This is a genomic window from Vibrio sp. S/42/10, from assembly GCF_029890535.1.
Taxonomy (GTDB): domain Bacteria; phylum Pseudomonadota; class Gammaproteobacteria; order Enterobacterales; family Vibrionaceae; genus Vibrio; species Vibrio cyclitrophicus.
In genome coordinates this window covers 1-230,686 of the sequence record NZ_JAKMZC010000003.1, presented here as the reverse complement: position 1 = coordinate 230,686, position 230,686 = coordinate 1, and the positions used below count along the sequence as shown (strand labels likewise).

The 230,686-nt window shown below is 44.0% G+C and carries 199 protein-coding genes, 2 tRNA genes and 5 pseudogenes (1 of these 206 cut by a window edge); 123 read left to right on the top strand and 83 right to left on the bottom strand.

The features are described from left to right. The 14 genes from L8S15_RS05050 to hemL form a co-directional block, all read right to left on the bottom strand. A protein-coding gene (locus tag L8S15_RS05050) for a phosphoglucomutase/phosphomannomutase family protein (protein ID WP_016789344.1) crosses the window boundary here: on the bottom strand, nt 1-425 show its 5' end (the start). 988 nt of this gene lie to the left of the window's left edge; the window shows 425 of its 1,413 coding nt (coding positions 1-425); its start codon is at nt 423-425; its stop codon lies beyond the left edge, outside the window. A 74-nt stretch (nt 426-499) separates the two neighbouring features. Further along, entirely contained in the window at nt 500-2,905 is a 2,406-nt protein-coding gene (locus L8S15_RS05045; RefSeq protein WP_016796135.1) for a N,N'-diacetylchitobiose phosphorylase, read from the bottom strand. 127 nt (nt 2,906-3,032) lie between these two features. Next, nucleotides 3,033-4,979: a family 20 glycosylhydrolase gene (locus L8S15_RS05040; RefSeq protein ID WP_280572055.1), complete on the bottom strand. Its 1,947-nt coding sequence runs from the start codon at nt 4,977-4,979 to the stop codon at nt 3,033-3,035. A 12-nt stretch (nt 4,980-4,991) separates the two neighbouring features. Beyond that, nucleotides 4,992-5,876 (bottom strand): N-acetylglucosamine kinase, encoded by an 885-nt coding sequence (locus L8S15_RS05035; RefSeq protein WP_046209171.1) that lies wholly within the window; start codon nt 5,874-5,876, stop codon nt 4,992-4,994. Nucleotides 5,877-5,878: 2 nt separating this feature from the next. Next, nucleotides 5,879-7,600 (bottom strand): glycoside hydrolase family 9 protein, encoded by a 1,722-nt coding sequence (locus tag L8S15_RS05030; RefSeq protein ID WP_280572054.1) that lies wholly within the window; start codon nt 7,598-7,600, stop codon nt 5,879-5,881. Nucleotides 7,601-7,697: 97 nt separating this feature from the next. Beyond that, nucleotides 7,698-8,693 (bottom strand): ABC transporter ATP-binding protein, encoded by a 996-nt coding sequence (locus L8S15_RS05025; RefSeq protein WP_280572053.1) that lies wholly within the window; start codon nt 8,691-8,693, stop codon nt 7,698-7,700. Nucleotides 8,694-8,780: 87 nt separating this feature from the next. After that, nucleotides 8,781-9,764, bottom strand: a complete 984-nt coding sequence (locus tag L8S15_RS05020) for an ABC transporter ATP-binding protein (protein ID WP_009847564.1) — start codon at nt 9,762-9,764, stop codon at nt 8,781-8,783. Nucleotides 9,765-9,766: 2 nt separating this feature from the next. Continuing rightward, nucleotides 9,767-10,792, bottom strand: a complete 1,026-nt coding sequence (locus tag L8S15_RS05015; protein ID WP_009847563.1) for an ABC transporter permease — start codon at nt 10,790-10,792, stop codon at nt 9,767-9,769. Between the two features lie 2 nt (nt 10,793-10,794). After that, nucleotides 10,795-11,781: an ABC transporter permease gene (locus L8S15_RS05010; RefSeq protein ID WP_010436046.1), complete on the bottom strand. Its 987-nt coding sequence runs from the start codon at nt 11,779-11,781 to the stop codon at nt 10,795-10,797. 169 nt (nt 11,782-11,950) lie between these two features. Further along, nucleotides 11,951-13,633: an ABC transporter substrate-binding protein gene (locus tag L8S15_RS05005; RefSeq protein ID WP_016768984.1), complete on the bottom strand. Its 1,683-nt coding sequence runs from the start codon at nt 13,631-13,633 to the stop codon at nt 11,951-11,953. A 708-nt stretch (nt 13,634-14,341) separates the two neighbouring features. Next, a complete protein-coding gene (locus tag L8S15_RS05000) occupies nt 14,342-17,731 on the bottom strand; it encodes a response regulator (protein ID WP_280572052.1) in 3,390 nt (1,129 codons plus the stop codon). 216 nt (nt 17,732-17,947) lie between these two features. Then, the gene (gene rsmC / locus L8S15_RS04995; protein ID WP_010436055.1) at nt 17,948-18,970 is read right to left on the bottom strand and encodes a 16S rRNA (guanine(1207)-N(2))-methyltransferase RsmC; all 1,023 of its coding nucleotides are present in this window, start codon (nt 18,968-18,970) and stop codon (nt 17,948-17,950) included. A gap of 110 nt (nt 18,971-19,080) precedes the next feature. Continuing rightward, nucleotides 19,081-20,166, bottom strand: coding sequence for an AI-2E family transporter (locus L8S15_RS04990; RefSeq protein WP_009847558.1), 1,086 nt, complete (start codon nt 20,164-20,166; stop codon nt 19,081-19,083). Between the two features lie 342 nt (nt 20,167-20,508). Continuing rightward, the gene (gene hemL, locus L8S15_RS04985; protein ID WP_010436060.1) at nt 20,509-21,804 is read right to left on the bottom strand and encodes a glutamate-1-semialdehyde 2,1-aminomutase; all 1,296 of its coding nucleotides are present in this window, start codon (nt 21,802-21,804) and stop codon (nt 20,509-20,511) included. A 296-nt stretch (nt 21,805-22,100) separates the two neighbouring features. Between hemL and erpA the strand changes: the two genes are divergently transcribed. The 3 genes from erpA to L8S15_RS04970 all read left to right on the top strand — a co-directional run bounded on the left by erpA (nt 22,101) and on the right by L8S15_RS04970 (nt 27,032). Further along, a complete protein-coding gene (gene erpA / locus L8S15_RS04980) occupies nt 22,101-22,442 on the top strand; it encodes an iron-sulfur cluster insertion protein ErpA (protein WP_004734539.1) in 342 nt (113 codons plus the stop codon). Nucleotides 22,443-22,783: 341 nt separating this feature from the next. After that, on the top strand, nt 22,784-23,908 hold the full coding sequence (locus tag L8S15_RS04975; RefSeq protein WP_010436065.1) for an efflux RND transporter periplasmic adaptor subunit: 1,125 nt from the start codon (nt 22,784-22,786) through the stop codon (nt 23,906-23,908). A gap of 10 nt (nt 23,909-23,918) precedes the next feature. After that, nucleotides 23,919-27,032, top strand: coding sequence for an efflux RND transporter permease subunit (locus L8S15_RS04970; RefSeq protein ID WP_016793796.1), 3,114 nt, complete (start codon nt 23,919-23,921; stop codon nt 27,030-27,032). 72 nt (nt 27,033-27,104) lie between these two features. On the opposite strand, the gene L8S15_RS04965 is transcribed toward L8S15_RS04970, so the two are convergent. Next, nucleotides 27,105-28,394, bottom strand: coding sequence for a peptidoglycan DD-metalloendopeptidase family protein (locus L8S15_RS04965; RefSeq protein WP_010436072.1), 1,290 nt, complete (start codon nt 28,392-28,394; stop codon nt 27,105-27,107). A 129-nt stretch (nt 28,395-28,523) separates the two neighbouring features. Here L8S15_RS04965 and tyrS point away from each other — a divergent pair, with 129 nt between their 5' ends. Next, on the top strand, nt 28,524-29,711 hold the full coding sequence (gene tyrS / locus L8S15_RS04960) for a tyrosine--tRNA ligase (RefSeq protein WP_004734518.1): 1,188 nt from the start codon (nt 28,524-28,526) through the stop codon (nt 29,709-29,711). Nucleotides 29,712-30,135: 424 nt separating this feature from the next. Next, on the top strand, nt 30,136-30,981 hold the full coding sequence (locus tag L8S15_RS04955) for a magnesium transporter (protein WP_016768990.1): 846 nt from the start codon (nt 30,136-30,138) through the stop codon (nt 30,979-30,981). A gap of 126 nt (nt 30,982-31,107) precedes the next feature. Here the strand turns inward: L8S15_RS04955 and dacB are convergent, their stop codons facing one another. Continuing rightward, nucleotides 31,108-32,541: a serine-type D-Ala-D-Ala carboxypeptidase gene (dacB, locus tag L8S15_RS04950; RefSeq protein WP_016798221.1), complete on the bottom strand. Its 1,434-nt coding sequence runs from the start codon at nt 32,539-32,541 to the stop codon at nt 31,108-31,110. Nucleotides 32,542-32,655: 114 nt separating this feature from the next. After that, the gene (locus L8S15_RS04945; protein ID WP_010436108.1) at nt 32,656-33,708 is read right to left on the bottom strand and encodes a porin; all 1,053 of its coding nucleotides are present in this window, start codon (nt 33,706-33,708) and stop codon (nt 32,656-32,658) included. A 513-nt stretch (nt 33,709-34,221) separates the two neighbouring features. On the opposite strand from L8S15_RS04945, the gene greA reads away from it, so the two are divergent. Then, nucleotides 34,222-34,695, top strand: coding sequence for a transcription elongation factor GreA (gene greA / locus L8S15_RS04940; protein WP_010436111.1), 474 nt, complete (start codon nt 34,222-34,224; stop codon nt 34,693-34,695). Nucleotides 34,696-34,845: 150 nt separating this feature from the next. Here the strand turns inward: greA and yhbY are convergent, their stop codons facing one another. Further along, complete coding sequence (gene yhbY, locus L8S15_RS04935) at nt 34,846-35,142, bottom strand: ribosome assembly RNA-binding protein YhbY (RefSeq protein ID WP_004734509.1); 297 nt, start codon at nt 35,140-35,142, stop codon at nt 34,846-34,848. 114 nt (nt 35,143-35,256) lie between these two features. On the opposite strand from yhbY, the gene rlmE reads away from it, so the two are divergent. The 17 genes from rlmE (at nt 35,257) to L8S15_RS04850 (ending at nt 53,524) form a co-directional block, all read left to right on the top strand. Next, nucleotides 35,257-35,886, top strand: a complete 630-nt coding sequence (gene rlmE, locus L8S15_RS04930; protein WP_010436116.1) for a 23S rRNA (uridine(2552)-2'-O)-methyltransferase RlmE — start codon at nt 35,257-35,259, stop codon at nt 35,884-35,886. A gap of 107 nt (nt 35,887-35,993) precedes the next feature. Further along, complete coding sequence (gene ftsH, locus L8S15_RS04925) at nt 35,994-37,958, top strand: ATP-dependent zinc metalloprotease FtsH (protein WP_016767297.1); 1,965 nt, start codon at nt 35,994-35,996, stop codon at nt 37,956-37,958. Between the two features lie 88 nt (nt 37,959-38,046). Beyond that, complete coding sequence (folP, locus tag L8S15_RS04920) at nt 38,047-38,877, top strand: dihydropteroate synthase (protein ID WP_102421010.1); 831 nt, start codon at nt 38,047-38,049, stop codon at nt 38,875-38,877. A gap of 21 nt (nt 38,878-38,898) precedes the next feature. Continuing rightward, nucleotides 38,899-40,239, top strand: a complete 1,341-nt coding sequence (gene glmM / locus L8S15_RS04915; protein ID WP_016790253.1) for a phosphoglucosamine mutase — start codon at nt 38,899-38,901, stop codon at nt 40,237-40,239. 277 nt (nt 40,240-40,516) lie between these two features. Continuing rightward, entirely contained in the window at nt 40,517-40,849 is a 333-nt protein-coding gene (secG, locus tag L8S15_RS04910) for a preprotein translocase subunit SecG (protein ID WP_010436124.1), read from the top strand. 16 nt (nt 40,850-40,865) lie between these two features. Next, nucleotides 40,866-40,950: transfer RNA gene (locus L8S15_RS04905), tRNA-Leu, on the top strand. Nucleotides 40,951-41,003: 53 nt separating this feature from the next. Further along, nucleotides 41,004-41,080 (top strand) — tRNA-Met (locus L8S15_RS04900). A gap of 234 nt (nt 41,081-41,314) precedes the next feature. Further along, nucleotides 41,315-41,770, top strand: coding sequence for a ribosome maturation factor RimP (gene rimP / locus L8S15_RS04895; RefSeq protein WP_004738265.1), 456 nt, complete (start codon nt 41,315-41,317; stop codon nt 41,768-41,770). A 35-nt stretch (nt 41,771-41,805) separates the two neighbouring features. Then, the gene (gene nusA / locus L8S15_RS04890) at nt 41,806-43,293 is read left to right on the top strand and encodes a transcription termination factor NusA (protein WP_010436132.1); all 1,488 of its coding nucleotides are present in this window, start codon (nt 41,806-41,808) and stop codon (nt 43,291-43,293) included. Between the two features lie 22 nt (nt 43,294-43,315). After that, on the top strand, nt 43,316-46,006 hold the full coding sequence (gene infB, locus L8S15_RS04885) for a translation initiation factor IF-2 (RefSeq protein WP_010436135.1): 2,691 nt from the start codon (nt 43,316-43,318) through the stop codon (nt 46,004-46,006). 134 nt (nt 46,007-46,140) lie between these two features. Beyond that, the gene (gene rbfA, locus L8S15_RS04880) at nt 46,141-46,554 is read left to right on the top strand and encodes a 30S ribosome-binding factor RbfA (protein WP_010436137.1); all 414 of its coding nucleotides are present in this window, start codon (nt 46,141-46,143) and stop codon (nt 46,552-46,554) included. Beyond that, nucleotides 46,554-47,507 (top strand): tRNA pseudouridine(55) synthase TruB, encoded by a 954-nt coding sequence (truB, locus tag L8S15_RS04875; protein ID WP_010436141.1) that lies wholly within the window; start codon nt 46,554-46,556, stop codon nt 47,505-47,507. Before rbfA ends, truB begins: the two co-directional genes overlap by 1 nt. A gap of 218 nt (nt 47,508-47,725) precedes the next feature. Further along, on the top strand, nt 47,726-47,995 hold the full coding sequence (gene rpsO / locus L8S15_RS04870) for a 30S ribosomal protein S15 (RefSeq protein ID WP_010436144.1): 270 nt from the start codon (nt 47,726-47,728) through the stop codon (nt 47,993-47,995). A 379-nt stretch (nt 47,996-48,374) separates the two neighbouring features. After that, nucleotides 48,375-50,495 (top strand): polyribonucleotide nucleotidyltransferase, encoded by a 2,121-nt coding sequence (pnp, locus tag L8S15_RS04865; protein ID WP_010436145.1) that lies wholly within the window; start codon nt 48,375-48,377, stop codon nt 50,493-50,495. Between the two features lie 124 nt (nt 50,496-50,619). Next, entirely contained in the window at nt 50,620-51,552 is a 933-nt protein-coding gene (nlpI, locus tag L8S15_RS04860; protein ID WP_016791874.1) for a lipoprotein NlpI, read from the top strand. Between the two features lie 140 nt (nt 51,553-51,692). Then, nucleotides 51,693-52,100: a MarR family transcriptional regulator gene (locus L8S15_RS04855; protein ID WP_010436149.1), complete on the top strand. Its 408-nt coding sequence runs from the start codon at nt 51,693-51,695 to the stop codon at nt 52,098-52,100. An 86-nt stretch (nt 52,101-52,186) separates the two neighbouring features. Further along, complete coding sequence (locus L8S15_RS04850; RefSeq protein ID WP_010436152.1) at nt 52,187-53,524, top strand: MATE family efflux transporter; 1,338 nt, start codon at nt 52,187-52,189, stop codon at nt 53,522-53,524. A gap of 86 nt (nt 53,525-53,610) precedes the next feature. Here L8S15_RS04850 and L8S15_RS04845 read toward each other — a convergent pair whose 3' ends face one another. The 3 genes from L8S15_RS04845 to L8S15_RS04835 form a co-directional block, all read right to left on the bottom strand. After that, on the bottom strand, nt 53,611-54,489 hold the full coding sequence (locus tag L8S15_RS04845) for a U32 family peptidase (RefSeq protein WP_016767826.1): 879 nt from the start codon (nt 54,487-54,489) through the stop codon (nt 53,611-53,613). Between the two features lie 18 nt (nt 54,490-54,507). After that, the gene (locus L8S15_RS04840; protein ID WP_016767827.1) at nt 54,508-55,521 is read right to left on the bottom strand and encodes a peptidase U32 family protein; all 1,014 of its coding nucleotides are present in this window, start codon (nt 55,519-55,521) and stop codon (nt 54,508-54,510) included. A gap of 177 nt (nt 55,522-55,698) precedes the next feature. Continuing rightward, complete coding sequence (locus tag L8S15_RS04835) at nt 55,699-57,738, bottom strand: bifunctional diguanylate cyclase/phosphodiesterase (protein ID WP_010436176.1); 2,040 nt, start codon at nt 57,736-57,738, stop codon at nt 55,699-55,701. 258 nt (nt 57,739-57,996) lie between these two features. On the opposite strand from L8S15_RS04835, the gene L8S15_RS04830 reads away from it, so the two are divergent. The 12 genes from L8S15_RS04830 (at nt 57,997) to deoD (ending at nt 69,124) form a co-directional block, all read left to right on the top strand. Continuing rightward, a complete protein-coding gene (locus L8S15_RS04830) occupies nt 57,997-58,524 on the top strand; it encodes an SCP2 domain-containing protein (RefSeq protein ID WP_022570642.1) in 528 nt (175 codons plus the stop codon). Beyond that, complete coding sequence (locus L8S15_RS04825; protein WP_010436181.1) at nt 58,508-59,011, top strand: N-acetyltransferase; 504 nt, start codon at nt 58,508-58,510, stop codon at nt 59,009-59,011. The genes L8S15_RS04830 and L8S15_RS04825 overlap by 17 nt, the downstream gene beginning before the upstream one ends. Before the next feature lie 159 nt (nt 59,012-59,170). Beyond that, entirely contained in the window at nt 59,171-59,569 is a 399-nt protein-coding gene (locus tag L8S15_RS04820; RefSeq protein ID WP_010436184.1) for a DNA polymerase III subunit psi, read from the top strand. Further along, nucleotides 59,562-60,017: a ribosomal protein S18-alanine N-acetyltransferase gene (rimI, locus tag L8S15_RS04815; protein ID WP_010436187.1), complete on the top strand. Its 456-nt coding sequence runs from the start codon at nt 59,562-59,564 to the stop codon at nt 60,015-60,017. The genes L8S15_RS04820 and rimI overlap by 8 nt, the downstream gene beginning before the upstream one ends. Nucleotides 60,018-60,189: 172 nt before the next feature. After that, a complete protein-coding gene (gene prfC / locus L8S15_RS04810) occupies nt 60,190-61,770 on the top strand; it encodes a peptide chain release factor 3 (protein ID WP_010436189.1) in 1,581 nt (526 codons plus the stop codon). A 104-nt stretch (nt 61,771-61,874) separates the two neighbouring features. Continuing rightward, on the top strand, nt 61,875-62,030 hold the full coding sequence (locus L8S15_RS04805; protein WP_228006017.1) for a DUF5363 domain-containing protein: 156 nt from the start codon (nt 61,875-61,877) through the stop codon (nt 62,028-62,030). Then, nucleotides 62,011-62,841, top strand: coding sequence for a TatD family hydrolase (locus L8S15_RS04800; protein WP_010436191.1), 831 nt, complete (start codon nt 62,011-62,013; stop codon nt 62,839-62,841). The genes L8S15_RS04805 and L8S15_RS04800 overlap by 20 nt, the downstream gene beginning before the upstream one ends. Nucleotides 62,842-63,045: 204 nt before the next feature. Further along, nucleotides 63,046-64,308, top strand: coding sequence for a NupC/NupG family nucleoside CNT transporter (locus tag L8S15_RS04795; protein ID WP_010436193.1), 1,263 nt, complete (start codon nt 63,046-63,048; stop codon nt 64,306-64,308). A gap of 520 nt (nt 64,309-64,828) precedes the next feature. After that, nucleotides 64,829-65,605: a deoxyribose-phosphate aldolase gene (deoC, locus tag L8S15_RS04790; RefSeq protein ID WP_010436196.1), complete on the top strand. Its 777-nt coding sequence runs from the start codon at nt 64,829-64,831 to the stop codon at nt 65,603-65,605. 110 nt (nt 65,606-65,715) lie between these two features. Next, nucleotides 65,716-67,044 (top strand): thymidine phosphorylase, encoded by a 1,329-nt coding sequence (deoA, locus tag L8S15_RS04785; protein WP_016789356.1) that lies wholly within the window; start codon nt 65,716-65,718, stop codon nt 67,042-67,044. A 76-nt stretch (nt 67,045-67,120) separates the two neighbouring features. Further along, entirely contained in the window at nt 67,121-68,341 is a 1,221-nt protein-coding gene (locus L8S15_RS04780) for a phosphopentomutase (RefSeq protein WP_280572049.1), read from the top strand. Between the two features lie 63 nt (nt 68,342-68,404). Then, entirely contained in the window at nt 68,405-69,124 is a 720-nt protein-coding gene (gene deoD / locus L8S15_RS04775) for a purine-nucleoside phosphorylase (protein WP_010436206.1), read from the top strand. Between the two features lie 127 nt (nt 69,125-69,251). Here deoD and L8S15_RS04770 read toward each other — a convergent pair whose 3' ends face one another. Further along, complete coding sequence (locus L8S15_RS04770) at nt 69,252-69,863, bottom strand: YtjB family periplasmic protein (protein WP_010436208.1); 612 nt, start codon at nt 69,861-69,863, stop codon at nt 69,252-69,254. A gap of 108 nt (nt 69,864-69,971) precedes the next feature. Between L8S15_RS04770 and serB the strand changes: the two genes are divergently transcribed. After that, nucleotides 69,972-70,952 carry a phosphoserine phosphatase gene (gene serB / locus L8S15_RS04765; RefSeq protein WP_280572048.1) on the top strand — a complete coding sequence of 327 codons (981 nt, stop codon included), beginning with the start codon at nt 69,972-69,974 and terminating at the stop codon, nt 70,950-70,952. 106 nt (nt 70,953-71,058) lie between these two features. Here serB and L8S15_RS04760 read toward each other — a convergent pair whose 3' ends face one another. Further along, complete coding sequence (locus L8S15_RS04760; protein ID WP_010436212.1) at nt 71,059-73,407, bottom strand: PilZ domain-containing protein; 2,349 nt, start codon at nt 73,405-73,407, stop codon at nt 71,059-71,061. 161 nt (nt 73,408-73,568) lie between these two features. Between L8S15_RS04760 and radA the strand changes: the two genes are divergently transcribed. Further along, nucleotides 73,569-74,948: a DNA repair protein RadA gene (gene radA / locus L8S15_RS04755; RefSeq protein ID WP_010436213.1), complete on the top strand. Its 1,380-nt coding sequence runs from the start codon at nt 73,569-73,571 to the stop codon at nt 74,946-74,948. A 234-nt stretch (nt 74,949-75,182) separates the two neighbouring features. Beyond that, complete coding sequence (fusA, locus tag L8S15_RS04750; RefSeq protein WP_010436214.1) at nt 75,183-77,270, top strand: elongation factor G; 2,088 nt, start codon at nt 75,183-75,185, stop codon at nt 77,268-77,270. A gap of 242 nt (nt 77,271-77,512) precedes the next feature. On the opposite strand, the gene L8S15_RS04745 is transcribed toward fusA, so the two are convergent. The 7 genes from L8S15_RS04745 to L8S15_RS04715 all read right to left on the bottom strand — a co-directional run bounded on the left by L8S15_RS04745 (nt 77,513) and on the right by L8S15_RS04715 (nt 84,395). Then, nucleotides 77,513-78,364: a hypothetical protein gene (locus tag L8S15_RS04745; protein WP_280572047.1), complete on the bottom strand. Its 852-nt coding sequence runs from the start codon at nt 78,362-78,364 to the stop codon at nt 77,513-77,515. Nucleotides 78,365-78,367: 3 nt separating this feature from the next. Beyond that, complete coding sequence (locus L8S15_RS04740; RefSeq protein WP_280572046.1) at nt 78,368-80,758, bottom strand: fimbria/pilus outer membrane usher protein; 2,391 nt, start codon at nt 80,756-80,758, stop codon at nt 78,368-78,370. A 10-nt stretch (nt 80,759-80,768) separates the two neighbouring features. Next, nucleotides 80,769-81,449, bottom strand: a complete 681-nt coding sequence (locus L8S15_RS04735) for a fimbria/pilus periplasmic chaperone (RefSeq protein ID WP_010436219.1) — start codon at nt 81,447-81,449, stop codon at nt 80,769-80,771. 89 nt (nt 81,450-81,538) lie between these two features. Then, on the bottom strand, nt 81,539-82,123 hold the full coding sequence (locus L8S15_RS04730; protein WP_010436221.1) for a hypothetical protein: 585 nt from the start codon (nt 82,121-82,123) through the stop codon (nt 81,539-81,541). Nucleotides 82,124-82,313: 190 nt separating this feature from the next. Further along, nucleotides 82,314-82,952 carry a response regulator transcription factor gene (locus L8S15_RS04725; RefSeq protein ID WP_010436223.1) on the bottom strand — a complete coding sequence of 213 codons (639 nt, stop codon included), beginning with the start codon at nt 82,950-82,952 and terminating at the stop codon, nt 82,314-82,316. Between the two features lie 231 nt (nt 82,953-83,183). Further along, a complete protein-coding gene (locus tag L8S15_RS04720) occupies nt 83,184-83,399 on the bottom strand; it encodes a VF530 family protein (RefSeq protein WP_010436225.1) in 216 nt (71 codons plus the stop codon). 39 nt (nt 83,400-83,438) lie between these two features. Beyond that, a complete protein-coding gene (locus L8S15_RS04715) occupies nt 83,439-84,395 on the bottom strand; it encodes a LysR substrate-binding domain-containing protein (RefSeq protein ID WP_016796734.1) in 957 nt (318 codons plus the stop codon). A 103-nt stretch (nt 84,396-84,498) separates the two neighbouring features. Here L8S15_RS04715 and L8S15_RS04710 point away from each other — a divergent pair, with 103 nt between their 5' ends. After that, complete coding sequence (locus L8S15_RS04710; protein ID WP_010436235.1) at nt 84,499-84,705, top strand: DUF1127 domain-containing protein; 207 nt, start codon at nt 84,499-84,501, stop codon at nt 84,703-84,705. A 55-nt stretch (nt 84,706-84,760) separates the two neighbouring features. Here L8S15_RS04710 and L8S15_RS04705 read toward each other — a convergent pair whose 3' ends face one another. The 3 genes and pseudogenes from L8S15_RS04705 to L8S15_RS04695 all read right to left on the bottom strand — a co-directional run. Next, entirely contained in the window at nt 84,761-84,904 is a 144-nt protein-coding gene (locus L8S15_RS04705) for a hypothetical protein (protein WP_016790418.1), read from the bottom strand. A 147-nt stretch (nt 84,905-85,051) separates the two neighbouring features. Then, nucleotides 85,052-86,740, bottom strand: a complete 1,689-nt coding sequence (locus L8S15_RS04700; protein WP_016787782.1) for an AMP-binding protein — start codon at nt 86,738-86,740, stop codon at nt 85,052-85,054. 87 nt (nt 86,741-86,827) lie between these two features. Further along, nucleotides 86,828-87,246, bottom strand: a pseudogene (locus L8S15_RS04695) (AraC family transcriptional regulator); the annotation flags it as partial. Between the two features lie 79 nt (nt 87,247-87,325). Between L8S15_RS04695 and L8S15_RS04690 the strand changes: the two are divergent. Further along, entirely contained in the window at nt 87,326-88,246 is a 921-nt protein-coding gene (locus L8S15_RS04690) for an IS5 family transposase (RefSeq protein ID WP_010430770.1), read from the top strand. Nucleotides 88,247-88,301: 55 nt separating this feature from the next. Then, nucleotides 88,302-88,787, top strand: a pseudogene (locus tag L8S15_RS04685) (class I SAM-dependent methyltransferase); the annotation flags it as partial. A gap of 55 nt (nt 88,788-88,842) precedes the next feature. Here L8S15_RS04685 and chrA read toward each other — a convergent pair. After that, nucleotides 88,843-89,985: a chromate efflux transporter gene (gene chrA, locus L8S15_RS04680; RefSeq protein ID WP_016789368.1), complete on the bottom strand. Its 1,143-nt coding sequence runs from the start codon at nt 89,983-89,985 to the stop codon at nt 88,843-88,845. Nucleotides 89,986-90,086: 101 nt separating this feature from the next. Here chrA and L8S15_RS04675 point away from each other — a divergent pair, with 101 nt between their 5' ends. Further along, nucleotides 90,087-91,001, top strand: coding sequence for a LysR family transcriptional regulator (locus L8S15_RS04675; RefSeq protein WP_016787777.1), 915 nt, complete (start codon nt 90,087-90,089; stop codon nt 90,999-91,001). Between the two features lie 243 nt (nt 91,002-91,244). Here L8S15_RS04675 and L8S15_RS04670 read toward each other — a convergent pair whose 3' ends face one another. After that, nucleotides 91,245-92,312, bottom strand: coding sequence for a LacI family DNA-binding transcriptional regulator (locus L8S15_RS04670; RefSeq protein WP_010436267.1), 1,068 nt, complete (start codon nt 92,310-92,312; stop codon nt 91,245-91,247). Nucleotides 92,313-92,560: 248 nt separating this feature from the next. Between L8S15_RS04670 and L8S15_RS04665 the strand changes: the two genes are divergently transcribed. Beyond that, complete coding sequence (locus L8S15_RS04665) at nt 92,561-94,663, top strand: alpha-galactosidase (protein WP_016791865.1); 2,103 nt, start codon at nt 92,561-92,563, stop codon at nt 94,661-94,663. Nucleotides 94,664-94,764: 101 nt separating this feature from the next. Further along, nucleotides 94,765-96,459 carry a solute:sodium symporter family transporter gene (locus tag L8S15_RS04660; protein ID WP_065099644.1) on the top strand — a complete coding sequence of 565 codons (1,695 nt, stop codon included), beginning with the start codon at nt 94,765-94,767 and terminating at the stop codon, nt 96,457-96,459. Between the two features lie 97 nt (nt 96,460-96,556). On the opposite strand, the gene L8S15_RS04655 is transcribed toward L8S15_RS04660, so the two are convergent. Continuing rightward, a complete protein-coding gene (locus tag L8S15_RS04655; RefSeq protein ID WP_280572045.1) occupies nt 96,557-97,897 on the bottom strand; it encodes an MATE family efflux transporter in 1,341 nt (446 codons plus the stop codon). 281 nt (nt 97,898-98,178) lie between these two features. Further along, complete coding sequence (ugpC, locus tag L8S15_RS04650; protein ID WP_017087456.1) at nt 98,179-99,261, bottom strand: sn-glycerol-3-phosphate ABC transporter ATP-binding protein UgpC; 1,083 nt, start codon at nt 99,259-99,261, stop codon at nt 98,179-98,181. Between the two features lie 296 nt (nt 99,262-99,557). Here ugpC and L8S15_RS04645 point away from each other — a divergent pair, with 296 nt between their 5' ends. From L8S15_RS04645 to L8S15_RS04630, 4 genes are all read left to right on the top strand, one after another. Next, a complete protein-coding gene (locus tag L8S15_RS04645; protein ID WP_280572044.1) occupies nt 99,558-100,478 on the top strand; it encodes a sugar ABC transporter permease in 921 nt (306 codons plus the stop codon). Next, nucleotides 100,478-101,329, top strand: a complete 852-nt coding sequence (locus L8S15_RS04640; RefSeq protein ID WP_004734435.1) for a carbohydrate ABC transporter permease — start codon at nt 100,478-100,480, stop codon at nt 101,327-101,329. The genes L8S15_RS04645 and L8S15_RS04640 overlap by 1 nt, the downstream gene beginning before the upstream one ends. Nucleotides 101,330-101,506: 177 nt before the next feature. After that, nucleotides 101,507-102,733, top strand: a complete 1,227-nt coding sequence (locus L8S15_RS04635; RefSeq protein ID WP_280572043.1) for an extracellular solute-binding protein — start codon at nt 101,507-101,509, stop codon at nt 102,731-102,733. Nucleotides 102,734-102,904: 171 nt separating this feature from the next. Beyond that, nucleotides 102,905-106,021 (top strand): beta-galactosidase, encoded by a 3,117-nt coding sequence (locus L8S15_RS04630; protein WP_280572042.1) that lies wholly within the window; start codon nt 102,905-102,907, stop codon nt 106,019-106,021. Nucleotides 106,022-106,146: 125 nt separating this feature from the next. Here L8S15_RS04630 and L8S15_RS21830 read toward each other — a convergent pair. Then, a pseudogene (locus L8S15_RS21830) lies at nt 106,147-106,302 on the bottom strand (amino acid permease); the annotation flags it as partial. A gap of 415 nt (nt 106,303-106,717) precedes the next feature. Beyond that, on the bottom strand, nt 106,718-107,701 hold the full coding sequence (ebgR, locus tag L8S15_RS04625; RefSeq protein WP_016791861.1) for a transcriptional regulator EbgR: 984 nt from the start codon (nt 107,699-107,701) through the stop codon (nt 106,718-106,720). A 393-nt stretch (nt 107,702-108,094) separates the two neighbouring features. Between ebgR and galE the strand changes: the two genes are divergently transcribed. The 4 genes from galE (at nt 108,095) to galM (ending at nt 112,960) form a co-directional block, all read left to right on the top strand. Then, nucleotides 108,095-109,105: a UDP-glucose 4-epimerase GalE gene (galE, locus tag L8S15_RS04620; protein ID WP_016767619.1), complete on the top strand. Its 1,011-nt coding sequence runs from the start codon at nt 108,095-108,097 to the stop codon at nt 109,103-109,105. A 248-nt stretch (nt 109,106-109,353) separates the two neighbouring features. Continuing rightward, the gene (locus L8S15_RS04615) at nt 109,354-110,409 is read left to right on the top strand and encodes a UDP-glucose--hexose-1-phosphate uridylyltransferase (protein ID WP_016787772.1); all 1,056 of its coding nucleotides are present in this window, start codon (nt 109,354-109,356) and stop codon (nt 110,407-110,409) included. Nucleotides 110,410-110,598: 189 nt separating this feature from the next. After that, complete coding sequence (gene galK, locus L8S15_RS04610) at nt 110,599-111,759, top strand: galactokinase (protein WP_010436297.1); 1,161 nt, start codon at nt 110,599-110,601, stop codon at nt 111,757-111,759. 121 nt (nt 111,760-111,880) lie between these two features. Beyond that, nucleotides 111,881-112,960 (top strand): galactose-1-epimerase, encoded by a 1,080-nt coding sequence (gene galM / locus L8S15_RS04605; protein ID WP_010436301.1) that lies wholly within the window; start codon nt 111,881-111,883, stop codon nt 112,958-112,960. Between the two features lie 133 nt (nt 112,961-113,093). Here galM and L8S15_RS04600 read toward each other — a convergent pair whose 3' ends face one another. Next, the gene (locus tag L8S15_RS04600) at nt 113,094-114,092 is read right to left on the bottom strand and encodes a substrate-binding domain-containing protein (protein WP_010436305.1); all 999 of its coding nucleotides are present in this window, start codon (nt 114,090-114,092) and stop codon (nt 113,094-113,096) included. A 198-nt stretch (nt 114,093-114,290) separates the two neighbouring features. On the opposite strand from L8S15_RS04600, the pseudogene L8S15_RS04595 reads away from it, so the two are divergent. Next, a pseudogene (locus L8S15_RS04595) lies at nt 114,291-114,612 on the top strand (tRNA-binding protein). Nucleotides 114,613-114,692: 80 nt separating this feature from the next. On the opposite strand, the gene L8S15_RS04590 reads toward L8S15_RS04595, so the two are convergent. Then, nucleotides 114,693-115,247, bottom strand: a complete 555-nt coding sequence (locus tag L8S15_RS04590; protein ID WP_010436312.1) for a gamma-glutamylcyclotransferase family protein — start codon at nt 115,245-115,247, stop codon at nt 114,693-114,695. 305 nt (nt 115,248-115,552) lie between these two features. On the opposite strand from L8S15_RS04590, the gene L8S15_RS04585 reads away from it, so the two are divergent. Beyond that, on the top strand, nt 115,553-116,737 hold the full coding sequence (locus L8S15_RS04585; protein ID WP_102421017.1) for an NnrS family protein: 1,185 nt from the start codon (nt 115,553-115,555) through the stop codon (nt 116,735-116,737). Nucleotides 116,738-116,814: 77 nt separating this feature from the next. Here the strand turns inward: L8S15_RS04585 and L8S15_RS04580 are convergent, their stop codons facing one another. Then, the gene (locus L8S15_RS04580; RefSeq protein ID WP_010436332.1) at nt 116,815-117,825 is read right to left on the bottom strand and encodes an adenosine deaminase; all 1,011 of its coding nucleotides are present in this window, start codon (nt 117,823-117,825) and stop codon (nt 116,815-116,817) included. 355 nt (nt 117,826-118,180) lie between these two features. Here L8S15_RS04580 and L8S15_RS04575 point away from each other — a divergent pair, with 355 nt between their 5' ends. After that, the gene (locus tag L8S15_RS04575) at nt 118,181-118,495 is read left to right on the top strand and encodes a DUF3622 domain-containing protein (RefSeq protein WP_010436335.1); all 315 of its coding nucleotides are present in this window, start codon (nt 118,181-118,183) and stop codon (nt 118,493-118,495) included. Nucleotides 118,496-118,668: 173 nt separating this feature from the next. Here the strand turns inward: L8S15_RS04575 and L8S15_RS04570 are convergent, their stop codons facing one another. Then, nucleotides 118,669-119,715: a succinylglutamate desuccinylase/aspartoacylase family protein gene (locus L8S15_RS04570; RefSeq protein WP_010436338.1), complete on the bottom strand. Its 1,047-nt coding sequence runs from the start codon at nt 119,713-119,715 to the stop codon at nt 118,669-118,671. 270 nt (nt 119,716-119,985) lie between these two features. Here L8S15_RS04570 and L8S15_RS04565 point away from each other — a divergent pair, with 270 nt between their 5' ends. Beyond that, nucleotides 119,986-120,525 carry a DUF3332 domain-containing protein gene (locus L8S15_RS04565; RefSeq protein WP_010436340.1) on the top strand — a complete coding sequence of 180 codons (540 nt, stop codon included), beginning with the start codon at nt 119,986-119,988 and terminating at the stop codon, nt 120,523-120,525. 136 nt (nt 120,526-120,661) lie between these two features. Here the strand turns inward: L8S15_RS04565 and L8S15_RS04560 are convergent, their stop codons facing one another. Then, on the bottom strand, nt 120,662-122,134 hold the full coding sequence (locus L8S15_RS04560; protein ID WP_016791859.1) for an aminoacyl-histidine dipeptidase: 1,473 nt from the start codon (nt 122,132-122,134) through the stop codon (nt 120,662-120,664). 1,072 nt (nt 122,135-123,206) lie between these two features. On the opposite strand from L8S15_RS04560, the gene L8S15_RS04555 reads away from it, so the two are divergent. From L8S15_RS04555 to L8S15_RS04485, 15 genes are all read left to right on the top strand, one after another. Continuing rightward, nucleotides 123,207-124,496, top strand: a complete 1,290-nt coding sequence (locus L8S15_RS04555; RefSeq protein ID WP_010436344.1) for an NCS2 family permease — start codon at nt 123,207-123,209, stop codon at nt 124,494-124,496. Between the two features lie 84 nt (nt 124,497-124,580). Then, nucleotides 124,581-125,045, top strand: coding sequence for an oxytetracycline resistance phosphoribosyltransferase domain-containing protein Tet(34) (gene tet(34), locus L8S15_RS04550; RefSeq protein ID WP_010436346.1), 465 nt, complete (start codon nt 124,581-124,583; stop codon nt 125,043-125,045). An 89-nt stretch (nt 125,046-125,134) separates the two neighbouring features. After that, complete coding sequence (frsA, locus tag L8S15_RS04545) at nt 125,135-126,388, top strand: esterase FrsA (protein WP_010436349.1); 1,254 nt, start codon at nt 125,135-125,137, stop codon at nt 126,386-126,388. Nucleotides 126,389-126,532: 144 nt separating this feature from the next. Next, the gene (crl, locus tag L8S15_RS04540; RefSeq protein ID WP_010436351.1) at nt 126,533-126,922 is read left to right on the top strand and encodes a sigma factor-binding protein Crl; all 390 of its coding nucleotides are present in this window, start codon (nt 126,533-126,535) and stop codon (nt 126,920-126,922) included. A gap of 76 nt (nt 126,923-126,998) precedes the next feature. Further along, nucleotides 126,999-128,183 carry a glutamate 5-kinase gene (gene proB / locus L8S15_RS04535; RefSeq protein WP_280572041.1) on the top strand — a complete coding sequence of 395 codons (1,185 nt, stop codon included), beginning with the start codon at nt 126,999-127,001 and terminating at the stop codon, nt 128,181-128,183. Nucleotides 128,184-128,275: 92 nt separating this feature from the next. Beyond that, complete coding sequence (locus L8S15_RS04530; protein WP_016767609.1) at nt 128,276-129,526, top strand: glutamate-5-semialdehyde dehydrogenase; 1,251 nt, start codon at nt 128,276-128,278, stop codon at nt 129,524-129,526. Nucleotides 129,527-129,682: 156 nt separating this feature from the next. Further along, nucleotides 129,683-130,132, top strand: coding sequence for a transcriptional regulator NrdR (gene nrdR, locus L8S15_RS04525; protein ID WP_004734394.1), 450 nt, complete (start codon nt 129,683-129,685; stop codon nt 130,130-130,132). Nucleotides 130,133-130,172: 40 nt separating this feature from the next. Beyond that, on the top strand, nt 130,173-131,252 hold the full coding sequence (gene ribD, locus L8S15_RS04520) for a bifunctional diaminohydroxyphosphoribosylaminopyrimidine deaminase/5-amino-6-(5-phosphoribosylamino)uracil reductase RibD (protein WP_280572071.1): 1,080 nt from the start codon (nt 130,173-130,175) through the stop codon (nt 131,250-131,252). Between the two features lie 69 nt (nt 131,253-131,321). Continuing rightward, on the top strand, nt 131,322-131,978 hold the full coding sequence (locus tag L8S15_RS04515; RefSeq protein WP_010436361.1) for a riboflavin synthase: 657 nt from the start codon (nt 131,322-131,324) through the stop codon (nt 131,976-131,978). A gap of 108 nt (nt 131,979-132,086) precedes the next feature. Further along, entirely contained in the window at nt 132,087-133,196 is a 1,110-nt protein-coding gene (gene ribBA / locus L8S15_RS04510; RefSeq protein WP_016790437.1) for a bifunctional 3,4-dihydroxy-2-butanone-4-phosphate synthase/GTP cyclohydrolase II, read from the top strand. A 294-nt stretch (nt 133,197-133,490) separates the two neighbouring features. After that, nucleotides 133,491-133,961: a 6,7-dimethyl-8-ribityllumazine synthase gene (ribE, locus tag L8S15_RS04505; protein ID WP_004734398.1), complete on the top strand. Its 471-nt coding sequence runs from the start codon at nt 133,491-133,493 to the stop codon at nt 133,959-133,961. Then, entirely contained in the window at nt 133,961-134,428 is a 468-nt protein-coding gene (gene nusB, locus L8S15_RS04500) for a transcription antitermination factor NusB (protein ID WP_004734399.1), read from the top strand. Before ribE ends, nusB begins: the two co-directional genes overlap by 1 nt. 115 nt (nt 134,429-134,543) lie before the next feature. Further along, nucleotides 134,544-135,518, top strand: a complete 975-nt coding sequence (thiL, locus tag L8S15_RS04495; protein ID WP_010436366.1) for a thiamine-phosphate kinase — start codon at nt 134,544-134,546, stop codon at nt 135,516-135,518. Next, nucleotides 135,518-136,024 (top strand): phosphatidylglycerophosphatase A, encoded by a 507-nt coding sequence (gene pgpA / locus L8S15_RS04490; protein WP_010436368.1) that lies wholly within the window; start codon nt 135,518-135,520, stop codon nt 136,022-136,024. Before thiL ends, pgpA begins: the two co-directional genes overlap by 1 nt. 50 nt (nt 136,025-136,074) lie before the next feature. Then, nucleotides 136,075-136,434, top strand: coding sequence for a putative quinol monooxygenase (locus tag L8S15_RS04485; protein WP_016767605.1), 360 nt, complete (start codon nt 136,075-136,077; stop codon nt 136,432-136,434). Nucleotides 136,435-136,573: 139 nt separating this feature from the next. Here the strand turns inward: L8S15_RS04485 and dxs are convergent, their stop codons facing one another. The 3 genes from dxs to xseB are packed head-to-tail and all read right to left on the bottom strand — an operon-like array spanning nt 136,574 to nt 139,626. Further along, nucleotides 136,574-138,457: a 1-deoxy-D-xylulose-5-phosphate synthase gene (gene dxs / locus L8S15_RS04480; protein WP_016767604.1), complete on the bottom strand. Its 1,884-nt coding sequence runs from the start codon at nt 138,455-138,457 to the stop codon at nt 136,574-136,576. Between the two features lie 21 nt (nt 138,458-138,478). Then, on the bottom strand, nt 138,479-139,363 hold the full coding sequence (ispA, locus tag L8S15_RS04475) for a (2E,6E)-farnesyl diphosphate synthase (RefSeq protein WP_010436376.1): 885 nt from the start codon (nt 139,361-139,363) through the stop codon (nt 138,479-138,481). Between the two features lie 20 nt (nt 139,364-139,383). Next, a complete protein-coding gene (xseB, locus tag L8S15_RS04470) occupies nt 139,384-139,626 on the bottom strand; it encodes an exodeoxyribonuclease VII small subunit (protein ID WP_010436379.1) in 243 nt (80 codons plus the stop codon). Between the two features lie 298 nt (nt 139,627-139,924). Here xseB and pomA point away from each other — a divergent pair, with 298 nt between their 5' ends. The 7 genes from pomA (at nt 139,925) to rlmM (ending at nt 147,077) form a co-directional block, all read left to right on the top strand. Further along, nucleotides 139,925-140,689, top strand: a complete 765-nt coding sequence (gene pomA, locus L8S15_RS04465) for a flagellar motor protein PomA (protein WP_004734406.1) — start codon at nt 139,925-139,927, stop codon at nt 140,687-140,689. A gap of 12 nt (nt 140,690-140,701) precedes the next feature. Next, complete coding sequence (locus tag L8S15_RS04460; RefSeq protein WP_016767602.1) at nt 140,702-141,649, top strand: flagellar motor protein MotB; 948 nt, start codon at nt 140,702-140,704, stop codon at nt 141,647-141,649. A 318-nt stretch (nt 141,650-141,967) separates the two neighbouring features. Further along, nucleotides 141,968-143,416 carry a tRNA uracil 4-sulfurtransferase ThiI gene (gene thiI, locus L8S15_RS04455; protein WP_016767601.1) on the top strand — a complete coding sequence of 483 codons (1,449 nt, stop codon included), beginning with the start codon at nt 141,968-141,970 and terminating at the stop codon, nt 143,414-143,416. 660 nt (nt 143,417-144,076) lie between these two features. After that, nucleotides 144,077-144,985, top strand: a complete 909-nt coding sequence (locus L8S15_RS04450; RefSeq protein ID WP_010436387.1) for a transcriptional regulator GcvA — start codon at nt 144,077-144,079, stop codon at nt 144,983-144,985. Continuing rightward, complete coding sequence (locus L8S15_RS04445) at nt 144,978-145,601, top strand: alpha/beta fold hydrolase (protein WP_016796148.1); 624 nt, start codon at nt 144,978-144,980, stop codon at nt 145,599-145,601. Before L8S15_RS04450 ends, L8S15_RS04445 begins: the two co-directional genes overlap by 8 nt. Further along, on the top strand, nt 145,591-145,989 hold the full coding sequence (locus L8S15_RS04440) for a DUF423 domain-containing protein (protein WP_010436391.1): 399 nt from the start codon (nt 145,591-145,593) through the stop codon (nt 145,987-145,989). Before L8S15_RS04445 ends, L8S15_RS04440 begins: the two co-directional genes overlap by 11 nt. Continuing rightward, nucleotides 145,986-147,077 carry a 23S rRNA (cytidine(2498)-2'-O)-methyltransferase RlmM gene (rlmM, locus tag L8S15_RS04435; protein ID WP_010436393.1) on the top strand — a complete coding sequence of 364 codons (1,092 nt, stop codon included), beginning with the start codon at nt 145,986-145,988 and terminating at the stop codon, nt 147,075-147,077. Before L8S15_RS04440 ends, rlmM begins: the two co-directional genes overlap by 4 nt. 81 nt (nt 147,078-147,158) lie before the next feature. Here rlmM and xni read toward each other — a convergent pair whose 3' ends face one another. From xni to queF, 5 genes are all read right to left on the bottom strand, one after another. Next, entirely contained in the window at nt 147,159-147,932 is a 774-nt protein-coding gene (xni, locus tag L8S15_RS04430) for a flap endonuclease Xni (protein WP_010436394.1), read from the bottom strand. A gap of 145 nt (nt 147,933-148,077) precedes the next feature. Beyond that, a complete protein-coding gene (gene ppnN / locus L8S15_RS04425; RefSeq protein WP_010436397.1) occupies nt 148,078-149,442 on the bottom strand; it encodes a nucleotide 5'-monophosphate nucleosidase PpnN in 1,365 nt (454 codons plus the stop codon). 312 nt (nt 149,443-149,754) lie between these two features. After that, nucleotides 149,755-151,320: a GGDEF domain-containing protein gene (locus tag L8S15_RS04420; protein ID WP_280572040.1), complete on the bottom strand. Its 1,566-nt coding sequence runs from the start codon at nt 151,318-151,320 to the stop codon at nt 149,755-149,757. Between the two features lie 118 nt (nt 151,321-151,438). Beyond that, complete coding sequence (locus L8S15_RS04415; RefSeq protein ID WP_010436402.1) at nt 151,439-153,697, bottom strand: tetratricopeptide repeat protein; 2,259 nt, start codon at nt 153,695-153,697, stop codon at nt 151,439-151,441. Between the two features lie 58 nt (nt 153,698-153,755). Then, entirely contained in the window at nt 153,756-154,601 is an 846-nt protein-coding gene (gene queF, locus L8S15_RS04410; RefSeq protein WP_016767598.1) for an NADPH-dependent 7-cyano-7-deazaguanine reductase QueF, read from the bottom strand. A 131-nt stretch (nt 154,602-154,732) separates the two neighbouring features. Here queF and syd point away from each other — a divergent pair, with 131 nt between their 5' ends. The 3 genes from syd (at nt 154,733) to L8S15_RS04395 (ending at nt 157,674) form a co-directional block, all read left to right on the top strand. After that, the gene (gene syd, locus L8S15_RS04405; protein ID WP_010436408.1) at nt 154,733-155,278 is read left to right on the top strand and encodes a SecY-interacting protein; all 546 of its coding nucleotides are present in this window, start codon (nt 154,733-154,735) and stop codon (nt 155,276-155,278) included. A 4-nt stretch (nt 155,279-155,282) separates the two neighbouring features. Beyond that, nucleotides 155,283-156,059: a Zn-ribbon-containing protein gene (locus tag L8S15_RS04400; RefSeq protein WP_010436409.1), complete on the top strand. Its 777-nt coding sequence runs from the start codon at nt 155,283-155,285 to the stop codon at nt 156,057-156,059. A 409-nt stretch (nt 156,060-156,468) separates the two neighbouring features. Beyond that, nucleotides 156,469-157,674, top strand: coding sequence for a carbohydrate porin (locus tag L8S15_RS04395; protein ID WP_010436412.1), 1,206 nt, complete (start codon nt 156,469-156,471; stop codon nt 157,672-157,674). Between the two features lie 90 nt (nt 157,675-157,764). On the opposite strand, the gene L8S15_RS04390 is transcribed toward L8S15_RS04395, so the two are convergent. The 3 genes from L8S15_RS04390 to metN all read right to left on the bottom strand — a co-directional run bounded on the left by L8S15_RS04390 (nt 157,765) and on the right by metN (nt 160,348). Then, nucleotides 157,765-158,574 carry a MetQ/NlpA family lipoprotein gene (locus L8S15_RS04390; RefSeq protein WP_010436416.1) on the bottom strand — a complete coding sequence of 270 codons (810 nt, stop codon included), beginning with the start codon at nt 158,572-158,574 and terminating at the stop codon, nt 157,765-157,767. 66 nt (nt 158,575-158,640) lie between these two features. Continuing rightward, nucleotides 158,641-159,324: a methionine ABC transporter permease gene (locus tag L8S15_RS04385; protein ID WP_004734372.1), complete on the bottom strand. Its 684-nt coding sequence runs from the start codon at nt 159,322-159,324 to the stop codon at nt 158,641-158,643. Then, nucleotides 159,314-160,348: a methionine ABC transporter ATP-binding protein MetN gene (gene metN / locus L8S15_RS04380; protein WP_016787760.1), complete on the bottom strand. Its 1,035-nt coding sequence runs from the start codon at nt 160,346-160,348 to the stop codon at nt 159,314-159,316. Before metN ends, L8S15_RS04385 begins: the two co-directional genes overlap by 11 nt. 240 nt (nt 160,349-160,588) lie before the next feature. Here metN and gmhB point away from each other — a divergent pair, with 240 nt between their 5' ends. From gmhB to treC, 5 genes are all read left to right on the top strand, one after another. After that, nucleotides 160,589-161,140, top strand: a complete 552-nt coding sequence (gene gmhB, locus L8S15_RS04375; RefSeq protein WP_032544876.1) for a D-glycero-beta-D-manno-heptose 1,7-bisphosphate 7-phosphatase — start codon at nt 160,589-160,591, stop codon at nt 161,138-161,140. Between the two features lie 80 nt (nt 161,141-161,220). Further along, nucleotides 161,221-161,556 (top strand): MliC family protein, encoded by a 336-nt coding sequence (locus tag L8S15_RS04370; protein ID WP_016787759.1) that lies wholly within the window; start codon nt 161,221-161,223, stop codon nt 161,554-161,556. 91 nt (nt 161,557-161,647) lie between these two features. Then, nucleotides 161,648-162,592 (top strand): trehalose operon repressor TreR, encoded by a 945-nt coding sequence (gene treR / locus L8S15_RS04365; protein ID WP_280572039.1) that lies wholly within the window; start codon nt 161,648-161,650, stop codon nt 162,590-162,592. A 204-nt stretch (nt 162,593-162,796) separates the two neighbouring features. After that, entirely contained in the window at nt 162,797-164,221 is a 1,425-nt protein-coding gene (gene treB / locus L8S15_RS04360; RefSeq protein ID WP_280572038.1) for a PTS trehalose transporter subunit IIBC, read from the top strand. A 141-nt stretch (nt 164,222-164,362) separates the two neighbouring features. Then, nucleotides 164,363-166,048, top strand: a complete 1,686-nt coding sequence (treC, locus tag L8S15_RS04355; RefSeq protein ID WP_016798195.1) for an alpha,alpha-phosphotrehalase — start codon at nt 164,363-164,365, stop codon at nt 166,046-166,048. 182 nt (nt 166,049-166,230) lie between these two features. On the opposite strand, the gene L8S15_RS04350 is transcribed toward treC, so the two are convergent. Continuing rightward, on the bottom strand, nt 166,231-166,833 hold the full coding sequence (locus L8S15_RS04350; RefSeq protein ID WP_065099639.1) for a YitT family protein: 603 nt from the start codon (nt 166,831-166,833) through the stop codon (nt 166,231-166,233). A gap of 347 nt (nt 166,834-167,180) precedes the next feature. Between L8S15_RS04350 and glyA the strand changes: the two genes are divergently transcribed. Next, the gene (glyA, locus tag L8S15_RS04345) at nt 167,181-168,431 is read left to right on the top strand and encodes a serine hydroxymethyltransferase (protein WP_010436432.1); all 1,251 of its coding nucleotides are present in this window, start codon (nt 167,181-167,183) and stop codon (nt 168,429-168,431) included. A 230-nt stretch (nt 168,432-168,661) separates the two neighbouring features. Here the strand turns inward: glyA and L8S15_RS04340 are convergent, their stop codons facing one another. The 6 genes from L8S15_RS04340 to tsaA all read right to left on the bottom strand — a co-directional run bounded on the left by L8S15_RS04340 (nt 168,662) and on the right by tsaA (nt 173,229). Then, nucleotides 168,662-168,988: a hypothetical protein gene (locus tag L8S15_RS04340; protein ID WP_010436435.1), complete on the bottom strand. Its 327-nt coding sequence runs from the start codon at nt 168,986-168,988 to the stop codon at nt 168,662-168,664. Nucleotides 168,989-169,249: 261 nt separating this feature from the next. Beyond that, nucleotides 169,250-169,441 carry a DUF4250 domain-containing protein gene (locus tag L8S15_RS04335; RefSeq protein WP_016767592.1) on the bottom strand — a complete coding sequence of 64 codons (192 nt, stop codon included), beginning with the start codon at nt 169,439-169,441 and terminating at the stop codon, nt 169,250-169,252. Nucleotide 169,442: 1 nt separating this feature from the next. Further along, entirely contained in the window at nt 169,443-169,646 is a 204-nt protein-coding gene (locus tag L8S15_RS04330; protein WP_016767591.1) for a YaeP family protein, read from the bottom strand. A 186-nt stretch (nt 169,647-169,832) separates the two neighbouring features. After that, nucleotides 169,833-170,528 carry a tellurite resistance TerB family protein gene (locus L8S15_RS04325; protein ID WP_280572037.1) on the bottom strand — a complete coding sequence of 232 codons (696 nt, stop codon included), beginning with the start codon at nt 170,526-170,528 and terminating at the stop codon, nt 169,833-169,835. 185 nt (nt 170,529-170,713) lie between these two features. Further along, nucleotides 170,714-172,432: a proline--tRNA ligase gene (locus tag L8S15_RS04320; protein ID WP_280572036.1), complete on the bottom strand. Its 1,719-nt coding sequence runs from the start codon at nt 172,430-172,432 to the stop codon at nt 170,714-170,716. A gap of 101 nt (nt 172,433-172,533) precedes the next feature. Further along, complete coding sequence (gene tsaA, locus L8S15_RS04315; RefSeq protein WP_016767588.1) at nt 172,534-173,229, bottom strand: tRNA (N6-threonylcarbamoyladenosine(37)-N6)-methyltransferase TrmO; 696 nt, start codon at nt 173,227-173,229, stop codon at nt 172,534-172,536. Between the two features lie 123 nt (nt 173,230-173,352). On the opposite strand from tsaA, the gene L8S15_RS04310 reads away from it, so the two are divergent. The 3 genes from L8S15_RS04310 to L8S15_RS04300 all read left to right on the top strand — a co-directional run bounded on the left by L8S15_RS04310 (nt 173,353) and on the right by L8S15_RS04300 (nt 175,713). Further along, complete coding sequence (locus L8S15_RS04310; RefSeq protein ID WP_010436456.1) at nt 173,353-173,613, top strand: type B 50S ribosomal protein L31; 261 nt, start codon at nt 173,353-173,355, stop codon at nt 173,611-173,613. After that, the gene (gene ykgO, locus L8S15_RS04305; protein ID WP_010436457.1) at nt 173,613-173,738 is read left to right on the top strand and encodes a type B 50S ribosomal protein L36; all 126 of its coding nucleotides are present in this window, start codon (nt 173,613-173,615) and stop codon (nt 173,736-173,738) included. Before L8S15_RS04310 ends, ykgO begins: the two co-directional genes overlap by 1 nt. Nucleotides 173,739-174,126: 388 nt before the next feature. Continuing rightward, a complete protein-coding gene (locus L8S15_RS04300) occupies nt 174,127-175,713 on the top strand; it encodes an AbgT family transporter (RefSeq protein ID WP_010436458.1) in 1,587 nt (528 codons plus the stop codon). A 105-nt stretch (nt 175,714-175,818) separates the two neighbouring features. Here L8S15_RS04300 and L8S15_RS04295 read toward each other — a convergent pair whose 3' ends face one another. The 3 genes from L8S15_RS04295 to L8S15_RS04285 all read right to left on the bottom strand — a co-directional run bounded on the left by L8S15_RS04295 (nt 175,819) and on the right by L8S15_RS04285 (nt 177,490). Further along, nucleotides 175,819-176,586, bottom strand: a complete 768-nt coding sequence (locus tag L8S15_RS04295; protein ID WP_010436460.1) for a MipA/OmpV family protein — start codon at nt 176,584-176,586, stop codon at nt 175,819-175,821. 118 nt (nt 176,587-176,704) lie between these two features. Then, complete coding sequence (locus L8S15_RS04290) at nt 176,705-177,148, bottom strand: YaiI/YqxD family protein (protein WP_010436462.1); 444 nt, start codon at nt 177,146-177,148, stop codon at nt 176,705-176,707. A gap of 54 nt (nt 177,149-177,202) precedes the next feature. Continuing rightward, on the bottom strand, nt 177,203-177,490 hold the full coding sequence (locus L8S15_RS04285) for a hypothetical protein (protein ID WP_010436465.1): 288 nt from the start codon (nt 177,488-177,490) through the stop codon (nt 177,203-177,205). A gap of 776 nt (nt 177,491-178,266) precedes the next feature. Here L8S15_RS04285 and L8S15_RS04280 point away from each other — a divergent pair. Continuing rightward, nucleotides 178,267-178,785: a GNAT family N-acetyltransferase gene (locus tag L8S15_RS04280; RefSeq protein WP_010436467.1), complete on the top strand. Its 519-nt coding sequence runs from the start codon at nt 178,267-178,269 to the stop codon at nt 178,783-178,785. On the opposite strand, the gene L8S15_RS04275 is transcribed toward L8S15_RS04280, so the two are convergent. Further along, on the bottom strand, nt 178,751-179,059 hold the full coding sequence (locus tag L8S15_RS04275; protein WP_016786808.1) for a DUF3301 domain-containing protein: 309 nt from the start codon (nt 179,057-179,059) through the stop codon (nt 178,751-178,753). The genes L8S15_RS04280 and L8S15_RS04275 overlap by 35 nt on opposite strands. 84 nt (nt 179,060-179,143) lie before the next feature. Beyond that, the gene (locus L8S15_RS04270) at nt 179,144-180,187 is read right to left on the bottom strand and encodes a DUF3549 family protein (RefSeq protein WP_010436470.1); all 1,044 of its coding nucleotides are present in this window, start codon (nt 180,185-180,187) and stop codon (nt 179,144-179,146) included. A gap of 87 nt (nt 180,188-180,274) precedes the next feature. Here L8S15_RS04270 and L8S15_RS04265 point away from each other — a divergent pair, with 87 nt between their 5' ends. Both L8S15_RS04265 and truC read left to right on the top strand, forming a co-directional pair. Beyond that, a complete protein-coding gene (locus L8S15_RS04265; protein WP_016784998.1) occupies nt 180,275-180,589 on the top strand; it encodes a YqcC family protein in 315 nt (104 codons plus the stop codon). Continuing rightward, nucleotides 180,589-181,338: a tRNA pseudouridine(65) synthase TruC gene (truC, locus tag L8S15_RS04260; RefSeq protein ID WP_016784999.1), complete on the top strand. Its 750-nt coding sequence runs from the start codon at nt 180,589-180,591 to the stop codon at nt 181,336-181,338. The genes L8S15_RS04265 and truC overlap by 1 nt, the downstream gene beginning before the upstream one ends. Before the next feature lie 121 nt (nt 181,339-181,459). Here truC and L8S15_RS04255 read toward each other — a convergent pair whose 3' ends face one another. The 3 genes from L8S15_RS04255 to map all read right to left on the bottom strand — a co-directional run bounded on the left by L8S15_RS04255 (nt 181,460) and on the right by map (nt 185,663). Next, entirely contained in the window at nt 181,460-181,843 is a 384-nt protein-coding gene (locus L8S15_RS04255) for a DUF3461 family protein (RefSeq protein WP_010436477.1), read from the bottom strand. 182 nt (nt 181,844-182,025) lie between these two features. Further along, nucleotides 182,026-184,647, bottom strand: a complete 2,622-nt coding sequence (gene glnD / locus L8S15_RS04250; RefSeq protein WP_016767581.1) for a bifunctional uridylyltransferase/uridylyl-removing protein GlnD — start codon at nt 184,645-184,647, stop codon at nt 182,026-182,028. A 137-nt stretch (nt 184,648-184,784) separates the two neighbouring features. Continuing rightward, nucleotides 184,785-185,663: a type I methionyl aminopeptidase gene (gene map, locus L8S15_RS04245; protein ID WP_010436481.1), complete on the bottom strand. Its 879-nt coding sequence runs from the start codon at nt 185,661-185,663 to the stop codon at nt 184,785-184,787. Nucleotides 185,664-186,120: 457 nt separating this feature from the next. Here map and rpsB point away from each other — a divergent pair, with 457 nt between their 5' ends. The 21 genes from rpsB to L8S15_RS04140 all read left to right on the top strand — a co-directional run bounded on the left by rpsB (nt 186,121) and on the right by L8S15_RS04140 (nt 208,897). Then, nucleotides 186,121-186,852: a 30S ribosomal protein S2 gene (gene rpsB / locus L8S15_RS04240; RefSeq protein WP_009847420.1), complete on the top strand. Its 732-nt coding sequence runs from the start codon at nt 186,121-186,123 to the stop codon at nt 186,850-186,852. Nucleotides 186,853-186,990: 138 nt separating this feature from the next. Continuing rightward, on the top strand, nt 186,991-187,836 hold the full coding sequence (tsf, locus tag L8S15_RS04235; RefSeq protein ID WP_280572035.1) for a translation elongation factor Ts: 846 nt from the start codon (nt 186,991-186,993) through the stop codon (nt 187,834-187,836). 158 nt (nt 187,837-187,994) lie between these two features. Further along, the gene (gene pyrH, locus L8S15_RS04230) at nt 187,995-188,726 is read left to right on the top strand and encodes a UMP kinase (protein WP_009847418.1); all 732 of its coding nucleotides are present in this window, start codon (nt 187,995-187,997) and stop codon (nt 188,724-188,726) included. A gap of 98 nt (nt 188,727-188,824) precedes the next feature. Next, the gene (frr, locus tag L8S15_RS04225) at nt 188,825-189,382 is read left to right on the top strand and encodes a ribosome recycling factor (RefSeq protein ID WP_009847417.1); all 558 of its coding nucleotides are present in this window, start codon (nt 188,825-188,827) and stop codon (nt 189,380-189,382) included. A gap of 98 nt (nt 189,383-189,480) precedes the next feature. After that, entirely contained in the window at nt 189,481-190,233 is a 753-nt protein-coding gene (locus L8S15_RS04220; RefSeq protein WP_010436491.1) for an isoprenyl transferase, read from the top strand. A 15-nt stretch (nt 190,234-190,248) separates the two neighbouring features. Beyond that, a complete protein-coding gene (locus L8S15_RS04215) occupies nt 190,249-191,091 on the top strand; it encodes a phosphatidate cytidylyltransferase (protein ID WP_016787751.1) in 843 nt (280 codons plus the stop codon). Nucleotides 191,092-191,142: 51 nt separating this feature from the next. Further along, the gene (gene ispC / locus L8S15_RS04210) at nt 191,143-192,351 is read left to right on the top strand and encodes a 1-deoxy-D-xylulose-5-phosphate reductoisomerase (protein WP_010436498.1); all 1,209 of its coding nucleotides are present in this window, start codon (nt 191,143-191,145) and stop codon (nt 192,349-192,351) included. Further along, nucleotides 192,348-193,706, top strand: coding sequence for a sigma E protease regulator RseP (rseP, locus tag L8S15_RS04205; RefSeq protein ID WP_010436501.1), 1,359 nt, complete (start codon nt 192,348-192,350; stop codon nt 193,704-193,706). The genes ispC and rseP overlap by 4 nt, the downstream gene beginning before the upstream one ends. A gap of 48 nt (nt 193,707-193,754) precedes the next feature. Continuing rightward, on the top strand, nt 193,755-196,160 hold the full coding sequence (gene bamA, locus L8S15_RS04200; RefSeq protein ID WP_010436504.1) for an outer membrane protein assembly factor BamA: 2,406 nt from the start codon (nt 193,755-193,757) through the stop codon (nt 196,158-196,160). 27 nt (nt 196,161-196,187) lie between these two features. After that, nucleotides 196,188-196,688: an OmpH family outer membrane protein gene (locus L8S15_RS04195; RefSeq protein WP_016767578.1), complete on the top strand. Its 501-nt coding sequence runs from the start codon at nt 196,188-196,190 to the stop codon at nt 196,686-196,688. A 6-nt stretch (nt 196,689-196,694) separates the two neighbouring features. Then, nucleotides 196,695-197,726 (top strand): UDP-3-O-(3-hydroxymyristoyl)glucosamine N-acyltransferase, encoded by a 1,032-nt coding sequence (gene lpxD / locus L8S15_RS04190; RefSeq protein WP_010436510.1) that lies wholly within the window; start codon nt 196,695-196,697, stop codon nt 197,724-197,726. Between the two features lie 93 nt (nt 197,727-197,819). Then, on the top strand, nt 197,820-198,272 hold the full coding sequence (gene fabZ, locus L8S15_RS04185) for a 3-hydroxyacyl-ACP dehydratase FabZ (RefSeq protein ID WP_009847408.1): 453 nt from the start codon (nt 197,820-197,822) through the stop codon (nt 198,270-198,272). A 1-nt stretch (nt 198,273) separates the two neighbouring features. Further along, nucleotides 198,274-199,062: an acyl-ACP--UDP-N-acetylglucosamine O-acyltransferase gene (gene lpxA / locus L8S15_RS04180; protein WP_010436512.1), complete on the top strand. Its 789-nt coding sequence runs from the start codon at nt 198,274-198,276 to the stop codon at nt 199,060-199,062. A gap of 128 nt (nt 199,063-199,190) precedes the next feature. After that, entirely contained in the window at nt 199,191-200,387 is a 1,197-nt protein-coding gene (lpxB, locus tag L8S15_RS04175) for a lipid-A-disaccharide synthase (RefSeq protein ID WP_010436514.1), read from the top strand. A gap of 36 nt (nt 200,388-200,423) precedes the next feature. Then, nucleotides 200,424-201,044: a ribonuclease HII gene (rnhB, locus tag L8S15_RS04170; protein WP_010436516.1), complete on the top strand. Its 621-nt coding sequence runs from the start codon at nt 200,424-200,426 to the stop codon at nt 201,042-201,044. A 161-nt stretch (nt 201,045-201,205) separates the two neighbouring features. Then, nucleotides 201,206-204,685: a DNA polymerase III subunit alpha gene (gene dnaE, locus L8S15_RS04165; protein ID WP_010436518.1), complete on the top strand. Its 3,480-nt coding sequence runs from the start codon at nt 201,206-201,208 to the stop codon at nt 204,683-204,685. Nucleotides 204,686-204,730: 45 nt separating this feature from the next. Beyond that, nucleotides 204,731-205,690 carry an acetyl-CoA carboxylase carboxyl transferase subunit alpha gene (gene accA, locus L8S15_RS04160; protein ID WP_010436520.1) on the top strand — a complete coding sequence of 320 codons (960 nt, stop codon included), beginning with the start codon at nt 204,731-204,733 and terminating at the stop codon, nt 205,688-205,690. A 124-nt stretch (nt 205,691-205,814) separates the two neighbouring features. Further along, nucleotides 205,815-207,155 carry a tRNA lysidine(34) synthetase TilS gene (tilS, locus tag L8S15_RS04155; protein ID WP_016787746.1) on the top strand — a complete coding sequence of 447 codons (1,341 nt, stop codon included), beginning with the start codon at nt 205,815-205,817 and terminating at the stop codon, nt 207,153-207,155. 58 nt (nt 207,156-207,213) lie between these two features. Then, complete coding sequence (locus L8S15_RS04150; protein WP_010436524.1) at nt 207,214-207,525, top strand: cytochrome c; 312 nt, start codon at nt 207,214-207,216, stop codon at nt 207,523-207,525. A 130-nt stretch (nt 207,526-207,655) separates the two neighbouring features. Beyond that, the gene (gene glnB / locus L8S15_RS04145; protein ID WP_004738609.1) at nt 207,656-207,994 is read left to right on the top strand and encodes a nitrogen regulatory protein P-II; all 339 of its coding nucleotides are present in this window, start codon (nt 207,656-207,658) and stop codon (nt 207,992-207,994) included. Between the two features lie 60 nt (nt 207,995-208,054). Beyond that, nucleotides 208,055-208,897: an endonuclease/exonuclease/phosphatase family protein gene (locus tag L8S15_RS04140; protein ID WP_280572034.1), complete on the top strand. Its 843-nt coding sequence runs from the start codon at nt 208,055-208,057 to the stop codon at nt 208,895-208,897. A 110-nt stretch (nt 208,898-209,007) separates the two neighbouring features. Here L8S15_RS04140 and L8S15_RS04135 read toward each other — a convergent pair whose 3' ends face one another. The 3 genes from L8S15_RS04135 to gloB form a co-directional block, all read right to left on the bottom strand. Then, complete coding sequence (locus L8S15_RS04135) at nt 209,008-209,694, bottom strand: YIP1 family protein (protein WP_010436533.1); 687 nt, start codon at nt 209,692-209,694, stop codon at nt 209,008-209,010. After that, nucleotides 209,691-211,262: a LysM peptidoglycan-binding domain-containing protein gene (locus L8S15_RS04130; protein ID WP_016794908.1), complete on the bottom strand. Its 1,572-nt coding sequence runs from the start codon at nt 211,260-211,262 to the stop codon at nt 209,691-209,693. The genes L8S15_RS04135 and L8S15_RS04130 overlap by 4 nt, the downstream gene beginning before the upstream one ends. A gap of 70 nt (nt 211,263-211,332) precedes the next feature. Next, nucleotides 211,333-212,091 carry a hydroxyacylglutathione hydrolase gene (gene gloB / locus L8S15_RS04125; protein ID WP_010436538.1) on the bottom strand — a complete coding sequence of 253 codons (759 nt, stop codon included), beginning with the start codon at nt 212,089-212,091 and terminating at the stop codon, nt 211,333-211,335. A 53-nt stretch (nt 212,092-212,144) separates the two neighbouring features. Between gloB and L8S15_RS04120 the strand changes: the two genes are divergently transcribed. Further along, nucleotides 212,145-212,927 (top strand): class I SAM-dependent methyltransferase, encoded by a 783-nt coding sequence (locus L8S15_RS04120; RefSeq protein WP_010436540.1) that lies wholly within the window; start codon nt 212,145-212,147, stop codon nt 212,925-212,927. Between the two features lie 116 nt (nt 212,928-213,043). Here the strand turns inward: L8S15_RS04120 and rnhA are convergent, their stop codons facing one another. Beyond that, a complete protein-coding gene (gene rnhA / locus L8S15_RS04115) occupies nt 213,044-213,508 on the bottom strand; it encodes a ribonuclease HI (protein WP_010436543.1) in 465 nt (154 codons plus the stop codon). 56 nt (nt 213,509-213,564) lie between these two features. Between rnhA and dnaQ the strand changes: the two genes are divergently transcribed. Both dnaQ and L8S15_RS04105 read left to right on the top strand, forming a co-directional pair. Continuing rightward, entirely contained in the window at nt 213,565-214,332 is a 768-nt protein-coding gene (gene dnaQ / locus L8S15_RS04110; protein ID WP_010436546.1) for a DNA polymerase III subunit epsilon, read from the top strand. Nucleotides 214,333-214,341: 9 nt separating this feature from the next. Beyond that, nucleotides 214,342-215,589, top strand: coding sequence for a TIGR03503 family protein (locus tag L8S15_RS04105; RefSeq protein ID WP_016798189.1), 1,248 nt, complete (start codon nt 214,342-214,344; stop codon nt 215,587-215,589). 197 nt (nt 215,590-215,786) lie between these two features. Here L8S15_RS04105 and fadE read toward each other — a convergent pair whose 3' ends face one another. After that, entirely contained in the window at nt 215,787-218,252 is a 2,466-nt protein-coding gene (gene fadE, locus L8S15_RS04100) for an acyl-CoA dehydrogenase FadE (protein ID WP_010436551.1), read from the bottom strand. Nucleotides 218,253-218,580: 328 nt separating this feature from the next. On the opposite strand from fadE, the gene lpcA reads away from it, so the two are divergent. Further along, nucleotides 218,581-219,156 (top strand): D-sedoheptulose 7-phosphate isomerase, encoded by a 576-nt coding sequence (gene lpcA, locus L8S15_RS04095; RefSeq protein ID WP_010436554.1) that lies wholly within the window; start codon nt 218,581-218,583, stop codon nt 219,154-219,156. 64 nt (nt 219,157-219,220) lie between these two features. Further along, the gene (locus tag L8S15_RS04090; RefSeq protein WP_010436557.1) at nt 219,221-220,066 is read left to right on the top strand and encodes a class II glutamine amidotransferase; all 846 of its coding nucleotides are present in this window, start codon (nt 219,221-219,223) and stop codon (nt 220,064-220,066) included. A gap of 100 nt (nt 220,067-220,166) precedes the next feature. Here the strand turns inward: L8S15_RS04090 and purN are convergent, their stop codons facing one another. Together purN and purM are read right to left on the bottom strand one after the other, a co-directional pair. Then, nucleotides 220,167-220,841, bottom strand: coding sequence for a phosphoribosylglycinamide formyltransferase (purN, locus tag L8S15_RS04085; protein ID WP_010436560.1), 675 nt, complete (start codon nt 220,839-220,841; stop codon nt 220,167-220,169). A 132-nt stretch (nt 220,842-220,973) separates the two neighbouring features. After that, nucleotides 220,974-222,014: a phosphoribosylformylglycinamidine cyclo-ligase gene (purM, locus tag L8S15_RS04080; RefSeq protein WP_010436562.1), complete on the bottom strand. Its 1,041-nt coding sequence runs from the start codon at nt 222,012-222,014 to the stop codon at nt 220,974-220,976. A gap of 169 nt (nt 222,015-222,183) precedes the next feature. On the opposite strand from purM, the gene upp reads away from it, so the two are divergent. After that, nucleotides 222,184-222,810 carry a uracil phosphoribosyltransferase gene (gene upp / locus L8S15_RS04075; RefSeq protein ID WP_010436563.1) on the top strand — a complete coding sequence of 209 codons (627 nt, stop codon included), beginning with the start codon at nt 222,184-222,186 and terminating at the stop codon, nt 222,808-222,810. Nucleotides 222,811-222,951: 141 nt separating this feature from the next. On the opposite strand, the gene L8S15_RS04070 is transcribed toward upp, so the two are convergent. Continuing rightward, entirely contained in the window at nt 222,952-224,190 is a 1,239-nt protein-coding gene (locus L8S15_RS04070) for a uracil-xanthine permease family protein (protein ID WP_010436565.1), read from the bottom strand. Between the two features lie 277 nt (nt 224,191-224,467). On the opposite strand from L8S15_RS04070, the gene L8S15_RS04065 reads away from it, so the two are divergent. Beyond that, nucleotides 224,468-225,733 carry a DUF2066 domain-containing protein gene (locus tag L8S15_RS04065; RefSeq protein WP_010436567.1) on the top strand — a complete coding sequence of 422 codons (1,266 nt, stop codon included), beginning with the start codon at nt 224,468-224,470 and terminating at the stop codon, nt 225,731-225,733. 130 nt (nt 225,734-225,863) lie between these two features. On the opposite strand, the gene L8S15_RS04060 is transcribed toward L8S15_RS04065, so the two are convergent. From L8S15_RS04060 to L8S15_RS04045, 4 genes are all read right to left on the bottom strand, one after another. Further along, on the bottom strand, nt 225,864-226,301 hold the full coding sequence (locus L8S15_RS04060; protein WP_016767573.1) for a DUF2069 domain-containing protein: 438 nt from the start codon (nt 226,299-226,301) through the stop codon (nt 225,864-225,866). Next, nucleotides 226,298-226,891: an NAD(P)H:quinone oxidoreductase gene (wrbA, locus tag L8S15_RS04055; RefSeq protein WP_010436572.1), complete on the bottom strand. Its 594-nt coding sequence runs from the start codon at nt 226,889-226,891 to the stop codon at nt 226,298-226,300. Before wrbA ends, L8S15_RS04060 begins: the two co-directional genes overlap by 4 nt. A 6-nt stretch (nt 226,892-226,897) precedes the next feature. Then, the gene (gene arsC / locus L8S15_RS04050) at nt 226,898-227,248 is read right to left on the bottom strand and encodes an arsenate reductase (glutaredoxin) (RefSeq protein ID WP_010436575.1); all 351 of its coding nucleotides are present in this window, start codon (nt 227,246-227,248) and stop codon (nt 226,898-226,900) included. A gap of 120 nt (nt 227,249-227,368) precedes the next feature. Continuing rightward, a complete protein-coding gene (locus L8S15_RS04045; RefSeq protein WP_016789590.1) occupies nt 227,369-228,823 on the bottom strand; it encodes a M48 family metallopeptidase in 1,455 nt (484 codons plus the stop codon). Nucleotides 228,824-229,001: 178 nt separating this feature from the next. Between L8S15_RS04045 and L8S15_RS04040 the strand changes: the two genes are divergently transcribed. Together L8S15_RS04040 and L8S15_RS04035 are read left to right on the top strand one after the other, a co-directional pair. After that, complete coding sequence (locus L8S15_RS04040; RefSeq protein WP_010436581.1) at nt 229,002-229,241, top strand: sulfurtransferase TusA family protein; 240 nt, start codon at nt 229,002-229,004, stop codon at nt 229,239-229,241. Then, the gene (locus L8S15_RS04035) at nt 229,234-230,310 is read left to right on the top strand and encodes an AI-2E family transporter (protein WP_010436584.1); all 1,077 of its coding nucleotides are present in this window, start codon (nt 229,234-229,236) and stop codon (nt 230,308-230,310) included. The genes L8S15_RS04040 and L8S15_RS04035 overlap by 8 nt, the downstream gene beginning before the upstream one ends. Before the next feature lie 104 nt (nt 230,311-230,414). Here L8S15_RS04035 and L8S15_RS04030 read toward each other — a convergent pair. After that, nucleotides 230,415-230,552: pseudogene (locus L8S15_RS04030) on the bottom strand (thioredoxin-dependent thiol peroxidase); the annotation flags it as partial. Nucleotides 230,553-230,686: the final 134 nt, after the last annotated feature.

Sequence of the window (230,686 nt, the reverse complement as noted above, 5' to 3'; positions counted from 1 at the left end):
CGTATAACGTCTTCGCTGGTCAATGTTGCGATTTGCTGTTCTATCTTCTCGGTGATGATCTCATCAGCATCACGTCCACCTTCAATGAAGATCTTGATGCCGTTGTAGTCTGCTGGGTTGTGAGATGCGGTAATACATGCCGAGTAGATGCAGCCCATCTCTTTCGCTTGGAACATCACGATAGGTGTTGGAACGAACTTATCAATGAAGCTTACTTTGATGTTGTTCGCCGCAAGTACTTCTGCAAACCAACATGCTGCTTTATCTGAAAGGAATCGGCGGTCATAGCCGATCACAAACCCGTTCTTTGCGGCATTTTCATTATTGATGATGTTAGCGAGCGCTTGTGCCACCAAGCGAACATTGTCTCTGGTGAACTCTTCACCAATGAAAGCGCGCCAGCCACCGGTACCAAATTTAATCATTAGAAAATCCTTTTAGTCTCACGGTCTCAAGCCTGTAAAGACTTGAGACCGGAGCTGTTCGTTAAATTGCGTGACTAGCCTAGAACAACGACAACATCATTCACGCTGCCTTCTGTTTGTACTGGGATTGCACCTTCAACTGACTCACCGTTGATAGTGATAGAGGCTACACCTTTGCTTACTGCATTAGGGTTTTGCACCGTGATGTTGTAAGTTGCACCGCGCCATTGACGAGTGACCTCAAACTCTGGCCAATCAGTCGGGATACAAGGATCTACAGTTAAACCTTCGAATCCGGTGCGAACACCAAGAATGAAGTTGGTTACCGCAAAGTAAGCCCAGCCCGAGGTGCCTGTTAACCATGGGTGGTTTGCACGGCCGTGGTCTTGGTGGTCTTTACCCATGATGAACTGCACGTACGAATATGGTTCCGCGTAACGTGTTTCAATCATGTCGTTTTGGTTATAAGGGTTAAGCGCATCGTAGAATTTCATCGCACGGTCGCCACGGCCAAGCTTCGCCTCTGCTACCCAAGCCCATGGATTCGGGTGAGAGAAGATAGCACCGTTCTCTTTTACGCCTTGGTAAACGCGAGTTACAAAGCCGATATCATCGTTTGGTGTTGCGAATGATGGAGAGTTTAGGTGTAGGCCGTATTCAGAAAATAGGTTCTCATCAACTGCGTCCATTGCTTTCTCGCCACGTTCTTGAGATACCGCGCCAGAGAGAACCGCTAACGTGTTTGATTCAAGGTGAACTCGACCTTCAGCTTGTTGAGCGGTACCGATCTTGTCGCCATTTTTAGTTAGACCACGGATGTACCAACCACCCTCGTCATCCCAAAGGTGCGTTTCACACGCTTCGCGAACGTTAGCTGCCATTTCAGTGTATTTAGTAACGTCAGCATCGTTATTGCGGAACTTAGCCAGGTCTAAGAACTCTTGAAGAGCCCAGAAGTGTAGGAATGAAACCATAGAAGATTCACCGCCACCTAGATTCAGACAGTCATTCCAGTCTGCGCGAAGACCCTTACAGATACCTGTTTGACCTACGTATTCTGCAGAGAAGTTAAGTGCGGCTTTCATGTGTTCGTAAACCGTTGCTTCGCCACCATCTGCGTATGGAATCACTTCGTCAAAGAAATCGTGTTCACCGGTTTCCATCACGTACTTGATGATGGTTGGTACGATCCATAAGTGATCATCAGAACAGGTATCGTCAATGCCGTGGATCTTGTCGTCATCTGACGGCGTTGGAACAACCGTTGGTGATTTTGAAGGTTCAACGTCAGCTTTCTCTGGATCGAACCAGTCAGGATCGAACAAGTGTAGACCGTAGCCCGCTTTCACTTGGCCGCGAAGCAGGTCGATAATACGCTTCTTGGTCATTTGTGGGTTGGCATGAGGCACTGAGATCGCATCTTGCGCAGTATCACGGTAACCAAGACCAGTACGACCGCCAACTTCGATGAATGATGCAAAGCGTGACCAAACCACACAGGTTTCCGCTTGGTATAGCGTCCACGTGTTGATCATGGTGTCTAAGCCTTCGTTTGGCGACTTAACTTGGAATTTGTTGCAACGCTCGTCCCAGTGATCTTTGATGCCTTGGAGCGCCGCATCTACGTTTGCTGTGTCTTGGTACTTCTCGCGGAGGCGTTCACCGTTGCCTTTACCGATACCTAGTACATAAGCAAAGCGAACTTCTTCACCCGGTTGAATCGTAAATTGCTTGTGCAGAGAACCACAGTGGTTGTAACAAGTTTGAGCACTGTTAGAACATTTACCGTTCTCAACGGCAATTGGGTTTGCTTCGTCACGGTATATGCCAAGGAAGTTGTCACGCTGACCATCGTAGCTGTCTGGAGAGAAGGTTGATGCTAGGTAGTAGAAGCCTTCAAAGTCGTTGGTGTTGTAGTACAGGTCGTATTCCAACACTCCTTCTTGGTAAGACGTGCCCGCAGAGTACAAAGACATCTGGTGGTTCTGGTTATCCGATTGGATGTGGCTGAATGAGAACTCAACAAATGAGAATGTGCTGATGGTTCTTGGCTTGTCGGTGTTGTTCTTCAGTACGACATCCCAAACTTCTGCATCTTCGCCCTTAGGAACGAATAGCGTTTTGGTTGCCGTAATACCGCTGTATTCACATTTGAACTTTGAGTATGACAGACCATGACGAACTTCGTAGTTCGCTTCATCTAGGCTTTTTGCCACTGGTTGCCAAGAGATAGACCAGTAATCACCCGTCTCATCATCACGCAGGTAAACATAGTGTCCTGGACGGTCAAAGGTGCCATTTGGACGGAACTTAGTAACACGGTTGTATTCCGGAGAATTGTAGAACGAATAACCGCCCGCATTGTGCGAAATTACGGTACAAAACTTTTCAGTACCCAGGTAGTTGGTCCATGGTGCTGGTACATCAGGGCGAGTGATGACGTATTCGCGATTGTCGTTATCGAAATAGCCGTATTTCATTGTCATTTCCTTTTTAACAAACTGCATCTATGCAGCTAATTTTTAAATAGTGATGCTGAGTCTTATCTGACTGAGCACCTTAATTTGAGTCAGCAACCGCTCGATGTGAGTGTCGCTTTGGTTTGTTTTATTGACCTTTCCAAGGGTTGCGATAATCAACATTGAGTCTGTCGAGTAATGGCAGATGCCCCTTTAGGCGAGATAGGTAATCTAGCCAGTTTCGGTTGTTTTTATGTGTCCAACATCCTTCAGATAAAGCGCTAATTCTTGGGAATACCATATAATCCATACGCTTTTGGTTGGTGACGATCTCACACCATAGAGCACACTGAATTCCGCGGATCCGCTTACGAATTGGGTCGGTGTCGGATATCTCAGCAAGTGCTTCGTAGTTATAAGCTTGTTCTAATGGGATAACGGCAGCCCAATCGACGCCCGGTTCTTCCGGTGCATAATCTTGGGTCATGTCGAGATAGGTAAATTGTGCCGGTTGCAACACCACATCAAAGCCTTGGCGAGCGCAATTCACTGCTGCTTCTTCACTGAGCCACGAGTAGATGATGGTCTCTTTACTGACTTTGTCGCCGTGTTGCGCTTCTTCCCAGCCCACCATGCGCTTGCCAAGTTGCTTGAGTTTGTTCTCGGCATAACGGAATAGGTGGCCTTGTAAGTCTTTGCTGTCTTGATATTTATGCTCTTTCATCAGAGCTTGAGCTGCAGGGCTGTTAGTCCACACACCCGGTGGTACTTCGTCTGCACCCATGTGAATCAATTCGCTGGGGAATAGCTCTGCGACTTCTTCAATAACCGCATCTAAGAATTGGTAAGTGCCTGGCAAGCCAGGGTTTAGGACATTGTCGTTGTAGTGCTGAATACTCTTGTATTGAGTGGTGTCAGCTTGTTCTACCAGCATGTCAGGCAGTGATTTGATCGCGGCGCGGCAGTGACCTGGGATGTCAATCTCAGGGATTACAGTGATGCTACGCTGCTCTGCGTATTCAATGACTTCGCGAATCTGTTGTTGCGTGTAGAAGCCGCCATAGTTGTCAGCAAGGTGTGTGTATTGCGGTTCTAGTGCATGGTCAGGGCCACGCCAAGCACCGATTTCAGTAAGTTGAGGTAGGCTATTGATCTCAATTCGCCAACCCTCATCATCGGTTAAGTGCCAATGAAAGACGTTGAACTTGTAGTGCGCGAGTTGGTTGATTAAGCGTTTCACTTGCTCCACTGAATGGAAGTGACGAGCGCAATCCAGCATCATGCCTCGGTATTTGAAACGAGGCTGATCGACGATTTTGCAACATGGAACAGAGAAGTTCTTGGCATCCAGTTGTTGTACCAACTGAATCAAGCTTGCTACAGCGTGTGTGAAGCCCGATTGGCTGCCTGATTCAACCATTATTTGTTGTGCCGTGACGGTGAGCTTGTACTCGGCTTCGTCTAACGTCGGGTTGCTGCGAAATAGAATGTCGCCGCTTTCGTCTTTTGAAAATTCAGTTGAAAGCTCATTCGAAATCGACAGCTCAAAGGTAGAAAGCAATTCTTGTTGCAGCCAAGGTAACGCCTTATCAGCAAGTTGAGATTGAACCTCAATCTTGCATTCGCTACTTAGTGCGAAGCTACCTAGCTGAAGTTCGATCTGATTTGGCTGAGGAATTAATGCAATTTCAGCAGCGTTAACTTCAGGTATTTGGTTGCGTTCACGGTATGGCGAAGCCAAAAAAATCGGTGATATCGCGACAGGCAGTACCGATGTTTCTCCATCATGATGTGATTGGATAAATGCATCATTAAGGCCATCAGAATAGAAGCGAAATGGGGCGCTTTGAATACTGAATTCAAGGTAGTAGTGGTTGTTCGCCTTTAACACCGGAGAGCTTGGTTTGAACGAGCAAAAGCTTCCAACTTGAGTCAGTTCACCTTGAGATAGACTCTCCGGAAGGATGAATCGGTCAAAGGCAAAATACAGTGACCAATCTTTTACGTCGAGGTCACTTAAGTTATGTACCGTAAGGCCAAATCGGCAGTTATTTTTTTGTTCAGAAAGAACAGCTAAGTCGATGCGATAATTCATATAACTTCCCTGCTAAGCCTGTTGATACAAGTTGTGTTGTGGTTTTCCGGCAAACATCAATGCGCCTTCAATAGCGTCAAATTGAGGTTCAACGATCCATTGTTGTACTGGTGGTGATAGCCAGTTGAGAATGCGCTCAGCGATACTGCCCATCAGGCATACCTTGTCTGCACCTTTGCGATGAAGTGCTAGCACAAACATTTCGATATCAGCTGCGGTTTGCTTGAGCATCTCGATAGCCAGCTCATCGCCTTCGTTAGCGAGTTGAAAAATTACTGGCGAGAATTGACCGTAGTCTTTTGGAATGGCGCCTTTTGACCACGCCACGATCGCATCAACATCATTGTCAAAGTGGTTCATCACGTGTTGAGTCAGTGGGGTTTTGCTGCGAATACCGTCTTCTGCTAACAGGACTTGTTGAATTAAGCGAAGGCCCATCACTGCGCCGCCACCTTGGTCTGAAATTGGAAATTCACGACCGCCAACCACATGTTGTTCGCCGTTGTTTAGGTAGATGCCACATGAACCTGTACCACCAATCATGATCGCGCCGTTTTGGCCATTGTGGGCGCCAATACAAGCACCGTAAGCGTCAGTGTTGAGCGTCATACTTGCGAAAGGGTGTGGTTGAGCCATGAAATCGAACCATGCCGACTTTTGCTCAGCGCCAGCCAGTGCAAGGCCGACATGTGTATTGGAAAAATGATTTGAGTCGAGTTGCCCTTGTTGTGCCGCTTGAGTAATCGCATCAACAATTGAGCTCATCGCAACATCAACACCCAAAAGGATGTTGGCACTGCCACTTTTTGCTTCACCAATGAGTGTGCCTTGGTCATCACGAATACGCGCACGACAAGAAGTGCCACCACCATCAATACCTACGTAGTAAATAGTCATGACTATTGCTCCTTACGTTGCGATAGGTAATTGAATTGCGCAGCGGTCGCGAGCAAATACCACGCCCCATGGGGGATCCATTGCTCACCCCAGCGCCAGTTTTGAAGCATGTCGTCTTTCTGTGCTGGTGGGTTGAATGCGATGTCTTGTTCATCTTCGAACCCAGCCGTGATGCCGTTGCAGACACCACCTTTTGCATTGAAGAAGCCAAGCTGTGGTAGATAATCTGGGTTGTTATGGCCGTGACCATCGAGCATACACGTGTGATATGGGTTGAGACCTAAGATCCAATCAAGGCTGTTTTGTGAAAGCTGGATTAAACGCTTTTGAAGTTCGCTATCTTGAATATGTGGTTGAACCAAGTACGCCATGGTTGCGATTGAACCAAGACGTGCGTTTTCGCCTTGCCACCAATAGCCCGTTTCATTTTTCTGAGCAACGAAGAAAGCATCGCGCTTATCACCATCAACATTTTTAACGTACTGTCTTGGGTAGCCAAATGGATTGATGACTTTGTCGGTAATATTGATTTCGAACTGACAGGCTTTTTCAACAACCGTGCGAGCTTGTTCTTTCAGAACTGCATTGGTTTCATTGTCGATGTACTCGCACAGAGCAATCACTGGAAGGCCTGCTTCTGCAGCATGGAAATAAGGGCGAGAGCCATCAGAGTTGGCCGACCAGAAGTGGGCAAATGAGTCATCGGATTGCTGACGAGCGATCAAGCGATTCGCCCAAGTTCTTGCTTCTGATAGGTACTGCTCGTCTTCTGTTACTCGGTACAGTTCATTTGCAGCGAGTAGGGCACAATATTCATCGATGATGTTTTCTTCGCCATCGTTTAGGTACTGCAGGTTATGTTCTTTTAGGTGCCAATAACCGTTAACGGCAGTTTCAAGGTAAGCTTGGCTCGAGTAACTGCCCGAGGTTTCAAGTTCAGATGCAGCAGCTAATGCGGCGATAGCAACGCCCGCACCTTGTCGATAGCCCGCTTGCAAGTCCGTTGATTTATGGCCTTCTTGAGTGGCATAAGCGCAGATGTCGCGCTGATTGATGTCTTTGCTCCACTTATCGAATACCGTCATATAGAAGTATCCAGCTGCGTCTTGCATGCGCACTAAGAAGTCGGCACCGAATAGGGCTTCTTCCGTCAGGCGAGTCATGGAGAATTTTGGGAAGTCAGGGTTATTGTTGGTTAAGCGCACGCTTTTAAGCATGTTCCAAACAACCATAGGAATCTGTTGAGGATTAAGGTAGTTGCCATAAGACAGGTGGCTAAAGTACTTACTCACATCACCCGATGCGTCGTACCAACCGCCATGGACATCGACGTATCTGTCAGTGCCTAGAATTTGTGCCTGTTGATCTTTTTTGTCGAAAATACCGCCACAGCGTTGTGACTTAAAGTAATGAAGCACATCAGAAAACGTGTGGTTCATTAGTAGGTTGTTGCCAATCTCAAACACTTCTGAACGTAGGTTATCAAAGCGCAGGTAGTAGCGACCGGATTCGGTAAATGAACTGAAATCGATTGTGAAGAATTGTCCTTGATGCCAGTTTGCTACGCGGCCTTGTTTTACAACATCAAAGTTGCCCACGGTAATATGGTTGTCGGCACACACTAATAATGCAGTCGTACTTGATAAGCGAGCTTTCTTAGTTTGTAAGATAGCCTGCTTTGGAGCCGTGGATTCGTAGCCAATATGGTTGGTCAATAACAGCATCAATACTCTCCAAAAGTCCTAGTTTCTTATGGCTAGGTACCTGAAATTTTTTAGGATAAATAGTTAGGGTCCGCAGACCCTAACGGGCATTTATTGCTTAGCTTTCGTGTAGGTAACAACGTACAAAGTGGTTATCGGCTAATTGCGTAACCCCTGGTAACTGCTCTTTACACTTATCCATTGCATGAGTACAACGACCTGCAAATGGGCAACCAGCTGAGACTGGTGTCCAAAGAGGGATTTCCCCTTTGTTACCTGCCAGTTTCTCGTGGATCGATTTCTTCGGATCTGGAACTGCCGAAACCAATAGCTGAGTGTAAGGGTGTTGAGGGTCAGCAATAACGTCATCGGTATCGCCCCATTCCACCATGTGTCCTACGTACATCACTGAAAGATCTTCAGCGATGTAACGAGCGGTTGCGATATCGTGAGTGATGTAAAGAAGAGACATTTGCTTCTCAAATTTCATCTCTTCCATTAGGTTTAAAACACCAGCACGAATCGATACATCAAGCATTGACGTAGGTTCATCGGCTAATACAACTTCTGCACCTACTGCGATATTACGAGCTAGGTTGACACGTTGACGCTGACCACCAGAGAGTTGGTGAGGGTACTTCTCTGCCGTTGCTTGTGGTGGTACTAAGCCAACTTGCTCTAGAAGATCGTACACACGCTCCTGTAACTCTTTCTTGTTACCTGGAGATACTTTTTTGTGGATCAACAATGGTCGAGCAATGTGGTGGAAGATGTTATGTGTTGGGTTCAGGGAACCAAACGGGTCTTGCCATACCATTTGCACGCCTTCACGGTAATGCATAAGATCTTTTCTGCTTGAGATCTCTTGGATATCACGGCCTTTGTATTCGATTGTACCGCCCGAAGGCGCGTACATTTTTGCGATCATTTTTGCTGTTGTTGATTTGCCTGAACCAGACTCACCAACCACCGATAGACCGCGGCTTTTGTACATCTTGAATGACACGTCGTTAATCGCACGCATCATTGGGGTTTGAATTGTGGTACTGCTTATTGGGAAGTCTTTTACGACATTCTTGCCTTCTACCAATAATTGACCGAAATCTTTGCTCATAATTGTCTCCAGAATCCTTATTCGCTTTGCTTGCATTTCGGCGGTCGAACCGCCTTATTCGTTATTCACGCTGAATCAGCGTGCAAGCTATAGCTTCCTTTGTACTATTGGGTCACCGTACAGGTGGCAGTTAGACAAATGCCCCGGGTCGATAGAACGCAGCTTGGTTGGTACCTTGGTACACGTTTCATGTACACGGTCACAACGAGCTTGGAAACGACACCCTTCAGGAATCTCTAACAAGTTCAGAGGGTTGCCCGGAATGCCCGCTAGTTTTGTCTTTGGCCCTGTTAGTGGAGGGAAAGAACTACCCAGCCCTTTGGTGTAAGGGTGGTAAGGGTTTTCTAGAATATCTTGAGCATTAGCAACCTCGATAAGCTCACCTGAATACATGATGCCGATGCGGTCAGAGAACTCGACCATCAATGACAAATCATGGGTGATGAACAGAATCGAGAAGCCAAACTCTTCTTTCAGTGCATAGATCTTTTGTAGGATCTCGCGCTGAACAACCACATCAAGCGCGGTCGTTGGCTCATCCATAATGATCAGCTTTGGATTCAATGCTAACGCGATAGCAATAACCAAGCGCTGACGCATGCCGCCAGAGAATTGGTGAGGGTAGTCACTCAATCGGCTTGGGTGAATATCTACGATTTCAAGTAAACCTTCAGCGCGTTGCTTAGCTTGCTCACGAGTCATGTTGGTGTGACGCATAATTACGTCACAGAACTGCTCTTCCATTGGTAATACTGGGTTGAGTGCGTTCATCGCACTCTGGAATACCATCGACATCTCGCTCCAACGGAATGCTTGCATACGGTCATCACTGTATTCAAGGATGTTCTCACCATTGAAGATAACCTCACCACCACTGATGTAAGCGGGCGGCTTATGCAGACGCATAAGAGAGAAAGCAACGGTTGATTTACCACAGCCAGACTCACCAGCTAGGCCGAATACTTCACCTGGAGCAATGTCGAAACTTACGTTGTTACACGCACGAACATCGCCAGACTCTGTGATGTAATCCACGCATAAATTGCGGATAGAAATTAGTGGTTCAGACATGATTATTTATCTCCGCTCCAAAGTGCATTTTGTGGTGGTAGTTCTGGTTCACGTTCTTCTTTGTCTTGTGCTGCTAATTTCTTCCAACGCTTCATGCCTTTGTGAGAACGCAGTTGCGGGTTGGCAATTTCATCGACAGCAAAGTTAAGTAGAGCAAGACCAGTTACAAGTAGTGTCAGTGCGATACAAGGAGCCAATAGTTCCCACCAAGCGCCAATCAGCATTGATGAAGAGGTTTGAACGTTGTAAAGCATGATGCCCCAGCTGATTGTGTTCGGGTCACCAAGACCTAGGAACGAAATCGTTGCTTCCATCATGATTGCGTACATCACCGAACCGATGAAGCTCGCGCCAACGATAGAGATAAGGTTTGGAAGAATCTCTACGAAGATAATACGGAATGAAGATTCACCCAGAACTTCAGCGGCTTTTACAAACTCTTTTTCGCGCAGTGCTAAGGTTTGGGAACGAACAACACGCGCACCCCAAGCCCAGGACATAAAGCCGATAACCAAGGTTATGGTGAGTGGCCCTGCCTCACCGATAAAGGCTGCAACTACGAACAGTAATGGATATTGAGGAATAACCAGCATGATATTCATTGCGGCTGTCAGAACATCATCGACACGTCCGCCAAAGTAACCTGCCGAAACACCGATCACTGTCGCGAGCAAACATACGGTAAGACCCGCACCAAAACCTACAGCAAGAGATACGCGTGCGCCGTATACCACTTGTGACCAAACGTCACGACCCATACGAGTTGTCCCCAGTACGTGGTCTGCCTTCTTAGACATTATCAACGTACGACGATCGTCTGCTAGGTTTTGAGCAACCCAGCCATCAGGGTTAGTTTGTGCAGACTTAACCACGAAGCCAGGGTATTCGTGTGGATTACCTGTACGCTTGTCTGGCACATGTTTTGTGATCAATGGAGCCGCAATAGCACCAAGAATAAAAATACTTAGGATGATGACGCCTGTTAGGGCCATCGGGTTACGCCAAATGAGTTTTAGAATATCTTTCATGATTATTTACCACCCTTACGAAGACGAGGGTCAAGAACAACGTAAAGCATGTCTGCAACTAAGTTAAAGAACAGCATGAATAGCGTCATGATAAGCAGTTGACCTTGCAGTACTTGGTAGTCACGAGCGTTAATTGCGTTGAAAAGTACGCTGCCAAGACCAGGGTAGTTAAAGATGATTTCGATAATCAACTGACCACCGATTGCCATACCTAGTGACATCGAAAGTGCCGTCACACTTGGTAGCATCGCGTTACGAGCTGCGTAGTTGAAAACTACTCGGTTTTCGCTCAAGCCTTTGCCTTTCGCCATGGTGATGTAGTCTTCAGCTAGCAGGTTGATCATGTTGTTACGCATGTTTACTAGGAAGCCACCAATTTGAACAATAGATGCACATAGCAAAGGTAAGAAGGCGTGGAAAGCGACATCTTTAATGAATGCCCAGCTTGTCCAATCCGGAATCGTACCTGCGGTATAGGCGTAGCCGGTTGGGAACCATTTCAAGCCGATTGCGAAGGTAAATAGCGCAATCATGGCAATAACAACTTGAGGAACAGCTTGGAGAATCAGCATCCCTGGAGTTACAAATGCATCGTATTTACTGCCGCGTTTCCATGCTGCGAAAATACCTAGGATTGAACCAATAGAGAAAGAAAGAATAACCGCTGTGCCAGCTAAGAAAAGCGACCAACCGAATGCACCACCCAGCAGTGTATTTACTGAAAGTGGGTAGAATTGGATTGATGTACCAAGCTCCCAGCTAAGAATGTTCTTCATGTACGCCACGTATTGAACTAATAAGCCGCCATCAACGAAGCCTAATAATTCTTTCATTGCAGCAATACGTTCAGGAGTAACTTGAACAGAAGCGTTCGCAAACATCATGGTAACTGGGTCACCAGGCATTGCTCTTGGAATAATAAAGTTTAACGTCGCTGCAACTAATAGCGCGACAAAATAAAATGACAAACGTCTTAAAAAATAACCCATAACTCACACCTTACTCACCCAGATTGTTTCCCTGTTTCTGGATTCAGGTCGCTCCTAGCGAAATTTGGAACGAAAAATCCCCTGACGACTAGCGCCATACTTTCAATTGATAGTGTGGGGATTTTTATAAGCGGCGTAAGAGGTTACGCCGCAAAGATTGAACTATTACTTATTTAACTGGTTTTAGGTCCAGTACATGAAGTAGACGCTCTGGAATACCAGCCCAAATGTTTGGACGGCCTTTTGGATTTTCTTCGTTCCACCAACCAGTGAATCGAGTTGTGTTGTATTGGTACATGTAAGCACCAGACATCACAGGGATTGTTACTTGGTCTGCAGCGATAATTTGCTGGATGCCATGTGCAATATCTAGCTGTTCGTTCTTATCAGCTGTTTTGTAGAAGCTGTTTAGAAGACCATCCAGCTTGTCGTTTTTGTAGAAGTGCATAGCGAAACGAGGCATACCATCACCAGATTGTAGTGATGAGTTGTAAGCACTGTTCCAGTAAGTGTATGGATCCGCACCGTGGAAGTAGTTTGTGTATGCTACGTCGTATGTACCTTCAAGCATTGCTTGGTTGTAAACAGAGAAGTCAGGTGTACGAGCTTTCGCTTTAATACCGATTTCGTTCAGTTGTTCTACCGCTAGTTGAACTGTGTTGTTGAAGTCAGTCCAGCCGTTTGGCGATTGAATCATTAGTTCGAAAGACTTGCCAGATGGAGTGTCAACAAAACCATCTTTGTTTACATCTTTGAAGCCTGCGTCAGCAAGAAGCTTCTTCGCGCCTTCAGCGTTGTAAGTGTTGAAACCTTTGTACTTGTCATGAGTTTTTTCATCAGACCAAGCTTCAAAAGCGTAACCAAGACCCGATGCGAAATCGTTCACAGTACCGCCACCGTAGAATGCGATATCGATGATAGTTTGACGGTCAAGAGCCATAGAGAAAGCACGACGGAATTCAACGTTGCTCAATGCTTCATGCTTTGCAGCATCAGGGTGCTTGAAGTTAACGATGAATGCCTGTGTACCTGCTGGCGGGTACCAGTAGTGGTGTTTCGGGCTAGCTGCTGCGTATGTACGGTCGATATCTGGAACGAAAGAAGATGTCCAGTCCATTTCACTGTTTACAACTTTACCTAGGAACTGGTCGTTGTTCGCAATTTGTGGAACACGTAGACAGTCAACATCTAGGTTGTCAGCATCCCAGTAGTTCGGGTTTTCACACTGAATGTAAAGTTGAGCTGTAAACGTATCGATTTCTGTAAATGGACCAGAACCCACTGGATTTTCATTAGTGAAAGTTGATGGGTCTTTAATGTCTTTCCAGATGTGCTTAGGTACTACTGGTACTTTAGCAATCTCATAAGGTACGTTCGAGTTTGCTTCTGTTAGGCTGAACTTAACTTGGTGATCGTTCAGTTTTTCTACAGAAGTTACCCAAGAGTTGATACCAGACTGGTCAAGCTCTGGCTTCTCTTTTACAAGGTTGAAAGAAAAAACAACATCATCAGCAGAGAAAGTTTCTCCATCAGACCATTTAACACCCTTACGAATGTCGAAAACAACACTCATCAGATCATCTGACATCTTGAAGTTTTCAGCTAGACGGAACACTGGAGTGTTACCGTGCATTTCGTTAAATACTACTAGCGGCTCATACATGAAGTCAGTTGTAGTATGTAGGTTAGTAGCACCAAGGTACGGGTTAAAGTTACGTACGAATGTAGTGTACTCTTTCGGGTGAACGGTCAGTTCGCTGCGTTCTGCAGCAGTTGCTACTGATGCAAAACCTGTTGTAGCAGTTGCAATAATTGCTGTTGCTAGTGCTGTTTTTTTTATATTGGCAAGCATAGCTGTTCCTTACTATTTGCTTTCATTTCGCTAATGGATTGAATGTTATCTGTCGCTAATTGTTTAGTAGATACACACTCTAGTTAAAGGCCTACCTCTTCTTCGTTGCTCCAGATTCATCGTTGATTCTGAGAAGTGGTAAGAGTGGCCTGTAGGCCTTTGGCAGGAGTAAGAAAACACCTTATCGATGAATTAATCAAACTCGTTTCCCGTCAAAAACGTTAAAAACACACAACCCCACGTCATTAACGTCAAAATAGGGCGGATTGATGGTTTTTTGCGCGCAATTGTTAGAGTGATGTGACTCGCAGTTGAATTTGTAGTGATACTTAATTGTTAGTACTTACTTACTTGAGGTTCATTTTATTATAGGGGGTTGTTTGGTTTTGATGTAATTGTAGATCTTGGTCACTTGCTAATTTTACGTTAAATTTCTCTAGAAAATTAAATCTGCCGTTCTGTTGTGACTCGCTTCTCAAACTGCAACAAAGAGTAGGGGGATAGTGAAATTCAGCCAAGAATAAGCTTAAAAATAGCGGTTGAACTAGTGATTGTTTAAGCTTGAGTAACGTGTCATTTTGCTTGTTTAATATCGTGAAAGAAGTGTATTTGAATAGACGTTATTGTGCTTTATCGCAAATGATACTCACAAAAAAGCCCACGCTAGGTGGGCTCCATGATTCACAGTGTTGTGATCTTACTTCAAGGTTAACTAGTCAGTAGTTTCTGTAGTTTATCCCTTAGCATCTCAATATGAGTTCTTTCTGGTGTTTGTTCTTTACAGTGCTCAAGTATGAATTCGATTGAGCTTAGTACCGTTCGCCAGCGAGGCGTTTTCGGTAGGGTTTCGACGCGTAGGTATTTGTCTAGCGTTCGAGTTTGCAGGGTGCTGCGGTCTAAATAGACGCGCCACAACCCACTTTTCTCTGCGAAGGCAAACTTGGTTTCACCAGTAACAGACTCCCAGTAGATGATGGCATTAGTCATGACATCGACTAGTACTTCACGCATCAGTTCTTGTTTGTTTTTACCTTCACCGCTCGCTTTATCAGCAAGGCGAGTAAACTCACCGCCAAGTTCCTTGAGCTGTTGTAGTTTATCTTTGTCACCTTCAAAGGCGTAGCTTGAAAGTGCTTCAACCGCGGTTTCAAGATTATTAACTCGGTTTGAGTTAACACCACCACCCACATTAAAGATATACATTGTGTCGAGCCCTGAGCCTTCAGGTAGCTTAAGGATATCACTTGGTATGCGCTGACGTGTGTCATCTATGTAGATATCAATATCACCACAGTAATGGGCTTGTTCCACTTTAAGATATTTAGGCGCGATTATCTCGTCGGCCATTGAACGCTTGAGTTGTTCTTGCCCACGTCTAAATAGTTTCGCTGCCGCTTCGTTGGCGAAGCGAATACGTTGGTCATCACGAATACATATAATGGCTTCAGGGGCTGATTCTAGTTGTTCTAGCAGTCGACCTTGAGTTTCCAACAGGTTAGCTTCAACCATAGCTCTATGCTTGAGTTCCAGTTGCAGTTGGTCGTTTTCAAGGCGTCTCTGTTCGGCTTTACTTGCTGATAGATGCGCTGTAATTCGAGCGGCCAGTTCTTGTTTGTTGAACGGTTTAGATAAATAGTCATTGGCACCTGCTTCGAAACCTCGAACACGGTCTTCTGCTTGGTTGAGTGCCGTTAGCATGATGATTGGTAACTGTGCATGATCGTATCGCTTACGAAGTGCTTCACAAACCTGATAGCCGCTCATACCTGGCATCATGATATCGAGCAGAAGTAGCTCTGGTTTCTCTTTCTCAATCAGTTCAATGGTTTCAGGGCCGTCACATGCGATACGAACTCGGTAACCTTCCAATTTTAAGAAGCTGTCTAGCACGCGCAGGTTGACTGGCTCATCGTCAGCAATCACTAACAACGGACCATTAGGGTCTTCGTTGATAACACTGTTTTCTTGCTGAGAGTTATCAATTAAATCTGGGGCTTGGAAGTGTGAGTAGCTCCCTGATTCATTGTAACTATCCAATTCTTGTTGGGTAGCTAGAGGTAATGTGAAGCTGAAGGTTGTCCCAAGCATTGGTTGACTACTCACGTACAACGAGCCGCCCATTAGTTCAATGAGCTGACGGCTAATGGATAACCCAAGCCCTGCACCTTGGCGATAGTTACTTGAATCTTGGCCTGCTTGAATCAGTGGTTCAAAGATGTGTTCAAGGTATTCTGCTGGGATACCTTGACCTGTATCGACAACTTGTACACGAATGTTGTCGTCGATAACGCTTGCTGAGATAACAATCTTGCCTTCGGATGTGTACTTGATAGCATTGCCAACCAAGTTATACATGACTTGCTCAAGTCGTTGAGGATCGGATGAAACGAGCCCTAAATCACTCGGCACTTGGTTAATGATACGGATTGGTTTGTTACCTAACAGGTGATGAGATAACTCAAGTACCAAGCTGGTGGCAGCCGACAGGTCAACCGCTGACTTTTTAATGTCCAAGCTGCCATAACGCATTTTGTGATAATCGAGAAGATCATCAACCAATGTTGCCAATCTCTGACCACTATTGATGATGATATCCAGTTGGTATTTCTGGCTGGCAGGAATAGGGCCGTTGGCACCAGATATCAGCGCTTCAGCAATACCAACCATGCCATGCAATGGCGTTCTCAATTCATGTGAGGTGGTGGCTAAGAACTCATCTTTCAGTTTATTGGCCAGTTGCAACTCTTCGTTTTGCTTTTGAATGGTCTTAAGGTTGTCCTCTAGTTCATCGTTTTGGCTCTTGATCAGCTGCATTTTGTCACGAATCGATCGCTGCATTCTTTCGAAACTCACCGCCAAGCGACCTATTTCATCTTTGCGTTCGGTATTGATCATGGTTTCATCAAGATCTCCCGCCGAGACTTTCTCGGCAGCCCACGTCAGTTTAAGTAGTGGGGAAGTGATAAAGTTAGACAGATAATGCGATGCGACAAATACAAGAATGATCGCTGTTAGCATAACGATCACGAAGATCTTTTCTAGCTGATGAATACGAGCAAAGGCTTCTTTTTCTGGAAGTTCCACGACCAAAGCCCATGTTGCGTATTTAAGATCAATAGGAGTGTAGGCTGCGATGATCGCTTGATCTTGAGTGTTATTAAACGTCCCAACGGCTGTTTCACCGGCAAGTGCCTTATCGACAACATCCAAACTCAAATTAATCGACTCTTGTGAGTGCGCAAGGCTGCGAGGCAAGTGATCGTCACCAACCAAAAGGGTTTGAATATTTGAGCGCTTATTTAAATCGGCGATCAGCTTAGTAATGCCGTTAATCGGTAGTCTAAACATCGCATAACTGTGTAGATAGCCCTGTTGTACGATAGGCGCACCTAACCATGCGGTTTGTTTTCCGTCTTCGTCTTTAAAGTCGGAAACAATAACGGGCGTGTAATCTTCGTTGGATTTACGTTTGTCTTTTACGTCTTTTGCTAAGCGTTGAAAGGTAACACCGAGATTTGAATCTTTGTATTTTCCAGTCAGCAAATTGGTGCCGTAATCGTCATATTTAAACACCGAATAAGCCACATTGCCGTTAATATCAACCAATAAGATATCGTCAAAATCGGAGCGTTTAAGCAGCTCTAGGTAAGCGTTATGGTAGCGCTTGTGCAGCAGACGATAACGTTCACTGCCTATAAAGCTGCTGGATTCTGGAAGAATCGATGTTTTAATTTGATCGCCGGAGCCTTGGATGTAGCGTTGCTGAGCATTGCTACGTGCCTCGTCAATATCTAAACCGAGACGCTGGAAGGCGTTAATCAAACCATAAAAGCGTCCGCCACTGGCATTGGCCAATTCTGAGCGAACAAAGCCCATGACTTGGGATTCTTGAGCTTGCAGGTAATCGACAATTTGCTGCTGCTTAGTATCACGAACCGAAACAAGGTGTGAGGTGCTTTGTTCCTGAAGATCCTGACTGTGCGATTGGAGGAAAAATATCGCGATAAGTGTCACTGGTGTAATACTGAGGACAAGAAATGCCAACATTAGGGTATTTTGAAGGCGCTTAAACTTCTGCTTACGATAGAATCTAAACATAAATTGGGTACTACTTTCCTTTGATGTACTGCTAAAAGGGGCGAAAACAAGTACAGAGAATAGAATTAACGGGTTCCAATTTAACGAAATTAACGAGTTTTTTTACTTTGACAAGTAAGTGGTATTTAAAGCGTGTGCAAAAGCTCATTTTTATAGAATTTTGACAAAAACATGAACAGACAGCGCAGATAATGACCCTGCGCTGTGCTAGATAGGTTATTTGTTTGCGTGATAGATCGCGAATTTAGTGGTCTTATTTAGAGTCGCGCATTTTCCAAACGCCTGTTCAATAATTGGAATATATTTTAAGAAACTGTTCGCAACAATAATCATTTCACCAGAACGCTTCAAATGCTTAGGAGCCTGAGCAAGTAAGGTCTCAGTCGCGCTGTAGCTAGTGTCCAAACCTGAATGGAATGGTGGGTTACTGATGATGAACTGGTAGTCTTCTGCAGTATCAGAATAGACATCTGAAGCGAAGACTTTACCCGTTAAACCATTCGCTTCGAGGGTCGCTTGGCTTGATGCGACGGCAAATGCACTGATGTCGCACATTTCTAGATCGATATCAGGGTGACGAGATGCCATTACTGCGCCCAGTACGCCTGCACCACAGCCAAAGTCGAGTACTTTGCCTTTTAGTTTTGGCAGGGTATCCAACAGAAGTTGGCTACCAACATCGAACTGACCGTGACTGAAGACGCCAGGCAGGCTTTTTACCGTCAGAGGTTGTTCATCAATGTTAACTGTGTAGGTCTTAAACCAGTCTTGCAGGTTGAACGCTTGTGGTTGCTCGAAGCATTGACCCCAGTAGAAAGAGCAACGACGAGCTGAATCGTATTTAACGACTTTGCCGTAAGGAGCAAACATCTTCTCGATGCTTTTCACGCCTGAACGGTTCTCACCAACCACGACGATCTCGGTATCTTTGCCTAGCTTGGCAAACAGCATCGCCAACAAAAATTCTGCTTCCGCTTTGGCTTTTGGCCAGTACAGCATCACTAAGTCAGCTTCGGTCTCTTCGGTAAACTCTGAACCGTAAAAGCGTTGGATGCTGCTATAACCTTCAAGCTGACGGTAGTAGCTGTAATTAGAGGTGAATACAGATACAGATTCACAATGCTTGGCTAACTCAACAGGGAACAAGTCTTCTGCCTCACCTGCAACTAAAACATGTTTGCCTTCAAAATAGGCGAGTTGGCGTTGAGCAATCTGGCTTGGGGCAATATAAGCTGACATAGGACACTCTGTTGAATCGTTAGCAAAAAATGAGGGCGGATTTTCGCATAATCCGCCTAAAGCTTGAAGTGTTTAATACTCGTTCGCCAACCAAGTTGCCGAACAGTTGATTAACTCTTGTCTTGTTGGTTTAAAAAGTCCTTAAACTCTTCATCGTAGATGTTGAATAGAACAATGGTAATCGCAAAAATTAGTGGGCCGTAGATAAGACCAATTAGGCCAAACAGTTGAATACCACCCAATAGCGAGAAGAAGATCATTAGGGTATTCATGCCAGCGCTGCCTTGCATTAACAGCGGACGCAACAGGTTATCAATTGAACCAACAATCGCCACACAGTAAACCGTTAGGAAAATCGCCCACGTGGTATCACCAGTTAGGAACAAGTAAGTTGCTGCTGGGATCCAGATTAATGCGGTACCCACAACTGGGATGAAAGAGGCAAAGCCCATCATAGTGCCCCAGAATAGGCCTGGGAAACCGGCAATCCACATACCTAAACCGCCCGCAAAACCTTGTGCTATTGCGGTTAAGAATGAACCCATTACAGCTGATTTCGATACTTGCTCTATCTCTGTTAGAAGTTTGTCTTCTTGGCTACGAGACAGCGGAAGAATATGACGAACCACACTGATGATTTTGTCATGATCTCTTAATAAGAAGAACAGAACAAACAGCATCAAGAAGAAATCCATCAAGAAATTGGTCGCATCACCAAGGATTTTTGCACTGATACCAACCAGTTTTGAGCCGAAGCTGGTCGCAAATTCACCGACTTTCTGTGCGATGGCTTGGGGCTCAATGTTGTCGAAAGGCAGGTAATTATTCACAAACGACAGCGCTTTGACCACTAACGGATGAGCAAACAGAGTCTGAATGCCACCGTGTGTCACCCATTGGTAGGTGTTTTGAGAAAACAAAGAGCCTTGCTGCACAATCGCTGCAAACACGGCTAATAAAGGGATAACAATAATAAAGGTCAAGATTACACATGAAAGTAGCGAAACGACGTTTTCTTTATTAGGGATCTTCTTTTCAAGCCACTCATGGATTGGGAACATCAATAGTGAAATGATAAAGGCCATCACGATTGAGTTGACGTACGGCTCTATAAGCAAGTAACAAGCATAAGCCGCCGCAAGTAGGGCAATGATGATCACCCAGTGGCTAGTATTGATTTTGAGTTTTTCTGACACGTTAATGGTCTCTATATTTGCGTTCTGAGTTTATAATGGCTGCAAAACAGAGAGTTAGCAATGAGGAGTTTTGATTATGGGGTGCTGTAATAAAGATAAGAAATGCCAAGACGAGGAACAGCAAATAAAAAAAGAGATCCCTTGGTTCAGAATGTTCCTTGGTACCTTGATGCTGTTGGTTTTTCTTTTCTGGGAACGTTAATCGCTTTTGGTTCAGCTTTAGCCTTAATTGACGGCTAAAAAACTGTCATATGTGTGGCTAATGAACACCATATATAAAAAAGGGCTGCATTTAATGCAGCCCTAAATTCAATCGGTTAGCGACTTATAAAGTGCTTTCGACTATTTGCTCTCAGCAGCGATGATCGCAAGAGAGCGGTCAGCAGCTTCTAGTGTTGCATCCAGTTCTTTAGAACCATGAGCAAGAGAAGTAAAGCTTGCTTCGAATGCTGAAGGTGCAAGGTAAACACCGTGATCTAACATTAGGTGGAAGAAGCGCTTGAAGCGTTCTACATCACACTTAGTTACATCTTCGTAGCACGTCACAGTTTCTTGATCTGTGAAGAAGAAACCAAACATACCGCCAACTTGGTGAACTAGCATTGGGATGCCGTGCTTGTCAGCAAGTTGCTTGAAGCCTTTTGCCAACTGCTTAGTTTTTGAAGCTAGACGCTTTTCGTTGCCTTCTTCTCGTAGAAGGTTCAAACATGCGTAGCCAGCAGCCATTGCAACAGGGTTACCTGAAAGCGTACCTGCTTGGTAAACTGGGCCCGTTGGTGCGATGTATTGCATCACGTCTTTACGACCACCGAAAGCACCCACTGGCATGCCGCCGCCAATCACTTTACCAAGACATGTTAGGTCTGGCTTGATGTTGTAGTAAGCCTGAGCACAACCTTCAGCAACGCGGAAACCTGTCATTACTTCATCAAAGATTAGCAATGCACCTTCTTGGTCACAGATTTCACGTAGACCTTCGTGGAAGCCTTCGACAGGAGGGATACAGTTCATGTTGCCCGCTACTGGCTCTACGATGATACAAGCGATCTCGCCTTTGTTTGCTGCGAAGATTTCACGAACTGAATCTAGATTATTGAAGGTTGCTGTTAGTGTTAGTTTCGCAAAATCAGCTGGTACGCCAGGAGAGCTTGGTTGACCTAAAGTCAGTGCACCAGAACCTGCTTTTACAAGTAGGCTGTCTGCGTGGCCGTGGTAGCAGCCTTCAAACTTAAGAATTTTGTCACGACCAGTGAAACCACGAGCTAGACGAATCGCACTCATTGTTGCTTCTGTACCTGAGCTCACCATACGTAGCTGTTCCATCGATGGAACCATCTCAGATACAAGTTCAGCCATTTTGATTTCAGTTTCGGTTGGAGCACCGAAGCTAAGGCCGCGTTGAGCTGCTGCAATCACAGCATCACGAATAACAGCGTGGTTGTGACCAAGGATCATTGGACCCCAAGAGCCAACGTAGTCGATATACGCTTTACCATCAGCATCAAAAATAAGTGGGCCGTCAGCGCGTTCAACGAAGATTGGAGAACCACCTACGCCATTGAATGCACGAACTGGAGAGTTTACGCCACCAGGAATAGTTTGCTGTGCTTTTTCGTATAGCTCTGCTGATTTGGTCATTGATATATCCTCTTTTGACTGTCGGACCAATTGGCACGCATTGTACCTATCCACAATCCAAGTAGGAATGCTTTCGCCCAGATAATCACCCGAATCTGGTTGTTTTGTGTGGTTACACGTTTTAATTGCTAGATATTAGCGACTTTACAGCAGTAAAAGGAGCGATCCTGTGGTGAATACTTGAACGTTTCAGTCAGGTATTAGATAATCATCAGAATATAAGAAAATACTCAACAACTATGGTCTCGAATTAGATTTGTATCATGTTGTTTTTGACACAGGTAAGAGAGGTTGTCGTGAGCGAAGTAAATATCCCATTGTCTTTTTCTGATGCAGCAGCTACCCGCGTACAAACGCTGATTGCTGAAGAAGAAAATCCAGAACTAAAACTGCGTGTATACATTACAGGTGGTGGTTGTAGCGGTTTCCAATATGGCTTCACATTTGATGAAAAAGTAAATGATGGCGACACTACGATTGTAAACAGCGGTGTAACGCTGGTTGTTGATCCAATGAGCCTGCAATACTTAATGGGCGGCATGGTTGATTACACTGAAGGCCTAGAAGGCGCACGTTTCTTTGTAAACAACCCTAATGCAACAACAACATGTGGTTGTGGCGCATCATTTAGCGTATAGACTGGCCCGAAAGTTAACTTGAGTTAAAAGTTATCTTGGAAATACTGTAAACGCCGAACTTATGTTCGGCGTTTTTGTTTTTAAGAAAATCATTATATAAAACAGAGAGTAAGCTAATCTATTCAATTCGTTTAGCTTATAAAAATATTTATAATTTCGATGTGTAATATTTGTCGCATCAGTTTGAATTATAGTAAACGCCATATTTTTTAAATTGTCGATAGCGTCCAACTTCGATCGGTGTTGCTCTGTTAAGGTAACTCTTTGTGCATCAGGATGTTGTACATTACGTTGTGCAATAAAATCGCACACCTAAACCACATGGCACAAAAGGATTTGGTATGTCTACTCAATTTTCTGGCTCATCGCTTTCTCAAAAGTTCACGCAGCCTTGGTTAGTTTCACTTGCTCTTGTGATTTTATTGTCGATCTGGCTTGGCTTAGGAGTCGGGCAAGCGGAAGAGTCGCCGGCAAAAAAGTCGACAGAAATTCCGTTGGCAAAGGTATCCTTTCAAACATTCACCTCATCACCGACCTTTAAAACGATTGATCTCTATGGAAGAACGGCGCCCGATCGGCATGCTCGTCTAGGTGCAGAAGTCGCGGGCAAGATTGTCAGATTGAATGTTGTTAAGGGGGATATGGTTAAAGCAGGACAAGCCATTGCCCAGATAGATAAAGGTGATTTAGAGATTCAACTAGAGCGAGCATCTGCGTTATATCGCTTGAAGCAGAAAGAGTTCAAAGCGGCGCAGTCACTGAAGAAAAGAGGTCTGCAAGGTGAGATCGCCTACACCACAGCTGAGGCATCCTTAACTGAAGCAAAAGCCATAATGCGCAATGCGGAGTTGGCTTTAAAAAATACTGTAATTACCTCGCCTTTTTCGGGTGTGGTTCAGGATTTGATGGTCGAATTGGGTGATTTCGTTGGGGTTGGCGATCCAGTCGCGGGCGTGATTGACCTTGATCCTCTGGTTATTGAGGCTGATGTCAGTGAGCGCCATATCCAACACCTGTTAGTCAATCAATCTGCTTTGGTCCGTTTGTTAGGAAGAGAAGAAGCGAAAGGTCGGCTGCGTTACGTCTCTCGAATATCTTCGGCCTCAACCAATACCTTCCCAATTGAGATTGAAATCGATAACTCCGATGGTCTGTTACCTGCCGGTGTCAGTGCTGAAGTAACCCTCAATCTAGAAACAAGAGACGCAATCAAGATAACACCGGCGATGCTGGCATTGGATGAGGCGGGTAACCTCGGGGTCAAAACCTTGGTCTCTGCTAGTGACTCACCAATGGTGAAGTTTGTGGGCATCCAATTAGTAAAGGCAGAACAAGATGGAGTCTGGCTTACTGGGCTAGGCCAACAAGTTGATATCATTACGGTTGGGCAAGGCTTTGTACGTGATGGTGATTCAGTGATTGCTATCGAGCAAAGTACTGAACTTTCTAAAGCGAAAGCTGAGTAGGAGATAGCCGATGTATTCAATTATTGATGCAGCCTTGTCTCGTGCACGAACAATGCTTTCGTTATTGGCGCTAATTCTTGTCGCAGGTGCAGTGACTTACATTACGATACCCAAGGAGTCGAGCCCCGATATTACCATCCCAATTATTTATGTTTCTGTCGGGCACCAAGGGATCTCGCCAACGGATGCAGAACGTTTATTGGTTCGACCTATTGAGCAAGAGCTTAGGTCAATCGAAGGCGTAAAAGAGATGACAGCAACCGCAGCAGAAGGGCACGCCTCTGTGGTGTTAGAGTTTAATGTTGGCGTCGATCTTACCAAGGCGATGGCGGATGTGCGCGATGCTGTCGATTTGGCCAAACCCAAGTTGCCAGAAGACAGCGATGAACCGACCGTAAATGAAGTAACACTCGCATCTGAACAACCAGTTTTGTCTGTTGTGCTATTTGGTACTGTTCCCGAACGTACCATTGTGCAAATTGCGCGAGAGGTTGGAGATAAATTAGAAAGCTATCGCCAAATTCTAGAAGTGGATATTGCAGGCGATCGTGATGACATCGTTGAAATCATCGTTGATCCGTTATTGATGGAAAGCTATAGCCTAGATCAAGCGGATATCTATAACCTGATCGCCTTGAATAACCGAGTAGTAGCGGCCGGTTTTGTTGATACGGGTTACGGGCGTTTTTCTGTCAAAGTCCCTTCTGTGTTTAACTCCTTAAAAGACGTACTTGAGTTGCCAATCAAAGTGGATGGTAAACAGGTCGTGACCTTTGGCGATGTGGCTACGGTTCGCCGAGCGTTTCGAGATCCTGAAAGCTTTGCCCGTTTAGATGGCAAATCCGCGGTTGTCTTGGATATAAAGAAGCGAGCGGGTGAAAACATCATTGAAACCGTTGAGCTAGTCAAGGCAGTAATGGCAGGTGCTCAGCAGCAAGCTGAATGGCCAAATAACCTTTTGGTCAAATACACTTGGGATGAATCTAAAGATGTGAAGATCATGCTCAACGATCTGCAAAACAATATCTTATCCGCCATCATTTTAGTGGTGATCGTGATCATCTCCATTCTTGGTGTTCGAACCGCTCTATTGGTCGGAATTTCAATTCCTGGATCGTTCCTCACGGGATTGTTGGTGTTGTCTGTGTTTGGTCTAACCGTCAACATCGTGGTGCTGTTCTCTTTGATCATGGCAGTGGGTATGTTGGTCGATGGCGCAATTGTGGTTACCGAATTTGCCGACAGGCGAATGCAAGAAGGTGAAGGGCGTAAAGCCGCTTACAGAGATGCTGCGAAACGTATGGCGTGGCCAATAACGGCATCAACGGCAACGACCTTAGCTGCGTTTGCTCCGTTACTGTTTTGGCCAGATGTGACGGGAGAGTTCATGAAGTTCCTACCATTAACATTGATTGCCACGTTAACTGCTTCATTGATTATGGCGTTGCTGTTTGTTCCAGTTCTAGGCGGCTTGATCGGTAAGCCTCAATACGTTTCCCCTAAAAACCAAGCTCGAATGGTAGCACTACACAATGGTGACTTCTCACAAGCAACAGGTTTAACTAAAGCGTATTACCAGACACTATCGATTGCTATTGAACATCCGTTTAAGATTCTTGTTAGTGCGATTGTATTATCTATCGCAGTTGGTTTTACCTACTCAAAGGCAGGGCTCGGTGCAGAGTTTTTCCCAGAGGTTGACCCTCCATTCTTCAACGTTAAAGTTCGATCTCATGGTGATCTGTCTATTCAAGAAAAAGATTTGATCATGCGCGATATTGAACGAAAGATGCTCAATCATGATGAGTTTGACACGGTTTACACACGTACTGGCGGTGATGACCAGATTGGTTTGATATCGATTACTCCCGTTGATTGGCAATACCGCCGCAGTGTTAAGGCGATCATTGAAGAGTTAAAGGTGCAAACCGATCAATACGCTGGTGTTGAGATTGAATATAAGTTTCCAGATGCAGGGCCTCCGGTTGAGAATGACTTAGTGATTGAGCTTTCGGCCAAGACACCAGAGCAGCTTAATCAAGCGGCAAAGATCGTCAGAAACTGGGCGGATGGTAATCAAGCACTGACCAATATCAGCGACACTGCAAGCAAAGACGGGATCGACTGGAAGGTGGATATTCGCCGAGATGATGCTGCGCGTTTTTCGGCTGATGCTACCTTGGTGGGTAATACCGTTCAGTTTGTGACTAATGGATTAAAGATCGGTGATTACCTTCCTGATGATTCATCAGAAGAGGTCGATATCTTAGTGCGTTACCCGAATGATAAGAGAGACATTGGCCGCTTTGACCAGTTAAGAGTCAAAACACCGGCTGGTCTTGTTCCGATTACCAACTTCGCGCAGATTATTCCCGACCACAAGCAAGACACGATTAAGCGTCTTGATGGAAAGCGTGTGGTGAATATCATGGCGGATATGGAAGAGGGCTATAACCTTGCGCTTGAACTGCCGAAGATCGAGCAAGCGTTAAGCGAGTTGGGCTTACCGAGTAGCGTTGAGTTCCGTATCCGAGGTCAAAATGAAGAGCAAGAAAATTCTTCTGCTTTCTTACAAAGTGCTTTCTTAGTCGCTTTGGCGGTAATGGCTTTGATTCTGATTACTCAATTTAATAGCTTCTACCAAGCATTTTTGATTCTTAGCGCGGTGTTGTTCTCAACGGTTGGCGTGTTTGTTGGTTTGCTTATCTTCCAACGTCCGTTTGGTATAGTGATGTCTGGTATTGGGGTGATTGCATTGGCCGGAATTGTGGTAAACAACAATATCGTGTTGATTGATACCTATAACCAACTGATAAAGCGCGGCTTGGAGAAGCGAGATGCGATTCTCAGAACGGGAGTTCAGCGTTTAAGGCCAGTAATGCTGACCACGGTTACCACCATTTTAGGCTTGATGCCTATGGTGTTGGAGATGAACATCGATTTGATTAACCAAAAAATTGAGTTTGGTGCACCGAGCACGCAATGGTGGTCGCAACTCGCTACGGCTATTGCTGGAGGTTTGGCATTTGCAACGGTACTAACCTTGGTGCTGACGCCCTGTTTGCTGATGCTAGGGCGAGATAATAAACCCGATATACTCCAAAGCAACGACGATGAACGATAAGTACAGGTTCGACGGAAATAAAAAAGAGCGCCTTGGTGGGCGCTCTTTTCGTTGGCTTATAGGGTTCTTAACCTAATTAGTCGCGAGCAACTGGCCGTATCGCTCAAGGTTATTCAGTCGAATCTCTGAGTTCGCAATAAATGTTGCTTTTGCTTTACCTGTTAACGACTTAGATTGAGGCAATTTCACGGTTCGCGCATTTTTATGTACACCATTGACCAAAAATTCATAGTGTAAGTGCGGGCCTGTCACTCGACCTGTACCACCCAAGGTACCAATGGTTTGGCCTTGTTTTACGCGCTGGCCAGCCTTAACCATGCGTCGCTTCATGTGCAGGTACTTGGTGATGTAGGTGTTGCTGTGTCGAATGAACACGTAGTTACCATTAAATTGGTTGTAACCTGATTTCTGAACGATGCCGTCACCGGCCGCCCAGATAGGTGTACCTACAGGGGCTGCGTAGTCTGTACCTCGATGAGCTCGAACCTTGCCTGTTACTGGGTGTTTTCTGTTTGGGTTAAAATTCGATGTTACACGACGGAAATCAATCGGTGAGCGTAGAAAGGCTTTCTTCATTGCGCGACCGTTCTCATCGAAATAGTTGCCACTCTTATCATCCAATACCGCAGTAAACGAATCACCTTGGTTTTTGAATACAGCCGCCATAATCTTACCGCGGCCAATCACTTCACCTTCTACTACTTTCTCTTGATACAAGATTTTGAAGCTGTCATTTTTACGAATATCCAATGCAAAATCGATATCCCAACCGAAGATCCCCGCCAATTCCATAATTTGGTTTGCAGTTAGGCCTGCACTGACGCCTGCATTCCAGAAGTTAGAGGTGATGTTGGCTTCGGCATAATTGTATTGGTAGGCCACTTCTTTTTTGTCGAGGCTAGAGGAGAATGAATCACCAGACTTAGTGATCTTAAAGCTTTCAAACGCACTAAGTTGTCGTTTTAATTGAATAAGGTCGTTGTTTTCATCGAAGCCGAACTGTAATACGTCGCCAGGTCTTAGATTTGATAGCTGTTTCTTAATATCATTGTTGGTATTGAGTAGGGTGATTAACAGGCGGTATGAGAGGCCAATTCGCTCGAATAAAACCGAGGTACTTTCACCTGAACGAACGGTATATCTCTCCCAGCTAAGCACAGCTGTTGGCGGAGCATCACTCGAACTCACAAGCGCCGATGCATTGATCGTGAGTGGGTAATGTTTCCCCACCACTAAAGCGCCCGTATCGTCACGTAAACTGCTGACATCGGGTAGTAAGAAAATCGCGACGAAAATTACGGCACTAAAAAATGCGATAAAAGCCCGGTGCAAAATAGGAAGGCGTGCAAAAATAGACAACATGTTCCGGTTCGTTCAGTAAATATTATGAAAATAGACGACGGAATAGTGTAACTGGTTTCAAAATACATCGCTATTCAAGTAAGATGTCTAATTATTATATTTTTGCCAAATCTGTGGGAGTGAACAAGAATGGCGAGTATTGAAGCTGCACTAGCCGAGATCAAACGTGGCGTAGAAGAACTGATTCCAGAAGACGAACTGATTGCTAAATTAAAAGAAGGTCGTCCTTTACGCATTAAACTGGGTGCCGATCCAACTGCTCCAGATATCCACCTAGGCCATACGGTTATCTTTAACAAGCTTCGTGCTTTCCAAGAGCTTGGTCATGAAGTGACATTCCTTATCGGTGATTTCACTGCAATGGTTGGTGACCCATCGGGTAAGAACTCAACGCGTCCACCGCTAAGCCGTGAAGACGTATTGAAGAATGCTGAAACTTACAAAGAGCAAGTATTCAAGATTCTAGACCCTGCGAAAACGCAAATTCGTTTCAACTCTGAGTGGCTATCTGAGCTTGGCGCTGAAGGCATGATTCGTCTTGCTTCTAACCAAACTGTTGCTCGTATGCTTGAGCGTGATGACTTTAAAAAGCGTTACGCTGGTGGTCAACCGATCGCAATCCACGAATTCATGTACCCACTTCTACAAGGTCACGACTCTGTTGCACTAGAGAGTGATGTTGAGCTTGGTGGTACTGACCAGAAGTTTAACCTTCTTATGGGTCGTGAGCTGCAAAAAGCAGCAGGTCAAAAACCACAAGCGGTACTGATGATGCCATTACTTGTAGGTCTAGACGGCGTTAAGAAGATGTCTAAGTCTGCGCACAACTACATCGGTATTAGCGAAGCACCAAGCGAGATGTTTGGTAAGATCATGTCTATCTCTGACGATCTAATGTGGAGCTACTACGAGCTACTGTCTTTCCGTCCACTTGAAGAAGTTGCGGAACTGAAAGCTGGCGTTGAGGCGGGCAAAAACCCTCGTGACGTTAAAGTACTGCTAGCGAAAGAGATCATTGCTCGTTTCCACAGTGAAGCGGATGCTGAAGCGGCTGAGCAAGAGTTCGTTAACCGTTTTGCTAAGAATCAAGTACCAGACGAAATGCCTGAATTCGAATTCGAAGCAGGCTTACCGATTGCTAACGTTCTAAAAGAAGCGGGTCTTGTAAACTCTACTTCTGATGCGATGCGTATGATCAAGCAAGGTGCTGCTAAGCTTGAAGGCGAGAAGATTGAAGACAGCAAATTCGTACCTGAAGCAGGTACTGCAGTTTACCAAGTAGGTAAGCGTAAGTTTGCTCGTATTACTATTAAGTAATAATGCACATCAATAATTGAACAAAAGGCATCCACGGATGCCTTTTTTATTGACACAAAGTTGACGAAGTTTTTGAACGTGCATTGCTACACTATGCGCGCTGTCATATTGACAGTAATTCTGGAGATTTTTATGAACAATACCGACCATCCTCCTAGTTTGAATGGAGAAGAATAACCTGTCTCGGTATTGATCTATTGTCCTGCCGTTCAGGTAGGGTATCTTTGTTTTCCCCCTCATTCTTTTCCACACACTAGATTCTAACAAGTAGACACATTAGCGCTTTAAGCTCTTGGTGCACTTAGCTATACGCTCCTGATATACGGGCTATACGCTCTTGATACACGAGTTAAATGCTCTTGGTGTACTCGCTATAAGCTATTTGTTTTGATGGTCGTTACCTTTGCCAATCGGGAGATTCGCCATGACGGTAATGAACAACACTTTTTTATCTATTGAAGCTCTGTACTCAGAGAAAGACATCCAAGCTGTATCTAATGCCTTTCAACAGTACGGACGTGAGCAACAAATTAACCTTTTGAACCGTATGCCACTTGAAGATGCGGTGTTAGTACTTGGGCAATGCTCTCTTAGTACGATTCAGACTTTACTTAGTGAGCTAGAAGAGCAGGGCTTTGAGAAGCGCTCTCGACATCTAGCTCACCAACTAGGGCTGATCTACTCAGAGGTTGAACCTCAACAGGGTTACCTTTCAACTGGAGTGCTTAGCCATGTTAGGCAACGTATCGGTTGGATTATTGCATTAGCGCTGCTGGGTATTGTCTCTGGGCTTATCATTGCTCAGTATGAAGACATTCTTAGCCAGCTAGTACTTCTGGCGATCTATATGCCGGTAATCGCTGCTGCGGGTGGTAATACAGGCACACAAGCGGCGACTTTGGTCATCAGAGCTCTAGCTACTGGTGAATTGAAGAAACGCCAGTGGGCGAACGTTCTTTGGAAAGAATTTAGAGTCGCGATTTGCTTAGCACTTGCGATTGCCTTGGTGATGATAGGCCGCATCTTACTGTTCAGTGACAACCAATCAACGGGTGGCTACGACATTAATATGATTGCTTACGCGATTGCTGTCGCTCTGTTTATTCAAGTGACAATATCAACCGTGCTAGGTGCTGGATTGCCAATTGTTGCTCGGTTATTCAAATTAGATCCTGCGGTGCTGGTGAGCCCAGTCCTCGCTTCAATAGTCGATATTTCAGGGATGTGGATTTATTTTACAGTCGTTAACTCATTCCTCGGTATCGCTTAGCTCCTATAAAAATAGGCACCTATAAAAATAGCTAAAAACACCTTAGAAACAAAAATGGCGCTGAAGATCATACGATCTTCAGCGCCATTTTTATTGTTTAAGTAGAAGCTTACAGAGAGCTAAACATTACTTAGATTTGCTTTGTGTTTGACTGAATTCGACCACACCTTTGTAGAAAGCTCGTTCAAACTGGGTGATTGGTGCTTCTACAGGTTTTTCTGGATCTTGCTCTTTAGGGAAGTAATCACGGACAAACTGTACAAACAGAGAGTTTGGATTGCCCGCTTTATCTAAACCAAAACCTGCCATGTTGTAGCTACCGTACAAAGACCCACTTTTCGCAATAATATTACCTTGGATTGGTGCTTTTCTCATACTCTGACGGTACTTGAGCGTTCCATTAGTGCCAGATATAGGCATAGCCTCAATCAGGTTGAGCTGTTTGTCGTTATCCCAGATGTAACGCAGAACCTGAGCCATAGTTTGCGAGGTCATGCGATTATTCCTCGATAACCCTGAGCCATCAACCAACTGTGCTTTGTTTAGGTCAATGTTGGCCTTGGTCAGTAATATCTGTTTTATCGCTTCGGTGCCGTTATTGAAACTACCAGGCTGGACATAAAACGTTGCACCCAGTGTTTTGGTCAGGTTGTCTGCGATTAGGTTGTCTGATTTCTTCAACATGGTATCGAGCAGTTCAGGAAGCTTTTCAGAATGGTGGCTCGCGACTAACGTAGTTTTGTCTGCTTTAGCTTTTTTACCAACAATCACATCGCCTTTAACTTGGATTTTCAGCTCTTTAAGCAGTGAGGTCACGACTTGATAGGTATAAAGCTCGGGGTTTTGAATCGCAAACTTGAGTGGTAGTGGTTTCTTACGCTCTACTAAGCAACCAGAGAGCTTGTAAGCGTTGTCTGGAGTGGTAATGAGCTCTAAGTCGCATTGTGTCGCCTTCTGCCCTGAGCGAGTTACGGTGGTTGCGATGGTTGTCACGTCTATCGGATAGTGGGCGGGAATATAGACTCGAGTGCTGCCGTTATCTTTTGTATAAATAGAGGCTTGTGCGCAGTTACTGTCTAACGTCATCGCGCTAGAAGGTGCGCTGTAACAAACGCCTAGAATGTCCCAAGGCCACCCCACCGCTCGTTGATAGCCCGTATAAGCTGAGTTATCGAGATACAGGTTACCGTTAATAGTTTTAGATTGTGATTTAGCATATTGAGCTAAAAGCCTTTTTAACTGCTCTCGTTGTAGCGTTGGGTCACCGCTGAATGAGATCACAACATCTTTATTAGAACGAGCTATGCTGGTCGTATAGTGAAAGTCATCCCCCAATTCCAACTTTGCTGCCAAAGCGGTGACCAGTTTTAAGGTGCTGGCTGGTGGATAAAAACCATCAATGTTGATGCTTATTTCATTTGAATCACCACTCAAGGATTCCAAGATTAGACTTGTGCTACTGCCATCAGGCAGTTTATTTAAAGGGGCGTAGGCGAAAGTGGTAAGTGAGTAACTACCAAGTGATAAGCCACATAGAAGTAGAGTGGATAGAAGGCGCATAGAAGATTTTTTCTTGGATGGCTGATGTTTTTAGTATACAGATATAAAAAACGCCCGCTAGAGAGCGGGCGTTTTGATTCTCAATTAACTAATTAATCAATTAGATAATCAGAATTAGAAGTCGTAACGTAGACCTAGAGCTAGCTCGTCTTCAGCTTGTACTTTAGTAGCGCCAAAGTTTACACCGTCAGCATTACCGAACTTGTCACCTTCAGAGATAAGGTTGAAGTTGTACGAAATGTACGTACGGAAGTTAGGCTTGAAGTAGTAAGTAGCATCGATTGCAACGTTGTCAGCAGATGTATCACCATCTGTTTCTGCGTTGTTGTACGTTAGCGTGAATGCAGTCTTATCTAGCGTGTACGCAGTTGCGAATTCGTAACCTGTGTAGTCACCGTCTTTCTTCGCTAGTTCACCATCTGTGAACGTACCAGCAAAGTATAGCGCTTCAGTACGGAAAGAAGCTGCTAGCATGTATTCGTTTTGGTCAGCTTGGTCTGCGTAACCAGCACCTAGCTTAAAGCCAGAGTCGCCGATAGCGTAGATACCAGATAGAGAGTAGCCATCAGCGTCGTTGTCACAGTACTCACCGATGTTACAACCATTAACAACACCTTCTTGACGGTCAGCAAAACGGTAGCTTGCTTTTACGCCTAGGTCTTGGAATTGACCTTTGTATGAAACCATGTTGTCTGAACGATCTGCTACAGCAATTTTCATTGCAGCAGAGTTACCGTGGTAAGACATGATATCCGTGAAGTCTGTGATTACGCCTAGCGCACCGTCGTTTTTACCGTAAGTAACTTCACCGAAGTCACCGCCGATACCAGCGTATGTGTAACGGTTAGTGATGTCGCCGTCGTTGTTATCAGTAGAACCGCCGTTTTCAGCCGTTGTGAATTCGCCTTCGTAGAAACCAACACCGTATAGGCCGTCTTGGATTTCAACTTTACCTAGGAAGTTAAGACGTACACGAGTTTTGTCTTCAGCTTTGCCATCTTTTAGAGATAGACGAGCTTCCGCACGACCACCGATCTCTAGAGAAGTGCCGTTTGAGCTGTATACAGAAGTACCGTCAATACCACCAGCTTGTTTACCGTCGGCTGCTACAGCGTTAGTAGCAAGAGCTGCAGCAGATACAGCAAGCGCGATCATAGTCTTGTTCATGTTATTATTTCCTAATTACTGTCCATAGAAGTTTTATCAAGGATTTGAACCCTTTTGTGTATTGCCTGTATTAATCAAGCTTCATAACCATGATTAGAACAGAAGTCTAAAAAATGCCAGTGCAATCCATGAGTTACTTTTTACCCCTAAAGTTCCATAGCTAGTTAGTAAAATGATATCAATAAAAATTGTGAACACTGTTTTATTATATTTACTGTTGTTTAAGTTTTTGTTTTTAATGTTTTTTTATAAAAGTGTGATCTGTATTTATTTGGTTTGTTTTTGTTTTTTTTAGGTATTTGGTCGGTGATTTATTGATGAGGAGGTTATTATTCATTTCTGTGATGTCTGTAATTTAGACCTAGATAAAGCTTTTATAACGCAAAGTGGAATAAAGGTGATTTAGCTATCAAGTTTGTTTACACTAAGCCAAATTGTTTTGTTTCTATCACCTAATAAAGATGTTGGGTGAATTTATGTTGGTCAAAGAAAGCTTTGGCATAGAGGTAAAAAATGGAAAAGGTTCCAATGACAGTACGTGGCGCTCAGCAGCTACGTGACGAATTAGATCGCCTACTTAAGCTACGCCCTGTTATCTCAGCAGCTATTGGTGAAGCACGTGAACTAGGTGACTTGAAAGAGAATGCTGAATACCACGCAGCTCGTGAAGAGCAGGGTATCTGTGAAGCTCAAATTCGAGATATCGAATACAAATTATCACTGGCTCAGATCATCGATGTAACCCAGATGGATAACACAGGTAAGATCATCTTTGGTACGACAGTGACTTTGGTTGATGTGGATACTGATGATGAATTCCGTTACCAAATTGTTTCTGAAGATGAAGCCGATATCAAAACCGGTCGTATTTCAGTTAAATCACCTATTGCTCGCGGTTTGATCGGTAAGATGGAAGGTGACGAAGTTCATATTTCTACCCCTGGCGGTGATAAAGACTTCGAAATCGACAAAGTAGAATACATCTAATTGAATTTGCTTTGTTTCTGATAAGTAAAAAGGTCGCTTAATGCGACCTTTTTCGTTTCTCACGCTACACTAAAAGATAAGCACTATGGCTTTCTTATTGCGTTATTGCGTTATTGCGTTATTGCGGAGCTAGCTTGAAGTCAAACTAGCTTATTTGCGTGGAATCTCGATTTTACGTGCTTCTGACTGACGGAACAGTACAAGAACTTTACCGATAGTTTGTACTTTTTCAGCTTTAGATTCACGTACAATTGCATCGATAATCAGTTGTTTAGTCTCACGGTCTTCTGATGCAACTTTAATCTTGATCAGTTCGTGGTGGTCTAGAGCTAATTCGATTTCCGCTAGAACAGCTTCAGTAAGTCCATTTGCGCCCATTAGCACTACAGGTTTTAAACTGTGAGCTAGGCCCTTTAGATGCTGCTTTTGTTTGGTACTTAGGTTCATTACGCGGCCAATTTTATTTAGTATTAGGGTTGAAAAAACCTATTTTAACGCCATCTAAAGCTGAAGACTATAATTTATTCAGCAATTAGTACTTTCCTCCAATTTAGGTATCCAATGAGCAAACAGAAACACTCGGCCAGTTCAGGTCGTTGGTTGAAGGAACACTTCGACGACAAGTACGCAAACGAAGCAAGAAAGAAAGGTTATCGTTCACGTGCTTATTTCAAAATGGAAGAGATTCAATCTAAAGATAAATTGCTGTCTCCTGGGATGACCATTGTGGATCTGGGCGCAGCGCCTGGCGGTTGGTCTCAATATGCTGCTAAGATTATTGGCGACAACGGACAAATCATCGCGTGTGACTTGTTACCAATGGACCCGATTGCCGGAGTTAGCTTTTTACAAGGTGATTTCCGGGAAGAAGCTGTTCTAGATGCCTTGTTGGAACGTATACAACCCAACATGGTTGATGTGGTGATGTCTGATATGGCACCTAATATAGCAGGCAATAATTCTGTAGATCAGCCAAGAGCTATGTATTTAGTTGAATTAGCTTTGGATATGTGTCGACAAGTTCTAGCTACCAATGGTAGTTTTGTTGTAAAAGTATTCCAAGGCGAAGGCTTTGACCAATATGTTAAGGACGTCCGTGAGATGTTTAAAACAGTCAAAGTTAGAAAACCCGACTCTTCTCGAGCTCGATCTCGTGAAGTGTTCATCGTAGCCACTGGTTACAAAGGTTAACGATTCTCTTCCAAGAGTGAGAGTTAACAACATGGCTACAGGTTACAAACTGTAGTACCCTACCTTTAATTACAATTAGTTATCGAGAGGCTTACACCTTGAGTGACATGGCAAAAAATTTAATTCTGTGGCTTGTTATCGCGGTAGTGTTGATGTCGGTATTCCAGAGCTTCGGCCCTGGGGAAAGCAACGGCAGAGCAGTAGATTACACCACGTTTGTACAGGAAGTTGGCCAAGGCCAGATTCAAGACGCACAGTTCAATAACAGCGAAATTACCTTCACACGTCGTGGCGGTGGTTCTAAGTATGTAACTTACATGCCTGTTTATGATCAAAAGCTACTTGATGACTTAATTAATCAAAACGTAAAAGTTCAGGGTACACCACCTGAAGAGCAGAGCTTACTCGGCACTATCTTCATCTCTTGGTTCCCTATGATCTTACTAATTGGTGTGTGGATTTTCTTCATGCGTCAAATGCAAGGCGGTGGCGGCGGTAAAGGCGCTATGTCTTTTGGTAAGAGCAAAGCTCGTATGATGAGCGAAGAACAAATTAAAACGATGTTTGCGGATGTTGCTGGTTGTGACGAAGCAAAAGAAGACGTTAAAGAGCTGGTTGATTACCTTCGCGACCCTAGTCGTTTCCAAAAGCTAGGTGGTAAGATTCCTACAGGTATCCTGTTGGTTGGTCCTCCTGGTACTGGTAAAACGTTGCTTGCAAAAGCGATTGCTGGTGAAGCGAAAGTACCGTTCTTTACTATCTCAGGTTCTGATTTCGTTGAAATGTTTGTTGGTGTTGGTGCATCTCGTGTGCGTGACATGTTCGAGCAAGCGAAAAAAGCAGCACCTTGTATCATCTTTATCGATGAAATCGATGCTGTAGGTCGTCAACGTGGTGCTGGTGTTGGTGGTGGTCACGATGAACGTGAACAAACACTTAACCAAATGCTGGTTGAGATGGATGGTTTCGAAGGTAACGAAGGTATTATCGTTATCGCTGCAACTAACCGTCCAGACGTACTAGACCCTGCATTACTTCGTCCTGGTCGTTTTGACCGCCAAGTTGTGGTTGGTCTGCCTGATGTACGTGGTCGTGAACAGATTCTTAAAGTACACATGCGTAAAGTTCCACTGTCGGGTGATGTTGAACCATCTCTGATTGCTCGTGGTACTCCAGGCTTCTCTGGTGCAGATCTTGCCAACCTTGTGAACGAAGCGGCGCTGTTTGCTGCTCGTGGTAACAAGCGAAATGTTTCGATGGTCGAGTTTGAACTTGCGAAAGACAAAATCATGATGGGTGCTGAGCGCCGTTCGATGGTGATGTCTGAAGAAGTGAAAGAGTCAACGGCTTACCACGAAGCGGGTCACGCAATTGTTGGTCGTTTGGTACCAGAACACGATCCAGTGTACAAGGTTTCAATCATTCCACGTGGTCGCGCGCTTGGTGTAACTATGTACCTACCTGAGCAAGACCGCGTAAGTATGTCTCGCCAACATCTAGAATCAATGATCTCTAGCTTGTACGGTGGTCGTCTTGCTGAAGAACTTATCTACGGTAAAGACAAAGTTTCGACTGGTGCGTCTAACGATATCGAACGTGCAACTGATATTGCTCGTAAGATGGTCACGCAGTGGGGCTTCTCTGAAAAACTGGGTCCTCTTTTATATGCTGAAGAAGAAGGCGAAGTTTTCCTAGGTCGTGGCATGAGCCAAGCGAAACATGTTTCTGACGATACAACTAAGTTGATCGATGAAGAAATTCGTATCTTAATCGACCGCAACTACGCTCGTGCGAAGCAAATTCTCGAAGAGAACATGGATATCATGCACTCGATGAAAGATGCACTAATGAAGTTTGAAACGATTGATGCTGGTCAGATTGATGACCTGATGGAACGTAAAGACGACATTCGCGAGCCTGCTGGTTGGGGTGACCAGGCGAAAGCAGAACCTGCAAAGGAAGAAGCTAAACCTGAAGCGAAATCAGAAGAAGCAGCCGAACCAAAAGCTGAAGAATCGAAAGTTGAAGAAGTTAAATCTGAATCAGATGATGCTCAAAACAAAGATTCTTAATCGCTAAGCTTTAAATTAAAACCCTGAGTACGCTCAGGGTTTTTCTGTTTCTAGCCCAAGATGTTTTTACCTTTAAGACCAGCCTTCCATGATATTAAAAGCACACAATAAAACGCTCGTTTTAGACCGCCCACATGTAATGGGTATTCTCAATGTCACGCCTGACTCTTTCTCTGATGGTGGTAAATTTAGTTCATTAGACAATGCTTTGTTACAAGCTAAACGAATGATTCAAGCTGGTGTTAGCATCATTGACATTGGTGGTGAGTCGACTCGTCCTGGCGCTCCTGAGGTTGCCTTAGAAGAAGAATTATCTCGAGTTATTCCTGCTATTAAAGCTATTCGAGCTAGATTTGATGTCTGGATTTCTATCGATACCAGTAAAGCTGAAGTGATGCGTCAAGCGGTTGAAGCTGGTGCTGATTTGATCAATGATGTGCGAGCTTTACAAGAGCCCGGTGCTTTAGAAGCTGCCGCTGATGCGAAGGTTCCGGTTTGCCTGATGCACATGAAAGGTCAGCCAAGAACTATGCAAGCGAATCCTAGTTACGACGATGTTCTAACGGATGTAGAAGCTTTCTTACAAGAAAGGGTTGAAGCTTGTGAGGCTGTAGGGATATCAAAAGAGCAGTTGATTCTGGATCCCGGTTTTGGTTTTGGTAAAACCATTGAGCATAATTACCGCCTATTAGCGCACCTTGAAAAATTTCACACGCTTGGGTTACCTGTCTTGGCGGGGATGTCGAGAAAATCGATGATTTTTAAGCTATTAGACAAAGCTCCTGCGGACTGCATGGTCGCCAGTGTTACTTGTGCGACCATTGCAGCAATGAAAGGTGCACAAATTATTCGTGTTCATGACGTCGAAGATACGTTGGAAGCGATGAAGATAATCGAAGTGATGAATAACAATCACTAATCATAATTAAGGAAAATCAACATGTCTGATAAAAGACGTTACTTCGGCACTGATGGTGTGCGTGGCAAAGTAGGCCAGTACCCGATTACACCTGATTTTGTTCTGAAGCTTGGCTGGGCTGCGGGTCGTGTTCTTGCTAAACAAGGCACAAAGAAAGTGATTATCGGTAAAGATACTCGCATCTCTGGCTACATGCTTGAGTCTGCTTTAGAAGCTGGCTTAGCTGCTGCGGGTCTTCAGGCTACGTTTACGGGGCCAATGCCGACACCGGCTGTTGCTTATCTAACGCAAACTTTCCGTGCTGAGGCGGGGATTGTTATCTCTGCATCGCATAATCCTTACTACGATAATGGCATCAAGTTTTTCTCTTCAGAGGGGACTAAATTGCCAGACGATATCGAGCTAGCGATTGAAGCGGAACTGGATAAAGACATCGAATGTGTTGATTCATTTGAACTTGGTAAGGCGGTACGTTTAAACGATGCGGCTGGCCGTTATATTGAGTTTTGTAAAAGCACGTTCCCAAATCAGATGACGCTTGCAGGAATGAAGATTGTTGTTGATTGTGCCCATGGTGCGACTTACCACATTGCTCCCGCTGTATTCAGAGAGCTAGGAGCTGAAGTTATTGCGATTGGTGTTGAGCCAAATGGTACTAACATCAACCACGAAGTAGGCGCAACGGATGTACGTGCTCTGCAAGCGAAAGTGCTTGCAGAAAATGCAGCGTTAGGCCTTGGTTTTGATGGTGATGGTGATCGTATCATCATGGTTGATGAGCTAGGGAACAAGGTTGATGGCGACCAGATCGCTTACATCATTGCTCGTGATGCACTGCGTCGTGGTGAATTGAAAGGTGGCGTAGTTGGTACACTAATGACGAACCTTGGTATGGAAAACGGCCTTAAGCAGTTAGGTATTCCGTTTGTTCGCGCTGCTGTTGGTGACCGTTACGTAATGGAGCAACTTCTTGCTAAAGGCTGGAAGATCGGTGCAGAAAATTCGGGTCACGTTATCCTATTAGACAAAGTAACGACGGGCGATGCTATTGTTGCTGCTCTGCAAGTTTTGGCTTCGGTAGTCGATAGTGAAATGACATTGAATGAACTTTCTCAAGGTATGACGTTATACCCTCAAGTCCTAGAAAATGTTCGCTTCAGCGGAGATTCAAACCCACTAGAAGCAGAGGCGGTTAAAGCGGCTGTGGTTGAAGTGGAAGCGGAACTTGGCGAGAAAGGCCGTGTGCTATTACGTAAATCTGGCACAGAGCCACTATTGCGCGTAATGGTAGAAGGCGAAGACGCTGAGTTAGTTCAATCTTCGGCACTTAAAATTGCTGATGCAGTAAAAGCAAACTGCTAATTTAGTCTTTATTTAGCAGGTGCAATGATATGTACCTGTTATTAGGATTGGTTGAGTTACAGAACGGTCAAAAGAGGCGAAAATGAGTTTTGTGTCGCTTTTGACCTTTTTTTGACCACTCACTTGGTAAAGGCTTATTTTTTAGCAAATTCTCCTTGTCAGCCATCGCCTCATTCGCTAGTATTGCTCGGCCTTCAGTTAGGAGGTCGCTAGCCTTGTTCTTAAAAATAGTTTTTTGAACGGCGCTGGCTCAACAATTAGGAACATAGGTGGAAAAATGTTTACAGTTCTACTTGTGATTTACCTGTTGGCAGCGCTTGGTGTAATTGGCCTAGTGTTGATTCAACAAGGTAAAGGCGCAGATATGGGAGCCTCTTTCGGTGCTGGCGCTTCAAACACTGTGTTTGGTGCTGGTGGCTCAGGAAATTTCCTTACCCGAATGACTGCAGTTTTTGCAACTACATTTTTTATCCTTAGCTTAGTGCTTGGTAATATGTCTACACATAAGACTGAGTCACAATGGATTGACCCGACTCAAGGTCAGGTAATTCAGCAAGCTGATGATGCAGCGAGTGAAATTCCGGCGCAAGGCGACGAAATTCCACAATAAGCTGTAAAGATTTGATGCCGAGATGGTGAAATTGGTAGACACGCTAGCATGAGGTGCTAGTGCCTTAGGGTGTGAGGGTTCGAGTCCCTCTCTCGGCACCATGTTTACAAACTTGTAAAACATCTTGTTGGGCGTATAATGCTCGCAAGTCGGACGCGGGATGGAGCAGTTTGGTAGCTCGTCGGGCTCATAACCCGAAGGTCGTCGGTTCAAATCCGGCTCCCGCAACCAATTTCAATGCTATTATATAGCTTGTATTGGTAGCAAGTTTGCACAGTGTGAACCTCACTGTGAGTTAAGTGTGATATCAAATATGATGGCACTTAACATATAAGGGTCCAGCAACAAAAACCCCGGCTTATACGGGGTTTTTTGTTATCTAAGCATTTGTAAATGCGTTTAGATAATGTTTGCTTGGAATTTAAATTGGGCTTTGAGCCCTTTTTTTGTTTCTGGAGTGGTTAAATGACTGGTTTAGAAAGACAACTTACTGAAATGCTTGACGCTCCAGTAGCAGCATCGGGTTATGAGTTAGTTGGATTAGAATTTATTCGTGCTGGTGAGCACTCAACGCTACGTATTTACATCGATTCACCAAATGGTATCAATGTAGATGATTGCGCTGAAGTTAGTCACCAAGTAAGTGCCGTAATGGACGTTGAAGATCCAATTTCAGTGGCTTATAACCTTGAAGTGTCTTCACCAGGTTTAGAGAGACCACTGTTCAAAGCAGAGCATTACCAACAATTTATTGGTCACGAGGTAAGCATCGTTTTGAAAATGGCTGTCGGCAACCGTCGTAAATGGAAAGGTGATATCCAATCTATCGAAGGCGAGACAGTAAAAGTATTGGTTGAAGGACAAGAAGAAGAATTCGTCCTTAGCAATATTGCGAAAGCTAACCTGATCCCTAAATTTTAGTTCTCCTAGAGAGAAGAGCTTAAGAGGCTAGATTAATGAACAAAGAAATTTTGGCGGTAGTAGAAGCTGTTTCTAATGAGAAAGCAGTTCCTCGTGAGCGTATTTTTGAAGCGCTTGAAATCGCGCTTGCAACGGCAACAAAAAAGAAAAGCGAATTAGAAATCGAAGTTCGTGTTGAAATCGACCGTAAAACGGGTGATTTCGAAACTTTCCGTCGTTGGGAAGCTGTTGAGGAAGTTGAATTCCCAACAAAAGAAATCTCTATTGAAGCTGCAAAGTACGATGACCCAGAGATCGAACTTGGCGGTTTCATTGAAGATGATATCGAATCAGTAACGTTTGACCGTATTACGACTCAAACGGCTAAGCAAGTTATCGTACAGAAAGTACGTGAAGCTGAACGCGCTCAAATCGTTGAACAGTTTATTGATAACGAAGGCGAGCTAGTAACTGGTGCAGTTAAGAAAGTTAACCGTGATACCGTTATTCTAGACCTAGGTAACAACGCTGAAGCGGTAATCCTTCGTGATGACCAACTTCCTCGTGAAAACTTCCGTCCAGGTGACCGTGTTCGTGGTCTTCTTTACGCAGTTAAACCAGAAGCTCGTGGTTTCCAGCTTTTTGTTACTCGTTCGAAGCCAGAAATGCTAGCTGAGTTATTCCGTGTTGAAGTGCCTGAGATTGGTGAAGAGCTAATTGAACTTAAAGGTGCTGCACGTGACGCTGGTTCTCGTGCTAAAATCGCTGTGAAAACAAACGACAAACGTATCGATCCTGTTGGTGCGTGTGTTGGTATGCGTGGTGCTCGTGTACAAGCTGTTTCTAACGATCTTGGCGGTGAGCGTATCGATATAGTTCTTTGGGACGATAACCCGGCTCAATTCGTAATCAACGCTATGGCTCCTGCTGACGTTGCATCTATCATCGTTGATGAAGATGCACACTCTATGGATATCGCTGTTGAAGCGGATAACCTAGCACAAGCGATTGGACGTAGTGGTCAAAACGTACGTCTAGCTTCTCAACTAACTGGTTGGGAACTGAACGTGATGACTGTTGCTGATCTCGAGAAGAAGCACCAAGAAGAAGCTGTTGCTTCTATTGAAAACTTCATGAAGCACCTAGACATCGAAGAAGACTTTGCTCAAATGCTTGTTGAAGAAGGCTTCTCTACGCTTGAAGAAGTAGCATACGTTCCTGTGAACGAGCTTCTTGAAGTAGACGGTCTAGACGAAGGTATCGTTGAAGAACTACGTAACCGCGCAAAAGACGCACTGACTACTCTAGCGCTAGCGAAAGAAGAAACTTTCGACGGTGTTGAGCCTGCTGAAGACTTACTTGCACTTGAAGGTCTTGAGCGTGAAATGGCTTACAAGCTAGCAGCAAAAGGCGTTGCGACATTGGAAGACCTAGCTGACCAAGGCGTTGATGAACTAGAAGGCATCGAAGACCTAACTGCAGAGCGTGCAGGCGAGCTAATTATGGCTGCGCGTAACATCTGTTGGTTCGGCGACGAAGAATAATTCAGCAAGGAGAGAAAGCGGTATGACACAATTAACAGTTAAAGCACTGAGTGAAGAGATTGGTACGCCAGTTGACCGCTTAATTGAACAACTTGCTGATGCAGGCATGAAGAAATCAGGGTCGGATCAAGTGACTGATTCAGAGAAGCAAACATTGCTAACGCACCTAAAAAAGGAGCATGGTGATACTTCTGGTGAAACAGAACCGACTCGTTTAACTCTTCAGCGCAAGACCCGCAGCACGTTAAGTGTTGCTGCTGGAGGCGGTAAGAGTAAGGATGTTCAAGTAGAGGTACGTAAAAAACGTACTTACGTGAAGCGCAGCACTATTGAAGATGAAGCTAAACGTGAAGCTGAGGAACTAGCTAATCGTGAAGCGGAAGAGAAAGCACAACGCGATGCTGAAGAGCAAGCGAAACGTGATGCTGCAGAGAAAGCACAGCGCGAAGCCGAAGAAAAAGTAACACGTGAAGCGGATGCAAAACGTGATGCTGAAGAGAAGGCTCAACGCGCACAAGCTGAAAAGGCTAAAAAAGACATGAATTCAAAAAATGCAGACGCTAACGCACAAGCGAAAAAAGAAGCGGATGAACTTAAAGCTCGTCAAGAGCAAGAAGCAACTCGTAAAGCAGAAGCTGAAGCAGCTAAGCTTGTTGAAGAAGCTCGTAAGTTAGCTGAAGAGAACCAAGAACGTTGGTCTGAAGAAGAGAAGAAGAAGAAAGAGCAAGAGAAATCTGCGGATTACCATGTAACTACTTCTACTTACGCTCGTGAAGCTGAAGATGCGGCAGATAAGAAAGACGAGAAAGCCCCTCGTCGTCGCAAGAAGAAAGCAGCTCCTGCTAACCAACCAGCAAACAATCGTGGCGGTCGTAACCAACGTGGTCGTGGCGGTAAAGGTAAGCTTGCTAAACCAACTTCAATGCAGCAAGGCTTCGATAAGTCAGCGACGGTTGCTAAATCTGACGTTGCTATCGGCGAAACTATCGTTGTTTCTGAACTGGCGAGCAAAATGTCAGTTAAAGCAACTGAAGTTATCAAAGTAATGATGAAGATGGGCGCTATGGCGACTATCAACCAAGTGATTGACCAAGAAACAGCACAACTTGTTGCTGAAGAAATGGGCCACAAGGTTATCCTACGTAAAGAAAACGAACTTGAAGAAGCGGTACTAGCTGACCGTGACAACAATGCAACGGCTGAAGGTCGTGCTCCTGTTGTTACTATCATGGGTCACGTTGACCACGGTAAAACTTCAACACTTGATTACATTCGTAAAGCACACGTTGCTTCTGGCGAAGCTGGCGGTATCACGCAGCACATTGGTGCTTACCACGTAGATACTGATAACGGCATGATCACGTTCCTTGATACTCCTGGACACGCGGCGTTTACCGCTATGCGTGCTCGTGGTGCTCAAGCGACAGATATCGTTGTCCTAGTAGTAGCAGCAGACGATGGCGTAATGCCACAAACAATCGAAGCAATCCAGCACGCGAAAGCGGCAGGTGTTCCTCTGATTGTTGCTGTGAACAAGATCGATAAAGAGGGTGCAAACCCAGACAACGTTAAGAATGAGCTAGCTCAATACGACGTTATCCCTGAAGAATGGGGCGGCGAGAACATCTTCGTTCACATCTCTGCAAAACAGGGTACAAACATCGATGGTCTTCTAGAAGCAATCCTTCTTCAGTCTGAAGTTCTTGAGCTTACAGCAGTTAAAGAAGGCATGGCATCTGGTGTTGTTGTTGAATCTCGTCTTGATAAAGGTCGTGGTCCAGTTGCAACAGTACTAGTACAGTCTGGTACTCTAAACAAAGGCGATATCGTTCTTTGTGGTCAAGAGTACGGTCGTGTTCGTGCAATGCGTGATGAAAACGGTAAAGACATTGAAACTGCAGGTCCATCTATCCCTGTAGAAATTCTAGGTCTTTCTGGCGTTCCTGCTTCAGGTGACGAAGCGACTGTTGTACGTGATGAGCGTAAAGCGCGTGAAGTTGCAAACTACCGTCAAGGTAAATTCCGTGATGTTAAACTAGCTCGCCAACAAAAAGCGAAACTAGAGAACATGTTCGCGAACATGACGGCTGGTGAAGTTGCTGAACTTAACGTTGTACTTAAAGCTGACGTTCAAGGTTCTGTAGAAGCGATTGCTGATTCTCTACTGAAACTGTCAACTGACGAAGTTAAAGTGAACATCGTAGGCTCTGGTGTTGGTGGTATCACTGAAACTGATGCAACGCTTGCAGCGGCTTCTAACGCTATCATCCTTGGTTTCAACGTTCGTGCTGACGCAACTGCGCGTAGTACGGTTCAGAACGAAAACCTAGATCTACGTTACTACTCAATCATCTACCAACTGATTGACGAAGTTAAACAGGCGATGGGCGGTATGCTTGCTCCTGAATTCCGTCAAGAGATCATTGGTCTTGCACAAGTTCGTGACGTATTTAAGTCACCTAAGCTTGGCGCAATCGCTGGTTGTATTGTTACTGAAGGTACAATTAAGCGTAGCAACCCAATCCGTGTACTTCGTGAAAACGTTGTTATCTACGAAGGTGAACTAGAGTCACTTCGTCGCTTTAAAGATGACGTTCAAGAAGTTAAAAATGGTTACGAGTGTGGTGTCGGCGTTAAGAACTACAACGACGTTCGCGTTGGTGACCAGATCGAAGTATTCGAAATTGTTGAAGTTAAACGTACTCTAGACTAATCAGTCAGTACGACTCGACATATTGACTAAGGTTACTAACATTACTAGTAATGGTAATAAGTAATCGGTTGTTGAATACACCATGGGGGGCTGGTAATTACCAAGCCCCCCATCTTTCTAAGTGAGAAAAGAAAATGTCAAAAGAATTTAGCCGCACACAGCGTGTGTCTCAGCAGCTTCAAAAAGAGCTTGCCCTTATCCTACAACGTGAAGTTCGTGACTCACGTATTGGTATGGTAACGATCTCAGATGTAGAAGTGTCTCGTGACCTTGCATACGCAAAAGTATTCGTTACTTTCCTATGTATCGGCGAGCAAACGCCTGAATCGTGCCTTGCTGCTCTTAAAGAGCATGAAGTGCCAGTTCGTATGGCTCTTGGTAAGCGCATTCGCCACCGTCTAACGCCTGAAGTACGTTTTACTTACGACAACACATTGGTAGAAGGCATGCGTATGTCTAACCTAGTGAGTGAAGTTCTAAGCGACGATAAGCGTAAGCAGCAAGAAGCTGGCCGCACTGACGAAATTCAGTCTAAGGACGAAGAGTAATGGCTCGCCGTCGTAAAGGTCGCCCTATTAACGGGGTAATTCTGTTAGATAAGCCTACTGGTATTTCATCTAATGATGCACTGCAAAAAGTAAAGCGTATTTACTTTGCAGAGAAGGCAGGGCACACAGGTGCTCTGGATCCTCTTGCGACTGGCATGCTGCCAATTTGTCTTGGTGAAGCAACGAAGTTTTCTCAGTTTCTTCTAGATTCTGATAAGCGCTACGTAGTAATCGCTAAGCTTGGTGAGCGTACCAACACCTCTGACTCTGATGGTGAAGTGGTTGAAACTCGTGAAGTGAATGTGACTCAAGAACAACTTGAACGTTGCATTGCAAGCTTTAAGGGTGAAACCGACCAGATCCCATCAATGTTCTCGGCATTGAAGTATCAAGGTAAGCCTTTGTACGAATACGCTCGCGCAGGTATTGAAGTACCTCGAGAGTCTCGTAAGATCACTGTGTACTCTATTGAATTGCTTCGCTTTGAAGGTGATGAAGTTGAAATGGAAGTGCATTGTTCGAAAGGCACTTACATTCGCACAATTACCGATGACCTTGGTGAAATGCTAGGTTGTGGTGCTCACGTGACAATGCTTCGTCGTACTGGTGTAGCAAAGTACCCTTATGAACGTATGGTGACTTTGGAGCAGTTAAACGAGATCCTAGAGCAAGCACAAGCGCAAGAAATAGCACCAAAAGAGCTGCTTGATCCACTTCTGATGCCAATGGACACTGCCGTAGAAGACTTACCAGAAGTGAATTTGAACGCGGAACTGACTGACCTAGTTCAGCACGGCATGCCAGTTCAGGTTTCTGGTGCACCAACTGAAGGCACGGTTCGTATGACAAGTGGTGAAGAAAAGCTGTTTGTTGGCGTTGCTCAGATTGCAGAAGATGGCCGAGTTGCACCTAAGCGCTTGGTGGTTTTCAGAGATGAAGAGCCACAAGCGTAGCGTTTAAATCGAGTCAGAATATTAGTCGTTCGTCCTTAAGGGCCAACAATTGATAAAGAAAGCGAGCCCTTTCATTCAGTGGTTCGCTTTTTTCGTTTTAAGGCGTTCGATTGTTATTGCACCAATTCATAAACTTCCCTATAATCCTCGGCTCGCGTAGCGGCTGAATCAGAGATTGGCTGCTACAAATATAAACTTACTCTTATCAGGAGAGAACTATGTCTCTGAATGCAGAAACTAAAGCAGCAATCGTTGCAGAATACGCACAATCTGAAGGCGACACAGGTTCACCAGAAGTACAAGTAGCACTACTTACTGCTTCTATCAACCACCTACAAGGTCACTTCAAAGCACACAAGCACGATCACCACAGCCGTCGTGGTCTACTACGTATGGTTTCTAGCCGTCGTAAGCTTCTTGATTACTTGAAAGGCAAAAACCTTGCTCGTTACCAAGACCTAATCAAGCGTCTAGGCCTACGTCGCTAATAGCGATGTCTGCAAAGACAGTTTGAAGAAAAGGAGCATTTATGCTCCTTTTTTTGTGCCTGTAAGAAAATGGCAGACCGGATGCTTAGAATATCACCTGGCTTTTTCTGATAGGAAATATATCTCCTAATAAAAATAGTTTATACTACGCCCGCCTATAGCGTTTTCACGTTTGGCAATCAACCTTCTCAAGAGATTACAGTCACAGATGTCGGCCAATAGGTCGCGACTATTCAAAGGCGGATTTGGTCCTAATTCGGCGTATGAATTCATACAAAGAAGCACTATCTCGAGTCCCTTTTCACTAGTCGCGATTGGTAATATCTTGAGTCATTATTCACTTAATCTAAAGTCATGACTTTAGAGCTAAGGATATACAATGTTTGAAAAACCAGTTGTAAAATCGTTCCAGTACGGTAATCACACCGTTACTCTAGAAACGGGCGTAATCGCACGTCAAGCTACTGCTGCTGTAATGGCAACTATGGACGATACATCAGTATTCGTTTCTGTTGTTGCTAAGAAAGAAGCTGTTGCAGGTCAAGATTTCTTCCCTCTAACAGTTAACTACCAAGAGCGTACATACGCTGCGGGTAAAATCCCTGGTGGCTTCTTTAAGCGTGAAGGTCGTCCTTCTGAAGGCGAAACACTAACAGCTCGTCTGATTGACCGTCCAATTCGCCCACTTTTCCCAAGTGCGTTCAAAAACGAAGTTCAAGTTATCGCTACGGTTGTATCTATCAACCCTGACGTAAACCCAGACATGATCACTATGATCGCAACGTCTGCTGCACTTGCTATCTCTGGTGCACCATTCAATGGTCCTATCGGTGCTGCACGTGTTGGCCACATCGATGGCGAACTTGTTCTTAACCCATCAAATACTGAGCTTGAAAACTCTAAACTAGACCTAGTTGTGTCTGGTACAGAAGGCGCAGTGCTAATGGTTGAATCTGAAGCAGATAACCTATCTGAAGAAGAGATGCTTTCAGCTGTTGTTTTCGGTCACGACCAACAACAAGTTGTAATTAAAGCGATCAACGAGTTTGCTGCTGAAGTTGCAACTCCATCTTGGAACTGGGAAGCGCCAGCAGTTAACACTGAGCTTAAAGCTAAAGTTGCTGAGCAAGCTGAAACTCGTCTATCTGACGCGTACCAGATCACTGAGAAAATGGCTCGTTACGAGCAAGTTGGCGCAATTAAGAACGACGTTGTTGAAACTCTAATTGCACAAGACGAAAACCTAGATGAGCGCGAAATCCGCGGCATGCTTGGTTCTCTAGAGAAAAACGTAGTACGTAGCCGCATCATTGCTGGCAACCCACGTATCGATGGCCGTGAAAAAGACATGGTTCGTGCGCTAGACGTACGTACTGGTGTTCTTCCACGTACACACGGTTCTTCTCTATTCACTCGTGGTGAAACTCAAGCACTTGTTACTGCAACGCTTGGTACACAACGTGATGCACAAATCATCGATAGCCTAATGGGTGAGAAGAAAGACAACTTCCTTCTACACTACAACTTCCCTCCATACTGTGTAGGTGAAACTGGTTTCGTTGGTTCTCCTAAGCGTCGTGAAATTGGTCACGGTAAGCTTGCTAAACGTGGTATCCAAGCTGTAATGCCTTCTGTTGATGAATTCCCATACACAGTTCGTGTTGTATCGGAAATCACAGAATCTAACGGTTCTTCTTCAATGGCTTCTGTATGTGGTACATCTCTAGCGCTTATGGATGCTGGTGTTCCAATCAAAGCTTCTGTTGCGGGTATCGCAATGGGTCTTGTTAAAGAAGGCGACGATTTCGTTGTTCTTTCTGACATTCTTGGCGACGAAGATCACCTAGGCGACATGGACTTTAAAGTAGCAGGTACTAATGCTGGTATCACTGCACTTCAAATGGACATCAAGATCGAAGGTATCACTAAAGAGATCATGCAAATTGCTCTTAACCAAGCGCAAGGTGCACGTAAGCACATCCTTTCTGTAATGGATGAAGCTATCTCTGGTGCTCGTGAAGATATCTCTGAATTCGCTCCACGTATCCACACAATGAAAATCAGCTCTGATAAGATCAAAGATGTTATCGGTAAAGGTGGCGCAGTTATCCGTGCTCTTTGTGAAGAAACAGGTACTACAATCGAAATCGAAGACGATGGCACGATTAAGATTGCTGCTACTGAAGGCGCAGCTGCTAAAGAAGCTATCCGTCGTATCGAAGAGATCACTGCTGAAGTTGAAGTTGGCCGCATTTACCAAGGTAAAGTTGCTCGTCTAGCTGACTTCGGTGCATTCGTTACTATCCTTCCAGGTAAAGATGGTCTAGTACACATCTCTCAAATCGCTGACAAGCGCGTTGAGAAAGTGTCTGACTACCTAACTGAAGGTCAAGAAGTACCTGTTAAGGTTCTTGAAATTGACCGTCAAGGCCGTGTACGTCTAAGCATGAAAGAAGCAGTTGAAACACCAGCTGAAGGCGAAGCACCTGCTGCTGAGTAATTCTTAGCGTATTGATGGGAATATCGCTTTTTAGTGATTTCTAACCCATTGGTAAAAAAGCATGTTATAAAGGGGAGCATATCGCTCCCCTTTTTTATTGCGGTCATAACAGGAGTAATTATTTGTGAAATGGTTTCAAACCGCGAGTATGTGTTTACTGCTTGTACTAACTGGTTGTGCGACAACATCAGATAACACCTCTCGTTGGGTTTATCCACCAATGGCAGTGCCACTGCAACCAAGTGTTCAACAAGAAGTTCAAATTGCACGCCTTAGTCAGTTATTACAGCGCCCAGATCTGAACGATGAAGTTCGAGCTAAAATGCTGTTTGAACGTGGTAACTACTACGACAGCGTTGGCCTGCGTGATTTAGCACGTCTTGATTTCAATCAGTCTCTTTCATTGAACCCCGCTCAACCTGATATCTTCAACCTTTTGGGTGTTTACTTTACGCAAGTAGGGGAGTTTGATGCCGCTTATGAGTCTTTTGATTCGACGTTAGAGCTTGATCCTGCAAACTCATATGCAGAACGAAATCGCTCTATCGCACTCTACTATGGCGAGCGCTATGATTTAGCCAATGAAGAGATGATGAAGCACTACGCCGATGATCCTAGCGATCCGTTTCGCGCTCTGTGGCTTTACATCATTCAGCATGAACTCACTCCAGAGCAAGCCAAGCTTGATTTGCAAAAGCGTTACGAGAGCCGTGATGAGCAGTGGGGATGGGTATTAGTTGCGATCATGCTTGACGATATTACTGAAGAGCAGGCTTTTAAGGCGATCTTAACGGGTACTCGTGATAACACGTTACTTGCACAGCGCCTAACAGAGACTTACTTCTACCTTGCTAAGCGCTACCACATGAATGGTGATTACGCGAATGCGATCTCTTTGTATAAGCTAGCGGTATCTTTTAACGTATATGAATACGTTGAACATCGCTATTCATTCCTAGAGTTAAGCCGTATCTTTAGCACGCTTAAAGCCGAACATTTGGCGCAGTCTAAACTAGCAGCCGCTAAACTGGCAGAAGCTGAAGCCAAAGCTAAATAAAATACATATTAGAAATTTAAGAAGCCGCTGCCTGTCAGCGGTTTTTTTATATGTCCTATTTCATTTCGATTGCTTTTTAATTACACAGCATTAAAATAGTTAGCCTTGCTAACTAAATGCAATGCTTTGATTGGGTAAGTATGCTGAACCAGAATTTAGAAAAGATTGAACGCTTCGCCTCTAAGATATGGCGAACTCAAGTTAATGAAGATCCTATCTGTCAATTGAGCTTCAATGAGTACGATTATTTGAAGGTCATTCAGGCGTCGCCAGAACCTATTAGGCTAACAGATCTTGCGGTTGAGATGCAGGTTACTAAACCTTCAGCGACTACCATGGTTCAAAGGTTAGAAAGAAAAGGCCTCGTCGAACGCAAAGCTTCGCTTGAGGATGCGAGATCTAAATTGGTCATTTTGACCGATAAGGCAGAAGTGGGGTTGGAAGAAGAGAGTAAGATCTACCAGGTAATGGCACAAATATTAGAAAGTCGTTTGTCTGAACAGGAATCCTTACAATTAAACCAGCTGTTATACAAAGCTTTGAAGTAAACAATTTAGATATTTAGTTAGCCTTGTTAACTAATTTGAGTCGCGTCATATTGATAGGTGGCTCACTAATGAAAGTAGAGTAAGAAATGAGTAACTCAATTAGTCGTCAATTCTGGCGATACACAATTCCTACCGTAGCAGCTATGTTAGTTAATGGCCTTTACCAAGTGGTAGATGGCATTTTCATTGGTCGTTATGTAGGTGCCGATGGACTTGCGGGTATTAACGTCGCGTGGCCTGTTATTGGGTCGATCCTCGGTATTGGTATGCTAGTAGGCGTGGGTACGGGGGCGCTTGTCTCGATTCACCAAGGTGAAAAAGATACTCAAGGCGCTAAGCAGATCTTAGCAACAGGTTTAACCTTGTTGCTAGCGATAACGCCTATTGTTTCTGCAGTGTTGTTTTTGTTCGCCGACAATTTCTTATTTTGGCAGGGTGCAGAAGGGCGTGTGTACGAACTCGGCCTGCAATATTTACACATCCTGATTGGTGCTAGTGTCTTCACTTTGGGTTCGATCGCGATGCCGTTTTTACTGCGTAACGACGACAGCCCTAATCTAGCAACGATACTGATGATCGTTGGCGCAGTAATTAATATCGTACTCGATTACCTGTTCATCGCTCTATATGGTTGGGAGTTGATGGGCGCAGCATTAGCAACAGCGATTGCCCAGTTTGTAGTGACTGCACTTGGCTTAGCTTACTTTTTCTCGCATCGAGCAAACCTTCGTTTACGCTGGAATGAATTGAGACTGAAACTTGATGTGATTCCACAAATCTTCTCGATTGGTACATCAAGCTTCTTTATGTACGCTTATGGTTCGATGATGGTGGCGCTGCACAATGCGTTGTTCTCCCAGTATGGCGACCAGTTGATGATTGGTGCTTATGCGATTTTGGGCTACATCGTGACGGTTTACTACCTCACTGCTGAAGGCATCGCAAACGGCATGCAACCATTAGTGAGTTACAACCATGGTGCGCGTAATCAAGCGAACATTCGTAAGTTACTTAAGATTGCGATGATGAGTTCAGTATTGATCGGTGTTGCGTTCGTGCTACTTTTGAACGCGTTCCCACGTGAGTTTGTGTCAGTATTTAACTCAGATGAACCTCAGCTAGTTGAGTACACCGTGTTGGGTATTCGACTACACATGTTTGCACTGGCTCTTGATGGCTTCTTAGTAGTAGCGGGTGCTTACTATCAAGCTGTGAACAAGGGCAGCAAGGCGATGTTTGTGACGATAGGTAACATGCTTATCCAATTACCTTTCTTGTATATTATGCCTAAGTTGTACGGTGTGCCGGGGATCTGGATTGCGTATCCATTGTCCAATATCGCGTTAAGTGTAGTTGTTATGATCATGCTCTACAAAGACGTAAAGAAGCTCGATGCTGCGCCGCTGGAAACCGCGACGGCGTAGATCGTTTTTCTTAAACTGAATGATAAAAGGTCTAGCGAATGCTAGACCTTTTTTGTATCTGTTACTGATTATTCTAATTTAAGGAACTAGATGTTCTTAACGTCTAAACCTGCGAGTTGATGCCAGTAACCGTTGCATTGGCGGCTTTCAATTTTCATCGGTTTTTGACCTTGCTCGTTCGCTCTGAAGTTATTAATTTCAGAGAAGGTATCGATGCCGAGTGGGCTTAAACGAACCACATCGACTAGGTCATGCATGTTCGGTAGATCGTTAACTAGGTTGTAGCAGTAGCCCGATTGTGTCTGAATGCCGTTAAGGTTAAATACCGACTGGCCTTCTTGGCTTTCGACTTGTAGCCCTGTTGGGTATTTGATACAACAAGTTTCGCAATCGTCTTTGGCTTTGTTTTCCGCGCGAGCGGTAAAGCAACGCGCTGAGTAAGCAAGTGGTAGGTAGCCGTGGCTAAATACTTCTACTTCGAACTTATTACGGATATTAAGATCTTCGCACTGTGTCATTACGTTGCTTAGCCATTCGCGAGAAAGCTCAACAGGCATACACCAACGCGTCATACCTTGTTTCAAGAACAGGTTCAGAGTGCGTGCGTTGTAGGTATTAACCGCCGGGCCAACCACAAAAGGCACTTTGCTTTCGCTTGCTAATTGAATCGCAGACACGTCGTTGGCTTCGATCGCAAAGTCACCGTTATCAATGTACTTCTTCATGATGTTGACTTCGCTTGGTGCTTCTAGCAATGCCATGGTGGAAAGTACGACTTGCTTGCCTGAAGCCGACAGCTCTTTGGCAATATCCATCCAGTGTTTTGCTTTCATCTCACGACGCTTTGAACACACGGCTTCACCTAGGTAGATGATGTCGGCAGAGCTTGATTTCGCTTGCTCATAGAAGCTTTCAACATCTTGTTTTGGCCAAAAATAAAGTAGAGGGCCTAATGCGTATTTCATTGAGTTCTCCATTTGGCTCTATTGCCATTTACGGTGATAAGCGCCAAGCGTGGTTTGTGTACCTTCAGATACATTTGCCAGTGTCGCGTTCCAAGCTTGTTCTACTTGGTATTGTTCAGGATTCGCTAAGTAGCGATCGATAGCAGCGCGCCAAGTACGAGTCACTTGTTCAACATAAGCAGGGCTGCGTTGGCGACCTTCAATCTTCACTGAGGCAACATTGGCCGCGAAAAGCTCAGGCAACATGGATAGCGTGTTTAGACTAGTCGGCTCTTCAAGTGCGTGATAGCGCTTACGTTCACCATCGATATCCGCTTCAAAACGACCCTTACACAGCGTTGGGTAACCTGCGTTCTCACCTGCTTCATACTTATCGATAAGGATTTCATTCAAGCGAGACTCTAGGCCGGTTTCTGTTTCTTGCCAGCGAACGTATTTAGCTGGAGAACAAGCACCAACTGTATTGGGTGATTCGCCTGTCATGTAGGAAGAGAGGTAACAACGGCCTTCTGCCATGATGCACAAGCTACCAAAGGCGAATACTTCAAGGTCAACGTCAGAAGTGATATTACGAGAAAGCTGTTTGACCTGATGAATCGACAATACGCGAGGCAATACCACACGCTTTACATTGAAGTTCTTGTGGTAGAAGTCGATAGCCGCCGCATTGGTTGCAGAGGCTTGAACTGATAGGTGCAGTTCTAAGTCAGGGTATTTATTGGCCGCGTATTCGAGCACCGCGATGTCTGCAATGATCAGCGCATCAACCCCCAGTGCTGCGGCGTTGTCTACGGCGTTAGTCCATCGTTCGAAGCCATTTGGGTGAGCAAAAGTATTTAAGGCAACGTGAATTTTCTTGTTGCGGTCATGCACGTATTGCACGGCACGATCGAGCTTCTTACCCGCAAAATTAAGACCTGCAAAGTGTCGGGCATTGGTATCGTCTTTAAATCCGATATAGACAGCATCCGCACCGCAATCAATGGCGGTTTTCAAAGCAGGTAGGTTACCTGCTGGGCATAAGAGTTCCATTTGCTCACTACCAGTAGAATTAAGTTGAGGCGAGCATTTTATGAAGAATTATGAATGACGGAATTGATGTAAGGCAGGTTTAGATGGATAAATCTGCTTTTACTCCGTTTGAGGTACTGACTGGTGACCGCTTTTTGTGTTTTAGCTTATGAGGGAGAATTAAGTCGAATCACTTAACTAGTTTTTGTGACGGCGATTCTGAGCAAATAGCTCTTCAACATCTTGTTTTGGCTGAGGACGGTAGAAATGAAATCCCTGAATGGAGCTACAGTTGAGGTTCGACAGTAGCGTCGCTTGTTCACTGGTTTCGACACCTTCCGCAACCACAGTTAAATCGAGAGATTTACCAAGGTTGATGATGTTTTCGATTACTGTGATTTGCTTTGGTAGTGTATCGATATCAGAAATGAAGGCGCGGTCTATCTTAAGCTCATCAATTGGGAAGCGAGCCAAGTAAGACAGAGAAGAATAACCGGTACCAAAATCATCGATAGACAGAGCAAAGCCTAGTTTCTTAATCGCATTCAGCATTTGCAGTGTGTGATCACTGTCACTCATTACGGCACTTTCTGTGAGCTCAAAGGTAATGGCACTAGGATCTAATTCTGTAGAGCGTAGTAGTTTTTCAACGTAATCAATCAGTTTTGGGTTGCCGAATTGCTCTGGTGAAAGGTTGATCGCTACGCGGCCAGGTAGGATACCTTGCATTTTCCAGCGCTTAACCGTCGCAAATACTTCACGCATAACCACGCGACCAAGTTGCTCGATAAGACCAGCACGTTCCGCTACAGGGATGAATGCCGCAGGGCTAATATAACCTTCTACAGGATGCTTCCAACGTACTAGTGCTTCAGCGCCGTTGATGGTGAAGTCACGGGCATTGACCTTTGGTTGATACCAAACCTCAAGTCCATTTTGCTGAAGTGCTTTCTGCAGTTCAATCTCAAGCCACAGCCGCATACGCGCTTCTTTGTTCATTTGTTCGTTGAACTTAATCAGGCGGTTACGACCACGATCTTTGGCTTCGTACATAGCTGTGTCGGCGTTTTGCAGCAAGATACGTGCGTCTGTACCATCTTGAGGGAAGCTCACACTACCAATAGAGCAGGCTAAGCGTTTACTAAAATGGTGAAGATCGAAGGGTTGATTGATCAGGGAAATGATCTTCTCAGAGAGCGTTTCAGGTGTTCGAGGGTGTTCGGGCTCTGGCAGAATTACACCAAATTCATCACCGCCCAAGTGGCCAATAACTGCTTGGCGAGGCAATAAACGTTTTAATCGTGAAGCGACCTCTTTAATCACTTTGTCACCGATGTGATGGCCAAGTGAATCATTGATATTCTTGAAATTATCTATGTCCAAATAGAGCATCACAACTGGAGTTTCATTGTGAATGAACTGCTCAAGGCGCTTGGTAAACCCTACTCGGTTATAGAGTTTAGTCAGTGCATCAATGTAAGCATCTTCACTGTTAGCGGGTGTAAATTGTTTTGTGGTTTCTTGTGCGTCTTGGATCAGGACAAGTTGGGTATTACTACCAAGGACAGAAGTTGAGTCGATATGTAATTGAACCTTACGTTCAAAACCACATCGGGCACCCGTTAAGCAAACTAAACCAGACTCTGAAATAATAGAACTAAGGCTATTGTTGAAGACTGTTTTGGTTTGTTCATCGATAAATAGGCGACCTAATTCTTCGCCAATCAATTCAGTGGTCGAGTTAAATCCAAGTAACCTTGCTGCGGCCGGGTTTGACGACAGGATGTAATCATTTTCGACAAGAAGTAACCCATCAGGTAGCAGTTGAGATAGCTTGTGAAATTTTGCTTCGGATTCTTCTAAAGAACGAACAAGTACCTGGTTTTCTGAGGTATCGAAGGCATGAAAGACGATGTAGTCGGTTTTTTTGCCGTTAATTAGAGGGGAGAGGCTAAAGTGCAAGCTGGTATCGAGGTCAGTTTCGTTGAGAGTGACTTCAGCCTCAATCGCCTCGCCATTGAATGCTCGCTCATAATACGGCTTAAGATGTTGGTAGAATTGCTCACCCAATGTTTGGCGGTCATTCATCCCAGCAAGCTCGGTTTGACTTAAACCAGCAATATCGCAGTAACGCTCATTCACCATAAAATAGTTGTGTTGGGCATCAAGTACTGCAAAAAAGAACGGACTGTTTGCAGTTAGCTGGGTAAACCAATGTTGTAGTTGCTGGGGAGGCATCAAAGTACTACCAATTCTCCAAGAGCTTGAATATTCACTATCGATAAATATTTATTAATTTTTGTGTGACTATCGATATTTACCTGTGAGTGCAGCGATCCGCTGTAATTCTCATTACCTGAGTTACTATAACTGTGATTTTCAGGATATTAAAGGTCGAGTATCAAACAGAAGTTAATTTGATACATAACAGTAACTGAGATCTCAACATCATTTATGATGCATTCCATATTATTGACAAAGTTACGGATAAGTCACGTGATAAACAAGATTCGCACTCAACTAGTTCAAAATGCCGCATCAATTTTGCGATCTCCAGTCCAGTTATTGCCTAAAACAGTACAAAAAAGAGCCTTATTGGAAGCTCTGAAAAATGTCTTTAAAGAAGCTTTAGAGGACGGTGACTTTGAGTTCTTAGAAGACAAGTGGCTTAAAGTCTCAATAAAAGATATGGGGTTAAGTTGGTGTATTAGCTACAAAAATGAGCAACTAGTTGTAGCTGATAAAGATGTTGATGAAGATGTAAGCTTTAGCGGCAATCTTAACGATCTTGTACTCATTGCTGGCCGTAAAGAAGACCCAGATACGCTTTTCTTCCAGCGTAGGTTATCTATTGAAGGTGATACTGAACTTGGTTTAGAAGTCAAAAACTTGATGGATAGCGTCGATTTGGACTTATTACCGACACCTATGAAAACTTTGTTAAATCAATTAGCTGATTTTGTGCAGAAGGGGGTACAATCTCCAGATACACAAAGTGAGGTAATGAATGCTTATTCGAACTGAAGCACCGGCAGATATACTTGTCATTGATCGTTTATTGAAATCTGTTTTTGAAACAGATGCAGAAGCTAATTTAGTTATGAGCCTGCGTGAGAATAGTCATTTAACACTATCGTTGGTGGCCTGTTCAGACGAGGGTGAGGTGATTGGTCATCTGATGTTTAGCCCTATAACCCTAAATGGTCACGATCATAATTGGCAGGGCCTTGCGCCTCTTGCGGTGAAAGAAGAATATCGCAATCAAGGTATCGCCAAGTCATTAGTTGAAGATGCTTTCTCTACTTTGGTTGATTTTGGTTACCCAGCCTGCGTTGTGCTTGGTGATCCTGCTTACTACGGTCGTTTTGGTTTTAAGGCGGCGAGTGAGTTTGGTTTGAGCTGCACTTGGGATGTGCCTGAGGGAGCCTTTCAAGCTATCGAGTTAGTTGAAGGTGCGCTTGCAGGACATGCTGGTGAGATTGCTTACAGTCCTGAGTTCAACGACTTATAAGTCCATTTCTCACGTAATATGATGCAAACTGATTTAGACTAAATAAAGGAGCTTGATGCTCCTTTATTTTTTGTTAGTATCAGCCCAACTCTGATGAGCTCGTTTTTAACTCCGCTCTAATAAGTCGCCCACTATCAACCTAAGGTTACACCGCTAGATATGTCACAAACACACGCACAATACCTGCAAGAGATGGGCATTAGCCAATGGGAGCTTAGCCACCCAGAGCGTTTGGCGGGCTATGAATCTGAATTAACTTCGCTCTCGAACGATTGCAAGTTACTGTTGGTTTCGCCTGAAAAACCTCAGGAAGATCTTGCTGTGATGTTTGAGCGAGTACTCAAAAGTATCAAGCTCGACTTATCTCAAGCATTACATATTCAGCCTCAGCACCTATCTTCTGTGGATTTCGGGGCGGTTGAGTGGGTGTGGTTTGCTGGTTGCGAGTCGACTCAAGAGCTGAAGGCTAAAACACTTCAATCTCCATTACTGTCTGACATTAATGGTAATAACCAACATCGTCGCGACTTATGGCAACAAATCTGTGCTTATGACTAATCAATTTTTACCGACTTCACAACAACATCTAGACGCAATTTGGCAGATAGAACAGGCCGCACACTCCCATCCATGGTCTGAAACTATGATCCGGGATCTTGAGAGCCGAGGCGCTTGTCATCATGTCCTTGAAGTTGATGGACAAGTGGTGGGCTATTTCTTCGCTCAAAATATTGTTGGTGAAGTGACGCTGCTTAATATTGCGGTAGACCCAAGCAAGCAAGGCAAAGGTTATGGTAAGGCACTAACTGAACATTTCCTTGATATATGTGAACAAGCTGATGCTGAAAGCGCTTGGCTGGAAGTTCGCGAAAGTAATGTGAACGCGTTTAATCTTTACGAAAAGGCAGGCTTCAACGAAGTTGATCGCCGTCGTAATTACTATCCAACTAAACAAGGCAACGAAGATGCCATCATTATGAGCTATCTTTTTATGTCTTTTAGCTAGTCATGTTACGTCTTTTCGCTAACTAGATAGCTAATCATAAAATTAGCCAAAAAATAGGGTGTAAACTGACCCTTTAGAAAGTGATACGCTTTCTGTATAATCCGCACACAGAATTCAAGGGCAAGTATTATCTACTTGCCCTTTTTACGCTTTAGATCAGCAAAGGGCGACTATGTCTTTCCAACAAGAAGTGAGCAAACGTAGAACGTTTGCGATTATCTCTCACCCGGATGCGGGTAAAACCACGATTACTGAAAAAGTTCTTTTATTCGGAAACGCGATTCAAAAAGCGGGTACCGTAAAAGGCCGTGGCTCTAACCAGCACGCTAAATCTGACTGGATGGAGATGGAAAAAGAACGTGGTATCTCGGTAACTACGTCTGTAATGCAATTCCCATACAATGATTGCCTAGTAAACCTACTCGATACTCCAGGACACGAAGATTTCTCGGAAGATACGTACCGTACGCTAACAGCGGTTGATTCTTGTTTGATGGTTATCGATGCTGCTAAAGGTGTCGAAGACCGTACTCGTAAGCTGATGGAAGTAACACGTCTTCGTGATACTCCAATCGTAACGTTTATGAACAAACTTGACCGTGATGTTCGTGACCCGATGGAAGTGCTTGATGAAGTGGAAAGCGAGCTAGGTATGGCCTGTGCTCCAATCTCATGGCCAATCGGTTGTGGTAAAGAGTTTAAAGGTGTTTACCATATTCACCGTGACGAAACGATCTTGTACGAATCTGGCCACGGTCATGAGATTCAAGAAGTTCGCATCATTAAAGGTTTGGACAACCCTGAGCTAGATGAAGCGGTAGGTGCTGATCTTGCGGAAAGCGTACGTGAAGAACTAGAGCTTGTTATTGGTGCTTGTCCGGAGTTTGATCATGAACTGTTCCTTGCTGGTGAGCTAACACCTGTTTACTTCGGTACTGCATTGGGTAACTTTGGTGTGGACCACATGCTTGATGGTCTAACGAAGTGGGCTCCTGCACCTCAAACGCGCCAAGCGAATGAGCGTGATGTAGAAGCGACAGAAGAGAAATTCTCTGGTTTCGTGTTTAAGATCCAAGCAAACATGGATCCAAAACACCGTGACCGTATCGCATTCATGCGTATCGTATCAGGTACTTACGACCAAGGCATGAAGATGAACCATGTTCGTACTGGTAAGAACGTAAGTATTTCGGATGCGGTAACCTTCATGGCGGGCGACCGTGCGCGTGCTGAAAAAGCATACGCTGGTGACATTATTGGTCTGCATAACCATGGCACAATCCAGATTGGCGATACCTTTACTCAAGGCGAAAGCTTGAAGTTTGCAGGTATTCCAAACTTCGCGCCTGAGTTGTTCCGTCGTATTCGTCTACGTGATCCTCTGAAGCAGAAGCAACTTCTCAAAGGCCTGGTTCAGCTTTCAGAAGAGGGCGCAGTACAAGTATTCCGTCCTATGCAAAACAATGATTTGATCGTTGGTGCGGTTGGTGTACTTCAGTTCGACGTGGTTGTAGCGCGCTTGAAAGCGGAATATAACGTAGAAGCTATCTACGAAGGCGTTAACGTTGCAACAGCTCGCTGGGTTGAGTGTGATGACGCTAAGAAACTAGAAGAATTCAAACGTAAGAACCAATCTAACCTCGCGTTAGATGGCGGTGACAACCTGTCTTACATTGCACCGACTATGGTGAACTTGAACCTAGCTTCTGAACGTTTCCCTGACGTTCAATTCCGAGCAACGCGCGAGCACTAATTTCTTCGCGATCTATTCGAGCTAATCAAAAACGTCTATTGTTCTGCAGTAGGCGTTTTTTAATGCGTTTTATTTTTGTTAAAGGCTGAGGTTTGAGGGTGAATATGTTTGGTTGGGTAAAAGTTTGGATTAGAAGATACGACATGTGGTGTAAAGATCTTGGCTTAACACCTGAAAATAAGCGTAGCTGTGTGGCTTATCGCCGTGATCCCCAAGAAAAACAGACAGAGAGTAGGGAAGATGACTCCTCCATTAAGTGAATCTCCGCTGTTTGATACTCATTGCCATGCGGATTTTGACGTCTTTTGCCAAAATATTGGAATTGATCAGGGATCTGCACCCGAGCAAAGCATTGATAGCTACCTTAAAGAAGCAAAACAGGCACAAGTTGAGAAGATTCTTATTCCTTCTATTGGCCAAAGTAACTGGTCGAAACTCGATAAAATCGCTAAATCTAACCCCAATATTTATTACGCTTTAGGATTTCATCCTTACTTTTTAGAGCAAGCTGTTGAGGTTCAGTTTTCAGAACTTCGTCAATTACTCTCCTCAAAACCGAGCCAATGTGTTGCTATTGGGGAGTGTGGACTCGACTTTTTTGTGGACGTTGAGAGGGAGAAACAAGAGCGATTTTTCATCCAACAAATGGAACTAGCGAAGGTATTTGAGTTGCCTTTGATCATTCATGAGAGGAAGTCTTACAACCGCCTTATTGAGCTAATAAAGCAGTACAAATTCACCTTAGGTGGTGTTATTCACGGCTTTTCCGGGAGTGAACAGCAGGCTTTGGCGTGGATCAAGCTTGGTTTCTATATTGGCGTCGGTGGAACGATAACTTACCCAAGAGCGCAAAAAACGCGCACAACCATCGCTAAACTGCCCCTAGAATACTTGGTATTGGAAACCGATGCTCCGGACATGCCAACGTATGGAAACCAGGGAAATATTAATCATTCCAAATATTTAGTTACGATATTGAATGAACTTTTTTTGATTAGAAAAGAGACAAAGCAATCGGTTGCAACGCAGATTTGGCAGAATAGCCATCGTGCATTCGGTATATGTGAATAAAATCGAAGGTTTTTGTTTATCGTTTGCGTAAATTGCACTGGGCGTGTGATTTGGTTCACATTTGTGTATGAATGGTACATGAATCTTGTACGAAAGTGTGAGGACGGCATTACTTTATTAGTGGTCGCATGAGTATAATTGCCTCCGCTTTATAGCCCCATTTTGTAACACGCCAATAAATAACTAATAAGGAAGTCATAAACTATGAGCCTGTTTATGAGCCTAGTCGGTATGGTCGTACTGATTGCAATCGCAGTACTACTATCTGACAACCGCAAAGCTATTAATCTAAGAACAGTGGGTGGCGCTTTCGCTATCCAATTCGCACTTGGTGCATTCGTACTTTACATCCCTTGGGGTCGTGATCTACTTGCAGGTTTCTCTGCTGGTGTAGCAAACGTGATCGACTACGGTAAAGACGGTACTGGTTTCCTATTCGGCAGCCTAGTTAACTTCTCAGTTGACGGTATCGGTTTCATCTTTGCTTTCCAAGTACTACCAACTCTGATTTTCTTCTCTGCACTTATCTCTGTACTTTACTACATTGGTGTAATGCAGGTTGTAATCAAAGTTCTAGGTGGTGGTCTTCAGAAAGCTCTAGGTACTTCTCGCGCCGAGTCTATGTCTGCAGCTGCAAACATCTTCGTTGGTCAAACGGAAGCGCCTCTAGTTGTTCGTCCATTTGTTCCTAAAATGACTAACTCTGAACTATTCGCAGTAATGTGTGGTGGTTTGGCTTCTGTAGCTGGTGGTGTACTAGCAGGTTACGCATCTATGGGCGTTCCTCTAGAGTACCTAGTTGCCGCGTCATTCATGGCAGCACCTGGTGGCCTACTATTCGCTAAAATCATCAAACCTGAGACAGATACGCCAGACGATAACATCGCTGACGAAATGGACGGTGGCGATGACAAACCAGCTAACGTTATCGACGCAGCAGCTGGTGGCGCATCAGTTGGTCTACAACTAGCTCTTAACGTTGGTGCAATGCTACTAGCATTCATCGGTCTAATTGCTCTAATCAACGGTATCCTAGGTGGCATCGGTGGTTGGTTTGGTATGGAAAACCTAACTCTAGAACTTCTTCTAGGTTGGATATTCGCACCACTAGCATTCATCATTGGTGTACCATGGGAAGAAGCGACTATCGCTGGTTCTTTCATTGGTCAGAAGACAGTTGTTAATGAATTCGTTGCATACTTAAACTTCGTACCATACATCGGTGACAACGCTCAAATCGTTGAAGCGACTGGTCAAGTGATGTCTGTTAAGACTCAAGCAATTATCTCATTCGCTCTATGTGGTTTCGCAAACCTTTCTTCAATTGCGATTCTTCTAGGTGGTCTAGGTGGTATTGCACCAAGCCGTCGCCACGACATCGCTCGTATGGGTGTTAAAGCGGTTATTGCTGGTACTCTATCTAACCTGATGGCAGCAACAATTGCTGGCTTCTTCCTGTCTTTCTAATTCGTTAGAAATCGATATATAGACGCCATAATAATATCGCCCCGTAGCAAGAAATTGCTGCGGGGCTTTTTTGTTTTTAGGCCCTGCATTTTTAAGCATGAAGATGAACATGTGTTTGAATTCGATATTGGGTCTAGAATGTTTTTTTGAGATACAAACCGTTTGCGTTCTAAGGAGCACTACAATTTATTGATGGATACCTATAATGTATAAGCTAAAGGGATAGGATGTCTCTGTTGGCAAGAACGTAACCTCGAAATCAACTCGACGTTATTTTTCTGGGATAAAGCCAAACTTAGCGATACGCTATAGATGTTAGACACAACATGACTGATTTGTTGTGCCATAGACCAAACTGGTACTGTGCGGTGACAAGGATTGCAATTGGTAGCGAAAGTTATCAAGTCTTCAGGGAACCAAGTCCGTTCATTTGTGGCTACTGAGCATTACTAAAATATCCATCTATACTGGATGGAGGGCGAAGTAGTTAACTATTTGAATATATTGATCGGAGATAGAAATGAGCGATTTAAAAGCAGCAGCTCTACGTGCACTTAAACTTATGGACCTAACTACGCTAAATGACGACGATACTACTGAGAAAGTAGTGGCGCTTTGTCATGACGCGAAGACTGCAGTAGGCAACACAGCTGCAATCTGTATTTACCCTCGCTTTATCCCAGCAGCTAAGAAAGCGTTGCGTGAGCAAGGTACTCCAGAAGTACGCATTGCGACTGTAACTAACTTCCCTCATGGTAATGACGACATCGAAATTGCTGTTGCAGAAACAAAAGCAGCAGTAGCGTACGGCGCAGATGAAGTTGACGTAGTATTCCCATACCGTGCTCTTATTGCTGGCAACGAAGAAGTTGGCTTTGAGCTAGTTAAGCAATGTAAAGCTGCTTGTGGTGACATCACGCTTAAAGTGATCATCGAAACAGGTGAACTGAAAGAAGAAGCACTGATCAAGAAAGCTTCTCAAATCTGTATCGAAGCTGGTGCAGACTTCATCAAAACTTCAACAGGTAAAGTGCCAGTAAACGCGACTCCAGAGTACGCGCGCATGATGCTTGAAGTTATTCGTGACATGGGCGTTGCTAAAACAGTGGGTTTCAAACCTGCTGGTGGCGTTCGTACTGCTGAAGATGCAGCACTATACCTAGCAATGGCTGATGAGCTACTAGGCGCTGAGTGGGCAGACAACATGCACTACCGTTTTGGTGCTTCAAGCCTACTAACTAACCTTCTTAATACATTAGAAGTGACAGACCAAACTGCTGATCCAGCAGCATACTAATATCCCAATCGGGTGTAACAAGATTTAGTCTGTTTGATGGAGTGGCGTTAAGTCACTCCATATTACCTCTTTCCCTACACACCATACTCACTAGAGTTTGGGAGGCACTAATGTATCTACCTCAAGAAATTATTCGCAGAAAACGTGATAACGAAGTACTAACCACAGAAGAAATTAACTTCTTCATCCAAGGTGTCGCTAAAAACACGGTTTCTGAAGGCCAGATTGCTGCATTCGCAATGGCTATCTTTTTTAATGAAATGACGATGCCAGAACGCATCGCACTAACATGTGCAATGCGTGATTCAGGCATGGTGATTGATTGGAGTCACATGAACTTTGATGGCCCAATCGTTGATAAACACTCTACTGGTGGTGTTGGTGACGTAACTTCCCTGATGCTTGGCCCTATGGTGGCAGCATGTGGCGGTTTCGTTCCTATGATCTCTGGTCGTGGTTTAGGCCACACTGGCGGTACACTAGATAAATTAGAATCTATCCCTGGTTATAATATTACGCCAACCAACGATGTATTTGGTGCAGTAACCAAAGATGCTGGTGTGGCGATCATCGGCCAAACGGGCGACCTAGCACCGGCTGATAAGCGCGTTTATGCGACTCGTGATATCACGGCAACAGTAGATAACATCTCGCTAATCACAGCTTCAATCCTCTCGAAGAAACTGGCAGCCGGCCTTGATTCTTTAGTGATGGACGTAAAAGTAGGTTCAGGCGCATTTATGCCTACGTATGAAGCCTCTGAAGAACTAGCGAAATCTATCGTTGCAGTAGCAAACGGTGCTGGCACTAAAACAACAGCAATCCTAACGGATATGAACCAAGTTCTGGCTTCTTCAGCGGGTAACGCAGTCGAAGTACGTGAAGCGGTTCAATTCCTAACTGGCGAATACCGTAATCCACGTTTGTTGGAAATCACACTAGCGTCGTGTGCGGAAATGTTGGTGCTGGGTAATCTAGCTAAAGATTCCGATGAAGCGCGTGAAAAACTGATGGCAGTACTGGATAACGGTAAAGCAGCAGAATGCTTCGGTAAGATGGTAGCGGGCCTTGGTGGTCCTGCAGATTTCGTAACGAACTACGATAACTACCTAGAAAAAGCAGAAATTGTTAAACCAGTGTACGCACTCGAAAGCGGTGTAGTATCAGCGATGGATACGCGTGCAATTGGTATGGCTGTCGTTGGTATGGGCGGTGGTCGCCGCGTAGCAACAGACAGCATTGATTACGCAGTCGGTTTTGATAGCTTCATTCGCCTTGGCGAAGTAGCAAGCGACGATAAACCATTAGCAATGATTCATGCTCGCAATGAACAACAGTGGCAAGAAGCTGCGACGGCATTACAACATGCAATCACTGTGGGCGGAGAATATACAGCAACGCCAGACGTTTACCGTCAGATTCGTTCTGAAGACGTGTAAATAACAGGTATCGGTATACATCGCGTATACCGATAAACAGAGTTCTGGTGCAAAGAGCAATAAGTTGGTGAAGAAAATGAAAAGAGCATTTATTTTAGTTTTAGATTCATTCGGTATCGGTGAAACAGCGGATGCAGATACATTTGGCGATGTAGGTTCGGATACAATGGGTCACATTGCTGACCATTGTGATCAAGGCCTTGCAGACAACGCGGATCGTAAAGGTCCACTAACGCTGCCAAACCTGTCTAAGCTAGGTTTAGCGATAGCTCACAAAGAGTCTACAGGTCGCTTTGCTCCTGGTATGGATGCAGACGCAGAGATCATTGGCGCGTACGGTCACGCTGCTGAGCTGTCTTCTGGTAAAGATACGCCATCAGGTCACTGGGAAATCGCAGGTGTACCGGTATTGTTTGACTGGGGCTACTTCACCGACAAAGAGAACAGCTTTCCAAAGGAACTGACTGACCGAATTCTTGAGCGTGCTGGTTTGTCTGGATTCTTAGGAAACTGCCACTCATCGGGTACGGAAATCCTAGATAACCTAGGTGAAGAGCACATGAAGACTGGCTTGCCAATCTTCTACACTTCTGCAGACTCTGTCTTCCAGATCGCTTGTCATGAAGAGACATTCGGCCTACAAAACCTATTAGACCTTTGTCAGATCGCTCGTGAAGAGCTAGCTGACTACAACATTGGTCGTGTTATCGCTCGTCCGTTTATTGGTCCGGGTAAAGGTCAATTTGAACGTACTGGTAACCGTCGCGATCTTTCTGTGGAGCCGCCAGCGGCAACTATCCTTCAGAAACTTGTTGATGAGAAGGGCGGCAACGTTCACTCAATCGGTAAGATCTCTGATATCTACGCAGGTTGTGGTATCACTCAGAAAACTAAGGCAACAGGTATTCCAGCGCTATTTGAAGCAACCAAAGAAGCGATCACTGAAGCGGGCGACAACACTATCGTGTTCACTAACTTCGTTGATTTCGACTCAGCATACGGCCACCGTCGTGATGTTGCAGGTTACGCAGCGGCACTTGAGTACTTCGATGGTCGCATCAATGAAATCATCGATATGATGAAAGAAGATGACGTACTTATCCTAACGGCAGACCACGGTTGTGACCCAACGTGGCCGGGTTCAGACCATACTCGTGAACATATCCCAGTGATCGTTTACGGTAACAAGGTTCCAGCAGGCTCTCTAGGCCGTCGTGATACTTTCGCTGATATCGGTCAAAGCTTAGCGTCATACTTTGGCACATCGCCAATGGGATACGGTACAAGCTTTTTATAATAGTTAGCTAGAGAGAGGGAAACCTCTCTCTTCTTTTTTGTTTTGAGATTAAGGATATTTTCAATGGCTACTCCACATATTAATGCTGAAATGGGTGATTTCGCTGACGTAGTTCTAATGCCAGGCGATCCGCTACGCGCTAAATACATTGCTGAAACCTTCTTAGAAGAAGTGGTTCAGGTGTGTGATGTTCGTAATATGTTTGGTTACACCGGTACTTACAAAGGTCGTAAGGTGTCAGTCATGGGGCACGGTATGGGCATTCCATCTTGTTCTATTTACGCGACTGAGCTGATCAAAGACTTTGGTGTGAAAAAGATCATTCGTGTCGGCAGTTGTGGTGCAGTGAGTGAAGATATCAAAGTGCGTGATGTGGTGATTGGCATGGGCGCGTGTACCGACTCAAAAGTGAACCGTATTCGCTTTAAAGGTCATGACTTCGCGGCTATCGCAGATTACAAAATGGTGCGCGCGGCAGAAGATGCAGCCAAAGCTCGCGGTGTCGACGTAAAAGTGGGCAACCTATTCTCGGCTGAGCTGTTCTATACGCCAGACCCTGAAATGTTCGAAGTTATGGACAAGTACGGCATCGTCGGCGTAGAGATGGAAGCGGCGGGTATCTATGGCGTATGTGCTGAATACGGCGCAAAAGCTCTGACTATTTGTACTGTTTCTGATCACATCAAAACGGGTGAGCAAACGACATCAGACGAACGTCAAACAACTTTCAACGACATGATGATAATTGCACTGGATTCTGTGCTTCTTGGTGACCAAGAGTAAATCTTTGGTGGCTTAAGGGCCAATGTAGCATTAGTCGTTATTCTCAATGATTTGTTTAGACACTAGATAACAAAAAGCCCCGTCGCTGCCTGAGCGTCGGGGCTTTTTATTGGATCCCTTTAAGCCGTTAAGAGCTTACATTCTTAAGCAGTAAGTTCTCGCCAGATTTCGTTTGTCTTCTGCGAATCAGCATAATGAACAGCACACCACTGACGAAGCCCATTAAGACCATACCGATCATATAACGATCGCTTTTTCGATAGTGGTGATCAGAAATCGCCGTCATTTTCCCCGTTTCAAACGTCACACGAATAAAACCGATGATCGTTTTTTCTGGTGAGTAGATAGGTTCGACTAACTGCTGCCTGCCGATACTTGCTGTTGAAAGTGGCGTGTCTAAGCCAAGAACTTCGCGTACCGAGAGTGCTTTTTCGCTCGATGCCAGTCGAATACCCTCTGCATCGTAGATGGTGGTATCGAATACCAGTCGATCTTGAGACAGCTGATTAGTGAGTTCAAGCAGTCGTTCTTGGTCTTGTTGCGTGATCATCTTACTAGCAGAAAGTGATGCCTGAGAGATAAGAACCTTGGTTAGTGTCTCTAGTTGTTTTGCTTGGATTTTCTCGTTGCCTTTACTGATCACGACCGTATTTTTAATCGTCACGACGAACATGGTAGCCAACAAAATGAGGGCTAACATTCGTAAAGCGTTACGTATTGAGAACAATGATTCATTCATGTTTAACGAAGCCTGAAATAACAAATGTTATGATTAAGACATATTGAGACTTGCGTTTTCAAATTGCAATAGGTTAACGTTTAGCATAGTTAATTAGGAATCATACACATGGACGCTCAGAAATATCTGCCGATTAAAAGGCATACGACATTATTAACTCGACTTCCCGAGACTCGTTTCGCTTCTCAACTCGCTAAAGCTAAAGCCAATTGGATCGTATTTGGCGAGTACTTATCACCACTATCTTTCGATGACATCGATTTCTTTACTGGCACTTACAACACTATTCTAGATACTTGGAAAGTGGGTAAATACGAAGTGGCATTGATGTCTGGAAATTTAACGCCGCTACATGAAGAAATCCTACAGGCTCTAAAGCTTGATTATGCTTGCCTTAGCGAGGTCCCAGACTTATCTAAGCCAGGTTTGATTGTGATGGATATGGACTCCACAGCGATTCAAATTGAATGTATTGATGAGATCGCTAAGTTAGCTGGAGTGGGGGAGTTAGTCTCTGAAATTACAGAGCGCGCAATGCAAGGTGAGCTCGATTTTGAACAGAGCCTTCGCCAGAGGGTTGGAGCACTTAAAGGTGCTGATGAAGCGATTCTTGAGCAAGTGCGTCAATCTCTGCCATTCATGCCAGACCTTGTTGAACTTGTTAATACGCTCAATAAACTTGGCTGGAAAACTGCTATCGCATCCGGTGGCTTTACTTACTTCTCAGATTACCTAAAAGATACACTTGATCTTCACCACGCTCAGTCAAACACCCTCGAAATCGTTAATGGTAAATTGACGGGTGAAGTTTTAGGTGATGTTGTTTCGGCGCAGACTAAAGCGGATATCTTAGTTGAGCTAGCGGAAGAGTATGAACTTGAACTGCATAACACGGTTGCTGTGGGTGATGGTGCTAACGACTTGGTGATGATGGGCTCTGCGGGCTTAGGGATAGCTTACCATGCAAAACCCAAGGTAGAGCAGCAAGCTCAAACCGCAGTGCGTTACGCAGGTTTAGGTGGTGTGCTTTGTATCTTGTCGGGTGTATTAGCTAAGCAGCAAAAGATTAGCTGGCAAGCCAAACCTTAGGGCTTTCTCAGCGCTATTGGTCGTTTTTGGCAATAGCAGAGTAGATACAAAAAAAGCAGGCTTTCCGCCTGCTTTTTGATTTTTAAATTAAGTGTAACGTCAGTGTTTAACGTGTTAACTCTAATCGGATCAATACTTCATCGGTAATATCTTCTATCTCACCATAACCGATAAAAGCGGTGACCTCATTTTCTAATTTCTTCGCCTGGTGCATGCTGATTCGTGCAAGTTCTTCTAAATCCGATTGGAATAAACTGGTGAGTGGATTAAAGATGGGAGCTGTCGTGACTCGCAATACGTATACGTCACCTAAGTGCTGTGCCTTCTTAATGAATAAGATTCGCTCTTTTGCAGACGTGAAATCTTTGACCAGTTTCGTATGTACGGATTGGATCTTGTCACCAAACTTAACCGCAGCAATGTAGACGTCATGGTGTTTAGGTTCTGCCCCTTCAATCCTTTTTAGTGGCTCAGCCAGTAGCGAGTTAGAGTGCCCTTTGAAAATAGGTTCGAGTGAGAACTTTTGATTGTGTCCAAGCTTTGCGAGCAAGGCTAGATGCTTATTCAATGGGAAATTCACACCAATGATCTTACAGCGCAGTGTTGAGCTTGGTTTATCAATGAATATTGGACTGCTCACCATCTTGCTCAGCAAAATGTTGTGCAGTGATTCAAGCAACGAATGCGTTGGTAGTATCTCTTTTTTCTTAATCAGTTTGCTTTGGTTTTGATCGATAAGCCCGTTAAGGAATGCGATGGTTCGCATAGTCTTCGCGTTTTCTTCGATCACTAATTGTACGTTGCGACCGTTAGGACTTACTCGAATAACGTGGTATGGAACTGTGCTTAATGGCAAATTTTTGTCATAGAGTTGAAGCTCATTAAAGTTCACTAATACAGAGTCACTAGTCTTGAGTACCATTGGATGCTCAAGAGTAATACTGAGTCCACGTTTCGAGATATCCAAAGTGTGTCCATTCGCTGTTGTGCCATCTTGTGAGGCCAGTTGCAAAGGAGATTTAAATTTGTATCTCGGTTCTTTACGACGAGTTTGAGAGTCAAAGTAGATACTTTGAATATTTCCAACAACGGTACGTGGGTGACGGAAACGGTTCAGTTCACTGCTTGGAATGCGAGGTTTTTCACTCAGTAGGTAATCCGCAGCGCTTTCGTGATCGCCGATCTCTTGCAATATACCGCAATGCGTCAGTTGCTCTGAGCTTTGAGCGAGCGTATCCGAGTGCTTAGCTAAAGATTGTCGCTCAGTCTCTGATAGCTCAAAGACAGAGAACTTGAACGCTTTCCAGCTTTTACGCTTACCACCGATGTGCCAGAACAGTTGTCGTTGTTCGCGAGAGGCCTCCGGTAGCATCATCGAGTAGAATAAAGTCTTATTTTGATGCTCGTGAGTAAAAGAGTAGATAACGTTACTGGTTCCCTTTACTCCTGGCTTGGCCAGCAAGTTCATTCTTTGTTCGTTGAATAAGGTACCCAAAGCTTGCTGGTTTCGTTCGTCGTGCCAGTATTGCCACAATGGATGGTTGTTATCCGTGAGCAGAGCCAGTTTTAGTTCGCTACCACTGAAAAATAGGGGAAGGTTACAGGTGTGTTTTAAGTAGGTGTGTTCGATACCTCGGGTACGAGTTCGAATAACCCTATCTTGGTTCTCATGGCTGGTTTTTTTACTTGAACTATTTAAAGATTCATCGAGTAAGCGAGCTAAAATATTGTTGTCGCTTACTTTGATGGTTCTTAAAAATTTGACAGCATTGTTTTCATAAGATTCATCAATGCCCAAAACACGGAATTCAATGGCTTTGTTAACATCGATCTCTAGAGATTTCTCAACCAACTCTGTGAATTTAACACTAATGATTTCACCAAGATTGTATCGAAAGGTGCTTGGTACTTTGAATTTTGCGCCTGACGGAGATATATCAACTGTCACACCATGTAGGCTTTGACCTTTAGATGTTGTCACTTCAACCTGTGAACTGATCTTGAGTCTGTTTTCTTGACGTTTTAAATCGTAGCCCAAGTTAATCGCTTCTGCTTCATATGGACTATTCGCATTGGTGATGTCATGTTTATTTTGAGAGGAGATATTAACAACACTGCGAAGTGGCTGAGTTCGTGGTGTCATTACCAACTCCCACGTGCCCTCTGTGTAACCTTTAAACTTTTTAGTGCCGCGTTGGTAAGCATTCAAAGCGATGTCATCAAGCCAGTGTTTACGGCCGTCTAGCGTGAACTGGCGACATTCATTATCAATACGCCCGCGTAAATCAATGCTCTTTGTACACGGAGCCATGATACGATTCAGTTCCATTTTAACGAGTAGCTTTAGAGACGGCGATTCGCCTTCTGTCATTTGTGAAAGAAGGAATTCGAAATCTTCGGCGTGGTAAGCCGGGATAAGTCGTTCTGCTACAGATAGAATTTCAGATTGCTGCATATTTTTCTTGTTAGAATGGACGGTGCATTGATGTTATCGGCTAGTTTCAATCGATCTTTAAGTATAAGTGGTATGACTGCAACGTTTATTTTAATGCGTACGGTCAACAAGGTCACAAAATAGTAACATTTACCAGTTACCAAGCAAATTATTGAGGTTTTATGGCTAAGGCAAAACGAGCTTATGTGTGTAATGACTGTGGCGCTGACTTTCCACGTTGGCAAGGGCAGTGCAACGCATGTGGTGCTTGGAACACGATTACAGAAGTTAGGTTAGCCGCTTCACCTCAGGTAGCGCGCAATGAAAGATTATCTGGTTATGCTGGTTCTGTAACAGAATCGAGCGTTCAGACATTATCTGAAATTAATCTACAAGAAGTGCCACGTTTTAGCAGTGGTTTCAAAGAACTCGATCGCGTACTCGGTGGTGGTGTTGTTCCTGGCGCTGCGATCCTGATTGGTGGTAACCCTGGGGCAGGTAAATCAACGCTGTTATTGCAGACCATGTGTCAGCTCTCTTCTCAATTACCGACACTTTATGTAACCGGCGAAGAATCCCTACAGCAGGTTGCAATGCGCGCTTCTAGACTTGGGTTGCCAAAAGAGCACCTAAAGATGCTCTCTGAGACCAACGTTGATAAGATCTGCCAGGTTGCTGAAAAAGAACAGCCAAAGATCATGGTCATCGACTCAATCCAAGTTATGCATGTAGCTGATGTTCAATCTTCACCGGGCAGTGTTGCCCAGGTTCGTGAGTCGGCAACGGCGTTAACGCGATACGCGAAGCAGAATAACGTTGCTGTGTTCTTAGTTGGGCACGTCACTAAAGATGGTACGTTGGCGGGACCAAAAGTGCTTGAACACATTATCGATTGTTCTGTACTGCTCGATGGCGGAACAGATAGTCGATTCAGAACTCTGCGTAGTCACAAAAACCGTTTTGGTGCGGTCAATGAGTTGGGTGTGTTTGCAATGACAGGCCAAGGCCTTAAAGAAGTCAGTAATCCATCGGCTATTTTCCTATCTCGAGGCGAAGAAGAAACGTCAGGTAGTTCTGTTATGGTGGTATGGGAAGGGACACGTCCACTTCTTGTTGAAATCCAGGCACTGGTGGATTATTCCCAGCTGGCAAATCCGCGCCGTGTTGCAGTTGGTTTAGAACAAAACAGACTTTCGTTGTTATTAGCGGTGCTGCATAAACACGGGGGCTTACAAATGGCTGACCAAGATGTGTTTGTGAATGTCGTCGGTGGTGTTAAAGTAACCGAAACCAGTGCTGATCTTGCTTTAGTGATGGCATTACTTTCGAGTTTCAGAGACCGCGCATTGCCAAAAGATGTGGTGGTATTTGGCGAGGTAGGCTTAGCGGGTGAGATTCGACCGGTACCAAGTGGGCAAGAACGTCTTAATGAAGCCTTTAAACACGGTTTCAAGAAAGCGATTGTACCGGCAGCGAACATGCCGAAAGGTGGCATTCCAGGAATGCAGATCCACGGTGTGAAAAAATTATCAGAAGCAATTAATGCTTTTGATGAGTTGTAATTGAGCCCACTTCAGCTACTCTATACAGCAGAAAATCAGTTTAACTTGAGCGCTAATTGCGCTTTAAGTTAGCACTAAACTTAACAATCACTTAGATTGTTTCTACAGATTGCCTTTTTCTACATGTTAGAAAAAGGCAAAGTTTTTTAGTCCCAAATGCATGCAAAGCTATCAGTCTTCACAGATTGTGATATACTCTGCGCGCATTTTATATCCTATTAACAGAGTAAGACAATGGCAGATTTATCGAAATACAGAAACATTGGTATTTTCGCGCACGTTGATGCGGGTAAAACAACTACCACTGAGCGTATCCTTAAGCTAACTGGTCAAATCCACAAGACTGGTGAAGTACATGATGGCGAATCAACGACTGACTTCATGGAACAGGAAGCTGAGCGCGGTATTACTATCCAATCAGCAGCTGTAAGCTGTTTTTGGAACGATCACCGTCTAAACGTTATCGATACTCCTGGACACGTTGACTTCACAGTTGAAGTATACCGTTCTCTTAAAGTTCTTGATGGCGGTATCGGTGTATTCTGTGGTTCTGGTGGTGTTGAACCTCAATCAGAAACTAACTGGCGCTACGCTAACGAATCAGAAGTATCTCGTCTGATCTTCGTTAACAAACTAGACCGTATGGGTGCAGATTTCTACAACGTTGTTGACCAAGTTAAAAACGTTCTAGGTGCTACTCCTCTAATTATGGTTCTACCAATCGGCCGTGAAGACGAGTTCGTTGGTGTTGTAGACCTACTAAGCCGTAAAGCATACGTTTGGGATGACACTGGTCTTCCTGAAAACTACGAAATCACTGATGTTCCTGCGGACATGGTTGATGACGTTGAGCAATACCGTGAAGAGCTAATCGAAACTGCTGTAGAGCAAGACGACGACCTAATGGAAGCTTACATGGAAGGTGAAGAGCCTTCTGTTGAAGATATCAAGCGTTGTATCCGTAAAGGTACTCGTGATATCGCATTCTTCCCAACGTTCTGTGGTTCTGCGTTCAAGAACAAAGGTATGCAACTTATCCTTGATGCTGTAGTAGATTACCTACCAGCACCAACTGAAGTTGATCCTCAACCTCTAATGGATGAAAACGGCGAAGAAACTGGCGAACACGCTATCGTTTCTACTGACGAAACATTCAAAGCTCTTGCATTCAAAATCATGGATGACCGTTTCGGTGCTCTAACTTTCGTTCGTATTTACTCTGGTAAATTGAACAAAGGTGACACGATCCTTAACTCATTTACTGGTAAGACTGAGCGTGTTGGCCGTATGGTTGAGATGCAAGCAGATGACCGTAACGAACTAACTAGCGCACAAGCTGGTGACATCATTGCGATCGTTGGTATGAAGAACGTTCAAACTGGTCACACTCTATGTGATCCTAAAGATCAAGTTACGCTTGAGCCAATGGTCTTCCCAACTCCAGTAATCTCTATCGCTGTATCTCCAAAAGATAAAGGCGGTTCTGAGAAAATGGGTATCGCGATCGGTAAAATGGTTGCAGAAGATCCATCTTTCCAAGTTGAAACTGACGAAGAGACTGGCGAAACTATCCTGAAAGGTATGGGTGAGCTTCACCTAGACATCAAGGTAGATATCCTTAAGCGTACATACGGCGTTGACCTAACTGTAGGTGCTCCTCAAGTTGCTTACCGTGAAACTATCACTCAAGCAATTGAAGATAGCTACACGCACAAGAAGCAATCTGGTGGTTCTGGTCAATTCGGTAAGATCGATTACCGTATCAAACCAGGTGAACCTGGTTCAGGCTTCAAGTTCAACTCTGTAGTTGTGGGCGGTAACGTTCCTAAAGAGTTCTGGCCTGCAGTTGAGAAAGGCTTTGCTGGCATGATGGATAACGGCGTACTAGCTGGCTTCCCTACGCTAGACGTTGAAGTTGAACTTTTCGATGGTGGTTTCCACGCAGTCGATTCATCTGCAATCGCATTTGAAATCGCAGCGAAAGGTGCATTCCGTCAATCTATGCCTAAAGCTGGCGCACAACTTCTTGAGCCTATCATGAACGTTGACGTGTTTACTCCAGACGATCACGTTGGTGATGTTATCGGTGACCTTAACCGTCGTCGTGGCATGATCAAAGATCAACAAGCTGGCGTTACTGGTGTTCGTATTAAAGCTGACGTACCTCTTTCTGAGATGTTCGGCTACATCGGTCACCTACGTACTATCACTTCTGGTCGTGGCCAATTCTCTATGGAATTCGCACAATACGCACCATGTCCAACTAACGTTGCTGACGAAGTGATTGCAAAAGTTAAAGCAGAAAAAGAAGCTGGTAAGTAATTAGCCCTTTTCTAAATTAGCTAAAAAGCCCCGCAAGTGAAAGCTTGCGGGGCTTTTTGTTATCAACTAAACCAATGTTGTTCTCCTATCTTAAGTGTCTATATCCAAACACTTAAAATTACTGGGAATGCATCAGTTCCTTTTCGTTGGATAGTAATAAAGTCATATACGGTGTTCGTTACAGTTTGGAGGTATTTTCCTTTGTCCACTGATTAAACCGTAAGTTTGCTTATCACGTGCCTCTATGGCATAGCCTTTACTTCAACCGTTATCGTATCTTGATATTTACCAGCTCTCGCAAAGTCGATGTTACCTAGCATTACTTCAAGGGGAACCCCCCAACGTTTGGTTTCATCATTGTTTGAGAAGGTAAAAATTGACTTCTGGTTTACCAAGGTGTTATTAAATCGCAACGTATATGGGATCGAGATATTGGGTTCCGACTTCTGCTTTAATTCACCATATTTCTGCTTTACGACTAACCTTACATTCGAGTTTGAAAGAAGATCAAAATCGGAGCGATAGGTGCGGTTAGATTCAAGATCACCAAGCTGGAAGCGATAACCTGAGCTACCTGAGCGTTGAAGGTTTGGTGCGTTAGGAACGGAGTTGAAAGCTACAAACGCAGGGACGTTGAGTTTCACTTTGGCATTTTTTGTCTCTCGTTTTCTATTTAGGGAAATAGAGGCTTCAAGAAGTCCGGTGTAGTTACCTGACGCAGCTACTTTAGCCTCTGGAACTTTTATCCAAAACTTCGTCCTTTGGCTATTATCCAGAGGTAGTTGAAAGCCCTTGCTAGGAAAGTGACTCAATTGACGAAAGTTTTTGTCCAGAATTGTCAGGGGCAAATTCGCTCCGATTGAACTTAAGTAGCTAGATTGTTTATTGTTGATCGATACTAGGGCCATCGGGAATCGACAGCTCTGAATATCACGCGACAACTCTAGATAAGCAGGAATATAAGCGCCCAAATCTCGCTTAAATTCAATATTGCTTCTGTCGACGTTTAGTGTCCATTTGCCATTGCATTCGGCCCAAAGTGGTTGAGATAACATGGCTAAACCGAACACTGAGAGCTTAAGTAAGTGTTTCATGGTTTATCCCTCTTTAATGAGTAAAGTTGGTAAGTAAATCAGGTTGTCATTGATTTCTGAGACGTTTAATTTTGTTGGGATAAAACCATCTATGACGATGGTGTAGTTACCCGGCGCAACGCCTTCCACAACGAACCTGCCTGATCGATTAGTAAAAAATTCATACGTTTTCTGTTGTCCAACCAACTGACCTTGGATGAGTTTTAATGGTTTGTTTTGCCCGATCTCAATCTTACCTATGATGGTTTTCGATGCTGCAGAACCGATTTTTATTAGATGGCCCGTTTGTGTTCCTGGCGTAATGTTGTACTCGTGGTCGCCAAAGTCATACCCTATAGGTGCATCTGGCGCATCAATGTAGACAGTGGACAGTTGGTGGCCTCCAGACAACTGAACGGCATTACTGATAGTATAGGTAGATATCGATTCTGCAGGATCGTCTGCAACCGCATTTATTTCTACATCAGCATCTAACGAGTCATGGACGGCAATAATTGCCACTGGTCCATTGAGAGGTCGTGACCAAGCTAAGTTACCGTCAGCCAACGTAAGCGCTGTACTTGCTCGTAAAGAAGCGGTTTGGTAACTTGCTGAGCTATCAAATGCTAGGTGAGAAACCTTAGCATCTGTGATAAAACGGTTTGCCACATAATTACCTTCGACTGAGTAAGCTTGAGAATCAGTATCGCCTTCTGCTGTCACCGCATAGCCGTAACTGCCTGTATAGTCCTCTGAAGGGCGTTGAAATTGAGCTCGATAGGTATCTGGTTCATTGGAGTAGGATATATTTGCATTGTATTCTCCATTGTCAGAGTTCCAATCCCAATCTGCAGAAAAAGTAAACCGAGTTTCGTCAATGTTTTCATTTGGGTTCTCTTCTTTTTCTACACCTGCAGAAAGTGCTAGATTGTAAAATTGCCAAGCAATTTCCGTAGAAGCCTGCCATTGCACCTCTGACTCTTCAAAGTCACGGTAGTCACCACTCAGGATTAAACTAAGGTTATCCGTAATACTGAAAACGTAGTTTGAAAAGACGCGGAGCCCAGTATTTGCATCCGTAATCTGCCAAGGCAATGCAAAATAATTATCTTGATACTCACTTCCAAGACGAAAGTTTGGGGAGCCGTAACTGTCTGTTCCCCATAATTGGTGGGAGTAATCTAAGCTGTAGATACTACCTGTATCATTACTGGGCTTGTTGTTTTGTGCAGAGGCTCGAACCCCCAAGTTCCCCCAATCAGAACCAATTGTTGCAATTATGCCGACTTGTTGCCCTTCGGGGTGATACAGAGCGTTTCCGCCAATTGTTAAGGTATCGCTGACACCATAGTCGTAATAGCCAGAAGTTACCCATTGCTCGTCGTCATACTTAAAGTTGTTATCTTCAATCGTCGACGTTAAACCAGAGTAGAAGCCAAAATCAGAAATGCCTTCACGTAACAAACGTGAGTTAAAGAACTGGCTATAAACGATGGTATCGGTCCTACCTGATTGATAACTTATATCCAATCGAACGTCATTGGTACCAGAAACGAGAGGCAAGTCGTCAAGTGTATATCGCCCCGGGGGTAAGCGAATTTCAGTGAGAAAAACGTCGTTAATATAGACTTCGACATCAGCGCTCTCATTCAATACCAGTGGTTGAGTTCCTCCATTTTGGATATTTCGGGTAGGTTGTAAGTCTTGATACAAACGTTCAAAAGCAATGCCTCCGAGAGGTGTACTAGGAAGGTGTCCAGCACTTGCTTGGGTTACATCACCAAAGGTTAGTCGAAAAGGGGTATTAGGTTCATCAAAGAAAAGACGAGCTTCGCCACGATACACATCAGAGTTGATATCGTTACCACCGCTAACAAAACCGGAAATGTCAAGATTGGCGCCTCGAACGCCACCAATATTGGCTTTTAATAACCACTCACCAAGCCACGTTTGCGTGTCCTCTGTATTAGAGTCGCTGAATAAGGAGTAGTCCGTACTCGCATTCAGTGTATTCTGTATTGTCCAAAAAGTGCTTTCTGAATATTTAGCCGGTTCATACTTGCTACCAAACGACAGCAAGAACTCAGCTGCAGCCTTTTCATCAATGACTAAATTAATATTTTGATCGGAAGAGTTGAAGGTTGCACTGATGCCCATATGGTTCAGTTGTTTGATCGTAATGTATTCTTCGGATAAATTTCGTAACGCTGTCAGTGTCTCAGGGTTGATCAGCTTTTGAGTTGACTGAGCAAGCTGTTCCACGTTAATAGAGCCAACAGTCATACCATCAGAATACGCATTCACTTCACCTATAGTGTTCTCACCCCAAGTCAGGGGAAATGGGAATAACCAACTTTGCGCAAACGCGGTTTGTATGGCTGTGACTAATGTGAGGCATAAAATGAGATTCTTCACGAAAGTCTCGTTAATCGATTGTTTTAACAGAAACTTTCTTTGGTTGCCCTAATTCACTTGGTAAAGTGTACTTGACGGTCGTTCCTGGCATTAAATAAGCGCTTGTCTTTTTACTTAATACTTCCCAATCAACTGTTTTGTTTGCTTTGCCACCAGAGAAGCTAAACTCCATACCATTCATATTCAGTACTCGTTTCCCATCGTTGCGGATAGCGACCTGGCTGTTTTGAACTGTCGTGGTTGGAATCGATTTACTGGATGTGGGAGAGACAAAAACCAAAGTTGCAAACTCTAGCAACATGGAAATAGAACTGTCCTCATCTTCCTCTATTTGATTTTCTAGTTCAATTTGTGAAAAGACGATACGGTAAGTGACAGTTTGTTTTATTGGCCCTGTTGGCATGTAACGTACGCGGAAAGTCTGAGACTTTAGCCCGTCAATTTTAGCTTGAGGTGGGAGGACGAGAAACTCATCTTCCGTTGGTGTTAAAATTTCTTCGCCAGTAGAAAAATCAGTTTGGTAGACATTTACTTCTAGAAGGATTGGTTCTTCTTCCACATTAGTCACTTTGTACAAGCCTTGTGCATTTCGACCAACATCATCGAGTTCTAGATAGATTGGACTGACTTCGTACGCGAAAAGGGCTGAGCTGAAAAATAAAGAAAATAGAAGAGTTATAATCCTAGTCATTGATATTTCTCCATAAAATAAACTTGGCTCGATAACCGAGCCAAGTTTTATTTGTCTAAAAGACATCATCCTTAAAGTGTCATCGGCTTTTAGCTTGCTGGACCTGCCGCAGCAAGACTCACTTTAATTTTACCTTTGTATTTACCTGCTCGTGCAAAGCCTGAATCTTCAGGTTGAACATAAATTGGATGTTTGTTGATGCTGTTCACCAAGTGTTCGCCCAATGATGGTATTGGCGACGCCGTCATTTCCAAGCCGTGGTCGCTTGCGGTATCCGCGACCGATTCTGAACCAATTTTCACTTGGTAGTCAATTTTCTCACTCATATTGTGCTTGGTTACACCGTTTAGCTGGTAAGCCGTTACTGAAAATTCCAAATCAGTACCGTAATTACACCATGCACGTAAGTTACCCACTAATACTTCTTTATTGTTGAATCCATTTGACCATGAATCCTCGTGTACTTTGTTCGCTTTGCGTAGAACGTTATTCTTCACGTCTTTTTTGCCTATTCGTAATAGACAGCGTTTCGGAACTCGCCCTTCGATTCGAATCGTTTTTTGGTCCGTTTTACTCAGTGTCGTAAAGTCCACCGCATTGTTAAATTGAACCGCAGAAGCGCCAAAAGAAAGTGAAGCGGCTGCTACAGCAGTAGCAAGAAGTAACTTTTTCATAACTCAATCCCTCGTTGATTTAAGATGCATACCCGTGCATCACCTTTAAAGGTTACGAGGGAACAAAGTGCCAAACCTCATCACATAGAGTGAAAAATATCGCTTACATAGGGTGAGTTTAGAATGAGTTTTGTTATATTCCACTTTTCTTGTGATCTTACTAATTTCTTGTGACCTTGCTATATGGAATCTAATTAAAGCTTTTTACCTGAGCAAGAAGTTCATACCTGGAGCGTAAGTGTAATTTACGAAGTAAGTTTGATGAGTGAGTCTTCACTGTGTTGATACTGACGTGTTGCTGAGATGCTATCTGAGAGTTTGACAGCCCTTTTAGGATCAATGAGCAAGTATCCCTTTCTTTTTTTGTTAACTCTTTATAATTAACTAAATTTTCGCAAGCAGATTCAAAGCTTGGTTCATTATTTTGATAAAAAGAGACAAGCTTATTTAGAATAGCTCTAGGAAACCATATATCTTCTTGATAAACAGAGAGTATTGCCTTCGATATGAATTCGAAATTTTGACCTACTTGTCCCGAAAACCCTTTTTCTAGCCATATTGTCGATGTATTGTCATTGACATTTACCGCTAACCAGAACTCGTGTCGTTCATGGAGAATAAACCCGTATCTTTTGGGGCAAGGCATAGTCTGAATATCAAATAAAACTACAGTTTCAGGTGCTAGTTTGGGTATTTGCATGAAGCACTGAGCATGGGTTATTTGAGCATTAGGAAGAGATAAACCAAGTAGGTCTTTTATCACCCGTAAGTATGAGTTATTACGGGTAAGTACATGAATGTCCAAACCGAGTTCAGAACCAGCTTCCATGATGACCTCTCTATTTATTCAAACATAAAGTCTATAATTATCCGTAAGCTAGGGTGTTTGATATCGCTATCTTAGGTTAAATAATAGTAGTATTTATTGAATATTATTCAATAACTCTAACGTGATATTTGCTTAGCGTTTGATTTTTAATAGAAAATTAAGTTTTAGCTTGGAGCGAACACTAATTACTCATACTTTCGTACCATAATTAGTGCGCTGTGTTAAAGGTAATTAATTGGTTTTCAACTGTACGTAAATTTGCTCTACCTTGGTACGTGCCCAGTCCGTTTTACGCAAAAACTTTAAGCTAGATTTGATACTCGGATCTTTTTTAAAACAGTTGATGTTCACCATATAACTCAGTTCTTCCCAACCGTAATGTTCAACTAATTCAGTCAGTAGTTTTTGTAAGGTGATCCCGTGAAGTGGGTTGTTTTCTTGTGTCATGAGATGTTCTCGCCATTTATTTAGGCTAAGTATATCAGGTTAATCAGGTGAATTATCCGACCATTTCAACTGGTAGTCGGTATCGATAATAGAAAGCTCCTCCCGCCCTTTATAACTAAATAGCTGAACCTGGCTTTGCATCCATGCTTCAAAACGTTTTATCTTTTCACGGTTAAAGTAACCAGCGGGTGCACATAAATAGTAATTGTATTTAGGCCGAAGTGCGATGTTACCTATCCGAACTAATTTCCTTTCTTGTAGATAGCGATACACCAAACTGTGCTTAACAAGGGCGACTCCTTGAACAGATAGCGCACCCTCTAAAACGAAATGCGAACCATCAAATTGTAATGATGTGCGGCCAGCTTTTACCCCGGCTACTTGTAACCAGAGACTCCAATCCATATCTGGCCAGCGATCTTCAATCAGTTCGGCTTTGTGAAGGTCATCTATACAATGAATTCCATGCGTTTCTTGGTAAATAGGATGGCAGACAGGATAAATTACTTCGTCCATCAACCAGCGTGATTCGATATTTGGGTAATTTCCATGACCATATCGAACGCAGATATCGATATTAGAATCTTCAAACGTGACTAGCTTGTTAGTCGGCTCAATTAACATGGATAGATCAGGGTGGCGATCGCGAAAGTCGCCAATTCTCGGTACTAGCCAATGCTGAGCAAAGGAAGGCACGGTAGAAATCGACAGCTGAGTAGGGTTTGGATCTTGGTTAATTCGTCTTACTCCATCTTGAATATGGGCAAAGCCTTTCTTCGCTTGCAGGTACAGTATTTCGCCTTCATGGGTTAATACTATTTTTCGGTGCTGACGAATAAACAAGTCTGCACCTAACCACTCTTCAAGTTGACGAATTTGTTGGCTGACGGCAGCTGCCGTGACAAACAGCTTTTCAGCCGCGAGTTTAAAACTGCCTGTTTCAGCTGCAGTATAAAAATAGTAGATCCCTTGGAAAGGTGGGGTTCGCTCTCTCACATTAGTTTTCCTTAACTGAATGCCAGTATCTATCGTTTGTCGCGAGTGTGTTGTTGGTCGATTATTGACCATAACAAAGCGGTGAATCAATAGGAGAAAGGTTATGAACACGATAACTGCTAGAACAAATCGTCATCAAGCATTGTTTTCATCATTATCAGTTAAGGAATTCTATTCTAAATTTAGACTTTATTTTCAGAACCGTAGAACGAGAAAGCACCTAGCTGAACTGTCAGATCATTTACTTGAAGATGTTGGTATTACCCGAGGTCAGGCTAATGAAGAGGTGAGAAAGTCATTTTGGGAGTGATTCAGATGATCAGACGAACTCTTTCTTCTTAGGAAGAGTTACACCAAAACCAACGCTAGATCTTTGAGATATCAGAAACTTCTTCATGTAGCCATTCAGTAAACGCCGCAATACGCTCTTTCCTCGGTGAGCTAGGATCAAAACATAAGTTAACTTGTACGCCAGGTGTCATGCTTATATCAAAGATATCTATTTCCATCCAACTTGTTTGCTCGTAATCGTTAAGTCATCTAATGAGAAATGACGTCGGTTTAGATTGCAAGAGTAGTGATTCTGTTGATTGTACTAAGTACTTATAATGTAAGCTTACAAAAAAGGAGCCAAAATGGCTCCTTCTCGATTTAGACTATTCTTCCCAAACCACTAATTTATCTTTCGGCCAGTTATGACCGATCTCATGATATTTCTGCTCAAGGATATGTCGTTTGATTTTAAGCGTTGGTGTTAACACGCCATTCTCAATACTCCACGGTTCTTTAATCATCAGTACGCCTTTGATCTTCTCATGCGAAGCTAACTGTTCGTTCATTTTTTCAATGACGCGTTTGCTTGTTCTTTCGTAACGAGCCCGATCAAAATTAGGGAAGTCATGCGGCACTACGAGCAGGATAGGGCCAGGTAAGCCTAAGCCTATCAAACACATCATCTCCACGCGGCTGTACTCAAAGAGTTTATTTTCGATTGGTACAGGAGCGACAAACTTGCCTTTCGCGGTTTTAAAGGTATCTTTCTTACGCCCACGAATCGTTAAATAGCCTTCGCTGTCAATATCACCAATATCACCCGTATGAAGCCAACCTTCTGAGTTAAAAGATTCTTGAGTTGCAATGTCATTTTTGTAATAACCAGAGAACATGCCTTTGCTTCGAACTAAAATCTCTTCGTCTTCTGCAATTTTGAGTTCAATGCCCGGACCAGCATTACCTACAGTGCCAATTTTGTCTGCTCTAAACGGGTAGTTAATCGTGCTGTAGGCGAAAGACTCAGTCATTCCCCAAGCTTCGGTAATGTGTAGGCCAACACTCTCATACCATGCAAGTAGAGCTGGTGATACCGGAGCTGAGCCACAGCCAAGAACGCGAGCTTGGTCTAACCCCAGACCATCAGCCAGTTTCTTCTTAATGAGGTTATTAACAAACGGGATTTTAAGTAAAAAGTTCAGTTTTTTCTGCGGTAACTTATCTTGAATTCGTTGTTGGAACAGAGTCCATAAACGAGGCACTGAAATAAACAAGGTTGGTCGGTGCATTTTCACATCATCAATAAATGTGTCTAACGACTCTGGGAAAGCGGTGACCACACCACCGGCTACTGAAGAGCCAAAGATATAAACGCGTTCTGTGATATGGGCGAGCGGTAGATAAGAAAACAAACGATCGCCAGGTTGAATACCAATATGATCGATCAACCTTTGTACAGACCACGTAAAGGCGCCGTAGGTGAGCATAGCACCTTTTGGTAGTCCTGATGTACCAGACGTATAGACAAGTGACATTAGCTTATCATCGTGATGTTGAGGACGTTTGGTTGATGGCTCGTGTGTATCGATGAGCTGTTCAAAAGTGTGTTGGCACTTCGCAGCGCTATCGTATGGTAGCGAAATGCTCACTAAGTTCGGATTGTCATCGAGTACTTTTTGAGTTGCCGCAGGATCATCAAGTTTGCCTGTAATCACAATCTTACTTTCACTGTGCTCAATACAATACTGAATGGTGTCTGTGCCAGCAGTAGGAAAGATTGGGACGCTGACAAAATCTCCTAACATCATGGCAAGGTCACAGATAAACCACTCTGCACAGTTTTTAGACACGAGAGCGACTCGGTCACCGGGTTGAGCTCCGAGTCCCTCTAATGCTGATGCCAGTTTTAGTGCTTTGTCGGCCACTTCTTTATAAGTGAACTCAACAAATTGGCGGTTAATTATTTGTTTTAAGTAGACTTCATCTGGACGTTCTTCTGCCCATCTTAAAATCATGTCATTGGGTGTAGGGAGAGCTGTTGCTTTTTCTTGGCTAAACTCGTTAGGCTGAATCATTGTCTAACTCCATGTTTTTCGCTAAGTTATTATTTTTTGTTAAAATCATGTTAAATGTACCATGATTTTTTCTTTTAGGGAGTAAAATTAGCGTTTTATGTTATCCATGCAGGCACGCCTATAGCTCGCAGGTGTCACACCTGTTCTTTTCTTAAAGATTCTTGAGAAATACGAGACATCTTTGTATCCACATTGATAAGCGATAACGGCTATTTTTGATTCGGTATCTGCCTCAATCAATTTTTTTGCAGTAGGATTCGTTTATCGCACACGAAGTCCCTAAAGCTTACTCCAAAGTGTAGATGAAACTTTTTAGAAAAGTAGCTCGTTGAACAGTGACATTTTTCTGCAATTTCTTTTTCTCTGATCTCTTTGTTTATGTTGTCCATAACAAAGTTGACGACTTCTGAAGTAAACAGTTTGGCTGGCAGTTGATTGTTGTTGTTCATGTCCCTGTCGAGATCGAAATGGGTCTCGAAGATATGTTGCGTTTTGTGCTTAAGTTGGGCTTTGTTGCGTAATTCAATGGAACTCAATCAAGAACCTACGATCTGATCAGCTACGTTCACTCTATCTCGTAGCCCTATGCCTAAACCACGTTACAAAACAACCAACTGGAAGCAATACAACCAATCACTCATTAACCGTGGTTCTCTGACCTTTTGGATTGATGAAGAAGCAATAAGCGGGTGGGCGCAAAGCAAACAGAATAAGCGCGGGAGGCCGCGTCGGTTCAGTGATTTAGCTATCACGACAGCACTTATGGTCAAACGAGTTTTTTCTATGCCATTGAGAGCGCTTCAAGGATTTATCGACTCGATATTTAGGTTAGCTCATGTACCGTTAAGTTGTCCGCATTACACCTGCATCAGTCGTAGAGCCAAGCAAGTTGAGGTTTCATTTAAGACTAAAGCGAGAGGAGCAATACAGCACCTAGCTATTGATGCTACTGGCCTTAAGGTTTATGGCGAAGGTGAATGGAAAGTCAAAAAACACGGGACGGATGGCAAGCGTAGAGTCTGGCGAAAGCTTCATATTGCCGTCGATACCAACACTCATGAGATCATTGCCGCCGAGCTAAGTTTATCGACGGTTACAGATGGAGAAGTACTCCCGAACTTACTGAAACAAACACGCCGAAGTATCCTTGAGGTGTCTGGTGATGGCGCTTACGACACGAGAGCGTGTCACGCTGCTATTAAGATTAAGGGGGCCATTGCGCTTATTCCCCCAAGAGAAGGAGCAGCCTTCTGGGAGCGTGGTCACCCTCGAAATATTGCCGTGGGTTGTCAGAAGTTATACGGCTCAAATAAGTATTGGAAAGAGCGGTATGGATACCACAAACGTTCACTCTCAGAAACGGCGATGTATCGAGTTAAACAGTTACTAGGAGGACGATTGAGCTTAATAAATTATAATGCACAGGTGGGTGAAACTTACGCGATGATAAAAGCGTTGAACAAGCTTACTGGATTAGGTATGCCTGAAACTTGTCGTATTGACTAAGAAATACGCGAAATGGGGCTGCTCTGTCTCTAAACTGAATTACGCAACAAAGCCTGTTAGTGATGGTGATGCATCAGCACTAGAAGTAGCAGATAAGCAACTCAGCCATATCAATTCTTATGACAAACTCACTTTTAACGTAACTAATGCTTGTGAGTTAGATTTTGAAAGTAACAGTTTTGATCGCGTGATCGCAACTCATATATTGGAGCACCTATACGAGCCTCATTTGGTGATCAAAGAGTGGTTAAGAGTGTTAAAACCAGGGGGAACTCTGTCTATTTTGATTCCTACCGATCCAGGAATCGCTTGGAAGATCGGGCGTTATATGACGACAAGAAAACACGGTTTAAAAAAGGGCTGGAATTACGATTACATAATGGCGAGAGAACATGTTAATCCATGTAATAACTTAATTGCCTTTTTAAACTATTACCTTCCTGACAATCAAAACTCGTTTTGGCCGTTGAGTTTTGCCCCCCTTATCGATTGTAATTTATTCTTCAATTTTCATGGAATTAAAATTGTTTCTAAGCATTAGAGTAGGAAGCTAGCAGTTAGCTTCCTACTTCCTACTTCCTACTTCCTGTTTAATGTTACAGGCCAGTAGCGGCACCAAATAACATGAATATCCCAACTAAACCTACAATCGGCATCTTCACGGTTTTCAATAGCCAAACACCAACAATGATCAATGCGAAATCTAAGCCACTACTTACTGCGCTGGTGAAGATAGGTTGATACAGGGCTGCAAGTAATAGACCAACAACTGCTGCATTCACACCGGTAAGAGCACCAGCCACCAAAGGTTTACTCGCAATTGCCTGCCAGTTCTTCAGTACACCGAGTAGCAATAAGAAGCCCGGTAAGAACACGGCAATTGTTGCGAGCAGTGCACCTGTAATCGGTGCTGATGGCATTAACACATAACCGAGGTAAGTAGCTAACGTAAACATCGGGCCGGGAACCGCTTGCGCAGCAGCATAGCCTGTTAGGAAGGTATCTTGAGACAGTTGGTCGCCAATACCATTCTGTAGCAACGGAAGAACCACGTGACCGCCACCGAAGACTAAGCTGCCTGCTTGGTAAAATAACCCAAACACTTCGATGCCTTGAGAATATGCACTGAACAGAGGTAAACCAACCAATAGCGCTACAAAAATAACAAGCGGCGTTATGGATATCTTATGTGTCGATGGGACTGTCTTTAACTCTTGTGAAGTCAAAAACGTGCTGCCAATGATAGCTGCAAACAGAAGTACGAAAATTTGCGGCCAGATCCCTGGAATTAACAGCAGGACAATCGCTGTAATCACACACAATGCTGTTGCTATCTTTGATTGGCAAAAGTTTTTATACATGCCGAAAGTGGCGTCAGCTACAACCACAACTGCGAGCAGCTTTAGTCCGTGGATGATTGAGTTGAACAACGGCGCTTCCAATAGTTGGTTGCTCACTAAAGCCAATATCAGCATCAGAATGACCGATGGGGATGTGAAGCCGATAAAAGCAGCTATCGCACCAGTCAAGCCCCCTTTTTTGTAGCCAACCGCAAAGCCAACTTGGCTTGAACCTGGGCCCGGTAGAAACTGACTGAGTGCGACTATTTGCCCGTACTCTTCGTCGGACAACCAATTCAGTTTCTCAACAAATGTTTTACGGAAGTAGCCAATATGCGCCGCTGGTCCACCGAAGCTAATCCAGCCAAGCCAGAAAAAGGTTTTAAAAATTGAAAGCATGATCGATTCCAGATAAATGTTTAGCGTAATTTAGGTGGAGTTAAACTATGATTCAAATTAATTGTTTTAATTATAACTATGAATAATATAGGTTTTGTTTTATGGCTGATTTTAACTGGAAAGGGATCGACCTTAACTTGTTGATTGCATTACAGGCGCTGTATAAAACCAATAGCGTTAGCAAGGCAGCTGAACGTTGTTATGTCAGCCAGTCAGCAATGAGTCATAGTTTACAACGGCTTCGAAAGTTGTTTGATGACCCTTTGTTTGAGCGTGTTGGTAGCAGGATGGAGGCGACCGATCGAGCCATCGAATTATCCAGTACGGTAGAGACTTTACTCAATACCATTCAGTTAGAGGTGTTACTGTCTAAATCGTTTGATGCCGCGACTTATAAAGGGACTTGGAAGATTGGTCTCACTGATTATGCTGAGCAGATGTTCGCTCCAATATTGTTTGACCTTATTAAGCAATCTTCTCCTTACTCCCAAGTCGCGTTGTTCAATGTAAACCGGAGCAACTATCAACAACTTTTTGAAGATGCCAAACTCGACATTGCGATCGGTAGTTTTGGTCAGGTACCAAAGCATTATCGAACAAAGCATTTATACACTGAGGAACATGTTTGCTTGTTTGATAAATCGGTCTTGTCTATTGATTTACCTATGTCTTTAGAGCAATTTGTTTCTGTGGAGCATGCACTTGTGTCGCCTTCTGGTGATTTAAAAACGGGCGTTGATAGTCGACTGGCAGAAGTGGGTTTTAGTCGACAGGTCGCTATAGCCTCAAGTAATTTTTTAACAGTAAAGCGATTGATTCGTGGGAGAGAATTGTTGTGTATTGTCCCCAAGCTAGTCGCGCGCAGCGAAGAAACTTTGCTGGCGGTGAAACCACCTATTGATGTTCCGGATTTTGATATACAGCTTGTTTATAGAAAGGCTAAACATTTAGATGATAAAAATAAGCGACTTAGAAAATTGATTGTGAATGCGATCTCTTCTGTGATTTCCGAATAGTCTATAGTGCAGGGTAGTCTTCAATTTTATATAAATTAATTTTAGACAAATCCGATTTATTATAAGAATCCGACTATACTTAATTTACGACTCAAAGCAGTCGTAAAGAATAGGCTTTTTGATTTACCTAAGTAAAAAAATGGTTATATCCTTATGATATAGCTTAAAAAACTACCAGGCTAAACGGACTTAGTTGGTCTTGAAGCGCTAGCTCCCCCTAGCGCTTTTTCTTTTCCCTGACATCTATTCAGGCAGTAAGCTGTGAATTTTACTCAATAGTTGTTCTATCTGTTGTTTTTCATAGTGAGCAGTGACTTTAGATTGGCTACTCTCTCTGTGAATCAGTTGAGTTTCAATATGTTGCTGTAATAGGGCATCTTGTGAGTTCGCGCTGAGCTTCTCTGCAATAACCACAGCCTGTCGACCTATCGTGGTAAAGTCTTGTTTGATTGTGGTGAGTGGCGGGTTAAAAAAAGCGCTGTCTTCGATGCCATCAAAGCCGACGACCGCGACTTTTTCGGGCACTTTGATTTGCAGTTCTTGTAGCGCGCGTAATACTCCTAACGCCATTTGGTCACTTGCGACTAGCACGGCATCAAATCGGGTTTGTTTAGCGACAGCTTCTCGAACGCCAAGATAACCACTTTCTGCTTGCCAGTTTCCTTGATATTGATACTTCACCTTACTATCTGCATCTGATAACGCGGCTAACCAACTTTGATGACGAATCTTTGAGGCGCTGGATTCGTTCGGACCTGTGATCAACAAAAAGTCCGTTCGTCCGCTCTCAAGTAGATGTTGAGCCGCCAGTTTTGCTCCCTCCGCATGGTCACCACAAACATAGTTCACTTGGCTGTTAGAAGGAACATCAATGAAAATGAGGTTGAGGTGTTGATATTGATCCACTAACAATTCTGCATCGGCACTCTTTAAAGGCACATTGAGAATGATGCTGTCGACTTGTTGGGCTATCAGTTCACGAATTGCCTCTCGGGTATTCGCGAGGTTGGGCTCGGAAACAACAGAGAAAGCAACGCCATAACTCATATCGTGAGCCTGCATTCGCACACCATTTGCGATCATTGCGGCACCGTGTAAGGCCATATCGAGAGTGACTAAGCCAACGCTGGTGGACTTGGCTCGACTGAGCATTTGAGCACCTTTATTGGGCACATAGCCAAGTTGCTTTATGGCGGCGTTAACCTTATTGCGGGTGGATTCCGCGACGTCTTGTGAGCCATTGGTTACTCGAGATACTGTTTGGGTGGATACCCCTGCCAGTTTTGCTACGTCTTTAAAGGTGATACTCATCGCTCTACTCATCGAATATTTTAGGGTGAAATAAGCCTACCGAAATTTACCAAACTAAACTCTGCGCACTCTCAAATAAATGTCTTTTAAAACATTAAAAATGTTTCCGTAAACAGTCGATCTTGTGCAAATTTTTCGAATGTTAAAGCCAATTTAAATCACGTTTTTGTCGATTTTAGATACTAATTTGGCGTTATGAGTTCACTATTATTTTTATATTATGTTTACGAAAACAATAGAGATTAGTAATGAACGAATTTATTCACTTAAAGAGTAAAAATCATAGTTTGATCATTAAATCCGGGCGTGTTCCAGAGGTTTTGCATTGGGGAGCAAAGATCGCAAGTATTGATGAAGATCTTCTGCTTTCGACAGAGAGACCGATTTCCCAAGCTCGACTTGATGTGGATGTGCCTCTCTCTCTTTGTCCTGAGTTAGGCAGTGGGCACTTTAACGCTCCAGGCATTGAAGGTCATAGAGAAGGGCTTGATTGGGCTCCCGTCTTTAAGACCGTTCGTTACGATGCTCAAGATCAAGAAGTGAGTTTCCTCCTTGAAGACAAGGTTACTCTGCTGGAGATTAAGGTTGAGATCAAACTGGATTTCGAATCTGACGTCGTCCAAAAGCGTGTAACCGTCATCAATAAAGGCAGCAACAAATACTACCTGAATAAGCTGTCTTCAACGCTGCCGTTACCGAATCATGCTAACGAACTCATGACGTTCCATGGCCGTTGGTGTCATGAGTTCCAAACGCAACGTCAGCGCTTTGAACACGGTGGCTTCATGCAAGAAAACCGTCGCGGTCGCACATCTCACGAGAATTTTCCGGGGATGTTTGCAGGGACTCAAGGGTTCTCAGAGCAACATGGTTTGGTATGGGGATTTCATTTGGGCTGGAGCGGTAACCACCAAATGCGCGCGGATGTTCGTAGTGATGGTCGCCGCTTTGTTCAAGCGGGAGAGTTATTGCTAGCGGGTGAATCGATTCTAGAACCAGAGGCTACTTATCAGACACCTTGGCTCTATGGTTGTTACAGCAATTCGGGCTTGAACGGTATTGCTCAGCGTTTTCAGCAATTTGTTCGCGACAACATTATTAAATTCCCAACCGAAAAACCTCGTCCCGTTCATTTAAACACATGGGAAGGGATCTATTTTGATCACAAGCCTGACTACATCATGAAGATGGCAACGGAAGCGGGCGTGATGGGCGTTGAACGTTTCATTATTGATGATGGTTGGTTTGTGGGGCGTGATGGTGAACGTACCGCACTGGGCGACTGGTATTTGGATGAGGTGAAATATCCAAATGGCTTAGAGCCTGTGATTGAACATGTAAACCAACAGGGTATGGAGTTTGGCCTTTGGGTTGAACCTGAGATGGTAAGCCAAGATTCTAATCTTTACCTAAATCATCCTGATTGGGTGCTTGGTTTACAAGGGTATCATCAACCATCTGGCCGTTGGCAGTATGTGTTAGACCTACAAAATGAAGCGTGTTTTAACTATTTGTATGAACGCCTCAATGCGCTGCTGACTCGGTACAACATCACTTATTTAAAGTGGGATATGAACCGAGAGTTGGTTCAACCTGGGCATCAAGGTAAGGCTGCGGTGCATGGTCAAACTAAAGCGCTATATCGCCTTGTTGATGAGTTGAATCTAGCGCACCCAGAAGTCGAGATTGAATCTTGTTCTTCGGGCGGCGGCCGTATCGATTTTGAAATTCTAAAACGAACCCATCGTTTCTGGGCATCGGATTGTAATGATGCCTTAGAGCGCCAAGCCATTCAGAAAGGCATGAGTTACTTCTTCCCACCAGAAGTGATGGGGGCGCACATCGGCCCAGCAGAATGCCACTCAACCAACCGTCGTCACAGCATCAATATGCGTGGTGTAACCGCACTCATGGGGCATATGGGGGTTGAGCTTGACCCTGTTAAAGAATCACCGGAAGAGAAACAAGCATTCTCACATTACATTTCACTGCATAAGCAATTTCGTCATGTTTTGCATTCAGGCCGCAGTTTCCGAATGGATCCTTCGGACAAAAATCAGAACATTTATGGCGTTGAAAATGACGATGAAATGCTGATCACCGTGTGCCAATTAGCGATGCCTGAATATGCTCTGCCTTCGCCACTTCGTATTAGCTGCGTGGAAGACAACGCGATGTATCAAGTGAAGTTAGTGGACATGCCAAAAACCAGTTTCCAGTTGATGAAACAACGCCCTCAATGGCTCGACAAAACGTTAACCCTGAGTGGCGATAACCTCAAGGAGATTGGATTGACCTTACCGATTCTAGACCCAGAGTCAGCCTTGATTGTTCATCTGAAAAAGATATGAAGCGCTAACTCTGAGTCCCCCTACAAATAAAATTCTAAATATAAAAATATAATCGGCAGCGAGGAATTGCTGCCGCAATAACTAAACTTAAGGAAAACAAAATGTCTATTACAGTTCTGCTGTCATTCTTGTTATTTACTGGTTTTGTTGTCGCGTTTACCTACAACAAAGTTAAAAATGACAAGAACACCTCACAAGACGGTTTCTTTCTCGGTGGAAGAAGCTTAACCGGTGGTTTGATTGCCAGCTCCCTAATTTTAACCAACTTGAGCGCGACTAGCTTTGTTGGCATGAGCGCACAAGCCTATACCCACAACATGAGTGTCATGGGTTGGGAAGTAGCGTCTGGTGTCACCTTAGTGATCATCGCTCTGATGTTAGTACCGCGTTACCTCAAGCAAGGGATCACGACGATTCCAGACTTCTTAGAGAGTCGTTACGACATGTCGGTGAAGAAGTTTGTGACGTTACTTTTCTTGTGCCAGTACGTCATCAATATCTTGCCAACCACACTTTATGCCGGTGCCGTTGTTCTCGGTGAGATCTTTGATGTTCAAGCTCTGCTTAATATTTCAGAATTCAGCTCGATAGCCTTAATTTCAGCGACGATCGGTCTACTTGGTTTCTTTTACGCGATTTATGGTGGACTCAAAGCGGTTGTGATTGCCGATACTATTAATGGTGTTGGTCTTATTATTGGCGGCTTGATGATCCCTGTTTTTGGCTTGATGGCTCTAGGTGATGGCAGTTTTGGGGCTGGCTTAGATACGCTGTTGTACGCTGCGCCAGAGAAACTGCAATCGGTTGGTACTGAGACCGATCCACTGCCGTTCTCAACCTTGTTTACCGGTCTTCTACTTGTGAACCTTTACTACTGGGGTACGGATCAATCCATCATTCAACGCGCATTAGGTGCAAAGAACTTAAAAGAAGGTCAGAAAGGGGTAATCCTTGCGGGTGCGATTAAGGTTATCTCTCCGTTGTTCCTAATCATTCCAGGCATCATCGCTTTTCACATGTTTGGTGCTGATGCGGGTAACCCTGACACCATGTACACGCGCTTGGTAAACGAAGTATTACCTAAGCCTTTAGTTGGCTTCTTTGTTGCGGTTATGTTTGGTGCCATCCTAAGTACATTTAATGGTGTACTTAACAGTTCGACCACTCTATTTGCATTGAATGTCTACAAACCTTTGTTTGGTAAAGGTAAAACGGATGAAGAACTGGTGGGTAAAGGCCGTATCTTCGGCGTTGTGATCGCGATTATCTCGGTATGTATCGCACCATTCATCATGTACGCACCAGAAGGTTTGTTCCAATACCTACAAATGGTAGCGGGCTTCTTCAGTGTGCCAATTTTCACTATCGTGTTTGTGGGTTACATCTCTAAACGTGTGCCAGCTCTAGCGGCTAAAGTGGCATTGGTGGTATTTGTAAGTTCATACGCTGCGATGCAGTTAGTGTTCAAAACACCTATTCACTTCTTACACCAATTGGCGATTCTGTTTGTTGTATGTACGGCGCTGATGTTCATTATTGGTTACTTTATGCCACGTGAAGATGATTATGTGATGCCTGTAAATGAAAACATTGATGTTACGCCTTGGGCGTTCCGTTTCGAAGCTTCGGCTATCATTCTCTACATGGTATTAGGTGCGTACGTGATGTTCTCTGATGTTGGTTTTGTCTCGGATGATCCAACCATCATGCAAGTCTACGGTGTGTGCGGCATTGTGATGCTGTTTGGTATTGCAGCACGCTTAGCAAAGCGTAAGAAAGCACTTGCGACCGCGTAGGTGAGTTCGATTCATTAAAAACGAAAACGCCGCTCCTTGAAAATAGGAGCGGCGTTTGTCTATCTGATGAAGATAAATGTAACGCTAAACTCATGTTCTAGAATGAGAATCGAATCCATTTCTTTGCTCGCCAACGATACGCCATGATGATTCCTCGGAACCATTCGTCCATCGCGATAGCCATCCAGGCACCAAATACACCGTAGCCCCAGTGCACACCAAGCAAATAGCTCATTGCAACCCCAATGCCCCACATGCTCAATACTCCCATCTTTACAGGGAACTTAATGTCGCCTGTCGCTTTTAGACATGAGATGAAGATCAGGTTAAAAACACGGCCAGCTTCTAACAAGATTGACCCGGCAATAAGTAATGCAGCAAGGGCGATGATTTCAGGATCTTGAGTGAATAGATCTAGGATCTCAAAACGGAAAATATAGACCATACAAGTTATGCTAGTTGAGGCGATGAAGCCAACCACAAAGTAGCGTTGTACCCGGCTCGTAATTTCATCTATCCAGCCCTTTCCAATGTAGTAGCCTGTTTGAATTTGGCTCCCTTGGCCGATAGCTAAAGCAAACGCAAAAGAGAGACGTGCGATGTTTTGTGCATAGGTGAACGCCGCCAATGACGAGGTTCCCATCTGCACTATGAAGAAGGTAATTGTGATTTGCGCCATGTTGTAAGACAGTACCTCACCCGCATTCATTGAGCCGATCTTAATGATTTTTTGATAGATAGCTTTAGGTACGAATTTGAACTGCTTAAGAGGTAAGTCTATTCCTTTATTTCTTACAACACCGATTAAGATCAATAGGCCAATCATTTGGCTAATGACCGTTGATGCAGCAACGCCTTGTACACCGTACACTGGTAGGCCAAAAGGTTGGTACAACACGCAATAGTTACCCAGTACGTTAATAACACCTGCTATTAAGTTGATGATCATCGGTGACTTAGAGTAGCCATGACTGCGCAGAATCGTGGTGAGAACGACACCTATCGTGACATTAAAGGTGAGAGCACCACTGATAAACAGATACTCTTGAGCGTACTGTTCGACTTGAGCTTCCAGTTGGTAGAGCGGAATAAAATATTCAGCACCAAGAATCGCAATCATACTGAGTAACACACCGGTAATAATGGCCAAGATAATGCTCGCCACGCCCACGTGAGCGCTCTCTTGAGTGCGAGAAGCACCGTTGTACTGTGCGATTAGGATGCCTGTACCACTGCTGACCATGGTTGAGACGATGATCAGGAAAAAAGATATCTGAGAAATAACACCAACAGCAGACACGGCTTTGTCCGAGTATCCCGATAACATGAATACATCACTGGTGTTGAGTGCGGTTCTTAGAAGAACTTCGATAAAAATTGGCCAGGTGAGCGCAACGATTCCCATGCGTTTATTTAGGGTGGAATCAGCATTAGGCATTTGGGTTTTCTCAGAAAGGGGTAAGCGACGCTATAGTTTAGCCATTATTGAGTAAACGACTATCAAATTAATGTCCGGATAGCTATTAAGGGTAAATAAAGTTCGAATAAGCCTTCAGAGGCCAACATTTAGGTGTGAGTTATGAAACTTTTGAGAGATGTTTCATAAGGTAAAGAGGAAGAAAGTGGAAGCGTTTAACTATTTAAAAGTGGCACAAGAAATGAGTTTGAAATGAAGTGGTAAAGCTAGCGACATCGAGCTAGCTCTACCGTTTTCAAAGCCTAGTTAATACGCTGACCTTCAGCATCAAACAGATGGCAATCTTTTGATGCGAAATTTAAATTGAGAGACTGATAGCGTGCGACTTCTTGATCTCCAGGTAGGTGTACCTTGAAGCTATCAACACCACATGATTGGCCAAACATATAGGTACTATTGCCCAATCGTTCTACCACTTCGCTCTGGAACTCAATAGTGATATCTGACTCGCCATTGATCTCCAAATGTTCTGGTCGAATACCAAGAGTCAATTTTTGTCCTTCGGCAAGGCCATCACTTGGCAATGGTAGAGTCATTTTATTAAGTCCATTGACGGTCAGTTGGGCATGAGTTTCTGAGGTGCTGTTCACGATACACGGTAGGAAGTTCATTTTCGGAGAGCCAATAAAGCCAGCCACAAACTCATTTTGTGGAGAATGATACAGTTCGAGAGGTGAACCCACTTGTTCTACTCGACCGTCTCTTAGTACCACGATCTTGTCAGCAAGCGTCATTGCTTCGACCTGATCGTGCGTGACATAAATCATGGTATTTTGCAGATCTTGGTGCAGTTTGGCGATTTGTAAGCGCATATCGACACGAAGTTCAGCATCTAAGTTTGATAAAGGCTCGTCGAATAAGAACACTCTTGGGTTGCGAACAATTGCTCGACCGATAGCAACACGCTGACGTTGTCCACCTGACAGTTCTTTAGGTTTACGCTTCAATAAAGGATCTAGTTGAAGCGTTTTCGCTGCACTCGTGACTTGTTTCTCGACGACTTCTTTAGCTACCCCGTTCATTTTCAGGCCAAAGCCCATGTTTTCTTCAACCGTCATATGCGGATAAAGGGCGTAGGACTGGAATACCATCGCCACACCACGCTCGGCAGGATCGACATCGTTAACCAGATCATCGCCAATATGTATCTCACCTTCAGTAATCTCTTCCAAGCCAGCAACTAAGCGTAAGAGAGTTGATTTACCGCAACCAGACGGTCCAACGAATACTACGAATTCGCCGTTACTTATTTCTAGATCAACACCATGGATCGTTTGAACATCACCATATCGTTTGATGACCTGTTTTAAGCTGATATCAGCCATGCTCTCTCCTTGCTTCGTTGGACTGCATCTCTTTGCCTTTAAAACATACGCTTTCATCAGAAATTTGTTAGGTGCCTCGCATGATTTATTGATCGTGGTCATATAAATTTGGCGATCTATACTGATTTTTGTGGAAACGTTTACAAAAATAAAACATAACTGTGCGCAATGTTATCAATAAGCCTAGTATTTGAACGTAATTACTATAAATGCTGCGTTGCTCGATTAAATTTAGAAACCTAGGTGGAAATTAATCAAATAGTAAATGAAGCTTTTAATACAAGGAATTTCGGGAAATGGAGCAATCTGTGAAAACGATATACCCAGAAAATCGCATCCCATCGGCGAAAAAGAAAAGGCGCATTAGTTCTAAGGTGTCGCCTTGGCTGTTCTTGGCGCCAGCCATCGCTATCTTCTCTCTCTATGTTATCTACCCCATCTTGGACAGTATCTGGCTGAGCTTCTTTGAGTGGGACGGGCTAGGTGAAAAAGAGTGGGTGGGGCTTGAGAACTATCGTGAGCTATTTGACTCAGATGCTTTTTATACTTCGTTAACGAATAACTTCCTTTGGTTGATCTTCTTTATGCTTGCGCCACCGTGTGGCTTGGCGATTGCCCTTTTCTTAAACCAACAAGTGAAAGGCATTCGTGTCGTTAAATCCTTATTCTTCTTCCCCTTTGTTATTTCTCAAGTGGTGGTCGGCCTCGTATTTTCTTGGTTCTATGACCCGTCATTTGGTCTTTTCAATATGGTACTAGGTGCCTTCGGCTTTGAGCCTGTTTCCATACTCGCTGATGAAGACTATGTGACCTACGGGATCATTGCCGCGGGCCTATGGCCACAAATTTCTTACTGCATGATCTTGTATCTCACGGGGTTGAACAATCTCGACCCAGAGCAATTAGAAGCGGCGCGACTGGATGGTGCAAAGAAGTGGCGCATGCTCTGGTATGTGGTGCTTCCTCAACTAAGACCGGCGACGTTTATCGCCGTGGTCGTGACCGTGATTGGTGCCCTGCGTTGTTTCGATTTAGTGGCAACCATGACGGCGGGTGGACCTTGGGGCAGCTCGACGGTACTGGCGTATCAAATGTATGAAGAGTCTATCTTTAACTATCGAATGGGTTACGGTGCAGCGGTTTCTGTGGTGCTGTTTCTGATTATGGATATCTATATCGCTTACTTCTTGTGGCGCATGTTAAGGAGTGAAAAATAATGTTTCCGCAACCAATTCAAAAAGCCGGTCGCTTTACTAATATCAGCTACCGAGTCGCGTTACCTATCTCGATCGTGATGTGGTTATTACCGCTTATCGCCGTGATGATGACGTCGATTCGTTCAATGGATGACATCAACAAAGGTAATTACTGGGGCTGGCCGAGCGAGATTCAATTCATAGAGAACTACACCCAAGTTTTTACCTCGACCTCGATGGGGCAGTACCTAATCAATAGCTTGATCATTACATTGCCAGCGGTCGCAGGGGCTGTCGCACTCTCGACTCTGGCTGGGTATGCCTTGGCGAAATACAACTTCAAAGCCAACGTTTGGATCTTTGCGATGTTTATTGCGGGCAACTTTGTTCCGTTCCAAATTTTGATGATTCCAGTGCGTGATTTAACTATTGGACTTGGCCTTTACGATACCCATTGGGCGCTGATTTTCTTCCATATCGCTTTCCAAGCCGGATTTTGTACCTTGTTCATGCGTAACTTTATTGTTGGGATCCCTGATGCCTTGATCGAAGCGGCGCGTGTGGAGGGAGTCAGCGAATGGAAAATATTTTGGCATGTGGTGCTGCCTTTAGTTCGCCCTGCATTAGCTGCGTTAGCCGTGTTGGTGTTTACCTTTATTTGGAATGACTTCTTCTGGGCTCTAGTACTGGTTCAGAGTGATGACGTTCGCCCTGTGACTGCGGGTTTGAGCTCACTGCAAGGCCAATGGCTGGCGTCTTGGCAGTTTATGTCGGCGGGTGCCGTGGTTGCGGCTATCCCACCGGTAGTGCTGTTCTTTACCATGCAAAAGCACTTTATCGCAGGCCTGACATTAGGTGCGACCAAAGGGTAAATAAAGAGATAAGAATCGATACACGAACCTAGCAATATCGGCTGTTATAAGCCGTTATTGCTACCGACATCCCGAATGGATAAATCATTGAAGAGAAACTAAAACACGAACAACCCTACGAGAGAAAACAATAAGAATTGGACTTAGAGAGCTTAGCTCCATAACAAGGACCTCAATATGAAATACGTGAAACATATCGCTGCCTCTGCAGTGCTCGCTGCCTCCATGTCTGCAACATCGTTTGCAGGCACCTTAGTCATCAACTCAGATGCTTCTGATCCAGCGCCAAAAGAGGCGTGGGGTGAGATCATTAACCGCTTTGAAAAAGAAAACCCAGATATTACGGTCAAGTACAATTTGTACGATCACGAGTCGTACAAAACAACGATTCGTAATTGGTTGGTTACTTCGCCGCCGGACGTGGTTTTTTGGTATGCGGGTAACCGAATGAAAGCCTTTGTTGACCGCGGCCTGTTTGAAGATGTTAGTGATATTTGGACTGACAACAACATGAAGCAAGACTTTGCGTCAGCCGCACCTGCAATGACGGTGAATGGCAAGCAATTTGGTGTGCCATACACGTATTACCAATGGGGTATCTACTACCGCAAAGACATTTTTGAACAGTATGGAATTGCTGAACCTAAAACATGGGATGATCTGAAATCGGCATCGGCAACGCTGAAAGAAAATGGTGTGGCACCGTTTGCGATTGGTACTAAGTACTTGTGGACTGCTGCAGGTTGGTTTGATTACATCAACATGCGTACCAACGGCTTGGATTTCCATATTCAGTTGATGGAAGGCAAGGTGCCTTATTCTGACGAACGTGTGAAGAAAACCTTCGCTAACTGGGCGGAGCTTGTTGAGCCTGGTTACTATCTAGAAAATCACGCCTCTTATTCTTGGCAAGAAGCTCAACCTTTCTTGTACAACGGTAAAGCGGCGATGTACCTGATGGGTAACTTCATCACGCCTAACTTCCCTGCTGAGTTGGATGGCAAGATGGATTTCTTCCAATTTCCTGTCATCGACCCAAGTATTCCGATGTCAGAAGACGCGCCAATGGATACGCTACACATTCCTTCAAAAGCGGAAAATAAGGAAGATGCACGTAAGTTCCTAGAGTTTGTTGCGCGTGCGGAAAACCAACAGCTGATCAATGAGATGCTGTTACAAATTCCGACCAACAATAAAGCCAAAGCCAAGTCAGATCCGTTCTTAGATAAAGGTGTAGCAATGCTCGCTTCTACCGATGGTACGGCTCAGTTCTATGACCGTGATACCGATCCTGCGATGGCCAAAGAGGGCATGAAAGGCTTCCAAGAGTTTATGGTTCACCCTGACCGAATCGAAAAAATCTTGAAGAAACTCGATAAGGTGAGCAAGCGTACCTTTAAGTAATACGTTATCTGCCGCAGCGACTCTTGCTGCGGCTCTTTTCCTTTTCAGTTTGTCATTGCCAGTGTTATTTGATTAGTGTTCGTCGTTTTGAGCACAAGAGGCCCCCAATACAACCTGCCTAGTACTACTTGCAATGATTCACTATATTCGGTTTATCGTAAGGAACACTCAATGAGAACTTTCTCTCAAATCATCTCTGCCCGCGAATGGGAAAACCAACACATCACTCATCATAATGTTGTTGAGGCTCATGCTCCTTTGAATGGTTACACCTCGTTGGCTGAGGCTTTGGGGAAGAACTCGTCACGCACCTTGTTTCTCAATGGGGTTTGGAAGTTTCAGCTGTTCGATTCGCCTGAGTTGGTCGGCGAAGAGTTTGTCTCTGAACATTTCGATGATTCCTTATGGAAGTCGATCGCAGTGCCAAGCAACTGGCAGATGCAAGGCTTTGATAAACCGATCTATACCAATGTGAAATATCCTTTCGCTGATAACCCGCCTTTTGTACCAACCGACAATCCGACAGGGCTCTACCGAACGCATTTTAACTGCATGGAACCGGAGCTATTAGATACCCATAGGCTGACCTTTGATGGCGTGAATTCTGCTTTTCATTTGTGGTGTAACGGCAAGTGGGTTGGCTATTCGCAAGACAGCCGATTACCGGCTGAATTTGACCTGTCTGAATACTTGCAAGCAGGTGAGAACACGCTCGCAGTGATGGTGCTGCGTTGGTCTGATGGTTCTTACCTCGAAGACCAAGATATGTGGTGGCTCAGCGGCATATTCCGTGATGTGACTTTATTGAGAAAGCCCAAGGTCGCCATTGAGGATGTTGGTATTGAGACGCAGGTAGATGCTTGCTATCGCGATGCGGTTTTAAATATTTCTACGCAAATAACCAAGCACAGCAATGATGTAGAAGGCTTCGATAAGCTGAGAGCTGAACTTTATGATGCTCAAGGACAGTTGGTTTGTGAACCTCAAATCGTGGGCTTTGGTGAGCGAGTTGTGGATGAGAAAGGGCCTTGGTCTGAAGTCGCTGAACACCGCATTTCAGTGGTGAATCCGAACAAGTGGAGTGCCGAATCACCTTATCTGTATCGTTGTGTGGTGTCATTGCTCAATGAACATGATGAGCTTGTCGATTGTGAGGCTTACGATGTCGGATTTCGATGTATTGAAATTACCGATAGTTTGCTCAAAGTTAACGGTAAGCCGTTGCTGATTCGTGGTGTGAATCGCCATGAACATCACCCTGAATTGGGTCACACCATGACTCGAGAAGGGATGATTCAAGACATCAAACTGCTCAAACAAAATAACTTCAATGCAGTTAGAACCGCTCATTATCCGAATCACCCATTATGGTATGAATTGTGTGATGAGTATGGCCTGTATCTGGTTGATGAAGCGAATGTGGAAACCCATGGTCAATTTCCGATGTGCCGTTTATCCGACGATGCGTCATGGTTGAGTGCGTACATGAGACGAATGACAAGGCTAGTGGAGCGCGACAAAAACCACGCCAGCGTGATCATTTGGTCGTTGGGTAATGAGTCGGGGATTGGTCGTAATCACCATGCGATGTATCAATGGGTGAAACAAACTGACCCAACACGTCCCGTTCAGTATGAAGGTGGCGGGGCAGATACAGCAGCGACCGATATTTTATGTCCTATGTATGCGCGTGTTGATTGGGATTTACCTGTGGTTGAGAGTCAACCTGAAGTGACACCTCGCGTTGGCATTCGTAAAGCGATCGCTCTACCAAACGAGCATCGTCCTCTTATTCTCTGTGAGTACGCCCATGCAATGGGGAACAGTCTGGGTAGCTTTGATAAATATTGGCAAGCGTTTAGAGACAACCCAAGATTACAGGGCGGATTTATCTGGGATTGGGTCGATCAAGGGATCACCAAAACCGATTCGAGCGGCAAACAATATTGGGGCTATGGTGGTGATTTCGGCGACGAGATTAATGATCGCCAGTTCTGCATTAATGGTTTGGTATTCCCAGACAGAACGGTACATCCAACGCTGCATGAAGTGAAAAAGGCGCAACAGTTTTATCAGTTCAAGCTGGTTTCTGCATCACCACTGGTGATTGAGGTACACAGCGAACACCTATTTGTGACCAGCAGGGTTGAAACGTTGAATTGGACGGTTACCCAGAATGGTGTGGTGACGAGCGATGGTTGTATCGAATTGATGGTTGGTGCGGGTGAGAGTGTTCAGATAGAACTCAATGGTGTGACTATTCCTCATACGGCCAATGCGCTTAATTGCCTTAACCTAGAAGTGGTATTAAATGCCAATACTGCGTGGGCGAATAAAGGCCATGTGACGGCGATTGAACAGCTTACCTTACCCACTCAGCCGCAATTGATGTTGGATGCCAACCTCTCTCAATTTCCACCGAAAGTGACTGAAACCGACGCGCTGCTGACGGTGAGTGGCGATGCTTATCAAGTTGAGTTCGACAGGTTATCTGGGACATTAGAGAGCTGGAAAATCAAAGGGGTGGAACAGCTTGCGAGTGGTCTTCGAGATAACTTTTATCGCGCACCATTAGACAACGATATCGGTGTCAGTGAAGCCAACCGCGTCGACCCTAATTCATGGATAGCACGCTGGCAGGCGATGAGGTTGGATAGGCTTACTCCAGAGTGCATCGAATTTTCATCCATCACTCAGAAAAACGGGGTGTCGGTGACGGCAATCATTGCTCACACAGTGGAAGGGCAGGTTCGTTTGTTGTCGACTTGGCGGTACCAATTATTTACCGATGGTGAGGTTAAGTTAGATGTGGATGTTCAAGCGGCGAAAGGTTTGCCGTCTCTGCCACGAGTCGGTTTTGAGTTTGCTTTGAACCATGTGCCTGACGGGGTGGAATGGTTTGGTCGTGGGCCACACGAAAACTACCCAGATCGAAAAATGTCAGCCCATATGGGGCGATATCAGCAGAACATTGAGCAAATGCATACCCCGTATATTTTCCCTTCTGATTGCGGCTTGCGTTGCGATGTTCGTGAGGCAAAGGTTAGTAAATTTGAACTGCAAGGAGACTTTCATTTCTCAGTCAGTCGTTTTGGGTTACAGCAGCTACAGAAGGCAAAGCATACTTGTGACTTAACCGAACAAGAACAGCTGTTTGTTTATGTCGATGGCTTCCATATGGGCGTCGGCGGCGACGACTCATGGACGCCAAGTGTCCATGATGAATACAAACTATTGAAAGAGCATTACCATTATCAGGTGCGCTTCCATTGTGGTGACATAGGCTAACGTACAGTGAATAGAGTAAAAGGATCATGGTAGGCCAAATAGTCTAAGAGCTTGTTATTTAGTCATAAAAAAGGTACTCACCAAATGGGAGTACCTTAAGTATTCAATCAGAATGTAGGGTAAAACTAAGCGTTCACCGGTTCAGGTTTTGCTTCTAGTTTGTTCTCTTCTGGAGATAAGCTTTTCTCGTATTGACCGTACCTCTACCATGCGTAGCCAAGGAAGATCAAGATACCGCCCGCGTTGTAGAAGGTTACGGTCATGATGTCTGTGCCAGTTGGGTTGTCTTATGGTACGAAAGGCACATCAATTGGTAATAGGAAACCTTCATCTGCGTATTTAAGATCGCTGTGGCCTTCCATTGGCCATGCAATAGTTGAAAGTAGCTGAACCGTTCTCTCTGAAACGTATTTGCATTTTTTTCTTATGCATAATAGGTTCTTAGTGAATAGGAGTACTTTTGGTTTGATATAATTATTAGTAAAGTATTTACTGAATTATTGGATGGTTTTATTTTAACTTAATCACGTTTTTATGGTCTTTTTGCGGTGCTGTGTGATCCACTTAAAAGAATGCTATTGGTTGATTTATGCAGCAGGTTAAAGAGGAGGATATGTGTCGATTGATATATGTGATGAGCAAAAAAAGGCCACCTTAAATAAAGGTGGCTTTGGTTTATTTATTTGATATTTATAACTATTTTGTTGTGTCGCGCAGCTTAATTTTGCTTGGTACATAGACGCGTAATGGGATGGTTCGGCCGTCGCGCGCTTTCTCTATCAGAAGGTTAACACCTTGAATTCCCATCAGTTCAGAATGGATACGAACCGTTGATAAAGATGGGAAAGTAAACTTAGCGGTTGGGATGTCATTTACACTGATCAGCGCAATATCTTCAGGAATGCGCAATCCGTGTTCATGTATCGCTCGTAAAACGCCAATAGCGATGGAATCTGATGCAATAAACATGGCTTTAGGGTAGTCGTCAGTCGCGAGCATCTGTTTTGCAAGCTTGTAACCTGATGAGCTAGAGAAGTCACCACGGTAGATGTCTTGCTCACTGACAACGTTCTTAAGGCTACCGTATTCAGCAAAGGCTACTTCGCGAATATCAGGAGTGTTGACGTTATCTTGTCCGCCAATAAAACCAATGCGTTGATAGCCTTGGTTGATAAAGAAGTTGGTGATCTCTTTGCTGATCAAAGCCAGGTCGATATCGACAGAGTCATAAGGTTCAGAGTGATCAGTGAAATCGACATAACAGATATTATCGCTTAGCTTTTTGGCTTGTTCGATAACCTCCGGTGTCATTCTTCCTACTAACAAAACACCTGTGATTGGCGTTGAGTTAATCTGTATTTTGCTCTCATAACAGTTGGTTAGCTTAACTTCCATCTTTTTACATTGGGTTTCAATCCCATGGCGGATTGATAGGTAGTAAGGGTCGTTAACTTCAACTTCTTGCTTGTAGTTATACAGTGCTAGAAAGTGATGGTTTTGTTTTTTACTGCTAACGGTTTTTCGTGAGCTGCTGGTTTTGTATTCCAACTTCTCTGCAATTTCAAAGATACGCCTTTTGGTCTCTTCCTTGACGCTTAATGTTGGATCTTCATTGAGAACCCTTGAAACTGTAGCCAATGATACATTCGCTTCAGTCGCGATATCTTTTAACGTTGCCATACTCACTTCCTGTTATTGGAATATTGCGCTGCTTTGAAATTGGTATTTAGTAAAAAAGCAATGCACCTCTTTATTCTACAAACCTATTGTAATCAAACTAGACGTCATTGCATTAACTTTTAGTAAAATAAATGCTCAACTCATTTGTGATGTCTAAAACCTAACTATCTATAATTATATTATTAAGATTCAATGGTTTAGAGGTTAATATCTATGCGTTATCTCTATGTCTTATTCTGTACCAATGATTAAACTTAGTGTAAACGTTTACACTTCGTGGTTTTGATCACAGAATTATAGTCAAAATGGCTGCTACTATTTCTGACATACGGTGCTACTGAGCTGAATATCAGTTCGAGTTAGCCCACGAATGACGACAAAGAGAGGTTGATTGTGAAAGTACTGGTTACGGGCGGCATGGGTTACATCGGAAGTCATACATGCATTCAAATGATACAGGCAGGTATGGAGCCGATCATTGTTGATAACCTTTGCAATAGCAAAGAGCTAGTGCTGGAACGAATCGAATCGTTAACTGGCAAGCGACCAACGTTTTATCTTGGCGACATTCGTGACCAATCTTTTCTAGATAGCGTGTTTTCAGAGAATGATATCCAAGCCGTGATTCATTTTGCTGGTCTGAAAGCGGTAGGGGAGTCGGTGGCTAAGCCTTTGGAGTACTACGATAACAACGTAAATGGTTCACTGGTGTTAGCTCGAAGCATGAAAAAAGCAGGCGTGAAAAGCATCGTGTTTAGTTCTTCGGCTACTGTTTACGGTGATCCAGAAGTGGTGCCGATTACTGAAACTTCACCAACTGGCGCGACAACTAACCCTTACGGTCGCAGTAAATACATGGTGGAAGAGTGCTTGAGCGATCTATTCAACGCTGAAAACGACTGGAGCGTGACGTTACTGCGCTACTTTAACCCTGTTGGTGCACATACATCAGGCACCATGGGTGAAGACCCACAAGGTATCCCAAATAATCTGATGCCGTTTATTGCTCAAGTAGCCGTTGGTCGCCGTGAAAAATTGGCTGTTTTTGGAAACGATTACCCAACAGTCGATGGCACAGGCGTTCGTGACTATATTCATGTAATGGATTTAGCGGATGGCCATGTCGCAGCGCTAAAAGTGGTGGGCGAGAAAGCGGGCTTACACATTTACAACCTAGGTACGGGCAAAGGCTCAAGTGTACTCGAGATGGTTGAAGCCTTCGCACAAGCATCGGGCAAGCTAGTTCCTTATGAACTATGCCCACGCCGCGCAGGTGATATTGCCGAATGTTGGGCAAGTACTGAAAAAGCAGAGCGAGAGCTTGGCTGGAAGGCGACGCGCAGCGTGATGGAAATGACGGCGGATACGTGGAATTGGCAGTCGAATAACCCGAATGGCTACTAGCCTTAGCCTGTGTGATTGAAGCTGCCTAGCTGCAACTCCAATTTCATTGGGGAATGCAAAGGTAATAGATGAGAAAAGAGAGATTCCAGATAACTCGTCCCTCTATTCTGGAATGACGAATTTTAAAACTACGATTTCTGAACGTCATTCCCTACAGCGAGGAACGAGCGTGATAGGGAATCTCCTTGTAGAAGAATTATTCATCTTGGTGAATTGACCAAGACACAAAATTTGAGAGCAACCTAAACATGTCAAAAGTTGAATTTAACCCAGTAGACCACCCACATCGTCGTTATAACCCATTAACGGGTCAGTGGATCTTAGTATCACCGCACCGAGCAAAGCGTCCGTGGAGCGGCCAAGATGAAAAGCCATCGACTGCGCAACTTCCAGCGTATGAGAAAGAGTGTTTCTTGTGCCCGACCAATACGCGTATCTCGGGTGACGAAAACCCAGATTATGATGGTACTTACGTATTCAGTAACGATTTCGCGGCGTTGATGCCTGATTCACCTGACGCTCCAGAGTCTGAAAACCCTCTATTCAAGACTCAAGGTGTTCGCGGGTTGAGCCGCGTTATCTGTTTCTCTCCGGACCACAGCAAAACGCTGCCAGAGTTACCAGTTAATAAAATCCGTGGTGTGATTGATACCTGGAACGAGCAGATTGAAGAGCTAGGTAAAGATTACCTATGGGTTCAAGCTTTCGAAAACAAAGGCGAGACCATGGGTTGTTCTCAGCCTCACCCACACGGTCAAATTTGGGCGAACAGCTTTCTGCCAAACGAGATTGAACGTAAAGAAAAGCTACTGAAAGAGTACTTCGAGCAACAAGGTTCGAACCTGTTAGTCGATTACGTTGAAGCTGAAATGAAAGACGGCTCACGTACTGTGGTTGAAACTGAACATTGGATTGCCGTAGTGCCTTACTGGGCAGCGTGGCCATTTGAAACTATGTTGCTACCAAAAACACACATTCGCCGTATGAGTGAACTGACTGACGAACAACGTAATGATTTAGCGCTTGCGATTAAGAAGCTGACCAGTCGTTACGATAACTTGTTCCAATGTTCATTCCCTTACTCAATGGGCTGGCACTATGCACCGTTCTTCGAAGAAGGTACGGACATCGATCACTGGCAACTGCATGCGTTGTTCTACCCGCCACTGTTACGCAGTGCTTCGGTTCGTAAGTTCATGGTGGGCTACGAAATGTTGGCGGAATCTCAGCGTGATTTAACCGCAGAACAAGCCGCGCAACGTCTTCGTGATTTGAGTGACGTTCACTACAAAGAGCAGGAATAGCCTACTTCGTAGATAACGAGCGAGATTCCTGATATCTCGTCCGTCGATCCTGGAATGACAGTTTCATTGAAACGTTTAGCGTCAATCCCGAGAGTGAGGAACGAAGAAGTCGGGAATCTAAAAGAATTAAAGTGGTGTCGTAAAGGGGCCATAACCAATTGATTAAAGAGTTAAGCAGAGAGTTTACTTATGTCTGATCTGATCCAAAACGTGAAAGCATCTTTTGAGCAAGTCCTTGGTTACCAAGCGACTCACATAATTCAAGCTCCAGGTCGTGTGAACCTGATTGGTGAGCATACCGACTACAACGATGGTTTTGTTCTACCGTGTGCCATTAACTACCAAACGGTAGTCGCAGCGGCTAAGCGTGACGACAACATCGTGCGTGTAGTATCAGTAGACTACGGTAATGCAGTAGATGAGTTCGATTTAACTCAAGAGATTACATTCCAACAAGACAAAATGTGGGCTAACTACATTCGTGGTGTGGTGAAGTGCCTAATGGGGCGTGGCTTTGAATTTACAGGTGCCGACATCTCTGTAACCGGCAACGTGCCCCAAGGTGCGGGTTTAAGTTCTTCTGCGGCTCTGGAAGTGGTCATCGGTCAGACATTCAAGGTGCTTTACAACCTAGAGATTAGTCAAGCGGAAGTCGCTCTGAATGGTCAGCAAGCCGAAAACGAATTCGTTGGTTGTAACTGCGGCATCATGGACCAAATGATCTCTGCAGAAGGTCGTGCAAACCACGCGATGCTGTTGGACTGTCGTAGCCTAGAAACAACGGCTGTCTCTATGCCAGAAGATATGGCTGTGGTTATCATTAACTCAAACAAAAAACGCGGCTTAGTCGACAGCGAATACAACACGCGTCGTGAGCAATGTGAAGAAGCGGCGCGCATCTTTGGTGTTCCGGCACTGCGTGATGTGACCATTGAACAATTCAAAGCGAAAGAGTCTGAGTTAGATGAAATGGTCGCGAAACGTGCTCGTCACGTGATTACTGAAAATGACCGTACCGTTGAAGCGGCTCAAGCTTTACGTACTCATGATATGAAGCGTATGGGCGAGTTGATGGCAGAATCTCATGCTTCAATGCGAGACGATTTTGAAATCACAGTGAAAGAGATCGACACGTTGGTTGATATGGTTAAAGAAGTGATCGGTGAGCAAGGTGGTGTACGTATGACTGGCGGCGGTTTTGGCGGTTGTATCGTGGCATTGGTTCCACCTGCATTGGTTGATGAAATTAAAACAGCCGTTGAACAGAAATATCAAGTGGCGACGGGGCTAAAAGAATCTATTTATGTGTGCCAAGCTAAAGACGGAGCGGGTCTTGTTGAAGTAATCTAGCTGTTTAGATACTTAATGCTCAAAAGCGAAGGTCTACCGAGTAAAAAGATCATGGTAGGCTAAATAGTAAATCCTTTACCTAATGTAGAGGTTTTTTGCTGGCACTAGAAAGGAATTTAGAATGACCTCAGAGCAGAATTTGCATCAATCCATGACACAAACGGCAGCCTATGATGGTCAACCTGCTCAGTTAGTTACTTTGTCCAACAAGCATGGCATGCAAGTCACCTTCATGGATATTGGTGCAACGTGGTTGAGTTGTATCCTGCCAGTCAAAGGAAACAAACGTGAAGTTTTGTTAGGTGTAAACTCAATGGAGAACTTCGAGAAACAAGCCAGTTATATGGGCACAACGGTTGGTCGTTATGCTAACCGCATTGCCAATGGTCGTTTCAAAATTGACGGCCAGAACTACAAGTTGGAAACCAACCAAGCGGGCAATACCTTGCATGGTGGTCCTGATGGTTTTGATAAACGTCGTTGGAATATTACCGAGCAAACAGAAACGTCAGTGGTGTTTACTCTAGAGTCTACTGATGGAGACCAAGGGTTTCCGGGGAATTTGAATGTATCGGTGCGTTATGACATAACCGAAGATAATCGAGTTTCCATTAACTACTCTGCAACCGCTGATAAGCCAACCGTGGTTAACCTAACGAATCACGCATACTTTAATCTACTAGGGGCGAATAACGGTCACGATTGTCTGTCTCATATTGTTAGTATCAATGCTTCACAATATTTACCAACTAACGCTGTTGGTATCCCATTAGGCAATTTAAAGGCGGTGAAATCGACTAGCTTTGACTTCAGTCAGCCTATGATGATCTCTGAACGTTTGCTTGGGGATGAACAACAAAAAGCGGCCAAAGGTTATGATCACTCTTTTCTTTTAGCGGATGGCTGTAAGCGCGATAAATGCGCAGCTACAGTGACGTCGCCTGATGCACTTGTCACCTTGAAAGTCTTTTCTACTAAGCCAGCTATACAGCTGTATACCGGAAATTGGTTGGGTGGAACACCCAATCGAAACGGTGGCACTTATGAAGACTATGCAGGTATTGCATTGGAAACCCAGTTCTTACCAGACTCACCTAACCACCCAGAGTGGAAGCAAGAAAGTTGTATTCTTAGGCCTGAACAGGAATACCACTATCGAACTTGTTACCAGTTTGAATTTTCGGGGGATTATTCAAACTAGTCCATTCTAGCTCAAAACGGTTTATGCTAATTGGCTCCAACAAAGGGATTATTGTTGGGAAGAGTATGGTGAGAAAGCCCTAACAGAACTGCTTCTGTTAGGGCTTTTTTTTGTTTGATGAGTTGACTAAAATTTAGATTTTCTCTACCGAATTTCGGCGCACTAAAGTAGGAGAGAACATCATAGGCTCGGAAGAGGTACCTCGACCTTTAGCTAGCACAAGCGCTAGGCGAGTGGCTTTCTCTGCCATCATCTGAATAGGGTAGCGAATCGTAGTTAGCTTAGGGTGTACATAACGCGCAATTAAGCCGTCATCAAAACCAACAATCGATACTTTATCTGGTGCTTGAATACCGTTTTCATCAAGTACAGATAACGCACCAGCCGCCATGTAATCGTTGTAAGCCACAAGGCCTGTAATCGGGAGAGATTTGGTCAATAGGTTGGTCATTGCGTACTCGCCACCGTCACTGGTTGGAGCGGCGTATTCAATGTAGCTTTCAGACAGCGCGATTTTGTAATCAGAGAGTGCAGCTAGATAGCCTTGCACTCGTTCATCGGCATCTTCAATGCTGTGTGATGAAGCGATACATGCGATGTTCTTGTGACCATGACGAATCAAATATTCTGTAGCAAGGTAAGCGCCTTTCTTATTGTCTAAGAAAATACAACGCTCGGCGATTTCGGCAATATAACGGTTGATCAACACTAAGCCTTTTACTTCTTTTGCGTAGGCGATGAGTTCTTCATCCGTTAATCCCTTGGAATGGATCACCAAGGCATCACAGCGACTATTGATCAGCAACTCAATGGCTTGTCTCTCTTCTTCACGATCGTGAGAACCATTGCCGACAAGGATATGTTTACCGTTTTCGCGTGCGACATTATCAACAGCCTTAACTAAGGTGCCAAAAAAGGGATCGGAGATATCACCCACTAACACACCAACCGTGTTCGTGCTTTGGCTTACAAGCGCACGAGCATTGGCATTCGGACGATAGCCGAGTTTTGTCATGGCTTTAGTTACAGACTCAATTGAATTTGCACTTGCCTTCGGAGACTTGTTTACGACTCGAGATACGGTTGCAACTGAAACACCAGCTTCCTTTGCTACATCTTTAATTGTTGCCATCTTTTACCTCTATTCATTGCTGTATCTATTTAACACCGACAATGAAGGTAAGGCAATGAAACTCTCATTTTACTTCCATTAATGCGATCTTTACCGCTTGTAACTATTAGGCTTAATGCTAGTGTAAACATTTACATTTTACTTAATTTTAGTAAATATTTTTAATGAGTGGAAACCAATCAATATAGGAAGTGAGAAATGGATACTGTCTCTTATGGTGACTTTGCTAAGTTAGAAATGCGTGTGGGTAAGATCATTGAGGTTGTGCGTCATGAAAACGCAGACAAGCTTTACATTGTGCAAGTAGAAGACGCTACAAACGGTAACCAGCCTTGTCCCTTACTACACCGAAGAAGAGTTAATGTGCAAACTAGTGGTTGTATTGTGTAACTTAGCGAAAGCGAAGATGAGAGGCCACACCTCTGAGTGCATGTTGTTATGTGCAGAAACGGAAGGTGAATCTGAAAGTGTACTGCTGACACCAGAACGTGTGATGCCAACGGGTATTCGTGTCGTTTAAGCTCGCTTTAGGTTGGTGAGTCAATGTGTTCACCAACCTAAATTAGCTAGCTTTGTCGAGCAATTAGCTATGTATATTAACTAGCCGCGTACGGTCAGTATCAAGCCATCAATTACACTATGGTGATGATCGGAAACTCCTGCAAGGTTGCCGTATTTAGGCTGGTGGCGATCATTTTCTAATGGGTGATGCCAACCTTGTGTGTGTTTAACAAAGTGCGCCGCAAAGCTTTCAGACACCTCTAAACATCCTGCTAATACCGTATCGACATAGGTTTGAACGATAGGACTGTTCTCGCAAGGCGCTTCAATTTCGTTTTTGATGTATACCCAAATCGATTGATCCTGCTTGAACTCAGTGTTGCTCTCTATCTGATCGGCTTTGAGTTCGATTCGGTGATAACCGCGTTCACGGCGATCAAAATCAGCCAGTGTAATATCATCAACCTCAAGCAATACTCCATTCACTTGACCATCTCCTGGATTGACTATGAGGGGGGACAACACGTAACTGTCATCAATTTTACTCCAATGGCGCACTAAGCCATGCACAATTGCAGGAATGGCCTGTCCAGTTTGACCTGTTAGTTGACGTGAAGAGGAGTTGATTAAGCTACCGTAACCGAAAATATACATCGCGTTCCCTGTCTGTTCTTTTGAATTTGAGACTAGTCTTACTATATGTTCCAAGTAACTAAATGTCAGTAGTTATTATTTTTAACACTTTCGTGTCTAATTGACATGTATTGGTGTGTTTAATTGACTCTTTTCTTTGTGTTTTTTACGCGTTTATGATTGTTTTTATTGGGTTTATACCTTTGGCGCGTTTCGTGCATTACTTAAATAAAAATAACAGTAATGATGACTGCATCATGAATTTGGCTATTTATGCCAATTCCATATAAGCCATTCTTGGCCGTTATCTGAAATGAGGAACGAGTTTGTTAAATATCACAGATAAAAGTGTAGAAGACGCAATTCCAGCCTATCTGCGTTTAGGCTTCCGACCTTTCTTCTTTTTGGGCAGTCTCTATGCCGTTATCGCTATCGTGGCTTGGGTTGTCATGTTCCAAAATGGTCAGCCGGAGATTTTAAAAGTCCCTGCGCTTTGGTGGCACGTACATGAAATGTTGTTTGGCTTTGCTATGGCGATTGTTGTCGGCTTTGTTTTAACGGCGGTGCAAACGTGGACGGGAGTCAATGGCACTAAGCATTATCGATTGGCTGCCTTAGTGGGATTATGGCTTGCACCTCGCCTTCTATTTTGGACTCCTGCACCTTTGTGGCTGATCTCATCGGTTGAGGCGCTGTTTATGATCTTTGCCGCTTACGAAATTGGTTTCCGAGTTGTGAAGTCAAAAGGCTGGAAGAACTTGTTCTTTGTTCCGTTGTTTATACTGGCTATCGTGGCGAATTTTGCTAGCTATGCAACCATTAAGGGCATGCCTCCATTTCCATCGTCTGCAGTATGGCACGCGATGTTGTGGTGGTTTACGTTGTTATTGTCTGTAATGGGTGGACGAGTGATTCCATTCTTTACGGCGCGTCGTTTTGATTTTGAAAAAGCACAACCACTCGTTTGGTTAGAATGCTTAGCGAATCTACCTTTGGTTGGTTTATTTGTGTTGAGCTTCTTCCCATTAACTTTTGCTCAAATTGGCAATCAATTGATGGTATTTGCGGGAGCAGCTCAATTGGTACGCTTCATTCGCTGGAAACCGTGGACGACATTATCTGAACCTTTGGTGTGGTCACTGCATGCGGCTTACTTATGTATTCCCTTGAGTTTGTTGCTGAGAGGTTTGTTGGACAACCCGTTCGCAAGCCATAACATGCTGCACCTGTTTGCTATTGGCGGTCTGAGTGGATTAATTCTAGCGATGATTACGCGTGTGACGATGGGGCATACTGGTCGTGCTATCTATAAAGGGCAGAGTATGGCTTTGGCGTTCTCTGCTATTTTTATCGCAGCACTCGTTCGCAGTTTAGGCGTGACTTTCTTCCCTGCCTACTTGTTTGAAATTGTGAACATCAGCGCAGGTTTGTGGACGTTAGCGTTTGGTCTATTTATCTGGAAGTTTGGCATGATGCTGTTAACCCCAAGAGTGGATGGTCACCCAGGCTAAGCGTATTGATTTTCGAACTCATTTTGAAAGGGAAACATTGAGCTTCCCTTTTTTTGATCGCTGCATAGGTCCATTTTTTAGTGAATATTTTCAGCAAGATATTGGCGCACTTGTGCAATGAGAGCTTCTTTGGCGTGAGGTGAGATGAAACTGGCTTCGATGGCGTTAATACTGAACTGTGCTAATTCGTTTTTCGTCACCATGTGAGCATTGGCGACGGCGAGGAAGTTATCATTCATATACCCGCCGAAGTAAGCGGGATCATCGGAATTGATGGTGACGCATAGCTCTCTTCTCAGCAACTCGACGATGTTGTGCTCTTGCATGGTGTCGAAGACTTTGAGCTTGGTATTCGATAGTGGGCAGACCGTCAGCGGTGTGCGTTTAGCGATTAGCTGTTCCATCAAGTTTTCATCTTCAACACAGCGAACGCCATGATCAATTCGGGTAATGCTTAACAAGCTCAGTGCGTCGATAATATTTTGTGCTGGGCCTTCTTCTCCGGCGTGTGCGACGGTCAGGAAGCCTTGGTTGATAGCTTCTTGGAATACATGTTTAAATTTCTCTGGCGGGTTGCCCTGTTCTGATGAATCTAGCCCAACGGCAATGATCTTATCTTTATAGGGAAGTGCTTGTTTGAGCGTTTCAAAAGCGCTGTCTTCATCAAGGTGACGCAGAAAGCACATGATCAGTTGGCTGCTGATGCCAAGTTCTTGCTCTGCTTGATTCAAAGCTCGAGTGATCCCACCGACTATGACTTCAAAGGCAATACCGCGTTCAGTGTGAGTCTGAGGGTCGAAGAATATTTCGGTATGAACCACATTATCTTGCTGGCACTTCAGTAGATAAGCCCATGTCAGGTCGTAGAAGTCTTGTTCATGAATGAGTACGTTAGCGCCTTGGTAATAGATATCGAGAAAGGACTGAAGATTGTGAAATTGGTACGCGTCCCTTACTTGGTCTGGGTTTTCAAAGGGAATTGAAATGTTATTACGCTTGGCGAGTTTGAACATCAGTTCTGGTTCTAACGAACCTTCAATATGTAAGTGCAGTTCAACTTTAGGTAAATTTTTGATAAAGCTATCCATAGCAACCCCTTCGCTATTGTAATTATGGGCGGAGTAGGTGAGATGTTTCGATGGTGAGATCCGAGTCTATAGGCTATCTCTTTCATTTATCTCTATTTGAGCATAGTTCATTTGCTCGTTATCGAGAAAGTGCCCCGTAAATTGGAAGCTATTTTGGAGTTATGAACGAATTGAAATGACTCGCAAACGATTTACCGCACTAGAGTGTGATCCGCTGCAAATATTTGCAGCAATATGTGTTGATTTGTGCTCTAATACCGCGCTTACCAAGGGATGGTGTTAAAAGATACCCACTTAGATGGAGTTATCAAAGTTGACCGATCCCGTAATGATCTCCCTTAGGAAAAAATAGAACATGTCTAAGAACAAAAAATTTGATATCCGCCTTACAGAAAAACGCAACGGTTGGTGTGCAGAGATTACTCGTCAAGTAACATCTCGCAGTACTACAGTATCTAAGCGTGAGTCTGGTTTCGAAACTGAAGCTCTAGCACAAGAGTGGGCAGAGAAAGAACTAGCATCTTTCATCGCAAACCAAGCAGAACGTAACGAGCGTAAATCAGAGCAGCGTAAAGAGCGTGACGAACTACGTCACACTAAAGAGCTTAAAGCTGAGCAAGCTCGTGAAGCACGCGCTAAAGCTCGTGCAGAAGAGGAAGACGCTGAGTAATTCGGTGCACGATTAACTTATAGGTCCCTTAATTTTAAGATAAGGGACTTATAAAAAAAGCCCCAATATAGGTGACTATATTGGGGCTTTTTCGTTTGTGGAGTTCGTTTCTATTTTGCCTAAGAGCGACGGTTTTTATTTATCGTTTTTAACGTCGCTCTATCAAGCTTTAATCAGTTGTTCAGTGTGGTTAGCCAATCGTCTTCTGCTACTTCTTCAATGTAGCTTTCTACTGATTGGCCTACTTCTTCATCGTCTTGTTTGAAGTAAGCAATGTGGAATACTGCATCACCTTCGTTGACAAGAGGCAGCGTTTGCTGGCCAATCACAATACCACCTTTGGTTGTGATCACTTGGCCTTCTTCGTGGCCCAAAGGAGAGCTGATGTAAGCTAGAGTTTGCCCAGCCTCAACTTGTTCACCAAGTCTTACCATATTACGCAAGATGCCGTCTGATTCAGCGCGGATCCAGCTGGTGGATTTGCTCAATACTGGCTCTGGCAACTTCTTACGGTTAGGGCGCAACATGCCTATTTCTTTCATCACTTGATGAACGCCTAGATAGCCTGCACGAATCGCTAAAGGATCAAAACGCAGCGCTTCACCACCTTCATAAGTCAGTACCGGGATGCCCAGTTTTTCAGCTTCGCTACGCAGTGAACCATCACGCAAAGGTGAATCAATGATTACTGGCGTTGCGAACGCTTTCGCAATTCGTAATGTTTCTGGATTTGATAGGTTTGCACGAATCTGTGGCAGGTTAGTACGGTGAATAGCACCTGTATGTAGATCCAAAATGTAATCACAGTGCTTCGCTACGTTTTCGAAGAAGGTGTAAGCGATGCGTGATGTCAATGAGCCTTTCTCACTACCTGGGAAGCAACGGTTTAGGTCGCGACGGTCTGGTAAGTAACGAGATTTATGAATGAAGCCAAATACGTTTACGATCGGCACAACAATTAATGTACCTTTCAGTTTATTAGGTTCTATTGCGTTAGTTAACTGTCGTGCAATCTCAACACCGTTTAGCTCATCACCGTGAATAGCAGCGTTTACCATTAGTGTTGGGCCAGCTTGGCGACCGTGGATGATCTCAATCGGGATCGAAAGTGGAGAGTGCGTGTAAAGCTGAGCTGCCTGTAGTTCAATCTCTTTTCGTTGTCCTGGCTGAACAGTATAACCAAGTAATTCGAATGGTTGATTAGGTTTTAGTCTTGCCATTTAGGTTGTTCTCAACATAGTGATAATTCGTTAACACGGAATGTAGCAATCGTTGATTTTTAGTACGAATCAATCGCTTTACTGTGACGACAAAACTTTTTTATGGAGGGGGTTGGTTATTGGTTTCAATTTTTAATTTGCGATAATTTTGGGTGTTTCAATTTGTGATTTTTCTGACAATTTATTGATTTTAATCTGATAATTCAGAATGTGATGGCTGCTATTATCCATCGCCATTTTTGGTGGCCAAATTCAAATATCGAGATAAAAATGAAGAAAACAATTTCAAAAGTCGTAGCTCTGGCGGTGGTATCAGTTGCTTTATCTGGCTGCGTTGGTAGCAACGCAGTGACGGGGTACTTAATGAAATTCAACCTTAAAGCTGTTGATAACCGTTATGCTCGTGGTGGTTTAAACTTATTGTTAGCACCAGCTTACGGTCTAACTATTGCTGCCGATTACTTAGTGTTCAACTCGCTAGAGTTCTGGACGGGTAGTAACCCTCTAACTGGTACCCCGCATATCTTTGATACTAAGATGGATACTTACCTTGATATTAACCATCAACTGGATCCGTCTCTAACGGAAGCGCCGGTAGGTCCTATCACAAGTGCTGATATGATCGAAAAAGGTCAAATGCAGCAGATCGATGAAAACACTATCCAAATGGATATTACATACCAATCTGGTGAGCGTGCTACATTAATCGGTGTTCGCGATGGCGAGATGGTGACGTACTTCATCGATGGTGAAGTTGTGGCACAAACTTCAATTGATGAGCTAGAGAGCTACGCGGCTACACGCGCTTAATTGCTTGTTTAGTCACAAATAGTCGATTACAAAGATTAGATACAGAAACAGGTACTCATTGAGTACCTGTTTTATTTTGTTTTGAATAAACGGTGCTTACTGTAAGCAGCATCTATTGAGTATATATATTATCGAATTATGCTTTTTCTGGGATTGCTTCAAGCAGTGCAACCATTTGGTTCCAGAATAGCTCAACTGTGTCGATCTTCACTTTCTCATCAGGAGAGTGTGGGAACTTGATTGTTGGGCCGAAAGAAACCATATCCATATTCGGGTAAGGTTCTTTGAATAGACCACACTCAAGACCTGCATGGATAACCATGATGTTTGGCTTGTGACCGTAGATACCTTCGTACATGTCGCGGAAGATATGCATAATTTCTGAATCTGCGTCTGGTTTCCAACCTGGGTAAGCACCAGAGAACGAGATGTTAGCGCCTGCTAACTCAGCAACAGAGTGCAGCATGCTTTCTACTTGGCTACGACCTGAATCGATCAAAGAACGGATCAGGCAAAGCACTGTGATTGAGTTCTCTTCTGTTGTGATAACACCTACGTTTAGAGACGTTTCAACAACACCTTCAATCTCGTCACTCATACGAATCACGCCGTTTGGACATGCGTTAAGTGCCGCGATAAAGCGAGCTTGTTCTGCTTGAGTAAGAGTACCCATTTCAACGGTTACTTCTTCGTTGAATGTTACGATGCTGTCTTCGATTTTACCCAGCTCTGTAGATAGAAGCTCAGTGTAGTAGTTGTATAGCGAAGCCAGTTTCTCTTGGTTTTCAGCCGGTACTGCAACCGTTACGAAGCCTTCACGAGGGATAGCGTTACGAAGGCTACCACCTTTGAACTCTATGATACGAAGGTCTAGATCTTTTGCGTGACCCGCTAGGAAACGAGCAAGTAATTTGTTTGCATTTGCACGACCCGTGTGAATATCACAACCAGAGTGACCGCCTTTAAGGCCTTTTAGCGTTAGCTTACGTGTAACGAAATTATCAGGGACTGCATCACGAGTGATGTCGAAAGTCATTGCACCGTCGATACCGCCAGCACAACCCATGTACACTTCGCCTTCTTGCTCTGAATCGGTATTAAGAAGGATATCGCCTTCTAACCAACCCGCTTCAAGACCGAAAGCACCAGTCATACCCGCTTCTTCATCTACGGTTAGTAGAACTTCGATAGGGCCGTGTTGGATTTCGTTTGAAGCAAGAACGGCCAAACAAGAAGCCATGCCCATACCATTGTCGGCACCAAGTGTTGTGCCTTTTGCAGTAACCCATTCACCATCAATGTACGGTTGGATTGGGTCTTTAGCGAAGTCATGAACTGTGTCTTCGTTCTTTTGTGGAACCATATCGATGTGAGCTTGTAGCACGACACCTTTCTTGTTTTCCATGCCCTGTGTCGCTGGCTTCTTGATGAATACGTTGCCCGTTGGATCGCGACGCACATCTAGGCCTTGCTCTGTTGCCCAAGCAATAATGTATTGAGCAAGCTCTTCTTCGTGCTTTGAAGGGTGTGGGATTGAACAAATCTTATCGAAAAACTGCCAAATAGGGGCAGGGGACAATTTACTGATCTCAGAATGGAATTCAGACACGGATGACTCCTTTTTTATTTGATAACCATATATTTAGGATTTGGATGGATGGAAAGTTAGAACAAAAATCTAAAATATGGGTCTGTTTTGATGGCAACAGCATACCACTTGCGCGTTTTGACGAGTAGCGCTTCTAAGCCCCAGACTCCTCAAATTTTGAAAGCTAGATTGTTCATTTGATCATAAGTAAGTGTCTTGATGCTTATAATTAATTCAGGCAAACGTTTATTTAGTTCTGTTGTGTAATTTAATTACGAGATTTAGTTTGTAAAATAACCATAAGTAGCTAAAAGTGTGATGTGAAGCAGGAAAAGCTTGTAATCTTTTTTCTTTGAGGTATATTAATAACCAACTTCTTAAGTGAAGAGTAAATGCTCAAAGGATGAGTCCGTTTTATCGCCTCCAGGGAACCGAGAAATCAAATTCGTTTTTATTGATTTATTAAGGTGATAGTTATGAAAGGTTTACCATCTGCAATGTTCTGGCTTAACAGCTCTGTTTACACTAGCAACTTTGCATACCCAACAAGCTTTGGTTACTAATACCAGCTGCTTGTAACTTGAACAGTTTGTTCACCCCTATATATTGGAATTCTTTTACAACCCTTTGGTTGACTGATTCTACCGCCACTCATTTTTGAGTGGCGTTTTTTTTGCCTGCTACTTTATCGCCTATCTTGTTCCCAACCACTTTCATTCATTATTTCTCTGTCATTCGTTGCGGTTATTTTTTAAACGCCAAACGATCAATTCACGCCTTATTACGAATCCTGTTGAAAAATACACAACTCTTGTGGGTTTCATTTGAGAATTTGATGGCTAGATTCTCAATGAAAATAATCGATGGTCGAAAAAGTAATCAAGTATAATTGTTGTTTTTTTGTTTTAAATCTTTGTTTTTAATGATTATTTAATTATTCAGTTTATGTTTTTAATCACTTTGTTTCATACGTCATTCTGATAAATATTAATTAGAGCCTTAATTCTATCTGGAATTTGTTATTTGATAACTTTATAATCCACAGCCAATCGATTACGCAACCGTTTACTTTTTACCCTTATAGGATTCGATAATGTTCGAAAAGCTATTCAAACTCAGTGAAAATGGCACCAATGTGCGCACTGAAATCATCGCAGGTCTAACAACCTTCCTAACAATGGCTTACATCATTTTTGTAAACCCAATGATTCTAGCTGACGCTGGGATGGACCATGGCGCTGTATTTGTAGCAACCTGTTTAGCGGCTGCTATTGGCTGTTTCATTATGGGCTTTGTTGCTAACTACCCAATTGCTCAAGCTCCAGGCATGGGGTTGAACGCATTCTTTACCTACGCTGTTGTAATGGGTATGGGTTATACGTGGCAAGTTGCTCTGGCAGCAGTTTTCGTATCAGGCGTAATCTTCATTTTCTTAAGTATCTTTAAGATTCGTGAATGGATTATTAACTCGATCCCTATGTCTCTGCGTGTTGGTATCTCTGCAGGTATCGGCCTTTTCTTAGCGTTCATTGCACTTAGCAATGCTGGCATCGTGGTTTCTAACCCAGCAACTAAGGTTTCACTGGGCGATATTACCGCGGTTGCTCCTATTCTAGGCGCACTGGGTTTTTTCCTTACTATTGCTCTCGTTCATCGTGGTGTTAAAGGCGCAGTAATGATTGCTATTTTAGCAATCACAGCGATTGGTATCGCAATTGGCGACGTTCAATATGGCGGTATCATGTCTACACCGCCAAGCCTAGCACCTACATTCATGCAGCTTGATTTCTCTGCTGTATTCGAAATCGGTATGATTTCAGTGGTATTTGCATTCTTGTTTGTCGATTTATTCGATACTGCCGGTACTTTGGTTGGTGTTGCAACAAAAGCAAACCTAATTAAAGAAGACGGCAAACTACCACGCTTGAATAAAGCACTACTCGCTGACTCTACAGCAACGTCTATCGGTGCATTATTAGGTACATCAAACACAACCTCTTACGTAGAAAGTGTTGCTGGTGTTGCTGAGGGTGGTCGTACCGGCCTAACAGCAGTTGTTGTTGGTATCTTATTCTTACTGGCTCTTTTCTTCTCGCCGCTTGCAGGCATGATCCCGGCTTACGCAACATCTGGTGCACTGTTTTATGTAGCAATTCTAATGATGTCTGGTCTAGTTGGCATTGATTGGCGTGATCTTACGGAAGCTGCACCAGTCGTGGTAACATGTTTGCTAATGCCGCTGACGTACTCTATTGCTGAGGGTATCTCACTAGGTTTCATCGCTTACGCTGCAATTAAGCTGCTAAGTGGTAAAGGTCGTGATGTTTCACCTGCAGTGTGGGTAATGTCGGCTATCTTTATTCTTAAATATATTTTCGCTTAATCGTCTAGATTTCTGCTTAATCGTTGAAGAGGCTATGTTTCGCATAGCCTCTAATAACATGACAAAATTATTAGGTTTTATACTATGAGCAACAAATTCGTTATCACTTGGGACAACATGCAGACTTACTGCCGCCAACTAGCAGAAAAGCAAATGCCAGCAGAACAGTGGAAAGGCATCTGGGCAGTAAGCCGTGGTGGCTTAGTTCCTGGTGCAATCTTGGCCCGTGAGCTAGGTATTCGTCACGTAGATACGATTTGTATTTCTAGCTACGACCACGATCACCAACGTGATATGACGGTAGTTAAAGCACCTGAGGGTGACGGCGAAGGCTTCCTTATCGTTGAAGACCTTGTTGATAGTGGTGACACTGCACGTAAACTTCGCGAAATGTACCCGAAAGCGAAACTAATCGCAGTTTGTGCAAAACCATCTGGCGCACATTTACTAGATGAGTACATCGTTGATATCGCTCAAGACACTTGGATTGAGCAGCCTTGGGATACTAGCTTAAGCTTCGTTGAGCCAGTAAATCGCAAGTCAAAATAAGCGTAAACTTAGTTTTTTGAGAAATGACCCTTTATAGGGTCATTTTTTTTTATATTATTAGTGACAACCATTTCTTATTAAGTATCCCTATGTCTGAATCAGAAGAAACGAGCTCGAACCTTTCGGAAACCTTGTTTGTAAAGCATAAGCAGGCTAAAGAAACCTCAATGCTGACGCGCTACATGCCAAGCTCAGAAGAGCTATTGGATGAGAAGCGTAAACAGCAAAATTCATCATGGTATCGAAATTTAAGGCGTCTTCAGTGGGTATGGCAAGGCGTTAACCCAATAGAGCAAGAAGCGGTGTTAGCTCGAATTGCGTCGTCAGATAATTCTCGCACGACGGACGAGTGGTTAGATACCGTCATGGGTTATCGCAGCGGTAACTGGGCATACGAGTGGACTAAGCTTGGTATGCAGCATCAAAATCGCTCTAATGAAAAGAACGGTGAAGAGATGGCTGAAGAGCTGTTTTCAGCATCGTTATGTTTTAGCATAGCGGGTTACCCACATCTCAAGAACGACAATTTGGCAGCTCAGGCTCAAGTGCTGGCGAACGCGGCTTATTCTGAAGCCATCAAGCATACCAAGCTGATCGTTAAGCAACTTGAAGTGCCGTATCAGAATAAGAAAATTAAGGCGAACTTGCATCTCACCAAAACAGATAAACCTCAGCCTGTTGTGATTGTGAGCGCTGGACTAGACAGTTTGCAAACCGATATGTGGCGCTTGTTTAGAGATTACCTAGCCCCTAAAAACATTGCTATGTTGACGGTCGATATGCCGTCGATAGGGCACAGTGCGCATTGGCCTTTAACTGAAGACTCGTCTTGCCTTCACCAAGCTGTGCTCAATGAACTGCCTAACATCCCATGGGTCGATCACCACAAGGTCGGCTTGTTTGGCTTCCGTTTTGGTGGCAATGCGATGGTGAGATTATCTTTCCTAGAGCAACATAAGCTCAAAGCGTGTATCTCTTTAGGCGCGCCAATTCACGATATCTTTGTTCATGCAGACAAATTGAAACAGATGCCTAAAATGCATTTAGATGTGTTAGCTTCGCGTCTCGGTAAAGGTGCGGTAGATATCAATAGTCTTTCTGGGCAACTGATGGCTTGGTCACTCAAGGTACAAGGCTTGCTGTCGAACAGTAAAACCAGCGTTCCTATCTTGGCACTAGCCTTAGAAGGAGACCCTGTTTCACCACCAATGGATAATCAACTGGTTGCTATTTACAGTGATTACGGCAAAGCGAAGAAAATCAAAGCTAAATCAATTACACAGGGTTATGAGCAATCCCTCGAATTGGCGATAAAATGGCTTGAGGATGAATTATTTAGATGACATTTCTCCTAAATTAGTTAAGCATGAAAAGTGTACAAACTAAGTACCTGATACTCAGAGGTAATTTATAAAATCCAATTGCGTACTTTCTACGTATTGCAGTCTGAGTAACGTCATTCTTAACATTGAAAATGGAGATTCAATATGTCAGAAGTGACACAACAACCTACGCATTATCGTTTGTTGAATGTTTTAAAGGCGATTGGGCCTTACTTAAGAGAACCACAATCAGAAGAAGGTCATTATATTTTTGATTGTTTATCTGTGTGTGTGAACGATAAAAAATCACCAGAAGAACGTGAGTTTTGGGGTTGGTGGTTAGAGTTGGATAAGTCGGAAGAGGGATATTCGGCGAAATACAACATCGGCAAGTACAACATCGATGGCAATTGGGATTGCTTACCATTGCCGAAGAAGGCGGTAGCTGAAGTGTCTCGCACTCAAGAAGCTTTCCACCAAAAGCTGGTTGACGAACTTCAAAATAAGTTTGAAATCAGCGTTCAATTCGACGAAGAGTCTGTCGAATTCGTCTGATTTTAAAGGTTACTCTTCTCTATAAAGTAAAAAGGTGCGATTTCGCACCTTTTCTGCTTGTGAATTCCCCTGTTGATTGCTAAAACATCACCTCTTATTTGTTTTATCTATAAAAGACTTCATGACAACAAATCATCAAAGCGGGACAACAACACAGAGTAAAACTGTCGTTGTTAAACTGGGTACCAGTGTCTTAACTGGTGGAACATTGGCATTAGATCGTGCTCACATGGTTGAGCTGGTTCGTCAATGTGCTGAATTAAAAAAACAAGGCCACTCTGTGGTTATGGTTTCGTCTGGCGCAATTGCTGCTGGGCGTGAGCACCTTAGTTACCCCGCACTTCCCAACTCGATGGCGAGCAAACAATTGCTTGCGGCAGTTGGGCAAAGCCAGTTGATTCAAGTTTGGGAGTCTTTGTTTGCTATCTATGGCCTTAAAATTGGCCAGATGCTACTGACTCGTGCTGATCTCGATGATCGCGAGCGTTTTCTTAATGCTCGCGACACGATCAACGCACTCGTTGAACACGATATTATTCCGGTGGTTAATGAAAACGATGCAGTAGCAACTAACGAAATTAAAGTGGGCGACAACGATAACTTGTCGGCACTGGTTGGTATTTTATGTGGAGCCGATAAGCTTCTGCTATTAACCGATCAAAAAGGCCTATTTACGGCAGACCCTCGCAAAGATCCGAATGCAGAGCTCATCAAAGAAGTGAAAACCATTGATGACACATTACGCAAGATCGCAGGCGGAAGTGGTACTACGTTAGGTACCGGCGGTATGGCGACTAAACTGCAGGCGGCTGATATTGCTCGTCGTGCCGGTATTGAAGTGATTATTGCGGCGGGTAGTGCTGAAAATGTGGTGTTTGACTCGTTGAGTGACAATCCACAAGGTACTCGTTTTTTGCCTCTAGAAGAAGCGCTTGAAAACCGCAAACGCTGGATTTTAGCTGGCCCTGCATCTGCCGGTGATATTGTGGTTGATGATGGCGCCGTTAATGCTGTGAACACTAAAGGTAGCAGCCTGTTGGCGAAAGGGGTCACTCGAGTTCAAGGCGAGTTTTCTCGTGGTGAAGTTACCCAAGTTACAGACATCAAAGGCAAGGTAGTGGCGCGTGGTATCGCTAGCTACTCGAGCCAAGACTTAGCGAAAATCGCAGGTAAACACAGTAAAGATATTGGTGAGATACTGGGTTATGACTACGGATCAGAAGTTATTCACCGTGATGACATGGTAGTGATTCAAGAGTAGCTCGTGATGATAAGGCGATGCACTGCGAATATACATAATCGTAAAGCGCCTTTTTACATCCAAAGACAGACAGAACTTAGGGAGAGTTAAACGTGGATTTAACTAACATGGGTATCGCAGCAAAAGACGCTGCTTTCCACCTAGCGACCGCTTCAACGGCGCAAAAGAACAAGGCATTGGCGATCATCGCTGATGAGTTAGAAGCAAACGCAGCAACGATTTTAGAAGCGAACGCAAAAGACATCGAACTTGGTCGTGAAGCGGGTTTAACTGACGCATTGCTTGATCGTCTATTGCTGAATGAAGAGCGTCTAACAGGTATCGCTAACGATGTACGTAACGTAATTAGCCTGAATGATCCAGTTGGCAGCGAAATGGACAGTAAGGTACTGGAAAACGGTATGTCACTGTCTCGTCGTCGTGTACCACTTGGCGTGGTTGGTGTTATTTACGAAGCGCGTCCAAACGTAACTATCGATATTGCGGCACTGTGTCTAAAAACAGGTAACGCAAGTATCTTACGTGGTGGTAAAGAGACATTCTTCTCAAACATGGAGCTGGTTAAAGTTATCCAGTCTGCATTAGAGAAAGCGGAGCTTCCAGCCGCTTCAGTTCAGTACATCGAAAAACCTGATCGTGAGCTCGTTTCTCAACTGCTTAAACTGGATGATTACGTGGATATGATCATTCCTCGCGGCGGCGCTGGCTTGCACAAGATGTGTAAAGAGAACAGCACGATTCCAGTGATCATCGGTGGTTTCGGTATCAGCCATATTTTTGTTGATGAAAGCGCTGACCTTGAGAAATCCGTTGATGTTGTTGAAAACTCTAAAGTTCAACGCCCATCTGCCTGTAACTCGCTAGATACATTATTAGTGCACGAAGCGGTTGCTGAAGCTTTCTTAGCGCAGCTAACACAGCGTTTAGCCGGCAAGGTTACTTTGGTTGCTGACACTAGTGCAAAATCGCTGCTAGCGGGTTTTGAAGACCAACGTGATGCGGTTGAAGGCGACTTTGACACTGAATGGTTAAGCTATACGTTAGGCGTGAAAGTCGTCGCGGATGTGGCAGAAGCGATTGACCACATGCGCGTCCACAACGCGAGCCACTCAGACGCGATCATGACGAATAGTCTAGAAAGCTCAGAGCGCTTTATTAACTCAGTCGGTTCTGCGGCGGTTTATGTGAATGCATCAACACGTTTTACTGATGGCGCACAGTTTGGTCTGGGTGCTGAAGTAGCAGTGTCTACTCAGAAATTGCATGCTCGTGGCCCAATGGGTTTAGAAGAGCTGACAAGCTACAAATGGGTAGGCAAAGCGAACTATTTAGTTCGCGGTTAACGCTGGTCGTTAATTTTACTCATCAGCTCATTTTTGAAATGACGATCGAGTAGCAATAATCAATGAATCACCACACAAAAGGGCCTTAATTGGCCCTTTTTCTTTCCTAACGTTTGGCAATTCCGTTACACTGATATTCAATTATTTGGAGGTGATATGCATTGTCCTTTTTGTTCAGAGAACGACACTAAAGTAATCGATTCAAGACTGGTAGCCGATGGCCATCAGGTTCGTCGTCGCCGTCAATGCCTTGCATGTAGTGAACGTTTTACTACTTTCGAATCGGCAGAGCTTGTGATGCCTAAAGTCATTAAGTCGAATGGAAACCGCGAACCATTTAATGAAGATAAAATGGTAGGTGGTGTTCAGCGTGCCCTAGAAAAACGCCCAGTGAGTGCTGATGCGATCGAACTTGCGATCAGTACGATTAAGTCACAACTCCGTGCAACTGGTGAGCGTGAAGTACCAAGCGAGATGATTGGTAATCTTGTGATGGGCCAATTGAAAGAATTGGATAAAGTGGCGTACATCCGTTTTGCCTCTGTTTACCGCAGCTTTGAAGACATCCGAGAGTTTGGCGAAGAAATCGCTAAATTAGAGGACTAACCCCTCAGTTATGTCTAATTTTACTCCCCTAGATTTTCAAATGATGTTGCGCGCTATTCAATTAGCGAAACGCGGCATTTACACCACTGCGCCAAACCCAAATGTAGGCTGTGTCATCGTACAAGCCGATGGTCAGATCGTTGGTGAAGGTTTTCATGCCAAAGCGGGCGAACCTCATGCTGAAGTGCACGCTATGCGAATGGCGGGTGATAAGGCAAAAGGTGCAACGGCTTACGTTACGCTAGAACCTTGTTCGCATTATGGTCGAACGCCGCCTTGTGCGGAAGGTTTGATTAAGGCTCAAGTTTCAAAAGTGATTTGCGCCATGCAGGACCCAAACCCTAAAGTCGCAGGGCGTGGCATCAAGATGCTACGTGATGCGGGTATTGAGGTTGAGATAGGCTTGTTAGAGCAAGATGCTCTCGATTTAAATCCTGCATTTATCAAGCGTATGCAAACGGGCATGCCATTCGTACAGTTAAAAATGGCGGCTAGCCTAGATGGCCAAACGGCATTGGAAAATGGTCAAAGCCAGTGGATCACGTCGTCAGAAGCGCGTCGTGACGTTCAGAACTACCGAGCCAAATCAGGCGCGGTGTTATCAACCAGCCAAACGGTGATTGAAGACAACGCGTCGCTGAATGTTCGTTGGGCAGAATTGCCAAGCAGTACCAAAATAAATTACGTTGAAGACGAGCTGCGTCAGCCGATTCGCGTGATCCTTGATCGCCAAAATCAACTGCATCCTGAGCTCAAGTTATTCCAGACTCCAACTTCGGTATTGAGAGTTGCTGAAACCTCTGCTGATATTGAGGTCGGAACAACGGATGCTGGTCAGCTTGATTTACACGATTTGATGCGTCAATTGCCAGCGAACCATATTGATCATATTTGGGTCGAAGCGGGCGCGACATTGGCAAAAAGCTTGATTGAAGCACAGTTAGTGGATGAGCTAATCCTCTATTTAGCGCCTAAACTTATGGGCAGTGACGGACGAGGTTTGATGGGCGCATTAGGGCTCACTTCAATGTCTGATGTGATTGACCTAGAAATTAAAGATGTTCGACAGGTTGGTGTGGATATTCGCATCGTAGCGAAACCCGTATTTCGAAACCGATAGTAACGAAACCATAGTGGAAATAGTTCTACTAACCAAATACATGTCGTTGACAACAAAAAGAGTTTTAAAATGTTTACAGGAATTGTAGAAGCCGTAGGTACATTGAGTGCAATCACTCCCCGCGGAGAAGACATCACCGTAACGGTTAATGTTGGTAAGCTTGATATGGCTGACGTTAAGTTAGGCGACAGTATCGCGACCAATGGTGTTTGTTTGACGGTTGTTGAGTATAACGACCACAGCTACAGTGCAGACCTTTCGCTTGAGACCCTGAAAAAAACGGGTTTTGTGGATTACCAAGCTGGCGATAAGGTCAACCTAGAGAAAGCTATGCTACCGACCACGCGTTTCGGTGGTCATATTGTATCGGGTCACGTTGATGGCGTGGGTGAGATTGTTGAGCGTAACCAAGTCGGTCGTGCGATTGAGTTCTGGGTAGAAATGCCTGCAGAGATCTCAAAGTACGTAGCTCAAAAAGGTTCAGTCACTGTTGATGGTATTAGCCTAACGGTGAACGATTTACGCAAAAATGCCTTTAAGCTGACTATCGTTCCTCACACCTCTTCAGAAACGACCATCGATCAATTCAATGTCGGCCGTAAAGTCAATCTAGAAGTTGATGTATTAGCACGCTACATGGAGCGCCTACTGCAAGGCCAACAGCAAGAGTCTGAGCCTGAATCTCGATTGACGATGGAATTCTTACAGCAGAATGGTTTTGCCTAATCGTTGGTACAAAGTGTGTTAAGCGAGACTTTGTAAAGCGAAGCAATATCATCAGGTTTAAATAGTGTCGGTTCTAGGAAGCAGAACCATTTCAAAGGATATAGAACAATGCCAATTAGTACTCCTCAAGAAATTATTGAAGACATTCGCCTAGGAAAAATGGTTATCCTGATGGATGATGAAGATCGCGAAAATGAAGGCGATCTAATCATGGCAGCAGAACATGTGACGCCTGAAGCGATTAACTTCATGGCGATGTACGGCCGTGGCTTAATTTGTCTAACGTTGACCAAAGAGCGTTCAAACCGTATGGGTCTAGCGCCTATGGTTCAAGATAATAATGCTCAATACACAACCAACTTTACGGTTTCGATTGAAGCTGCTGAGGGTGTAACTACGGGGATTTCTGCATCAGATCGCGCCGTTACCGTTCAAGCGGCTGTGGCAAAAGATGCGAAAGCCGCTGACCTTGTTCAACCCGGGCATATCTTCCCACTGACAGCTCAAGAAGGTGGTGTATTAACTCGCGCTGGCCATACTGAAGCGGGTTGTGATCTAGCTCGCCTAGCGGGTTGTGAGCCAGCTTCGGTTATTGTTGAGATCCTAAATGACGATGGCACCATGGCACGTCGTCCTGACCTTGAAGTGTTTGCTGAAAAGCATGGTATCAAGTTGGGTACGATTGCTGACTTGATTGAATACCGTAACAACACGGAAACTACGATTGAACGTGTAGCACAATGCCATTTGCCAACAGAGTTTGGTGACTTTGAACTTGTGACTTACCGTGACACTATTGATAACCAGATCCACTACGCAATGCAAAAGGGCGACTTGTCTGTAGGCGCTCCACTAGTACGAGTTCACCTGCATGACACGTTTACCGATCTACTTCATTCAGACCGTGGAACGGAACGTAGCTGGTCGCTAGATAAAGCAATGAAGCGCATTGGCGACGAAGGCGGTGTGTTAGTTATTCTGGGCAACGAAGAGTCGTCTGACTCTTTGATTCACAAAGTGAAGACATTTGAAGCGCAAGATAAGAACGAACAACCAACCATGGCCAAGAAGCAAGGTACTTCTCGTCGTGTTGGTGTGGGTTCTCAGATCCTTCAAGATCTAGGCGTTCACGATATGCGTCTGCTTTCTTCAAGCACTAAGCGTTACCACGCATTGGGTGGTTTTGGTCTTAACGTTGTTGAGTACGTTTGCGAATAAATCATGTGCCGGTGAACACATGTTTCTCCGTTTTAGCGGCATAATTTACCGATGATTTCAGTTGCTCTTTTGGCTGTTGAACATGCCAAAAGAGCAAAGTAGAGAAGCTTGATTTACTCTGTGATCTGCGAGTGAGCTTTTCTTCTTGCTGTTCCCATATGGTTGGGAGCGACGCTGCACTATCATCTTTACATCTCCGGTGTCTGCTCTGCTAAATTAGCATTAGATATTGCTCACAGTTTTGTGCTAGAATCCGGCGATTCTCACTTGATGAAAATAGTTAAAGGAAGGCTTATGAAAGTGATCGAGGGTGGCTTCCCAGCGCCAAATGCAAAAATTGCTATCGTTATTGCTCGTTTCAACAGTTTTATTAACGAAAGTTTACTTTCTGGTGCAATCGATACTTTAAAGCGTCATGGACAAGTAAGCGAAGACAACATTACTGTTGTTCGCTGCCCAGGTGCAGTAGAACTTCCACTTGTAGCGCAGCGCGTTGCAAAAACGGGTAAGTTCGATGCGATTGTATCTCTTGGTACAGTAATCCGTGGCGGTACACCTCACTTTGACTATGTTTGTAGTGAATGTAATAAAGGTTTGGCACAAGTGTCTCTGGAATTTTCTCTTCCAGTAGCGTTTGGTGTTCTTACTGTTGATACGATCGATCAAGCTATTGAACGCGCAGGAACCAAGGCTGGTAATAAGGGTGCAGAAGCAGCACTTAGCGCACTTGAGATGATCAACGTTCTTTCTGAAATCGATTCCTAATGGGGGCCAGTGTGAAACCAGCCGCACGTCGTAACGCACGTCAATTTGCTCTACAAGCAATTTATTCTTGGCAAATTACTAAAGAAAATATTGCTACCGTTGAAGAACAGTTCTTATCTGGTGGTAAGTATGATGAAGAAGAGCATCATGCCGCAGAACCTGCTCTAGCTATGCCAGAAACAGACGTTGCATACTTCCGCGACCTACTAACTGGTGTTGCTCTTAGCCACATGGAACTTGATAGCAAGCTGCGTCCATTCGTATCTCGTCCTATGCAAGATCTGGATTTGATGGAACTAGCGCTTCTACGTTTAGCTATGTACGAGATGACTCGTCGCGAAGATGTACCATACAAAGTGGTTATCAACGAAGCTATCGAGCTTGCGAAAGTATTCGCAGCAGAAGACAGCCATAAGTTTGTTAACGGTGTGCTTGATAAAGCAGCGCCGCACGTTCGTAAGAAATAACACGTGCGTATATTGAATATAAAGGTCAGCTCTCATGCTGGCCTTTTTTGTAACTAAATTTCTGTAATATCAATAATTACGGTGATTTGTATTAAGACCAAAGATAGGGCATGTGATGTCTGGCGAGTTTAACCTGATTGAAAAATATTTTGTAAATCGACAACCACAACGTAAAGACGTACATCTGGCAGCGGGCGATGACTGTGCTTTGGTCAAAGCGCCAAGCAATGTAGAGATCGCAATCAGCACCGACACTTTAGTTGCAGGTACGCACTTTTTAGCCGAAGCGAATCCTGCATGGGTGGCGCATAAAGCGTTAGCTTCGAACATTAGCGACCTTGCCGCTATGGGTGCGACGCCTGCTTGGGTTTCATTTGCTTTAACTATGCCAGAAGTCGATGAAGAATGGCTTGCCCCATTTTGTGATTCCTTTTTCAAACTTGCAGACTACTTTGGTATTCAGCTAATCGGCGGTGATACAACCAAAGGGCCGCTAAGTTTGACGTTGACTGTACAAGGCTTTGTGCCAGAAGGTCGAGCGTTGCGCAGAGATAACGCTAAAGTGGGCGACTGGATTTACGTGACGGGTAATCTAGGGGACAGCAAAGCTGGGTTAGACGTGTTACTGAACCCCGAAAAGAACAAAGTGAAGCCTTATGCGCTAGAGCTTGAAGAGAGGCACTACCTGAGCACTCCGCGAATATTGGCGGGTCAAGCTCTAGTTAACCTTGCTTCATCGGCTATCGATATCTCTGATGGTGTTATTGCTGATTTAAAACATATCCTCAAACGTTCTCAGGTTGGTGCGAGTATTGATGTAAGCACGCTGCCCCTCTCTCCAGAGTTACGTCAGTTCGCTTGTGATATTACTTCAGCTCAGCAGTATGCGCTGACCAGTGGTGAAGAGTACGAACTTTGCTTTACTGTGCCTGAAGAAAATAAAGGTTCATTGGAAAGTGCTTTGTCGCACACAGGAACAAAAGTCACCTGCATTGGCCAGATAAGACCTGTAGAATATTTTGAACTACACAATAATGGTGAACCACTAAGTTGGAACTTAACTGGTTACGATCACTTTAAGGCTAATTGATGACAAACCCACTTTCTCTTATTTCTCTTAAAAACCCTTGGCATTTATTGGCAACCGGTTTTGGTAGTGGCTTATCGCCGATTATTCCTGGAACTATGGGTACGCTTGCGTCGATTCCGTTGTACCTATTATTGGTTCAGCTCCCTTTTCCTGCTTATGTTGCGGTAGTGGTTGTAAGCTGCATTATTGGTATCAAAATTTGTCAAGTGACATCTGATGATATGGGAGTGCACGATCACGGCTCTATCGTGTGGGATGAATTCGCAGGCTTTTGGATCACCATGGGCTTAGTGCCTTTATTGAATATCCCTACAGATGATTGGAAATGGCTGTTCACTGGTTTTGTCTTGTTTCGTTTTTTCGATATGGTGAAACCTTGGCCAATTGGTTGGTTAGATCAGCGAGTACATGGCGGCTTAGGTATCATGATTGATGATATTGTTGCGGGCATTATGGCGGCTGTTGCCTTGTATGCTGTGGCTCATTTTGCTGGCTGGCTTGTTTAAGAATTAATATTCAAAGCACTAACAATAATAGATAAAAACAAGGAATAATAATGTCTAAGAAGGTTTACTGTGTTGCTCAATTCCAGCCTAAAAAAGGCAAATTGAACGAGTTGTTTGAAGTTCTGAAATCACTAGAGCCAAACACAATGCGTGAAGACGGTTGTATTCAATATACAGTGACTCGTCACATCAACAGCCCATTTGCAGAAGGTGAAAGTTTCCCTATTGCATTCAATGAGATCTGGGCTGATAACGAAGCATTCGAAGCACACTGTCAACGTCGTGAAATTCAACAGTTCTTCCAAGAGCAGTGTGTTGAAGAAACCGGCTTGGTTGAGAACTTCAACGTTGCTATCTACTCTGATGAACCAGAGAACTATGACGCACCGGTGCTTAAGCCATGTTGCTAAGCTGGTTTAATAGCCAATAGCCAATAGCTAATAACTAACAACTAAACAGTGAATAGTTAATGAGTTAGCAGATACTAAAAAGGTTGGCCTTAGGGCCAACCTTTTTTGTTTTGTTACTTATGCTGCTTGCTAATGAAAGCTATTTAGCAAGGTAGTCAGAGATAGACTTCTCTATACCTTTGGCATCTAAGCCAAGCTCTTCGTGCAGTTCACCTTGAGTGCCTTGAGCAATAAACTTGTCTGGTAAGCCAAGGTTTAATACTGGCATCAGTAGCTTCTCTTGCATCAAGAATTCAATCACCCCCGCGCCTGCACCACCTGCAATCGCGTTTTCTTCGATTGTCACAAGTACATCGTGGTCAGCAGCAAGTTGTTTGATTAGTGTTTCATCGAGTGGCTTCACAAAGCGCATGTCTGTAACCGTCGCATCGATAGCGTCAGCCGTTTGAAGCGCACTCTCCAGGAAAGTACCGAAGCTTAGGATTGCGACTTTCGAGCCATCTTTTGCTTTTTCGCTTTCGCGAACGATACGACCTTTACCAATCTCAAGAGCGGTAAACTCACTTTGAATCTCAGTACCCATACCATTACCGCGAGGGTAACGAACGGCACTTGGTCCTGTGTGCTGATGACCAGTGTAAAGCATTTGGCGACATTCGTTTTCGTCGCTTGGTGCCATGATCACCATGTTTGGAATGCAGCGCATAAAGCTTAGATCGAACGCACCTTGGTGTGTTTGACCATCGGCACCGACAAGACCCGCACGGTCAATAGCAAACATAACCGGTAGATCCATGATAGCCACATCGTGGATCAGTTGATCGTAGCCACGTTGTAGGAAAGTCGAGTAGATAGCGACAATCGGCTTATCACCTGCAATCGCCATACCGGTTGCTAGCGTCACAGCATGCTGCTCAGCAATCGCTACATCAAAGTACTGCTCTGGGTATTCTTTAGAGAAACGAACCATACCAGAACCTTCACGCATTGCTGGTGTGATCGCCATTAGCTTAGGGTCTTGAGCAGCCATATCACACAAGAAATCGCCAAAAATCTTAGAGAAAGTTGGTTTAGAGCTGGTGCTCTTCGGCAGACTTGAATGTGCAGGGTCGAATTTAGGTACGCCGTGATAACCAATTGGATCTTTCTCAGCTGGCTCGTAGCCTTTGCCTTTCTTCGTCATGATATGTAAGAACTGAGGACCTTTAAGATCTCGCATGTTCTTGAGCGTTTTAATCAACTCATTCACATCGTGACCATCGATTGGACCAATGTAGTTGAAACCTAACTCTTCAAACATAGTGCCAGGGACAACCATACCTTTTAGATGTTCTTCTGTACGACGGACCAACTCTTTTATCGGCGGAACGCCTGATAGCACTTTCTTGCCACCCTCACGAATTGACGTGTAAAGACTGCCAGAAAGAACTTGAGCTAGGTGGTTGTTTAGAGCTCCTACATTTTCAGAGATCGACATCTCGTTATCATTAAGGATAACCAACATGTCATTGTGAATATCACCCGCATGGTTCATGGCTTCGAAAGCCATACCTGCGGTAATCGCGCCATCACCAATGACACTGACAACTTTACGATCCTTACCTTCCTTCTTAGCACTGATCGCCATACCAAGTGCGGCACTGATCGATGTTGAAGAGTGACCAACAGAAAGGGTGTCGTATTCGCTCTCTTGTCGCCATGGGAATGGGTGCAATCCATCTTTTTGACGAATAGTCGACAAGCGGTCGCGACGACCAGTAAGAATTTTGTGCGGGTATGCTTGGTGGCCAACATCCCAAACCAATTGGTCAAAAGGAGTGTTATACACATAGTGCAGAGCCACTGTTAGCTCTACTGTACCTAAGCCTGACGCTAAGTGGCCACTTGACTGGCTCACTGAGTTAAGAAGATAGGTGCGTAATTCATCACAAAGCTGTGTTAGCGTCTCTTTCGGAAGTAGACGCAAATCCTCTGGCTTATCAGCCAAAGCAAGAGTTGGGTACTTTGATATATCAAGAGTCATAGGTAATGCGCGCTTATTGTCTTAGTTCTTGCGCTCGATGACGTATCGGGCGAACTCTTCGAGTGACTGGGTATTGTATGGGATTGCAGCCAAAGCTTGAAGCGCTTCCTGTAGCAGAGTTTGCGCTTTTTCTTGAGCGCCCTCTAAACCTAACAAAGAAGGGTAGGTGCTTTTGTTTAATTCTTGGTCAGAACCCTGTGGCTTACCCAAAGTTTCCGTGTCGCTGGTGATATCCAAAATATCATCTTGAACTTGGAAGGCTAACCCGATGGCATCGGCGTACCTATCTAATTGAGGCATTACTTCTAACGCTTTTTCACCAGCAGCGAGTGCACCTAATCGAATGGCACTCTTCATTAAAGCGCCCGTTTTATTTCGGTGAACTTCTTCTAATTCTTCTAGCGTAACAGCGCGGTTTTCGGCTTCAATATCAAGCGCCTGACCAATACACATACCTTGAGCACCAGAGGCTTCAGCTAAGCGTTGAATCATTCGAACGCGATTGCTTTCCCCATCAGCACTTAACGTGCCTTCCGCAAGTATAGTAAACGCGAGAGTTTGTAGTGCATCGCCAGTTAAAATAGCGGTCGCTTCATCAAATTTGATGTGACAAGTCTGATGACCACGGCGCAGTTCATCGTCATCCATCGCCGGAAGGTCGTCGTGAATCAGAGAGTAGGCATGAATACATTCGATTGCAGAAGCTGGAGTATCGAGCTCTTCAGCCGTGCACCCGAGCATTTCCCCTGTAATGTAGACAAGAAATGGACGCGCACGTTTGCCGCCTAAAAGCAATCCATAACGCATTGCGTTGATAAGATTTTGATTTTGGTGTGGCAGGCGATCAAGCCAAAGGTTCAGTTGCTCGTTATTACGTGCTTGATAAGACAATAACGTCTCGATCATAGGGGATCTCATACAATTTGTTATTCAGGTTGTGGGTTAAAGTCGCTAAGTTCTGCATTTTGATCGTTTTGCAGTAAGATGCTAACGCGTTGTTCTGCATCGTTTAGTTTACTTTGACCGGCTCGAGCGAGGGAGATACCTCGTTCGAATTTTTTCAGCGCATCATCTAAAGCTAGATCACCATTTTCTAGTTGATCAACCAAGCCATCAAGCTCTTCGATTGCCGCTTCAAAGCTCATATTTTCAGGTTTCTTAGTAGCCATAATAAATCTGCGTTTGGAAAGATGAACGAACGTTACCCTAGGCCGCTGATATGGTCAAATGTAACAAAGGAATTTTGCTAGAAAGTTCGTTTTTAAGGGGCTTGAACTCACTTTGATTGAATAACCTTAGCTTTATCGAGTTTATGCGCTACGTATAGGGGTAAAGTCTGCGAATAGTAGTGACTCAAAAACGAAAAGTGTGATACTTAAGCCAAGAATTTACTAAAAGATCTTATAGTCTGGCCGATAAAAAGATTATCGTCGACGTAGAGCTACAAAAAAGCATGAGGAGTGCTCAGTGGATTTAGCAACCCTAATAGGTTTGATTGGTGGATTTGCCTTTGTAATCATGGCAATGATCCTAGGTGGAAGCCTCGGGATGTTCTATGACACGACATCCATTTTGATCGTGGTGGGTGGTTCAACGTTTGTTGTTCTGATGAAGTTCACTATGGGACAGTTCTTTGGTGCGACTAAAATTGCCGGCAAAGCATTTATGTTTAAAGCCGATGAGCCTGAAGATCTTATCGCTAAAGTTGTAGAGATGGCAGATGCTGCACGTAAAGGTGGCTTCTTGGCACTTGAAGAGATGGAAATCAGCAACAGTTTCATGCAAAAGGGTATCGACTTATTGGTGGATGGCCATGATGGTGATGTGGTGCGTGCAGCACTGCAAAAAGACATCGCATTAACGACAGAACGTCACGAGCAGGGCGCGAAAGTGTTCTCTGCATTCGGTGATGTTGCCCCTGCGATGGGTATGATTGGTACCTTAGTTGGTCTGGTAGCCATGCTTTCGAACATGGATGATCCTAAAGCGATCGGTCCTGCGATGGCGGTTGCACTCTTAACTACGCTTTATGGTGCAATCCTTTCGAACATGGTGTTCTTCCCTATTGCCGACAAGCTTGCGCTGCGTCGTGACCAAGAAACACTAAACCGTCGTCTGGTGATGGATGGTGTTTTAGCGATTCAAGATGGCCAGAACCCACGTGTTATCGATGGTTACCTGAAGAGCTACCTAAACGAAGGTAAGCGCACGATTGATGGTGAACCCGCGTAAGAGGAATTGAAGATGGATGAAGAAAATCCATGTAAATGTCCTCCTCCGGGGTTACCTCAATGGATGGGGACATTTGCTGACTTGATGTCACTGCTGATGTGTTTCTTCGTACTGCTGCTCTCATTCTCTGAGATGGACGTACTGAAGTTCAAACAGATCGCGGGCTCGATGAAGTTTGCGTTTGGTGTACAAAACCGTTTAGAAGTGAAAGACATCCCGAAAGGGACCAGCATCATTGCACAAGAGTTTCGCCCTGGTCGTCCAGAACCAACACCGATTGATGTGATCATGCAGCAAACCATCGATATTACTCAGCAGACGCTGGAGTTTCATGAAGGTGAATCTGAGCGTGCTGGCGGCACCATGCGTGACCAAGGCAAGATGACCGGAGGCAAGTCGCCAGAGGTTTCGACTCACGACAATCAAAACTCTGAGTCAGACCAACAGCAACAACAAGCTGAAGCTCAATCGCAAGAGATGGAAACCTTGATGGAAAGCATCAAGAAGGCGTTGGAGCGAGAAATCGACCAAGGCGCGATTGAGGTGGAAAACCTTGGCCAACAGATTGTGATTCGAATTCGTGAGAAGGGTGCATTCCCATCGGGTTCTGCTTTCCTACAGCCGAAGTTCCGACCTTTGGTGAGACAGGTGGCTGAACTGGTGAAAGATGTTCCGGGTATTGTTCGAATCTCAGGGCACACTGATAACCAAAGGCTTGATTCTGAGCTGTATCGCTCGAATTGGGATCTGTCATCTCAGCGAGCCGTATCTGTTGCTCAAGAGATGGAGAAGGTTCGTGGGTTCTCTCATCAACGCTTGAGAGTTCGTGGTATGGCTGATACTGAGCCTGTAGAGCCGAATGATACGGAATGGCAACGCAGCCTAAACCGCCGCGTAGAGATCAGCATCATGCAGGGCGAGCCACTATACAGCGAAGAAGTTCCAGTGGTTACTCAATAATATCGCGTGCTCATATGATTTAGAAAGCCCAACCTTATGATGAGGTTGGGCTTTTTATTTTAATTCGTCATGATTAACTGAGTTCAAATTTGTGTACCTATGACACTACGATGGTGAACAGAGATGCTATTTTTAATAAGGTGCGTATTTATTACTGGCGCTAAAGCACGCACTCTTTTCCTTGTTTCCTTTTCTCATGTATAATCCGCGCCCTTAGATTTAATATTGATCTACTATTGCTTCAATAACTATGTGAAATGACCTTTTACGTGGTGATGAACCTATTAAAATTGTGAACCTTATTGGCGTGAAAGTACTATGAAATTTATTGTTAAGCCCCACCCGGAAATTTTTGTAAAAAGTGAATCGGTGCGTAAGCGCTTCACAAAGATTCTAGAACGTAATATTCGCACTATTCTTCAGCGTCGTACTGAGTCTGTGGCTGTTTTCAACCGTCGTGACTACATCGAAGTGACGTCTGAGAGCGACAAATACTTTAAAGAAACACTCGAAGTATTGACGCAAACTCCGGGTATTCATCACTCCCTTGAAGTTCAGCAATCAGAATTTAAAGACCTGCACGATATTTACGAGCAAGTTCTTGAGCGCAGCCGTGGTCTTATTGAAGGTAAGACTTTCTCTGTGCGAGCTAAGCGTCGCGGTAAACATGATTTTACCTCTATCGAGCTAGAGCGTTACGTAGGTGGTGGTCTAAACCAAGCGGTAGACTCAGCAAAAGTAAAACTGAAAAACCCAGATATTACCGTTAAGGTTGAAGTCGAGAACGGCAAGCTAAACCAAGTGATTGAACGTCATAAAGGCCTAGGCGGTTTCCCTCTAGGTACTCAAGAAGACCTACTGAGCTTGATCTCTGGCGGTTTCGATTCTGGCGTTTCAAGCTACTTGCACATCAAACGTGGTTCGAAAGTACATTACTGCTTCTTTAACCTAGGTGGTCCAGCACACGAAATTGGCGTTAAGCAAGTTTCTCACTATCTATGGGACAAATACGGCTCATCGGCCAAGGTGAAGTTCATCTCTATCGATTTTGAACCTGTAGTCGCAGAGATTCTTGAGAACGTTGAAGACGGCCAAATGGGCGTGGTTCTTAAGCGTATGTTCATGCGCGCTGGTGGTATGGTTGCAGAACGCTTGGGTATTGAAGCGCTAGTAACCGGTGAGGCGCTTGGCCAGGTTTCTAGCCAAACGCTAACTAACCTTCGCCACATCGACAACGTGACCGATACGTTGATTCTTCGTCCACTTATCAACTGGGACAAAGAAGACATTATCGACCTATCTCGTAAGATTGGTACTGAAGACTTCGCGAAAGTAATGCCAGAGTACTGTGGTGTTATTTCTAAGAAGCCAACAGTGAAAGCGAAGAAAGGTAAACTAGAAGCGGAAGAAGCTAAGTTTAACTTTGAAGTCCTGGATCAAGTGATCGAGAACGCTCGTATTATGGATATCCGTGACATCGAGAAAGAGAGTCAAGAGCAAGCTCCTGAAGTTGAACAAGTTCAAGCCGTTGCTGAGCACGCTGTCGTTCTAGATATCCGTAGCCCAGACGAAGAAGACGAAAGCCCACTAGAGATCGATGGTGTTGAAATTAAGCACATCCCGTTCTTCAAGCTTTCAACTCAGTTTGGCGACCTAGACCAAGCGAAAGAATATTTGCTGTACTGTGACCGTGGTGTCATGAGCCGTCTACAGGCACTTTACCTACAAGAGCAAGGTTTCCATAACGTTAAGGTTTACCGCCCATAGTGGTGTGCTAGCCGAATTGCTGAATACTTTGCAAAGCCGCTTACTGAAAAGTAAGCGGCTTTTTTATTTCTATTGAGAATGCTCTACAGTACTGAGGCATAGTCGAGAGTTTGGTGCGCGATCTATATGCTCTAATTTGATATGTTAAATTGTTGGGCTGAAGCGGGTTTTTGTGACGCTGAAAATATGAGTATCTTGAAGGATTCTGTTAGTTTTTAGTGCGATTCAATGATTCGATTTGTATGTGTTCAGTTGATTATTTGAGTGCTTGTTTAATTCTGTGATTAATGATGAAAAATAATAAAGATTAATTAGCACAGCTATTGATAAACTTGTTGCTACTTTTCTTTGCACATAAAAAAACACCGCCCATAAGGCGGTGCAAACAAATTTGACAGACAGGTCAAAATAAATACAGGAAGTACATGCCTCGTTCCAGTATAGAACTGCAACAAAACATTTGGTAGAACTCTACCCAACTCGAAAAGAACGAGTTTGCAAACACAACATCGCAGGAGCTAAACCAATTGATTCTAGAGAGAATCAAGCCGTTCAGGCTAGCTGCTGCGGGATGAAATATAGAATTTCTCTGGCCGCTAGGCAATGGACAAATTATAATGTTTCAGATAAAAAAAACTAATGCTTATTTAGAGAGTAACTATGTCTCGTCGATTACCCCCATTAAACTCGTTAAGAGTGTTTGAAGCCGCGGCTCGACACTTGAGTTTTACGCGTGCTGCTGAAGAGTTGTTTGTTACTCAAGCTGCCGTCAGTCATCAGATCAAAGCGCTTGAAGAATTCTTGTCTTTGAAGCTTTTTCGTCGAAGAAATCGTTCTTTGTTGCTTACTGAAGAAGGGCAAAGCTACTTCTTGGATATCAAAGATATTTTCACATCCCTGGCTGAAGCGACGGATAAAGTGCTTGAGCGAAGTGAGAAGGGCGCATTGACCATCAGCTTACCTCCAAGCTTTGCGATTCAATGGTTAGTGCCAAGACTTGCTGACTTTAATCAACAAGAGCCTGATATTGATGTGCGAATCAAAGCCGTTGATATGGACGAAGGCTCGCTGACCGATGACGTAGACGTAGCTATTTATTATGGTCGAGGTAATTGGTCGGGACTTAGGGCCGATAAGCTTTATCAAGAATATTTAATTCCTTTATGCTCACCTTCGGTGTTGCTTGGGAGCAAGCCGTTAGAAACGCTCAGTGATTTGGCATGTCATACGTTACTGCATGATACTTCTCGAAAGGATTGGAAGCAGTTTGCTAAGCAAAATGGCATCGATGGCGTGAACGTCAATCACGGTCCTATCTTTAGTCACTCAACCATGGTGTTGCAGGCTGCGGCTCACGGCCAAGGCATTGCATTGGGTAATAATGTATTAGCACAGCCTGAAATAGAGGCGGGTCGTTTGATTGCGCCTTTTGACGAAGTGTTGGTGAGCAAGAATGCCTTCTATGTGGTTTGTCATGAAAAACAAGCTGACATGGGCCGTATCGCCACCTTCCGCGACTGGATGCTGGCGAAAGCGCAAAGTGAACAAGAGGATTTACTCGATGAATAACGTCATCATTGATGGTGAAGACAATCCAATCACCTTTATCTTTGCACATGGCGCAGGCGCAGGTATGGAGCATGAATTCATGCAGTCGGTGGCAAAAGGGTTGTCCTTTAAAGGGATAAGAGTCATCCGTTTTAATTTCCCTTACATGATTAAACGTGCTGAAGATGGCAAGCGTCGTCCACCTGACAGAGCGCCTAAGCTGCTTGAAGCTTACCAAGAGATTATTGAGCAGGTTGATGCTGATAAGCTTGTTATTGGCGGAAAATCGATGGGAGGACGCATGGCGAGCCATTTGTCTGAAGTTGATAAGGTGGCAGCAATGGCGTGTTTAGGCTTTCCTTTCCACCCTCCAGGTAAGCCTGAGAAGTACAAAGGTGAGCATCTTGCTGAGTTAGAGAAACCTTGTTTAATTTTACAAGGTGAACGTGACACCTTCGGTAAGCGTGAAGAGTTTGCTGATTTTGAACTGTCTGGTTCTATTCGTGTTGAATTTATTCCCGATGGCGACCACAGTTTTAAGCCTCGTAAGAGTTCTGGCTACACCGAACAGCAAAACATAGCTTTAACCGTTGAGAAACTATCGGCGTTTATCAAAGAGGTGCTTAATGAGAAGTAAGTATTTACTCACCTTTACCGGTATCTCTGGTGCAATAGCCGTAATGCTAGGTGCCTTCGCCGCTCACGGCCTGAAAGCTATTTTATCTGAGTATCAGCTAGGCGTGTTTGAGACTGGCGTTCAGTACCAGTTTATCCATACTCTGGCGATATTGGCGTGTGGCGCTCTGTTACAGATGAAACTTGGCGCTAAATCACAAAAATATTTTTTCATTGCGGCAATTTGCTTTATCATCGGCATCCTTTGTTTTAGTGGCAGCCTTTATGGGTTAGCACTGACAGGAATAAAATGGTTTGGCCCTATAACACCGTTTGGTGGTCTACTATTTATCATTGGTTGGGGAGTCTTCTCCTTCGCTGCTTTGAATATAAAAGAGGTAACTCAGTGAAACACGTACTACTTTATTGTCGCTCTGGTTTTGAAAAAGAATGTGCTGGCGAAATTCAAGACAAGGCAACACAACTGGAAGTGTTTGGTTTTCCTCGCCTAAAGAACAATACAGGCTTTGTATTGTTCGAATGCTATCAAGCAGGTGAAGCAGATAAGTTGATCAAAGAGGTCGACTTCCAATCTCTGATCTTTGCTCGTCAAATGATCGCGGTAGCGGTTGAAATCAAAGACCTGCCAACCGATGACCGTATCTCTCCAATTCTTGAGGCGCTTTCTGAGAAAGAAGGTTTCCCACGTTGTGGCGATATCCGAATTGAAACGCCAGACACCAATGAAGCGAAAGAGCTTTTGAAATTCTGCCGTAAGTTTACTGTGCCAATGCGTCAAGCTATGCGTGGTAAAGGCCTGATGACAGCGAAAGACAATGTTAAAAAGCCTGTGCTGCACTTATGTTTTATCGCTCCGGGTCACTGTTTTATTGGTTACTCTTACCCAACCAATAACTCACAGTTCTTCATGGGCATTCCTCGTTTGAAATTCCCATCAGATGCACCAAGCCGTTCTACATTGAAGCTAGAAGAAGCATTCCACGTATTCATCCCTCGTGATGAGTGGGACGAGCGTCTGGCTCCGGGCATGTGGGGCGTAGATCTAGGTGCGTGTCCAGGTGGTTGGACTTACCAATTGGTTAAGCGTTCTATGTTTGTTCACTGTGTTGATAACGGTATGATGGCAGATAGCCTTATGGAAACGGGTCAAATTAAGCACCACATGGTAGATGGCTTTAAATTCGAACCTGACCGTAAGAACGTGACTTGGATTATCTGTGATATGGTTGAGAAGCCAGCTCGTGTTGCTCACTTGATGGGTGAGTGGATTATCAAAGGCTGGGCGAAAGAAGCACTGTTCAACCTTAAACTGCCAATGAAAGGCCGTTACGATGAAGTACTGCAAGATATCGAGAACCTAAAACAGTTTCTGATTGATAACAAAGTTAAATTCAAGATGCAGGCGAAGCACCTTTACCATGATCGCGAAGAGATCACGGTTCACATTCAGTCACTTTCGAATATCTCACCGTACTAATATTTTCATTAGTATGTCAGTGATAAAGAAAATGCTCCTTTAAGGGGCATTTTTTGTATCTGCTCATCGCATTATCGGGAGTTAAGAATGAGCTTCGTAGCGAATGTCTTGAAGATTGAAGCCCAAATCTATATCAGTTTTTAAAGCTGAAACCAACTTGCACACTCGTGCGGATTCGATGTGTTCATCGAACTTCTTACGATATTTTTTAGGTAAATCTTCAGCTAGGAATGCGGCTTCAATATCGGGATAAGTCGTTAAGATCTCTTTGGCTGCTTTTGGTCCCACGCCTGGGATCCCAGGTACTTGGCTTGAACTAACGCCCGTTAATCCCCAGTAATCTGCAAGTTGCTCTGGTTTTACGCCGAACTCAGCTTCGATAAAGGGCTTATCTAACCAGCGATGTTGGAAGTAATCGCGGATCTGTAGTGTAGGTGATAACAGTTGGCAGTAACCTTTATCGGTAGAGATTATCGTAACTTTTTCACCATGGTCAGCCACTTTTTTTGCGAGTGTTGCTACTAAGTCATCAGCTTCATCGCCATCAGATAACAGCGAATCAATACCTAATTCCCACCAAGCTTGTTGGATAGCATCGAGGCCTTTCAGTAATGGCTCAGGCATTGGCTTTCGGTTTTGTTTATAGGCAGGAAGGACTTCTGCACGCCAGCCCCGATCTTGTAAGTGGTGATCGAATACCGCGATGATGTGAGTTGGTTTAGACTCCGCAAGAATCTTATTAAGAGTACGAGTCGTGGTAGTGATGGTTCTTGCTATATCGGTTGGATCCGGCTGAACTGAGTGAACGCGTCGGATTAGGTTCAAGGCATCGATAATAACAAGATGGATAGACATAAGTTTCCACTAAATAGGCAATAAATAAGGGGCTGCTAGCCCCTTATAGTAACGTATCACTTGGTGAGTTGAAACGCTGGTGACGTAAACGTCATGACTTGTTTAGCTTTATGCTTACGGCTTTGTTATCAGTCAGATATTATCATCAGCTGCTTGGCGCAATTTTATAACAAGGAACGTAGTCGGTACCACCCGGCAGTTTCATTCGATCTTGTTCAACAAAATCATTTAGCAGTTGATCCATCTTAGTCATCAACTCTTTGTCGCCATCAATGAGGAATGGCCCATGCTTCTCAATCTCCAGAATACCTTCGGCTTTGACGTTACCTGCCACAATACCTGAGAACGCTTTACGTAAATTCGCAGCAAGGCTCTCTGTTTTCTGATCCATGTGCAGATCGAGTGCCGCCATAGATTCGTGAGTAGGGTCGAAGGGGAGTTGGAACTCAGGCTCAATATGCAGTGACCAGTTGTAGCTGTAAGCATCGCCTGTTTCTTTACGGTGAGAGCGTACATCTGGCATTGCTTGCTTCATAATTTTCGCAGCACGTGCTGGATCATCAATGACAATTTCATAGTGCTTTTGCGCTTCTTCACCCAATGTTTCACCAATGAACTTATCAATTGAACGGAAGTAAGCCTCGCTCTCTTTAGAGCCAGTTAGAACGATAGGCATCGGTTGGTCTGCGTTGTTTGGGTGCATCATGATACCTAGGATGTACAGCAGTTCTTCGGCGGTTCCTGGGCCTCCAGGGAAGATTATGATGCCATGTGCCATACGAACAAACGCTTCAAGACGTTTCTCGATATCGGGCATGATCACCAGTTCGTTCACTATCGGGTTTGGCGGCTCAGCCGCAATGATTGATGGTTCAGTTAACCCTAAATAACGATGTTCAGTATAGCGCTGCTTAGCGTGACCAATAGCCGCACCTTTCATTGGCCCTTCCATCGCACCTGGTCCACAACCCGTACAGATGTTGAGTTCACGTAGGCCAAGTTCATTACCGACTTCGCGAGTATATTGGTATTCAGTGGCATTAATTGAGTGACCACCCCAGCACACGATCAGGTTCGGCTCAATGCCGGGTGTGAGTGCTCCTGCGTTTCTCAAAATACCAAACACAAGATTGGTGATGTGAGTTGCGTTGGTGAGGTTAAGCCTTTGGTTATCGGCCAAGTGCATGTTGACGTAGACAATGTCACGCAGCACTGAGAATAGATGTTCTTGAATACCCTTGATGATTTCACCGTCGACAAAGGCATGCTCTGGTGGGTTGCTTAGTTCGAGCTTGATACCACGCTCACGACGCACCACTTCAACATCAAATGACTGATACTTGTCGAGCAATTCTTTGGAGTTGTCGGTATGGCTACCCGAGTTCAGTACCGCTAACGTACAGTTACGATACAGTTGGTACAGATCACTAGATGCGGTTTTTTTAAGACGCTCAACTTCAAGTTGAGAGAGTAAATCCATGCTACCGGCAGGGCTGATATGAGTGATCATAGTGCCTCCTTGTTGAGAAGAGCAGAGGCGACTTTTGAAGTGACCCTCTGGCTCGAGAGTGAGAAGCAAACGTTGAAAGTGTTTGGTTAAAGGTGAGAAGAGTTAACCAGACGAAACGGTTACGACAGCGTTGCTTTATGGATTGTATGGAATTGCTTAAGGGCTAATATCGAGTTGCTTAAGATCTTATAAACAGCATGACTTGTCAAGAATGCTTGTTAAGCGAATGTTAATCATAAGCTTAGCAAACATTGAGGGAATTGGTATGTGATAAGTATTTGAAAAAAAGAAATAAATTAAATCAGGCCTAGTTTAATTCCAAACCAATTGGTTAGTACCACGTTGTTTGGCTTTGTTTAGCGTTTTATTGAGTCGCTCTAGTACTTCTTCAGGTGTATCTGACTCTTTGAATTGAGTACTTGCTGCACACAAAGTAATCGTGATTTGTTGGTCACGGAACTTAAAGGGTAAACGGCTGACTTGAGTCTGGATGTTTTGAATTACCTGGTGGCAATATTCATCCGTTTGCTCTGGTAATAACAAGATAAATTCCTCACCAGAAAAACGAGCCACACTATCGGTAGCGCCGGTCTCTTTGGTGATGGTTCTTGCGATAATTTTGAGTGCTTTGTCACCCGCTGTATAACCAAAACTATCATTGATGGCTTTGAAATTGTCGATGTCGAGCAGTACAACACGCAGTGAGTGTTGCGCGCGAATCCAACGGCGGTATTCAAGTTCTAAGCGATCGGTAAAGGCGGTACGATTGTAGACCTTGGTGAGCGGGTCAAGCAACATACGCTGAGCCTGATCTTCTAAACGCTTTCGATAGTCTTGAGTCACTTCATAGAGCGAGTCTAACTGAGTTTTCCCGTAATTCATTCTCTCTATCAGAGCTTGTTCTTTTTGCTCTGCATGATTCAATCTTTCAGAAAGAGAGGCGATTTCACTAAGCAGAGGATTAATCGTCTGCTTTAAGTTATCAATGTCCGTTGCTTTATCTACAGAACTCTGGCTCTTGATGACAAGCTCATTTAGCTCAGAGTTCAGGCCTTGGCGATGCTTAAAGTAGCTTTGGCTTTGGTCTGCATTTTGATCTGCGGTTTTGATGCTAGACGCGAGTGAAGAATTAAGCTGGTCAATAAACTGTTCAGACTTTTTACGCTCTAGATTGGTGCCCTCTATGACTAGTTTGAGAATTTGAAGCGTCAGCTCAAGGAGGTTTTGTGTAGAAACACCAAGCAGCAGTTTGGCTCGAATATCGGTAAGTAGCTCACCCGATTCACCCTCAAAATCGAGTTCGGTGATCAGATGTTGTAATTCGTTTGATAAGTCGGCAAGGAGTTCTTGTTCAGGCGATTGCGCAGCGTCGGCAAAACGAGTACGAGAGTTGTTCGCCATGATCTTTATGGCACGCTCGTAAATACCGAGGAGTTTCATGGCGTGGTCGACTTTCTGACTGCCATTGCATTCGGAGAAGCTAAGTAAGTTTCGTAGATCACGTTTCAACGGTGCTGGTAGGCCAGTTATGCGTTGTAGCGTTTCTCCACTGTGCTTAATGCTATCATCCAGATATCCGTTCTGTTTATCCATAGCCAACGTCTTCTGCTTGAGCATTCTTTCTATGACTGCCAATTTAGGGATCATCGAGCTGATGTCTTTTTGCTTTTCTAGCTCTTCCCTAAGGGCAATGAGGTTTTCATCTAAATAACTGTTACTACCAACGCACGCATCACTTAAAGATGTGACGATGCGCTTAAGAACTTTTTGCTCTCTAATAAATTTGAACGAGGTGTCTCTTTGCGTCAAGCGAATTTGCTCCAACTGAAATTTCAGTTGGTGGAGTTGCGCCTGAATGTCTTTTTCAAGAATGCCCATAGATGTATTAATTAGCGCCGCGTAGATCGATCACGATCATTTAGATGAAATTCCGTTGCATCGATAATAACAAAACTAAAAATAAGGTCACGACTTGCAAGTCTTAACCGCTCGCAATTCAGTCATCTTTTAGCATTTTTTTGATGTTGTCCTCATTCTGGTACGACGATTGTATTTTTATTAACCCTTGATTAATGGCATGTTTACAAGCTTCTCGTATGTTACCAGTTGCAAGGCTTGCCGCTGGTGCGTTATCGATAGCTTTGAGGTATACCCATTGGCTAGTGCGTTCTTTCAAGCTGATTTCACGCGCTAGGTTGGTCGACATCAACAATACATCTAATAGCTCTTGGTCATTAATAGCGGTGTAAGCTCGTGGTAAAAACGGGTAGTCAGCGATGCCCATTCGAATCGTTCGGTTGATATTACGTTCTGGCTCGAAGTCATTTACCCACGATTGAATCTTTAGGAACATCGCTTCTGGTGATGAATCACGATCTGAATTTGGCTCTATATAAAGCAAGTTCGCATCTGAGAAATGATAGACGCGAGCTGGGCCTTCCAGTTTTGATTTTAAGAAATCACCGAAAGCATCTTCGAGCTCTAAGCCCGCTTTATAACCATTTTGCGTATACATGTTGCGCAGGAAAGGTAAGTCAATCATAACGAAGCGTAAGCGGTCGTTTAATGGTTCATAAATCAACTCCCCAAGCTGCCATTGCTCGAAGGTTTGGCTGGTTTGCTCTAACGAATTTGAGAGCTTAGCATTGAGCATTCTTAGGTTCGGAAGCTTTGAACGTGAGTGCGTAAAAAGATCAGTACGCAGCGAATCCACTTCTTTAGCTAAGGTTTGGATGAGGTAGCCTCTGCGTAGTACAAAGAAGAATAGGACGATGCTGAACAGAAATAGGGCGAAGGATATCTTTTGGAATTTACGATGCTCTAACTTATACCTTTCTAATTCTTGCGCTTGACCAGCGTAGTGCAAAGTTTGTTCAGCAAACTCTTTCTGCTGACGGAATGCATCCTCACCTACACGATTTAGTTTTTGCTGCTCTAAAGAAACTAAACTATTGTACTGCTTGAGATTCGCTAATGCTTGTTGAGGACGACCTGCTTGTTCATAGCCTAAGGACAGTAAGTAATACGAACGCTGTGACAGGTGCATATTTTCTATCTGACGTGAAATTTCAAGTGCACGTGTCGCATGCTTGATTACGTCATCGCTCTCTTGTAGATGATAAGCTAACCCTGCCGACAGCAGCGCAGCGCGGCCTTCCAGTTTTGGAATATCTGTGTACTCCAACAGCTCAAGAGCGCGTGTTAGGTATTGTTCTGCAAGAGGGTAGTTATAAAGGCGTAAGTAGGTAGCTGATAAACTCAGACGAATATCAATGACTTGTTGGATATCTCGGTCGGTGCTTTCATGGTCCAAAACGTTGAAGAAATGCACTAACGCAAGGTTATATTTTCCTTGAAAGAAGTATACATCACCCATTTTTTTAAGCACTTGTGCCAAAACAGGTGAGTTTTCAAAGTTATCATAGAAATCAGCAGCTTGAGATAAGTGCTCGAGAGCTTTATCTAACACTTGGCGTTCAAAGAAAAGCTGAGCAAGCAGGCGGTTTACTTTTGCTAAGCGTGAGCTCAGATTACCTTCTACGGATTTCCAGTAGCCATACAACAACTCAGATAGTGCGTGGTTGTACTCTTTATGGGTTAGATAAAATTCACCGACCGCGATGTGGTAGTCGATAGTCACTTTTTCTGAGTAACGCTGATCGAGGTAGGTTTTCGCTTCTTGGTAGAACTTCTCGGCTTCATCGACCTTATTGTCATAAGAGGCAATATCAGCTTTCAGCATGATCAAACGATAGGTAATACCTTCTGTTAAACGCAAGGTTTTATTCACCGATTCTAGGTTTGCTTCGATACTCGCCAGCTCTGTTTTTGCTTTGGCTGATTTCCTGTCACTCAGCCAAAGTAAGCGTACTTTTAGGATCTCAAGATCCAGTTTTAGGTACTCAAGCTTATAGGTTTTCGCAAGCTCAAATGCTTTGTCGATATGTTGAATCGCAATATGAATATTACCAAGGTTGTATTCTGCTTTCGCTAATATCTTGTAGGCATCAATACTGCTGTTTGGGGTTCTGATCGAAGAGTCTGTCTCTTCGCGAGAAATAGCCGATGGGCTTTTCTCGCTTTGGTCTGAAAGGATACGTAGCGTTAGGTAGCTGTTCGCCATTTGTTTTGCTTGGCTCGGCTCTATCTCAACCAAGTTATTGGCTTCATTAAGCAGCGCCGAAGAATAAACCGACGCATTAACCGACGTGCTTAAGCTTAAAATAAATAGGCTAAAAACGTATAACCAACGCATTTCAATATCCCTTTAAAGATTGGGTAGGTTCAAATAAGTGTGGGTGGTTCCAGCCTAATTACTGGCGGGCCATACGCTTATTGTGGCTTGGTCTATCTTGCTCTGTTGAACGGTATGGATTGATATCCAAGCCACCACGACGCGTGTAACGTGCAAATACGGTGAGTTTCGATGGTGCGCAGTATTTCATGATATCCGTAAAGATACGTTCAACACATTGTTCGTGGAACTCGTTGTGTTCACGGAAAGAAACTAAATAGCGCAGCAGTGCTTCACGGTCAATTTGCTTACCTGAATATGCGATCTCAACGCTGCCCCAATCGGGTTGATTGGTGATTAAACAGTTCGACTTCAATAGGTGGCTGTGCAGTGTTTCCTCAACATTTTGCTCGCTAGCAGCTCCTTCTAGCAGTGACGCTTCAAAATCGTAGCTGTTGATTTGGATGTTTTGATTGTCGATACAATCGCCTTCCATCGTCACGATAGGCTGGTTGGTGTAATCCGTTACTGAATTTACATTTACAATCACCGTTTCGCCTGCACATGCAGACAAATCTTGAGTAAGACGTTCAGTGACTTGGTCCCAGTTTTCGAATTGAGTCTGGTTGTAGCTGTTCAAATAAAGCTTGAAAGATTTTGATTCAATTAAATTTGGGCTAGTTGCTGGGATGAAAACTTCACCGACAGCCACTTGTGGCAGGCCATTGGTGTTAAGCCATGAAAGCTCGTACATCGTCCAAATATCATGACCAACAAAAGGCAGCTCGCCGTTTAGCGCAAGATCATCACGATTCAGGCTACGAGGTACTGGTTGCAATAAACTTGCATCGTATTGGTTAGAGTACTCAGTTTTTTGGCCTAGGGTTAAACCCGCTAGCTCTTTTGCGTCAGAATATTTGCTCATACTTTCGTTTCAAATTCGATTAGAATGGGGTCGATTTTACTGAATCCCCATTACCCTGTCATTAAGTCATCGCTTAATCGGTGCGGAAAGGGCTCGGATTCTATTTATTATTTTGTGTTTAGGAGATTTTCATGACTCAACGTGCTCAAGACGCACTGTTTTCTTTTAGTCAGCGATACGTTGATACGTGGCAAAAGCAACACCAGAGCTTACCCCGTAACGAGGAGCTTGTGGATATCGTATCGCCATGCGTAGAAGAAAAGAGTGGCGACGTCGTGTTATGGAAAAGCTATCCACGTGAGCAATTTGCTGATTTTACCAATGTTGAAACTGGCATTGAATTAACCCTGCATGAAGACATCAAAACCTTCTATGGTGCGCAATACAGTGCTGATATGAACGCGACGTTTGATGGCAATGAATTGACTCTATTGCAGATTTGGAGTGATGAAGACTTCGAATGCCTACAAGAGAATATTCTGGGTCACCTTGTGACTCAACGCCGTTTAAAACTTAAGCCGACCGTATTTATTGCTGCAACAGACGCTGAACTGGATGTTATCTCTATCTGTAACTTAACGGGTAACGTGATTCTAGAACGCTTAGGCACTAAAAATCGTGATGTATTGGCCGAGACATTGGCAGAATTCTTAGACAAGCTACAACCTGCGGTATAAATAGATGTACGTATTAGAGCTTCAATTTGAGTGTTTTGATAACACAACGGTCAGCGCTGTCGATAAGGCGGTTAATGGCTTGATGGATGCACTTCGTTATAACGGACAAGTGTTAGGTCGTGAGTTTCCAATCGTGATGGGCGACGGTGAATTCTATGTTCGCGTTGTGTGTCCTGAGCAAGACAGTTTACATCCGCGTAATCACTCAGACTTCGTAAAAGTGTGTTTTGAGCGCTTGTCTAACGCGAGCCTTCTTGCGCCTAAAATGCGTTTGTTGGGTCGAGATCTTAATTCCGAAGAAGTTGCAGAAGATGAAACGCCAAGTTGGCAGGTGTTATACACGACATTCGTTCATACCTGTTCGCCGCTGCGCAGTGGTGATAGCTTGCTGCCAATCCCTTTATATCGCAACCCACCAACATTCAATGGTGACCATAAAGCCGTACTGAAATGGCAGACAGAATGGCAAGCTTGTGATGAAGTACAAATGGGCGGTGGTTGCCGTGCAGAACACGCAACGCTAGCGGAGATCAGTGATACCAAAAGCGTATTGTTCAAACGCGGTTGGGGCTTGAGAGGGCGCATTGAATATCTCACGAAGATCCCAACTTATTACTACTTGTACCGTGTGGGGGGCATTAGTTTAAAGGCCGAGAAAGAGCGGAAATGCCCGCAGTGTGGTGGTGAATGGCTGCTAGATGCACCGATCCACGATATTTTCTATTTCAAGTGTGATGACTGCCGACTGGTGTCAAACATCTCTTGGGATCACCTAAAGTAACCTTCTAGTGTATATTTAAGCGTCATATTTTAGGTGTCGGAGTGCTAATTAAGTGCTCCGATATTCATTTTTATCATTTCTATATTAAACATTCAGTACCTTGCTTCATGTTCGGTACTGTGGCCTCATGACTTACTTTAGCTCTATTTTTCTTACTCCTCATTGTTTATCTCTTTCTCCTTTTAATACGAGCAGAGCGTGATATTCAGCTCTTTCTGTAGTGCCAATGTATTCATTTAAATAACCCTACACCCATCAACTTTCAGTCATCTCAATAGTTAGCCTGATCACAATAATCAATCAGTTCTCTTTCAATTTATATTCTTCCCAATATAAATGGGATCGATCCCATGGGAATGTTCCCATTTGTAATAAAATAATCTGATTCAAGATCTGAAAGGAATGGACGATGAAACTGTTACCTATTGCTGCTGCACTCTCTACTGTCTTACTTGCACCTAATTTATACGCTGACGAAACCACACCATTGGAGTTTAATGGCTACATGCGCGGGGGTGTTGGCTTGAGTAATGAAGGCGGTTCAAATAGCAAATGGGAGGTGAGTAAAGTAGGCCGACTCGGCAACGAAAATGACCTATATGGCGAGTTTGGTTTTAGAAAAGAAGTGTATGCAGAGGACGACGTTTCATTTTTAGTTGATTCCATGTTGTCGTACTGGCAAGGCCAAGATGAGAACGCTGCGGATAAAAGCGTGGATGTAGTTCAACTCAATGTTCAAGCTGTAGGGCTTTTTGAAGATAAAGGTATTGGTATTTGGGCCGGTGAGCGCTACTACCAACGCCATGATGTACACATCGTTGATAATTACTACTGGGATGTAAGTGGTATTGGTGCTGGTGTTGAACACATCAATATGGGCCCTGGTAAATTATCGGTGGCTTTGATTCAAGACACGGTTACGGGCGATGTGTTTGATGGCAAAGAGACCACAGCCATGATTGCTGATATACGTTATGCGGGTATTCCATTGTGGAACAATGCGGATCTTGAGGTCGGTATTGATATGAACTTCGCCAATGAAAAGCAGGGTCAAACGGTGGACGCGGATGATAGTGTGATGCTGACGGCCAGCCTAAATCAAAACCTAGCGGGTGGCTTCAACAAAACCATTCTTCAAGTTGCTAACTCTGGTTATGCAGAGCAGATGACAACCTTTGGTACAGGTAAGGGCATTGTTCGTGATGCAAACAACAATGATGCTGACGGCTTTCGATTGATTAACTGGGGTGTGCTTGCTATCGGTGAGAACATCGAATTTGGCCACACGGTTCGTTATGCCGCGTCATCGGGGGTTGGTGCGAATAACAGTGATGATGAGTCGTTCAGTGCAGTAATACGACCGCTTTATAAGTGGGACAAGCGCATGCGTACCATTCTTGAAATTGGTGGCTTTGTTGAAACTATTGATAACCAAGACGGCGCGGGCGGCAAGTTCACTGTCGCTCAAGCTTGGGTACCGCAAGTGGGTTTCTGGTCACGTCCTGAATTTCGTATCTTTGCGACTTACCTAAATGATGCTGAAAATGATAATGCTTTCGGTGAAGGTAAGAACAGTGAAATGAGTGTTGGCATGCAAGTGGAAGCTTGGTGGTAAGTCGAATTTTCTTGTAAATCGTAACCAATAAAAAGGGGCTGATGTTATATCAGCCCTTCGGGTATCTATACCGCGCTGTAGTTTAGTTGATTACCAACCTTTAACCACACCACCTTGGAAGATGTCAGAAGCTGCGTTGTACACTTCTTCAGTTTGGTAAGCTTTAACGAAGTTTTGTACGTTTTCTGCGTTTAGATTGTCTTCACGAGAAACGATTAGATTCACGTAAGGAGAGTCTTTGTCTTCAACGAATACACCATCTTTTTGTGGAGTCAGGTTGATAGAACTTGCGTAAGTTGTGTTGATGATAGACAAAGCTACATCATCAAGAGAACGCGGCAGTTGTGCTGCGTCTAGTTCAACAATTGTAAGATTCTTAGGGTTCTTAACGATGTCACGAACTGTCGCTAGAAGGCCTGCACCTTCACGAAGCTCAAGTAGACCTTGTTGCTCAAGAAGCAGCAGAGAACGACCTAGGTTAGTTGGATCGTTTGGTACAGCAATGCGCGCGCCGTCTTGGATTTCGTCAACAGATTTCACTTCTTTAGAGTAACCCGCGATTGGGTAAACAAACGTGTTACCAGCGATAGTCAGTTTGTAGCCACGGTCAGCAACTTGCTGATCTAGATACGGTGCGTGTTGGAATGCATTGATGTCGATAGAGCCGTCATCTAGAGCTGCATTTGGTGTTACGTAATCTGTGAAAGTCACTAGTTCAACATCTAGTCCGTACTTTTCTTTCGCCACTTTAGCTGCAACTTCAGCAACTTGTGCTTCTGCACCTGCCATTACGCCAACTTTTACTTTAGAAGTATCCACTTCTTTATCGCCACAACCTGCTAGTACTAACGCTGATGCCGCTGCTGCGATAGTAAGTAAACCTTTAAGGTTAAATTTCATAATAATCTCCTTTTAATAAATCTATCTAATTTGGTTTCGATGACTCTAATCTTTAATCGTGAGCCTTTATCTGTGGTCAACGCGGCGAACTAATGAATCACCGATTGATTGAATAATTTGTACAAGCACAATCAACATCACTACTGTCACTGCCATGATGGTCACATCGTAACGGTGAAATCCGTAACGAATCGCGACATCACCTAGACCGCCGCCACCTACAGTACCGGCCATTGCTGAATAGCTCACCAGAGTCACGAGTGTAATCGTTACTGAGTTGATGATAGTCGGTAGTGCTTCTGGAAGCAGAACCTTGTTGATGATTTGAGTCGGTGTTGCGCCCATGGACTGAGCGGCTTCCACTAGACCTGTGGGCACTTCAAGTAGTGCACTTTCGATAAGTCTAGCAACAAAAGGTATAGCGCCGATCGTCAGTGGAACAATCGCTGCTGTTGTTCCGATGAAGGTACCAATCAGCATCTTAGTCAGTGGGATAATAGCAACCATCAACACTAAGAAAGGCACTGAACGACCTACGTTCACAACCGCACCCAAAATTTTGTTTAGTTTGGTGTTCTCTAGCAAACCACCTTTTTTAGTCGTGTGTAGAATCACGCCTAATGGGATACCGACGGCAAAGCCAACGATGCCTGCGACTGCAACCATGTAAAGCGTTTCGCCTGTTGCGCCTAGTAGAAGGTTACCGTTAAGGCTGATCCAGTCAGCAATCTCGTTGAAACTAAAGGACATAACCAAGCACCTCTACTTTTACATTGTTGTCGCGTAGGAATTGTATAGCAGCATTATCATTTGCTTCATTACCGAACAGTTCAGCTACCATCATGCCGAACTTTACGCCGCCGGCGTAATCAAGATCTGAGCTTAGGATGCTAACATCGATATTGAATTTACGAGCGATTTGCGTCATTAACGGTGCATCAACGGTTGCTCCTGTAAACTCAAGACGTACCAATGGGTAACTGCTGTTTACTCGAGTCTCATGTAAACGCGCTTGGTAATCTTCAGGAATCGTCAGGTCCAGTGTTGAGCGAATAAACTGATGTGCTAGCTCTGTTTTAGGGTGAGCAAATATTTCACCTACGGTCCCTTTTTCTACTAGTTCGCCGCCGCCGATGATTGCGACTTCGTGACAAATGCTTTTAACCACGTCCATTTCGTGAGTAATCAGTAAAATAGTGATGCTTAATTTACGGTTGATTTCACGCAGTAGCTCAAGGATAGATTGAGTCGTGGCTGGATCCAAAGCACTGGTCGCCTCATCACAAAGCAGTACTTTTGGGTCAGATGCCAGTGCGCGAGCAATCGCGACACGCTGCTTTTGACCACCACTTAGGTTTGCAGGGTAGGTATCGCGCTTATCAGCAAGACCAACCAACTCAAGTAGCTCACTGACTTTTGCTTCAATTGCTGCTTTATCTTTACCTGCAAGTTCTAAAGGCAGTGCTACATTGTTAAATACAGTGCGAGAAGACAGCAAGTTGAAGTGCTGGAATATCATGCCGATGTTACGACGTGCTACGCTAAGTTCTGATTTGTTGAGTTTTGTCAGGTCGATTCCGTCAACAATCACTTCACCCGACGTTGGGGCTTCCAACATGTTTACACAGCGGATAAGAGTACTTTTGCCTGCACCTGAAGAGCCGATGACTCCAAAGATTTGACCTTGAGGAATATGGAGGTTGATATCAATTAAGGCATTGATTTCTTTAGTGCCTTGATAAAAAACCTTATTGACTTGATTCACTTTAATCATAGAGAAACCCGTGCCGGTAGAACAGAATAATATGTCGATAGCTCGCTCGATTTACAGACGATGCTATGGTGTTCTATGATCTAAGTCAATAGATATTTTTACGTCTAGATGGCTAAACGCCGATTGTATGGCTAAGCTGGAAACAAATCGTTAACGAACGCAAAACTAAATAGATAGTGATGAAGCAAATAAAGCGTGTAATAATTAATGATTAATAGAGAGTTGATAGAGAACAAAATTTTGTCTAAACCTGCTGTTTTTTTAGATCGTGATGGTGTGATTAACGTTGATCATGGCTACGTACATGATGAGCATGACTTTGAATACATCGATGGTGTGTTTGAAGCGGCGAAAGCGTTTAAAGATATGGGCTATTTATTGGTGCTAGTGACCAACCAGTCAGGCATTGCTCGTGGTATGTTTAGCGAAGACCGTTTTCTTTCTTTAACGCAGTGGATGGATTGGAACTTTGTTGATAACGGCGTTGAGCTTGATGGCATCTATTACTGTCCGCATCATGCTGAACAAGGCTTAGGCGACTACAAGCAAGATTGTGAGTGCCGTAAACCAAAACCAGGTATGTTCATTTCTGCTCGTGACTTTCTTAAGATTGATATGGCTAACTCAGTCATGATCGGCGACAAAGCTGAAGATATGATGGCTGCAGAAGCGGCAGGTGTTGGCACTAGAGTGTTGGTAAGGACCGGTAAGCCAGTCACTGAAAAAGGTGAAGCGTTAGCCAGCGTAGTACTTGATAGCATTAAAGACGTACCCGCTTTCTTGAAAGGTTAAACGTTCTATTTATCACTAAGGTTTTTCTAACCTGAGTCTAAACTAAGTGTCATTGACTATATAAAGATGAGGAACGAAGTATGAAAGCTATGTTGGTAGCATCTCTATGTACGGTAGCATTGGTCGGGTGCTCTAAATCAGCATCCCCTGATAGTGCAGCATCGGATAATCAATTCGTGACTTATCAATGTGAGTCTGACGTCTCGTTTGATGTGGCTTACCTTAGTAATGAAAAAGCAGTACTGCGTTTACCTGATAACGAGTACCAATTGACTCAAGTACCGGCAGGCTCAGGAACCAAATACATTCTAGACGATGGCACCTCAGAGATGATTAGCAGCATCACTTTGCGCACGAAAGGTGACGACGCACGTCTAGAACTAGGCCGTGTGGTCTATCGTAATTGCCAAAAGTAAGTCATAGTAAGAACTGCTATATTTTACAAATAGTTAAGTGAGGAAACCTACCCTCACTTTTTCTTCTCTTTCCTTTAACGTTAGACTTTTTATGAGCAAAAAACTCACTATTCTCGATATTGCTAAGCTGTCCGGTGTTGGTAAGTCAACCGTATCTCGTGTTCTGACCAATGATCCAAAAGTGAAACCTGAAACCCGAGAAAGGGTGGAAAGAGTAATTCAAGAATCTGGGTACACGCCTTCAAAGTCTGCGCAATCCATGCGCGGTGGCAGTCAAAAAGTCATCGGCGTGATCATCTCTCGTTTAGATTCTCCCTCTGAAAACAAAGCAGTTAGCACCATGTTGGCAGAATTGTATCGAGCGGATTACGATGTCGTGATCATGGAAAGTCAGCTAGATAGAGATAAAGCTAACGAACACCTTCAGGTTCTCAAGCGTCGCAATGTAGATGGTATTATCGTGTTTGGTTTTACTGACTGTGATATTCCTGCGATTGAAGCTTGGGGAAACAAAGCGGTGGTGATTGCTTTGGATACTGAGAATGTGACGTCGATTAACTATGATAACCGACAGGTGATCAATAGTGCGTTAACGCATTTAGCAGATCAGGGGATCTCTGAGGTTGGTTTCATTGGCGTTGCTCCTAGCGACAAATCAACCGGTGAACTGCGTCTTAAGGCTTATCTCGAGTGGTGTGAAAATACAGGTTCAATTGCGAACTATCGTACTGGTCAACTTCATCATGAAAGCGCTTATCAGTTGGTGGATGAGGTGCTTGTTCCTACGACTCAAGCCATTGTCTGTGCGAGTGATACATTGGCTCTTGGCGTAATCAAGCGTTTGCAAGAGTTACAACGTGAAGATGTGGTGGTGACTGGTGTCGGTGGCAATGATCTTCTCTCTTTCTTGTTCCCTCGAGTATTTAGCATTGATCCTGGGTATCAATCTGCAGGTAAATTGGCCGCTAATCTATTGATCTCTCAGCTTTTAGGCAATTCAGAGATCTCTCATCACACTCAATCTCCGATTCTATAATCCACTCAATCAAGCGAAATTGAACCGCTTAGATTAAAATTAGAGTGTGATCTCTTTCAATTAATGGGACTGTTCCCATTTTAATTTATCATTCATGTGGGCATTATAATAACCGTAATTGGGAATGTTCCCATTAATCTAAATCGAAGTGGTTATAGCTGCATGGTTTAGAAGAGTAATTGAATGAAACCAGGGTGGGGTAGTATGAGTAAGATAGCGAAGCAAGACGTTGCGCGTCTTATCGAGTTAGTCGGTGGCAAAGAGAATATTGCGAGTGTCAGCCATTGTCTAACTCGGCTGCGTTTTGTATTGAACGATACGGAACAAGCGAACAAAGCAGAGTTAGAGAAGCTTAAACTGGTAAAAGGCTGCTTTACTAACGCAGGTCAATTCCAAGTCGTGATTGGCACCGAAGTTGATGAGGTGTACGCACTTTTGATTGAGCAAACGGGCAAAGATGCATCATCAAAAGATGAGGCGAAGTTGGCTGCTCGTCAAAATATGAACTTCCTTGAGCGTGGTATCTCCCATTTAGCCGAAATTTTCGTACCACTGCTGCCTGCCATCATTACTGGTGGTTTGATTCTTGGTTTCCGTAATGTGATTGGCGACATTCGCATGTTCGACGGCAAAACTTTGGTTGAAATCAGCCAATTTTGGGCAACCGTTCACTCATTCTTATGGCTGATCGGTGAAGCTATTTTCTTCTTCTTACCAGTTGGCGTGTGTTGGGCAACAGTTAAGAAACTCGGCGGAACGCCTATTCTGGGTATCACGCTCGGTGTGACCTTGGTTTCTCCACAGTTGATGAACGCTTACATGATAGGTAAATCGGTACCTGAGGTGTGGGACTTTGGCTTGTTCGTGATTGAGAAAGTCGGCTATCAAGCTCAAGTTATCCCTGCGATGTTAGCGGGTGCGGCTTTGGCGTTCATTGAGACCAATCTTAAGCGCATTGTCCCTGCTTACTTGTACCTAGTTGTGGTGCCATTTGTATCGATTATTTTGTCTGTAATTCTAGCACACGCTTTCATTGGTCCATTTGGCCGTATGTTAGGCGATGGCGTGGCATTCGCGGCTAAAGCGGCAATGACGGGTGATTTTGCGATTCTGGGTTCGGTGGTATTTGGCTTCCTTTACGCACCTTTGGTTATTACGGGTATTCACCACACAACCAACGCCGTTGACCTACAACTGATGCAAGGCTTAGGTGGTACGCCAATCTGGCCTTTGATTGCGCTATCAAATATCGCACAAGCTTCAGCAGTTGTCGGCATCATTATCTTAAGTAAGCGTGAAGGTGAGCGAGACATTTCAGTACCTGCGGCAATCTCAGCCTACTTAGGTGTGACAGAGCCTGCAATGTACGGCATCAACCTTAAATACAAATTCCCAATGCTGAGCGCAATGATTGGTAGTGCTGTTGCAGCCGCAATTTGTGGTAGCGCAGGTGTGATGGCGAATGGTATCGGTGTCGGCGGCTTGCCGGGCATCCTATCGATTCAACCTCAATATTGGTCGATTTACTTAGTCGCGATGCTGGTGGCGATTGTACTACCCGTTACGTTAACACTGTTCTTCTATAAACGAGCACAGATGAAAGGTGAGCTAGAAACCGCCAACGCGTAATGCATTAAATAAGCGATGACTCCAAAGTGAGACATCGCTTTTGCTCTTAGTTATAGCTTTTTCTTTTAGTTATAACGGCTATTCAACCATGATTCACATGGTGATTTTTATTTTATATTTTCTGGTAAGTGAGTGTTAGAGATGGCGATGACTGAGCATGATGAAAGTTGGTGGAAAACCGCAACCATCTATCAAATCTACCCAAAGAGCTTTTGTGATAGTGGCAGTAAAGGTACTGGCGATATCAAAGGGATCATTTCAAAACTGGATTATCTTAAACACTTAAATGTGGATGCAATTTGGTTAACCCCAGTTTACGCATCACCTATGATCGACAATGGTTACGATATTTCAGACTATTACTCGATTAACCCTCAATTCGGCACCATGGAAGACTTCGACTTATTATTGTCTGAAGCGCACCAGCGTGGCATCCGTATCGTGATGGATATTGTGGTCAACCATACTTCAACAGAGCATGCATGGTTTCAGTCTGCATTGGGTGACAAAAACAGCCCGTATCGCGATTACTATATCTGGAAAGATCCCGTAGATGGCCAAGCACCAACTAACTGGCAGTCTAAGTTCGGTGGTAATGCGTGGGAACTCGATGAGGCGACAGGGCAATACTTCCTACACTTATTCGCGAAAGAGCAGGCCGACCTTAACTGGGAGAACCCGGTTGTACGCGAAGAAGTGAAAGACGTCATCAGCTTCTGGGCTGAGAAGGGCGTTGATGGCTTCCGCTTGGATGTGATCAACCTGATTTCTAAACAGCAAGACTTCCCTAACGATGATATCGGTGATGGTCGTCGTTTTTACACTGATGGTCCACGTGTGCACGAATACCTGAAAGAGATCAGCGAAGCGGTATTCCAGAAATACGGCAGCGTGACCGTCGGCGAGATGTCTTCAACCACGTTGGAACATTGTCAGCAATATTCAAATGTTGATAACAGCGAGCTATCAATGGTGTTTAACTTCCACCACCTTAAGGTCGATTACACCAATGGTGAGAAGTGGACTAATGCACCGTTTGATTTCTTACAGCTCAAGTCGATCTTCAATCACTGGCAAACCGGTTTGAACGGCAAAGGTTGGGGCGCACTATTCTGGTGTAACCACGATCAACCAAGAGTCGTCAGCCGCTTGGGTAACGACCAGCAATATCGCGTTGAATCAGCCAAGATGCTTGCTGCGTCAGTCCACATGATGCAAGGCACACCGTATATCTATCAAGGTGAAGAGATTGGTATGACCAACCCTGGCTATACTGAAATTAGCCAGTATCGTGATGTCGAGAGTACTAATATGTACGATATCATGGTTAATCGTGATGGTGTGGCTCATGAAGATATGATGGCGATCTTAGCGCAGAAATCTCGTGATAACTCTCGTACGCCAATGCAATGGAACGATAAAACTTACGCAGGATTTTCACAAGCTCAGCCATGGCTTGATGTTGCGAATAACTACATTGAGATCAACGCCGAACAAGCATTGGAAGATAAAGACTCTGTATTTTACTTCTACAAGAGTTTGATTGAGTTGCGTAAACAAGTGCCAGTGATTACGGGTGGTAGCTATCAAGATTTATTGCCTGAGCATCCATCTATTTTTGCATATGTACGTGAAAGCGATAGTCAGACTTTGGTTTGTCTTAATAACTATTATGGTGAAGAGGCGGAGTGTGTTTTACCTGAACGTTTTGAGATGCTGAAGGCTGAAAGCTTGTTGTCTAATTATCAAGTAAGCGAGAGTTTAGCGGCGTCTCATCATCAAGTGCTGCGACCTTACGAGACGCGTATCCTCTTGATCGAAGCTTAGTCTCGTTACGATTTCAATTAACCTAATTCTCCGTTCCCCCTAGAGATCTAGGTTTCAACAAAGGCTTTGGAGTGCTCCCCAAAGCCTTTTTGTTTTAGTGATGTATTGATTATAGTGTCTCTGCCTAAATAGTTTAGAATCGAAAGCATCAGGTATTAGCAACGTAGAGCAAGTTATAAGAATTAAGACGCGTAGTTCACTGAGTAGCGAGTTGGCTTATGGTTCATGGCTAATACAATGTTCAATACCGCTGTGCCTAATACAGATACTGTAATTACCCAAGGCGATACGAAGAGGAAGGATGCAAACAGAATACAGGCATCAATGGCCATTTGGGTTTTGCCTACTGAGATACCGTAGCGGTCTTGGATGAACAAACATAATACGTTGAAGCCACCCAAGCTTGAGCGATGACGAAACAAAATCAACATGCCTAAGCCCATTAATAAGCCGCCAGCGACGGCACAGTAAATTTCATTATGTACGTCTAATGAAATCACTAGATATAAATGATCGGCAAATACAGACACTAAAGCGCCTGAGATGGCACTGCTAATCGCAAAGTGACGGCCAAATCGTTTCCATGCTAATAAGTAGAATGGACAATTAGCAATAAAGTACAAAATACCAAAGGTTACCGGCGTAAATTGACTCAAAAGCAGAGCCAAGCCTGTAGTACCACCGGTAAGCAGGTTTGCTGATTGTAAAAAGAATACGCCTAACGCCACTAAAAACGTGCCAGTAAGAATCGCTACCCAATCTTCTTTACGTGAGTGTTTTTCCATCGTTTTTATAATTACCTAACCAATAAAGGCGTGCATAGTAGATAAAAACCTTAGCTTTCGGTAGCTTGAGGTGCAAAATTAAGGTAAACCTATGTAATCTGCGTTTTACAGGGTGTAAAGCGTAAAATTGACAGTAAGCGTCATCTTTGGTTGGATAAGCTTAATAACCATGATGAATCTTATTTGTGATTATGAAAAAACTGCATGATAAAATTGCAATTAGCTCTTTATGACCTAGATCAAATTATGTAGAATGCGTCACATCAAAACGGTGACGGAAACGTTTGCTTTCGGTCGTTGTGTGGTTTTTTTGAAACTTTCAGTACAATCTGAGTCAGGAGATACAGATGCTTAAGCGTGACATGAACATTGCTGATTACGATGCGGACCTATTCGCAGCTATCCAAGAAGAGACTCTTCGTCAGGAAGAGCACATCGAACTTATCGCTTCAGAAAACTACACAAGCCCACGTGTAATGGAAGCTCAAGGTTCTCAACTTACAAACAAATACGCTGAAGGCTACCCTGGTAAGCGTTACTACGGCGGTTGTGAGTTCGTAGATAAAGTTGAAACTCTAGCAATCGAACGTGCATGTGAACTTTTTGGCGCTCAATACGCGAACGTACAACCTCACTCAGGTTCTCAAGCTAACAACGCTGTATACATGGCGCTATTGAATGCTGGCGATACCGTTCTAGGTATGAGCCTAGCGCACGGTGGTCACCTAACGCACGGTTCTCCAGTAAACTTCTCTGGTAAGCTTTACAACATCATCCCTTACGGTATTGATGAAGCTGGCCAAATCGATTACGAAGAGATGGAAGCTCTCGCAATCGAGCACAAACCTAAGATGATCATCGGTGGTTTCTCAGCTTATTCTCAAGTTTGTGATTGGGCGCGCATGCGTGAAATCGCTGACAAAGTAGGTGCTTACTTCTTCGTAGATATGGCTCACGTTGCGGGTCTAATCGCTGCCGGTGTTTATCCAAACCCAGTTCCACACGCTCACGTTGTTACAACAACAACGCACAAAACGCTTGCTGGTCCTCGTGGTGGTCTTATCCTTTCTAACGAAGGCGAAGATCTTTACAAAAAGCTAAACTCAGCAGTATTCCCTGGCGGCCAAGGTGGTCCTTTAATGCACGTTATCGCTGGTAAAGCAGTAGCGTTCAAAGAAGCACTAGAGCCAGAGTTCAAAGAATACCAAGCTCGCGTTGTTGCTAACGCAAAAGCAATGGTTGCTGAATTCCTAGCACGCGGTTACAACATCGTTTCAGGTTCTACAGAGAACCACCTGTTCCTAGTTGACCTTATCGACAAAGACATCACAGGTAAAGAAGCAGACGCAGCACTAGGTTCAGCTAACATTACAGTTAACAAGAACTCAGTACCAAACGATCCACGTAGCCCGTTCGTTACGTCTGGTATCCGTATCGGTTCTCCTTCTATCACTCGTCGCGGTTTCTCAGAAGCAGACGCGAAAGCTCTTGCTGGCTGGATGTGTGACATCCTTGATAACATGGGCGATGAGTCTGTTATCGAAGCAACTAAAGCGAAAGTATTAGAAATTTGTAAGCGCCTACCGGTTTACGCATAATTTTTCTGCGTAGAGTGAACGAATTTCTATGTCGCACATACTCATTTGCTAGCGCAAACTCCGTGTGAGCTCCTTAAACTTCGTTCATCTACTTTGAAAAAGAGTTTAAAAGGTCCCTTTTGGGGCCTTTTTTGTATATGGAGATTTGAGTATCTGAAAATATAGAAAAGCGGGTACTAAAAAGGGCTGATGTTTGCACATCAACCCTTTGCTATTTATTGGTATCGGTTTTACTTTTTGATGCTCAGCAAAGTACCTGATTTACATCTAAACGAGTAGTAGCTGCGACTTTCATTGAATTTGCCCAAGCCTTCGCCATCGCAGTAGTCGATGTTGATATCACGCATGACTTCTAGTGTATCTTCGCTGTTTAAAGCGAATTTAGAACCATCTGAGCAGACGATACGAATTCTCTCATCATGGCTTACAGAGTAGATATCGACTTCAGTATTACACAGCTCAAAAGACGCTTCACGAAAGTTGTCTTGTTGAGAGTTTGAAGAGCAACCGGCAGTGAGTGCGGCTGCAATAACGGCTAATAGTCCGAGTCTTTTCATTGTTAGTCCTTCGATATCATCAAATTTAGTGATGAGTTTTATATGCTGTTCTTGGTAGCCTATACAACAACACACTTTGATTCAAGGAGCGTTGGCTGACTCTAAGATATAAAAGTATAGGTGCAAACAGATAATTTATAATAGGTTTATTGGTATTGGTATTGGTATTGGTATTGGTATTGATATTGGTCTATTACGTACCTCAAACAAAAAAGACCAACACAGAGGTTGGTCTTTCGAAATAAAGCTTGTTTTAAATGACTATCGAAACTGTTTTGCTTCTGGAAAATACTCAAAACCAGCAGACGCAAGTTTAGCGATCAAGGCTGCCTTATCGATTTCGTAGAAGTTAACCACTCGATCCAAATCACCACCGAAGTCGTCACGTAGCTTCATGTTGACGATGCTCATTAACATCACTGGATCCATCTTTGCAAAATTAGCGAGGTTCATGTTAGTCCTCGAAATCTGAGATCAGCAGGTTTGCCGCAGCAAATGCTGCACGATCACGAGCATCTTTAGGAAGAGACTCATCCGCAGCAAGGTCGTTTAATGTTTTTACCGCACAGGTAACCGCTTTAGGGATATAGCCTTGGTCGCCACTGCCAATTTGAGAGTACAGTTCACGCACCAAATCACAACAATCGTATACTTTCATTTTTATACCTAACCAAATGATAACTTATCTCAATATACACATAGAGGTAGACAAAAACAAAGTGGAACTGATGAAGATCAGAGTTAATTTGTCCTTGCTCAATATCTCATTTGTTGATGCTAAATATATCACTTTGCTAGCTTGTTGTTTAACCAGATACTTATCGATTAGCCTGATATTTACCGCTTAATCAGAGATTTGTTGTTCAAGCTGATAAATCACTTCATCAGCCAGGTTGAGTTGCTTGGCTAGCTCTTTGAGGTAAGATTTCTCCATGAAGTTCTGCTCATCAGCCACAATTAAAGAGGCTAAGTAGATCTCACTCGCCTGTTGAGGTGACGTTGCTAATTGAGCGATTTCGCTTGGGTCGAGTGGCTTATGCAGTTCTTCAGATACCAATTTAGTCAGTTGATAATCAGCGCCCATGTTTTCGACGGCTTGTTCTATCTTTGCCATCTCTTCTTCATCAACATGGCCATCAGCTTTAGACGCGGCAATCATCGATCGTAGAATCAAAACGCTATGGTTTGCATCATTTTCATCAAACTGAGCCTGTTCGACATTGGGTGTCTGGCCTTGTTTAGATTGGTAGTCGTTGTAGACTTTATAAGCGAGAGCGCCCAGTGCTGCTGCGCCGCCAATGCCAGCCGCTTTCTTACCCATTTTCTTGGTCTTCTTTGAGCCCATTAACGCCCCTAACTGTCCACCACCAACAGCGCCCGCCCCGAAAGCCCCAAGTATGTTTTTGTTGATACTCTTGTCATTGCTATTACAGCTTTTAGAAAGACTACTTAAACTCGAAGATCCTTGGGAAAGCTTTTGAGTACCTTGTTTTACGAGATCTGACTTAAGTGCATGGTTAAGTAAGCTTTTGATATCCATCGATACCTCCAATATAAATGTACTAAAGAGTCGTTAAAACCAATATACGGGCTTAAAGATGAACTGGTGATTAACTTATGTAATTTGCTCTATTGATCAATAGAAGGGAGTTTGAAGTGAAACGACAGGCACAAAAAAGGCCACCTAATAGCAGCCTTTCAATATTTATCTAGTGAGTAATCGGATTACTTAGCTAGTTGAGCCTTAAGGTGCTCGATAACCGTGTCCATAGCGATAGCTTCTTTATCACCAGTACGACGGTTTTTGTATTCGAAGTTACCTTCGTCCATGCTGCGATCACCGATAACGATAGTGTGAGGAATACCCACTAGCTCGATATCTTTAAACATAACACCTGGACGCTCTTTACGGTCATCGAATAGTACTTCGATACCCATAGCTGTTAATTCAGCGTATAGCTTTTCTGCTGCTTCTTTAACGCGCTCAGATTTATGCATGTTCATTGGTACGATAGCAACTTGGAACGGCGCTAGTGCGTCTGGCCAAGTGATACCGAATTTATCGTGGTTTTGCTCGATAGCAGATGCAACAACACGTGAAACACCGATACCGTAACAACCCATTTCTAGGATTACGCTCTTACCATCAGGACCAAGCACGTTACAGTTCATTGCTTTAGAGTAAGTATTACCTAGTTGGAAGATATGACCAACCTCGATGCCGCGCTTAAGTTGGATAGTACCTTGACCACATGGGCTTAGGTCGCCTTCTACAACGTTACGTAGGTCTTCAACTTGAGCAAGCTCTACGTCACGACTCCAGTTGATACCAAAGTAGTGCTTACCGTCTACGTTTGCGCCAGCGCCAAAGTCGCTCATTACGGCAACAGAGCGGTCAACGATGAATGGTAGATCTAGGCCAACAGGGCCAAGTGAACCAGGACCAGCCCCAACAAGTGCGCGGATTTCTTCTTCAGAAGCCATCTCTAGTGGAGAAGCAACCTGTGGAAGGTTTTCTGCTTTCACTTCGTTAAGCTCGTGGTCACCACGGATGATTAGAGCAATAATATCTGCTTCTACTTCATCAGATGCTTTAACGAATAGAGTCTTAACTGTCTTCTCGATTGCTAGACCGTGCTGCTCTACAAGTTCTGCGATTGTTTTTGCGTTTGGCGTATCAACCAATTCCATTTCTTGAGTAGGCGCTGCAACTTCTTCAGTAGGAGCTAGTGCTTCTGCTTTCTCGATGTTCGCTGCGTAATCAGATTCAGAAGAGAATGCGATTAGGTCTTCGCCGCTTTCAGCAAGAACGTGGAACTCTTGAGAGCCGCTGCCGCCGATTGCGCCAGAGTCTGCTAATACCGGGCGGTATTCAAGGCCCATGCGGTCGAATGCTTTACAGTAAGCATCGTGCATCGCTTGGTAAGACTTTTCTAAGCCTTCTTTGTCGATATCAAAGCTGTATGCATCCATCATAGAGAACTCACGTGCACGCATTACGCCAAAACGAGGGCGGCGTTCATCACGGAATTTAGTCTGGATTTGGTACAGGTTTAGAGGAAGCTGTTTGTAAGAGCTGATCTCGTTACGTACTAGGCTTGTCACTACTTCTTCAGCTGTTGGGCTAAGAACGAATGGACGAGAGTGACGGTCTGTGAAACGAAGTAGCTCAGGACCCATCTTTTCAGAACGGCCAGTCTCTTCCCAAAGCTCAAACGGCTGAACTACGGGCATCAAGATTTCAACGGCACCTGCATTATCGATCTCTTGGCGAACGATATTTTCGACTTTACGCAGTACACGTAGACCAGTAGGTAGCCAAGTATATAAACCTGAAGCTAGCTTACGGATCATACCTGCACGTAGCATCAGCTGGTGGCTGATAACTTCTGCGTCGTTTGGAGTCTCTTTCAGAGTAGAAAGAAGGTAGTTACTGGTACGCATTCTATGGTATCCGTTTCATCATTGATAAAAGAAAATTTGCTGCAGTGAGTGACGACAGCAAATCTGATATAGCCGTATATAATATCAGCCTATTTGGGATCTCAAAAGCGTTCAATGTCAGTTACATTGATGAAAAGCGCCTCAACAACGAATTTCACGTTAAGATCGAATAAATTTACCGCATATTCCTTACTGTCTGGCTTGCCTTTTTTATAAGCAGGTCGCGGATCTTGACCAAGCACTTCTTTGATCACTTGAATGATATGGCGTGCCTGCGGGTGACCAGACAGCTTACTTTGGGCTTGCTGAGAGAAGTTCACATCTAACACTTCAGGTTCATCGGCGGCAAACCCTCCTAGTGCATCGGGAATTGAATCCGAGTAGGAGATATAAGGTTTGATGTCGATGATAGGCGTACCGTCAACGAGATCGACGCTGCCCAAGTCCAACCAAGTTTGTCCTTTTTCTTGATAGACACCTTTGAGCTCAACCGCGGACATACCAATCCCATTCGGTCTGAATGTCGCACGTGATGCGAAAACACCGATACGTTCATTGCCGCCAAGTCGAGGCGGCCTCACAGTTGGTTTCCAGCCCGCTTCAAGGTTCTTATCGAACAGAAACAACAACCACACATGGCTAAATTGCTCAATATCCCGAACAGACTCAAGACAGTTTGCTGCGTCAACCAGCCTGACTCTTGAGGTGGATGTTGGTACCAATCTAGGTTGCCTTGGCACTGCGAACTTCTCTTTATAGGGAGACTCTATAAAGCCAATAGGTTCAATGGAGTACATGAGTGGACGTCTCTGATTACGATCTATGGCGGGAAAATATCATAAAATCGCTTGTTTTTCTTTTGATAATAATTATCATTTGTTATGTTATAACATATCAATTCAATTATTTAGGGAAATACAATGAAACCGAATATCCACCCGGGCTACCGCACAGTGGTGTTCCACGACACCAATGTTGATGAGTACTTCTTGATTGGCTCCACCTTGAAAACAGAGCGTACTATCGAATGGGAAGATGGTAATACTTACCCTTATTTCACTATTGAAGTGTCTTCAAAATCACATCCTTTCTATACGGGTAAACAGAGAGTGCTACATAAAGAGGGACGTGTTGCTAATTTTACTCGTCGCTTTGGTCAATTAGGTAAGGGAGCTAAATAATGAAAGTTGTTAAATCACTTAAAAGTGCGAAAAGCCGTCACCCTGATTGCCAGATAGTTAAGCGTAGAGGGCGTCACTATGTGATCTGTAAATCCAATCCAAGATTTAAAGCGGTTCAAAAATAACCGTCAATATGATGTGACATGTGTGTAAAAACGAGGGGAAAGTCAAACTTCATTCATTTGTCTGTTTTTCTTTTCCTTCGAGAGGTACTTAACCGGATATCGAGTGTGTATTTAACGTACGATGTATTTTATTTTCAAGTGAATCAATGGGTTATATTGTGAGTTATATTTCTAGTGAATGCGTTGTTGTAAATTATAAATCTAGTTTTTGTGTTTAATATAGATTTATTTGCTAATTAATTGTTCAAATAGAGTTAAAAGTCGTCGTTTGTTACACACTTTGTAACATTTTGAATTTCTAATTGATATTTTTGTCGCGTACCCTTCGCTGGCAATTTGAACATCTTTGTCACAATTGCACAGGAATCACTACACAAGGAGGGAACAGATGAGTTCATCTGCTTCAATAAAAAACAACGCACCAAAAAAACCTATTTTCACACGCTTTTTAGACAGCGTTGAATATTTGGGGAACCTTTTACCCCACCCAATCACTCTTTTTGCTATCTTCTGTGTCGCAATCCTAGTTTCTTCAGGTATTGCTGGTTACTTTGAAGTGTCTGTCATGGACCCTCGCCCTGAAGGTGCTAGTGGTCGTGCTGCTGATGGTATGATCCACGTTGTAAGCTTACTTAATGCTGAAGGCTTACAACTCATCGTAACGAATCTAGTTTCGAACTTTGTTGGCTTTGCGCCACTTGGTACTGTACTTGTTGCAATGCTAGGTGTTGCGATTGCTGAACACTCAGGTCTATTATCTGCGGCAATGCGCGGCATGGTAATGGGCGCATCTCAGCGCATGGTTACTGTAACCGTGGTATTTGCCGGTATTATCTCTAACACGGCTTCAGAGCTAGGTTACGTAGTACTTATCCCTCTTGCAGCAATGCTTTTCCACTCATTGGGTCGTCACCCATTAGCAGGTCTAGCGGCAGCATTTGCTGGTGTATCTGGTGGTTATTCTGCAAATCTACTTATCGGTACGGTTGATCCACTGCTTTCTGGTATCACAGAAACAGCAGCACAAATGCTTGATCCATCTTACTCTGTTGGCCCTGAATCAAACTGGTACTTCATGTTTATTTCGACCTTCTTTATCTCGATTGCCGGTGCATTGGTAACAGAGAAGATTGTTGAACCTAAACTGGGTAAATACAATGTCGAAGACGCGTCTGAAGATCTTTCAAATGACTCAATGGGTAAGCTTACTGCTATTGAGAAGAAAGGCCTTAGATTGGCGGGTGTCGCTGTATTAATCGTGAGTGCGCTTTTAGCTTGGACTGTTGTTCCTGCTGACGGTGTTCTACGTTCAGAGGCGGGCACGATTTCAGGCTCTCCATTCCTGAAAAGTATCGTCGCGTTTATCTTTGTATTCTTTGCTATTCCTGGTTTTGTTTACGGCAAAATTACCGGTTCAATGAAGAATGACCGTGATGTGATTAATGCAATGGCAACGTCGATGTCTTCAATGGGCATGTACATCGTTCTTGTATTCTTTGCTGCACAGTTTGTTGCTTTCTTTAAGTGGACGAACTTTGGTCAAGTGGTTGCTGTAGGCGGCGCAACATTCCTTCAGGATATCGGCCTAACGGGTCCAATGTTGTTCTTCGCATTCATCCTAATGTGTGGTTTCATTAACCTGATGATCGGTTCAGCTTCTGCACAGTGGGCAGTAACAGCGCCAATCTTCGTTCCAATGCTAATGCTAGTAGGCTACGCACCTGAAACGATTCAAGCGGCTTACCGTATCGGTGATTCAACAACCAACATCATTACACCAATGATGAGCTACTTCGGTCTTATCCTTGCCGTAGCAACTCGCTACATGAAGAACCTAGGTATCGGTACACTGATCGCGACAATGTTGCCTTACTCAATGGTATTCATGTTTGGTTGGAGCATCTTGTTCTACCTATGGGTATTCGTATTCGGTCTACCAGTAGGTCCAGGCGCTGCAACGTACTACACGCCTTAGTGAACAGTGATAGGCGAACATTTCAATTCGCTTATTAACTGAATAAAAGACGAGATACCCAAGAGCCTGCATCAATGCAGGCTCTTTTTGTTTGAGTCAGTAAACTTACAATCCCGCAAACCGATAGGTAACGCCTAGTTCGAATGACCAGCCCACGTCTCGTTGTATCAACGCGCTGTCGCTGTCATGATGAATTAGGTCTGCTCGAGCGATACCAATCCAAGTTGGCGTGAACTCATAAAGCCCGATTAACCCTGCTTGATAGACAAAGGTTGAGCCCGCATCAAATTGGTTTAGTCCCGAAGCTGATGACTCGGTGTTAGAAATACCATACAGGTGATTGGACAGTTTCTTGTCTCGATAATCGACTTCTAGGTAGGGCGTAATGGTGAATGGCTGCGTCCAGGTTTCTAACGTTCTGCCTAAGTGAAGCTGAACTTCGTAGCCATCATGTTCTGAAGTTACATCGTGTAAGTAGGTGAGGCGTGCACCTACTGTTCCTAAGGTTATCCCCAGCTCTCCATTACCATCTCTGTCTTGAATGCCGTTAGGTAGGTCCACAAAAGTGTCTGACACCTCAGCAAAGCGCCAATTTCCAGATAGCCCCACGTAAGGCAGTAGTTGCCAATTGGCTAGGCTACCATCGATAAAGCCTTTCGGACCGGAATAGAATAGATTGGGTGTTGCGCCAAATCGAGGGGCACTTTTAGTGGAGAAAACACTTTCACCATAGGTGATGCTGCCTCCGATGATTCCGTACTCTTGATCAGCAAAGTGTTTATCGGCAAAGCCTTCAGCAAAGTCTTCATCGGCAAAAGAAAGTTGGGTGCTGCCAAAAACAATGGATAATGAGAGGGCGATTCGACGAATCATAAGCAATACTCCGTTATTGTAATAAATATCAAGAACGGAGTATGTCGATTAAAATTTCATCGGGGCTATATCGACTAAGTGACGATTTCTAAAGTTGTCGTCATTAGAAATACTGCGTTTAGCGTTTAGCTAGTAGGCGATCGAGGTGGTTTGCGAACTCACGACGGTCGGTTTGAGAAAGGGTGCTTGGTCCGCCAGTTTGAATGCCACTTGAACGCATGGTATCCATAAAGTCACGAATGTTGAGACGCGCTTTGATGGTTTCTTTTGTGTAAAGCTCGCCACGAGAGCTTAAAGCAAGCGCGCCTTTGGTGATCACTTCATCGGCGAGAGGGATATCGGAGGTAATCACTAAATCACCGGGTGCAGTGCGTTTTACGATTTCATCATCTGCAATATCAAACCCGCTTGGTACTTGAATTGAGTGAATGTTGTTGCGTTTAGGAACGGGTACCAAGTGGTTTGCCACGAAGGTACATTCCACACCTGTTCGCTCAGCTGCGCGTACGATTGTTTCTCGGATAACCTTAGGACAAGCGTCCGCATCAACCCATATCTTCATAGTGTTCTATTTCTCTATTAGCTTATTTATCAGTTAACTTATTGCTCAGTTAGCTTATTGCTCAGTTAACTTGGCTTCAAGCATGGCAACGCGAGCGGTAAGTTCTACAATTTGCTTTTCTAGTTGGCTAACACGATCGAGTGCTGGCGCTTCTTGTGTCGCGACTTCCACTTTAGGGACGCGATTGGCCGTTTTCCAGCTTTTGATCGTCGTGATCAAAGCGGGCATTGGAACTGATGTGCTCATACGAGCTTTAACTAAAGCAACTGTCGGCTCTTTCCCTTGGGCTTGCAGTCCTTCAAGCACCGATTTTAACTCTTCAGACACATCTTTTGTGAGCATGTTGACCTCCATTTTTAGTATTTTTTCATTTTACTCGCTCCAGTGCGCGATAGCGAATCATAAAAGCGCCTATAGCTTGTGAGAGATCTCTTACAAAGGCTGTGAGATAACACGAATATATCGCTAGAGAGATTGATATGCATATGGTTAAGATTTTGAATTTTAAGTGTTTTATTTAATTAACAACTTGGTTGGATTAAAAGTGTGATGAAAATCTATTGTCCGAAATCTTAAATCGCGTAAATTAAACCTTGTCGGAAGGATTCTGACACGGAACAGGAAAGCAACAAGGATTTGGTTATCTTCAGGATGAAGATTTGGTTACTTAGGATTGAGTGATCAAGCATGGAGCGTAAGGACATTGTAGGGATACAGACAGTTAACAGGAAGTTAGCTGCAACGGAATGACAATGGACACCTTTAGGATAAAGGGTTGGATTAGCATCAGGACGATGTAAAGGACACCGCTCACGGAACAAGTGATGTGCGCTAACTAGGATTGTTAGCTTTCAGGAAGATTGGACACCGCTAGGACGGCGAAGTAAAGGAAAGAGCTGAAGGATTACAGCCACTATTATGGATGATGCATGGAGCATTAATTAGTAGCCGGACTGCTGCGAGTAAGACCCTAGCCCTGACACTTCGGTGTCGGGGCTTTTCTTTTCTGGGCCTTTATTTATTTCGGTGCTTTGTTATCTGAGCGCTTTTTATCTAATAGTTTTATCTTAAAGCGTCACATCTGCTTTTCTGCTAATGGTCAACACAAGGAGTGTTTTATGACGATTGCAACCTCAAGAACGCTGTTGGTACCTTATACCGAGCAGTTAGAACATGACTTTATTAAGTTGAATTGTTGCCCCATTAATCGTGCTGAAATGAATGGGCCGCACTCTATTGCTTCTGCGAAGCACTTATTCCAAGAAATATTGAACGATAACGTCGGCTTTTGTCGGGCTATTATCCACAATCAAACTCGCGAATACCTTGGGCACTTGTTTATTTCATCTGCGGATGGAAAACACGAACTGGGTTTTATTCTGGACAAAGAGTACTGGCATCAAGGACTGGCGAGTGAAGCGCTAAAACCCTTTTTTAGTTTGGCTTGTTTTGAAGAGCACTTAACGAATGTGGTTGCAACTGTAAATGTTGGTCATAACCCATCCATTAAATTATTAGAAAAGTTAGGCTTTGCATTCAAAGAGACCAAACAAGATATGTTTGGTCCTTATCATGAATATAGCTATACCGCGTATTGCGACGTTACATTCTATGAGGCTGTAGCTCAAACCGCATAGAGCGGAAACCTACCATGGTTAGTTTTCCTTGGTACAGGTCGTCACCTAACGCCGAAAACTCAAAATGGTACACAGTATGCCAGCGCCAAATGGTGGTGAGCTCATGGCGCATCTTCAGTTTATGACCACTAAAGGCGACACTTAATAATTGCAAATCGAGTTCTTTACACTTTCTCGCAATGGCTGTTTTTGCTAACTCAGATTGCCTGCGTTGCTGCCAAAACAGAAAGCAAAAGAAGCACAGAAACAAAATAGCCAATAAGTTATCTATCATTTAATCCATACTTCCTTTTATCTCTTTCTTCCAATTGTGACTTTAGTGTTAGGAGCTATTGAGTAGATCTACTCTTTAGTTAGTCTACTGTTGAGCTTTAGTTGCTTGTTGCAATTCAACCAATGCATTAGCAAGCTCTGGTGATGGATTCGAGTTCAACAATGGTAAAAATACCATTCTTAGTGTCGGAATCATCACTAAATCTGCAAATAGCTGATTGAATAGGTTTTGATTACCTGTTTGTGCGAGACGCAGCAAAAATTGCTCAGCAATAGTTGGATCTTGTAGGGCACTCCAACTTCGACCAGCTAAACCAATTAATACTTCTTGATGACTTAAACGTGGGCTAGCCAAAACTTGGGTAATCACAGCATTCGTTGTATTTTGCTCTGCACCTGAAAGGGCACGAACTAATGCTGAAAGTAAAAACAGATCCGGTTCTTTACTTGAGATTTCATTCTCTGCCATCTCTTGCAAGCGTTGAGCTAGCTTGTCATTGATTTGCGTATGCTCAAGCGCTCCTAGTGTTGCATAAAGAGGCTCTGATGGCAGTTTATGAAGAGCCTTACGAATAGTGACACCGTTTTGCTGGCTGCCTAAGCGAGCACACATATCTGTGATGCCCTGCAAGCCAACCGTTTTCCAGTTGTCCCAACCGAGTTCACCTGTGAAGTAATGTTGAGCGTGTTCGTAGTATTGGCTCGTCGCAAGATCTAAACCTGATCTTACTTGGCTATGGAACACGGCCATCTTGTCTTCAGAAGGCTTGAAGGTATATGGGTTGTTAGACAGCTTTTGTTGTTGCTCTTCGGTGATCTCGCCGTTCAAACGAGTGCCCATTGCTTCAATAACAAACTTTAGGAAGTTACCCACATCTCCTTGATGCAATAGGCCTCTTTCATCCAGTTTAAATTTTAGGAACCAAATCCAAGGTTGCTTGTGTTCGTTCCAGTAGCTAATCGCTAAGTGAGCTTGTTTCTGCAGTGGAAATGGGTACGGCTGTTTCCCCTGCTCAACATCAGAGAATAGGTTGTTGTCGATCTTTTGGATACGACGACCTAGATCGTAGATATCATATTGGCAACCGCTATTCTTTAGCAACTGAGTGAGCGTGTGAATGGTTTCCATAGTAATAAAGCTCCTAACTTTCTTTCCTAAATAGATGGTACTCTATGCCCCAATTTCAAGGTCACTAGATAAATAACTTGGTGAAAAATGACAGCTGCCACAAAGTTACCTCTTTTACTTCAACAATTAGAACAACAAATGCGCCAATGTTCTCTGTGGAGCACGTTTCCACCCTCGGATGAGGCGCTTGCGAGCATTGAACCTTTCGCGGTTGATTCGCTACAACCGGAAGAGTGGTTGCAGTGGATCTTTATCGTTAAGATCAACGCAATGATGGATGCCCAAATAAGTCTACCGAAAGGCTTTGCGATTCATCCTTATTTTAGTGAAGTGTGGAAAAATAAGGCAGACAAAGCTGAACTGCTAGTGACGATTCTGAGCATTGATGAGGTATGCGCGTAATGTTAGAGATCATTTATCAAGATGAGTATTTTGTCGCGGTGAATAAGCCTGCAGGTATGCTAGTACATCGCTCATGGTTGGATAAACACGAGACTCAATTTGTTATGCAAACACTGCGTGACCAAATTGGTCAGCATGTATTTCCTTTGCATCGTTTAGACCGACCTACATCCGGTGTTTTGGTGTTTGCATTGTCGAGTGAGGTTGCCTCTGAAGTCATGCCGATGTTCGCCAACCATGAGATGCAAAAGACTTATCATGCGATTGTGCGTGGCTGGATAGAAGAGGGCGATACGCTCGACTACGCACTCAAGGTCGAGTTGGATAAGATCGCAGACAAGTTCGTGAAAGAAGATAAAGAACCACAAGAGGCTATTACCGTTTACGAGCCGTTAGCGAAAGTTGAAGTGCCGTATTCAACAGGCCGCTTCCCAACCAGTCGTTATTGCTTGGTTGAGATGATGCCAAAGACAGGTCGCAAGCATCAGTTGCGTCGTCATATGGCTCACCTAAGACACCCAATCGTGGGTGATACTTCGCATGGTGATGGTAAGCATAACCGTCTGTTTCGTGATGATTTAGACTCTCACCGTTTGTTACTGCATGCTTCTGAACTACGCTTCATCCACCCTTTTACAAAGAAGGAGTTAGTGATGAAGGCTAACCTAGATGAAACGTGGTTAAGGTTGTTTGAAACTTTTGAGTGGGATACCAACTTAGTGAATGCTGAAGCATGTTCGCCTAAGTAAAAGTACACGCGTCCAAGTAAACGTAGAAAGCATAAAACAAAGGGCTGATAGTAATATCAGCCCTTTCTAATATCTGTGTAATTGGAATCGACTTACTAGAATCTAGTTGCTAATAGCGGGATCATTTTAACTTTGCTAGATCAGCTTCGATCTCTGAGATCTTACTCGATACTACTTTCTCTAAGTGACGTAAATCAGTGAGGATCTTCTGCTTCACATCGACCTCAGTGGTTGGCGTAGGTTTGGTGATCTTGTTTAGCTCATCAATCACAAGGGTGAGGTTGCGGTTTATCTCCGTCACTTCTTTGTATTGATTGTTGCCACCACTAACAAGCACACTTTTGACCTGTCGTGGGTATTTAAACTTAACGCTTTTCGCGAACAATTCGCCTTTCTGCTTACAAAAGTAAATCTTTAGAATATCTTTGTGGGCTTCTTGGCGAAGGGAATAACGTTCAATCTGTTTAGGTTCGTGGATACCTAAGCCAGTGAGGTTTGGATACATAAGCGACCTCTAGTTTATGAATGTAATACTTTTATGAAATTGACCTAATCAATGTAGCAGCCTAATCACGCGCTAGATAGTTGATATCTGGGAATTGATTGTAAGTTGTGGGCAAGATCGCTCTCTATCTTTACCCACATTAATTTGGCTATTAAGCCTACTCTTGGCATTGAATTAGCTTTCTAAGGTGCGAGTTCCGAAACATGCTCGGTTAATCTTTCTCTTAACGCTTGTTCCTGTTCCTCTGAAAGCCTTCCTCCTGCGTCACTGGTCAGAATAAATAAATCTTCCGCTCGTTCGCCGATAGTCGTGATTTTTGCGCCATGTAAATTGATGTCTAACTCAGCAAAGGTCGCACCTACTTCAGCCAATAATCCAGGGGTATCCAGTGCTCTGAGTTCCATCAAAGTGTGTTTTTTGCTCTTTGTTGGTAGGAATTCGACTAAAGTCTTGACTTTGAAATGCTGTAAATTTCGAGGTGTACGACGTGTTTTGATCTTAGTTGGGCGACCATCAGCGAGGACATGAACCAAATGTTTGGCAACAGCTTTGTGTCTTGCCTCATCAATAGCTTTGCCATGTTGGTCTAGAACGATAAAGGTGTCTAAAACATGGCCATCTTTGCTGACCATAACTTGTGCGTCGTGGACGTTAAAGTTACGTCGATCGAGTTCAGCAACGACGGTCGCAAACAGTGCAGCCTGGTCTTTGCAGTAGACAAACACTTCAGTACCACCACGAGTGGCTTTTTTGCTTATCAATACCAAGGGTTGGCTTGGATCTTTCAAGCGAAGTAAGTGCTCACAATGCCAAGCGATTTGCTTGTGGGTATGACGCAAGAAGTAGTCGGCCTTGAAACGTTGCCAAAGCACTTCGATTTCGCGAGCGGTGAAGCCTTCTTTACGTAACAGGGCGGAGGCCATTTGTTGGTTGTGGCGAATACGGTCTCTGACATCAACCGGATTTTCTAAACCACGGCGCAGTGCTCTTTGTGTTGAATGGAATAATTCCGCTAGTAGGGTACGTTTCCAACTGTTCCAGAGCTCAGGGTTAGTGGCGCAGATATCGGCGACGGTTAGACAAACCAAAAGCTCAAGTGATTCTTCATCACGTACTTTTTTGGCAAATTCGGCGATAACATCGGGATCGTGGATATCACGGCGTTGTGCAGTGACAGACATCAACAGGTGGTTTTGTACCAACCACGACACTTGCTTAGCCTCGGGTTTAGATAGCCCATGTTCAATACAGAAAGAGTAAGCTTCTACTGCCCCAATTTCTGAGTGGTCTCCACCGCGGCCTTTACCTATGTCATGGAAGATAGCCGCCAGAATCAGTAGTTCTTTCTTCTGAACTCGTGGGTACACTTCACAACAAATAGGGTGCTTGTCGTGGTTTTCTATCTGGCTGAAACGGTTAATGTGCTTGAGCAGACGAATACTGTGCTCATCAACGGTGTAAGCATGGAATAGGTCAAATTGCATCTGACCAACAATTTGGCTCCACTGTGGTAAGTATGCCGATAAGACGCCTAGCTTGTGCATCAAGCTAAAGGCTTTATGCAGAGCATTTGGGTGGCGAACCAATGCCATGAACTTGTCACGAGCTTCAGGGATGGTATGTAAGAATCGGTTCAGTCGACGGCGCGCTGTGCGCAGTTGTCGCAGTGTTGGTGGGCTTACTCCTTCGATGGAAGAGTCATTGGCAATATGGATAAACATATCGAGAATCGTTTCTGGCCGTGCTTGGAACAGTGCAGGCTTACGCGCCTCTATCAGTGAACCTCGACGCTGGAAATCGTCATCAAGAATTTCAGCTTCTTGGGTCTCACCGCCATTGATGATCGCTTGATCGAACAGTTTAAGTAGCATCTTATTGAGCTCTGCTACACGACGAAGTGTTCGGTAGAACTCTTTCATCATCATCTCGACGCCACGGTTTCCTTCACCAGTATAACCTAGATGCTCAGCGACTTGAGCTTGATGTGCGAACGTTAAACGGTTGTCGTAACGGCGCAGTTCAATATGCAATGCAAAGCGAACACGCCATAAAAAATCTTGGCACTCAACGAGCTCGCGATATTCAGCATCGGTAAGAAAGCCGTATTTACTCATTTCTAGTAACGATGTCGCACCAAAATGTCGACGAGCTACCCAACTCAGTGTGTGAATATCTCTTAAGCCGCCTGGAGTTGATTTGATATCTGGCTCTAGATTGTAAGTGGTGTCGTGGTAGCGAGCATGACGCTCTCTTTGTTCTTGAATTTTAGCTTTGTAAAAAGTCTCACTAGGCCAAAATGAATCGGAATGAATCTTTAGTTTCAGCTCTTGGAAGGTGTCTTCGCTGCCACAAAGTAAGCGTGACTCTTGTAGGTTAGTCGCGACGGTTAAATCATCGGTGCCGATATCAAGACACTCAGCAATAGTTCGCACAGCATGGCCAACTTCGAGCTTTAAATCCCAAAGTAGAGTAATGAATTGACTGACCTTTTCACCAAGAGCTGGTGGAAGCGTTTTTTGCGAGACAATGAGAATATCAATGTCCGATAACGGGTGAAGTTCACCTCGACCATATCCACCCACTGCGACAAGGGAAATATGTGGCAGTTTATTAAAGCCTAAATGTTCCCATAATCGACTGAGAAGCAAATCCATGTATTTGGATCGCAATAGTACTAAATCAGTAACTGGATGATGATTTAGAAATTCATTTTTTTGATACTGCGTGAAGATTTCGAGCTGATTTTTTAATTCGCAGATTTCAATTTGTTCATCATTGAACGTAAGAGGGCATTGATAAGGCATAGTTTGCTATCCGTGCAAGCAAATGAGAATAGTAAACAATTTACCAGAAGCTGGTGGAAAATCGAAATTGAGCGGAAAAAAATATCCTCGACAATGCGAGGATATTTTTAAAAGGCCGATGCGTTCAGTTTAATGAACTAAGCGTTCTTCATGATACGTGGAATAGTATCATCGCTGCGCAGGGTTAGTACTTCACAACCTGTATCAGTCACAACCAATGTGTGTTCCCACTGTGCCGAGTTCTTGCTGTCAGCGGTGTACACTGTCCAGCTATCTTCGTCATCGAGACGACAGCCGAATTTACCAGCGTTGATCATTGGTTCGATAGTGAAACACATGCCAGCTTTTAGCACAGTGCGGTCGTTGTTTTTGTAGTGAACCACTTGTGGATCTTCGTGGAACTCAGAACCGATGCCGTGGCCACAGTAATCTTTAACAATAGAGAACTTAGCACGTGGGTTGTTCTTGTTGTTTGTCTTGATGTACTTCTCGATAGCAGTACCGATTTGGCCAAGCTGAACACCAGGCTTAACTTGACGCATACCTTCGTAAAGTGCTTCTTGAGCAACCATACATAGACGCTTGTTTGCCGGTGAAACCTCACCAACAAGGAACATCTTAGATGTGTCACCGTGGTAACCTTGTGGACGAACGCTTAGGTCTGCATTTTCATCATCAGGAACAATCACAGTTATATCAACGTTTAGAATATCGCCATCTTTCAATACTGCAGGTTTGAATTGACCTGTGCTACCTGTCTCATCTTGTGATGCTGGAATGCCGTGACACACGATGTGGTTGATAGACGTACAGATTGACTTAGGGAAACCGTGGTAATCAAGTGGTGCTGAGTATGCGCCTCTTTCTAGAGCGTACTCGTGACAGATTTTGTTCAGTTCTTCTGTCGTTGTACCTACTTGGATGTGAGGTTCAATCATCTCTAGAATTTCAGCGGCCAGTTTGCCGGCAACGCGCATTTTTTCGATTTCTTCAGCAGTTTTAATTTTTACAGCCATTGCATATCTCTTAATTTGGTAGCACCTAAGTGTGCATATTGGGGCTATTCTATCAGTGCAGCATTTTAGCGCAACATTACCATGTCCGTACAATGTTGGTGGATACTGCTCAATCTGAGTGGATAATGTTCGGTTTAATGATGCAGCGTGATTTGAATAGGACACTATTTTACAGAGGAAATTCGCCGCCACGGTTCAGTATAGCAGTCGCCATTTTTAGAATTTTTTCTAGCCATAGATAGACAAAATATGGTATAAAGCGCGCCGGACATCAGGACTGTTTTCTCCACTTGGCGAAACAAGCTTTGTGTCCACTAACTTATTTCTTTAAATCACACACATTCCGACACATGTTCCGGGGTGCCTCAACAACATAGATAACGGCTGAAAAGTGGTTAGTTGTTAGGGGTCGGATTCATGGGGGATGTGGAGGCCTAACCCCATAGAGGATTTTAAAATGGCAACTGTATCAATGCGCGATATGCTTAAAGCTGGTGTTCACTTCGGTCACCAAACTCGTTACTGGAACCCAAAAATGAAGCCATTCATCTTTGGTGCTCGTAACAAAGTACATATCATCAACCTAGAAAAAACTGTACCAATGTTCAACGACGCTCTAGCTGAAATTGCTAAAGTTGGCGAGAAGAAAGGTAAAGTTCTTTTTGTTGGTACTAAGCGCGCTGCATCTGAAGCTGTTAAAGAAGCTGCTATCAACAGCAACCAGTTCTACGTTAACAACCGCTGGTTAGGCGGTATGCTAACGAACTACAAAACTGTTCGTCAGTCTATCAAGCGCCTGAAAGAACTTGAAGCGCAAGCTCAAGACGGTACTTTCGACAAGCTTACTAAGAAAGAAGCTCTAATGCGTACTCGTGAAATGGAGAAGCTAGAGAAATCTCTTGGTGGTATTAAGAACATGGGCGGCCTTCCAGACGCTCTATTCGTAATCGATGCTGATCACGAACACATCGCAGTTAAAGAAGCAAACAACCTAGGTATCCCAGTTTACGCTGTAGTTGATACTAACTCTAACCCAGACGGCGTTGACTTCGTTATCCCAGGTAACGATGATGCAATCCGTGCAGTACAGCTTTACCTAAACGCTGCTGCAGACGCGGTTAAAGAAGGTCGTAACAAAGATGTTGCTGCTGTAGCTGCTGAAAAAGACGGTTTTGTAGAAGCTGAATAATAGCGGCTCTGAGCCATATTTAGTTCATATTAAGCGGTCATAATCGGTGGCTTAACGGACTGAATACAGTCAATATCAGGGGCCAATTAATTAGGCCCCTGTTTTTTATCTTTTTTAGAATTTACTGAGGAATAGAGAATGGCAACTGTAACTGCAGCTCTAGTTAAAGAACTTCGTGAACGCACAGCTGCGGGCATGATGGAATGTAAAAAAGCACTTGTTGCTGCTGAAGGCGACATCGAGCTAGCAATTGAAAACATGCGTAAATCTGGCGCAGCGAAAGCAGCTAAAAAAGCTGGTAACGTTGCTGCTGAAGGCGCAATTATCATCAAAGAAGCAAACGGCGCAGCTGCTCTTCTTGAAGTTAACTGCCAAACTGATTTCGTAGCTAAAGATGCAGGTTTCCTTGCATTCGCTAACGAAGTTGCTGAAGTTGCTCTAGCAGAACGTCTAGAAATCGCTGCTCTTCAAGCTAAATTTGAAGAAGCGCGTATTGCACTAGTAACTAAGATCGGTGAAAACATCAACATCCGTCGCGTACAATTCGTTGAAGGTGTTGCACTAGCTTCTTACCGTCACGGCGAGAAAATCGGTGTTGTTGTTACGGGTGAAGGCGAAGCTGAAACGCTTAAGCACGTTGCAATGCACGTTGCTGCATCACGTCCTGAGTTCCTAAACCCAGAAGACGTACCTGCAGACGTAGTTGAGAAAGAAAAAGCAGTTCAAGTTGAAATCGCTATGAACGAAGGCAAACCAGCTGAAATCGCAGAGAAAATGGTTGTTGGCCGTATGAAGAAATTCACGGGCGAAATCTCTCTAACTGGTCAAGCTTTCATCATGGAGCCTAAGCAAACTGTTGGCGCTATCCTGAAAGAGAAAGGCGCTTCAGTATCTGACTTCGTACGTCTAGAAGTTGGTGAAGGCATCGAGAAAGCGGCTGAAATGAGCTTCGCTGACGAAGTTGCTGCGGTACAAAAAGGTTAATCCTTAGCGTATTGTTTGAAAAAGACCGTGGCAAATGCTGCGGTCTTTTTATGAATAATGAACAATTTTTTTGCTTTGTTAGCTGTTATGAATACGAACTGAGCTAATCAGTTTTTATCCATGACTGTTAATCATCAACTCTTTGGAAGGTAAACTCCATGACTACGAACCCTAAACCGGCGTATCAACGTATTCTGTTAAAACTTAGCGGTGAAGCACTACAAGGCGAAGAAGGTTTTGGTATTGACCCTACGATCCTTGATCGTATGGCTCAAGAAGTAAAAGAATTGGTTGAACTAGGTGTTCAAGTAGGTGTTGTTATCGGTGGCGGTAACCTTTTCCGTGGTGCAGGCCTTGCTGAAGCGGGCATGAACCGCGTTGTTGGTGACCACATGGGTATGCTTGCAACGGTAATGAACGGCCTTGCAATGCGTGACGCTCTGCACCGTGCTTATGTAAATGCGCGTGTAATGTCAGCTATCCCGCTTAAAGGGGTGTGTGACGACTACAACTGGGCAGATGCAATCAGCCAACTACGTCAAGGTCGCGTTGTGATCTTCTCTGCAGGTACTGGTAACCCATTCTTCACTACTGACTCAGCTGCATGTCTACGTGGTATCGAAATCGAAGCTGACGTAGTTCTAAAAGCGACAAAAGTAGATGGTGTATTTACTGCTGACCCAGTAGCAAACCCAGACGCAGAGCTGTATGATACTTTGTCTTACAACACGATTCTTGAGAAAGAATTGAAAGTAATGGACTTGGCTGCATTTACGCTAGCACGTGATCACAAAATGCCAATCCGTGTATTTAACATGAATAAGCCAGGCGCACTACGTCGCGTGGTTATGGGTGAAACTGAAGGTACGTTAATCAGCGACGCTGACTAATTTTTCGGGCTTACTGAAGCCTTGTGCTTTGGTAAGCTTATCCTTATCACTCCAAATAAAAAGCTTTCTTGAAGAAAGAACATAATCAAGGTGAAATTGTGATTAACGAAATCAAAAAAGACGCTCAAGAGCGCATGGTAAAAAGTGTTGATGCACTAAAGAACAGCCTACAAAAAATTCGTACAGGCCGTGCTCACCCGAGCCTACTTTCTGGCCTTACCGTTGAGTACTACGGTGCGCCAACACCTTTGACTCAAGTAGCTAACGTTATTGCTGAAGACGCACGTACACTAGCAATTACAGTGTTTGATAAAACACTGACTCCTCTCGTTGAAAAAGCAATCATGACTTCTGACCTAGGCCTAAACCCTATGTCTGCAGGTACGGTTATCCGTGTACCACTTCCACCGCTAACGGAAGAGCGTCGTAAAGACCTAGTTAAAATTGTTCGTGGCGAAGCTGAAGGTGGCCGTGTTGCTATCCGTAACATCCGTCGCGACGCGAATGGCGATCTAAAAGCGCTTCTTAAAGATAAAGAAATCTCTGAAGACGAAGATCGTAAAGCACAAGACGAAATTCAAAAGCTAACTGACGCTGCGGTTAAGAACGTAGACGAAGTTTTAGCAGTTAAAGAAAAAGAGTTGATGGAAGTTTAATTTTCCATATTCTTTTCTTTCCGGAAAAACGCTGTACTCACGGTTCAGCGTTTTTTTATGCTACTCTGTTCGACTATTAGAATTTGATTCACTCTTTTATGCATAATTCTCAAGCGTTCACAGACTCTCTTCCTAAACACATTGCTATCATTATGGATGGTAATGGTCGCTGGGCAAAAGCTAAGGGCAAGCCTCGCGTTTTTGGTCATAAAAACGGTGTTAAAGCCGTTCGCAAAACCATCTCTTCTGCAGCCAGACTTGGCATTAAAGCCGTTACACTTTTTGCGTTTAGTAGCGAGAACTGGCGTCGTCCTGAAGAAGAAGTCGGTATCTTGATGGAACTGTTTATTTCAGTCCTTTCGAGTGAAGTAAAAAAACTTCATAAAAACAATCTACAGCTTCGTGTTATTGGTGACAAAAGTCGTTTCAATGATCGACTCCAAAAGAAGATCGAAGAAGCGGAAGCTTTGACTCGCACCAATACTGGCATGGTTATTAATATTGCGGCCAACTACGGTGGCAAGTGGGATATCCAGCAAGCAATGACTTCTATTGCTCAACAGGTAAAGTCTGGTGATATTAATGTAGAAGACATTGATGAAGCTATGATTACACAACACTTGACTATGGCCGATATTCCGGAAGTTGACCTATTAATTCGTACTAGTGGCGAGTGTCGCATTAGTAACTTTATGCTTTGGCAATTGGCTTACGCTGAAATGTATTTCACTGAACAATTCTGGCCAGACTTTAATGAAGACAGCTTAGTAGAAGCTGTGACTTGGTTTGTAAACCGTGAGCGTCGTTTCGGATGCACCGGTGAACAGATCAAAGCTCTGATGGACAGTTAATAAGGATTTTTTGGTTTGAAACAACGAATTATTACGGCGTTGATTTTAGCTCCCCTAGTTATTCTAGGTATTTTCGAGTTGTCACTTCCTACGTTTATTTTTTCATTAGCGGTCATCTCGCTCTTGGGATTTTGGGAGTGGACTCAGTTTGTTGAAAGCAAGTCGCGTTATTTAGCCTTGATTCCAACGGTTGTGGTCAGTGCGGCAAGTTTTGCTTTTATCCCTTTTGATGCATTTAGCCTTAATGACTTATCTAGCGCCCATTACGCAATATTAACTATTGGTTCTATTTGGTGGGTAATCGCAAGTGGTATGGCAGTGACTTATCCTAAGTCGATGCCAGCATGGAAAGACTCTTCTTTCCTTCGTCATGCTTTTGGTGTACTGACTTTACTGCCATTCTTCTGGAGTGTGGTTATCCTGCGCGCTAACGGCATCGATGTTGACCCTTACCACGGTGCAAAATTGGTAATGTTTGTTTGTTTGCTTGTTTGGGCAGCAGACAGCGGGGCTTATTTTTCAGGAAAGAGTTTTGGTAAGCGAAAAATGGCACCTGCGGTAAGTCCGAATAAGACGATTGAAGGTCTTATTGGTGGCATTATTACTGCGGTGATCGTGGCTTGGATCTTTGCTGATTTGTTTGATATCCAATTCACCAGCCCTCTTCACATGATTATTATTACCCTAGTGACCGTTGTTATCTCTGTTCTTGGTGACCTTGTAGAAAGCATGTTTAAGCGTGTTTCTGGAGTGAAAGACAGTAGTAATCTGATTCCTGGTCATGGTGGTATACTTGATAGAATAGATAGCTTAACGGCTGCATTCCCTGTCTTTGCTCTGCTTTATTTAGCATTCTAATAAAAAAGGGCAGTGTTTCTGCCCTTTATTACATTTCTACGGTCATATGTGATGCGAAATCTAACTATCCTTGGCGCTACCGGCTCAATTGGTGCAAGTACACTAAAAGTCGTTGAGCAAAACCCAGAACTTTATTCGGTCGTTGCACTGGCTGCAGGCTCGAACGTTGAAAAGATGCTGGCGTTAGTTGAAAAGTGGCAACCAAGCTATGTTGCTATGGCTTGTCCTGATGCTGCATCTCAGCTGACAGGCATGTTGTCCGAAAATTACCCTAACGTTACAGTACTTTCAGGTCCGGAAGGTATGTGTCAGGTCGCTTCTTTAGAGGAAGTAGACACAGTTATGGCTGCTATTGTCGGTGCGGCAGGTTTGCTTCCTACGATGTCTGCGGTTAAAGCCGGTAAGCGTATCCTACTTGCCAACAAAGAAGCTTTGGTGATGTCAGGTCAGCTGTTTATCGACGCTGTAGAAAAGTACGGGGCCGAGCTACTTCCTGTAGATAGTGAACATAATGCTATTTTTCAATGCCTACCACAAAACGTACAAACCAATCTAGGTCGTTGTAACCTAGAAGAGAACGGTATCAATCATATTCTTTTGACCGGCTCTGGTGGCCCTTTCCGCTATACCGATGTCGCAGAACTCGAATCAGTGACTCCTGAACGAGCTATTGCGCACCCTAACTGGTCTATGGGGCCTAAGATCTCTGTTGATTCAGCAACTATGATGAATAAGGGCCTAGAGTACATTGAAGCGAAATGGCTATTCAATGCTTCTCAAGAACAACTCAAAGTTATTATTCACCCTCAGTCTGTTATTCATTCTATGGTTCAGTACAAAGATGGTTCAGTATTGGCTCAAATGGGCGAACCCGATATGGCGACGCCGATCGCTCTAACCATGTCTTATCCTGAACGTACTGAAGCCGGTGTTAAGCCGTTGGACTTTACTAAGGTTGGTGAGCTGACATTCTTAGAGCCTGATTTAACTCGTTACCCTTGCTTAAGATTAGCGATTGAAGCTTGCTACTTAGGTCAGCATGCAACAACTGCAATTAATGCGGCAAACGAAATTGCAGTTGATGCTTTCTTGAATAATCAGGTGAAGTTTACCGATATTGCTATCATTAACGAGCATGTTATGAGCAAAGTATGTGAACAACATAACTCTGAGGGCTTAGATAGCTTGGAAAGCCTTCTCGAGCTCGATAATATGTCTCGTCTAATAGCCATTCAATTTATTAAAGAGCAGCTTACATGAGTGGAATTCTGTGGAACTTCGCATCTTTTATTGTAGCGCTTGGCATTCTGGTCGCTGTTCATGAGTTTGGACACTTCTGGGTTGCTCGTCGCTGTGGTGTGAAAGTTGAAAAATTCTCGATTGGTTTTGGTAAATCAATCTGGAGCAAAGTTGGCCGTGATGGCACAGAGTACAGCTTGTCAGTTATTCCATTGGGCGGCTACGTTAAGATGCTTGATGGTCGTGTTGATGACCTTTCTGAAGATGAACAACAATACGCTTTTGATAAGAAGCCATTGTGGAAAAGAACTGCGATAGTCGGTGCCGGTCCTGCATTTAATTTTATCTTTGCTGTGTTTGCGTACTGGTTGGTATTTTTGATTGGTGTGCCTGCGGTTAAACCCGTAATCGGCGAAGTCACCCCGCAATCTATTGCCGCACAAGCCGGAATTGAAAGTGGAATGGAACTTAAATCAGTTTCAGGAATCAAAACCGCAGATTGGGAATCTGTTAATATGGGTTTGATATCACACATTGGTGATCAATCCATGACTGTAACTGTCGCTTCTCAAGATGATATCGGCTTCGAACAACAGATGACATTGGATATCTCAGACTGGTCGTTTAACCCAGAAACTGAATCTGCAATGACAACGCTTGGTTTTAGACCGTATTCGCCAGAAATATCGACAACGCTTGCTCAAGTGATTGACGACGGTGCGGCATACTCGGCAGGGTTAGAAGCCGGTGATAAAATTGTTGAGATTGATGGGCAGCCCATTGAACAGTGGCAGTCGGTAGTCGAGTTAATTCGTGCAAACCCGATGACGTCATTAGACCTTGTTGTGTTGAGAAATGGTGCTGAGCAGTCATTGGTTATGACGCCAAAAAGCCGGGAGCTTTCTGATGGTTCTGTAATTGGCTATGCGGGTATTGCTCCAGAAGTCGCAGAATGGCCAGAAGATTATCGCTTTGAGTTACAATTTGGTGTAATTGATTCTGTAGGAAAAGCATTTGATAAAACAGGTCAAATTATTGGTTTGACGCTGACAATGCTTAAAAAGCTTATCGTTGGTGATGTTGGCTTAAACAACTTGAGTGGTCCTATTTCAATTGCCAAAGGTGCAGGGACAACCGCCGATTATGGTTTGGTTTATTTCCTAGGCTTTTTGGCTTTGATTAGTGTGAACTTAGGTATTATTAATTTGGTTCCGCTGCCTATGCTTGATGGCGGACATTTGCTCTTTTTCGCTATTGAAGCCGTTACTCGTAAACCGGTCCCTGAAAAAGTTCAGGAAATGGGGTACAGAGTGGGAGGGGCAATCCTCTTCTCTTTGATGGCTCTGGCAATATTTAACGATTTTACTCGCCTGTAAATGGTTTCTTACAGGCATTGGTAGTAGCAAGGAATAATTAGAATAAGTATGGCGATTAAGCAAATTCTGTTCGCAAGTCTATTGGCCACTAGTGTGGCTGCGAACGGAGCACAAAACTTTGTGGTTCAAGATATCAAGATCGAAGGTTTACAGCGTGTTGCACTTGGTGCAGCTCTACTGAAAATGCCAGTACGTATTGGTGATGAAGTAGATGAAGGCGATGTATCTGAGATCATTCGCGCATTATATGCTTCAGGTAACTTTGAGGACGTTAAAGTACTTCGTGATGAAGGTGTTTTAGTTGTTCAAGTTAAAGAGCGGCCAACCATTGCAAGTATCTCGTTTTCAGGAAATAAAGCGATCAAAGAAGAGCAGCTTCAACAGAACCTAGATGCGTCTGGTGTTCGTGAAGGTGAAGCGCTTGACCGTACAACACTGAGTAACATTGAGAAAGGCCTCGAAGACTTTTATTACAGTGTTGGTAAATACAACGCAACCGTAAAAGCAGTTGTTACGCCTTTGCCGCGTAACCGTTCTGACCTTAAATTTGTGTTTACTGAAGGCGTGTCCGCTAAAATTCAGCAAATCAACTTTATTGGTAATGAAGTGTTCTCTGATGCTGACTTGCTCAGTCGTTTCAACTTGAATGTCGATGTTGCATGGTGGAACTTTCTTGCGGATGAAAAATACCAAAAGCAAGTATTGGCTGGCGATATTGAAGCTCTGAAATCTTACTATCTTGACCGTGGTTACCTTAAATTTAAGGTCGATTCTACTCAGGTAGCGATCTCACCAGACAAAAAAGGCGTTTATATCACGCTCGGTATTGATGAAGGTGAGGCCTATATCGTTAAAGATGTCGCTTTCCGTGGTGAGTTGATCGGTCGTGAAGCAGATTTCGACGCATTAGTCCCATTTGAAGATGGCGATGTTTATAACGGTTCTTCGGTGACTTCACTTGAAGAAAACGTTAAACGAATTCTTGGTGAATCAGGCTATGCCTATCCACAAGTTCGCACTATTCCAGAATTTGATGATGAAACGAAAGAAGTTTCGTTAGTGATCAATGTAGAAGCGGGTAGTCGTATCTACGTTCGTGATATTCGTTTTACGGGTAACAACTCAACCAAAGATGAAGTGTTACGTCGTGAGATGCGTCAAATGGAAGGAAGCTGGCTTAACTCTAAGTCAATTGATACCGGTAAGAGCCGCCTGAACCGTTTAGGTTACTTTGAAACTGTGGATGTACAAACCGTACGTGTCCCAGGTAGTGACGACCAAGTTGATTTGGTTTACAACGTTAAAGAAGCTAACTCAGGCAGCATCAACTTTGGTGTTGGTTACGGTACTGAGTCAGGCGTGAGTTTCCAAGTTGGTTTGCAACAAGATAACTTTGCGGGTTCAGGTAACCGTGTTGGCGTTAGTGCCATGATGAACGATTACCAGAAGAACGTGAGCTTAGACTACCGTGACCCATACTGGAACCTTGATGGTGTGAGTTTAGGCGGTAAGATCTTCTACAACGAGTTCGAAGCATCTGAAGCGGGTATCGTCGACTATACCAACCAAAGTTATGGTACCAGCCTAACATGGGGCTTCCCTGTCGATGAGCTGAATCGTATCGAGTTTGGTATCGGCTATACACACAACAAGATCGGTAACGTTCCGACCTATATTCAAGTTGAACAGTTTGCGAGAAGTATTGACCAATATGGTGACGAACACATATTGACCGATGATTTCGACATCAATATTTCTTGGACACGTAATAACTTGAACCGTGGTTTCTTCCCAACCGAGGGTAACCACCAACGTGCTTTCGCTAAAATGACGGTACCAGGGTCTGATGCTCAGTACTTCAAAGCGCAGTATGATGTAAAACATTACATCCCGCTGACCAAAAAGCATGAGTTCACACTATTGATGCGTGGCCGATTAGGCTATGGTAATGGTTATGGTCAGACGGATGGTAACGATAACTTGTTCCCATTCTACGAGAACTATTATGCAGGTGGTTTCACTACGCTGCGTGGTTTTGGTTCTAACTCGGCAGGTCCGAAAGCCGTTTACGGAAGCAGTACGGGTAACAACCCAACTTACGACACAGCTACGGATGATTCAGTAGGTGGTAATGCGGTTGCTTTGGCTAGTTTAGAGCTAATCGTACCAACGCCGTTTGCTTCTGATGAAGCGCGTAGTCAAATTCGCACCAGTGTTTTCTTCGACATGGCAAGTGTATGGGATACAGAATTCGTAGACCGAGGCGCACCTAACAGTGGCAGTCAGTATTACTACGATTACTCTGATCCAAGTAATTATCGCTCATCTTATGGTGCCGCTCTTCAATGGATGTCACCAATGGGCCCACTGGTTTTCTCTCTAGCGAAACCAATTAAAGTTTACGAAGGTGATGATGAAGAGTTCTTCACATTCACCATCGGTAGAACCTTCTAATATTTAAAGGACAATATTTTGAAAAATATGATTAAAGCAGCAGGTTTAGGCCTTGTAGTTCTTAGCTCTTCTTTCTTTGCAACAGCGGCTGAAGCTGCGCAAAAAGTGGGTTATGTAAACACTGCACAAGTATTCCAGGCTCTACCTCAGCGTGAAGTTGTTCTTCAAAAAATGCAGGAAGAGTTCAAAGACAAAGCGGCTGAACTACAAAGTATTCAAGCACAAGCTAAGACTAAGATCGAAAAGCTTAAGCGTGATGGCGAACTGTTAGGTCCTGACGAAGTTGAGAAGCTACGTATCGAAGTAGGTCAACTAGACAGTAAGTACAAAATCAAAGCTCAAGCACTAGAAAAAGCAAGCCAACGTCGTGAAGCGCAAGAGAAGCAGAAGCTTTTCAAAGTGATTCAAGATGCTGTAACTAAAGTTGCAGAGAAAGAAGGCTACGACATGATTGTTGATATTCAAGCTCTGCAGTATGGTAAGCCAGAATACAACATCTCTGAGAAAGTAATTAAAGCACTGAAATAAGTTTTTATGAAGAACCTGACTTTAGCCGAATTGGCAACGATTACCGGTGGAGAGCTACATGGAGACGGTAGTATTACCGTCTCAGCAGTCGCTCCTATGGATAAAGCGCAAGAAGGTAACATTACGTTCCTTTCTAACGTTAAGTACAGCAAGCACTTAGGTGACTGTAAGGCATCCGCTATTATGGTCAAAGAGACTGAGCGTGAACTTTGTAAGACCAACGTTATTGTGGTTAATGACCCTTACGTTGCTTTTGCTAAAGTGGCTCAAGCGCTTGACACTACTCCAGCACCAGCTGCGGCTATTGCTGATTCTGCTTCAATTTCAGGCGATGCGACCATTGGACAAAATGTGTCTATTGGTGCAAACGCAGTGATTGAATCAGGCGTTGTACTTGGTGATGATGTAGTCATCGGTGCAGGTTGCTTTATTGGTAAAAACGCAAAGGTTGGCTCCGGCACTAAGTTGTGGGCGAATGTAAGCATTTATCATGAGGTTGTTATTGGCGATGCGTGTTTGATCCAATCAAGCACTGTCGTTGGCTCTGATGGCTTTGGTTATGCAAACGAGAAAGGCGAGTGGGTTAAGATTCCGCAAGTCGGTTCAGTTCGTATTGGTAATCGCGTAGAAATTGGCGCGTGTACAACCATCGACCGTGGTGCTTTGGACGATACTGTGATTGAAGATAATGTTATCTTAGATAACCAACTTCAAATTGCTCACAACGTTCACATCGGATATGGTTCTGCCCTTGCCGGTGGTACTATTGTCGCTGGCAGCACAACGATAGGTAAGTACTGTATCATTGGTGGTGGCTGCGTGATTAATGGTCACATTGAAATCGTTGACGGCGTTACAATCACTGGTATGGGGATGGTAATGCGTAGCATCACTGAGAAAGGCATGTACTCTTCTGGTATTCCTTTACAGCCAAACAAAGATTGGCGTAAAACAGCAACGCGTGTACATCGTATTGATGAAATGAACAAGCGTTTGAAAACCGTTGAAAAACTTATTGAGAAGAGCGCGGAATCATAATTCCAGCATTTCTAATAAAAGGCTCGCGAACAGCGAGTCTTTTTCGTTTATAATCCTTCTAATTAAATAAAGAATATATATAGGAATACGACTTTGACTACTGAACAGACAACGATGAACATTACTGAAATTCAGGAACTATTACCTCATCGCTACCCATTCTTAATGGTTGATCGTGTGACTAGCTTTGAAAAAGAAAAAACACTGACTGCAATTAAGAATGTCTCTGTTAACGAACCTCAGTTCACAGGCCACTTCCCACAACTTCCTGTATTCCCAGGCGTGTTGATCTTAGAAGCAATGGCACAAGCTACAGGTCTTTTGGCATTTAAATCCTTTGGTGCTCCTTCTGGCAATGAGCTTTACTACTTTGCAAGTGTCGATAAAGCAAAATTCCGTAAACCTGTAGTGCCAGGTGACCAGTTAGTTATCGAAGTTGAGTTTTTAAAAGAGCGTCGTGGTATCGCATCATTTAATGGTGTAGCTAAAGTAGACGGCGTCGTAGTATGTTCAGCTGAACTTAAATGTGCTCGTAGAGAGTTTTAATATGATTCATGAAACAGCGAAAATTCACCCGGCAGCAGTAATCGAAGGTGATGTGACAATCGGTGCTAACGTGACGGTTGGGCCTTTCACTTACATTGCTGGTAATGTGACTATTGGCGATGACACAGAAGTGATGTCACATGTTGTGATCAAAGGTCACACAACAATTGGTAAGCAAAATCGAATCTTCCCACACGCAGTGATTGGTGAAGAAAACCAAGATAAGAAATACGGCGGTGAAGACACAACTGTTGTGATCGGTGATCGTAATGTGATCCGTGAAGCAGTTCAGATCCACCGTGGTACAACTCAAGATAAAGCAACCACAGTGATTGGTGATGACAACCTACTTTGTGTCAATGCTCACGTAGCGCACGATGTAATTGTTGGTAACCATACTCATATTGGTAACAATGCGATTCTTGGTGGCCACGTAACCGTAGGCGATTACGCTGGCGTTATGGCGCTTTCTGCTATTCACCCATTCTGTTCAATCGGCGCTTACGCTTATATTGGCGGCTGCTCTGCTGTTGTTCAAGATGTACTGCCGTACGTGCTTGCGCAGGGCAACCATGCTGCTCCATTTGGTCTTAACCTAGTGGGCTTGAAGCGAAATGGGTTTGAGAAACCGGAAATCCGAGCATTACAAAAAGCGTACAAAGAGTTATACCGCTCAGGCAAAACACTTGAAGAAGCGAAAGTGGCTTTAGTTGAAATGGCGAAAGAGTTTACTTCTATAACTCCGATGTTAGAAATGCTAGAGAACTCTGAGCGCGGTATTATTCGTTAATACTTGATGTGGTTATGTACCAGTCAACATGAGTATGACAATCATTACTTCATCAGGTTGGTATAACAAAAAGATCGCTACTTGTTAGGCGATCTTTTTTGTTTTAGGCAAGAAGGGAATTGAAAATTATGGCACAACAAGATGCGCATACTGATAGCTCTAACTTTGTTTCGAATGAACCACTGCGAGTCGGTATTGTTGTGGGAGAGCTCTCCGGAGACACGCTAGGTGAAGGTTTCATCAAAGCAATAAAATCCCAGTATCCGAATGCTGAGTTCGTAGGTATCGGTGGACCAAAGATGAAGGCTCTGGGTTGTGAATCTCTTTTCGAAATGGAAGAGCTTGCCGTAATGGGGTTAGTTGAAGTATTGGGTCGTTTACCTCGCTTGTTAAAAGTGAAAGCAGAACTGGTTAAGTATTTCACACAGAACCCACCAGATGTCTTTGTTGGTATTGATGCTCCTGACTTCAACCTGAGACTTGAGTTAGATCTGAAGAAAGCTGGAATTAAAACGGTTCATTATGTTAGCCCTTCAGTTTGGGCTTGGCGTCCTAAGCGTATCTTTAAAATCGATAAAGCAACTGATTTAGTCCTTGCTTTCTTGCCATTCGAAAAAGCGTTCTACGATAAATATAATGTTGCCTGTGAATTTGTTGGCCATACCTTGGCAGACGCTATCCCTCTGGACCCAAATAAGCAGGAAGCTCGAGAGCTTTTAGGTTTAGATCAAGATAAGCAGTGGCTTGCGGTATTGCCGGGTAGCCGTGGTGGTGAGATGAGTTTGATTGCTCAACCATTTATCGAAACGTGCCAACGCATTAAACAGAAATACCCTGATATCAATTTTGTTGTTGCGCTTGTTAACGAACAGCGTAAAAAACAGTTTACCGACATTTGGCAATCGACAGCACCTGAACTTGAATTCTCGTTAGTGGATGATACCGCGAGAAACGTAATTACCGCTGCTGATTCTGTGCTGCTTGCCTCAGGTACTGTTGCTCTTGAGTGTATGTTACTGAAACGCCCGATGGTCGTTGGCTACAAAGTAAATAAACTGACGGGATACATTGTTAAGAAATTATCGATTACCGAGTTCGTCTCATTGCCGAATATTTTGGCAGGTGAAGAGATAGTGAAAGAACATATTCTTGAAGAGTGTCACCCAGACTTTTTGTTTCCGTCTGTCGATAAAATGCTCTCAGCGGACAATACTGCGTTGATCGAACGCTTTACTGAGATGCATCATTGGATTCGTAAAGGCGCGGACAAGCAAGCAGCCAATGCAGTCTTGAACCTTATTAATAAGCCATTTGTTGAAGCGTAAGCGTTGATAGCTTTATAGAGCACTAAGAGAATAATTATGGCAGTAAAAGAGAAAAAAGAACTTCCTCCTTTTGAGTATCCTGAGGGTTACCAGTTGTTTGCTGGTGTGGATGAAGTGGGACGTGGGCCATTGGTTGGTGATGTAGTGACGGCTGCGGTTATTCTTGATCCAAATAATCCAATTGAAGGCTTGAACGACTCCAAAAAACTGTCTGAAAAAAAACGCCTTGCTTTACTTCCTGAAATCAAAGAGAAAGCGTTGGCGTGGTCTGTTGGTCGCTGTTCTCCTCAAGAGATTGATGAACTTAATATTCTGCAAGCAACCATGGTAGCGATGCAGCGTGCCATTGCCGGACTTAATGTTCAGCCCGATATGGCATTAATCGATGGTAACCGTGTTCCTGAACTGCCGATGGACGGTATGGCTATTGTAAAGGGTGACTTACGAGTCGCTGAAATCAGTGCGGCGTCTATTATTGCTAAAGTGGTCCGTGATCAAGAGATGGAAGAACTTGATAAGATCCATCCCGAATTTGGTTTCGCTAAACATAAAGGTTACCCAACTAAAGCGCATTTCGAAGCAATTGAAAAACACGGCGTAACCGAACATTACCGTAAGAGCTTCAAACCAGTAAAACGTATTTTAGGTATCGATTAACGTGCTTTGGCCAACGCTTTAAATTGGTTTGAGCTTTATATTGATTAGGGCTTCGTATTGATTTAAACGTAGCAGCGAATAAAGTTGCCTATTTGCGGCAGAAAAAAATAGAATACACACAGTTGTAATCCTAGGCTTGAGCCTAGAACTCAGGAAAAATAATGTCAGATCCAAAATTTGTTCACCTACGCGTACACAGTGACTTTTCGATGGTGGATGGCCTATCTAAGGTGCCACCATTAGTAAAAAAAGTAGCTGAAATGGGTATGCCTGCTCTAGCACTTACCGACTTTACCAACCTTTGTGGCTTGGTTAAGTTTTACGGTACTGCCCATGGGTGTGGGGTTAAACCTATTATTGGTGCGGACTTCGTTATGCAGTCTCCAGAATTTGGTGACGAGTTAACAAAGTTGACAATACTGGCCACGGATAACAAGGGTTACAACAACCTTACTTTATTGATCTCGAAGGCCTATCTTCGTGGTCATGTACAGCATCAACCTGTTCTCGATAAAGAATGGTTAATTGAGCATGCAGAAGGCCTGATTATTTTATCGGGTGCCAAAGATGGTGAGATTGGCAAAGCGTTACTGAAAGGTAACCGTGAACTTGTCGCGAGCAGCGTTGAGTTTTACAAAACGTATTTCGCAGATCGTTTTTACCTTGAGCTTATTCGTACCGGGCGTCCGGATGAAGAGTCTTACCTACACTTTGCATTAGAACTGGCAGAACAAGAAGATTTGCCTGTTGTTGCGACGAATGAAGTGGTGTTCCTAACCGAAGATCTTTTTGACGCTCACGAAATCCGCGTAGCGATCCACGACGGTTTTACAATGGTTGATCCACGTCGACCAAAAAACTACAGCGCACAGCAATACCTTCGTAGCGAAGAAGAGATGTGCGAGTTGTTCTCTGATATCCCTGAAGCTCTGGAAAACAGTGTCGAGATTGCTAAGCGTTGTAATGTAACCGTTCGCCTTGGCGAATACTTCTTGCCTAACTTCCCAACCGAAGGTTTAGCGATTGAAGACTTCCTGATTAAGAAGTCAGAAGAAGGTCTTGAGCGTCGTTTAGAGTTTCTATTCCCTGACGAAAAAATCCGAGCAGAGCGTAGGCCAGAGTATGATGAGCGCCTCAAAATTGAACTTGAAGTTGTCAATAACATGGGGTTCCCAGGCTACTTCTTGATTGTTATGGAGTTCATCCAGTGGTCCAAAGACAACGATGTACCTGTTGGTCCAGGCCGTGGTTCTGGTGCTGGTTCTTTGGTGGCTTATGCATTGGATATCACCGATCTTGACCCACTTGAATACGATCTACTTTTTGAACGTTTCTTGAACCCAGAACGTGTATCGATGCCCGATTTTGATATCGATTTCTGTATGGATAAGCGTGACCAAGTCATTGATCACGTTGCAGAAATGTATGGCCGTGATGCTGTTTCGCAGATCATCACCTTCGGTACCATGGCAGCGAAAGCGGTAATTCGAGATGTAGGTCGTGTGTTAGGCCACCCATTTGGCTTTGTTGACCGAATTTCTAAGCTAGTTCCGCCTGACCCGGGTATGACGCTAGAGAAAGCCTTCCTCGCTGAACCCGCATTACCTGAACTCTATGATGGTGATGAAGAAGTTCGTGAGCTGATTGATAAATGTCGAATTCTAGAAGGTTGTACACGAAACGCTGGTAAGCACGCTGGGGGGGTTGTAATCTCACCCACCACGATTACTGACTTTGCACCTATTTATGCCGATGCGGAAGGTAACTTCCCAGTAACGCAATTCGATAAGAATGACGTAGAAACCGCTGGCTTGGTTAAGTTTGACTTCTTGGGGTTGCGTACCTTAACTATTATCGATTGGGCATTGGGCTTAGTGAATCCACGTTTGGCAAAAGAGGGTAAAGATCCGGTTCGTATCGAGTCGATTCCTCTTGATGACCAAGCGTCGTTTAACTTATTACAAAATTCTGAAACGACGGCGGTATTCCAGCTGGAATCTCGCGGTATGAAAGACCTGATCAAGCGTCTACAGCCCGACTGTTTTGAAGATATCATCGCATTAGTGGCCTTGTTCCGTCCGGGCCCTCTTCAATCAGGTATGGTAGATAACTTTATCGACCGTAAACATGGACGAGAAGCAGTATCTTACCCCGATGAAACGTGGCAACACGAGTCGTTAAAAGAAACATTAGAACCGACTTACGGCATCATCCTGTATCAAGAACAGGTAATGCAAATCGCTCAGATTCTGGCGGGTTATACGCTTGGTGGAGCCGATATGCTGCGTCGTGCGATGGGTAAGAAAAAGCCTGAAGAGATGGCAAAACAGCGCGGTACCTTTAAAGAGGGTGCTGAAGCTAACGGTGTTGATGGCGAATTGGCCATGAAGATCTTTGACTTGGTAGAGAAGTTTGCGGGCTACGGCTTCAACAAATCTCACTCGGCTGCCTACGCATTGGTTTCTTATCAAACACTATGGCTGAAAACGCACTACCCAGCGGAATTTATGGCGGCGGTAATGACCGCAGATATGGACAACACGGAGAAGGTTATTGGCCTTGTTGATGAGTGTTTCCGTATGAAGCTTAAGCTTCTTCCACCTGATATCAATTCAGGCCTATACCGATTCAATGTCGATGAAGACGGAGCGATTGTTTATGGTATTGGTGCGATAAAAGGGGTGGGTGAAGGCCCTATTGAAGCGATTATTGAAGCGCGCAATAAGGGCGGTTACTTTAAAGATTTATTCGACTTCTGTGCGCGTCTTGATCTGAAGAAGGTTAACAAACGTGTTATCGAAAAGTTGATTCTATCTGGAGCCTTAGATAGATTAGGTCCTCACCGTGCTGCGATGATGGCGTCATTGAAAGATGCAGTTAAGGCTGCAAGCCAACATCACCATGCTGAGTCGTTTGGTCAATCCGACATGTTTGGTGTGTTGACTGATGCTCCAGAAGAGGTTGAACACAAGTATACTCAAGTACCTAAATGGCCTGAAAAAGTTTGGCTTGAAGGTGAGCGAGAAACACTGGGTTTGTATTTAACGGGTCACCCGGTGAATGCTTACATCAAAGAGTTAGCAAAATACACCAGCTGTCGTTTGAAAGATGCTACGCCAACGCGTCGTGACCAATCATTAACGATTGCAGGCTTGGTCATTGCTGCTAGGGTCATGACCACGAAACGCGGTACACGAATCGGTTTAATGACACTTGATGACCGATCTGGCCGAATGGAAGTGATGTTGTTCTCTGATGCACTCGATCGCTACGCAGAATTGCTCGAAAAAGACAAAATTGTGGTCGTTTCTGGACAGGTCAGCTTTGATGACTTCAACGGTGGGCTTAAAATGTCCGCGCGCGAGGTCATGGACTTAGGAAGCGCCCGTGAAAAATATGCTCGTGGGGTATCGATATCTATCGATCAATCCCAGATTAATGGTCAATTTTTTGAACGCTTTGGTCAAATCTTAGAACCTTATAGAGCCGGAACGGTCCCAGTCAATGTATACTACCAACGTGCCGACGCTAGAGCGCGGTTAACATTGGGCACAGAATGGCGTGTGACGCCAAGTGATACATTACTAGACGAATTAAAACAGCTGCTTGGAAATAGCCAAGTAGAACTCGAATTTAACTAAAATTTAGCTTCGCTAACGTGGAGCTGAATCAACAAGGATTCATAGATGAGCCTGAACTTTCTAGAATTTGAAAAGCCTATCGCTGAACTTGAAGCAAAAATCGAAGCGCTACGTGACGTTTCTCGTCACGGTGGTGACGCAGCGGTAGATCTAGACAAAGAAATCGAACAACTAGAGAAAAAAAGCTTAGAGCTTAAACAGAAAATCTTTAGTGACTTAGGTGCGTGGCAGGTAGCTCAACTTGCTCGCCACCCTCAACGTCCTTATACCAAAGATTACCTGGAGCATGCATTCACAGAATTTGAAGAGATGGCGGGTGATCGCGCTTACGCTGACGATAAAGCAATTGTGGGTGGTATGGCTCGTCTAAATGGCCGTCCTGTTATGGTTATTGGTCATCAAAAAGGTCGCGAGACCAAAGAAAAAGTGATCCGTAACTTTGGTATGCCAAAGCCTGAGGGTTACCGTAAGGCTCTTCGCTTAATGGAAACGGCTGAGCGTTTCAACATGCCAATTATTACTTTCATCGACACGGCGGGTGCATACCCTGGTGTTGGTGCTGAAGAGCGTGGCCAATCTGAAGCTATCGCAAAAAATCTAAAGGTAATGGCTGGTCTATCTGTACCAGTTATCTGTAACGTTGTCGGTGAAGGCGGTTCTGGTGGTGCACTAGCGATCGGCGTTGGTGATTACGTGAACATGCTTCAGTACTCTACGTACTCAGTAATATCTCCAGAAGGCTGTGCTTCAATCCTATGGCGTGATTCAGATAAAGCGCCACAAGCTGCAGAAGCAATGGGTCTAGTTGCTCCTCGTCTTAAAGAGCTTGAACTTATCGACGAAATCATTCCTGAGCCTCTAGGTGGCGCGCACCGCGATCCAGTACAAACTGCTCAGAACATGAAAGACATGCTAGTCAAACAACTAGAAGAGCTAGAGCAGTTTGATAATGAAGCGCTTCTTGAGCGTCGTTACCAGCGTCTAATGAGCTACGGTTACTGCTGATAAGCGTGCCTTGAAATGAGGCAGCTTCAAGTAACAAGATGATGAAAGGGTTGGACTCAGTACCAACCCTTTTTTATTATTAGAACATACCCCCGTCAAACCTACTCTCATGGTTCACTCGCTCATGACTCACTTAATCAAAACCTTTACATCGGCACTTCATCAAAGCGCACTTAAGCCTAGTAGATTGATCGTGGCTTTCAGTGGCGGTGTTGATTCTCGAGTTTTGTTAGAGTTAGCGGCACAGTACGCGCAAACGCATGACATTGAGTGTCGTGCGGTACATGTTCACCATGGCCTAAGCGAAAACGCCGACTACTGGGTAGAACGATGCCAAGCATGGTGTGATGTGTTGTCGGTATCTTTGGCTGTAGAGCGAGTATCATTAGATCTTAATAGTGGCGAGAGCGTTGAAAAGCTTGCGCGAGACGCTCGATATAAAGCTTTTGAGCAGCATGTCAGATCGGGTGATGTGTTAGTCACGGGTCAGCACATTGATGACCAACTTGAGACTTTCTTGTTAGCGTTAAAACGTGGAAGTGGCCCAAAAGGACTCTCTTCTATGGCGAATATTATGCCGTTTGGGAAAGCTTTCATGCTTCGTCCTCTGCTGTCGGTGACCCGCTCAGATATTGAAACATCAGCTCATAATATGGGTTTAACTTGGGTCGAAGATGAGAGTAATCAAGACCTGCGCTATGACCGTAATTTTATTCGTCACCAAGTTACGCCGACATTAATTGAACGATGGCCTAGTTTTCGAGAGTCGGTCAGTCGCAGCGCTCAACTGTGCGCAGAACAAGAGTTGCTACTCGATGAACTGCTTGAGTCTCACTTTCAGCAAGCTTTGAGGGGCAATAAGAGCCTAAGCCTAAGCATTGAGGCCTTATCTCAGCATTCTGATTTACTGCGCGCACGCTTGCTAAGAATGTGGTTGAACCATTGCAATCAACCTATGCCGAGCCAAAAGCAGCTAAAACTTATTTGGGATGAGGTAGCCTGTGCTCAGGCAGATGCCAATCCTAAGCTGGTGTTGAATGATGTTGAGATTAGGCGTTTTAATAACCAGCTCTATTTGGTACAAGACACCCAAGATTTGTCGAGCTGGCAAAGTGATATTTCAGCGGAAGGTAGCTTAGTTCTGCCTGATGGTTTAGGGGAGCTACACTTAAGTTCAGCAATGAGTGAGGGCGTATCTAGCAACCGTGATTTGCAAAGCTTTAGTTTGTCGGATAAAAGCGTAACACTAAGGGTGATTTTTAATCCGGAAGGATTATCGGCTCACCCTGTTGGACGCGGGCATAGCAGAAAGCTTAAGAAGCTCTTTCAAGAGTATCAGGTACCAAGTTGGTTACGACGTCGAACACCAATATTAATGGATGGTGATCGAGTGATCGCAGTTTTAGGCTTATTCGTAGATAAAAACTACGAAGGTCAAGATTGTGAAGCGCTTTGGAGCAAGTAAAAAAAGTTTGTGTCACAATTTGACGTTACTTTAATAAAAATAATTAATGGAATATGCAATGAAGAAAATTACACTAGGATTAGTTATTGGATTTGGACTATTGAGTGGTAATGCTCTGGCAGGGGATGTTGCCGCAGGTCAAGCTAAAGCCGCAATCTGTGCAGCATGTCATGGTGCAGATGGAATCGCTGTCATCCCCGGTTACCCGAATCTCAAGGGACAAAATGAACAGTATATTGTGTCATCAATTAACGCGTACAAAACAAAGCAACGTAATGGCGGCTTAGCAGCTGTAATGCAAGCTCAAGCTTCAATGTTAAGTGATGATGATATCGCGAACCTAGCTGCTTACTATGCAAGCCTTAAATAAAGTTTCCTCAAAGCGCTAATTAAACAAGATGATAAATTTCGAGCCAGAGCTTTAAAGCTCTGGCTTTTTTCATTGAATGTTTACAATAGCTAACCGATAATGAGCTATTCGTACAGTTTAAGGGATGAACATGAAAAAGATTGAAGCGATTATCAAGCCATTTAAGCTTGATGATGTACGTGAAGCACTTGCAGAAGTTGGTATTACAGGTATGACTGTATCTGAAGTAAAAGGTTTCGGACGTCAGAAAGGTCATACTGAGCTATACCGTGGCGCAGAGTATATGGTCGACTTTTTGCCAAAAGTGAAATTAGAAATTGTCGTGACTGATGAAGTTGCGGATCAATGCGTAGATACCATTATCGAAACGGCTCAAACCGGTAAGATTGGTGACGGTAAGATCTTCATTACTGATGTTGAACGTGTGGTACGTATTCGTACTGGCGAAGAAGACGAAGACGCTGTATAAAAAAACGATTACCCTAAAAGGAGCGCTTATCGCTCCTTTTTCATTTCTGGTGGGTGTTGTATGTTTAAGAAAACCATCATTGTTATCGCAGTTTTGATAACACTTGTTGTTGCTAGTTTTCATCTTATCTTCGTTATTCCTCAAAAACCTAATCTGGTTACTTCCTCTTATAGCACCAGTAACGATACCTATAGTTGCTATCAAAATTCACTACCTAAATCGATTGATGTTTCAGACGGATTGAGCCTAATTGTGTGGAATATCTACAAGCAAAACCGCAATAACTGGCAGAATGAACTGAATCAATTGACGGAGGGAAGTGATTTAGTGTTGTTACAAGAAGCACGTATAACTAAAGAGCTTAGTCAATGGGTGACAAGCGGACAGTGGGGAAGTACTCGTGTTAATGCGTTTGAAGTCTTTGAACAAAGTGCGGGTGTGCTTAGTCTAGCGACCCATTTACCGATCGAAGCTTGTGCATATACTCATGAAGAGCCTTGGCTTCAACTGCCTAAATCTGCACTTTGGTCTCGCTATCAGTTAAGTAATGGAGAAGAGCTTGCCGTCATTAATATCCATGCCGTGAACTTTACGTTTGGCACCGAAGATTATAAAGCTCAGCTTAAAAGCCTAACCGATAACCTGCAAAAATATCGCGGACCAGTCATTTTTGCTGGCGATTTTAACAGCTGGAGCGAAGCTCGCTTTGCGGTATTGAAAGAGGCGTTGGAAAAAGTTGGTCTGACCGAGGTTGTTTTTGACCCTGATAACCGAACTCAGTTTATGACAGGTTTGGTGCTTGACCACGTGTTCTATCGAGGGTTAGAGGTAGAAAAAGCAAAAGCGCCCATTACGGACGCTTCTGATCATAACCCAATGCGAGTGACCTTTAAGGCTAGATAGTAACAAGCCAATGGCAATTAGCTATTTGCACAGTGGTTACTTTTAATAATTAGCTAATGAAACAAATAGACTAGTGAGTATCCTCTAGCCTTTATTTTATCGACTCAAGCTTAGAATATTAAAATGTAGAGAGCCCAGATTAGGTAGTAACCAACCCATGGCAAACCAGAGATGACCAGTGCTTGTCCGCGTTCAAATTCAGTCCACGTCAGCACTGCGGCATAACCTAGCACGATGTACCAAGGTAACAAAAGCGGTAATGAGCTCGCGAACTGTGACCAGTCATTGGTTAGTGGTAACTTGATTAAGCCGTTTAAGCTGTTCAAGTCAGCGGCGTAGCTCATCACCTGTCCATGTTTGAGGAGTAGGCTTGCGTAGCTTGCTACATCACCTAAAACCGCAGGGAACATCACAACCGATGAAGCGGCAAACCATCTCCAGTAACTATGCTGATGTTGGCTTGGCTTTGTTGCGAGGTTAAACCAGAATGCCAACAGAGCAATGCTTAGTGTACGGCCAAATACATCACTGATGATTTCGCTCGCGAGTAGAGTATTGCTGTCAAGTAACGCCAATTGGTCAGGATTAGTTTCAGCCAGTTGCTGTGACAATTCTGAACTTAACCATGCAAAATCTACATTTGAAAAATAGGCACCCCAAAATAAAAATGGGCTGAGTATTAATACGACGTAGGGTTGCCATCCCCAAGCACTTCGTTGATAAAGCGCTAAGAAACAAGCCGTTGGTGAACGGAAAATATCCAACAGCATGACGAGTGGGTTGCTTGACGGGTTCATACACTTACCTTAGTTACATCAACATACAGCTTCAGTTTTTGTCCTGGCTGTAGGTATTTCTTGTTCTGCAAAGTGTTCCATTTTACAACATCTGCACTTTTTACTTTGAACTTTGATGCAATACCGCTGACTGTGTCACCTGATCTTACGTTATAGAAGACAGTGCGGATGATAGAGCCGTCTGAACTATTCTTCCAGATGACCAGTTCTTGACCAACTCGAAGTGTGTCGCGTGGCCCCATGCCATTCCACTTAGCCAGCGATTGGTGAGAGACTTTGTTTGCGCGCGCAATCGTCCATAAGCTGTCACCACTTTTTACTGTATGACTGAGCTTATATTGGCCGCGACTCTTCGACTGTGTGTTAGCTAGGCGGTTTGAAGCGCTTAGTGCATATGTTTTGTCGTCTTTGGTTGAGGTTGGGATAAGCAGGTGCTGACCAATACGGATATTGTTGTTGCTCATCCCGTTTGCAGAGCGAATCACTTTACTGGTGGTGCTGTATTTACTCGCCAGTACGCTGATGCTATCGCCAGATTGCACTTTATAGCGCACCAATTTCATACCTTTGCCTTTATTAGCTGTCACTTCTTTGTTGAACTTCTCAACAGAGCTTAGAGGAAGCAATAATTGCTGATGTTTTTCTGGTGCCGTCGCCCACTGGTTATAAGCCGGATTGTAGCCTTGCAGTTCTTTAACTGGAATACCTGCGTAGCTAGCAGCAATCGCGAGATCGAGCTGTTCATCTGGGTTCACCAGAGTTAATACGGGTTTGTTAGGAATAGCTGGAATATCAATTCCATATTTCTCTTGATTTGCGATTACATCAGCCAGCGCGAGTAGCTTAGGAACATAGCTGCTGGTCTCTTTTGGTAAATCTAGAGAGAAGAAGTCGATTGGTTTACCTAGTTTCTTGTTCTTACGAATTGCGCTGTTTACTCGACCGCCACCACTATTGTAGGCCGCAATCGCATGGTTCCAATCGCCATCAAAGCGTCTATTTAGGTCCGAAAGGAAATCCAATGCCGCATCGGTAGAAGCGGCTACGTCACGACGACCGTCATACCAGAAGTTCTGTTCTAGCCCGTAGTCTTTGCCGGTGCCAGAAATGAATTGCCATAGTCCTGCAGCACTGCCATGAGAGTAGGCAAACGCATCAAAAGAACTTTCTACAACGGGCAATAGTGCCAATTCTAATGGCAACCCTTTTTCTTCAATCTTCGTCGTAATCAGATAAAGAAAAGGTTCAGCACGTTGTGAGACGGTTTTGAGGTGACTAGGGTGTTTTAGATACCAAGTTCGGTAGTAGTCGACTTTCTTTTCGTCGGGTACTTCCATTTCAAGTTGCATCGCAATGCGTTTCCAAACATCTTCTTGTGTTTGTGGAGTAACGATAGGTGCTTCAACTTTGGATTCTTCTTTGGTCGCTTCTGATGAAACGTTCGTTTGAGAAACTTCTTTAGTAGGAGATGTGTTGGTTTGCTCGGAAGCTTGGTCTGGATTCTCTGACTGAGTTAATTGGCAACCAGAAAGTAGTAATACCAAAGCCCAGCTGTACTTAACTCGCATGTTACAGCCTTTTTAATAAACGGCTGCTGATAATACTTGCCACTCCCTATGAGTGACAAGTATGGATTTGTTAAAATTCGTTCTTCCACGCACGTAAAGCGGTAAAGACTGATAAAGGATCGGTCTGCTCGGTACGATTAGATACTGATTTAACTACACTTGGCTCTGTGTAACGTAAGAAAGGGTTCACAAACTTCTCTTGTCTCAAATTTGTGGGGATGGTCGACTTATTCTGAGCGCGCAGTCGGTTTACTTGGTCTCGATATTGCTGCAAATGTTGGTTATCAGGTTCAACGGCAAGTGCGAAAGCGACATTAGCTGCTGTGTACTCGTGTGCACAATAGACTTCCGTTTCTTGAGGAAGTGCCGTGATCTTATTCAGCGCGTCAAACATTTGTTGTGGTGTGCCTTCCATGATTCGACCACAACCCGCTGAGAACAATACATCGCCACAAAATAACTTAGCATCACCGACATAACCGATGTGACCTGCGGTGTGTCCACTGAGCCCAAGTACTAGAAAGACTTCGCCAAACAGCTCTAACTGGTCACCATCGTCGACAGGGTGAGTCAACGTTGGGATCGGTTCGTTTTTTGGGCCCACTACATCAACGCCAGGGTGTTGCCTTACTAATTCTGGAACGCCACCAATGTGATCATGGTGGTGGTGTGTAATCAAGATTGCATCTAAAGTTAGCTCATGATGTGCCAAGTACTCTAATACTGGAGCCGCATCACCAGGGTCGACGACAGCACAACGGCGATCGCTATTTTCAATCAGCCAGATGTAATTATCGTTAAATGCAGGTATGCTTTTGATATGTAACATTATTGGATCTCCAGTCACTTTTAGTGAGACAGAATAAGTGAGATAGATTATTGATGAAGCCAGCGCGTAGCAGAAAGAAGTTTGAGCGTCCTTACACTTGGGCACAGTTGCACAATGGGGACTGGTTGAGAGAATCAATTCAAACTCGACTCGATGAGTGGTGTCCAAAGCTTTTTGGTTACCACATGCTCAAGCTCGGCGGCCTCAGTAGTGAGATTTCTAGCTGCACATGCAACATTCAACATCAAGTAAACTTAGATATCCAGAACCCATTACATAATGTGATAGCGGATGGCTATAATTTACCCTTTTTAGAGAAAAGTTTTGATGTTGTGGTGCTCAGTCATCAATTAGATTATAGCAATGACCCACATAGGTTATTGAGAGAAGTTGACCGAGTGATGATGGACGATGGCTATATTATCATCACAGGCTTTAATCCGTTTAGTCTTACTGGGCTTGCGAGTTTACTACCTTGGCGAAGAAACAGTTTACCTTGGAGTGGGCGCATGTATACGCCAAGTCGAGTTAAAGACTGGTTAGGTGTACTAAATTATGAAGTGATCCACTGTGATACCTACGCGCTGTTTCCGATGAGTAAATATCAGGCGATGTGGACGTGGTTAGAGAATAGCTTGGGCGGTTGTGCATCCTTTGCGGGAAGCCAATACTTTATTGTTGCTCGCAAGCGTACTTATCCGCTCAAACCGATTAAGCCTCATTGGCACCTTAAACGACGTTTTTCTCCTGTTGGAGCGAGCTTTAGAACCAATACGCGTCGTACAATGGATTCAGCCAAAGCTTCATACCCGCTAAATACAGAAAAAGCCGACTAGAGGTCGGCTTTTCATCTATTCATTGGGCTAAGAAATTATCAATTTCTTTAATAAGTTATCAATCAGTTCGAGAAACTATCTTGGTTCAAATGTTACATCGAATTGAACTAAGATAATTAGCTTGGTTGATAACCAGTATCCTCTTGAGTTGGATTCTCAGCCGCAGTTCGCGCTAGGTCATCACACATTTCGTTTTCTCTGTGTCCCGCATGTCCTTTTACCCAGCGCCAATCAACGGTGTGACGAGCAGTTTCTTTATCAAGCCTTTGCCAAAGATCGGCGTTTTTAACAGGTTTCTTATCAGCTGTTTTCCAATCTCGCTTTTTCCAGTTGTGAATCCACTGTGTGATACCTTGGCGTACGTATTGGCTATCGGTGGTCAAAATCACAGAGCAAGGCTCTTTGAGGGTTTGGAGAGCAACAACAGCGGCGAGCATTTCCATACGGTTATTGGTTGTTAGCGTGAAGCCTTCTGCTAGTGTCTTTTCGACTTTTTTGTAGCGAAGTACGATACCATAGCCACCCGGACCAGGGTTACCTAAACAAGAACCATCAGTGAAAATTTCAACTTGTTTCGTCATGATTTGATACTATTACCTCAAGCACATTATCGGCATAGTCTGACACAGTTATCCTTATGAATACCAGTAGCACTCCAGAACAAAGCACGAACGAAAAAAACAGTTCGAACGAAAATAAGCGCATTGTTGTACTCGATACCGAAACCACAGGTATGAATACAGAAGGTGGTCCTCACTATATGGGCCACCGCATCGTTGAAATTGGTGCAGTAGAGATCATCAACCGTAGGTTGACCGGGCGTCATTTCCACGTCTACATCAAGCCCGATCGTGCGATTCAAGAAGAGGCGATTGGCGTTCATGGTATTACCGATGAATTCTTGATTGATAAGCCTGAATACCAAGATATACATAAAGAGTTTCTCGACTTTATCAAAGGTGCGGAGCTGGTGGCTCATAATGCGCCCTTCGATACGGGCTTTATGGACTATGAGTTTGAGAAGCTTAATCCAGCGATAGGTAAAACGGATGACTACTGCAAAGTCACCGATACCTTGGCAATGGCGAAGAAGATATTCCCAGGTAAAAGAAACAACCTAGATATCTTATGTGACCGTTACGGTATTGATAACTCGCACCGTACTCTCCATGGCGCATTGCTCGATGCGGAGATCCTAGCCGACGTCTACTTATTGATGACGGGTGGGCAAACTTCGCTACAATTTAACGCTGGCCAACAAGAAGGCGAAGCCGAAAGTATACGAAGAGTAGAAAGTGGTCGAAAATCCCTAAAGGTTTTACGAGCTACGGCCGATGAAGTAGAAGCGCATCAAAATCGTTTAGACCTCGTCGAGAAAAGCGGAAGCTGCCTTTGGCGTCAGTAGGGAGAAAGTATGTTAAGGGTATTGGCTACCGGTTACTTATTGCTGTTAAGCTTTAGCTTACATGCAGCAACGGAATCCGTAATGAGTTTATTGGATAACCGTTTTCGCGTTGATCCCAGTATTGAACAAGTCACCTTTGTGATTTATCGAGCCGATAACTCTAAACCCGTCGTTTTGGTTCGCCCTGATGGCAAGAAATACTACTCTTGGCGCAATGCTGATAACGTCCGTTGGTACGAAGAATCATCTATGGACATTGTCTCTATTGATAAGCCAATGCCAGGCCCTTGGCAAGCGATAGGTAAAGTCTCACCTAAGAACAACATTAAACTATTGTCTCATTTGGTTTTGGATGCCAACGAATTTCCAAATAAGTTGTATCAAACCGAACACATCAAGTTCACCGCTCGTTTGACCTCAGATGGTAAGCCTCTAGTACTGCGCGATTTCCTTGATCGCGTGAAACTTAAAGTCACCTTTACTAAATTTGTCGAAAATGAAGATTCTCTAGTCAGAGAGGCGCGCCCGGTCCCTGTTGTGATGGGAGAGTTTGCCGACGACGGTACAGGTTTAGACGAAAAAGCCGGAGATGGCGTATTCACAGTATCGTTACCTATTGATATTGAACCGGGTAAATACCGAGCTCGTATAACCTCTGGCAATGGCGTGTTTTTGCGAGCGCAAGAACAAGAAGTACTCGTGTATCCAACCCCCATTACCACTACTTTTATCCAGTCTCGCAAAGAGGGTTTACCTCATACTATCGTTGTGTCCGGCGAGCAAGGCATGGTCGCGCCCAGCTCTTTGGCGGTTCATGTTGAGCACAAGGCTCCTGATGAGTTTGTTATGTACAGACAAGGCCAAGCTATGGTTGATGCAATGAAAGTGTCTCTAGAGGTACCTTACGCTGATGAACTGGGTATTTATAACTGGTCGGGGATGGTTTATGCCACTGATGCTTCAAGCCAGCGTCCGCTGATTTTCCCAATTACTGAGCAATCGTACAGCGTTGTTGAAGATATCGATTTAGCGGAGTCACGACGCCTTCAAGCAGAAGCGCTTGAGGAGCAAAAGCGTATCGCAGCAGAATTAATGATACTTCAGAAGCGAGAAGATGACAGGCAACGTAGTATGATCATTATAGCTGTGGGCAATGTGATCGCGATTCTATTGGGTTTGTTGGTTTGGTTTGTTGTTCGAAAGGTGAAAGTGAAGAAAAAGGCTCAACCAGAAATGCAGTTAAAGGCACCTAAGTAAGCTTACAAGCTATATGGTCTTTGTAAGTATGAGCATTGGCATATAAATCATTGGTGTAAGGCCGATTTGCGTTGGTATTGTAAAGAATCATAGTCGTTATTAAAAAAACGGGACTCATAAGAGTCCCGTTTTTTATTGCTTGTTTGCTTCAGCTACCCGTTCGATTTTAATGTCTCGTTTAGTCTTGGTTATCGATGCTAGGCAACGTTCTCAATTGATTGATCTGGGTACTGTGATTTTGAAGCAAGCTTTTCTGGAGAGAAATCGTCAACGTTAATTGTATACAGTCTGTGTTCCTCTGCACTGACAAGCAACGCAGCTTCTTTCTCCGTTAAGATGCCTTTCTCAAGCCCTAATTGAGCGACAAGGTCTAGTCGTAAGAAAGCGCGTTTTTGATGCGTTTCTTTACAAACTTTATCGAACAGTGGCTCAGCTTGAAGAATCACTTCGAGTGCTTTCTCAATCTTACCTACTGGGTTATGTTCAGTTGCTTCTAAGTATTGACCACGGCCGATACGTGAACGTGTTTCGCTCGGCGTTTGAATAATATGCGCTACTTGGCTATCCAGCTTGTCGTTTGGTGCGCGACGAATACGGCCAAATGGCATCAATACAACGCGAAGTAAACGACCAATCACAGGGCTAGGGAAGTTTGCTAAAAAATCATCAATAGCAATTTCTGTCTGTCTTAGGCTGTCTTGCATACCCCAATGTACTAGCGGTAGATCTTCAGCGTGGCTGCCTTCGCTTTCAAAGCGTTTCAGTGTTGCTGAACCTAAGTAGAGTTGGCTCAGGATATCCCCCAGTCTTGCTGATAGGCGTTCTCTGCGTTTCAATGACCCCCCTAAAACGGCCATTGAGATGTCAGAAAGTAGCGCTAGGTTGGCACTGTAGCGGTTTAGCTGTTGGTAGTAGCGCTGTGTCTGTTTATCTGTTTTATTTAATGGTGTTGGTGCATCTGAACCACGACCATCGGTTAAACCAAACCACAAGCTGCGGACTAGGTTGCTCATAGTAAAGCTAACGTGCCCTGCTAACGCTGAATCAAACTTATCAAGCGCATCGCTGCTTTCAGAATAAGCGGCTTCCATTTCGTTAAGTACGTAAGGGTGACAACGAATCGCCCCTTGGCCGTAGATGATCATTGAACGAGTCAGGATGTTTGCACCTTCAACTGTTATGGCGATAGGCGAACCTTGGTAGCCACGTGCTAAGAAGTTGGATGGACCTAAACAAATACCCTTACCGCCGACGATATCCATCGCATCAATGATGCTTCGTTGGCCACGGTGGGTACAATGATACTTAACGATTGCAGAGATAACCGAAGGCTTTTCGCCAAGGTCGATACCTGCGACGGTTAGGTTACTTGCCGCATCCATTACATAGGCGTTTCCTGCTAGACGTGCCAGTGGTTCTTCAACCCCTTCCATACGGCCGATAGGTTGCTTGAATTGACGACGAATGCGAGCGTAAGCGCCTGTAGCTAATGCCGCAGATTTAATGCCACCTGTCGAGTTTGAAGGCAGTGTGATACCACGGCCAACCGACAAACACTCAACCAGCATACGCCAGCCTTGACCTGCCATTTTCTGACCACCAATGATGAAGTCGATAGGCACAAAAAGGTCGTCGCCTTGCGTTGGGCCATTTTGGAACGGAACGTTAAGCGGAAAGTGACGGTTGCCAATCTCAACGCCTTTTAAATCCGTTGGAATCAACGCACAAGTAATACCAAGATCTTGTTTATCTCCAAGCAGACCATCAGGGTCACGTAGTTTAAAGGCTAACCCTAAAACGGTTGCGACAGGAGCAAGAGTGATATAACGCTTGTTCCATGTTAAACGCATTCCAAGTACTTCTTCGCCTTGCCAATCTCCTTTACATACAATGCCGTAATCAGGGATTGAACCGGCATCTGAACCAGCTTCTGGGCTAGTTAGGGCAAAACACGGGATCTCTTTACCTTCTGCCAAACGTGGGAGGTAGTGGTTTTTTTGTGCTTCTGTACCGTAGTGTTGCAATAGTTCACCGGGGCCTAATGAGTTAGGTACGCCTACGGTTGATGACAATACACTAGACACGCCGGTTAGCTTTTGTAGAACCAAGGATTGAGCGTAAGCTGAGAATTCTAAACCGCCGTATTTTTTCTTGATGATCATGGCGAAGAATTTATGGTCCTTCAGGTATTGCCATACTTCTGACGGTAAATCAGCAAGTTCATGTGTCACTTGGTAATCATTGACCATTTCACACACGTCATTAACCGGGCCATCTAAAAATGCTTGTTCAGCTTCAGAGAGTTTTGGATCGGCGATGTTTTGTAGTTTTTTCCATTCAGGCTTGCCTTTGAATAGCTCTGCTTCCCACCATACAGTGCCTGCTTCTAGAGCCTCTTTTTCTGTCTGAGACATTGCTGGTAGAACTTTCTTAAATAGAGAAAGCGCCTTTTGGCTTACTAGGGTTTGACGAATAGTCGGTACAGCAAAAATCGCTACTGCTAATAGATAACAAAGCCAGCCAGTAATCGCGACGCCGCCAAACAGTGTGAGTGCTATCATCGCGCAGGTTAGTACAACTAATGCACGCACCAGACTAACTCTATGGTAAAGACAGACGCCTAAGATGACGGTCATGCCGAGTAGGGAGAGCAATATGTTCATGATCGATTTCCTTTTCAGAGATCACTTATTGTTATTAAGTTTTAGGTAAGAGGTCTAACCAGTTAAGTGTAAACAAAATATTAAATATTTGTAAAACTCTAAATTGGATAAAAAGCGATCTGAATAGAGTTAAAATTCTAATTGTGAGAGGTTGGTGGTGAATATTTGGGCGGATCGACAGTGACTGGTTAATAAAGGTGGCAATCTTTGGGCTTAAGTGTCGACACTATTTCATGTTTGTGGGTAAACTCAGTTAAAAGAGGGAAAAACCCTCAGCTCTCATTTCACGTACTTTAAGTTGCGTAACAAAATATAAGAGATAAGCCTTATGTACCAAGACCTAATCAAAAGTGAATTGAACGAAGCTGCTGACGTTCTTAACAAGTTCTTGAGTGATGACCACAACATCGCTCAAATTGAAGCGGCTGCAAAACTGATTGCCGACTCATTCAAACAAGAAGGCAAAGTGCTTTCTTGTGGTAACGGTGGCTCACACTGTGATGCCATGCACTTCGCGGAAGAGCTTACTGGTCGATACCGTGAGAACCGCCCAGGTTATGCTGGTATTGCGATTTCAGATCCTAGCCATTTATCTTGCGTGAGTAATGATTTTGGTTACGACCACGTATTTTCTCGCTATGTAGAAGCGGTAGGCCGTAAAGGTGATGTGCTGTTTGGTTTGTCGACTTCTGGTAACTCTGGCAACATTTTAAAAGCGATTGAAGCTGCTCAAGCGAAAGGCATGAAAACCATCGCCCTAACAGGTAAAGATGGCGGTAAAATGGCAGGTTGTGCAGACATCGAAATCCGAGTTCCACATTTTGGTTACGCAGATCGCATTCAAGAAGTTCACATTAAGATTATTCATATTGTGATTCAACTTGTTGAAAAAGAAATGGAATAGTCGTTTACAGAGATTTAAAGCACAGCTTAGGCTCTGCTGGTTTTAATAGGGAGTAGATTAAACCATGTGTGAATTGCTCGGTATGAGCGCGAATGTGCCAACTGATATTTGTTTTAGTTTTACTGGTCTGATGCAGCGTGGAGGTAACACAGGTCCACACCGTGATGGATGGGGTATCACTTTTTATGAGGGAAAGGGTTTTCGTACTTTTAAAGATCCTAACCCTAGCTGTGAATCTAAGATCGCAGAGTTGGTTCAAAACTACCCAATTAAAAGCCAGGCTGTTGTCAGTCATATTCGTCAAGCCAACCGTGGTGGGGTTAATCTTGAAAATACTCATCCTTTTACCCGCGAACTTTGGGGAAGATACTGGACTTTTGCTCACAATGGTCAGTTAACAGACTACGATGATCTTATCAGTGGTCGTTTCAGACCGGTAGGTGAGACGGACAGTGAGCTCTCTTTTTGTTGGTTATTAAAACAGCTCGAGGATCGCTTTCCTGAACCGCCTCAAGACATGGAAGGCATGTTTCGCTTTGTTGCTGAGTGTTGTGACCAGTTACGAGATAAAGGTGTCTTCAACATGTTGTTGAGTGATGGTGAGTATGTGATGACGTACTGTACCAATCATTTGTACTGGATAACAAGACGCGCGCCTTTTGGCAACGCGAGCTTAATTGATGAAGACGTTGAGATTAACTTCCAAGAAGAGACCACGCCGAACGATATAGTTACCGTAGTGGCAACTCAACCTCTTACATGCAATGAGGAGTGGTTTAGAATGAAGCCTGGCGAATATGCGCTGTTTCATTTTGGTGAGCTGATAGGTAACAACCATCAAGCGTTAGAAGATGTTGCTTACGCACCTAAAAAAGTTGCGAGCCAAGCACCGACTGAGCCATTGAGCTAAAACCTCCGGGTAGTATTATTTGCTCTGAACAAAAGAGAGGCCGCTTACTGAACCAAAAGATCAGTAAGCGGCCTTTTTATTTGATTTAGTTTTTGACGAACTACTCTTCTGCGTAACCGTGCTTGCCCAATGCTATACCGTCTAAGATCGCTTGCCCGTTTACCATTAATAAACGATCTTCAGCGAACCATTTGCAGACCATCGGATAAATACAGTGCTCTTGGGTGAGGACTCGGCTTGCTAACATGTCAGCATCATCGTCTTCAAAAACTGGTACCTTAGCTTGTAAGATCACAGGTCCGCCATCGAGTTCTTCTGTTACAAAGTGAACACTTGTACCGTGCTCTTTATCTTGCGCATCAATAGCGCGCTGATGGGTGTGTAAGCCGGGGTATTTAGGAAGTAGAGAAGGGTGGATGTTGATCATTTTCCCTGCGTAATGGCGAACAAACTCTGAACTTAGAATACGCATGTAGCCCGCGAGCACGATCAAATCGGGTTGGTAAGCATCGATTTGAACCATCAATTCATGATCAAACTCTTCGCGTGAACCAAAGTTTTTTGGATTAACAGAATGTGCGTTAACACCTGCGGCCTTTGCTCGCTCTAACCCAAAAGCCTCTGCTTTGTTTGAGAACACAGCTTTAACAGAAGCATCAATCATATTGTTATCGCAGGCATCTAAAATTGCCTGTAAGTTACTTCCGCTTCCTGAAACTAAAACAACGATGTTTTTCTTAGAGTGACTGGTTTTATTTGAGTGATTATTTTTCATAGAGTGGGTCATACGATTAGTTAACAGGACTGTTTACAATTTACCTACATAAACTAAGGTTTTCTGCGGGCCAAATAGCAAAATGAGGACCATTAGGTCCTCATTGATTAACTAAATAAGTGAATACATCACTTATTTGATTTCTACTTGCTCTTCACCAGCTTCAGCGTTTGCGATCTCACCGATAACCCAAGCGTTTTCGCCTTCAGCTTTCAGTAGTTCAACAGCTGCTTCAGCTTGATCTTTAGGTAGAGCCACAACTAGGCCTACACCACAGTTGAAAGTGCGGTACATTTCAAATGTTTCCACGTTACCTTTCTCTTGTAGCCAATTGAAGATAGCAGGCCATTCCCAGCTCTTGCCATCAATCACTGCTTTAGTGCCTTCAGGAAGTACGCGTGGGATATTTTCCCAAAAACCACCGCCTGTGATGTGCGAGATAGCATGAATGTCATGCTCAGCAATCATCTTAAGCGCTGACTTAATGTAAATCTTAGTTGGTTCTAGTAGGTGCTCACCGATTGTGCGGCCTTCTAGTTCTTCACTCTTATCAGCACCAGAAACTTCTAGAACTTTACGAATTAGAGAATAACCGTTTGAGTGTGGACCACTTGAGCCAACAGCAATAAGTGCGTCGCCTGCTGCTACTTTAGTGCCATCGATGATGTCAGCTTTTTCTACAACACCAACACAGAAGCCAGCTACGTCATAGTCGTCACCTTCGTACATACCTGGCATTTCAGCCGTTTCACCACCGATTAGTGCACAACCAGCTTGAACACAGCCTTCAGCAATACCAGAAACAACGTCTGCAGCTGTATCTACATCTAGCTTACCTGTTGCGTAGTAGTCTAAGAAGAATAACGGCTCACCACCTTGAACGATTAGGTCGTTCACACACATTGCCACTAGGTCGATACCAATGGTGTCGTGTTTTTTCAGATCCAAAGCAAGGCGAAGTTTAGTACCAACACCATCAGTACCTGAAACCAGTACTGGCTCTTTGTATTTCGTTGGAAGTTCACATAGGGCGCCAAAGCCACCAATACCGCCCATCACTTCAGGGCGACGAGTGCGTTTAACTGCACCTTTAATACGGTCTACTAGTGCATTACCTGCGTCGATATCAACACCAGCGTCTTTGTAGCTTAGAGAAGAAGTATTACCACTCACGGGATAGTCCTCGAACTTAAGTTGGATGTGAAAACGGCGCTATTCTAACAGGGCTTGATTACGAAGAGCAAACGTTTGCGCGGTTTTTTTTATTAGAATAAAGATTCTGAAATAACCACACAGTTCGTGTATAATCTACAGGTTTGTTTAAATATTGCCGGAGTTGGAAATGAAAGTTGTTGAAGTGAAACACCCGCTAGTAAAACATAAAATTGGCCTGATGCGTGAAGGTGAGATTAGCACTAAGCGTTTTCGCGAGCTAGCAACAGAAGTGGGTAGCCTTCTAACGTATGAAGCGACATCTGATTTCGAAACTGAGCGAGTAACCATTAATGGTTGGAATGGCCCAGTAGAAGTTGACCAAATCAAGGGTAAGAAAGTAACAGTAGTACCAATCCTACGTGCTGGTTTAGGTATGATGGATGGTGTACTTGAGCACATGCCAAGTGCTCGTATTAGTGTAGTTGGTATCTACCGTGATGAAGAAACACTAGAACCTGTACCGTACTTCAACAAGTTAGCATCTAACATTGATGAGCGTATTGCTCTAGTTGTTGATCCAATGTTAGCGACTGGCGGTTCTATGATTGCAACTCTTGATCTACTAAAAGAGCAAGGCTGTAAAGTCTTTAAAGTGCTTGTCCTTGTTGCTGCACCTGAAGGTATCGCGGCTCTAGAAAAAGCGCACCCAGATGTTGAGCTTTATACAGCTGCAATCGATGAGAAGCTAAACGACAAGGGCTACATTGTTCCTGGTCTTGGCGATGCTGGTGATAAAATCTTCGGTACTAAGTAATTCGGTTTCAGCTTAAGTGACTCAAACCGTTTCTTAACTCGCTGAATTAGCCGTATTAATAAAAGAGGGAGAGCATTCGACGCTCTCCCTTTTTTGATCTTGTTGGTTTGTGATTCTTTTGAATCTAGCACTACCGATGGATTAATCGATTTGAGCTTTGTCTACCACAGTATTGTCACCTAGCTCTTCTGGAAGTACTAGGTTAAGTAGAATCGCCACGATACCGCACAAGCTTACGCCTTGTAGGCTGAAGTCACCAATACCAAAGGCCATACCGCCAATACCAAAGACTAAAGTAATACCCACAATCACAAGGTTACGTGATTTATGCAGGTCAACGTTGTTCTTGATGAGTGTGTTAAGGCCCACTGTTGCGATAGAGCCAAACAGTAGAATCATGATGCCACCCATTACAGGAACCGGAATCGTTTGAAGTAGTGCGCCTAGCTTACCAACCAATGCAAGAACGATAGCAGTAACAGCAGCCCAAGTCATGATCACTGGGTTGAATGCTTTCGTCAGCATTACTGCACCTGTTACTTCACTGTAGGTTGTGTTTGGCGGAGCGCCCAGCATAGAAGCTGCGATTGTAGCCACGCCGTCGCCTGTGATAGTACGGTGTAAACCTGGCTTTTTAAGGTAGTCTTTACCGGTTACGTTAGAGATAGCAAGCATGTCCCCTACGTGCTCTACGGCTGGTGCGATAGCAACAAACACCATAAAGAAGATAGCGTTGATGTTAAATTCTGGTGCTGTGAAGTTAGGTAGTGCTAACCAGGCTGCTTGAGTGACAGGGGTAAAATCAACGACTCCGTATACTAAGCTCGTTACATAACCCGCTACAATACCACCAAAGATAGGCAGTAGTTTAAGGAAGCCTTTCGAGAAAACACTGATGACAATCGTCACTAGTAGTGAAATAGAAGAGATCCATAATGCTGCATCAGCATCGATAAGTTGCACAGCACCATCACCGGTTTTGCCTAACGCCATGTTTACTGCAACGGGTGCAAGACCTAAGCCGATCACCATGATTACAGGGCCAACCACGACTGGTGGAAGTAGTTTATGGATGAAAGCAACACCTCGAACTTTAATCAATGCGCCCATTAAGACATACACAACACCCGCAGCCATTAGGCCGCCCATTGTTGCGCCAATGCCCCAAGTTTGAATACCAAACATGATAGGTGCGATGAATGCAAAAGAAGATGCTAAGAAGATTGGCACTGAGCGGCGTGTAATCAGTTGGAATAAAAGAGTACCGATACCCGCGCCAAAGAGTGCAACGTTAGGATCAAGCCCAGTTAGTAGCGGCACTAATACAAGTGCACCAAAAGCTACAAACAGCATTTGCGCACCTTGCAAAGCATTTTTCATGTGAAGTCCTTAAATTGGTCGTTATATGAAAAGTGGAAAATAAAATTCGCAGGATTCTATCACTTAGCAATCGATTGCTATACCAAATAGATCAAATTTATTTATCTTAGTGATGTTTGTTGCTATCAAAATAAGAAGAAATACAGTTTACAAGTGAACGATTTATCATGGTCAGGTGATATTTTGTGGTTATTAAACACAGTGGGCGCTATCGACCTTGCCCCCCAATCCATAGTTGCTTATCATCTAGGCACAAGATTTGAATATTAGGATCAGTATGCGCTACATAGCATTTTTGTTAATGGCACTATTAGCCTCTCCGAGTTATGCATTAACTCAAGTAGATATTTTTAGTGCTGAAGTTGCGATTAACGCTGAAAACAAGCAGCCAGAACAAGTGGCAAGAAATACCGGTATGGAGCAGGTATTGATACGTGCGACTGGCCAAACTGATGTTGCATCGAACGAAACCATTCAAAAGGCGATGCGTAAGAGTTCGCAGTACATGTCTCAAATGAGTTTTGGCGAGAGCAATGACCAATCAACATTGCGCATGCGTTTTAACGGTGCTCAAATCCGTTCTCTATTGACCCAAGCGCAGTTACCGTACTGGCCTGATACTCGTTCAAACATTCTTGTTTGGCTCGTAGAAGAAGACAACTACGACAAAAATATTGTGTGGGAACACTCCAACTCACAATTAGCGGCAGGTTTACAAGCTAACGCAAAAGAGCGCGGCTTGCCTCTAACGCTACCTGTGGGTGACTTTGATGATATTACAGGTATTGCGACTTCTGATTTGTGGGGCAGCTTTGTTACGCCAATCAGTAAAGCGAGTCAGCGTTACCCTGTTGATGCTGTGTTGGTGATTAAGGCTCAATCTTCAGGTTTACGTTGGACTTTGTACGATCAAAAGCCGAGTCAATTGACGAGCGCACCAACATCGCCAGTGAGCGGTTCAGTGTCGGGTAACAGCGCTACGACTTCTAAGAAGCTAGTCGACCAAATCAGCAACTACTACGCAGGTAAAAGTGCGGTTACCGTAGCCAGTGAATCTTCGGAATCAATATTAACGCAGTTTATTAGCTTGAATAACGCGCAGGATTTCTTCCAACTGGAGAACGCACTTAAGCGTCTAAATTCAGTTGCAAGTTTAGATATTCTCAAGATTCAAAACAACGAAGTGACGTTCCGAATTCACTTATTGTCGACTCAACAAGAGTTTGAGCAAGAAGTGGAAAGCATTCGCCAAGTCGCAAAGGTTGAAGAATCTTACATTGAACCTGAAGTGAGCCCTGAATTTGAAACGCAAGACAACGCCATGTCTGTAGGCGATGATTCAGCAGCTATTACTGATACGACCCTGAACGATGGCGCAGAAGCGACGGTTAACGAAGCAGACCCAAGTGTTCAAGTCATCAAAGGTAGTAAGTTATCAGCTAAAGCGGATGCTGAGCTAACGAATACGTCTGGCTCGGAAGAGCTAACAGTTGTTGCGCCAGTACATGCTAAGCCAAGTCTAGTATACGAATGGGTTCGCTAGTAATGGTCTACTGACATTGCGGATTGAAATGCATTCATGAAAAAGCCCTGCAAGAGAAATCTCGCAGGGCTTTTTGTTTGTTTATTGTTGCTTTTTCTACTTGTACTAGCTAAAGGTAACCGAACCTAAGTTATTGCTCGAACTTAGCTTTCTCTTTCTTTTCTACTTCAGAAAGACGCTTGAGCTTGATGCCCAACTCTTTTGCTCTAAAACGAGTAAATAAGATATTACCCGCGAACCCTAAGGTAGTCAGGAGTAGTTCTACAGCCGCTAATAATCGCTCACCACCGTCTATATACAAAATAGTTAATGCGTGTAGGAAGTAGAGCATTAAGACGAAATTCGCCCAAGCATGCGTATAAGGTTTGCCTGCTAGAATGCCTGGTAATGGCAGTAACAGTGGTATAGCCCAAGCAATCGCAAGCGTTATATTACTTAGATGAGGGTGCGGCGAAAGTGTCATCTGCCAAGCGACTACCCAGAATAAAAGTGACAAGTTACCCGTTAGCGCAAGGTAGCGAAATAACTTGGTTTTGGGAGACATAGCCTTCTCTGGCATATACATCATTGAGAAATTCCCTTCTGGTTTATGGCGATACGTGCTAAGCGTTTGCCTAGGTTCTGCGCCAACTCAATCTCTTCTTTGCTTAAAGAAGCGCTCTCTCCAGTACTGCTTGCACCGTAAGGTGTGCCGCCGGTTTGAGTGGTGTGTAGTACTGGCTCTGAGTAGGGGATACCCACTAATAACATGCCATGATGAAGCAGAGGCAACATCATGCTTTGCTGTGTCGTCTCTTGACCCCCATGCAGTGATGAAGATGAGGTAAATACGCAACCAGGTTTGTCTATAAGATCGCCATTGATCCATAGTGATGTTGTGCTATCCCAAAAGTGCTTCATTGGCCCAGCCATATTGCCAAACCATACTGGACTACCTAGTGCTAAACCATCGCAAGAACGGAGATCTTGCAAGGTCGCAATAGGATCTGTTGGTTGATAGCGCGAATCAGGCTGCTCTTCTACTGTGTACACGTCGTTCACCGTTCTTAGCATGGCTTCGCAGTTCGGGATGGATTCAACCCCTCGTGCAATCTGTCTTGCTAGAGCTTGAGTATTGCCGTGGCGACTGTAGTAGAGAACAAGGATGTTGATGCTCATATTGGCTTACAAAATCTCTAATACTTGTTCTGGTGGACGACCAATCTTTGCTTTGTTGTTCGCGACAACCACAGGGCGCTCAAACAGTTTTGGATTCTTGGCCATTGCAGAGAAAAGCTCCTCATCAGTCACTGATGTATCAGCCAAGTTTGCTTGTTTGTAGTCAGTTTCTTTGGTGCGCATCATTTCGCGAACACTGTCAAAACCCAGTTGAGTGAAAAGTACTTTCAGCTGCTCGACAGTTAAAGGCGTGTCTAGATACTTGATAACTTCTGGTTGTATACCGTTAGCTTCAAGCAGTTCGAGAGTTTGACGGCTCTTTGAGCAACGTGGATTATGATAAATCACGACAGACATGGTTCTTCCTCATTATTATTTTTGGTTTGATTTTCAGGAGAAGCCATTCGAGTGGCTTCTTCACTGTATCCGTTGAGCTTTCGTTTTCGTTTTGCGTTTACTTGCAGCGAGTTGAGCGATTTACTGTAGCGATAAGAAACGTTCACGCTGAATCATTAATTGGTCAATTCGAGCATCGTAACGCGCTTGTTTTAGGCTACCGAGTTCTGCGATTTGGCTTGCTTGCGTATAGTACTGAATCGCTTTGTTCCAGTTAGCTTGCAATGCCAAAATCTCTGCACGAGCGGCAAGGTCTTCATCGCTGTTACCTAGGTTAATGTTTACCTTTGAAAGCAGATGCCAGCCATTGGTGTCGTTCGGGTTGTCATGCGTGTAACGCTGTAATACGCGAACGGCTTCTTGAAGTTCTTCATTTTCAATTAGCGCATTGGCGTAGTTAATGGTCAGTACTGAGTTATTCGGTTGACGAACCAGTGCTGACTTGAGTTCTTTAATCGCAATTTCAGGCTTTTTTTGCTCGATATGCAGATCTGAAATCGCATCTAAATAAAATAGGTTTGTTGGATCGCTGTTGATGAGCTTGGTTAAAATCGGCGCTGCTTTATCTAATTTGTTAGAATCAAGGTAAACCAGTGCTTGGCCGTATTCTAATGATGGAACCAACGCTTTCGGGGCTTTTTTCAGCTTACGTTCAAACCAATCGAGAGCAGCATCATTATTGATACCCGCGTAGCGTGCAACAATGCGGGCTCTTGCTAGATGGTAATCCAACGAAGGCGCCAGTTTTAGTGGTGGATAGCTACGAGCACGAGCTCGTGAATCTGTGATTCGATCTTCTGGCAATGGGTGAGTTAATAGCATTGGTGGTGGTGTACTCGCATAGCGATATTCATCGGCTAAACGGCCAAAGAAACGCGGCATAGCGTTTACATCGAACCCAGCTTTTGCAAGTGTGTTGATGCCAAATCGGTCCGCTTCTTTTTCATTACTACGTGTGTAGTTTATTTGGCTTTGCATGTTGCCTGCAGTCGTTGCTGTTAGAGCTGCAATACCCGCTTCAGGAGCTGCAATTGCCAATAATACCGAGGCCGCAAGTGCTGCGATGGTCGCTGGGGAACGACGAGCTTGATCTTCCATACTACGTGCTAAGTGACGCTGAGTAACGTGCGCGATTTCGTGCGCTAATACTGAAGCTAACTCACTTTCAGATTGTGCATGCAGGAACAGACCTGAATGCAATGCTACATAGCCACCAAAGAAAGCGAACGCGTTAATGTTGCGGTCACGGATCATAAAGAATTGAAAAGGTGTCTTTACATCGTTCGCGTTCGCGACAAGGCGGTGGCCTAGAGTATCAATATATTGATTTAGAACCGGGTCGTTGACGATAGGCTGACTGCTTCTGATGATGCGCATGTAGGCATCACCATAAATTAGTTCTTGATCGATAGTGAGTGTGCCACCAGCCGCGGTGCCAATATCTGGAAGCTCCAAACTGTTGGTGTTTGCCAACGTTGGGGTGCTTAATGTAGCTGCGATGCATAAGCAAGCAATTGAACGAGCGCGTTTAAACATATTAGTCAGTAATACTCCGTTTCTTCTGACAGTAAGACAAGTGCAATGCAAATTGGTTCTTTATCTGATTTAACCTTTGCCAAGTACGTGCGCTATCATAAAGGAAGATGAATGAATGATGGCGCGTTTTCAAAAACAGATTACAATACGACCCTTATAATAAGCATCGAGCCCAAGAATGACACCTAATATTCTAGATTTACGCCAAGAGCGATGCCCAATGGCGTTATTATTAGCCAAGCGTCACAGTGTAAAGTTAGAAGTAGGCCAATCATTGTCAATTTATGTTTCTGATAACAGCTCGATGAAAGATATTGTTACTTTTTTGTCTAAGCAAGCTTATGTTGTCATGACAGAGGTTTGTTCTAATTACCACCATCTCCTCATCACTAAAAAGGAATCGCAGTCAGATGCTTGAAATGGTCAATCGTTGGTATAAACGACGTTTCTCTGATCCACATGCTGTCAGTTTGGTTGCCATCATTCTATTCGGCTTTATTACGATCTACTTCTTTGGTCATCTCATTGCGCCATTATTGGTTGCTATTGTTTTGGCTTACTTACTTGAGTGGCCCGTTACCCAACTTCAAAGACTTGGTGTGCCAAGAACACCATCGGTGATGTTGGTGATCATGATGTTCTTTAGCCTGATGCTGCTGGCACTGTTTGGTTTAGTACCAACGATTTGGGAGCAAGTGGGCAACCTTATTAATGATATTCCGAGCATGTATGGTAGTTTGCAAAAGTTCATTGCGACGATTCCCGAACGCTACCCTGAATTAGCCAACCTACAGATTGTTGAATCGATCATGTCTAACGCAAAGAACAAAGCGCTAGGTTTCGGTGAAAGCGTAGTGAAAGGTTCTTTAGCATCTCTTGTGAGTTTAGCGACACTTGCGGTTTACTTGATTCTTGTACCGCTTTTGATCTTCTTCTTGCTCAAGGATAAAGAAGAAATGATCAGCATGGCAAGTGGTGTATTACCTAAGAACCGCCGTCTAGCGACTAAGGTTTGGGTAGAGATGAACCAGCAAATCTCAAATTACATTCGCGGTAAAGTGTTAGAAATTCTAATTGTCGGTGGTGTCAGTTACGTAACCTTCGCAATTCTAGATTTACGTTATTCAGCACTGCTAGCGGTCGCAGTCGGTTTTTCGGTTTTGATTCCATATATCGGCGCTGCTGCTGTGACCGTTCCTGTCGCAATTGTTGGCTTGTTCCAATGGGGGCTTGAACCTCAGTTCTACTGGCTGTTACTTGCGTACGGCATCATTCAAGCGCTAGATGGTAACGTGTTGGTTCCGGTTCTGTTCTCTGAAGCAGTGAACCTTCACCCGGTCGCGATCATTGTTGCAGTATTAGTGTTTGGCGGATTATGGGGTTTCTGGGGGGTATTCTTTGCCATACCACTGGCGACCTTAGTGAAAGCGGTTTGGAACGCTCTGCCAAGCCATGCTTTAGAGGATGAGCCTGAGCATCAAAAATAACTGATTTATTATAGAAAAAGGCCGAACATCTATGATGTTCGGCCTTTTTTGCATTCGTTTAATTTGAGTGGGAAACCTAAATAATTAACGCACTCAAATTGACCTTAAGCTTCTTGATTGAAGTAATCTAAAACCACTTCGTGGTGAGTTTTAGTTTTGAACTTATTAAAGACGTGTTCAATCTGACCTTCTTCATCAATGAGGAAGCTAATACGATGTAGGCCATCATAAACCTTGCCCATATTAATATACCCTTGGAAAAACTATAAGACATCTAATTTGACAATTGTTGACAATATCTAATTTTAACAGTGAGTTAGGTTAATTAATGCTCATTTCCCACTCTAGTTGCAGCATCTGTCATAGTTTTTCGCAA

Excerpts from the sequence above, each read along its gene's own strand:
- L8S15_RS05045 (WP_016796135.1), bottom strand. The coding sequence starts at position 2,905 with ATGAAATACGGCTATTTCGATAACGACAATCGCGAATACGTCATCACT.
- L8S15_RS05040 (WP_280572055.1), bottom strand. The coding sequence starts at position 4,979 with ATGAATTATCGCATCGACTTAGCTGTTCTTTCTGAACAAAAAAATAAC.
- L8S15_RS05035 (WP_046209171.1), bottom strand. The coding sequence starts at position 5,876 with ATGACTATTTACTACGTAGGTATTGATGGTGGTGGCACTTCTTGTCGT.
- L8S15_RS05030 (WP_280572054.1), bottom strand. The coding sequence starts at position 7,600 with ATGCTGTTATTGACCAACCATATTGGCTACGAATCCACGGCTCCAAAG.
- L8S15_RS05025 (WP_280572053.1), bottom strand. The coding sequence starts at position 8,693 with ATGAGCAAAGATTTCGGTCAATTATTGGTAGAAGGCAAGAATGTCGTA.
- L8S15_RS05020 (WP_009847564.1), bottom strand. The coding sequence starts at position 9,764 with ATGTCTGAACCACTAATTTCTATCCGCAATTTATGCGTGGATTACATC.
- L8S15_RS05015 (WP_009847563.1), bottom strand. The coding sequence starts at position 10,792 with ATGAAAGATATTCTAAAACTCATTTGGCGTAACCCGATGGCCCTAACA.
- L8S15_RS05010 (WP_010436046.1), bottom strand. The coding sequence starts at position 11,781 with ATGGGTTATTTTTTAAGACGTTTGTCATTTTATTTTGTCGCGCTATTA.
- L8S15_RS05005 (WP_016768984.1), bottom strand. The coding sequence starts at position 13,633 with ATGCTTGCCAATATAAAAAAAACAGCACTAGCAACAGCAATTATTGCA.
- L8S15_RS05000 (WP_280572052.1), bottom strand. The coding sequence starts at position 17,731 with ATGTTTAGATTCTATCGTAAGCAGAAGTTTAAGCGCCTTCAAAATACC.
- rsmC (WP_010436055.1), bottom strand. The coding sequence starts at position 18,970 with ATGTCAGCTTATATTGCCCCAAGCCAGATTGCTCAACGCCAACTCGCC.
- hemL (WP_010436060.1), bottom strand. The coding sequence starts at position 21,804 with ATGACCAAATCAGCAGAGCTATACGAAAAAGCACAGCAAACTATTCCT.
- L8S15_RS04975 (WP_010436065.1), top strand. The coding sequence starts at position 22,784 with ATGTCTACTCAATTTTCTGGCTCATCGCTTTCTCAAAAGTTCACGCAG.
- L8S15_RS04970 (WP_016793796.1), top strand. The coding sequence starts at position 23,919 with ATGTATTCAATTATTGATGCAGCCTTGTCTCGTGCACGAACAATGCTT.
- L8S15_RS04965 (WP_010436072.1), bottom strand. The coding sequence starts at position 28,394 with ATGTTGTCTATTTTTGCACGCCTTCCTATTTTGCACCGGGCTTTTATC.
- tyrS (WP_004734518.1), top strand. The coding sequence starts at position 28,524 with ATGGCGAGTATTGAAGCTGCACTAGCCGAGATCAAACGTGGCGTAGAA.
- L8S15_RS04955 (WP_016768990.1), top strand. The coding sequence starts at position 30,136 with ATGACGGTAATGAACAACACTTTTTTATCTATTGAAGCTCTGTACTCA.
- dacB (WP_016798221.1), bottom strand. The coding sequence starts at position 32,541 with ATGCGCCTTCTATCCACTCTACTTCTATGTGGCTTATCACTTGGTAGT.
- L8S15_RS04945 (WP_010436108.1), bottom strand. The coding sequence starts at position 33,708 with ATGAACAAGACTATGATCGCGCTTGCTGTATCTGCTGCAGCTCTTGCT.
- greA (WP_010436111.1), top strand. The coding sequence starts at position 34,222 with ATGGAAAAGGTTCCAATGACAGTACGTGGCGCTCAGCAGCTACGTGAC.
- yhbY (WP_004734509.1), bottom strand. The coding sequence starts at position 35,142 with ATGAACCTAAGTACCAAACAAAAGCAGCATCTAAAGGGCCTAGCTCAC.
- rlmE (WP_010436116.1), top strand. The coding sequence starts at position 35,257 with ATGAGCAAACAGAAACACTCGGCCAGTTCAGGTCGTTGGTTGAAGGAA.
- ftsH (WP_016767297.1), top strand. The coding sequence starts at position 35,994 with ATGGCAAAAAATTTAATTCTGTGGCTTGTTATCGCGGTAGTGTTGATG.
- folP (WP_102421010.1), top strand. The coding sequence starts at position 38,047 with ATGATATTAAAAGCACACAATAAAACGCTCGTTTTAGACCGCCCACAT.
- glmM (WP_016790253.1), top strand. The coding sequence starts at position 38,899 with ATGTCTGATAAAAGACGTTACTTCGGCACTGATGGTGTGCGTGGCAAA.
- secG (WP_010436124.1), top strand. The coding sequence starts at position 40,517 with ATGTTTACAGTTCTACTTGTGATTTACCTGTTGGCAGCGCTTGGTGTA.
- rimP (WP_004738265.1), top strand. The coding sequence starts at position 41,315 with ATGACTGGTTTAGAAAGACAACTTACTGAAATGCTTGACGCTCCAGTA.
- nusA (WP_010436132.1), top strand. The coding sequence starts at position 41,806 with ATGAACAAAGAAATTTTGGCGGTAGTAGAAGCTGTTTCTAATGAGAAA.
- infB (WP_010436135.1), top strand. The coding sequence starts at position 43,316 with ATGACACAATTAACAGTTAAAGCACTGAGTGAAGAGATTGGTACGCCA.
- rbfA (WP_010436137.1), top strand. The coding sequence starts at position 46,141 with ATGTCAAAAGAATTTAGCCGCACACAGCGTGTGTCTCAGCAGCTTCAA.
- truB (WP_010436141.1), top strand. The coding sequence starts at position 46,554 with ATGGCTCGCCGTCGTAAAGGTCGCCCTATTAACGGGGTAATTCTGTTA.
- rpsO (WP_010436144.1), top strand. The coding sequence starts at position 47,726 with ATGTCTCTGAATGCAGAAACTAAAGCAGCAATCGTTGCAGAATACGCA.
- pnp (WP_010436145.1), top strand. The coding sequence starts at position 48,375 with ATGTTTGAAAAACCAGTTGTAAAATCGTTCCAGTACGGTAATCACACC.
- L8S15_RS04855 (WP_010436149.1), top strand. The coding sequence starts at position 51,693 with ATGCTGAACCAGAATTTAGAAAAGATTGAACGCTTCGCCTCTAAGATA.
- L8S15_RS04850 (WP_010436152.1), top strand. The coding sequence starts at position 52,187 with ATGAGTAACTCAATTAGTCGTCAATTCTGGCGATACACAATTCCTACC.
- L8S15_RS04845 (WP_016767826.1), bottom strand. The coding sequence starts at position 54,489 with ATGAAATACGCATTAGGCCCTCTACTTTATTTTTGGCCAAAACAAGAT.
- L8S15_RS04840 (WP_016767827.1), bottom strand. The coding sequence starts at position 55,521 with ATGGAACTCTTATGCCCAGCAGGTAACCTACCTGCTTTGAAAACCGCC.
- L8S15_RS04835 (WP_010436176.1), bottom strand. The coding sequence starts at position 57,738 with ATGCCTCCCCAGCAACTACAACATTGGTTTACCCAGCTAACTGCAAAC.
- L8S15_RS04825 (WP_010436181.1), top strand. The coding sequence starts at position 58,508 with ATGCTTATTCGAACTGAAGCACCGGCAGATATACTTGTCATTGATCGT.
- L8S15_RS04820 (WP_010436184.1), top strand. The coding sequence starts at position 59,171 with ATGTCACAAACACACGCACAATACCTGCAAGAGATGGGCATTAGCCAA.
- rimI (WP_010436187.1), top strand. The coding sequence starts at position 59,562 with ATGACTAATCAATTTTTACCGACTTCACAACAACATCTAGACGCAATT.
- prfC (WP_010436189.1), top strand. The coding sequence starts at position 60,190 with ATGTCTTTCCAACAAGAAGTGAGCAAACGTAGAACGTTTGCGATTATC.
- L8S15_RS04805 (WP_228006017.1), top strand. The coding sequence starts at position 61,875 with ATGTTTGGTTGGGTAAAAGTTTGGATTAGAAGATACGACATGTGGTGT.
- L8S15_RS04800 (WP_010436191.1), top strand. The coding sequence starts at position 62,011 with ATGACTCCTCCATTAAGTGAATCTCCGCTGTTTGATACTCATTGCCAT.
- L8S15_RS04795 (WP_010436193.1), top strand. The coding sequence starts at position 63,046 with ATGAGCCTGTTTATGAGCCTAGTCGGTATGGTCGTACTGATTGCAATC.
- deoC (WP_010436196.1), top strand. The coding sequence starts at position 64,829 with ATGAGCGATTTAAAAGCAGCAGCTCTACGTGCACTTAAACTTATGGAC.
- deoA (WP_016789356.1), top strand. The coding sequence starts at position 65,716 with ATGTATCTACCTCAAGAAATTATTCGCAGAAAACGTGATAACGAAGTA.
- L8S15_RS04780 (WP_280572049.1), top strand. The coding sequence starts at position 67,121 with ATGAAAAGAGCATTTATTTTAGTTTTAGATTCATTCGGTATCGGTGAA.
- deoD (WP_010436206.1), top strand. The coding sequence starts at position 68,405 with ATGGCTACTCCACATATTAATGCTGAAATGGGTGATTTCGCTGACGTA.
- L8S15_RS04770 (WP_010436208.1), bottom strand. The coding sequence starts at position 69,863 with ATGAATGAATCATTGTTCTCAATACGTAACGCTTTACGAATGTTAGCC.
- serB (WP_280572048.1), top strand. The coding sequence starts at position 69,972 with ATGGACGCTCAGAAATATCTGCCGATTAAAAGGCATACGACATTATTA.
- L8S15_RS04760 (WP_010436212.1), bottom strand. The coding sequence starts at position 73,407 with ATGCAGCAATCTGAAATTCTATCTGTAGCAGAACGACTTATCCCGGCT.
- radA (WP_010436213.1), top strand. The coding sequence starts at position 73,569 with ATGGCTAAGGCAAAACGAGCTTATGTGTGTAATGACTGTGGCGCTGAC.
- fusA (WP_010436214.1), top strand. The coding sequence starts at position 75,183 with ATGGCAGATTTATCGAAATACAGAAACATTGGTATTTTCGCGCACGTT.
- L8S15_RS04745 (WP_280572047.1), bottom strand. The coding sequence starts at position 78,364 with ATGAAACACTTACTTAAGCTCTCAGTGTTCGGTTTAGCCATGTTATCT.
- L8S15_RS04735 (WP_010436219.1), bottom strand. The coding sequence starts at position 81,449 with ATGACTAGGATTATAACTCTTCTATTTTCTTTATTTTTCAGCTCAGCC.
- L8S15_RS04730 (WP_010436221.1), bottom strand. The coding sequence starts at position 82,123 with ATGAAAAAGTTACTTCTTGCTACTGCTGTAGCAGCCGCTTCACTTTCT.
- L8S15_RS04725 (WP_010436223.1), bottom strand. The coding sequence starts at position 82,952 with ATGGAAGCTGGTTCTGAACTCGGTTTGGACATTCATGTACTTACCCGT.
- L8S15_RS04720 (WP_010436225.1), bottom strand. The coding sequence starts at position 83,399 with ATGACACAAGAAAACAACCCACTTCACGGGATCACCTTACAAAAACTA.
- L8S15_RS04710 (WP_010436235.1), top strand. The coding sequence starts at position 84,499 with ATGAACACGATAACTGCTAGAACAAATCGTCATCAAGCATTGTTTTCA.
- L8S15_RS04705 (WP_016790418.1), bottom strand. The coding sequence starts at position 84,904 with ATGGAAATAGATATCTTTGATATAAGCATGACACCTGGCGTACAAGTT.
- L8S15_RS04700 (WP_016787782.1), bottom strand. The coding sequence starts at position 86,740 with ATGATTCAGCCTAACGAGTTTAGCCAAGAAAAAGCAACAGCTCTCCCT.
- L8S15_RS04690 (WP_010430770.1), top strand. The coding sequence starts at position 87,326 with ATGCCTAAACCACGTTACAAAACAACCAACTGGAAGCAATACAACCAA.
- chrA (WP_016789368.1), bottom strand. The coding sequence starts at position 89,985 with ATGCTTTCAATTTTTAAAACCTTTTTCTGGCTTGGCTGGATTAGCTTC.
- L8S15_RS04675 (WP_016787777.1), top strand. The coding sequence starts at position 90,087 with ATGGCTGATTTTAACTGGAAAGGGATCGACCTTAACTTGTTGATTGCA.
- L8S15_RS04670 (WP_010436267.1), bottom strand. The coding sequence starts at position 92,312 with ATGAGTATCACCTTTAAAGACGTAGCAAAACTGGCAGGGGTATCCACC.
- L8S15_RS04665 (WP_016791865.1), top strand. The coding sequence starts at position 92,561 with ATGAACGAATTTATTCACTTAAAGAGTAAAAATCATAGTTTGATCATT.
- L8S15_RS04660 (WP_065099644.1), top strand. The coding sequence starts at position 94,765 with ATGTCTATTACAGTTCTGCTGTCATTCTTGTTATTTACTGGTTTTGTT.
- L8S15_RS04655 (WP_280572045.1), bottom strand. The coding sequence starts at position 97,897 with ATGCCTAATGCTGATTCCACCCTAAATAAACGCATGGGAATCGTTGCG.
- ugpC (WP_017087456.1), bottom strand. The coding sequence starts at position 99,261 with ATGGCTGATATCAGCTTAAAACAGGTCATCAAACGATATGGTGATGTT.
- L8S15_RS04645 (WP_280572044.1), top strand. The coding sequence starts at position 99,558 with ATGGAGCAATCTGTGAAAACGATATACCCAGAAAATCGCATCCCATCG.
- L8S15_RS04640 (WP_004734435.1), top strand. The coding sequence starts at position 100,478 with ATGTTTCCGCAACCAATTCAAAAAGCCGGTCGCTTTACTAATATCAGC.
- L8S15_RS04635 (WP_280572043.1), top strand. The coding sequence starts at position 101,507 with ATGAAATACGTGAAACATATCGCTGCCTCTGCAGTGCTCGCTGCCTCC.
- L8S15_RS04630 (WP_280572042.1), top strand. The coding sequence starts at position 102,905 with ATGAGAACTTTCTCTCAAATCATCTCTGCCCGCGAATGGGAAAACCAA.
- ebgR (WP_016791861.1), bottom strand. The coding sequence starts at position 107,701 with ATGGCAACGTTAAAAGATATCGCGACTGAAGCGAATGTATCATTGGCT.
- L8S15_RS04615 (WP_016787772.1), top strand. The coding sequence starts at position 109,354 with ATGTCAAAAGTTGAATTTAACCCAGTAGACCACCCACATCGTCGTTAT.
- galK (WP_010436297.1), top strand. The coding sequence starts at position 110,599 with ATGTCTGATCTGATCCAAAACGTGAAAGCATCTTTTGAGCAAGTCCTT.
- galM (WP_010436301.1), top strand. The coding sequence starts at position 111,881 with ATGACCTCAGAGCAGAATTTGCATCAATCCATGACACAAACGGCAGCC.
- L8S15_RS04600 (WP_010436305.1), bottom strand. The coding sequence starts at position 114,092 with ATGGCAACAATTAAAGATGTAGCAAAGGAAGCTGGTGTTTCAGTTGCA.
- L8S15_RS04590 (WP_010436312.1), bottom strand. The coding sequence starts at position 115,247 with ATGTATATTTTCGGTTACGGTAGCTTAATCAACTCCTCTTCACGTCAA.
- L8S15_RS04580 (WP_010436332.1), bottom strand. The coding sequence starts at position 117,825 with ATGGATAGCTTTATCAAAAATTTACCTAAAGTTGAACTGCACTTACAT.
- L8S15_RS04575 (WP_010436335.1), top strand. The coding sequence starts at position 118,181 with ATGTCTAAGAACAAAAAATTTGATATCCGCCTTACAGAAAAACGCAAC.
- L8S15_RS04570 (WP_010436338.1), bottom strand. The coding sequence starts at position 119,715 with ATGGCAAGACTAAAACCTAATCAACCATTCGAATTACTTGGTTATACT.
- L8S15_RS04565 (WP_010436340.1), top strand. The coding sequence starts at position 119,986 with ATGAAGAAAACAATTTCAAAAGTCGTAGCTCTGGCGGTGGTATCAGTT.
- L8S15_RS04555 (WP_010436344.1), top strand. The coding sequence starts at position 123,207 with ATGTTCGAAAAGCTATTCAAACTCAGTGAAAATGGCACCAATGTGCGC.
- frsA (WP_010436349.1), top strand. The coding sequence starts at position 125,135 with ATGTCTGAATCAGAAGAAACGAGCTCGAACCTTTCGGAAACCTTGTTT.
- crl (WP_010436351.1), top strand. The coding sequence starts at position 126,533 with ATGTCAGAAGTGACACAACAACCTACGCATTATCGTTTGTTGAATGTT.
- nrdR (WP_004734394.1), top strand. The coding sequence starts at position 129,683 with ATGCATTGTCCTTTTTGTTCAGAGAACGACACTAAAGTAATCGATTCA.
- ribD (WP_280572071.1), top strand. The coding sequence starts at position 130,173 with ATGATGTTGCGCGCTATTCAATTAGCGAAACGCGGCATTTACACCACT.
- L8S15_RS04515 (WP_010436361.1), top strand. The coding sequence starts at position 131,322 with ATGTTTACAGGAATTGTAGAAGCCGTAGGTACATTGAGTGCAATCACT.
- ribBA (WP_016790437.1), top strand. The coding sequence starts at position 132,087 with ATGCCAATTAGTACTCCTCAAGAAATTATTGAAGACATTCGCCTAGGA.
- ribE (WP_004734398.1), top strand. The coding sequence starts at position 133,491 with ATGAAAGTGATCGAGGGTGGCTTCCCAGCGCCAAATGCAAAAATTGCT.
- nusB (WP_004734399.1), top strand. The coding sequence starts at position 133,961 with ATGGGGGCCAGTGTGAAACCAGCCGCACGTCGTAACGCACGTCAATTT.
- thiL (WP_010436366.1), top strand. The coding sequence starts at position 134,544 with ATGTCTGGCGAGTTTAACCTGATTGAAAAATATTTTGTAAATCGACAA.
- pgpA (WP_010436368.1), top strand. The coding sequence starts at position 135,518 with ATGACAAACCCACTTTCTCTTATTTCTCTTAAAAACCCTTGGCATTTA.
- L8S15_RS04485 (WP_016767605.1), top strand. The coding sequence starts at position 136,075 with ATGTCTAAGAAGGTTTACTGTGTTGCTCAATTCCAGCCTAAAAAAGGC.
- dxs (WP_016767604.1), bottom strand. The coding sequence starts at position 138,457 with ATGACTCTTGATATATCAAAGTACCCAACTCTTGCTTTGGCTGATAAG.
- ispA (WP_010436376.1), bottom strand. The coding sequence starts at position 139,363 with ATGATCGAGACGTTATTGTCTTATCAAGCACGTAATAACGAGCAACTG.
- xseB (WP_010436379.1), bottom strand. The coding sequence starts at position 139,626 with ATGGCTACTAAGAAACCTGAAAATATGAGCTTTGAAGCGGCAATCGAA.
- L8S15_RS04460 (WP_016767602.1), top strand. The coding sequence starts at position 140,702 with ATGGATGAAGAAAATCCATGTAAATGTCCTCCTCCGGGGTTACCTCAA.
- thiI (WP_016767601.1), top strand. The coding sequence starts at position 141,968 with ATGAAATTTATTGTTAAGCCCCACCCGGAAATTTTTGTAAAAAGTGAA.
- L8S15_RS04450 (WP_010436387.1), top strand. The coding sequence starts at position 144,077 with ATGTCTCGTCGATTACCCCCATTAAACTCGTTAAGAGTGTTTGAAGCC.
- L8S15_RS04445 (WP_016796148.1), top strand. The coding sequence starts at position 144,978 with ATGAATAACGTCATCATTGATGGTGAAGACAATCCAATCACCTTTATC.
- L8S15_RS04440 (WP_010436391.1), top strand. The coding sequence starts at position 145,591 with ATGAGAAGTAAGTATTTACTCACCTTTACCGGTATCTCTGGTGCAATA.
- xni (WP_010436394.1), bottom strand. The coding sequence starts at position 147,932 with ATGTCTATCCATCTTGTTATTATCGATGCCTTGAACCTAATCCGACGC.
- ppnN (WP_010436397.1), bottom strand. The coding sequence starts at position 149,442 with ATGATCACTCATATCAGCCCTGCCGGTAGCATGGATTTACTCTCTCAA.
- L8S15_RS04420 (WP_280572040.1), bottom strand. The coding sequence starts at position 151,320 with ATGGGCATTCTTGAAAAAGACATTCAGGCGCAACTCCACCAACTGAAA.
- L8S15_RS04415 (WP_010436402.1), bottom strand. The coding sequence starts at position 153,697 with ATGCGTTGGTTATACGTTTTTAGCCTATTTATTTTAAGCTTAAGCACG.
- queF (WP_016767598.1), bottom strand. The coding sequence starts at position 154,601 with ATGAGCAAATATTCTGACGCAAAAGAGCTAGCGGGTTTAACCCTAGGC.
- syd (WP_010436408.1), top strand. The coding sequence starts at position 154,733 with ATGACTCAACGTGCTCAAGACGCACTGTTTTCTTTTAGTCAGCGATAC.
- L8S15_RS04400 (WP_010436409.1), top strand. The coding sequence starts at position 155,283 with ATGTACGTATTAGAGCTTCAATTTGAGTGTTTTGATAACACAACGGTC.
- L8S15_RS04395 (WP_010436412.1), top strand. The coding sequence starts at position 156,469 with ATGAAACTGTTACCTATTGCTGCTGCACTCTCTACTGTCTTACTTGCA.
- L8S15_RS04390 (WP_010436416.1), bottom strand. The coding sequence starts at position 158,574 with ATGAAATTTAACCTTAAAGGTTTACTTACTATCGCAGCAGCGGCATCA.
- L8S15_RS04385 (WP_004734372.1), bottom strand. The coding sequence starts at position 159,324 with ATGTCCTTTAGTTTCAACGAGATTGCTGACTGGATCAGCCTTAACGGT.
- metN (WP_016787760.1), bottom strand. The coding sequence starts at position 160,348 with ATGATTAAAGTGAATCAAGTCAATAAGGTTTTTTATCAAGGCACTAAA.
- L8S15_RS04370 (WP_016787759.1), top strand. The coding sequence starts at position 161,221 with ATGAAAGCTATGTTGGTAGCATCTCTATGTACGGTAGCATTGGTCGGG.
- treR (WP_280572039.1), top strand. The coding sequence starts at position 161,648 with ATGAGCAAAAAACTCACTATTCTCGATATTGCTAAGCTGTCCGGTGTT.
- treB (WP_280572038.1), top strand. The coding sequence starts at position 162,797 with ATGAGTAAGATAGCGAAGCAAGACGTTGCGCGTCTTATCGAGTTAGTC.
- treC (WP_016798195.1), top strand. The coding sequence starts at position 164,363 with ATGGCGATGACTGAGCATGATGAAAGTTGGTGGAAAACCGCAACCATC.
- L8S15_RS04350 (WP_065099639.1), bottom strand. The coding sequence starts at position 166,833 with ATGGAAAAACACTCACGTAAAGAAGATTGGGTAGCGATTCTTACTGGC.
- glyA (WP_010436432.1), top strand. The coding sequence starts at position 167,181 with ATGCTTAAGCGTGACATGAACATTGCTGATTACGATGCGGACCTATTC.
- L8S15_RS04340 (WP_010436435.1), bottom strand. The coding sequence starts at position 168,988 with ATGAAAAGACTCGGACTATTAGCCGTTATTGCAGCCGCACTCACTGCC.
- L8S15_RS04335 (WP_016767592.1), bottom strand. The coding sequence starts at position 169,441 with ATGAACCTCGCTAATTTTGCAAAGATGGATCCAGTGATGTTAATGAGC.
- L8S15_RS04330 (WP_016767591.1), bottom strand. The coding sequence starts at position 169,646 with ATGAAAGTATACGATTGTTGTGATTTGGTGCGTGAACTGTACTCTCAA.
- L8S15_RS04325 (WP_280572037.1), bottom strand. The coding sequence starts at position 170,528 with ATGGATATCAAAAGCTTACTTAACCATGCACTTAAGTCAGATCTCGTA.
- L8S15_RS04320 (WP_280572036.1), bottom strand. The coding sequence starts at position 172,432 with ATGCGTACCAGTAACTACCTTCTTTCTACTCTGAAAGAGACTCCAAAC.
- tsaA (WP_016767588.1), bottom strand. The coding sequence starts at position 173,229 with ATGTACTCCATTGAACCTATTGGCTTTATAGAGTCTCCCTATAAAGAG.
- L8S15_RS04310 (WP_010436456.1), top strand. The coding sequence starts at position 173,353 with ATGAAACCGAATATCCACCCGGGCTACCGCACAGTGGTGTTCCACGAC.
- ykgO (WP_010436457.1), top strand. The coding sequence starts at position 173,613 with ATGAAAGTTGTTAAATCACTTAAAAGTGCGAAAAGCCGTCACCCTGAT.
- L8S15_RS04300 (WP_010436458.1), top strand. The coding sequence starts at position 174,127 with ATGAGTTCATCTGCTTCAATAAAAAACAACGCACCAAAAAAACCTATT.
- L8S15_RS04295 (WP_010436460.1), bottom strand. The coding sequence starts at position 176,586 with ATGATTCGTCGAATCGCCCTCTCATTATCCATTGTTTTTGGCAGCACC.
- L8S15_RS04290 (WP_010436462.1), bottom strand. The coding sequence starts at position 177,148 with ATGAAGATATGGGTTGATGCGGACGCTTGTCCTAAGGTTATCCGAGAA.
- L8S15_RS04285 (WP_010436465.1), bottom strand. The coding sequence starts at position 177,490 with ATGCTCACAAAAGATGTGTCTGAAGAGTTAAAATCGGTGCTTGAAGGA.
- L8S15_RS04280 (WP_010436467.1), top strand. The coding sequence starts at position 178,267 with ATGACGATTGCAACCTCAAGAACGCTGTTGGTACCTTATACCGAGCAG.
- L8S15_RS04275 (WP_016786808.1), bottom strand. The coding sequence starts at position 179,059 with ATGATAGATAACTTATTGGCTATTTTGTTTCTGTGCTTCTTTTGCTTT.
- L8S15_RS04270 (WP_010436470.1), bottom strand. The coding sequence starts at position 180,187 with ATGGAAACCATTCACACGCTCACTCAGTTGCTAAAGAATAGCGGTTGC.
- L8S15_RS04265 (WP_016784998.1), top strand. The coding sequence starts at position 180,275 with ATGACAGCTGCCACAAAGTTACCTCTTTTACTTCAACAATTAGAACAA.
- truC (WP_016784999.1), top strand. The coding sequence starts at position 180,589 with ATGTTAGAGATCATTTATCAAGATGAGTATTTTGTCGCGGTGAATAAG.
- L8S15_RS04255 (WP_010436477.1), bottom strand. The coding sequence starts at position 181,843 with ATGTATCCAAACCTCACTGGCTTAGGTATCCACGAACCTAAACAGATT.
- glnD (WP_016767581.1), bottom strand. The coding sequence starts at position 184,647 with ATGCCTTATCAATGCCCTCTTACGTTCAATGATGAACAAATTGAAATC.
- map (WP_010436481.1), bottom strand. The coding sequence starts at position 185,663 with ATGGCTGTAAAAATTAAAACTGCTGAAGAAATCGAAAAAATGCGCGTT.
- rpsB (WP_009847420.1), top strand. The coding sequence starts at position 186,121 with ATGGCAACTGTATCAATGCGCGATATGCTTAAAGCTGGTGTTCACTTC.
- tsf (WP_280572035.1), top strand. The coding sequence starts at position 186,991 with ATGGCAACTGTAACTGCAGCTCTAGTTAAAGAACTTCGTGAACGCACA.
- pyrH (WP_009847418.1), top strand. The coding sequence starts at position 187,995 with ATGACTACGAACCCTAAACCGGCGTATCAACGTATTCTGTTAAAACTT.
- L8S15_RS04220 (WP_010436491.1), top strand. The coding sequence starts at position 189,481 with ATGCATAATTCTCAAGCGTTCACAGACTCTCTTCCTAAACACATTGCT.
- ispC (WP_010436498.1), top strand. The coding sequence starts at position 191,143 with ATGCGAAATCTAACTATCCTTGGCGCTACCGGCTCAATTGGTGCAAGT.
- rseP (WP_010436501.1), top strand. The coding sequence starts at position 192,348 with ATGAGTGGAATTCTGTGGAACTTCGCATCTTTTATTGTAGCGCTTGGC.
- bamA (WP_010436504.1), top strand. The coding sequence starts at position 193,755 with ATGGCGATTAAGCAAATTCTGTTCGCAAGTCTATTGGCCACTAGTGTG.
- L8S15_RS04195 (WP_016767578.1), top strand. The coding sequence starts at position 196,188 with ATGATTAAAGCAGCAGGTTTAGGCCTTGTAGTTCTTAGCTCTTCTTTC.
- lpxD (WP_010436510.1), top strand. The coding sequence starts at position 196,695 with ATGAAGAACCTGACTTTAGCCGAATTGGCAACGATTACCGGTGGAGAG.
- lpxA (WP_010436512.1), top strand. The coding sequence starts at position 198,274 with ATGATTCATGAAACAGCGAAAATTCACCCGGCAGCAGTAATCGAAGGT.
- lpxB (WP_010436514.1), top strand. The coding sequence starts at position 199,191 with ATGGCACAACAAGATGCGCATACTGATAGCTCTAACTTTGTTTCGAAT.
- rnhB (WP_010436516.1), top strand. The coding sequence starts at position 200,424 with ATGGCAGTAAAAGAGAAAAAAGAACTTCCTCCTTTTGAGTATCCTGAG.
- dnaE (WP_010436518.1), top strand. The coding sequence starts at position 201,206 with ATGTCAGATCCAAAATTTGTTCACCTACGCGTACACAGTGACTTTTCG.
- accA (WP_010436520.1), top strand. The coding sequence starts at position 204,731 with ATGAGCCTGAACTTTCTAGAATTTGAAAAGCCTATCGCTGAACTTGAA.
- tilS (WP_016787746.1), top strand. The coding sequence starts at position 205,815 with ATGACTCACTTAATCAAAACCTTTACATCGGCACTTCATCAAAGCGCA.
- L8S15_RS04150 (WP_010436524.1), top strand. The coding sequence starts at position 207,214 with ATGAAGAAAATTACACTAGGATTAGTTATTGGATTTGGACTATTGAGT.
- glnB (WP_004738609.1), top strand. The coding sequence starts at position 207,656 with ATGAAAAAGATTGAAGCGATTATCAAGCCATTTAAGCTTGATGATGTA.
- L8S15_RS04140 (WP_280572034.1), top strand. The coding sequence starts at position 208,055 with ATGTTTAAGAAAACCATCATTGTTATCGCAGTTTTGATAACACTTGTT.
- L8S15_RS04135 (WP_010436533.1), bottom strand. The coding sequence starts at position 209,694 with ATGAACCCGTCAAGCAACCCACTCGTCATGCTGTTGGATATTTTCCGT.
- L8S15_RS04130 (WP_016794908.1), bottom strand. The coding sequence starts at position 211,262 with ATGCGAGTTAAGTACAGCTGGGCTTTGGTATTACTACTTTCTGGTTGC.
- gloB (WP_010436538.1), bottom strand. The coding sequence starts at position 212,091 with ATGTTACATATCAAAAGCATACCTGCATTTAACGATAATTACATCTGG.
- L8S15_RS04120 (WP_010436540.1), top strand. The coding sequence starts at position 212,145 with ATGAAGCCAGCGCGTAGCAGAAAGAAGTTTGAGCGTCCTTACACTTGG.
- rnhA (WP_010436543.1), bottom strand. The coding sequence starts at position 213,508 with ATGACGAAACAAGTTGAAATTTTCACTGATGGTTCTTGTTTAGGTAAC.
- dnaQ (WP_010436546.1), top strand. The coding sequence starts at position 213,565 with ATGAATACCAGTAGCACTCCAGAACAAAGCACGAACGAAAAAAACAGT.
- L8S15_RS04105 (WP_016798189.1), top strand. The coding sequence starts at position 214,342 with ATGTTAAGGGTATTGGCTACCGGTTACTTATTGCTGTTAAGCTTTAGC.
- fadE (WP_010436551.1), bottom strand. The coding sequence starts at position 218,252 with ATGAACATATTGCTCTCCCTACTCGGCATGACCGTCATCTTAGGCGTC.
- lpcA (WP_010436554.1), top strand. The coding sequence starts at position 218,581 with ATGTACCAAGACCTAATCAAAAGTGAATTGAACGAAGCTGCTGACGTT.
- L8S15_RS04090 (WP_010436557.1), top strand. The coding sequence starts at position 219,221 with ATGTGTGAATTGCTCGGTATGAGCGCGAATGTGCCAACTGATATTTGT.
- purN (WP_010436560.1), bottom strand. The coding sequence starts at position 220,841 with ATGAAAAATAATCACTCAAATAAAACCAGTCACTCTAAGAAAAACATC.
- upp (WP_010436563.1), top strand. The coding sequence starts at position 222,184 with ATGAAAGTTGTTGAAGTGAAACACCCGCTAGTAAAACATAAAATTGGC.
- L8S15_RS04070 (WP_010436565.1), bottom strand. The coding sequence starts at position 224,190 with ATGAAAAATGCTTTGCAAGGTGCGCAAATGCTGTTTGTAGCTTTTGGT.
- L8S15_RS04065 (WP_010436567.1), top strand. The coding sequence starts at position 224,468 with ATGCGCTACATAGCATTTTTGTTAATGGCACTATTAGCCTCTCCGAGT.
- L8S15_RS04060 (WP_016767573.1), bottom strand. The coding sequence starts at position 226,301 with ATGATGTATATGCCAGAGAAGGCTATGTCTCCCAAAACCAAGTTATTT.
- wrbA (WP_010436572.1), bottom strand. The coding sequence starts at position 226,891 with ATGAGCATCAACATCCTTGTTCTCTACTACAGTCGCCACGGCAATACT.
- arsC (WP_010436575.1), bottom strand. The coding sequence starts at position 227,248 with ATGTCTGTCGTGATTTATCATAATCCACGTTGCTCAAAGAGCCGTCAA.
- L8S15_RS04045 (WP_016789590.1), bottom strand. The coding sequence starts at position 228,823 with ATGTTTAAACGCGCTCGTTCAATTGCTTGCTTATGCATCGCAGCTACA.
- L8S15_RS04040 (WP_010436581.1), top strand. The coding sequence starts at position 229,002 with ATGACACCTAATATTCTAGATTTACGCCAAGAGCGATGCCCAATGGCG.
- L8S15_RS04035 (WP_010436584.1), top strand. The coding sequence starts at position 229,234 with ATGCTTGAAATGGTCAATCGTTGGTATAAACGACGTTTCTCTGATCCA.